Annotated in this window: 175 protein-coding genes (1 of these 175 cut by a window edge); 93 read left to right on the top strand and 82 right to left on the bottom strand. The window is 75.2% G+C overall.

The features are described from left to right. On the bottom strand, window positions 1-285 hold the beginning of the coding sequence (clpA, locus tag R3E88_17220) for an ATP-dependent Clp protease ATP-binding subunit ClpA (GenBank protein MEZ4218232.1). Its footprint begins 1995 nt before the window's first position; 285 of the gene's 2280 nt are visible here — the first part of the coding sequence; the start codon lies at window positions 283-285; its stop codon lies off the left edge, out of view. Between the two features lie 76 nt (window positions 286-361). After that, complete coding sequence (locus tag R3E88_17215; protein ID MEZ4218231.1) at window positions 362-724, bottom strand: ATP-dependent Clp protease adaptor ClpS; 363 nt, start codon at window positions 722-724, stop codon at window positions 362-364. Between the two features lie 84 nt (window positions 725-808). On the opposite strand from R3E88_17215, the gene R3E88_17210 reads away from it, so the two are divergent. From R3E88_17210 to R3E88_17200, 3 genes are all read left to right on the top strand, one after another. After that, complete coding sequence (locus R3E88_17210; protein ID MEZ4218230.1) at window positions 809-1969, top strand: GNAT family N-acetyltransferase; 1161 nt, start codon at window positions 809-811, stop codon at window positions 1967-1969. A 143-nt stretch (window positions 1970-2112) separates the two neighbouring features. Then, window positions 2113-3684, top strand: a complete 1572-nt coding sequence (locus tag R3E88_17205; protein MEZ4218229.1) for a serine/threonine-protein kinase — start codon at window positions 2113-2115, stop codon at window positions 3682-3684. A gap of 2 nt (window positions 3685-3686) precedes the next feature. Then, a complete protein-coding gene (locus R3E88_17200) occupies window positions 3687-4190 on the top strand; it encodes a hypothetical protein (protein MEZ4218228.1) in 504 nt (167 codons plus the stop codon). Between the two features lie 15 nt (window positions 4191-4205). Here the strand turns inward: R3E88_17200 and lipA are convergent, their stop codons facing one another. Together lipA and lpdA are read right to left on the bottom strand one after the other, a co-directional pair. Further along, on the bottom strand, window positions 4206-5144 hold the full coding sequence (lipA, locus tag R3E88_17195; GenBank protein MEZ4218227.1) for a lipoyl synthase: 939 nt from the start codon (window positions 5142-5144) through the stop codon (window positions 4206-4208). A gap of 32 nt (window positions 5145-5176) precedes the next feature. Further along, window positions 5177-6580 carry a dihydrolipoyl dehydrogenase gene (gene lpdA, locus R3E88_17190; protein ID MEZ4218226.1) on the bottom strand — a complete coding sequence of 468 codons (1404 nt, stop codon included), beginning with the start codon at window positions 6578-6580 and terminating at the stop codon, window positions 5177-5179. A 228-nt stretch (window positions 6581-6808) separates the two neighbouring features. On the opposite strand from lpdA, the gene R3E88_17185 reads away from it, so the two are divergent. Beyond that, entirely contained in the window at window positions 6809-7051 is a 243-nt protein-coding gene (locus tag R3E88_17185; GenBank protein ID MEZ4218225.1) for a hypothetical protein, read from the top strand. Window positions 7052-7085: 34 nt separating this feature from the next. On the opposite strand, the gene pstB is transcribed toward R3E88_17185, so the two are convergent. The 4 genes from pstB to R3E88_17165 all read right to left on the bottom strand — a co-directional run bounded on the left by pstB (window position 7086) and on the right by R3E88_17165 (window position 11709). Beyond that, entirely contained in the window at window positions 7086-7937 is an 852-nt protein-coding gene (gene pstB / locus R3E88_17180) for a phosphate ABC transporter ATP-binding protein PstB (protein MEZ4218224.1), read from the bottom strand. 5 nt (window positions 7938-7942) lie between these two features. Then, the gene (gene pstA / locus R3E88_17175) at window positions 7943-9229 is read right to left on the bottom strand and encodes a phosphate ABC transporter permease PstA (GenBank protein MEZ4218223.1); all 1287 of its coding nucleotides are present in this window, start codon (window positions 9227-9229) and stop codon (window positions 7943-7945) included. Then, on the bottom strand, window positions 9222-10601 hold the full coding sequence (gene pstC, locus R3E88_17170; GenBank protein ID MEZ4218222.1) for a phosphate ABC transporter permease subunit PstC: 1380 nt from the start codon (window positions 10599-10601) through the stop codon (window positions 9222-9224). Before pstC ends, pstA begins: the two co-directional genes overlap by 8 nt. Window positions 10602-10665: 64 nt before the next feature. Then, window positions 10666-11709 carry a PstS family phosphate ABC transporter substrate-binding protein gene (locus R3E88_17165; GenBank protein ID MEZ4218221.1) on the bottom strand — a complete coding sequence of 348 codons (1044 nt, stop codon included), beginning with the start codon at window positions 11707-11709 and terminating at the stop codon, window positions 10666-10668. Window positions 11710-11951: 242 nt separating this feature from the next. Here R3E88_17165 and phoU point away from each other — a divergent pair, with 242 nt between their 5' ends. The 12 genes from phoU to R3E88_17105 all read left to right on the top strand — a co-directional run bounded on the left by phoU (window position 11952) and on the right by R3E88_17105 (window position 22833). Then, window positions 11952-12635: a phosphate signaling complex protein PhoU gene (gene phoU / locus R3E88_17160; GenBank protein ID MEZ4218220.1), complete on the top strand. Its 684-nt coding sequence runs from the start codon at window positions 11952-11954 to the stop codon at window positions 12633-12635. Continuing rightward, window positions 12632-13312 (top strand): response regulator, encoded by a 681-nt coding sequence (locus R3E88_17155; protein ID MEZ4218219.1) that lies wholly within the window; start codon window positions 12632-12634, stop codon window positions 13310-13312. The genes phoU and R3E88_17155 overlap by 4 nt, the downstream gene beginning before the upstream one ends. A 27-nt stretch (window positions 13313-13339) precedes the next feature. After that, window positions 13340-14704 carry an ATP-binding protein gene (locus tag R3E88_17150; protein MEZ4218218.1) on the top strand — a complete coding sequence of 455 codons (1365 nt, stop codon included), beginning with the start codon at window positions 13340-13342 and terminating at the stop codon, window positions 14702-14704. 38 nt (window positions 14705-14742) lie between these two features. Beyond that, window positions 14743-15180: an arsenate reductase ArsC gene (locus R3E88_17145; GenBank protein ID MEZ4218217.1), complete on the top strand. Its 438-nt coding sequence runs from the start codon at window positions 14743-14745 to the stop codon at window positions 15178-15180. Window positions 15181-15240: 60 nt separating this feature from the next. After that, window positions 15241-16446 (top strand): PatB family C-S lyase, encoded by a 1206-nt coding sequence (locus R3E88_17140; protein ID MEZ4218216.1) that lies wholly within the window; start codon window positions 15241-15243, stop codon window positions 16444-16446. Window positions 16447-16460: 14 nt separating this feature from the next. Further along, on the top strand, window positions 16461-17432 hold the full coding sequence (locus R3E88_17135) for a cation diffusion facilitator family transporter (GenBank protein ID MEZ4218215.1): 972 nt from the start codon (window positions 16461-16463) through the stop codon (window positions 17430-17432). A gap of 53 nt (window positions 17433-17485) precedes the next feature. Next, entirely contained in the window at window positions 17486-18088 is a 603-nt protein-coding gene (locus R3E88_17130; protein ID MEZ4218214.1) for a TetR/AcrR family transcriptional regulator, read from the top strand. A gap of 63 nt (window positions 18089-18151) precedes the next feature. Further along, entirely contained in the window at window positions 18152-19276 is a 1125-nt protein-coding gene (locus R3E88_17125) for a ferritin-like domain-containing protein (GenBank protein ID MEZ4218213.1), read from the top strand. A gap of 6 nt (window positions 19277-19282) precedes the next feature. Beyond that, window positions 19283-20299, top strand: coding sequence for a dienelactone hydrolase family protein (locus R3E88_17120; protein MEZ4218212.1), 1017 nt, complete (start codon window positions 19283-19285; stop codon window positions 20297-20299). 83 nt (window positions 20300-20382) lie between these two features. Further along, window positions 20383-21258 carry an SDR family oxidoreductase gene (locus R3E88_17115; GenBank protein ID MEZ4218211.1) on the top strand — a complete coding sequence of 292 codons (876 nt, stop codon included), beginning with the start codon at window positions 20383-20385 and terminating at the stop codon, window positions 21256-21258. Next, window positions 21255-22184, top strand: coding sequence for an alpha/beta hydrolase (locus tag R3E88_17110; GenBank protein ID MEZ4218210.1), 930 nt, complete (start codon window positions 21255-21257; stop codon window positions 22182-22184). Before R3E88_17115 ends, R3E88_17110 begins: the two co-directional genes overlap by 4 nt. Before the next feature lie 13 nt (window positions 22185-22197). Next, window positions 22198-22833 (top strand): DUF938 domain-containing protein, encoded by a 636-nt coding sequence (locus R3E88_17105; GenBank protein MEZ4218209.1) that lies wholly within the window; start codon window positions 22198-22200, stop codon window positions 22831-22833. 3 nt (window positions 22834-22836) lie between these two features. On the opposite strand, the gene R3E88_17100 is transcribed toward R3E88_17105, so the two are convergent. Beyond that, window positions 22837-24126, bottom strand: a complete 1290-nt coding sequence (locus R3E88_17100) for an EAL domain-containing protein (GenBank protein MEZ4218208.1) — start codon at window positions 24124-24126, stop codon at window positions 22837-22839. Between the two features lie 117 nt (window positions 24127-24243). Between R3E88_17100 and R3E88_17095 the strand changes: the two genes are divergently transcribed. Then, a complete protein-coding gene (locus R3E88_17095; GenBank protein MEZ4218207.1) occupies window positions 24244-25116 on the top strand; it encodes a crotonase/enoyl-CoA hydratase family protein in 873 nt (290 codons plus the stop codon). A gap of 31 nt (window positions 25117-25147) precedes the next feature. Here the strand turns inward: R3E88_17095 and R3E88_17090 are convergent, their stop codons facing one another. The 9 genes from R3E88_17090 to R3E88_17050 all read right to left on the bottom strand — a co-directional run bounded on the left by R3E88_17090 (window position 25148) and on the right by R3E88_17050 (window position 34585). Beyond that, window positions 25148-26470 carry a 2-oxo acid dehydrogenase subunit E2 gene (locus R3E88_17090; protein ID MEZ4218206.1) on the bottom strand — a complete coding sequence of 441 codons (1323 nt, stop codon included), beginning with the start codon at window positions 26468-26470 and terminating at the stop codon, window positions 25148-25150. A 10-nt stretch (window positions 26471-26480) separates the two neighbouring features. After that, window positions 26481-29201: a pyruvate dehydrogenase (acetyl-transferring), homodimeric type gene (gene aceE / locus R3E88_17085; GenBank protein MEZ4218205.1), complete on the bottom strand. Its 2721-nt coding sequence runs from the start codon at window positions 29199-29201 to the stop codon at window positions 26481-26483. A gap of 61 nt (window positions 29202-29262) precedes the next feature. Continuing rightward, complete coding sequence (locus tag R3E88_17080) at window positions 29263-29544, bottom strand: hypothetical protein (GenBank protein MEZ4218204.1); 282 nt, start codon at window positions 29542-29544, stop codon at window positions 29263-29265. 61 nt (window positions 29545-29605) lie between these two features. Next, on the bottom strand, window positions 29606-30067 hold the full coding sequence (locus R3E88_17075; protein ID MEZ4218203.1) for a DUF4399 domain-containing protein: 462 nt from the start codon (window positions 30065-30067) through the stop codon (window positions 29606-29608). Between the two features lie 106 nt (window positions 30068-30173). Beyond that, window positions 30174-30986, bottom strand: a complete 813-nt coding sequence (locus R3E88_17070; GenBank protein ID MEZ4218202.1) for a thiamine pyrophosphate-dependent enzyme — start codon at window positions 30984-30986, stop codon at window positions 30174-30176. After that, the gene (locus R3E88_17065; protein MEZ4218201.1) at window positions 30983-32083 is read right to left on the bottom strand and encodes a transketolase C-terminal domain-containing protein; all 1101 of its coding nucleotides are present in this window, start codon (window positions 32081-32083) and stop codon (window positions 30983-30985) included. The genes R3E88_17070 and R3E88_17065 overlap by 4 nt, the downstream gene beginning before the upstream one ends. Next, on the bottom strand, window positions 32080-32331 hold the full coding sequence (locus R3E88_17060) for a 4Fe-4S dicluster domain-containing protein (protein ID MEZ4218200.1): 252 nt from the start codon (window positions 32329-32331) through the stop codon (window positions 32080-32082). The genes R3E88_17065 and R3E88_17060 overlap by 4 nt, the downstream gene beginning before the upstream one ends. Beyond that, window positions 32331-32960 carry a 2-oxoacid:acceptor oxidoreductase family protein gene (locus R3E88_17055; protein ID MEZ4218199.1) on the bottom strand — a complete coding sequence of 210 codons (630 nt, stop codon included), beginning with the start codon at window positions 32958-32960 and terminating at the stop codon, window positions 32331-32333. The genes R3E88_17060 and R3E88_17055 overlap by 1 nt, the downstream gene beginning before the upstream one ends. 113 nt (window positions 32961-33073) lie before the next feature. After that, window positions 33074-34585 (bottom strand): AMP-binding protein, encoded by a 1512-nt coding sequence (locus R3E88_17050; protein MEZ4218198.1) that lies wholly within the window; start codon window positions 34583-34585, stop codon window positions 33074-33076. Between the two features lie 79 nt (window positions 34586-34664). Here R3E88_17050 and R3E88_17045 point away from each other — a divergent pair, with 79 nt between their 5' ends. Beyond that, entirely contained in the window at window positions 34665-35606 is a 942-nt protein-coding gene (locus R3E88_17045; protein MEZ4218197.1) for an NAD(P)-dependent oxidoreductase, read from the top strand. A gap of 20 nt (window positions 35607-35626) precedes the next feature. After that, window positions 35627-35962, top strand: a complete 336-nt coding sequence (locus R3E88_17040; protein ID MEZ4218196.1) for a cupin — start codon at window positions 35627-35629, stop codon at window positions 35960-35962. Between the two features lie 27 nt (window positions 35963-35989). On the opposite strand, the gene R3E88_17035 is transcribed toward R3E88_17040, so the two are convergent. Genes R3E88_17035 through R3E88_17025 form a run of 3 tightly spaced genes read right to left on the bottom strand, consistent with a single transcriptional unit; the run spans window position 35990 to window position 39042 of the window. Next, window positions 35990-37195, bottom strand: coding sequence for a hypothetical protein (locus tag R3E88_17035; protein ID MEZ4218195.1), 1206 nt, complete (start codon window positions 37193-37195; stop codon window positions 35990-35992). A gap of 38 nt (window positions 37196-37233) precedes the next feature. Continuing rightward, window positions 37234-38700 (bottom strand): MBOAT family protein, encoded by a 1467-nt coding sequence (locus R3E88_17030; GenBank protein ID MEZ4218194.1) that lies wholly within the window; start codon window positions 38698-38700, stop codon window positions 37234-37236. Between the two features lie 54 nt (window positions 38701-38754). After that, on the bottom strand, window positions 38755-39042 hold the full coding sequence (locus tag R3E88_17025; GenBank protein MEZ4218193.1) for an antibiotic biosynthesis monooxygenase: 288 nt from the start codon (window positions 39040-39042) through the stop codon (window positions 38755-38757). 95 nt (window positions 39043-39137) lie between these two features. Between R3E88_17025 and R3E88_17020 the strand changes: the two genes are divergently transcribed. After that, window positions 39138-40097 carry an alpha/beta hydrolase gene (locus R3E88_17020; protein ID MEZ4218192.1) on the top strand — a complete coding sequence of 320 codons (960 nt, stop codon included), beginning with the start codon at window positions 39138-39140 and terminating at the stop codon, window positions 40095-40097. 108 nt (window positions 40098-40205) lie between these two features. Here R3E88_17020 and R3E88_17015 read toward each other — a convergent pair whose 3' ends face one another. The 3 genes from R3E88_17015 to R3E88_17005 all read right to left on the bottom strand — a co-directional run bounded on the left by R3E88_17015 (window position 40206) and on the right by R3E88_17005 (window position 43990). Continuing rightward, window positions 40206-40937 (bottom strand): hypothetical protein, encoded by a 732-nt coding sequence (locus R3E88_17015; GenBank protein MEZ4218191.1) that lies wholly within the window; start codon window positions 40935-40937, stop codon window positions 40206-40208. A gap of 338 nt (window positions 40938-41275) precedes the next feature. After that, window positions 41276-42007: a hypothetical protein gene (locus R3E88_17010; GenBank protein ID MEZ4218190.1), complete on the bottom strand. Its 732-nt coding sequence runs from the start codon at window positions 42005-42007 to the stop codon at window positions 41276-41278. Between the two features lie 243 nt (window positions 42008-42250). Continuing rightward, window positions 42251-43990 carry a glutamine--tRNA ligase/YqeY domain fusion protein gene (locus tag R3E88_17005; protein ID MEZ4218189.1) on the bottom strand — a complete coding sequence of 580 codons (1740 nt, stop codon included), beginning with the start codon at window positions 43988-43990 and terminating at the stop codon, window positions 42251-42253. Window positions 43991-44159: 169 nt separating this feature from the next. Between R3E88_17005 and R3E88_17000 the strand changes: the two genes are divergently transcribed. From R3E88_17000 to R3E88_16990, 3 genes are read left to right on the top strand one after another with little or no spacing between them, the layout of a single operon-like run. Then, complete coding sequence (locus R3E88_17000; GenBank protein MEZ4218188.1) at window positions 44160-44915, top strand: hypothetical protein; 756 nt, start codon at window positions 44160-44162, stop codon at window positions 44913-44915. Then, the gene (locus R3E88_16995; protein ID MEZ4218187.1) at window positions 44912-46375 is read left to right on the top strand and encodes an amidohydrolase family protein; all 1464 of its coding nucleotides are present in this window, start codon (window positions 44912-44914) and stop codon (window positions 46373-46375) included. The genes R3E88_17000 and R3E88_16995 overlap by 4 nt, the downstream gene beginning before the upstream one ends. 9 nt (window positions 46376-46384) lie before the next feature. Further along, window positions 46385-47599 carry an epoxide hydrolase gene (locus R3E88_16990; GenBank protein MEZ4218186.1) on the top strand — a complete coding sequence of 405 codons (1215 nt, stop codon included), beginning with the start codon at window positions 46385-46387 and terminating at the stop codon, window positions 47597-47599. Here the strand turns inward: R3E88_16990 and R3E88_16985 are convergent. Together R3E88_16985 and R3E88_16980 are read right to left on the bottom strand one after the other, a co-directional pair. Further along, complete coding sequence (locus R3E88_16985; GenBank protein MEZ4218185.1) at window positions 47596-49110, bottom strand: AMP-binding protein; 1515 nt, start codon at window positions 49108-49110, stop codon at window positions 47596-47598. The two genes, R3E88_16990 and R3E88_16985, sit on opposite strands and share 4 nt — an antisense overlap. A 23-nt stretch (window positions 49111-49133) precedes the next feature. After that, on the bottom strand, window positions 49134-49958 hold the full coding sequence (locus R3E88_16980; GenBank protein ID MEZ4218184.1) for a DUF2889 domain-containing protein: 825 nt from the start codon (window positions 49956-49958) through the stop codon (window positions 49134-49136). 115 nt (window positions 49959-50073) lie between these two features. Here R3E88_16980 and R3E88_16975 point away from each other — a divergent pair, with 115 nt between their 5' ends. Then, the gene (locus R3E88_16975) at window positions 50074-52470 is read left to right on the top strand and encodes a CoA transferase (protein ID MEZ4218183.1); all 2397 of its coding nucleotides are present in this window, start codon (window positions 50074-50076) and stop codon (window positions 52468-52470) included. A gap of 47 nt (window positions 52471-52517) precedes the next feature. Continuing rightward, window positions 52518-53693 carry an amidohydrolase family protein gene (locus R3E88_16970; protein ID MEZ4218182.1) on the top strand — a complete coding sequence of 392 codons (1176 nt, stop codon included), beginning with the start codon at window positions 52518-52520 and terminating at the stop codon, window positions 53691-53693. A 21-nt stretch (window positions 53694-53714) separates the two neighbouring features. Here the strand turns inward: R3E88_16970 and R3E88_16965 are convergent, their stop codons facing one another. Then, window positions 53715-54911, bottom strand: coding sequence for an amidohydrolase family protein (locus R3E88_16965; protein ID MEZ4218181.1), 1197 nt, complete (start codon window positions 54909-54911; stop codon window positions 53715-53717). A gap of 164 nt (window positions 54912-55075) precedes the next feature. On the opposite strand from R3E88_16965, the gene R3E88_16960 reads away from it, so the two are divergent. Beyond that, window positions 55076-55969, top strand: coding sequence for an acyl-CoA thioesterase II (locus R3E88_16960; GenBank protein MEZ4218180.1), 894 nt, complete (start codon window positions 55076-55078; stop codon window positions 55967-55969). A gap of 19 nt (window positions 55970-55988) precedes the next feature. On the opposite strand, the gene R3E88_16955 is transcribed toward R3E88_16960, so the two are convergent. The 4 genes from R3E88_16955 to R3E88_16940 form a co-directional block, all read right to left on the bottom strand. Then, window positions 55989-56798, bottom strand: coding sequence for an SDR family NAD(P)-dependent oxidoreductase (locus R3E88_16955; GenBank protein MEZ4218179.1), 810 nt, complete (start codon window positions 56796-56798; stop codon window positions 55989-55991). A gap of 139 nt (window positions 56799-56937) precedes the next feature. Next, window positions 56938-57915 carry a sulfotransferase gene (locus tag R3E88_16950; GenBank protein MEZ4218178.1) on the bottom strand — a complete coding sequence of 326 codons (978 nt, stop codon included), beginning with the start codon at window positions 57913-57915 and terminating at the stop codon, window positions 56938-56940. Beyond that, the gene (locus R3E88_16945) at window positions 57912-58976 is read right to left on the bottom strand and encodes a sulfotransferase (GenBank protein ID MEZ4218177.1); all 1065 of its coding nucleotides are present in this window, start codon (window positions 58974-58976) and stop codon (window positions 57912-57914) included. The genes R3E88_16950 and R3E88_16945 overlap by 4 nt, the downstream gene beginning before the upstream one ends. A gap of 70 nt (window positions 58977-59046) precedes the next feature. Then, the gene (locus R3E88_16940; protein MEZ4218176.1) at window positions 59047-60150 is read right to left on the bottom strand and encodes a hypothetical protein; all 1104 of its coding nucleotides are present in this window, start codon (window positions 60148-60150) and stop codon (window positions 59047-59049) included. Between the two features lie 136 nt (window positions 60151-60286). On the opposite strand from R3E88_16940, the gene R3E88_16935 reads away from it, so the two are divergent. From R3E88_16935 to R3E88_16925, 3 genes are read left to right on the top strand one after another with little or no spacing between them, the layout of a single operon-like run. After that, the gene (locus R3E88_16935) at window positions 60287-60994 is read left to right on the top strand and encodes an EthD domain-containing protein (GenBank protein ID MEZ4218175.1); all 708 of its coding nucleotides are present in this window, start codon (window positions 60287-60289) and stop codon (window positions 60992-60994) included. Then, window positions 60991-61527, top strand: coding sequence for a nuclear transport factor 2 family protein (locus R3E88_16930; protein MEZ4218174.1), 537 nt, complete (start codon window positions 60991-60993; stop codon window positions 61525-61527). Before R3E88_16935 ends, R3E88_16930 begins: the two co-directional genes overlap by 4 nt. Window positions 61528-61561: 34 nt before the next feature. After that, a complete protein-coding gene (locus R3E88_16925; protein ID MEZ4218173.1) occupies window positions 61562-61942 on the top strand; it encodes a DoxX family protein in 381 nt (126 codons plus the stop codon). Between the two features lie 21 nt (window positions 61943-61963). On the opposite strand, the gene R3E88_16920 is transcribed toward R3E88_16925, so the two are convergent. After that, the gene (locus R3E88_16920) at window positions 61964-63433 is read right to left on the bottom strand and encodes an aldehyde dehydrogenase family protein (protein MEZ4218172.1); all 1470 of its coding nucleotides are present in this window, start codon (window positions 63431-63433) and stop codon (window positions 61964-61966) included. 136 nt (window positions 63434-63569) lie between these two features. Here R3E88_16920 and R3E88_16915 point away from each other — a divergent pair, with 136 nt between their 5' ends. Continuing rightward, complete coding sequence (locus R3E88_16915) at window positions 63570-64586, top strand: TIGR03617 family F420-dependent LLM class oxidoreductase (protein ID MEZ4218171.1); 1017 nt, start codon at window positions 63570-63572, stop codon at window positions 64584-64586. Here R3E88_16915 and R3E88_16910 read toward each other — a convergent pair. Beyond that, complete coding sequence (locus R3E88_16910) at window positions 64573-67335, bottom strand: hypothetical protein (protein MEZ4218170.1); 2763 nt, start codon at window positions 67333-67335, stop codon at window positions 64573-64575. The genes R3E88_16915 and R3E88_16910 overlap by 14 nt on opposite strands. A gap of 203 nt (window positions 67336-67538) precedes the next feature. Between R3E88_16910 and R3E88_16905 the strand changes: the two genes are divergently transcribed. Then, complete coding sequence (locus R3E88_16905) at window positions 67539-68537, top strand: LLM class flavin-dependent oxidoreductase (protein ID MEZ4218169.1); 999 nt, start codon at window positions 67539-67541, stop codon at window positions 68535-68537. After that, window positions 68534-69331 carry an SDR family oxidoreductase gene (locus R3E88_16900; GenBank protein MEZ4218168.1) on the top strand — a complete coding sequence of 266 codons (798 nt, stop codon included), beginning with the start codon at window positions 68534-68536 and terminating at the stop codon, window positions 69329-69331. Before R3E88_16905 ends, R3E88_16900 begins: the two co-directional genes overlap by 4 nt. A 43-nt stretch (window positions 69332-69374) precedes the next feature. Here R3E88_16900 and R3E88_16895 read toward each other — a convergent pair whose 3' ends face one another. The 3 genes from R3E88_16895 to R3E88_16885 are packed head-to-tail and all read right to left on the bottom strand — an operon-like array spanning window position 69375 to window position 72279. Then, entirely contained in the window at window positions 69375-70679 is a 1305-nt protein-coding gene (locus tag R3E88_16895; GenBank protein MEZ4218167.1) for an acyl-CoA dehydrogenase family protein, read from the bottom strand. Between the two features lie 38 nt (window positions 70680-70717). Further along, window positions 70718-71803, bottom strand: coding sequence for an NAD-dependent epimerase/dehydratase family protein (locus R3E88_16890; protein ID MEZ4218166.1), 1086 nt, complete (start codon window positions 71801-71803; stop codon window positions 70718-70720). Beyond that, window positions 71800-72279: a nuclear transport factor 2 family protein gene (locus R3E88_16885; protein ID MEZ4218165.1), complete on the bottom strand. Its 480-nt coding sequence runs from the start codon at window positions 72277-72279 to the stop codon at window positions 71800-71802. The genes R3E88_16890 and R3E88_16885 overlap by 4 nt, the downstream gene beginning before the upstream one ends. 200 nt (window positions 72280-72479) lie before the next feature. Here R3E88_16885 and R3E88_16880 point away from each other — a divergent pair, with 200 nt between their 5' ends. Genes R3E88_16880 through R3E88_16870 form a run of 3 tightly spaced genes read left to right on the top strand, consistent with a single transcriptional unit; the run spans window position 72480 to window position 77605 of the window. After that, window positions 72480-74057 carry a class I adenylate-forming enzyme family protein gene (locus R3E88_16880; GenBank protein ID MEZ4218164.1) on the top strand — a complete coding sequence of 526 codons (1578 nt, stop codon included), beginning with the start codon at window positions 72480-72482 and terminating at the stop codon, window positions 74055-74057. 51 nt (window positions 74058-74108) lie between these two features. After that, window positions 74109-76358, top strand: coding sequence for an acylase (locus R3E88_16875; GenBank protein ID MEZ4218163.1), 2250 nt, complete (start codon window positions 74109-74111; stop codon window positions 76356-76358). After that, complete coding sequence (locus tag R3E88_16870; protein MEZ4218162.1) at window positions 76355-77605, top strand: CoA transferase; 1251 nt, start codon at window positions 76355-76357, stop codon at window positions 77603-77605. Before R3E88_16875 ends, R3E88_16870 begins: the two co-directional genes overlap by 4 nt. Window positions 77606-77664: 59 nt before the next feature. Here R3E88_16870 and R3E88_16865 read toward each other — a convergent pair whose 3' ends face one another. Both R3E88_16865 and R3E88_16860 read right to left on the bottom strand, forming a co-directional pair. Further along, complete coding sequence (locus R3E88_16865; protein ID MEZ4218161.1) at window positions 77665-79185, bottom strand: wax ester/triacylglycerol synthase family O-acyltransferase; 1521 nt, start codon at window positions 79183-79185, stop codon at window positions 77665-77667. A 306-nt stretch (window positions 79186-79491) separates the two neighbouring features. Further along, window positions 79492-81756, bottom strand: a complete 2265-nt coding sequence (locus R3E88_16860) for a DUF3604 domain-containing protein (protein MEZ4218160.1) — start codon at window positions 81754-81756, stop codon at window positions 79492-79494. Window positions 81757-81963: 207 nt separating this feature from the next. Here R3E88_16860 and R3E88_16855 point away from each other — a divergent pair, with 207 nt between their 5' ends. Then, window positions 81964-82836 carry an SMP-30/gluconolactonase/LRE family protein gene (locus R3E88_16855; GenBank protein ID MEZ4218159.1) on the top strand — a complete coding sequence of 291 codons (873 nt, stop codon included), beginning with the start codon at window positions 81964-81966 and terminating at the stop codon, window positions 82834-82836. A gap of 24 nt (window positions 82837-82860) precedes the next feature. Here the strand turns inward: R3E88_16855 and msrA are convergent, their stop codons facing one another. Next, window positions 82861-83535, bottom strand: coding sequence for a peptide-methionine (S)-S-oxide reductase MsrA (gene msrA / locus R3E88_16850; GenBank protein MEZ4218158.1), 675 nt, complete (start codon window positions 83533-83535; stop codon window positions 82861-82863). A gap of 259 nt (window positions 83536-83794) precedes the next feature. On the opposite strand from msrA, the gene R3E88_16845 reads away from it, so the two are divergent. Genes R3E88_16845 through R3E88_16835 form a run of 3 tightly spaced genes read left to right on the top strand, consistent with a single transcriptional unit; the run spans window position 83795 to window position 86366 of the window. Continuing rightward, on the top strand, window positions 83795-84568 hold the full coding sequence (locus tag R3E88_16845; GenBank protein ID MEZ4218157.1) for an exodeoxyribonuclease III: 774 nt from the start codon (window positions 83795-83797) through the stop codon (window positions 84566-84568). A 42-nt stretch (window positions 84569-84610) separates the two neighbouring features. Further along, window positions 84611-85681: a phosphotransferase gene (locus tag R3E88_16840; protein MEZ4218156.1), complete on the top strand. Its 1071-nt coding sequence runs from the start codon at window positions 84611-84613 to the stop codon at window positions 85679-85681. Window positions 85682-85721: 40 nt separating this feature from the next. Beyond that, a complete protein-coding gene (locus tag R3E88_16835) occupies window positions 85722-86366 on the top strand; it encodes a nitroreductase family protein (protein ID MEZ4218155.1) in 645 nt (214 codons plus the stop codon). On the opposite strand, the gene moaA is transcribed toward R3E88_16835, so the two are convergent. Then, entirely contained in the window at window positions 86363-87430 is a 1068-nt protein-coding gene (gene moaA / locus R3E88_16830; protein MEZ4218154.1) for a GTP 3',8-cyclase MoaA, read from the bottom strand. The genes R3E88_16835 and moaA overlap by 4 nt on opposite strands. A 140-nt stretch (window positions 87431-87570) precedes the next feature. On the opposite strand from moaA, the gene R3E88_16825 reads away from it, so the two are divergent. The 5 genes from R3E88_16825 (at window position 87571) to R3E88_16805 (ending at window position 94043) form a co-directional block, all read left to right on the top strand. Continuing rightward, window positions 87571-87903, top strand: a complete 333-nt coding sequence (locus R3E88_16825; GenBank protein ID MEZ4218153.1) for an iron-sulfur cluster assembly accessory protein — start codon at window positions 87571-87573, stop codon at window positions 87901-87903. Window positions 87904-87993: 90 nt separating this feature from the next. Then, the gene (gene htpX / locus R3E88_16820; GenBank protein ID MEZ4218152.1) at window positions 87994-88887 is read left to right on the top strand and encodes a protease HtpX; all 894 of its coding nucleotides are present in this window, start codon (window positions 87994-87996) and stop codon (window positions 88885-88887) included. Window positions 88888-89264: 377 nt separating this feature from the next. Beyond that, window positions 89265-89735, top strand: coding sequence for a hypothetical protein (locus R3E88_16815; protein ID MEZ4218151.1), 471 nt, complete (start codon window positions 89265-89267; stop codon window positions 89733-89735). After that, entirely contained in the window at window positions 89732-90874 is a 1143-nt protein-coding gene (locus R3E88_16810) for an efflux RND transporter periplasmic adaptor subunit (GenBank protein MEZ4218150.1), read from the top strand. Before R3E88_16815 ends, R3E88_16810 begins: the two co-directional genes overlap by 4 nt. Window positions 90875-90881: 7 nt before the next feature. Further along, entirely contained in the window at window positions 90882-94043 is a 3162-nt protein-coding gene (locus R3E88_16805) for an efflux RND transporter permease subunit (protein ID MEZ4218149.1), read from the top strand. A 15-nt stretch (window positions 94044-94058) separates the two neighbouring features. Here the strand turns inward: R3E88_16805 and R3E88_16800 are convergent, their stop codons facing one another. Beyond that, window positions 94059-94844, bottom strand: a complete 786-nt coding sequence (locus tag R3E88_16800; protein ID MEZ4218148.1) for a crotonase/enoyl-CoA hydratase family protein — start codon at window positions 94842-94844, stop codon at window positions 94059-94061. Window positions 94845-94921: 77 nt separating this feature from the next. Between R3E88_16800 and R3E88_16795 the strand changes: the two genes are divergently transcribed. From R3E88_16795 to R3E88_16775, 5 genes are all read left to right on the top strand, one after another. Then, complete coding sequence (locus tag R3E88_16795) at window positions 94922-96499, top strand: long-chain-fatty-acid--CoA ligase (GenBank protein ID MEZ4218147.1); 1578 nt, start codon at window positions 94922-94924, stop codon at window positions 96497-96499. 44 nt (window positions 96500-96543) lie between these two features. Continuing rightward, window positions 96544-98994 (top strand): PAS domain S-box protein, encoded by a 2451-nt coding sequence (locus R3E88_16790; GenBank protein ID MEZ4218146.1) that lies wholly within the window; start codon window positions 96544-96546, stop codon window positions 98992-98994. Between the two features lie 93 nt (window positions 98995-99087). After that, a complete protein-coding gene (locus R3E88_16785; protein MEZ4218145.1) occupies window positions 99088-99327 on the top strand; it encodes a hypothetical protein in 240 nt (79 codons plus the stop codon). Window positions 99328-99478: 151 nt separating this feature from the next. Further along, window positions 99479-100048 carry an exosortase H gene (gene xrtH / locus R3E88_16780; protein MEZ4218144.1) on the top strand — a complete coding sequence of 190 codons (570 nt, stop codon included), beginning with the start codon at window positions 99479-99481 and terminating at the stop codon, window positions 100046-100048. After that, a complete protein-coding gene (locus tag R3E88_16775; protein MEZ4218143.1) occupies window positions 100017-100691 on the top strand; it encodes a hypothetical protein in 675 nt (224 codons plus the stop codon). The genes xrtH and R3E88_16775 overlap by 32 nt, the downstream gene beginning before the upstream one ends. On the opposite strand, the gene R3E88_16770 is transcribed toward R3E88_16775, so the two are convergent. Further along, window positions 100688-102439, bottom strand: coding sequence for a glycosyltransferase family 39 protein (locus tag R3E88_16770; GenBank protein ID MEZ4218142.1), 1752 nt, complete (start codon window positions 102437-102439; stop codon window positions 100688-100690). The genes R3E88_16775 and R3E88_16770 overlap by 4 nt on opposite strands. 250 nt (window positions 102440-102689) lie before the next feature. Here R3E88_16770 and R3E88_16765 point away from each other — a divergent pair, with 250 nt between their 5' ends. From R3E88_16765 to R3E88_16710, 12 genes are all read left to right on the top strand, one after another. Then, window positions 102690-104408, top strand: a complete 1719-nt coding sequence (locus R3E88_16765) for a hypothetical protein (GenBank protein ID MEZ4218141.1) — start codon at window positions 102690-102692, stop codon at window positions 104406-104408. Window positions 104409-104642: 234 nt separating this feature from the next. Further along, entirely contained in the window at window positions 104643-106400 is a 1758-nt protein-coding gene (locus tag R3E88_16760; protein MEZ4218140.1) for a glycosyltransferase family 39 protein, read from the top strand. Next, a complete protein-coding gene (locus R3E88_16755) occupies window positions 106397-107680 on the top strand; it encodes a glycosyltransferase family 1 protein (protein ID MEZ4218139.1) in 1284 nt (427 codons plus the stop codon). Before R3E88_16760 ends, R3E88_16755 begins: the two co-directional genes overlap by 4 nt. Then, window positions 107677-109035 (top strand): glycosyltransferase family 4 protein, encoded by a 1359-nt coding sequence (locus tag R3E88_16750; GenBank protein MEZ4218138.1) that lies wholly within the window; start codon window positions 107677-107679, stop codon window positions 109033-109035. Before R3E88_16755 ends, R3E88_16750 begins: the two co-directional genes overlap by 4 nt. Beyond that, window positions 109032-110003: an SDR family NAD(P)-dependent oxidoreductase gene (locus tag R3E88_16745; protein ID MEZ4218137.1), complete on the top strand. Its 972-nt coding sequence runs from the start codon at window positions 109032-109034 to the stop codon at window positions 110001-110003. Before R3E88_16750 ends, R3E88_16745 begins: the two co-directional genes overlap by 4 nt. An 11-nt stretch (window positions 110004-110014) precedes the next feature. Beyond that, window positions 110015-110809 (top strand): polysaccharide deacetylase family protein, encoded by a 795-nt coding sequence (locus tag R3E88_16740; protein MEZ4218136.1) that lies wholly within the window; start codon window positions 110015-110017, stop codon window positions 110807-110809. Further along, a complete protein-coding gene (locus R3E88_16735; GenBank protein ID MEZ4218135.1) occupies window positions 110800-111984 on the top strand; it encodes a radical SAM protein in 1185 nt (394 codons plus the stop codon). Before R3E88_16740 ends, R3E88_16735 begins: the two co-directional genes overlap by 10 nt. Before the next feature lie 13 nt (window positions 111985-111997). After that, window positions 111998-113482 (top strand): oligosaccharide flippase family protein, encoded by a 1485-nt coding sequence (locus R3E88_16730; protein MEZ4218134.1) that lies wholly within the window; start codon window positions 111998-112000, stop codon window positions 113480-113482. Then, complete coding sequence (locus tag R3E88_16725) at window positions 113479-115023, top strand: hypothetical protein (protein MEZ4218133.1); 1545 nt, start codon at window positions 113479-113481, stop codon at window positions 115021-115023. The genes R3E88_16730 and R3E88_16725 overlap by 4 nt, the downstream gene beginning before the upstream one ends. A 93-nt stretch (window positions 115024-115116) precedes the next feature. After that, window positions 115117-116016, top strand: coding sequence for a glycosyltransferase family 2 protein (locus R3E88_16720; GenBank protein ID MEZ4218132.1), 900 nt, complete (start codon window positions 115117-115119; stop codon window positions 116014-116016). Then, complete coding sequence (locus R3E88_16715) at window positions 116013-117026, top strand: lysylphosphatidylglycerol synthase transmembrane domain-containing protein (protein ID MEZ4218131.1); 1014 nt, start codon at window positions 116013-116015, stop codon at window positions 117024-117026. The genes R3E88_16720 and R3E88_16715 overlap by 4 nt, the downstream gene beginning before the upstream one ends. Further along, window positions 117023-118450, top strand: coding sequence for an FAD-dependent oxidoreductase (locus tag R3E88_16710; GenBank protein ID MEZ4218130.1), 1428 nt, complete (start codon window positions 117023-117025; stop codon window positions 118448-118450). Before R3E88_16715 ends, R3E88_16710 begins: the two co-directional genes overlap by 4 nt. Window positions 118451-118486: 36 nt before the next feature. Here the strand turns inward: R3E88_16710 and R3E88_16705 are convergent, their stop codons facing one another. The 5 genes from R3E88_16705 to R3E88_16685 are packed head-to-tail and all read right to left on the bottom strand — an operon-like array spanning window position 118487 to window position 122516. After that, a complete protein-coding gene (locus R3E88_16705) occupies window positions 118487-119005 on the bottom strand; it encodes a GFA family protein (GenBank protein ID MEZ4218129.1) in 519 nt (172 codons plus the stop codon). Next, complete coding sequence (locus R3E88_16700) at window positions 119002-119652, bottom strand: hypothetical protein (protein ID MEZ4218128.1); 651 nt, start codon at window positions 119650-119652, stop codon at window positions 119002-119004. Before R3E88_16700 ends, R3E88_16705 begins: the two co-directional genes overlap by 4 nt. A 5-nt stretch (window positions 119653-119657) precedes the next feature. Further along, a complete protein-coding gene (locus R3E88_16695) occupies window positions 119658-120062 on the bottom strand; it encodes a hypothetical protein (protein ID MEZ4218127.1) in 405 nt (134 codons plus the stop codon). After that, the gene (locus R3E88_16690) at window positions 120046-121512 is read right to left on the bottom strand and encodes an FAD-dependent oxidoreductase (protein ID MEZ4218126.1); all 1467 of its coding nucleotides are present in this window, start codon (window positions 121510-121512) and stop codon (window positions 120046-120048) included. The genes R3E88_16695 and R3E88_16690 overlap by 17 nt, the downstream gene beginning before the upstream one ends. Window positions 121513-121529: 17 nt before the next feature. Further along, window positions 121530-122516 (bottom strand): glycosyltransferase, encoded by a 987-nt coding sequence (locus R3E88_16685; protein MEZ4218125.1) that lies wholly within the window; start codon window positions 122514-122516, stop codon window positions 121530-121532. 568 nt (window positions 122517-123084) lie between these two features. Here R3E88_16685 and R3E88_16680 point away from each other — a divergent pair. Next, entirely contained in the window at window positions 123085-124986 is a 1902-nt protein-coding gene (locus tag R3E88_16680; GenBank protein MEZ4218124.1) for a hypothetical protein, read from the top strand. A 12-nt stretch (window positions 124987-124998) separates the two neighbouring features. Here R3E88_16680 and R3E88_16675 read toward each other — a convergent pair whose 3' ends face one another. Then, window positions 124999-126441: a glycosyltransferase gene (locus R3E88_16675; GenBank protein ID MEZ4218123.1), complete on the bottom strand. Its 1443-nt coding sequence runs from the start codon at window positions 126439-126441 to the stop codon at window positions 124999-125001. Window positions 126442-126664: 223 nt separating this feature from the next. Between R3E88_16675 and R3E88_16670 the strand changes: the two genes are divergently transcribed. From R3E88_16670 to R3E88_16650, 5 genes are read left to right on the top strand one after another with little or no spacing between them, the layout of a single operon-like run. Continuing rightward, window positions 126665-128458: a DUF2298 domain-containing protein gene (locus R3E88_16670; protein MEZ4218122.1), complete on the top strand. Its 1794-nt coding sequence runs from the start codon at window positions 126665-126667 to the stop codon at window positions 128456-128458. Then, window positions 128455-130431 (top strand): sulfatase, encoded by a 1977-nt coding sequence (locus R3E88_16665; GenBank protein ID MEZ4218121.1) that lies wholly within the window; start codon window positions 128455-128457, stop codon window positions 130429-130431. Before R3E88_16670 ends, R3E88_16665 begins: the two co-directional genes overlap by 4 nt. Continuing rightward, the gene (locus R3E88_16660) at window positions 130428-131411 is read left to right on the top strand and encodes a glycosyltransferase (protein ID MEZ4218120.1); all 984 of its coding nucleotides are present in this window, start codon (window positions 130428-130430) and stop codon (window positions 131409-131411) included. The genes R3E88_16665 and R3E88_16660 overlap by 4 nt, the downstream gene beginning before the upstream one ends. Continuing rightward, window positions 131408-131995 (top strand): PepSY-associated TM helix domain-containing protein, encoded by a 588-nt coding sequence (locus R3E88_16655; protein MEZ4218119.1) that lies wholly within the window; start codon window positions 131408-131410, stop codon window positions 131993-131995. The genes R3E88_16660 and R3E88_16655 overlap by 4 nt, the downstream gene beginning before the upstream one ends. Further along, complete coding sequence (locus R3E88_16650; protein MEZ4218118.1) at window positions 131992-132597, top strand: PepSY-associated TM helix domain-containing protein; 606 nt, start codon at window positions 131992-131994, stop codon at window positions 132595-132597. The genes R3E88_16655 and R3E88_16650 overlap by 4 nt, the downstream gene beginning before the upstream one ends. Here R3E88_16650 and R3E88_16645 read toward each other — a convergent pair. Then, a complete protein-coding gene (locus R3E88_16645) occupies window positions 132594-134324 on the bottom strand; it encodes a hypothetical protein (protein ID MEZ4218117.1) in 1731 nt (576 codons plus the stop codon). The genes R3E88_16650 and R3E88_16645 overlap by 4 nt on opposite strands. Continuing rightward, window positions 134321-135193 carry a 4'-phosphopantetheinyl transferase superfamily protein gene (locus tag R3E88_16640; GenBank protein ID MEZ4218116.1) on the bottom strand — a complete coding sequence of 291 codons (873 nt, stop codon included), beginning with the start codon at window positions 135191-135193 and terminating at the stop codon, window positions 134321-134323. Before R3E88_16640 ends, R3E88_16645 begins: the two co-directional genes overlap by 4 nt. Before the next feature lie 178 nt (window positions 135194-135371). Here R3E88_16640 and R3E88_16635 point away from each other — a divergent pair, with 178 nt between their 5' ends. From R3E88_16635 to R3E88_16620, 4 genes are all read left to right on the top strand, one after another. Beyond that, window positions 135372-136604 (top strand): DegT/DnrJ/EryC1/StrS family aminotransferase, encoded by a 1233-nt coding sequence (locus R3E88_16635; GenBank protein ID MEZ4218115.1) that lies wholly within the window; start codon window positions 135372-135374, stop codon window positions 136602-136604. Then, a complete protein-coding gene (locus R3E88_16630) occupies window positions 136601-139219 on the top strand; it encodes a hypothetical protein (GenBank protein ID MEZ4218114.1) in 2619 nt (872 codons plus the stop codon). The genes R3E88_16635 and R3E88_16630 overlap by 4 nt, the downstream gene beginning before the upstream one ends. Window positions 139220-139679: 460 nt before the next feature. Then, a complete protein-coding gene (locus R3E88_16625) occupies window positions 139680-141920 on the top strand; it encodes a hypothetical protein (protein MEZ4218113.1) in 2241 nt (746 codons plus the stop codon). A gap of 28 nt (window positions 141921-141948) precedes the next feature. Beyond that, entirely contained in the window at window positions 141949-146529 is a 4581-nt protein-coding gene (locus tag R3E88_16620; GenBank protein MEZ4218112.1) for a DUF1295 domain-containing protein, read from the top strand. On the opposite strand, the gene R3E88_16615 is transcribed toward R3E88_16620, so the two are convergent. Together R3E88_16615 and lysA are read right to left on the bottom strand one after the other, a co-directional pair. After that, window positions 146526-147890 carry an MFS transporter gene (locus R3E88_16615; GenBank protein MEZ4218111.1) on the bottom strand — a complete coding sequence of 455 codons (1365 nt, stop codon included), beginning with the start codon at window positions 147888-147890 and terminating at the stop codon, window positions 146526-146528. The two genes, R3E88_16620 and R3E88_16615, sit on opposite strands and share 4 nt — an antisense overlap. A 116-nt stretch (window positions 147891-148006) precedes the next feature. Then, window positions 148007-149254, bottom strand: coding sequence for a diaminopimelate decarboxylase (gene lysA / locus R3E88_16610; protein ID MEZ4218110.1), 1248 nt, complete (start codon window positions 149252-149254; stop codon window positions 148007-148009). 212 nt (window positions 149255-149466) lie between these two features. Here lysA and R3E88_16605 point away from each other — a divergent pair, with 212 nt between their 5' ends. The 5 genes from R3E88_16605 (at window position 149467) to R3E88_16585 (ending at window position 154790) form a co-directional block, all read left to right on the top strand. Then, a complete protein-coding gene (locus R3E88_16605; protein ID MEZ4218109.1) occupies window positions 149467-150783 on the top strand; it encodes a hypothetical protein in 1317 nt (438 codons plus the stop codon). Window positions 150784-150820: 37 nt separating this feature from the next. Beyond that, window positions 150821-151765 (top strand): NAD(P)-dependent oxidoreductase, encoded by a 945-nt coding sequence (locus R3E88_16600; protein ID MEZ4218108.1) that lies wholly within the window; start codon window positions 150821-150823, stop codon window positions 151763-151765. 120 nt (window positions 151766-151885) lie between these two features. Next, the gene (locus R3E88_16595; protein ID MEZ4218107.1) at window positions 151886-152971 is read left to right on the top strand and encodes a Gfo/Idh/MocA family oxidoreductase; all 1086 of its coding nucleotides are present in this window, start codon (window positions 151886-151888) and stop codon (window positions 152969-152971) included. 87 nt (window positions 152972-153058) lie between these two features. Then, window positions 153059-153808 carry a hypothetical protein gene (locus tag R3E88_16590; GenBank protein ID MEZ4218106.1) on the top strand — a complete coding sequence of 250 codons (750 nt, stop codon included), beginning with the start codon at window positions 153059-153061 and terminating at the stop codon, window positions 153806-153808. Continuing rightward, window positions 153798-154790: a sigma-70 family RNA polymerase sigma factor gene (locus tag R3E88_16585; protein ID MEZ4218105.1), complete on the top strand. Its 993-nt coding sequence runs from the start codon at window positions 153798-153800 to the stop codon at window positions 154788-154790. The genes R3E88_16590 and R3E88_16585 overlap by 11 nt, the downstream gene beginning before the upstream one ends. Here R3E88_16585 and hisG read toward each other — a convergent pair. The 4 genes from hisG to R3E88_16565 form a co-directional block, all read right to left on the bottom strand. After that, complete coding sequence (gene hisG / locus R3E88_16580; GenBank protein MEZ4218104.1) at window positions 154787-155659, bottom strand: ATP phosphoribosyltransferase; 873 nt, start codon at window positions 155657-155659, stop codon at window positions 154787-154789. The genes R3E88_16585 and hisG overlap by 4 nt on opposite strands. After that, complete coding sequence (locus R3E88_16575; GenBank protein ID MEZ4218103.1) at window positions 155653-156030, bottom strand: phosphoribosyl-ATP diphosphatase; 378 nt, start codon at window positions 156028-156030, stop codon at window positions 155653-155655. The genes hisG and R3E88_16575 overlap by 7 nt, the downstream gene beginning before the upstream one ends. Before the next feature lie 11 nt (window positions 156031-156041). After that, complete coding sequence (locus tag R3E88_16570) at window positions 156042-157016, bottom strand: MBL fold metallo-hydrolase (GenBank protein ID MEZ4218102.1); 975 nt, start codon at window positions 157014-157016, stop codon at window positions 156042-156044. 70 nt (window positions 157017-157086) lie between these two features. Further along, window positions 157087-157998 carry an NAD(P)-dependent oxidoreductase gene (locus R3E88_16565; GenBank protein MEZ4218101.1) on the bottom strand — a complete coding sequence of 304 codons (912 nt, stop codon included), beginning with the start codon at window positions 157996-157998 and terminating at the stop codon, window positions 157087-157089. A 182-nt stretch (window positions 157999-158180) separates the two neighbouring features. On the opposite strand from R3E88_16565, the gene R3E88_16560 reads away from it, so the two are divergent. Together R3E88_16560 and R3E88_16555 are read left to right on the top strand one after the other, a co-directional pair. Next, window positions 158181-158972, top strand: a complete 792-nt coding sequence (locus tag R3E88_16560) for a hypothetical protein (GenBank protein ID MEZ4218100.1) — start codon at window positions 158181-158183, stop codon at window positions 158970-158972. A 24-nt stretch (window positions 158973-158996) separates the two neighbouring features. Further along, window positions 158997-161864, top strand: a complete 2868-nt coding sequence (locus tag R3E88_16555) for a spermidine synthase (protein ID MEZ4218099.1) — start codon at window positions 158997-158999, stop codon at window positions 161862-161864. A gap of 32 nt (window positions 161865-161896) precedes the next feature. Here R3E88_16555 and R3E88_16550 read toward each other — a convergent pair whose 3' ends face one another. The 4 genes from R3E88_16550 to R3E88_16535 all read right to left on the bottom strand — a co-directional run bounded on the left by R3E88_16550 (window position 161897) and on the right by R3E88_16535 (window position 170077). Beyond that, window positions 161897-162991, bottom strand: a complete 1095-nt coding sequence (locus R3E88_16550) for a hypothetical protein (protein ID MEZ4218098.1) — start codon at window positions 162989-162991, stop codon at window positions 161897-161899. 76 nt (window positions 162992-163067) lie between these two features. Beyond that, the gene (locus R3E88_16545; GenBank protein ID MEZ4218097.1) at window positions 163068-165425 is read right to left on the bottom strand and encodes a tetratricopeptide repeat protein; all 2358 of its coding nucleotides are present in this window, start codon (window positions 165423-165425) and stop codon (window positions 163068-163070) included. After that, the gene (locus R3E88_16540; GenBank protein MEZ4218096.1) at window positions 165422-167596 is read right to left on the bottom strand and encodes a hypothetical protein; all 2175 of its coding nucleotides are present in this window, start codon (window positions 167594-167596) and stop codon (window positions 165422-165424) included. Before R3E88_16540 ends, R3E88_16545 begins: the two co-directional genes overlap by 4 nt. A 132-nt stretch (window positions 167597-167728) precedes the next feature. Next, entirely contained in the window at window positions 167729-170077 is a 2349-nt protein-coding gene (locus R3E88_16535; protein MEZ4218095.1) for a tetratricopeptide repeat protein, read from the bottom strand. Between the two features lie 1214 nt (window positions 170078-171291). Between R3E88_16535 and R3E88_16530 the strand changes: the two genes are divergently transcribed. After that, window positions 171292-171993 (top strand): hypothetical protein, encoded by a 702-nt coding sequence (locus R3E88_16530; protein MEZ4218094.1) that lies wholly within the window; start codon window positions 171292-171294, stop codon window positions 171991-171993. 123 nt (window positions 171994-172116) lie between these two features. Here R3E88_16530 and R3E88_16525 read toward each other — a convergent pair whose 3' ends face one another. Continuing rightward, the gene (locus tag R3E88_16525) at window positions 172117-174420 is read right to left on the bottom strand and encodes a tetratricopeptide repeat protein (GenBank protein MEZ4218093.1); all 2304 of its coding nucleotides are present in this window, start codon (window positions 174418-174420) and stop codon (window positions 172117-172119) included. A gap of 139 nt (window positions 174421-174559) precedes the next feature. Between R3E88_16525 and R3E88_16520 the strand changes: the two genes are divergently transcribed. Then, window positions 174560-175507 (top strand): tetratricopeptide repeat protein, encoded by a 948-nt coding sequence (locus R3E88_16520; GenBank protein ID MEZ4218092.1) that lies wholly within the window; start codon window positions 174560-174562, stop codon window positions 175505-175507. A 43-nt stretch (window positions 175508-175550) separates the two neighbouring features. Here the strand turns inward: R3E88_16520 and R3E88_16515 are convergent, their stop codons facing one another. From R3E88_16515 to R3E88_16505, 3 genes are all read right to left on the bottom strand, one after another. Beyond that, on the bottom strand, window positions 175551-176885 hold the full coding sequence (locus R3E88_16515; GenBank protein ID MEZ4218091.1) for a sigma-54 dependent transcriptional regulator: 1335 nt from the start codon (window positions 176883-176885) through the stop codon (window positions 175551-175553). Further along, window positions 176882-178171 carry a HAMP domain-containing sensor histidine kinase gene (locus R3E88_16510; protein ID MEZ4218090.1) on the bottom strand — a complete coding sequence of 430 codons (1290 nt, stop codon included), beginning with the start codon at window positions 178169-178171 and terminating at the stop codon, window positions 176882-176884. Before R3E88_16510 ends, R3E88_16515 begins: the two co-directional genes overlap by 4 nt. 160 nt (window positions 178172-178331) lie before the next feature. Then, a complete protein-coding gene (locus R3E88_16505; GenBank protein MEZ4218089.1) occupies window positions 178332-180938 on the bottom strand; it encodes a TonB-dependent receptor in 2607 nt (868 codons plus the stop codon). 342 nt (window positions 180939-181280) lie between these two features. On the opposite strand from R3E88_16505, the gene R3E88_16500 reads away from it, so the two are divergent. Further along, window positions 181281-182756 carry a hypothetical protein gene (locus tag R3E88_16500; protein MEZ4218088.1) on the top strand — a complete coding sequence of 492 codons (1476 nt, stop codon included), beginning with the start codon at window positions 181281-181283 and terminating at the stop codon, window positions 182754-182756. After that, window positions 182753-184480, top strand: coding sequence for a hypothetical protein (locus tag R3E88_16495; GenBank protein MEZ4218087.1), 1728 nt, complete (start codon window positions 182753-182755; stop codon window positions 184478-184480). The genes R3E88_16500 and R3E88_16495 overlap by 4 nt, the downstream gene beginning before the upstream one ends. Window positions 184481-184487: 7 nt before the next feature. Here R3E88_16495 and R3E88_16490 read toward each other — a convergent pair whose 3' ends face one another. Further along, window positions 184488-186866 (bottom strand): hypothetical protein, encoded by a 2379-nt coding sequence (locus R3E88_16490; GenBank protein MEZ4218086.1) that lies wholly within the window; start codon window positions 186864-186866, stop codon window positions 184488-184490. Then, window positions 186863-188122, bottom strand: a complete 1260-nt coding sequence (locus tag R3E88_16485; GenBank protein MEZ4218085.1) for a hypothetical protein — start codon at window positions 188120-188122, stop codon at window positions 186863-186865. Before R3E88_16485 ends, R3E88_16490 begins: the two co-directional genes overlap by 4 nt. A gap of 228 nt (window positions 188123-188350) precedes the next feature. Between R3E88_16485 and R3E88_16480 the strand changes: the two genes are divergently transcribed. After that, the gene (locus R3E88_16480; GenBank protein MEZ4218084.1) at window positions 188351-190516 is read left to right on the top strand and encodes a hypothetical protein; all 2166 of its coding nucleotides are present in this window, start codon (window positions 188351-188353) and stop codon (window positions 190514-190516) included. On the opposite strand, the gene R3E88_16475 is transcribed toward R3E88_16480, so the two are convergent. The 4 genes from R3E88_16475 to R3E88_16460 are packed head-to-tail and all read right to left on the bottom strand — an operon-like array spanning window position 190414 to window position 197427. Next, the gene (locus R3E88_16475) at window positions 190414-192174 is read right to left on the bottom strand and encodes a hypothetical protein (GenBank protein ID MEZ4218083.1); all 1761 of its coding nucleotides are present in this window, start codon (window positions 192172-192174) and stop codon (window positions 190414-190416) included. The genes R3E88_16480 and R3E88_16475 overlap by 103 nt on opposite strands. Next, complete coding sequence (locus R3E88_16470) at window positions 192171-194111, bottom strand: tetratricopeptide repeat protein (GenBank protein MEZ4218082.1); 1941 nt, start codon at window positions 194109-194111, stop codon at window positions 192171-192173. Before R3E88_16470 ends, R3E88_16475 begins: the two co-directional genes overlap by 4 nt. Further along, entirely contained in the window at window positions 194108-195769 is a 1662-nt protein-coding gene (locus tag R3E88_16465; GenBank protein MEZ4218081.1) for a glycosyltransferase family 39 protein, read from the bottom strand. Before R3E88_16465 ends, R3E88_16470 begins: the two co-directional genes overlap by 4 nt. After that, on the bottom strand, window positions 195766-197427 hold the full coding sequence (locus tag R3E88_16460) for a hypothetical protein (GenBank protein ID MEZ4218080.1): 1662 nt from the start codon (window positions 197425-197427) through the stop codon (window positions 195766-195768). Before R3E88_16460 ends, R3E88_16465 begins: the two co-directional genes overlap by 4 nt. Window positions 197428-197519: 92 nt before the next feature. Here R3E88_16460 and R3E88_16455 point away from each other — a divergent pair, with 92 nt between their 5' ends. After that, window positions 197520-199175 (top strand): hypothetical protein, encoded by a 1656-nt coding sequence (locus R3E88_16455; GenBank protein ID MEZ4218079.1) that lies wholly within the window; start codon window positions 197520-197522, stop codon window positions 199173-199175. Here the strand turns inward: R3E88_16455 and R3E88_16450 are convergent. Genes R3E88_16450 through R3E88_16435 form a run of 4 tightly spaced genes read right to left on the bottom strand, consistent with a single transcriptional unit; the run spans window position 199058 to window position 205485 of the window. Continuing rightward, a complete protein-coding gene (locus tag R3E88_16450; protein MEZ4218078.1) occupies window positions 199058-202405 on the bottom strand; it encodes a sulfatase in 3348 nt (1115 codons plus the stop codon). The two genes, R3E88_16455 and R3E88_16450, sit on opposite strands and share 118 nt — an antisense overlap. Next, entirely contained in the window at window positions 202398-203471 is a 1074-nt protein-coding gene (locus R3E88_16445; protein MEZ4218077.1) for a lysylphosphatidylglycerol synthase transmembrane domain-containing protein, read from the bottom strand. Before R3E88_16445 ends, R3E88_16450 begins: the two co-directional genes overlap by 8 nt. Before the next feature lie 19 nt (window positions 203472-203490). After that, entirely contained in the window at window positions 203491-204555 is a 1065-nt protein-coding gene (locus R3E88_16440; GenBank protein MEZ4218076.1) for a glycosyltransferase family 2 protein, read from the bottom strand. Window positions 204556-204576: 21 nt separating this feature from the next. Continuing rightward, entirely contained in the window at window positions 204577-205485 is a 909-nt protein-coding gene (locus R3E88_16435; GenBank protein ID MEZ4218075.1) for an NAD-dependent epimerase/dehydratase family protein, read from the bottom strand. Between the two features lie 211 nt (window positions 205486-205696). On the opposite strand from R3E88_16435, the gene R3E88_16430 reads away from it, so the two are divergent. Continuing rightward, on the top strand, window positions 205697-207118 hold the full coding sequence (locus R3E88_16430) for a sulfatase (protein ID MEZ4218074.1): 1422 nt from the start codon (window positions 205697-205699) through the stop codon (window positions 207116-207118). A 36-nt stretch (window positions 207119-207154) separates the two neighbouring features. Here the strand turns inward: R3E88_16430 and R3E88_16425 are convergent, their stop codons facing one another. Together R3E88_16425 and R3E88_16420 are read right to left on the bottom strand one after the other, a co-directional pair. Beyond that, window positions 207155-208303 carry an NAD-dependent epimerase/dehydratase family protein gene (locus R3E88_16425; protein ID MEZ4218073.1) on the bottom strand — a complete coding sequence of 383 codons (1149 nt, stop codon included), beginning with the start codon at window positions 208301-208303 and terminating at the stop codon, window positions 207155-207157. 121 nt (window positions 208304-208424) lie between these two features. Next, the gene (locus R3E88_16420; protein MEZ4218072.1) at window positions 208425-209855 is read right to left on the bottom strand and encodes a sulfatase; all 1431 of its coding nucleotides are present in this window, start codon (window positions 209853-209855) and stop codon (window positions 208425-208427) included. A gap of 122 nt (window positions 209856-209977) precedes the next feature. Here R3E88_16420 and R3E88_16415 point away from each other — a divergent pair, with 122 nt between their 5' ends. After that, on the top strand, window positions 209978-210775 hold the full coding sequence (locus tag R3E88_16415) for a glycosyltransferase family 2 protein (protein ID MEZ4218071.1): 798 nt from the start codon (window positions 209978-209980) through the stop codon (window positions 210773-210775). A 28-nt stretch (window positions 210776-210803) separates the two neighbouring features. Here the strand turns inward: R3E88_16415 and R3E88_16410 are convergent, their stop codons facing one another. Next, the gene (locus R3E88_16410; GenBank protein MEZ4218070.1) at window positions 210804-211796 is read right to left on the bottom strand and encodes a phosphotriesterase-related protein; all 993 of its coding nucleotides are present in this window, start codon (window positions 211794-211796) and stop codon (window positions 210804-210806) included. A gap of 62 nt (window positions 211797-211858) precedes the next feature. On the opposite strand from R3E88_16410, the gene R3E88_16405 reads away from it, so the two are divergent. Next, window positions 211859-213568 (top strand): tetratricopeptide repeat protein, encoded by a 1710-nt coding sequence (locus tag R3E88_16405; protein ID MEZ4218069.1) that lies wholly within the window; start codon window positions 211859-211861, stop codon window positions 213566-213568. Here R3E88_16405 and R3E88_16400 read toward each other — a convergent pair. Together R3E88_16400 and R3E88_16395 are read right to left on the bottom strand one after the other, a co-directional pair. Then, on the bottom strand, window positions 213565-215424 hold the full coding sequence (locus R3E88_16400; protein MEZ4218068.1) for a fused MFS/spermidine synthase: 1860 nt from the start codon (window positions 215422-215424) through the stop codon (window positions 213565-213567). The genes R3E88_16405 and R3E88_16400 overlap by 4 nt on opposite strands. 221 nt (window positions 215425-215645) lie before the next feature. Continuing rightward, entirely contained in the window at window positions 215646-217949 is a 2304-nt protein-coding gene (locus R3E88_16395) for a hypothetical protein (GenBank protein MEZ4218067.1), read from the bottom strand. 183 nt (window positions 217950-218132) lie between these two features. Here R3E88_16395 and R3E88_16390 point away from each other — a divergent pair, with 183 nt between their 5' ends. Continuing rightward, entirely contained in the window at window positions 218133-219803 is a 1671-nt protein-coding gene (locus R3E88_16390; protein ID MEZ4218066.1) for a glycosyltransferase family 39 protein, read from the top strand. 22 nt (window positions 219804-219825) lie between these two features. Here R3E88_16390 and R3E88_16385 read toward each other — a convergent pair whose 3' ends face one another. After that, window positions 219826-220455, bottom strand: a complete 630-nt coding sequence (locus R3E88_16385) for a DUF3313 family protein (protein ID MEZ4218065.1) — start codon at window positions 220453-220455, stop codon at window positions 219826-219828. A 160-nt stretch (window positions 220456-220615) separates the two neighbouring features. On the opposite strand from R3E88_16385, the gene R3E88_16380 reads away from it, so the two are divergent. From R3E88_16380 to R3E88_16365, 4 genes are all read left to right on the top strand, one after another. Further along, window positions 220616-222601, top strand: a complete 1986-nt coding sequence (locus R3E88_16380; protein ID MEZ4218064.1) for a pyrroloquinoline quinone-dependent dehydrogenase — start codon at window positions 220616-220618, stop codon at window positions 222599-222601. Then, a complete protein-coding gene (locus R3E88_16375) occupies window positions 222588-223172 on the top strand; it encodes a chalcone isomerase family protein (protein ID MEZ4218063.1) in 585 nt (194 codons plus the stop codon). The genes R3E88_16380 and R3E88_16375 overlap by 14 nt, the downstream gene beginning before the upstream one ends. Window position 223173: 1 nt before the next feature. Beyond that, entirely contained in the window at window positions 223174-224202 is a 1029-nt protein-coding gene (locus tag R3E88_16370; GenBank protein ID MEZ4218062.1) for a lysophospholipid acyltransferase family protein, read from the top strand. Window positions 224203-224328: 126 nt separating this feature from the next. Then, the gene (locus R3E88_16365) at window positions 224329-226875 is read left to right on the top strand and encodes a sulfatase (GenBank protein MEZ4218061.1); all 2547 of its coding nucleotides are present in this window, start codon (window positions 224329-224331) and stop codon (window positions 226873-226875) included. Here the strand turns inward: R3E88_16365 and R3E88_16360 are convergent. After that, entirely contained in the window at window positions 226866-228512 is a 1647-nt protein-coding gene (locus tag R3E88_16360) for a hypothetical protein (protein ID MEZ4218060.1), read from the bottom strand. The two genes, R3E88_16365 and R3E88_16360, sit on opposite strands and share 10 nt — an antisense overlap. A 150-nt stretch (window positions 228513-228662) precedes the next feature. Here R3E88_16360 and R3E88_16355 point away from each other — a divergent pair, with 150 nt between their 5' ends. Beyond that, complete coding sequence (locus tag R3E88_16355) at window positions 228663-229463, top strand: crotonase/enoyl-CoA hydratase family protein (protein ID MEZ4218059.1); 801 nt, start codon at window positions 228663-228665, stop codon at window positions 229461-229463. Between the two features lie 22 nt (window positions 229464-229485). Here the strand turns inward: R3E88_16355 and R3E88_16350 are convergent. Further along, window positions 229486-230686, bottom strand: a 1201-nt coding sequence (locus R3E88_16350; protein MEZ4218058.1) for an MFS transporter, incomplete at its 5' end; no start/stop codon positions are given.

Here is a 230686-nt window from a genome sequence, read left to right as displayed (position 1 = left end):
GTGGTCGACCGCGTGCTGCAGCACGCGGTGGAACGCGAGCGTCTGCTGCGCCTCGACGGGATCGTCCCCGGGAACCGCCTCGAGGTCGCGGTCGAAGAAGCGCTCGAGCTCGGCGCGCAGGCGGTCGACGTCGGCACCGGCATGCGCGAGCGCGTCGGCGCCCGCCTCGGTGTGGAGCAGCGCGTAGAGCAGGTGCTCGACCGTCAGGTACGGGTGCCGACGCGCGACCGCTTCGCGGTATGCCGTCTGCAGCGTGATCTGGAGCTCGCGTCCGATCCGGCTCATGCGCTCGCGCCTGGCTCCTTCGCCGTCGCGCGGGGGCGCCGTGCGCCCGCCCGCGACCCGATGCTCCGCTTCCGCCCTACTCCGCCTCGACGCCGGCGCGCAGCGGGTAGCCGCGCTCCTCGGCCAGCCGGTGCACCGTGCTCACCTTCGTCTCGGCGACCTCGAGCACGAAGACACCGGCCACGCCGAACCCGCTCCGGTGGATCTGGAGCATCAGCTGCGTCGCGGCCGACGGCGTCTTCCCGAACACCCGCTCGAGCAGCTGGACGACGAACTCCATCGGCGTGTAGTCGTCGTTGTAGAGCAGCACCTTGTAGCGGCGGGGGCGCTCCACCTTGCGGCGCGTCGCCGTCGCGACGCCGCCCTCGCGCTCTCGATCCCGTCCCGGGCCGCCGGGGACGCCACCGCCGCCGCCGGGCTGTCCGGGGTCGCTCGACATGCGCGGAGAATAAGTCGCCCGGCCCGGGCGGGCGACCGTGCGGCCCGCGCCGGTCGCGATCGCGCGCGCGGCTAGACTGCGCGCATGGGCGACGTCCGCATCGAGATCGCGCCGGGAGTCGCATCGCTCGATCGCGTCGCCTGGAACGCCGTCGTCGCCGACGACTCGCCCTTCCTCGAGTGGGAGTGGCTCGCGTCGCTCGAGGACGCGGGCTGCCTCGGCGCGCGCAGCGGGTGGCAGGCGCGCCCGCTCGTCGCCTTTCGCGGCGATCGTCTCGTCGCGGCCTGCCCGCTCTACGCCAAGTCGAACAGCGAGGGCGAGTTCGTCTTCGACCACGCCTTCGCCGACGCCGCCGAGCGCGCCGGCCTCGCGTACTACCCGAAGCTGCTCGTCGGCGCCCCCTTCACGCCGGTCACCGGCGGGCGGCTGCTCGTGCACCCCGCGCTCGGCGCCGCCGAGGCCGAGGCGCTGCGCGCCGCCATGGCGGAGGCGCTCGTCTCCATCGCCGCCGAGTCGGGCCTCTCGAGCGTGCACGTCAACTTCTGCCGCGAGGCCGAGGCCGCGGGCCTCGAGCGCGCCGGCTTCCTGCGCCGCGTCGGCATCCAGTATCACTGGCACAACGAGGGCTACGCCGACTTCGACGACTACCTCGGCCGCTTCCGCAGCAAGCGTCGCAACCAGGTGCGACGCGAGCGGCGCGACGTCCGCGCACAGGGCGTGTGCGTCGAGGTGCACGCGGACGGCGACATCGACGACGCACTGTTCGAACCGATGTACGCGTTCTACCTCTCGACGATCCGCGCTCGCTACTGGGGCCGGCAGTACCTGAACCGCGCCTTCTTCGACCTGCTGCGCGAGCGCTTCCGCGAGCGCCTCGTGTTCGTCGTCGCGCGGCGCGACGGCGCGCCCGTCGCGGGCGCGTTCAACGTCGCGAAGGGCGACGCGCTCTACGGCCGCTACTGGGGCGAGGCCGACCACGTCCGCAACCTGCACTTCGAGGTCTGCTACTACGCGGGCATCGAGCATTGCATCGAGCGCGGGCTCGCGCGCTTCGAGCCGGGCGCGGGCGGCGAGTACAAGCAGGTGCGCGGCTTCGACGCCCGGCCGACCTTCAGCGCGCACCGCTTCCTCGACGAACGCCTGCACGCGGCCGTGGCGCGCTTCCTCGAGCAGGAGCGCATGCACGCCGCGCGCGCGATCGAGCACCTCCACGAGCAGAGCGCGCTCAAGCCCGCGACGGCCTGAGCGCGCGCGAGCGCGCGCCTCGCGCGCGACCGTCGCCGCAACTCGGCGCCGATCCTCGGGAGTTTCCCTCCCCTCCCTTCAGCCCGAGCGCGCCGCGGCCGATGCGGTGCGCGGCAGCGCGCGGGTGCGCGGCGGAGGGCGGCGTGCAGCCGGGCGACCGCATCGGTCCCTATCGCATCGAGAAGCGCCTCGGCGAAGGCGGCATCGGCGAGGTGTTCCGCGCCTTCGACGAGTCGCTCGAGCGCAACGTGGCGATCAAGCGCCTGCGCCCCGAGCTCGCGGCGCGCGAGACGCTGGTCGCGCGCTTCCGCCTCGAGGCGCAGACGCTCGCACGGCTGAACCATCCCAACATCGCGACGCTCTACGCGCTCACGCACGACGCCGGCTCGATGTACATGGTGATGGAGTACGTCGAGGGCGAGACGGTCTCGGCGCTGCTGCGGCAGCGCGGGCCGCTCGCGCTCGAGCCGGCGCTGCGGCTCGCGTTCCAGGCGCTCTCCGGCATCGGCTACGCGCACGGGCGCGGCGTGATCCACCGCGACATCAAGGGCGCCAACCTGATGCTCGACGCCTCGGGCACGCTCAAGATCATGGACTTCGGGATCGCGCGCGTGCTCGGCGGCGCGCGCCACACGCGCGCGGGCCAGATGATCGGAACGCCCGAGTTCATGGCGCCCGAGCAGATCCGCGGCGAGGACGCCGACGAGCGCTCCGACCTCTACTCGCTCGCCATCCTGCTCTACGCGCTGCTCGCCGGCCGCGCACCCTTCCGCGCGCGCAGCGAGTACCAGGTGATGAAGGCGCAGGTGGAGACGCCGCCGCCGCCGCTCCGCGACCGGATGCCCGAGCTCCCGCGCGAGCTCGACGAGGTGCTGCGCCGCGCGCTGGCGAAGGATGCGGACGACCGTTTCCAGTCGGCGGCCGAGATGCGCGCAGCGCTCGCTCCGCTCGGCCACGACAGCTGGGCCGACGGCCCGCTCCACTGGCCGACGCGCCCGCCCGGCGCGCGCGAGCGCGTCCTCGATGCCGACGACGCGCTCGAGCTCGAGGCGCCGACCGAGGTCGCCGAGGGATCGCCGATCGCGAGCGAGCTCCCGCTGATCGAGGCCGAGCTGATCGACGCCGAGCCCGCCGACGAGGCGCCGCCGACCGCGCGCCCCACCCTGCTGCCGCTCGAGCGCCTCGCGCGGCTCGGCGCGTTCGCCGGCCGCCCGCAGCTCGTGCTCGCCGGGTTCGCCCTCGGCGCGCTCCTCGGACTCGACCTCGTGGTGGTCGAGCCCGCGGGCCTCGCGGCCCGGGCCGCGGCGGGAGCGCACTCCACCGCCATCCGGCCGCTCCGCACCCCGCTCGCCCCCGCCACACCGCCCCTCGCCTCGCTGTCGGCGGCATCCCCCCGCGCCGCGCTCGCAGCGTCGCTCTTCGCGCCGGCGAGCACGCCGCACGGCGCGCCGGAACCGAGCCCGATCGCCCCGCTCGCCGATGCCGACCCCGGCGCATCGACGCCGCCGGCCGTCGGAGCCGCGAACGAGGCAAAAGCGGACGCGGGGTTCGACCGATCCGAGGCCGCGCCGGGTCGGCGGGCCGCGCGCGCGACGTCGCGCCGCCGGCCGCCGGCCGATGCGACTCGCGCGAACCGCGCGCGATCGCGCGCGAACGACGAGACGCCCGCCGCGGGCGGAAGCGAAGAGAGCAGATGGGAGATCCGATGGCGCTGACGATGCATCCCCGCCGAACGACCTGGGCCCGCGCGACGCGCGCGCTCGCCGTCGCCGCGCTCGCCGGCCTGCTCGGAGCCGGCTGCGTCCGCATGCAGCTCGAGCTGCGCGAGCCGGGCGAGCACAATCGCGGATTCCCGGACGACATCGCCGACGAGTACCACTGCGAGAAGCGCCCGCTTCCGTTCTTCCAGGTCGAGGAGACCGAGCTCCTGCCCGAGCGCGTGAGCCCGGGCGACGAGTTCAACCACCGCCTCCAGTACGTGATGTGCCCGAAGGACGACACGCAGGTCGTGTCCGGGACGCTCTACACGCGGATCCTCTACAAGGGGAAGGCGATCCTCACCGAGTCGACGCAGCGCGACCTGCAGCCCGGCCGCTGGATCGTCGACTCGTTCATCACGCTGCCGCAGAGCGCCGAGCCGGGCGTCTACGCGCTCCAGAGCGAGTTCAAGAGCAAGTACGGGAACTTCGACTCGCGCGCGACCTTCCTCGTCGAGGACTGATCGCGCGCGCGCGCTTCAGCGCGCCGCCGCGAGCCGCGCCGCGCGCGCGGCGCGCAGGCGCTCGAAGTCGTCGCCCGCGTGGTACGAGGAGCGCGTGAGCGGCGACGCGGCGACGAGCAGGAACCCCTTCTCGCGCGCCGCATCCGCATAGCGATCGAACTCGGCGGGCTCCACGTAGCGCGCGATCGGCGCGTGGCGCGGCGTCGGCTGCAGGTACTGGCCGATCGTCAGGAAGTCGCAGTCGACCGCGCGCAGGTCGTCCATCAGCGCGAGCACCTCGTCCGGCTCCTCGCCGAGCCCGACCATGATCCCGCTCTTCGTGAACACCGCCGCGTCGGCGCGCTTCGCACGCGCGAGCACGTCGAGCGATGCGCGGTAGCTCGCGCCGGGCCGGACGTCGCGATAGAGGCGCGGCACGGTCTCGAGGTTGTGGTTGTAGACGTCGGGCCGCGCCGCGGCGACCACCTCGACCGCACCCTCCTTGCGCCGGAAGTCGGGCGTCAGGACCTCGATCGTGGTGTCCGGCGCCGCCGCGCGGATGGCCTCGATGCAGCTCGCGAAGTGCGCGGCGCCGCCGTCGGCGAGATCGTCGCGGTCGACGGACGTCACGACGACGTGGCGCAGGCGCAGCTCGCCGACGGCCGCGGCGAGGTGCGCGGGCTCGTCGGCGTCCACGGCGTCGGGCTTCCCGGTCGCGACGTTGCAGAACGCGCAGGCGCGCGTGCACACGCTGCCGAGCACCATGACCGTCGCGTGGCGCTGCGACCAGCACTCCCCGATGTTCGGGCAGGCCGCCTCCTCGCAGACCGTGTGGAGCGAGAGGCGCCGCATGAGCGCGCGCGTCTCGCCGACGGACGGGTCGGCCGAGAGCCGCACCCGCAGCCACGGCGGACGCTGCGGGCGGGCGCCCGCCGGCGTCGTCCCCGGGGCGCCGTGCCCTTCGATCTGGAGCAGGTCCGACAAGGGCTCCTCCGCGCGTCTCGGACTCAGACGTGGAGCGCGCGGCCGTACGCGTCGAGCACGGACTCGTGCATCATCTCGGACAGCGTCGGGTGCGGGAAGACCGCGTGCATCAGCTCCGCCTCGGTCGTCTCGAGCGTGCGCGCGACGACGTAGCCCTGGATCAGCTCCGTCACTTCGGCGCCGACCATGTGCGCGCCGAGCAGCTCGCCCGTCTTCGCATCGAAGATCGTCTTCACCAGGCCCTCGGGCTCGCCGAGCGCGATCGCCTTGCCGTTCCCGACGAACGGGAACTTGCCGATCCGCAGCTCGTAGCCCTTCTCGCGCGCCTTCGCCTCGGTGAGGCCCACGCTCGCGATCTGCGGCCGGCAGTAGGTGCAGCCGGGGATGTTCGTCGGGTCGAGCGGGTGCAGTCCCTCGACGCCGGCCGCGCGCTCGGCCGCGAGCACGCCCTCGTGCGTCGCCTTGTGCGCGAGCCACGGCGGCCCCGTGACGTCGCCGATCGCGAGCACGTTCGGCTCGTCCGTCTCGCAGTACGCGTTGGTGACGATGTGCGTGCGCTCGACGCGCACGGCCGTGCCTTCGAGCCCGAGCTCCTCGACGTTGCCGACGATGCCGACGGCGAGGATCACGCGGTCGAACGCGGCCTCCTTCGTCTGGCCGCCGCCGAGGTCGATCGTCGCGACGACCTCCCCGTCGCCGTGGTCGAGCGACGACACGGTCGCGCCCGTGTGGATCGTCATGCCCTGCTTCTCGAACTGCTTGCGCGCGTGCGCGGCGATGTCCGCGTCCTCGACCGGCAGCACCTGCGGCAGCATCTCGACGACCGTCACCTGCGCGCCGAGGTCGTTGTAGAAGCTCGCGAACTCGATGCCGATCGCGCCGGAGCCCACGACGAGCAGCCGCTGCGGCACGCTGTCGGGCACCATCGCCTCCTTGTACGTCCAGACGAAGCGCCCGTCGGGCTCGAGCCCGGGCAGCACGCGCGGGCGCGCACCCGACGCGAGGATCGTCTTGCCGGCGGACAGCTCGGTGACGGCGCCGTCGGCGGCGGTCACCGCGACCTTGCCCGGCCCGGCGAGCCGCCCGTGCCCGTCGAACACGGTGACGGAGTTCTTCTTCATCAGGTGCTTCACGCCCATCGAGAGCTTCTTGCTGACCTTGCGGGACCGCGCGACGACCTTCTCGACGTCGAAGCGCACGTTGTCGGCGGCCAGGCCGAACTCGTCGAGGCGGTGGAGCAGGTGGTGGATCTCGGCGCTGCGGAGCAGCGCCTTCGTCGGGATGCAGCCCCAGTTGAGGCAGATGCCGCCGAGGTGTTCGCGCTCGACGAGCGCGACGCGCTGCCCGAGCTGGCTCGCGCGGATGGCGGCCGGGTAGCCGCCCGGCCCGCCGCCGATGATCACCACGTCGAAGGAAGTATCTGCCATGGCCCCCTCGCTCCGGCTCCGGTGCGCCGTCGCCGCGCGCAGCATAGCGCCCGCGTGCGCGCGCCCGCGCGGCGCGGACCCGCCCGTGTCGACGCTCGTCGCGCGCGACCTGAGCGCGCATCGGCACGGCTCCGAGGAACACCCCAAGAGCGTCGTCGCGCGCGTCGCCGCGTGAGAGAGCGCGCGCGGCCTGCTATCCCCTGCGCCACCGAGCCGGAGGAAACCGACGTGGACACGACACCGCCGCCGCCGGAGGTGCGCTACGACCGCGAGAACCCGTGGCTGCGCTACTGGCGCGCGCAGCCGGGAAGCGCCGTGTTCCTGATCGTCGCGACGATCGCGTGCGGCGCGGCGGCGCCGTTCACGGGTCTGTTCCCGGAGTCGTTCGGCCTCGTGCGCCAGGTCCTCGCCGGCGCGTTCATCGGCTTCTGCTTCGCGATGCTGCCGATCGCCCACCGCATCTGGGATTGAACGCGGCCCGGCGCGCGCGACGCGCGCGCACCGATCAACCGAACCGCCCCGTGATGTAGTCCTGGGTGCGCTCGTCGCTCGGGTTCGTGAAGACGCGCGTCGTGTCGTCCGCCTCGACGAGCACGCCGAGGTGGAAGAAGGCGGTGCGCTGCGAGACGCGCGCGGCCTGCTGCATCGAGTGCGTGACGATCGCGATCGTGTAGCGCTCGCGCAGCTCGTCGATCAGCTCCTCGATGCGCGCGGTGGCGATCGGGTCGAGCGCCGAGCACGGCTCGTCCATCAGGATCACCTCGGGGCTGACTGCGATCGCGCGCGCGATGCACAGGCGCTGCTGCTGGCCGCCCGACAGGCCCGTGCCCGGGTCGCCCAGACGATCGATCACCTCCGCGATCAGCCCGGCCCGCTCGAGGCTCGTGTGCACGATCTCGTCGAGCTCGGCGCGCGTGCGCGCGAGGCCGTGGATGCGCGGACCGTAGGCGACGTTGTCGTAGATCGACTTCGGAAACGGGTTCGGCTTCTGGAAGACCATCCCGACGCGCGCGCGCAGCTGGACGGGGTCGATCGACGGGTCGCGGACGTCGATGCCGTCGAGCATGACCACGCCGCTCGTGCGGCACGACTCGATCACGTCGTTCATCCGGTTGATGCAGCGCAGGAACGTCGACTTCCCGCAGCCCGACGGGCCGATCAGCGCGGTCACCTGGTTCGCGAAGACGTCGAGGTCGACGCCGAACAGCGCCTGCTTGTCGCCGTAGAAGACGTCGAGGCCGCGCGCGGCGACCTTGACCTCCGGCTTCTCGGCGGCGGCCGCGGCGGGGCGTTCGCCCACGCGCTCCGCGCGCTCGGGCGAGCGCGTCTCCGCGACGTCGGGGGCTGCAGTGGACATGGGGGCTACCAACGTCGTTCGAAGCGGCTGCGCAGGACGACCGCCGTCAGGTTCATCGAGACGAGGAACATCAGCAGCACGAGGATCGCGCCCGACGTCCTCTCGAGGAAGGCCCGCTCGGGGCTGTCGGCCCAAAGGTAGATCTGCACGGGAAGCACCGTCGAGGGCGACGCGGGGCCGTCCGGGACGTCCGCGATGAACGCCACCATGCCGATCATCAGCAGGGGCGCCGTCTCGCCGAGCGCGCGCGCCATCCCGATGATCGTCCCGGTCAGGATGCCCGGCATCGCGAGCGGAAGCACGTGGTGCGCGACGACCTGCAGCGGCGAGGCGCCGACGCCGAGCGCGGCCTCGCGGATCGAGGGCGGCACCGCGGCGAGCGCGGAGCGCGACGCGATGATCACCGTCGGCAGCGTCATCAGCGCGAGCACCGTGCCTCCGACCAGTGGCGCCGAGCGGGGCAGCCCGAGGAAGTTCAGCAGGACGGCGAGCCCGAGCAGGCCGAACACGATCGACGGAACGGCCGCGAGGTTGTTGATGTTGACCTCGACGAAGTCCGTGAAGCGATTGCGCGGCGCGAACTCCTCGAGGTACACGGCCGCCGCGACGCCCACCGGGAAGCACAGGAAGAGCGTCGCCGCGATCGTCCACAGCGAGCCCACGAGCGCGCCCCACACGCCCGCGAGCTCCGGCTCCCGGCTGTCGCCGTTCGTGAGGAAGAACGTGTCGAGGCCGTGCTCGAGACGCCCTCGGTCGCGCAGCGCGTCGAGCCACGCGAGCTGCCGGTCCGAGACCCGGCGCTCCGCCTCCGCGGCGTCCCGGTCGACGTGGCCGTCGAGCACGAGCTGCGCCTCGTCGTCGAGCGGGAGCCACACGCGCTCCACGCGCCCGAGCCGCGACGGATCGGCGAGCAGCCGGTCGCGCAGGACGAACGCGGCGCCGCTGCTCACGAGCGAGTCGAGCTCGCGCCGCTCGGAGCGCGCCGTCACGTCGGGGAACTCGGCCCGCAGGGCGCGCTTCACGAGCGCGGCGAAGTCGCCGCGTCCGAGCTCCTCCGTCGATCCGCCGGCGGGCACCCCGAGCGCGTCCGGGTCGTACGCGACGTCGAGCGCGACCTCCCAGTCGAGGAAGGCGCCCGCACCGTCGTGGGCGATCGTGCCGAGCAGCAGGACGAGGGCGCCGACCGCGACGCCGATGGCCGCGAGTCCGTAGGCGCGGAAGCGCCGGTCGGCCGCATAGCGTCGCTTCAGCCGCGCCGCGGCCTCGGCCGTGCGGTGGACGTCGTCAGTCATACTGCTCCCGGTAGCGCCGCACGACCGCGAGCGCGACGACGTTCAGCGAGAGCGTCACGAGGAACAGGACGAGACCGAGCGCGAAGGCCGCGAGCGTCTTCGCGCTGTCGAACTCCTGGTCGCCGACGAGCAGCGTCACGATCTGCACCGTCACCGTCGTGACGGCCTCGAGCGGGTTCCACGCCAGGTTCGCGGCGAGTCCGGCCGCCATCACGACGATCATCGTCTCGCCGATCGCGCGCGAGACGGCGAGCAGCACGGAGGCCACGATGCCCGGGAGCGCGGCGGGCAGGACGACCTGCCGGATCGTCTCCGCCTGCGTCGCCCCGAGACCGTACGAGCCCTCGCGCAGCGAGCGCGGCACCGCGTTGATGACGTCGTCGGAGAGCGACGAGACGAACGGGATGATCATCACGCCCATCACGAGGCCCGCGGCGAGCGCGCTCTCCGAGGCGACGCGCATCCCGAGGGCCTCGCCGACGGCGCGCAGCGCCGGCCCGACCGTCAGCGCCGCGAAGAAGCCGTACACGACGGTCGGAACGCCGGCGAGGATCTCGAGCAGCGGCTTCACCACCGCGCGCGTGCGCGGCGCCGCGTACTCCGACAGGTAGACCGCGGCCATCAGGCCGATCGGCACCGCGACGCTCATCGCGATGGCCGTGATCAGCAGCGTTCCCCAGAAGACCGGCACCGCGCCGAAGGCACCCGAGGAGCCGATCTGGTCGGCGCGCAGCGCCGTCTGCGGGCTCCAGTGCACGCCGAACAGGAACTCCGTCGCGGGCACCTTCGCGAAGAAGCGCGCCGCCTCGAACACGAGCGAGAGCACGATGCCGATCGTGACGAGGATCGCGACGGTCGAGCTGGCCCAGAGCGCGCGCATGGCGATGCGCTCGACCGCCGCGCGCGCGCGGAACGCCGGGCCGATGCGCGCGCGCGCCGCCGCGAGGCCGGCGAGCGCGACCGCGAGCGCCGCGACGGCGACGGCGCCGTGCGCGGTGCGCTCGGACGACCGGAGCGCCTTCGCGGTGGCCTCGACCTCGGGCGTCGGCGTCCCGAACACGGCGCCCCCCGACGCGAGCTGGCGAACGTCGCTCACGAAGCGGTCGATCCGTTCGTCGGGGAGGTCGAGCACCGCGGCGGGCGCCGAGCGGAGCGCGAGCGCGTCGAACACGCGGCCCTCGACCGCGAGCCACCCGACCGCGATCGCGAGCGCCGGCAGCGCGCACCACAGCGCCGCGAACGCGCCGTAGTAGCCGGGGCGCGAGTGGAGCAGCCGCGCGTCGCCCCCCGCCGCCGCGAGCGCCGTCGACCGCCCCCACGCGAAGGCGGCGCCGGCCAGGAAGGCCACCGCGACGAGCAGGATCGGGGTCATCCGTGCCAACGTGAACGGGAGCGGCAGGCCGCGCAACCCCGCGGCCCGCCGCTTCCCGAATTCGTCACAGGGAGAGCGGGCTCAGCACGGCGACCGACTCGCGCACCGCCTTGCGGCGCTCGGCCGGGAGCGGGATCAGCCCCTTGTCGGCGAGGTATCCCTCGTCGCCCACGGCCTTCTCGCTCGTGAACTCCGCGACGTACTCGCGCAGGCCGGGCACGACGCCGACGTGCGCCTTCTTCACGTAGAAGTAGAGGGAGCGCGACACGACGTACCGTCCCGACGCGATGTTCTCGAACGTCGGCTCCGCGCCCTCGACGACGCTCCCCTGCACCTTGTCCCCGTTCTGGTCGAGGAACGAGAAGCCGAAGATGCCGAGCGCGTGCGGGTTGGCCTCGAGCTTCTGGACGATCAGGTTGTCGTTCTCGCCGGCCTCGACGTAGGCGCCATCCTCGCGGATCGCGTGGGCGACGGCCTGGAACGCCTTCTCGTCCTTCGCGCGCAGCTCGGCGAGCATCGGGATCGCCTTCGCTCCGCCCTCCATCGCGAGCTCGACGAACGCGTCGCGCGTCCCCGACGTCGGCGGCGGCCCGAGCACCTCGATCGGCTCGTCGGGGAGCGACGGATCGACCTCGCTCCAGCGGTGGTACGGGTTGGGAACGAGCTTCCCGTCGACCGGCACCTGCTTCGCCAGCCCGCGGAAGATCTGCTCGAGCGAGAGCCGGTAGCGGGGCGCGCGCTTCGCGTTGGCGATCGCGATCCCGTCGAAGCCGATCTCGACCTCGACGATCTCGGTCACGCCGTTCGCCGCGCAGGTCGCGACCTCGGACGCCTTGATGCGCCGGGACGCGTTCGCGACGTCCGGGTGCTCGAGCCCGACTCCGCCGCAGAAGAGCTTGAAGCCGCCGCCCGACCCGGTGCTCTCGATGACGGGCGTCGGGAAGTCGGACGTGCGGCCGAACTGCTCGGCGACGGCGGTCGAGAACGGGAAGACGGTCGACGACCCGACCACGCGGATCTGGTCGCGCGCCTGGGCGGGAGCCGCGAGCGCGGCGGCCGCGACGACCGTCGCGACGAGGGAGGCGATCGAGAAGGACCCGTTGCGCATTCGTGATCTCCGAAGGGACGGAGCGAGGCACTCCGTTGTCAGGCGCCGGAGGGGGTCTCGGCGCGGGCGCAACATAGGGGCCGCGTGCGCGTCGATCGTGAAGCTCGTGTTACGATTCCGTGGCGAGGGAGCTTCGCGAACTCGCCAACCTCCCGTCATCGAATCGCCACCCCCCGTGGCTATTTCCCGCTCGCGACGCGACGCCGGTGCGCGCGCGGCGACGGCGGGCCGTCGGAGAATCCATGCCGCGAATCGTCGATCGGGATCTCGAAGCGCTGCGCGAGACCGCGCTGCGGATGGGCAGCCTCGCCGAGGCCATCGTCGCGAAGAGCCTTCGCGCACTCGCCACGGCCGACCCGCTCCTCTGCAAGGAGGTGCAGGAGGACGACCTCGAGATCGACCGGCTCGACGTCGCGATCGACGCGGCCGTCCTCGAGCTGCTCGCGACGAAGGCGCCCGTCGCCACCGACCTGCGCTTCGTGCTGGCGACGAAGTCCGTGGCGACCGACCTCGAGCGCGTCGGCGACCTCGCCCGCAACATCGCGAAGAGCGCGGCGCGCCTCGCGGCCGCGCCGCGCATCGAGCTGCCGGGCAAGCTCGACCAGCTCGCCGGCGAGTGCACGCGCCTGCTGCGGCGCGCGCTCGACTGCTATGCGGACGGCGACCCCGAACGCGCGCGCCGCGTGCTCGACCAGGACGACCTGATCGACGCGAGCGAGAGCCGGGTCATCCGGGACGCGATCGCGGAGATCGCGGCGCACCCGGAGCTGTCTTCACAGGAAATCGACCTGATCTTGATCGCAAAGAACCTCGAACGCGTGGCCGACCACGCTACCAACATCGCCGAAGACGTGATCCTCATCGCGGAAGCGCGCAACCTGAAGCACCGCGAGAAGCTGGAACGCGCCGGAGACCGACGCACGTGACCGCACGCATCCTCGTCGTGGACGACGAGCCGGACATCCTCGAGCTCGTCCGCATGAACCTCGCCCAGGCGGGCTACCAGATCTCGACGGCCGAGAACGGCGAGGAGGCCCTCGCCGCCATCCGCCGCAGCCCGCCCGACCTCGTCGTCCTCGACCTGATGCTGCCCGACCGCTCCGGCACCGAAGTCTGCCGCGAGCTCCGTTCGGACCCGAAGCTGCGCGACGTCCCCGTCATCATGCTCACGGCCCGCGGCGAGGAGGTCGACCGCGTCGTCGGCTTCGAGCTCGGCGCCGACGACTACGTCACCAAGCCGTTCAGCCCGCGCGAGCTCGTGCTGCGCGTGCGCGCCGTGCTCCGCCGCGGCGCGGGCGACGCGACGCCGAGCCAGCGGCTGGCGCACGGCCTGCTCACGCTCGACGTCGAGCGCCACCGCTGCGAGGTCGACGGCGCCGAGGTGTCGCTCACGGCGAAGGAGTTCGGGCTCCTGCAGGCGCTCATGGAGCGCCCGGGGCGCGTGCTCACGCGCGAGCAGCTCATCGACCGGGTCTGGGGCGAGGACATCAGCGTCACGCTCCGCACGATCGACACGCACCTCAAGCGGCTGCGCGAGAAGCTCGGGCCCGCGAGCGACGCGATCGATACGATCCGGGGCGTCGGCTACCGCTTCGCCGAGTAGCCCGGCGCCCGGAGGGCTCCCCCGCGCGTGCCGCGCCTCAGCCTCACCGCACGTTGCGTCCTGGCCGCCGGCCTTCCGGCCTTCGTCGCCGTCGGCGCGAGCGCGCTCGGCGCCCCGGCGTGGCTCGCCCTCGGCCTCGCGCTCGCGCTCGCCGGCGCGCTCGGCGCGGGCGTCGCGCGCTCGGTGCGCGCGCCGATCGCCGCCCTGCGCGAGGGCGTCGAGCTCCAGCTGCGCGGCGAGGGCGAGCGGCGCGAGCGTCCCGATGCCGCGGGCGCGATCGGCGCGGACGCGTTCGCGATCGACCGCGACGTCGCCCGCCTGCGGAGCGCGCTCGACGAGGCGCGCGAGGGCCGCGAGCAGCTCGAGGCCGTGCTCGCCGCGATGGTCGAGGGCGTGCTGGTGCTCGACGAGGACGGGCACATCGCGCTCGCGAACCGCGGCCTGCGCGAGATGCTCGGCGTGTGGGGCGACGTCGACGGGCGCCGGCCGCTCGAGGTGATCCGCAGCGCCGAGGTCGACGCGGCGCTGCGCGAGGCGAGCCGCTCCGAGTCGTTCGTCGTGCGCGAGCTCGCGCGCGTCGGGAGCGACGAGCGGACGCTCCTCATGCACGCGGCGCGCGTGCCCGCGACCGGGCCGCGCGTCGGCACCGTCGCGGTCTTCCGCGACGTCTCGGAGGTGCGGCGTCTCGAGCAGGTGCGGCGCGACTTCATCGCGAATGCATCGCACGAGCTGCGCACGCCGCTCACGTCGATCCTCGGCTTCGCGGACACGCTGCTCGCGAACGCCGACGCACACCCCGAGATCGCGGGCGCCCTCCAGGCGATCGTCCGCAACGCGCGTCGGCTCGGCGAGCTCGTCGAGGACCTGCTCGAGCTCTCGCGCATCGAGAGCCGGAAGGAGCCCATCCGCGCGAGCGAGATCGACGTCGCGCGCATCTGCGAGACGCTCGTCGAGGACTGCGAGCCGCGGCTGCGCGAGCGCCGCGTCGAGCTGTCGCTCGACGTCGAGACGCCGCTCGTCGCGTGGGCCGACGCGCGCGCGGTCGAGCGCGTCGTCGCGAACCTGCTCGACAACGCGATCAAGTACACGGAGCCCGGCGGGCACATCCGCGTGCGCGCGCGCCGCGGCCCGCGAATGCTCTCGATCGCCGTCGAGGACGACGGCATCGGCATCCCGAAGGAGGATCTCGCGCGCATCTTCGAGCGCTTCTACCGCGTCGACAAGGCGCGCGCGCGCGCGCTCGGCGGCACCGGGCTCGGCCTCTCGATCGTGAAGCACCTCGTGCACGCGATGGCCGGCGACATCCGCGTCGACAGCGAGCCGGGGCGCGGCTCGACGTTCACGTTCACGCTGCCGTGCGCGCCGCCCGACGCCGCTCGCGGCGGCGCCTAGCCCGCGCGCCGCGGCGCGCCGCACCCCGGAGCTCCCGCATGCCCCCGCCCCGCACCGACGTCCTCTTCCTGTGCGTCGCCAACTCGGCGCGCAGCCAGATGGCGGAGGGCTTCGCGCGGCGCTTCGCGCCGCCCGGCGTCGGCGTGCACAGCGCGGGCTCCGCGCCGGGCCGCCTCCACCCGCTCGCGGTGCGCGCGATGGCCGAGGTGGGCATCGACATCGCGGCGCACGTCTCGAAGCCGATCGACGCCGTGCCGGCGGAGCGCGTCGCGACCGTCGTGACGCTCTGCGCGGACGAGGTCTGCCCCGTGTTCCCGGGCGCGGTCGCGCGCCGCCACTGGCCGTTCGAGGACCCCGCCGCCGACGCGGGCGACGGCGAGGACGCGCAGCTCGCGCGCTTCCGCCGCGTGCGCGACGCGATCGGCGAGCGCGTGCGGCAGGCGTTCGAGAGCGGCGAGCTCCCGAGCGGCGCCTAGCGCGCGCACGGGCCGCACGCCGCACGGCCGCGCGCGCTCGCGCCGCTACACTGCGCGTCCATGGCCACCCCCGACGCGCGCATCTCGTTCGCCGACCTCGACGCGCTCGACGCCGAGCGCCTCGGACGACGCCTCAACGAGAAGTGGAACACGTATCCCGACAAGGACGTGCTCTGCGCGTGGGTCGCCGAGATGGACTTCCCGCTCGCGCGTCCGATCCGCGCCGTGCTCGAGCGCGCGCTCGAGACCGACGACGTCGGCTATGCGATCGCGCTCCGCGACACGGGGCTCGCCGACGCCTTCGCCGCCCGCATGGACGAGCGTTTCGGGTGGCGCGTCGAGCCGGAGCGCTGCGAGATCCTCTCGGAGGTCGTGCAGGGCCTCTACCTCTCGCTGCTCGCGTACTCCGAGCCGGGCGACGGCGCGGTCGTCCAGACGCCGATCTACCCGCCCTTCCTGTCCGCCGTGCGCGAGACGGGGCGCGCGCTCGTCGAGAACCGCCTCGTGCGGACGGGCGGCCCGGGCGACGCGCGCTTCGAGATCGACTTCGACGCGCTGGCCCGCGACGCGGGCGCGCGCACGCGCGTCCTCCTCCTGTGCAACCCGCACAACCCGACGGGCCGCGTGTTCGGCCGCGCGGAGCTCGAGCGCCTGGCGGCGCTCGCGCTCGAGCGCGACTGGGTCGTCGTCACCGACGAGATCCACGCGGACCTCGTCTTCGACGGCCGCCGACACGTGCCGTTCGCGACGCTCTCGCCCGAGGTCGCCGCGCGCACCGTCACGCTCACGTCCGCGTCGAAGGCGTTCAACATCCCGGGGCTGCGCACGGCCGTCGCGCACTTCGGCTCGCGCGAGCTGCAGCAGCGCTTCGGCGGCGCCGTCCCGCGCCACGTGCGCGGCGGCATCGGCATCCTCGGCATCTACGCGACGATCGCCGCGTGGCGCGACTCCCAGCCGTGGCTCGACACCGTGCGCGACTACCTCGCCGCGAATCGCGACACGGCGCTCGCGTACCTGGGAGCGCGCTGTCCGGAGGTCGTCACGACGCCGCTCGAGGCCACGTACCTGCTGTGGCTCGACTGCAGTGCACTCGGGCTCGCGCCGTCGCCGGCGCGCTTCCTCTACGAGCACGGCCGCATCGCGCTCTCCGACGGCCGGGCGTTCGGCCGCGGCTTCGAGGGCTTCGCGCGCCTCAACCTCGCGACCTCGCGCGCCATCCTGGAGGAGATCCTCGAGCGGTTCGCGACCGCGGTCGAGCGACGCTAGGCGAGGGAGGGCCCATGTACGAGCACACGCACCCCCACTCGCACGCGCACGACCGGCGCGAGCAGGGGCGCGCGCGGCTCGGCTGGATGCTCGCGCTCTCCGCGGCCTACCTCGTGGCCGAGGTCGCGGGCGGCCTGTGGACGGGCTCGCTCGCGCTGCTCGCCGACGCCGGCCACATGCTCTCCGACGTCGCCTCGCTCGCGCTCGCGAACGCGACGCTGTGGATGGCGCAGCGCCCCGCCGACGCGCGCCGCACGTTCGGCCACACGCGCGCCGAAGTGCTGGGCGCGCTCGTCCAGGGCACGGCGCTCGTCGCGGTCGCGCTCCTGATCGTGCGCGAGGCGTTCGAGCGGTTCGCCGCGCCCGCGCCCGTCGCGGGTGGCGGCATGCTCGCGATCGCGACGGGCGGGCTCGTCGTGAACCTCGTCGGGCTCTGGGTCCTGCACGGAGGGCGCGAGGAGAACCTCGCCGTGCGCGGCGCCTTCCTCCACGTGCTCTCGGACGCGCTCGGCAGCGTCGGCGCGATGGCCGCCGGCCTCGCGATCTGGGCGCGCGGCTGGACGTGGGCGGACCCGACCGCCTCCGTCGCGATCGCGGCGCTCGTGCTCGTCTCGGCCTGGTCGCTCCTGCGCGACGCGACCGACGTGCTGATGGAGACCGTGCCGCGGCACCTCGACGTCGAGCGCATCCGCGACGCGCTCCGCAGCGTCGACGACGTCGCCGACGTCCACGACCTGCACGTCTGGACGATCGGGAGCGGCGAGGTCTCGCTGTCGTGCCACGCCGTGGCGCGCGCGGGCGCGGACGGGGCCGCCCTCCTCGCGCGCTTCAACCGGCTGCTGGCCGACCGTTTCGGGATCGGGCACGCGACCATCCAGATCGAGCCGGCGCGCGGGCCGAGCGGCCTCGCCGCCGACGTCGGCTGCACGAGCGCGTGCTCGCCCGCGGCGCGGCCCGACCTCTCGGCGGCGGCCCGGCGCGGCTGAGCAGCGAGGCGGCTTGTCCCGCCCCGCGACTGACGGTAGTGTCAGCCGCTGACATGTCCGTCACCAGCGAGATCGAGAGCACGTCCCGCTCCGCACCGCGCACGGCCCCGACCCGCGAGCGGCTGCGCGCGAGCGGCGTCGCGCTCTTCGCCACCCGCGGCCTGCACAGCGTGACGACCCACGACATCGCACACGACGCGGGCCTCGCCGCCGGCACCTTCTACCTGCACTACAAGGACAAGCAGGCGCTCTTCACCGAAATCGTCCTCGACGCGCTCGACGCGCTGCGCACCCGCGTCGCCGAGGCCGTGCGCGACGTGCCCGACCCGGCGCTCGCCGTCGAGCGGCACGCAACCGCGCTCGTCGACTTTGCGGCGGACAACCGCGACCTGATCCGCGTGCTGTTCTCGGGCGAGCACGAAGCGGCGGCGCTCGAGCACGACGTGCTCGAGACGCTCGCCGAGGCGATCGCCAAGGGGCGCAGCGCGGGCGGCCGCGTGCCGCGCGGCGTCGACCCGCGCGTGCTCGCGCAGGCGGTCGTCGGCATGTACGCGCGCGTCGTCGCGTGGTGGGCGGCCGACCCGTCGCGCGCGACGCGCGAGGACCTCGTCGCATCGCTCACGCGCATCCAGCTGCACGGAACGCAGCCGGACTGACCTTCCCTTCCGCCTTCGGTCGCCGCCTCGCGCGCCGCGCGACGACCCTCGAGGAGACCCGCCATGGCCGAGCTCGAGATCACGCACGATCCGATCTACAACACGGTGAACCGCGACGACTTCCTGTCGCTGATCGACGTCGACCGCTACGCGGACCGCACGGACGCGTTCGACGGCATCATCTCGGCGACCGTCGACCACTTCTGGGACCCGACCGACCCGGCCTACGTCGACTTCGCGAAGGCCGAGCCCTTCGACCTCTCCGAGCAGCTGCTCATGCCGCGCGAGTTCACCGTCGAGCTGCAGTGCGCGGTGGCCGACCGGCTCGACGAGCGGCAGCGCATCGAGCTCGCGAACCAGAGCACGCGCTTCATGCTCTCGACGATCCTGCACGGCGAGCAGGGAGCGCTCTCGCTCTCCGCGAGCCTGTGCCAGATCCTCCGCGACCCCGGCGCCCAGGAGTACGCCGCGAACCAGGCGCGCGAGGAGGCCCGCCACGTCACCGCCTACGCGCGCTACGTCCACACGCGCTTCGGCACGCCGCTCGCGGCGGGGCCGACGATCGCGAACCTGATGACGGAGATCGTGCGATCGCCGCTCGTCTACAAGAAGCTCGTCGGCATGCAGATGCTGATCGAGGGCCTCGCGATGGGCGCGTTCGCGACGCTGCACTCGATGACCGAGGACCCGCTCCTCAAGCGGCTCGTGCAGCTCGTGATGACCGACGAGGCCTTCCACCACAAGTTCGGGAAGATCTGGGCCGACCGCACCGTGCCGAAGCTGACCGAGGAGGAGCACGAGAAGGTCGAGCAGTGGGCGGCCGACACCTTCCAGGTGCTGCTCTTCAACCTCGTCAACGCCGAGCAGAAGCAGGCGATCTACGCGCCCTTCGGGCTCGAGTGGCAGTGGGTGCGCAGCGCCATCCTCGAGGCGTTCGGCGACACCGACCGCCGCGCCGCGATGACGCGCAGCACGAACATCTTCCGCGTGCTGATCAAGACGCTGCTCAAGGCGGGCATCATCACCGAGCGCACGAAGCCCGTGTACGCGCAGTGGGTCGACATGGACGAGCTCGCGAGCGAGGACGACGAGGTGGTGGGCGCGGACGTCGCGGACGCGGGCATCGCCGAGCTGCGCGAGATCAACCGCGCGCGCAAGCGCGTCGGCCGCACCTTCAAGCGCGCCTAGCGACGAGTGCCGTCGCTCGCCTCCTTCGCCGCGCGCGGCCCGTTCGCCGTCGGGCTGCGCACGGCCGAGGTCGCCGACCCGGACGACCCCGGTCGCGCGCTGCCCGTCGACCTGTGGTACCCGGCCGCCGACGGCGTCGACGACGCCGCGGCGGCCGCGCCGCACCCGTTCGGGCAGCCGCACCGCGCGGTCGAGGACGCGCCGCCGCGCGACACGCCCTCCCCGCTCGTCGTGTTCTCGCACGGCAACTCGGGCGTGCGCCGGCAGTCGACGTTCCTGACGACGCACCTCGCGAGCCACGGCATCGCCGTCGTCGCGCCCGACCACGCGGGCAACACGTTCCCCGAGATGGCCGCGCTGCGCTCCGAGGACGAGCGCGTGCGCGTGCACCGCGCGGCCCGCGCCGCGCGCCCGCGCGACGCCATCGCGGCCGTCGACGCCGCGCTCGCGGGGCGGCTCGGCGCCGTCGCGCTCGACGCCGCGCGGATCGGCGCGCTCGGGCACTCCTTCGGCGGCTGGACGGCGACCAAGCTCCCGCGCCTCGACGCGCGCGTCCGCGCGGTGTGCGCGCTCGCTCCGGCGTCCGAGCCGTTCGTCGGGCGGCGCGCGTACGAGCCCGGCGAGCTCCCCTTCGCGCGGCCGATCCCGACGCTCGTGATCGCCGCCGTCGAGGACGTGCTCGTCGACCTCGCGACGAGCATCGGCCCGCTGTGGGCGCGGCTCGGCGCGCCGAAGGCGCTCGTCGGCTTCGAGGGCGCCGACCACTTCCACTTCTGCGACGGGATCGAGCTGCTCCACGCCCTGCACGAGCGCACGCCGCGCCCGGCGGCCACGCGCACCGCGCGCCCGCTCGCCGAGACGCTCGCGCCCGCGCGCGCGCAGCGCCTCGTCGCCGCGCTCGTCGCGCACTTCCTGTGGCACGGGCTCGGGCTCGACGCCGCGCCCGGGGCACGCGGCGCGCTCGTCGACGCGGACGAGCTCGCGGCGCTCGATCCCGCCGCCCGACGGCTCGGCGCCGAGTAGACTGCGCGGCCCGGCGCCGCCCCGGCTCCGCAGCCACCCCGCACGCGGGCCGCGCCCGCGCGCTCCCGGAGGACACCACCGCCATGCCCGCCGCCCCGCGAGACCTCGAAGGCAAGCTCGCCGTCGTCACCGGCGCGACCGCCGGGATCGGACGCGCGTGCGCCGAGCAGCTCGCCGCGCGCGGCGCGCGCCTCGCGCTCGTCGCGCGCAGCGCCGCGAAGGCGCAGGCCGCCCGCGACGAGATCGCGCGCGCGACCGGCAACGACGCCATCGAGCTCGTGATCGCCGACCTCGCGTCGCAGGCGGACGTGCGCGACGCCGCGCGCGCGCTGCTCGCCTCGTGCGAGCGCATCGACCTCCTGCTCAACAACGCCGGCGTCACGAACCTCGCGCGCGAGACCACGGTCGACGGCATCGAGACGACCTTCGCCGTCAACCACCTGGCCTACTTCCTGCTGACGCACGAGCTGCTGCCGCGGCTGCGCGCGACGCCGGGAGCGCGCATCGTGAGCGTCGCGTCCGACGCGCACCGCTTCGGCGGCGCGATCGACTTCGACGACCTCGGGCTCGAGAACGGCTACGGCTGGACGAAGGCCTACGGGCGTTCGAAGGGCGCGAACATCCTGTGGACGGGCGAGCTCGCGCGGCGGCTCGAGGGAACGGGCGTCACCGCCAACTGCCTCCACCCGGGCTTCGTGCGCAGCAGCCTCGGCGCCAACAACGGCGGGCTCGGCCGCGTGCTGGTCAAGGTCGCGGGCGTGTTCGCGATGTCGGCCGACAAGGCCGCGCGCTACGTCCTCGACGTCTGCACGAGCCCCGCGTGGGCCGGGACGAGCGGCGCGTACTTCTACAAGGGACGCCTGCACGAGCCGCTCGCCTGGGCGAGGGACCCGGAGCGCGCGGCGCGGCTGTGGGCGGTGAGCGAGTCGATGACGGGCGTCGCGGGGAGCGCAGCGTGAGCGAGGCGAGCGGAGTCGGAGAGGACACCGCGGCGGACGGCGCGACCGAGCCGCTCGCGCACGAGAGCCTGCGTTTCGACGTGGGCGGCGGCGTCGAGCTCGTCGCCGACGCGTGGGGCGACGCCGGCGCGCAGCCGGTCGTGCTCCTGCACGGCGGCGGCCAGACGCGCCACGCGTGGAGCGGCACCGGGCGCACGCTCGCGCGCGCGGGCTGGTACGCGGTCGCCGTCGACCAGCGCGGACACGGCGAGAGCGCGTGGGCGCCCGACGGCGACTACGAGCCGCAGCGCTTCGCGGCCGACGTCGTCGACGTCGCGCGGCGGCTGCCGGCGCCGCCCGTGCTCGTCGGCGCGTCGCTCGGCGGCATGGCCTCGCTGCAGGCGATCGACATGGCCGCTCCGGGCGTCGCGCGCGGCCTCGTGCTCGTCGACATCGCGACGCGCATGGAGAGCGACGGCATCGCGCGCATCTTCGAGTTCATGACGGCGAAGCCCGAAGGGTTCGCGTCGCTCGAGGAGGCCGCGGACGCGGTCGCCGCCTACAACCACCACCGGCGGCGGCCCGAGGACGTGAGCGGCCTCGCGAAGAACCTGCGCCGCGGCGAGGACGGACGCTGGCGCTGGCACTGGGACCCGCGCTTCCTCGCGGGCAAGCACGTGCACAAGGTGACGGGCCCCGAGCGCACGCGCGGGCTCGACGAGATGGTGCGGCGGCTCGCCGTACCGACGCTGCTCGTGCGCGGCCGCATGAGCGACGTGCTCAGCGAAGAAGGCGCGCGCCACTTCCTGTCGCTCGCGCCGCACGCGGCCTACGCCGACATCACCGACGCGGGCCACATGGTCGCGGGCGATCGCAACGACGCCTTCACCGAGGCCGTCGTGGACTTCCTGCGCGGCGCCCGGCTCGGGCCCGGCCGCGCGACCTAGCGAGCCCGCCCGCGTGCCCGACGCGCGCCGCTTCGCGCCCGCCGCCGCGCGCAACCGCGAGCCGCTGCTCGCCGTCCTGCGCCGCGCGCTCGCCGACCTCCCGCCGGGTGCGCGCGTGCTCGAGCTGGCGAGCGGCTCGGGCGAGCACGTCGCGCACTTCGCCCGCGCGCTCCCCGACCTCGCCTTCCAGCCGACCGACGTCGACGACGACGCGCTCGCGAGCATCGACGCGTGGCGCGCGCACGAAGGCCTCGCGAACGTCGCCCCGGCCCGCAGGCTCGACGTCCACGACGACGACTGGGGCGTCGGCGACGGCTTCCTCGCCGTCCTGTGCAGCAATCTCGTCCACATCGCGCCGTGGAGCGCGACGCTCGCGCTCCTGCGCGGCACCGCGCGCGTGCTCGCGCACGACGCGCGCGCGCGCCTCGTGCTCTACGGGCCCTACCGTCGCTTCGGCGCGCACACGGCGCCCTCGAACGAGGCGTTCGACGCGAGCCTGCGCGCGCGCGACCCGCGCTTCGGCGTGCGCGACCTCGAGGCCGTCGAGCGCGCGGCGCGGGAGTGCGGCCTCGCGCTCGGCGAGGTCGTCGCGATGCCCGCGAACAACTTCGCGCCGTGGTTCCGTCGCGACGCGCAATCGCGTGGGTGAGGCCTACGAACGCGTCGCGTCGTCGGTCGCGCGCAGCGGCGTCGGCTTGCCGAACAGCCAGCCCTGTCCGAACGCGATGCCGAGCTCGCCCAGCGTCTCGAGCTCCTCGAGCGTGTCGAGCCCCTCGGCGATGATGCGCGCGTTCGACCCGCTGCAGACGTCCTGGAGCGCCGCGAGGAGCGTGCGCCGCGTCGGGTCCTGGTCGATGCCCGAGACGAACGAGCGGTCGACCTTCACGAATTCCGGCGAGATCTCGACGAGCGCCTCGAGCCCCGCGTAGCCCGCGCCCGTGTCGTCGAGCGCGAACTGGAAGCCCAGGTCGCGGTAGTAGTCGCGGATCTCCTTGAACGCCTCGAAGTTCGCGATCGACTCCTGCTCCGAGACCTCGAACACGACGTCCGACGGGCTCAGCGCGCACTCGTCGAGCGTGCGGATGAGGCGCTCGGCCCGGAAGTTCGGGTCGTGGATCGTCGTCGGGCGGATGTTGAGGAAGAGCTTCGTGCCCTCCGGCAGGCCGACCGCACCCTTGAGCCCGCTCGCGCGGCACAGGCAGTCGAGCTCGAACACGAGCCCCTCCTCCTCGGCCGTGCGGAACATCGCGAGCGGCGAGTGGAGCTCGGTGCCCTGCGGTCCGCGCGCGAGCGCCTCGTAGCCGAAGACCGTCTTGCTCTCGACGGCGACGATCGGCTCGTACACGGACGTCACGCGGCGGTCGAGGACCACGTCGAGCATGCGCCGGCGACGCGCCCGCGCCTCGCTGCGCACGTTGAGGTCGAGGTCGTCGTGCGCCTCCGCGAGCGCGCGCCGCAGCTGCGTGTCGATGCCGAGCTTCGGGTTGCGCACCGCGACGCCGATCCCGCTCGCGAGCTGGGGCTCCGACCGACCGTACGGGTAGAGCACGCGGCCGCCGCGGGCGGCGAGCTCGCGCCGGAAGGCGCGTTCGTACGCGGGGAGCTCGTCGCGCAGGAAGCGGCCGCTCTCGGCCTCGCGGAACACGATCACGACGATCTCGTCGAGGCCGGGCTCGCCGGCGAGCACGAGATCCTCGATGTCGAGCTGCTCGACGCCGAGCTTGGCCGCGAGCTCGGCGAGGCGGCCGAACACGGCGCGCCGCGCGTCGACGCCGTAGTCGCGCTCGATCGGCGCCAGCTCCGGCACGCGCAGCGCGAGCAGCCCGAAGGCGCCCGCGCGCTCGAAGCGCGCCGCCACCTCGTCGAGCTGCGCGCCGAGCGCGGGAAGGCTCGGCGCGCGTCCCGCGTTCTCCACATCCTGCAGCTCGTGCGCCGGGCTCATACCGGCGGGTCATCGGCTCGCGGGGCGCGCCCGCTTGAGCGCGTCGATCGCCTCCGCCCGGTCGGCCGCGCGTCCGCACGGCTCGGGTATGCTGCGCCGCCGCAGAGGAGGACGGCCGTGGCATCCCAGGGCATCGCGGAGCGCGTCGGGCGACGGGTCGCGGAGGCGGGCGGCGAGGATCGCGTCGCGATCGAGGTCGACGCACACGGCGTCGCCGACGTCCGACTCGCCCGCCCCGACAAGCTCAACGCCGTCGACGACGCGATGTTCGTCGCGGTGGCGACGGCCGGGCGCGAGCTCGCGCGCGAGCGCGGCCTGCGCGCGGTCGTGCTCTCGGGCGAAGGCCGGGGCTTCTGTGCGGGCCTCGACACCTCGAGCTTCGCGCGCCTCGCGGGCGCCGGCCGCGGCGACGACGGCGGGGGCTTCCGCGCGCTCGACCCGGCGCCCGGCTCACCCGCGACGCGCGCTCAGGAGTTCGCCTGGGCGTGGGTCGAGCTGCCCGTCCCCGTGATCGCCGCCGTGCACGGGGTCTGCTTCGGCGCGGGCATCCAGCTCGCCCTCGCGGCCGACATCCGCTTCGCCGCGCCCGACGCGCGCCTGTCGATCATGGAGATGCGCTGGGGCCTCGTGCCGGACGTCACGGGCACGCAGACGCTGCGCCGGCTGCTGCCGCTCGACGTCGCGAAGGAGCTCGCGTTCACGGCGCGCATCGTGTCCGGCGCCGAGGCGGTCGACCTCGGGCTCGTCACGCACGTCGCGGACGCGCCGCACGAGGCCGCGACCGCGCTCGCGCGCGAGATCGCCGGCCGCTCGCCCGACGCGGTGCGCGCGGTGAAGCGCCTGCTCCAGGCGAGCGCGAGCGACGACGAGGCCCACGGCCTCGCGCGCGAGGCCGCCGAGCAGCGCCGGCTGATCGGGAGTCGCAACCAGGTCGAGGCCGTGGCGGCGAATCTCGAGAAGCGCGCGCCGCGCTTCGACGACCCCGCCTGAGCGCGCCGCGCACCGGCGCGCGGGGAGCGCGCTAGAGCAGCAGGTTCGCGGGGTGCGCGAGCGTGCGCGCGAGATCGGTCGTGAACCGCACCGCCTCGGCGCCGTCGATCACGCGGTGGTCGTACGAGAGCGAGAGCGGGAGCACCGTGCGCGGCGCGAACGCGGCGGCCTCGCGATCCCACACGGGCTTCGTCTGCAGCCGCGACAGGCCGAGGATGCCGACCTCCGGGTGGTTCACGATCGGCGTGAACGCCGTGCCCCCGATGCCGCCCAGGCTCGAGATGCTGAACACGGCGCCCTCGAAGTGCTCGGGGCGGAGCTTGCGCTCGCGCGCGCGCTCGGCGAGCTCGGCCACCTCGCGCGCGAGCGTCCGCAGCCCCTTGCGATCGACGTCGCGCACGACCGGCACGACGAGCCCGCCCTCGGTGTCGACGGCCACGCCGACGTGGACGTAGTGCTTGACGGCGATGCGCTCGCCGCCCTCGAGCAGCGACGAACGCATGCGCGGGAAGCGCCGCAGCACGAGCGCCGTCGCCTTGAGCGCGAAGACGAGCGGCGAGAGTCGCACGCCCTCCTCGGCGAGCTCCGCGGCGCGCGCCTTCCGGAAGGCCTCGAGCTCCGTGACGTCGGCCTCGTCGTGCTGCGTGACGTGCGGGACGAGCGCCCACGAGCGCGCGAGATTGCGCGCCGAGACGCGCCGGATGCGCGAGAGCTCGACCTCCTCCACTTCCCCGTACTTCGCGTAGTCGACGTTCGGCGCGGCGAGCGCGGCGCGATCGCGAGCGGCCGTGCCCGAGAGCGCGGTGCGGACGGCGGCGCGCACGTCGTCCTCGAGGATGCGCCCGTGCGGGCCGCTGCCCGACGCCGCCGCGAGGTCGAGGCCGAGCTCGCGCGCCATCCGGCGCACCTGCGGCCCCGCGTGCGGACGCTCGCCGGACGCCGCACCGCGGGCCGCGCTCGCCGGCACGGGCGGTGCCTGCGGCGTGAAGGTCGGCGGCGTCACGCTCGGGACGTGCGGCGCGGGCGCCGCGCCCGCGCGCACGGCGTCGCCGCCGGCCGGCTCCTCGGCCTCCGTCGTCGCCGCGGCCGCGGCGTCCGCCGTCGCCTCGTCGGGCTCGACCTCGAGCACGAGCAGCAGCGTGCCCTCGACGACCTCGTCGCCGACCGCGACGCCGACGGACTGCACGACGCCCGCGCGCGGCGACGGCAGCTCGAGCGTCGCCTTGTCGCTCTCGAGCGTGACGATGACGTCGTCGACGGCGACGCGGTCGCCCGCCGCGACGAGCACCTCGATCACCTCGACCTGCTCGGCCTCGCCGACGTCGGGAACGCGGACCTCGACCTGGTGCGGCACGGCGCGCTCCTCAGACGCTCGCCGGATCGATCTTCTCGGGATCGACCCCGTACTTCCGGATCGCGGTCGCGACGCGGCCGCGGTCGACCTGGCCGTCGTCGGCGAGCGCGGCGAGCGCCGCCACGCACGTCGAATAGCGATCCACCTCGAAGTACTGGCGCAGCTTGCGGCGCGTGTCGCTGCGCCCGAAGCCGTCGGTGCCGAGGACGTGGAAGGCGCCGGGGACGAAGGCGCGGATCTGGTCGGCGACGAGCGTCATGTAGTCGCTGCTCGCGAGCACGGGGCCGGGCTGCGCGGCCAGGCAGCGCTCGACGTGCGAGCGGCGGCGTTCCTCGCCGGGGTGCAGCCGGTTCCAGCGCGCGGCGGCGACGCCGTCGCGCCGCAGCTCGCCGTAGCTCGTCACGCTCCACACGTCGGCCGCGACGCCGAAGTCCTGCTCGAGCAGGTCCGCCGCGGCGAGCACCTCGCGCAGGATCGCGCCCGCACCGAGCAGCTGCATGCGCGGCGCGCCCGACGGCGCCTCGGCGCTTCGCACGCGGTACATCCCGCGCAGGATGCCGGGCGCCGCGCCCTCGGGCATCGCCGGCTGGTCGTACTTCTCGTTCATCACCGTCAGGTAGTAGAAGACGTCCTCGCCCTCGGCGTACATGCGGCGCAGGCCGTCCTGCACGATGACGGCGAGCTCGTAGCCGTAGGCGGGGTCGTAGGCGACGCACGAGGGGATGGTCGCCGCGAGCAGGTGGCTGTGGCCGTCCTGGTGCTGCAGTCCTTCGCCCGCGAGCGTCGTGCGCCCGGCGGTCCCGCCGAGCAGGAAGCCGCGCGCGCGCGAGTCGGCCGCCGCCCACGCGAGGTCGCCGATGCGCTGGAAGCCGAACATCGAGTAGTAGATGTAGAACGGGATCATCGGCACGCCGTGGTTCGCGTAGGCCGTGCCGGCCGCGATCCACGACGCGAAGGCGCCGGCCTCGTTGATGCCCTCCTGCAGGATCTGGCCGTGCTTGTCCTCGCGGTACCAGCTCACCTGGTCGGAGTCGACGGGCTCGTAGAGCTGCCCGACCGACGAGTAGATGCCGAGGCGGCGGAACATCCCCTCCATGCCGAACGTGCGCGATTCGTCGGGCACGATCGGGACGATCTGCTTGCCGATCCGATCGTCGCGCACGAGCAGCTGGAGCGCGCGCACGGCCGCCATGGTCGTCGAGATCGGACGGTCGCCCGTGCCCTCGAGCAGCTGCGCGAACGCGTCGAGGCCCGGCACCTCGAGCGGCGCGGCCGCGACGCGGCGCGCCGGGAGGTAGCCGCCGAGCGCGCGGCGGCGCTCGTGCAGGTATCGGATCTCGGGGCTGTCGTCCGCGGGGCGGTAGAACGGCGCGTTCGGCAGCTCCTCGTCCGAGATCGGGATGTGGTAGCGGTCGCGGAACTTGCGCAGCGCGTCCTCGCCCATCTTCTTCTGCTGATGGGTCGAGTTCTGGCCCTCGCCCGCCTCGCCCATCCCGTAGCCCTTCACGGTCTTGGCGAGGATCACCGTCGGTCGGCCCTCGTGCGCGACGGCCTCCGCGTAGGCGGCGTAGATCTTGTGCGGGTCGTGGCCGCCGCGGTTGAGGCGCCAGATGTCGTCGTCGGAGAGGTTGGCGACCATCTCGCGCAGCTCGGGGTACTTCCCGAAGAAGTGCTCGCGCGTGTACGCGCCGCCCTTCACCTTGTAGTTCTGGTACTCGCCGTCGACGGCCTCCTCCATGCGCTGGCGCAGCAGGCCGCTGCGATCCTTCGCGAGCAGCGGGTCCCAGTAGCTGCCCCAGATCACCTTGATGACGTTCCAGCCCGCGCCCCGGAAGACGGCCTCGAGCTCCTGGATGATCTTGCCGTTGCCGCGCACCGGGCCGTCGAGCCGCTGCAGGTTGCAGTTCACGACGAAGACCAGGTTGTCGAGGCGCTCGCGCGCCGCGAGCGAGATGGCGCCGAGCGATTCGGGCTCGTCCATCTCGCCGTCGCCGCAGAAGACCCAGACCTTGCGGTCCGTGGTGTCGGCCACGCCGCGGTCGGTCAGGTACTTCATGAAGCGGGCCTGGTAGATGCCCATCAGCGGGCCGAGGCCCATCGACACCGTCGGGAACTGCCAGAAGTCGGGCATGAGGCGCGGATGCGGATACGACGAGATGCCGCCCGGGTCGACCTCCTGCCGGAAGCGGTGGAGCTGACTCTCGCTGAGCCGCCCCTCGAGATAGGCGCGCGCGTAGATGCCCGGCGCCGAGTGCCCCTGGATGTAGAGCAGGTCGCCGCCGTGCGACTCGGACGGCGCGCGCCAGAAGTGGTTGAAGCCGACGTCGTAGAGCGTCGCCGCCGAGGCGAAGCTCGCGATGTGCCCGCCGAGCTCGGACGACTCGCGGTTGGCCTGCACGACCATCGCCATCGCGTTCCAGCGGATGATCGAGCGGATGCGGTGCTCGAGCGCGTGGTCGCCCGGGCTCTTGCGCTCCTGCGATTCGGGGATGCTGTTGATGTACGCGGTGTTCGCGCTGTACGGGAGGTAGACGCCGCGGCGGCGCGCGCGCCGGATGAGCCGCTCGACGAGGTAGTGCGCGCGCAGCGGGCCCTCGCGAGCGATCACGCTCTCGAGCGCGTCGAGCCACTCGTCCGTCTCGACGGGGTCGACGTCCTGGTCGAACACGGTGGCGCCGTCCGGAACCTCGAAGTCCACGGGATCGTCGCCGTTCGAGTCGGACCGCGTCATGGCCGCTCCTGCGGAAGCCGCTCGGCCGCGGGCGCGCGAGGCGCCCGCGGCCGAGGAAGGTTCAGTCGATGTTGAGCCCGTCGTCCGTCCGGCACTTCGACACGTCGATCGCGCTCACCACGTGGAGGTAGGGGAACCCGAAGCCGGGGATGAACCCCATCCAGAACTTCCGCTGCGGCGCGTTCTGGCTGAACGGGCCCCACCCGTTCAGGGCCCACTCCCCGAGCCCGGGATGCACGATCGAGAGCCACATCGGGCCGTTCGAGTCCTTGCCGTTCGGGCAGGTCCGCGCCGACGCCGCGCTCGTCACCACGAGCAGGCTGCCGAGCACGAGCAGAGCCACGCGCCATGCCTTCGTTCGCGACCTCATCGTCTCCCCCCTCTCCTCTCTGAACGGAATGGCTTCACTCGACGCGGATCGTCACCACCTCGGAGACGATCGGCGGGTCGTGCGGAACGTGCAGGGCATCGCCGAGCACGAGCTGCAGCGTGTGGGTGCCGGGCGCGAGCTCGACGGTCGTCTCCGTCTGCCCGCCCCCGAAGTGCTTGTGCTGCGCGTCGTTCGGGATCGGCGCCGCCGCCGGCGGCGTGGGCGCATCGATGATCAGGTGGTGGTGGCCGGTGTTCGGGTTCGCGACGCCCGCCGGCGCGACGCCCATCCCCGACAGCCCGAACCGCACGAGCACGGGGCTCGAGACGGTCGCGCCGTCGCTCGGGGAGATGATGTAGACGCGCGCGCCCTCGGGCGCGGGCGTGCGCGGAACCGCGGCCGGCGCGTCGTCGGCGCGCGACGAGCCCGCGCAGGCGAGCAGGGAGACGGCGAGCGCCGTCGCGAGCGCGGGCCGGGTGCGGAGTGCGTGGATCATGGGATCGCCCCCTCTGCCGTGTCGGCGTGCAGTGTCGGCGGCAGAGTCTATGCAGGGGCCGGGCGCTTCGCACGTCGCGCGCCCTCGCGCGCGGCGCGACGGCGGGCTAGCGCGCGCCCGCCGCCTCGGCCTTGCGCGCGGCGAGCTCGGCGGTCGACACATAACGACCGTCCGCCTTGAGCTCGCCGGTGACGTGCACGGCACCCATCACGCGATCGAGGTAGCCGGGCCCGTCGGGCGTCGCGACGAACCAGCCGGTCGGACACATGGTGAGCACCTCGACGAACGAGAAGCCCGCCCCCTCGCGCTGCGTCTCGAACGCGCGGCGGATCGCTCGCCGCGTCTGCGCGACGCCGGCCGCGTCGTGCACGGACGTGCGGGCGGCGTAGGCGGTGCCGCCGAGCTGCGCCACGAGGTCGGCGACGAGGATGGGATGGCCGTGGTACGCGGCGTCGCGCCCGTCGAGCGAGTTCTTCGTGCGCTGGCCGAGCACCGTCGTCGCCGTCATGTGCCCGCCCGTCTCTCCGAACACCCCGTTGTCGAGCAGCACGCACGTCACGCGCTCGCCGCGCGCCGCCGTGTGCAGCACCTCCTGCAGCCCTTCGTTCACCATGTCGCCGTCGCCCTGGAGCGTGAAGACGAGCGCGTCGGGACGCATGCGCTTCGCGCCCGTCGCGACCGATGGCGCGCGGCCGTGGAGCGCCTGGACGAGATCGACGTCGAGGATCGACGTGAGCGCCGTGTAGCAGCCGATCCCGACGGCGCCGATGGCGCGGTCGGCGCACGCGACGTCGACGATGGCTTCGCAGAGCGCGCGCAGGGCGAGCGGCTCGCCGCAGCCCGCGCAGAGGTCGTGATCCTGCGACAGCAGGAGCGGCGGCCGCTGCGGCACGACGCGCTTGCGGGCCCCTTCGCTCACGTCCGCACCTCCTCGCCGGCGTGGGCCCGACGCACGCGGTCGCGCACGACGTCCGGGTCGAGCAGCGGCCCGAGCCCGAAGCCCGCCGCGTCGCTCGAGATGCCGCCGATCGGCACCACGGGCACGCGCCCGAGCACCGCCAGCCGCACGTCGTCGATCATCTGCCCCGCGTTCTGCTCGAGCACGGCGATGCGGCGCGCGCGCTGCGTGGCCGCGTCGAGTGCCGCCGCAGGGAACGGCCACAGCGTCACCGGCCGCGCGAGCCCGACGCGCAGGCCGTCGGCGCGCAGCTCGTCGACGGCGAAGCGCGCGAAGCGCGCGAGCGACCCGAACGCGACCACGACGAGCTCGGCGTCCTCGCAGTGCTCGGCCTCGAGCCGCGCCTCGGCGGCCGCCATCGCGTCCCACTTCGCCTGGAGGCGGCGCCAGAACGGCTCCGGCTCGATGCCCTTCTCGCCCTTGCGCATCCCGATCGGGTTCACGTTGCGCGAGCGGCCCGTGCCGCCGAGCGAGCCGTCGACCGCCCAGTCCGGCGCCGGTCGCGGCGGGCCCGCCGGCGTCGGGATGCGCACGGCCTGCGCCGTGTGCGCGAGCAGGTAGTCGCCGTACACCATCACGGGCCCGCGCCACGCGTCGGCCTTGTCGAACGCGCACTGCGTGAGGGCCACGGCCTCGGCGCTGTCGATCGGCGCGAGCACGAGGTGGCGGTAGTCGCCGTGTCCGCCGCCGCGCGTCGCCTGGAAGTAGTCCGCCTGGCCGCGCGCCATGTTGAACAGCACGACCGGGAGCTCTGCGCGCGCGAGCTCCGAGATCGACTCCTGCATGAGCGCGAGCCCCTGGCCCGTCGAGCCCGTCGCCGCGCGCGCCCCCGTCGCGGCGGCGCCCCACGCCATGCCGATCGCCTCGAGCTCGCTCTCGGCGTTGATGCACACGCCGCCCGCGTCGGGGAGCTTCGCCGCGAAGCTCTCGAGCAGCTCCGTGAACGGCGTCATCGGATAGCCCGCGAAGAAGCGGCAGCCCGCCGCGATCGCCGCCTCGGCGATCGCCTCCGAGCCCTCCATCAGCCGCGCCGTCGCCGGCCGCGCCGCCGCGCTCATCGCGCGCCCTCCTCCGGGCGCGCGCCGCGCGCCTCGAGCCGGAAGACCTCGAAGCAGAAGTCCGGACACACGAGCGCGCACGCGCCGCAGCCCGTGCAGCCCGGGGAGAGCAGCGGATAGGGTGCGCCGATCGCGTTGCGCTCGACCGACATCGCGAGCACGCGCGGCGGGCACGCGGGCACGCACAGCGTGCAGCCCTTGCAGCGCTCGACGTCGATCGCGACCGTGCCGCGCGCATCGCCGCGCATCAGGCCGCCCCCGCGGCGACGGGCCACGCGCGCGGTGCCGCGCCGCCCACCGCGCCCACCGCGCCCGTCGCGCCGCCGGCGTCGGCGAGCGAGAAGCCCGCGCGCAGCGCGCGCTCGTTCGCCTCGACGTGCTGCTGGCGATAGCTCGGCACGCACTCGCGCATGGCGCCGACGAGCGCCTCGAGGCCGGCGAAGCCCGTCGCCGCGCAGAACGCCGCCGCGAGCGCGAGCGCCGCCGCGAGCGGCGCCTGCGCGCCGCGCGCCACCTCGCCCGCGTCGACCGCCACGACGCGCACGCCGCGCGCCTCGAGCGCCGCGATCGCGTCGGCGGCGAAGAGCGCGCGCTCGACGAACGCGAGCGAGCCGCGCGCGAGCTTCGCGCCGGTCGGCGCGAAGAAGCGGTCGTGCATCGCGATCGCCGCCCACGCGCGCGCGACGATCGGCGGCGTGCGGATCGCGGCGTCGGCCGCGACGAGACACGCGTCGGTGTTGCCGCCGCGCATCGTCCCGCCGTACGTCCCGAGCAGCGTCACCTCGCGCCCCTCGGCGACGGCCGCGCGCGCGAGCACCTGTGCGGCGAGCTGCACGCCCTGTCCGCCGATCCCGGTGAGCAGCACCTCGCGTTCCACGGACGACCCTCGCGGCGCAGCGCCCGGACGGGCGCGTGCCGCACGATATGCGCGCTCGGGCGACCGCTCAACGAAAACGAGACGGGGTCGTATCTCCGCCGCGCGCGCGGCGCTCAGCGCGCGGCGTCGCACGCCAGGATGCGCTCGACGACGAGCGGCCGCTGGATCTGCCGCGTCGCCGGCGTGCGCGGCAGCGCGTCGACGATCTCGAGGCGCCGCGGAAGCTTGAAGCGCGCCAGGCGATCGCGCGCAAACGCGACGAGCGTCTCGAGGGTCGGTGCGCGCCCCGCGCGCGCGACGACCACGGCGCAGACGATCTCGCCCCACGCCGCATCCGGGATGCCGACGACGGCGACCTCCTCGACGTCGGGGTGCGCGCCGAGCACGGCCTCGACCTCCGGCGGCGCGACCGTCTCGCCGCCGGTGCGGATCACGTCGCGCTTGCGGCCGACGACGCTCAGGTAGCCCTCGTCGTCGAGCGCGCCGAGATCGCCCGTGCGGTAGGCGCCGCCGACGAGCGCCGCGCGCGTCGCCGCCTCGTTCTCGAAGTAGCCGTCCATCAGGAACGGGCTGCGCAGCTCGATCTCGCCGTCGTCGCACAGCGCGAGCTCGACGCCCGGCACGGGCAGCCCGACGCGGCCGGGCTTGCGGCGCGCGTCGGCGTGCGCGAGCGCCGTGCCCGCGCCCGCCTCCGTCGAGCCGTAGTAGATGCGCAGCGTCGCGTGCGGGAGGCGCTCGGCGAGCGCGTCGACGAGCTCGGGCGGCACGGCCGACGTGCCCGTGTCCGCCATGCGCAGGCTCGAGACGTCGGCGCGCTCGAGCCCGTGCTCGAGCAGACGGCCCCAGATGGCGGGCAGCCCGTAGAAGCGCGTCGCGCGGCGGTGCTCGATCGCGCGCAGCAGGTCGTCGGGCGCGGGGCTCGCGAGCGCGATCTCGCCGCCCGTCTGCCACGCCGCGAGCGCGAGCGTGAACGCCGCCATGTGGAACAGCGGGAACATGCACACGCTCGTCTCGGGCGCGTCGACGAAGACGCCCTGGAAGCTGCGCAGCCAGCTCGCGCGGTGCGAGAGCACGACGCCCTTCGGCGCGCCCGTGCTGCCGCTCGTGAAGAAGACGACGTGCGGGTCGGCCTCGCAGAGCTGCGCCTCGACGAAGGCGCCCGCGCGCTCCGCCGCCGCGCGCGCGAGCAGGCTCGCGCGCGGCCCGCTCGCCGGGGCGTCGCCCAGCGCACCGAGCGCGACGAGCGGCACGCCGAGCTCGCGCGCGACGGGCTCGGCCTCGTCGACGCGCTCCGCGTCGACGACGAGCGCGCGCGGCCGCGCGAGCGCCGCGACGGGCGCCATCTCCGCCGCGCCGAGCCGCGCGTTCGTCGGCGCGAAGACGGCGCCGCGCTTCGCGAGGCCGGCGAACAGCGCGAGCACCTCGAGCCGCGTGTCGCACCAGGTGGCGACGCGGTCGCCGCGCTCGACACCGAGCGTCGCGAGCGCGCGCGCGATGCGATCGCCCGCGGCGTCGAGCTCGGCGTGCGACAGGACGCGCTCGCCGTGCGACGCCGCGGGCCGGCGCGGGACGGCGCGCGCATTGCGCGCGAAGAGCGACGGCACGACGAGCTCCACGCGCCGCACGGTACCCGCTCCCGCGCCGCTTCCACAGCGCGCCGCAGCGGCTTCCATTGCCCCGGTGCGAGCGGGTATCGTGCGCGCCGTGCCGCACCGCCCGCTCGCCGTCCTCGCGCACCTCGCCTCGCCGGACCTCGACGCCGTCGCGCGCGACTACCCGAACGCCACCTTCACGACCATCCCGACCGAGGGCCCGCTGCCGGACGGCGTGCGCGGCGAGGTCTGCCTCACGTTCGCGTGGGGCAGCCCGAACATGGCCGAGGTGATGGCGCGCGGCGTGCGCTGGGTGCACACGATCGGCACCGGCGTCGACCGCTTCCCGCTCGACGCCGTGCGCGGCGCGCAGCTCACGTGCTCGCGCGGCGCGAGCGCGATCCCGATCGCCGAGTGGGTGCTCGCGGTGATGCTCGCCTTCGAGAAGCGGCTGCCCGAGTCGTTCGCGAGCGCGCCGCCGAAGACCTGGAACTTCGCGGAGCTCGGCGGCCTGCACGGGCGCACGCTCGGCCTCGTCGGGCTCGGCGGCATCGCGGAGGCGGTGGCGACGCGCGCGCTCGCGTTCGGGATGCGCGTGCAGGCCTACCGGCGCACGGACGCTCCTTCGCCGATCGCGGGCGTCGAGGTCGTGCGCGACCTCGGCGCGCTCGTCGCCGGCGCCGACCACCTCGTGATCGCGGCCTCGGCGACGCCCGCGACGCGGCACCTGATCGGCGCGCGCGAGCTCGCGCGCGCGAAGCCGGGCCTGCACCTCGTGAACATCGCGCGCGGGTCGCTGCTCGATCAGGACGCGCTGCGCGCGGCGCTCGACGACGGGCGCGTGGCGCGCGCGTCGCTCGACGTGTGCGAGCCCGAGCCGCTGCCGGCCGGCCACTGGCTGTACGCACATCCGCGGGTGCGGCTCTCGCCGCACATCTCGTGGAGCGCGCCGGACGCGCTCCCGCGGCTGTTCGACTCGTTCCGTCGCAACCTCGCGCACTACCTCGAGGGCGAGCCGCTCGAGGGGAGCGTCGATCTCGAGCGCGGCTACTGACCGCGCTCGCGGAGGAACCGATGAGCTCCGAACGCACACGCGGCGACGTCGCCACGAAGCTCCTGTTCGAGAACGAGCGCGTCCGCGTCTGGGAGATGCGGCTCGCGCCGGGCGAGCGCTCGCCCGTGCACGCGCACGCGCTCGACAACCTGCTGATCCAGATAGACGGCGACCGCATCGCCGTCGAGCCCGAGCCCGACACGACGGGGCCGTACACCGAGTACCTCGAGGCCGACGTCTGGCCGGGGCACGTCCTCTACGTCGAGCGCGGCGGCGTCGAGCGCGCCTACAACTGCGGGAAGCGCCCGTACTTCGAGATCCTCGTCGAGCTCAAGGACGAGCCCGCTTCCCGCTGACGCGCACGGGCGTCGCGCCGGCGCGTCCTAGCGTGCGGCGGTGCGGCGGCGACCGAGCGCGCCGTGCGCGATGGCGGGCGGCGACGGCCGCATCGGCTCGCGCCACAGCGCGTGCTGCGGCGGCCCCCACGCGTCGTCCGAGACGCCGGCGTACATCTGGTGGATCACGAGGTCCGGCGCATCGCGCTCGACCGCATCGGGATCCACGTCGCGGTTCCAGTAGAGGATCGTCTCGGCGAAGCGCGACGAGAGCGGGATCGCGAGCGCGGACGCGAACGAGTCGCGGAACATCACGACGCGCGCGAGCGAGGGGTCGCGATTCGCGAAGGTGGTCGGCCCCTCGGAGCGCGTCACGTCGAAGCGCGCGCGCATCTCGGGCGTGAGCGTGGCGATCGGATCGGGCGTCGTCAGCCACTCGGCCGTCTCGGGGAACGCCTCGGGCAGGGTCGCGAGCTCGGCGAGGCCGAGTCCGCGCCCGCTCGTGGTGTGCCACGCGACCGGCTGCTCGGGGCCGAGCCTCAGCTCGGGCCAGCGCCGCGCGAGGTCGCGCGCGAGCGCGCGCTCGACCGCGACGGCGCCGCGCGCCGACCAGTGGCCGTCCGTGCGGTAGTAGACGAGCTCGCGCTGCTTCGCGTCGCGCAGCACGCCGCGCGCGTCGAACAGGTCGATCGCCGTGTGGCGCCGGAGGTGGCGCTCGACCTGCTCGTACGCCGTCGGCGCGCGCGGCGCCATCCACGGCGGAAGCTCCTCGGGATAGATCTCGCCCTTCATCGGCACGAGCACGACGAGGTAGCGGACGCCGCGCGCGGCGAGCCAGCGGCGCCGCTCCTCGAGCGTCGCCGCCCACTGGGCGAGCTGGGCGTCGTCGTAGCGCGCCGCGCCGCTCGCGAGTGCGCGCGCGAGCGGGCGGCCGTCGAACAGCCAGCCGTCGCGCCCGACGACGAGGTGCGCGGTCGGCGAGCCACCGAGCGCGCCCGCGACGAAGCGGATGTAGCCCCCCTTGAGCGCGTCGCGCAGACCGACCTGGTCGTCGTAGTAGGCCGTCAGCAACGCGGGCCAGACGCGCAGCGGGTGCGCGCGCAGCTCGGGCCACTGCACGAGCGGACGCTTCTCGCCGGGCGCGTTCGCGCGGTCGGGCGTCGCGAGCGCGACGACGAGCGGGAGCCACAGCGCCGCGAGGAAGACGCCCACGGCGATCGCCGCCCACCGCCCTTGCGTCCGCTGCACGTCCATGCGCCCTCGCTCGCTTCGTGTTCCGACGCGCCGCGCGCTCAGAACCGGAAGTAGATGAACGGGTCGTGCGTCCCCGCGACGACCGCCATCGCCGACGACACGAGCACGGCCGCGGCCCACGCGAAGCGCGCGGCCGCGAGGGGCGCGAGCGCGCCGGGCGCCTCGCCGCGCGCAGCCGCGCGCGCCGCGATGCGCGCGGCGAGGCGCTCGGCCGCGCGGGCGGCGAACGGCCCGGCGCCCGCGATTCCCGCGGCGAGAGCGAGCGCCTGCTGCGGCTCGAGCCACGCGAGGCCGAGCGGCTCCGCGCCGGGCGCGGCGCCGACGCCGCTCATCGCCGCGAGGTAGGCGAGCGCGTCGCCGAGCGTCTCGGCGCGGAAGACGACCCAGCCGACCAGCACGACCGCCGCCGTGTACACCCAGCCGACGGGCGCCGGCCGGCGCGCCAGCCAGCCGCCGAAGGCCGTGCGCTCGAGCGACAGGAACGCGCCGTGCAGGAGCCCCCAGACGAGGAAGCCGAAGCTCGCGCCGTGCCACAGGCCGCAGAGCGCGAACACCACGAGCAGGTTGCGCGCCGTCGCCGCGCGCGAGCCGCGGCTCCCGCCGAGCGGGATGTAGAGGTAGTCGCGGAACCACGTCGAGAGCGACACGTGCCAGCGCCGCCAGAACTCGCGCACCGAGACCGACGCGTACGGGTGGAGGAAGTTCTCCGGGAAGCGGAAGCCGAGCATGCGGCCGATGCCGATCGCCATGTCCGAGTAGCCGGAGAAGTCGAAGTAGATCTGCAGCGCGTAGGCGACGGCGCCGAGCCACGCGACGCTCGCGGACAGGTGCTCGGCCGGCAGGTCGAAGACGCGGTCGGCGAGCACGCCGACGTGGTCGGCGACGAGGGCCTTCTTGCCGAGCCCGATCGCGAAGCGGTACGCGCCCGACGCCCGCGCCTCGAAGCCCGCCGCGCGCGCGCGCAGGGCCTCCGCGACGTCGCGGAAGCGCACGATCGGCCCGGCCACGAGCTGCGGGAAGAGCGCGACGTAGAGCGCGACGCGCAGCGGGTTGCGATCGCAGCGCGCGTCGCCGCGGTGGACGTCGACGACGTAGCAGATCGCCTGGAACGTGAAGAACGAGATGCCGATCGGCAGGTGGACGTCGACGGGCCCCGTGGCGAGCGACGGCCAGCCGAGCGCCGCGACCGCCTCGCTCCACGTCCGCGCCGCGAACCCCGCGTACTTGAAGACGCCGAGCCCGGCGAGGTTCGCGGCGACGGCCGCGGCGACGACGACGCGCGCCGCCGGGCGTCCGCGCAGCGCGTCGACCGCGAGCCCGAACCCGTAGTTCAGCGCGATCGACGCCAGCAGGACGGCCGTGTAGCGCGCTTCGCCCCAGGCGTAGAAGACGAGGCTCGCGGCCAGCAGCCACGCGTTGCGCGCGCGCACGCCGGGCAGCGCGAACGCGACCGTGAGCACGATCGGCAGGAACGCGAACAGGAAGACCGTGGACGAGAACAGCACGGGAGGTGCTCGCGCGGGGCGTACCGAGCGGGACGGCGACGCCGCCGCCGGACGCTAGGCCACCTCGTACTTCGCCATCGACGGCGCGCCGGCGAAGTGCGGCGCGAGCGCGGCCATGCCCGCCATCGTCGGCGACTTCATGTGCGCGTCGAGCAGCGCCTGCGTCGTCCAGCGCTCGACCATCACGTAGCTCGTCGGCGAGTCGACGCTCTTGTACAGGTCGTACATCTCGCAGCCCTCGTCCTGCGCCTTCACCGCCGCGGCGGCCTTCGCGAAGCCGGCCTCGAACGCCGCGTCGCTGCCCGCCTTGATCTCGAACTTCACCGTGATGCCGATCGCCATGGGAATCGCGTCCTCCTCGGGGCGCGCACTCTACCCGAACCCGGCGCGCCCGCGCGCGCGATATGCTGCGCGCCCTTCCGGAGAGGAGCCCGCGCGTGCCGAACCTGCGACCGCCCCAGCCCCCGACCCCGCCGCCCGACGCCTTCCGCGTGCACCGCGCGCGCGTCGCCGACGACATGACGCTCGCGTACCTGCGCGAGGGCGTCGGCGGCTACCCGCTCGTGCTGCTGCACGGCTACCCGGAGACGAAGCGCATCTGGTGGCGCAACGTGCGACCGCTCGCCGAGGCGGGCTTCGAGGTGATCGTCCCCGACCTGCGCGGCTACGGCGATTCCGATCTCTCGCCGACCGACGCCTACGACCTCGTCCTCTACGCGCGCGACGTCCACGCGCTCGTGCGCGACGTGCTCGGCCACGAGCGCTGCGGGCTCGTCGCGGGCGACGTCGGCGGCGTCGTGATCTGCGACATCGCGAACCGCTTCCCGGGCTTCGTCGATCGCATGATCTTCTTCAACACGGTGCCGCCGCTCGTGCCGCAGGCGGCCGACTGGTACGCGGCGCGCGGACTGTCGCTCGTCGCGCTCGACGACGCGCAGACGGGCGACTACCGCGTGCGCCAGGGCCGCGACCCGCAAGCGCTGCTCGCCGAGCTCGACACGCCCGCGCGCCGCCGCGGCTGGGTGCGCGACATGTACGAGCACCGCCTCTGGGCCTCGCCCGGCGCGTTCGAGGACGCCGACATCGACTTCATGACCGAGCCGTTCGCGGACGCGGCGCGGCTCGCCGCATCGTGGGCGCCGTACCAGCTCGCCTACGGCCGCCCGATGAGCGAGCCGCCGCTGCTCGCGCAGACGGTCGACGTCCCGACGCTCGTGCTCTACGGGCCGGACGACCACGTCGTCCCCGCCGACTTCCCGAAGCGCTGCGAGATCGCCTTCCCGCACCGCGTCGGGCCGCTCGTCGTGCCCGAGGCGGGCCACTTCCTGCAGTGGGAGCGCGCGGACGTGCTGAACGGGATCGCCGAGGCCTGGTTCGGCGCGCTGCGCGCGCGCTGAGCTCGCACGCTCGCACGACGGCGCGCGCGCGGGCCCGGAACAGCGAGGGCCGGTGCGCCTTCGCGCACCGGCCCTCGGATCGAGCCGCAGCCGCGATCGCTCGCGCGGCTACTTCTTGCGGAGCGCCGAGCGCGTGCCGGCCACGATCAGGCCGATCGCCAGCGCGCCCGCGCCGACGAGCGGCAGCGCCGGGACGCTCCCGCCGACGAACGCGCCGCGGATGATGAACTGGATGTTCGTCGTGCCGCCGTTGTTCGTCGAGATGATGTACGGCGAGGCCGCCGCCATGTCGCCCTCGGCGTCGAACGCCCAGGTGCCGAGGTCGTACGTCGGCGAATCCGGGTTCGGCGCGACCGTCGTGATCCCGTGCGGCACCTGCGTGCTCACCGTGCAGATCGACAGCGGGCTCGAGATGCAGAAGGCCGTGCCCGTGCGCGACCAGCCCGAGAGCACGCCCCAGTCGATGCTGCCGCCGGGCGCCGTGCTGCCCGCGTGCGTCGTGCCCTCGGTCGGCCTCATCGACGAGTCCGAGGTCACGAACACGTAGCTGCCGGGGCCGAACACGACGGTGATCGCGTCGGGGCCGAGGTCGGTGCTCACGAGGCGGCGGAGGCCGAACTCGGTGAGCGTCACCGTGCCGCCGGCCGCGTCCTCGAGGCGGTACTGGCCCTGGAGCCGACCGGGCGTGTTCTGCACGGGCGGGCACAGCGTCGTCGTGAACAGGATCTCGTCGCCCACGGTGCCGTGCGGCGCCGTCGCATCGTACGTCTTGACGACGGCCGACGCGGGCAGCGCCAGACCGACGAGCGCCGCGACCGCGGCGAGGGTTCGCATCCGCATTCCCACTGCTCCTTCCACTCTCCGTGCGACCCGCGTGGGCGAGCCGCAGGCCTGCTGTCCGCGATGGCCCAGACCGGGCCAGAGCGACCTCGCCACCTCGCGAGGTGCGCCAAAGCGGTGAGATGCGGGAGCAAGCCGCGTGCCACTCGCGTCGCTGCGGTGACGGCGCCGCGAGCGGCGTCGACCGGAGCGAGCGCGCGAATCGCACCACGCGTGCTGGTGCGATTCGCGCCATGGAACGCGGCGCGACGAGCGACCGCGCACGGACGACGGCCTGGCGCGTCCCGCACTCGCGTACGGGACGCGCCTTCCGTCGACTTCGCGACGCGAGACCTCGACTAGCGCTTGCGCAGCGCCGTCCGCGCACCCATCGCGAGCAGTGCCACCGCGAGCGCGCCCGCGCCGACGATCGGAAGCGCCGGGACGCTCCCGCCGACGAACGCGCCGCGCAGCAGGAACTGGATGTTCGTGTTGCCGCCGTTCGCCGTCTGCGTGATGTAGCCGGACGTCGCCGCGAAGTCGCCCTCGGCGTCGAACGCCCAGGTGCCGAGGTCGTAGGTCGGCGAGTTCGCGTTCGGAGCCGACGTCGTGATCCCGTGCGGGACCTGCGTGCTCACCGTGCAGATCGACAACGGACTCGAGATGCAGAACGCGATGCCCGAGCGCGTCCAGCCCGAGAGCACGCCCCAGTCGATGCTGCCACCCGGCGCCGTGCTGCCGGCGTGCGTCGTGCCCTCGGTCGGCTTCGACGTCGAGTCCGACGTCACGAACACGTAGCTGCCCGGCCCGAAGACGCCGTCGATCGCGCCGTTCGCGATGTTCGTGTTCACGAAGCGCCGCATGCCGAACTCGGTGAGCGTCACCGTGCCGCCGGCCGCGTCCTCGAGGCGGTACTGGCCCTGGAGCCGGCCGGGCGTGCTCTGCACCGGCGGGCACAGCGTCGTCGTGAACAGGATCTCGTCGCCCACCGTGCCGTGCGGCGCCGTCGCGTCGTACGTCTTGACGACGGCGCTCGCCGGATGGGCGAGCGCGACGAGAGCGAGAGTCGAGACCAGCGTACGGATTCGCATCCCCGTCTCCTCCTGGGGAGCGACGCGCAGCGACGGAGATCATCGCTTCGGACGCGCTCCCGGCCGGAGCCGTCGCGTGTGCAAGGTGCGTACCGCCGCGGGGAGGCGCTCGCGGCGCCGGCAGCGCGGGCTGGCGCAACTTCCGCCACTGCGGCGCTCCGGAACGGGGCGAGCCGCGCCGTCGGCCGGCCGGGAGACACGAGCCGACGCTAGGCGAGGTCGTACGCTAGGCGACGACCGAAGCTAGGCGTCGCCCTTCCCGCTCACCTTGGCCCAGCTGTCGCGCAGCGTGACGGTGCGGGTGAACACCGGCGCTCCGTCGCGCGCGTCGGGGTCGACGCAGAAGTACCCGGTGCGCTCGAACTGGAAGCGCGCGCCGACGGGCGCCGCCGCGAGGCTCGGCTCGACCTTGCAGCCGCGCAGCACGGTCTTCGACGCGGCGTTCAGGTGGTCGAGCACGCTCCCGCCCTCCGGAACGTCGCTCGGGTCCTCGGCCGTGAAGAGCGTCTCGTACAGGCGCACCTCGGCGTCCACCGCGTGGTCGGCGGACACCCAGTGGAGCGTGCCCTTCACCTTGCGCCCGTCCGGCGCATCGCCGCCGCGCGTCGCCGGGTCGTACGTGCAGAGCAGGCGCACGACGCGTCCGCTCGCGTCCTTCACGACCTCGTGGCAGGTGATGAAGTACGCATAGCGGAGGCGCACCTCGCGGCCGGGCGCGAGGCGGAAGAACTTCTTCGGCGGGTCCTCGAGGAAGTCGTCGCGCTCGATGAAGAGCCGCCCCGCGAACGGCACGCGGCGCGTGCCCGCCGCGGGATCCTCGGGGTTGTTCACCGCCTCGAGCTCGTCGACGCGGCCCTCGGGCCAGTTCGTGAGCACCACCTCTAGCGGGTCGAGCACGGCCGACACGCGCGCCGCGGTGCGGTTCAGCTCGTCGCGCACGAAGTACTCGAGCCGCTGCAGCTCGATCCAGTTCTCGCGGCGCGCGACGCCGACGTCCTCGGCGAAGCGCACGATCGCCTCGGGCGGGTAGCCGCGCCGGCGCATGGCCGAGAGCGTCGGCATGCGCGGGTCGTCCCAGCCGTCGACGAGCCCCTCGTCGACGAGGCGCCGCAGCGTGCGCTTGCTCGTCACCGTGTGCGTGAGGTTGAGCCGCGCGAACTCGTACTGGTGCGGGCGGTCGTCGTCCGGGAAGCCGAGCGCCTCGAGGATCCAGTCGTAGAGCGGACGGTGGTCGGCGAACTCGAGCGAGCAGAACGAGTGCGTGATGCCCTCGATCGCGTCCTCGAGGCAGTGCGCGAAGTCGTACATCGGGTAGATGCACCACTCCGCGCCCCGCCGGTAGTGCGGCTTCTTCTGGATCCGGTAGAGGATGGGGTCGCGCATCGTCAGGACGGGCGACGCCATGTCGATCTTCGCGCGCAGGACGCGCGAGCCGGGCTCGAACTCGCCGGCCCGCATGCGCGTGAGCAGGTCGAGGTTCTCGTCCACCGTGCGCGCGCGGTAGGGGCTGTCGCTTCCGGGCTCGGTGAGCGTGCCGCGCAGGCGCGTGTGCTCCTCGCTCGACAGGTCGCACACGTACGCCCGGCCCTTCCGGACGAGCGCGACCGCGTGCTCGTACATCTGCTCGAAGTAGTCGGACGCGTGGTAGAGGTGCGCGCCCCAGTCGTAGCCGAGCCAGCGGATGTCGCGCTCGATGGCCTCGACGTAGCGCGGGTCCTCGGTGCTCGGGTTCGTGTCGTCGAAGCGCAGGTGGCACGGCGCGCCGAACTCGCGCGCGATGCCGAAGTCGATCGCGATCGCCTTGGCGTGGCCGATGTGGAGGAAGCCGTTCGGCTCGGGCGGGAAGCGCATCGCGAGCCGGCCGCCGTGCTTCCCGGCGGCGACGTCCTTCGCGACGATCTCGCGCAGGAAGTCGCGCGGACGCGCCTCGTCCGCGCGCGCGCCGCCCTCGCCCTTCGTCGTCTCCGCGTCCCCGCCGGCCACGGCCCCTCCCCCGCTCTGCCCCGCCCGCCGCGGGCGGCGGAACGTATCGGTTCCGGCGGGGCTTCCCCAGAGAGCGCGCGCGCTGCGAACGCCGGACGCGCGCGACTCCGTTCGCGCGGCGCACGCGCGCTGCCATAGGATGCGGCCCGCGCCCGAGGAGGAGCACCCGATGAAGGAAGCCATCTCGATCCGCGAGGCGCGCACGCGCGGGGGCCTGCGGCTCGTGCTGCTCGCCGGCCTTCCGAGCCCGTGGTCGCAGGCGGCGAAGGGCCTCTTCGAGATCGAGGGCGTGCCGTACGTCCCCGTCCACAAGGCGAGCGACGATGCGGGCGACGCGCTCGAGGCGTGGACGGGCCAGACGTCGTACCCGGCGGCGATGTACGAGGACGAGCCGGCGCGCACGGGCTGGGCCGAGATCCTGCTGCTCGCCGAGCGCCTCGCGCCGGCGCCGCACCTCCTCCCGAAGGACGCCGCCGAGCGCGCGCGCCTGTTCGGCTACGCGCACGAGATCTGCGGCGAGATGGGGCTCGGCTGGTGCCGCCGGCTCGTGTCCGTCGAGGCGGGCATGCAGGCCGACCCGCCGAACCCGGTGTCCGTGTGGCTCGGCCGCAAGTACGGCTACCGCGAGGATTCGATCGCCCAGGCGCACGAGCGCATCCCGGCGATCCTGCGCGCGCTCGACGCGCTGCTCGCCGCGAGCGGCGGCGAGTACCTGCTCGGCGACCTGAGCGCGCTCGACGTCTACTGGGCGACGTTCTGCAACCTCGTCGCGCCGCTGCCCGACGAGCAGCTCGCGCTCCCGCGCGGCATCCGCCCGATGTTCACGGCGACCGATCGGCCGACGCTCGACGCGCTCTCGCCCGCGCTCCTCGCGCTGCGCGACCGCGTGTACGAGCGGCACCTGCGCCTGCCGGTCGAGCTGTGAGCGGCGCGCACGCGAGCGGCGCGGCGCTCCGCGAGCGGCTCGACCACCCGGTGATCGACTGCGACGGACACCTGCTCGAGTTCCGCCCGGCCGTGCGCGAGCTGTTCGAGGAGGAAGCGGGTCGCGGCCTGCTGCCCGCGTTCGACATGATGCTCGACGTGTGGTCGCTCGCGCGGCGCATGACGCCCGACGCGATGCGCAACGCGGGCCTCTTCCGCATGACGTGGTGGGGCTTCCCGGCGGCGCGCACGCACGACCGCGCGACCGCGATGCTGCCGCGCCTGCTGCACGAGCGGCTCGACGAGCTCGGCATCGACTTCGCGGTGCTCTACCCGACGTACGGGCTCGGCGCGCTGTCGGTCGACGACGAGGCCGTGCGCCGCGCCTCCGCGCGCGCCTACAACCGCTACCTCGCGGAGGTGACGGCCGGGCTCGGCGACCGGCTCACGGCGGCGGCCGTGATCCCCATGCACACGCCCGGCGAGGCGCTCGACGCGCTCGAGCACGCCGTGCGCGCGCTCGGCTTCAAGGTCGCCGTGCTCGCGGGGCACGTGCGCCGACCGCTCGCGCCGAACGACGGCTTCGACGCGGCGAGCGTCCCGCGCGCGGCCGGCTGGATCGACACGTTCGGCCTCGACTCGCCGCACGACTACGACCCGGTCTGGGCGAAGTGCATCGAGCTCGGCATCGCACCGACGTTCCACTCGAGCGCGATGGGCTGGCCGGGGCGCGCGTCCGTGTCGAGCTACGTGCTCAACCACGTCGGGAACTTCGCCGCCGCCGGCGAGGCGACGTGCCGCTCGCTCGTGCTCGGCGGCGTGACGCGCCGCTTCCCGGCGCTCCGCTGCGCGTTCCTCGAGGGCGGCGCGGGCTGGGCGACGACGCTGCTCGCCGACCTGCTCGGCCACTGGGAGAAGCGCGGAGCGCACCACATCCGCGAGTACGACCCGGCGGCGATCGACCTCGCCGCGCTGCGCGAGCGCATCGCGAAGTACGGCGACCGCCGCACGCTCGCGCACGCCGGCGCGCTCGAGGCGGAGCTCGGCGTGCTCGCCGGCCCGGGCGTCGGCGCCGACGCCGACGCCGGCGCGCTCGACGAGCTCGCCGCGTGCGGCATCGCGGAGCGCGCGGACCTCGTGCACCGCTTCGTCGAGCCCTTCCACTTCGGCTGCGAGGCCGACGACCCGCTCACGCCGCTCGCCTTCGACCGCCGCGCGAACGCCCTCGGCACGCGCCTCAAGGCCGTGTTCGGCTCCGACGTCGGCCACTGGGACGTGCCCGACATGCGCGACGTGCTCGCCGAGGCGCTCGAGCCGGTCGAGGACGGCCGCATGACGCCCGACGACTTCCGGGCCTTCGTGTTCGACAACCCGCTCTCGCTGTGGTGCGGCGCGAACCCGCGCTTCTTCGACGGCACGCGCGTCGAGGGCGCCGTGCGCGCCGCGCTCACCGGACGCTAGGCGGAGCGCGTGGCCGGCACCCCCCCGCGCGTCGCGCTGCGCGCCTTCGCGCCGCGGGTCGACGAGGCCGTGCTCGCCGACCTGCGCGAGCGCCTCGCGCGCGCGCGCTTCCCCGACGCGTTCGACGACCCGGGCTGGAGCTACGGCACGAGCGCTTCGTACCTGCGCGAGCTGTGCGCGCACTGGCGCGACGCGTTCGACTGGCGCGCCGTCGAGGCCCGGCTCGCGGCCTGGCCGCACGGCATGGCGACCGTCGAGGACGAGCGCGGCGTCCTCGACGTCCACTTCCTCGACGCGCGCTCGCCCGAGCCCGACGCCTTCCCGCTCGTGCTCGTGCACGGCTGGCCGGGATCCATCCTCGAGTTCCTCGACGTGCTGCCGCTGCTCGTCGATCCGCGCGCGCACGGGGCCGACCCGCGCGACGCGTTCCACGTCGTCTGCCCGTCGATCCCGGGCTTCGGCTTCTCGCCGCCGCCGCGTGCGACGGGCACCGACCCGCGGCGCGTCGCGCGCGCGTTCGCGGCGCTGATGGGCGCGCTCGGCCACGCGCGCTACGGCGCGCAGGGCGGCGACTACGGCTCGGTCGTCTCGACGCTGCTCGGCGTCGAGGACGCGGCGCACTGCGCGGCCCTCCACCTCAACATGGTGCTCGCGGGGCCGCCGAAGGACGCGGCCGACCCGCTCGCCGGCGTCTCGGAGGAGGAGCTCGCGCGGCTCGCGCACACGCGCGAGAACGCGCGCACCGAGACGGGCTACTACGCCATCCAGAGCACGAAGCCGCAGTCGCTCGGGCACGGCCTCGCGGACTCGCCCGTCGCGCTCGCCGCGTGGCTCGTCGAGAAGTTCCGCGCGTGGAGCGACTGCGGCGGCGACGTCGAGCGCCGCTTCACGAAGGACGCGCTGCTCGCGAACGCGACGCTCTACTGGGCGACGAACACCATCGCGTCGTCGTGCCGGCTCTACGCGGAGCAGGCGCGCATGGGGAGCTTCCGGCCGAGCGCGGTGCCGACGGCGGCGGCGATCTTCCCGGGCGAGCCGATCCGCCCGCCGCGTGCGTGGGCGGAGGCGCGCTATCCGAACCTCGTGCGCTGGACGGAGATGCCGCGCGGCGGCCACTTCGCCGCGATGGAGGAGCCGGCGCTCCTCGCCGAGGACGTGCGCGCGTTCTTCCGCGCCTTCCGCGCGAACGGCGCCGACGGCGCCGTCGGGTCGAACGGCGCCTAGGGCTCGGCGCGCGTGTAGCGCGCGCGGAGCTCGGCCTTCTGCACCTTGCCCATCGCGTTGCGCGGCAGCTCGGCGAGCACGACGATGCGCTTCGGGAGCTTGAAGCCCGCGAGGCGTTCCCGCGCGAAGGCGAGGAGCGCGCGCTCGTCGAGCATCGACGCGCCCGCCGCCGGGACGACGGCGGCCGTCACGGCCTCGCCGAAGTCCGGGTCGGGCGTCCCGAACACCGCGGACTCGAGCACGTCCGGGTGCGCGTCGAGCACCTCCTCCACCTCCTTCGGGTGCACGTTGAGCCCGCCCGTGATGACGAGATCCTTCGCGCGGCCGACGAGGTGCACGTACCCGCGCGCGTCGATGCGCGCGAGGTCGCCCGTCGCGAACCAGCCTCCCGCGCGGAACTCGCTCGCCGTCTTCTCGGGCAGGCGCCAGTAGCCGCGGAAGACGTTCGGGCCGCGCACCTCGAGCGCGCCGACCTCGTTCGCGCCGAGCACGCCTCCGGCCTCGTCGCACACCCGCAGCTCGACGCCCGGGAGCGCGGGCCCGACGCTGCCGGCGACGCGCTCGCCGTCGAGCGGGTTCGAGGTGTTCATGCCCGTCTCGGTCATGCCGTAGCGCTCGAGGATCGCGTGGCCCGTGCGCGCGCGGAAGCGCTCGAACGTCTCGGCGAGGAGCGGCGCCGAGCCCGACACGAAGAGCCGCACGTGCCCGGCGCGCGCGCGGTCGAAGCGCGGGTCGGCGAGCAGGCGCGTGTAGTAGGTGGGCACGCCCATCATCACCGTCGCGCGCGGGAGCGCCGCGAGCACGGCGTCGACCTCGAAGCGCGGCAGGAAGAGCAGGCCCGTGCCGTTCCAGAGCGACGTGTGCAGTGCCACGAACAGGCCGTGCGCGTGGAACACGGGAAGCGCGTGCAGGAGCACGTCGTCCGGCCGGAAGCCCCACGCGCGGTGGAGCGCGCGCGCGTTGCTCGCGAGGTTCTCGTGCGAGAGCACGGCGCCCTTCGCGCGCCCCGTCGTGCCGGACGTGTAGAGGATGGCGGCCGGCTCGTGCGGCGCCGCGCGCGCGATCGCATCGTCCGCCGGCTCGGCGGCGAGCCCGTCGGTCAGCGAGCCGCTCCCGTCGGCCGCGAGCGTCGCGTGCGCCGCGCCGCCCTGCGGCACGGCCTCGCCGCGCGCGGGGTCGCGCACGACGACCGCGGGCTCCGCGTCCGCGAGGAAGAACCCGACCTCCGCGTCGCGGTAGGCGGGGTTCAGCGGCAGGAAGACGAGCCCGGCCCGCACGCACGCGAGGTAGAGCAGCACGGCTTCCGGCGACTTCTCGACCTGCGCGGCGACGCGGTCGCCCCGCTTCGCGCCGAGCGCGCGCAGGCGGCGGGCCAGGCGCGACGTGTCGGCCTCGACGTCGGCGTAGCGCACGACGCGGCCCTCGGGCGTCTCGAGGAAGGGCGCGCCCGCGTCGCGCGGGAACCGCGCGCGCAGCTGCGCGTACAGGTTGGCGTCCGTCGCACCGCCCATCGTCCGTCGCCCGTCGCCGGTTGCTAGTCGTCCGCGCCGGCGCGCACGCCCGGGGCGTCGCCGAGCATCGCGGCCGGGTCGTGCGTGTAGTCGCGGAACGTGCCGGGCATGCGCCGCGCGTCGTGCGCGCGCACCTCCGAGAACGTGTGGCAGCGCCCGACCATGTGCTGGAGCTCGGTCGCGCGCTCGACACCGTCGAAGTCGAAGAAGCGCGACGGCGCGACGAAGCACGCGCGCCGCAGCACGAGCGCGGCCTCCGCCCGCTCGAGGTCGAGGTTCGCGTCGACCCACGCCATGAAACGCGCGTGCAGGTGGACACCCGCGAACGGCGCGGGGCGCAGGACGGTGTCGCCGTCGACCGTCCAGGCCAGCTCGAGCGGCGGCGCGGCACCGGGGCCCTCGTCCTCGCGCGCGAGCGTCGCGAGCGTGTGCCCGGCACGCGCCGGGTCCTCCGACCGGTCGAGCGCGACCGCGCAGCGGTAGGTGCGCACGCTCGCGGCGCCGCGACCGCGCGCGCGGTGCGCGTGCGCCACGGCGAGGCCCGCGAGGTCGAACATGTGCGTGCACTGGTCGGTCGCGCGCGCGACCGCGCCGACCGCCGTCGACTGCGGCGACAGCGGCATGCCGACGAGCGCACGCAGCCGCGCGCCCGCGCTCGGACACGTCGACCACGGGAAGCGTACGCTCTCGCCCTCGATGCGCGTCACGCGCTCGCCGTCGTGCTCGAGGTGGACGCGGAAGTGGTGCGGGTTGTCCTCGATCGCGCCGACGACGCGCGCGCCGTCGGCGACGAGCCGGAGGTGGCGGCGATAGACGAGGGAGCGGCCGTTCGGGCGTTCGCGCAGCATGGCGGGCGCCGACGATAGCCCGCTCGGCGGCGCCGCCGATCGGTCGCTCCGCCCCGCGCGCGCCGCGGGTAGAATGCGCGGCGGACGGCGGCGCGAGCCCCGAGGCGGAGGCGACATGCACGGACTGCGCGACCTGCGCGTGATCGACTTCTCCGACCGCATCGCGGGCGCCTACACGACGAAGCTCCTCGCCGACGCGTGGGCCGACGTCGTGAAGGTCGAGCCGCCGGACGGCGACCCGCTCCGCCGCTGGACGGCGAGCGCGCAGACGCTCGCGCCGGACGAGGACGGCGCGCTCTTCCAGTTCCTCGGCTGCTCGAAGCGCTCCGTCGTCGGCCGTCCCGACGACGCGCACGTGCTCGCCCTGCTCGAGGACGCCGACCTCGTCGTCGAGAGCGGGCACCCCGCGCCGTTCGACGCGCGCGCACTCGCCGAGCGCTTCCCCGGCCTCGTCGTGCTGTCGATCTCGCCGTTCGGCCGCACCGGCCCCTACGCCGATCGCCCGGCCTCGGACCTCACGATCCAGGCCGAGAGCGGCGGCATCTCGGGGCGCGGCCTGCTCTCGCAGCCGCCCATCCAGTGCGGGAGCCGCATCACGGAGTGGATCGGCGGCACGTTCGCCGCCGTCGGCGCGCTCGCCGCCGTGCAGCGCGCGCGCCGCACGGGCCAGGGCGAGCACGTCGACTTCTCGCTCTGCGAGGTGATGAACATCGGCGCGAGCGTGTACGGCGACCTGATGCACAGCCTCGGCGGGCGCGCGCCGATCGAGGCGCCGATGCGCTCGGTCGAGGTGCCGTCGATCGAGCCCACGCTCGACGGCTGGGTCGGCTTCAACACCAACTCGCGCCAGCAGTTCAACGACTTCTGCCAGATGATCGAGCGGCCCGACCTCGTCGACGACCCCGCCAACTGGTGGATGCTCCCGGTGCGCGGCGCGCGCATGGACGAGTGGAACGCGATGGTGCGCGCCTGGACCCAGCGCCACACGACCGCGCACATCGTCGAGGTGGCCTCGCTCTTCCGCATCCCGGTCGCGCCCGTGAACAGCGGGCGCACCGTCTTCGAGCACGAGCACTTCCGCGCGCGCGGCAACTTCGCGCCGAATCCGCGCAGCGGCTTCCTGCAGCCGGCGCCGTCCTACGTGCTCGACGGCGAGCGACCGCGCGCGGCCGAGCCGCCGCCGCGGCTCGGCGAGCACACGAGCGACGTCGCGCCGCGCGCGGGCGCCGCTCGCCGTCCGCGCGGCCGCGCGCCGAGCGCGGGGCGCGGCGGCGCGCTCCCGCTCGAGGGCGTGCGCGTGCTCGACGCGACCGCGTGGTGGGCCGGGCCGTCGGCCTGCCAGATGCTCGCCAACCTCGGGGCCGACGTGATCCGCATGGAGTCGATCCAGCGGCCCGACGGCATGCGCATGGCGGGCGCCATGTTCCTGCAGCGCGAGAGCTGGTGGGAGTGGAGCTCGATCACGCTCGCCGCGAACACCAACAAGCGCGGCATCACGCTGAACCTCGCCGACCCGGAGGGCCTCGCCCTCTGCAAGCGGCTGATCGCTTCGTGCGACGTGTTCATCGAGAACTTCTCGCCGCGCGTCGTCGAGAGCTTCGGCCTCGACTGGGACGCCGTGCACGCGCTGTCGCCGCGCACCATCCAGGTGCGCATGCCGGCGTTCGGCCTCTCCGGCCCCTGGCGCGACAACGTCGGCTTCGCGCAGACGATGGAGCAGATCTCGGGCCTCGCGTGGACGACCGGACACGTCGACGACCAGCCGCGCATCCAGCGCGGCCCGTGCGATCCGCTCGCGGGCATGCACGCCGCGTACGCGACGCTCGTCGCGCTCGCGGAGCGCGAGCACACGGGCCGCGGCTCGCTGCTCGAGTGCACGATGGTGGAGGGCGCGCTCAACGCGGCCGCGGAGATCGCGATCGAGTGGTCGGCCTACGGCGTCGAGCTCGGGCGCGAGGGCAACCGCGGGCCGGAGGGCGCGCCGCAGAACGTCTACGCGTGCCGCGCGCGCGACGGTCGCGAGCAGTGGCTCGCGCTCGCCGTCGCGAGCGACGCCCAGTGGCGCGCGCTCGTCGAGGAGCTCGGCCCGGCGCACGCCGACTGGACGGGCGACGCCGAGCTCGCGACGGCGCGCGGGCGCCGTGCGAAGCACGACCTCCTCGACGCGAAGCTCGCCGCGTGGGCCGCGACGCAGGAGCTCGACGGCGTCGTCGCGCGGCTCGTCGCGCGCGGCATCCCGGCCGCGCCGGTCGTCGACTCGCGCGAGACGAGCCGCCACCCGCAGCTCGTCGCGCGCGGCTTCTTCGAGACGGTCGAACACCCCGTCGTCGGCGCGCACCCGCTGCCGGGCCCGCCGTTCCGCTATGCGACGGTCGACCGCTGGGTGCGCACGCCGACGCCGACGATGGGGCAGCACAACCGCGAGGTGCTGCGCGAGGTCGGCCTCTCGGACGCGGAGATCGACGCGCTCGAGGCGAGCGAGGTGATCGGCACGAAGCCGAAGGGGCTGTGAACCGCGGCGCGCACGGCGCGCCGCCACGACCGGGAGGTGCCAGCGCCATGGACAAGAGCGATCTCTTCTGGGACGTCGCGAGCATCGACTACCCGATCCTCGACGCCGACGCGCACGTGAACGAGCCGCCCGAGCTCTGGCAGTCGCGCGTGCCGGCGAAGTGGAAGGCGCGCGCGCCGAAGGTGCGCCACACCGACCACGGCGACGTCTGGGACTTCGACGACGGCGCGCGCCTGCGGCCGGTCGGACTCACGGCGACGGCCGGCCTCTCCTACCCGCAGTTCAAGCCGGTCGGCGGCTCGTACGCGACGATGCGTCCGGGCAGCTTCGACACGAAGGAGCGCCTCCACGACATGGACGTCGACGGGATCTTCGCGCAGATCCTGTACCCGAGCGTCACGCTCACCGGCGCCTCGATCTACGCGAGCGAGCCCGAGCTGCAGCGCGTGTGCGTGCGCGCCTACAACGAGTGGCTGGGCGAGTTCTGCGAAGGGTCGGGCGGCCGGCTCGTGCCGCTCGCGATCGTGCCGACGACGGGCACGAAGGACGCCGTCGCCGAGCTCGAGTGGGCGATGGCGAACGGCCACCGCGGCGTCGTGATCTCCGCCTTCCCGAACGGGTCGCACGACTCGCAGGAGGAGGACGCGGCGTTCTGGGAGGCCGCGCAGGACCTGCGCGCGCCCGTGTCGGTGCACATCGGGAGCTTCATCCCGTCGACGCAGGGCGGCGGACAGAAGCAGATGTCGTTCACGGAGCTCGCCTTCCTCGGGAAGGCGGGCGCGGCCAAGGCGGGCGGCCACACGCTGCCGGTCGTCTCCGACCTGCTCTTCGCCGGCGTCTTCGACCGCTTCCCGGACGTCGCCTGCGTGCTCGTCGAGGCGAACATCGGGTGGATCCCGACGCTGCTCGAGCAGACGGACGACATGTTCATGCGCTACCGCTTCTTCACCGAGGCCGACCGCAAGATGAAGATGCTGCCGAGCGAGATCTTCCGCAGGAGCTTCTGGGCGTCGTTCATGATCGACACGGTGGGGCTCGAGCTGCGCCACCGCATGAACATCGACCACATCATGTACTCGACCGACTACCCGCACACGGGCTGCGACTGGCCGAACTCGCGCCAGCAGATCGAGCGCCTCTTCCGCGGCATCCCGAAGACGGAGGTGCGGAAGATGCTGCACGACAACTGCAAGGCGCTCTACCGCCTCGACCACATCGCCTAGCGAACGGCGCGCCCGGCCCGGCTAGGCGCGGCTCGCGGGCCTCGGCACGGCGAGGAAGTCCGCGTTGTCGCGCAGGATCTTGCGCTGGTCGGCGGGCGTGAAGCCGCCGAGCTCGTGGACGTAGTCCGTCGGGTCGGCGAGGCCCTCGGCGTGCGGGTAGTCCGAGCCCATGATCATGCGGTCGGCGCCGATCAGGTCGCGAAGCAGCGGCACGTCGTCCTCGTGGAAGGGCGAGATCCAGACGTGGCGGCGGAACGTCTCGGCCGGATCCTCGTCGAACGACGCCGGCTCCTGGCCGAAGATCCGCCGGAAGCTCTGGAAGAGCCACGGCACCCAGTTGCTCCCCATCTCGATGCTCGCGACGCGCAGGTTCGGGAAGCGCGAGAACAACCTGTGCGAGACGAGCGCCGCCATCAGGTCGAAGGGCGCGCGCGTCCCCATCGTGAGCGCCTGCAGCGGCGACGCCTTGAACGCCTGCACCGCGTCGGCCCCCTCGCCCCAGTCCGCGAGGTACTTGCTGTAGCCCGAGTCGCCGCCGTGGTAGAGCACGGTGACGCCGGCCTCGTTCACGCGCGCCCAGAACGGGTCGAAGTACGGATCGGCGGGCGAGCGATGGCCCGCATCGCCGAAGATCGGCGCCGGCCGCATCAGGATCACGCGCGCGTCGTTCGCGAGCACGCGCTCGAGCTCGGCGATGCCGCGGTCGCGATCCTGCAGCGTGATGTAGGGCGTCGCGAAGATGCGTTCCTGGTAGGCGTAACCCCAGTCGTCCTCGAGCCAGCGGTTGAAGGCCTCGAAGGCCGCGTGCACGGCGGGCGTGTCGTGCTTGAGCGCCTCCTCCATGCCGACGCCGAGCGTCGGGAAGAAGAACGCCTTCTCGATCCCCTGCGCATCCATCACCTTCAAGCGCGCGTCGCGGTCGCGGTACTCGACGCGGATCGGCTCGAGGTCGCCGAACGCCTCCTTGATGCTCTTCTTGCCCGGGTTGTGGCCGCGGTAGTACTGGTCGAGACAGCCGGGCACGGCGACCGGGTCGAACGTCGGGTTCGGGATGAAGCGGTTCACCTTGCCCGCGACGAGCAGCGACTTGCGCCCGTTCACGACGGCCCACTGCATGCACCGGCTGCGCATGCGGCGGTCGAGGTGGCGCGTGAACGCGTCCTCCGCCTCGTAGTAGTGGTTGTCGCCGTCGAAGATGCGGAAGTCGAGGTCGGCCACGCGGTGCTCCCTGCGCGCCCGCTCCGGAGGCGGAACGGCCGCGCGCGACGCCGCTCGCGCGGCGGCGCCGCGCGAGAGCGGCCGCTAGTGTACGCGCCCCTTCCCGAGCGTCGAAGCCGTTCGCGCGCCGACGCCGCCGGGTCGCCGAAGGAGCGCCGAGCCCGATGACCGCCGTGCCCGATCCCGCCCTGTCCGAGCTCCTCGGTCGGCTCGAGCTCGAGCGGCTCGAGCAGAACCTCTTCCGCGGCACGAGCCCGCCCGCCCACAACGGCCGCATCTTCGGCGGGCTCGTGCTCGCGCAGGGCCTGCGCGCCGCGTTCCACACGGTCGAGGCCGAGCGCTCCGCGCACTCGCTCCACGCCTACTTCCTGCGCCCGGGCGACCCGGAGCGCCCCATCCTCTACGAGGTCGACCGCATTCGCGACGGGCGCAGCTTCACCACGCGCCGCGTCGTCGCCATCCAGAAGGGCGAGGCCATCCTCAACATGGCCGTCTCGTTCATGAGCGACGAGGACGGCTTCGAGCACCAGATCGACGTCGACGTCCCGGCCGAGGTCTCGGGCGAGGTGTACGAGGAGGGGATGCGGCGCGGGCTGCGCGCGATCGGCATCCAGGTTCCCGACGGCTTCCCGAAGCCGCAGGCCGTCGAGATCCTCACCGTCGGCGAGCTGCGCCTCTTCGACGAGCAGCGCTACGAGCCGACGATGGCGACGTGGCTGCGCTCGCGCGGCCCGCTCGGCGACGACCCGGCGCTGCACCAGTGCGTGCTCGCCTACGCCTCCGACCTCGCGGTGATGGTGCCCGCCATCCACCCGCACGACGTCGGCATGATGAGCCCGGGCATCCACACCGCGAGCCTCGACCACGCGATGTGGTTCCACCGCCCGCTGCGCGTCGACGACTGGCTCTACGTCGTGCACGAGAGCCCCGTCTCGGCGCGCGCGCGCGGCTTCGGCCGCGCGACGTTCTACACGCGCGAGGGCGTGCTCGTCGCGAGCTGCACGCAGGAAGGCCTGATCCGCCGCAACGCCGTGAACCCGAACCGGCGCGGACGCTAGGCGCGCGCCGGGCGCGCGCTCACGCCATGTACATGCCGCCGTTGACGGCGAAGATCTGGCCCGTGCAGTAGCCGAAGAGCTTCGGGTCGGCGATCGCCGCGACGCTGCGCGCGAGCTCGACCGGCTCGGCCAGCCGCCCGACGAGCGTCGCGCGCTTCATCCCCTCGATCTGCGCCTCGGGCACCTTCGCGAGCATGGGCGTCATCACCGGGCCCGGTGCGATCGCGTTCACGCGCGCGCGGTAGCCCGCGAACTCGCGCGCGGCCGTGCGCGTCGCCGCCTCGATCGCGCCCTTCGCCGCCGTGTAGTCGATCTGCCCGACGTTGCCGTTGCGCGCGCTGACCGACGAGAAGTTGATCACGAAGCGGTTCACGCCGTCGTCGAGCGGCGCGTTCTCGTTGTCCTTGAAGAGCGGGTGCCAGTGCTGCGCGGCGACCTCGCGCATGAACAGGAACGTGCCGTGCAGGTGGACGGCCATGACGAGCTTGAAGTCCTCGTAGGACTTCTTGGGAATGCGCACGTCCTTCGTGATGCCCGCGACGTTCACGACGCCGTTGATGCAGCCCGTCGCCTCGAGCGCGCTCGCGACGGCGCGCTGCACCTGCGCCTCGTCCGCCACGTTCGCGGCCGCGACGAGCGGCGCGACGGGCGCGTCCTTCGCGATCTCGGCGCGGGCTTCCTCGAGGCGTCCCGGGTCGAGGTCGACGAGCACGACGCACGCCCCGTGCGCGGCGAGCGTCGCCGCCACCTGGTTCCCGATGCCCTGCGCGGCGCCGGTGACGATGTGGGTCTCTCCTTCGAACGCTCCGTCGCGAAGCACGCGCTCCATCGGGTCCTCCTGTGCGGGCCGCGGCCGGCGCTCGCGGCCGGCCCGGCCTCTTCTCACGAGCTCTTCTCGGAAGTCGGGCGATGCCGCGCCGCGCGCGGCGGGCGCGCATGCTAACGCGCGGCCGCGGGCCGTGCCGCGGCTAGCGGAGCCCTTCGTTCACGATCGCCTGGATGCGCGCGCGCGTCCGGCGCTCGAGCGCGCGCAGGCCGAGCCGGCGCGCGGCGTAGTCGAGCACGAAGAGGCCGACCCCGTAGCGGCGCGCGCGGAAGCGCGCCTTCCACACCCAGTTCTGGAGCGCGAGCCGCGCGCGGCGCAGCGGGCCGAAGCGCAGCGGCGGCACGCCGCTCGGCTCGTAGCCGCGCGCGGCGAGGCGCGCCCCGATGCGCGCGTCCAGCTGCTGCAGCTCGTACGCCCCGAGCTTCCGCTTCCACTGCTGCACGAGGTCGGGATCGGGCTCGCCGTAGCGGCTGCTCTTCGTGTAGTCGAAGATCGCGTCGTCGTACGCGACGCCGTAGAAGGCGCAGATGCGCTCGAGCTCGGCGCGCGGCTCGAGGATGAGCCGCTCGTAGCGCACCTCGAGCACGCGCTCGGGCGGGAGCGTCGGCGCGAAGCGCGCCCAGCGATCCTCCGCGTCGATCCAGCGCTGGCAGCCGTACCAGACGTTGCCCGCCCAGCCCATGTGGATCACCGAGCGCGCGACGTCGCGACCGTCGCGCAGGATGTAGATGAAGCGCGCGTCCGGCCAGATGCGCAGCACGAGGTCGTAGCGGTGGTGCACGGTCGCCGTCGCGATCGGCTTGCCCTCGCGGATCGCGCGCTGGCGCAGGAAGCTGTCGACGAGGTGCGGATAGTCGAGACGCCGGTCGACCTCGAAGCCGTAGAGGTTCGCGATGCGATCGCGCGCGAGCCACGCGTAGTAGTCCTCGAGCGCGGGGAACTCGCCGTTCGGCCCGAGCGCGTCGACGGCCATCCCGAACTCGGGGTTCGCCGCGATGCGCGGGTGGTGGCCGATCATGAGGCGCAGGAGCGACGTGCCCGAGCGCGCGGAGCCCACCATGAAGACGGGCGATTCGAGCAGCGGCGCGTCGTTGTCGACGGGAAGCGCGGGCGTCGTCATCGCGCCTCGCCCCGTTGGCTCGGCTCGGCGCCCGACGCCTCCGGCTCGCTCCACCACCCGTGCAGCGCGCTTCCCTCGAGCACGCGTGCGATCGCGGCGCGCTGGTGCGCCGAGAGGTCGCCGGCCGCGCGCGCGACGATGCCGAGCGACTCGCGCGACATCGCCTCGACCGCGCGCTCGATCGCCGGCGTCCACGCGAGCCCGAGCCACGCGAAGATCGCGCGCGCGTGCGCGACCGGCTCTCGCGCCAGCGCCTCGAACGCGACGCGGTGGTAGCGGCCCGTCGCGCGCGCTCCCGCCTCGTCGATCGTCTCCACGGCGTAGCGCCAGAACCAGAGCTCCGAGTGGTCGAGGTCGAGCGCGTCGACGTCGCCCATCTTCGCGGCGAACGCGGGGCTCGCCTGCGCGACGAGCGCGAGGCGATGGCGGTTCTCCGCGAGCACGCGCGCCTCGTCGCGCTCGCCCACATAGCGTCGCCGCCACGAGGACAGGAAGCCGCCCGGGTGGCGGACGATGTGCAGCACGCGGCCCGACGGATCGTGCTCGAGCACCCAGCGCGCCCAGCCCGGCACCTGGTTGCACTTGAGCACGACGAGCGGCTCGCCGGCCGCGGCACGCCGGCCGGGCCGCGGCCACTCGCGCCCGCGCCAGGCGGGAACGGCCGCCGCGAGCACGCGCCGCACGCGCGGGCGCGCGAGCGCGTCGACGAGATGCGTGCCCGCCACCCACGGCGGGACGTGGCGCTTCGGGACGGCGGGCGCGCGGTCGCGCTCGCCCATGCGCGCGCCCGCCTCGACGACCGCCCTCCCCCACGGCTCGGAGAACGACGCCGCGCGCTCGTCGGGCACCGGCACCCACGGCGAGGGGAGCCGCTCGAACGCGTTGCCGCCGATCTCGTCGGGCTCGTTGCGGCAGTGGGTCTCGCTCGCGCGATCGAGCAGCTGGAGCAGCCAGTTCGTGCCCGAGCGGCCGTGCCCCGCGATCAGCACGTAGCGCGCCGGCACGGGGCAGGCCTCGCCTTCGGGCGCGTCGGTCGTCGGAGCGCGGTGCGGATGCGACACGGCGGGGTGGATCGGTGGGCGACGCGGCGCGCTTGACGCCGGCGCGTGGGCGCGCGCGACCGCGCACGGCCTAGCGCCCGCCCATCGGGTCGGGGACGTCGAGCTCGTCGAACGCGCCGAAGAAGCCGTGCTCGTAGAGCCCGTAGCCCGTCTTGCCGTTGCTGGCCTCGAAGCGCGCGACGTGGTCGACGACGCCGAACTGCCCGAGCGGCGCGATCTCGGCGTGGCTCCGGTGCAGCCCCTGCACGACGAGCTCGCCCTGGTACATGCCGTGGCGCCAGTCGGCGTCCATTCCGTAGCCCGTGCCGACCGCGATCATGCAGTGCGTGAGCGGCGTGCACTTCACCTCGAGCGCGCCGCCCGGCGCGTCGGGGAAGCGGACCGTCGAGCCGACCAGCATGCGCGAGCCCTTCGACGCCTGCACGTGGTCGTACTCGGGCCGCCCGAGCCACTCCGGCTCGCGCGACGGGTCGCTCCAGATGCGCACCGACTCCTCGAGCTCGCGCACGCCGTCGTTGCGCTGTTGCACGATGTAGAGGATGGAGTGGTCGTCGAACTGCATCGGGAAGTAGTTCCACATCCCCGACATCTGGCCCTCCGGCCCGCGCACGCCGGGGTGCTCGGGCTCGCCGACCGGGCGCACGCCCCACGAGCGGTCGCGCGTCCCCCACCAGCGGTCGGGCGTCACCGCGAACGTCTCGTCGCCGACGACGAGCGTGCCCTCCCAGCAGCCCGTCTGCGCGAAGCGCGAGGTGTCGAAGAGCACGCGGCCGTGCTTGCGGATGTACTGCTTCGGCTCCTCGAAGGCGGGGATCGACCCGGTCCACAGCAGGTCGGCCGCGATGCCGTGCTCGTTCGCCTCGAGCACGAAGCGCACGCGCCGCAGCGGCTCGACGACCTCCACGCGGAACGGCCCGACGCTCGTGTCGCGGCGATCGCCGAGCACGCGCGAGGCGCGCACGACGCGGTGGTCGTCGCCGCGGCGCACGACGGCGAACGCGTCCTGCACGGCGAGGTTCGGGTACTGGCCGAGCCCCATCACCATGAACAGCTCGTCGCTCGAGCCGTGCAGGTTGAAGTAGTAGCGGTCGTAGAAGTTGCGGTCGCTCGTCCCGACGAAGCGCACGGGCTCGGACGTCTGGTGGACGGGGTAGTCGTCCCAGGAAGAGAGCATGGGGCCTCCGGTGCGGGCGCGCGCGGCGGGAGCGGTGAACGATCGCAGCGCGGCGCGCGCGCGCGGCATGCTACACCGTGGCCTCCGGCGTCGGAACCGCGCGCGGCCGGTCGAGCCCGCGAACCGGAGGACGGCGATGCTCACGCTGCGACTGCTGCTCGCCGCGCGCGACGGCTGCGACGACGCGCTCGTCGCGCGGCTCGCCGGCGAGGCGCGCCGCGCCGCCGCGATGCTCGGCGCGGGCGGGCGCGCGCTCGTCCTCGCGCGCATCGCGCCCGACCCGTTCGCCGCGCAGTACGCGGCCCCGCGCGCGTTCGAGGCCGTGCTCGCCGTCGACGCGCCGCCCGGCGCGGGTGCCGACGCGCTCGCGGACGTCGCGCGCGGCGCGGACGCGCGCCTCGGCGACCTCGTGCAGCCCGACCTGTGCGGCGCGGTCGTCGCGGAGCGGCGCCGCATCGTCGGCGGCGAGGGGCCGATGCGCTTCGTGTACCTGATGCGCCACAAGGCGGGCTCGACGACGGCCGCGTTCCAGGCGCACTGGGGCGGGCCGCACGCCGAGTTCGGCCGCCGCACCGAGGGCATCGCGGGCTACGACCAGCTCCACGTCGACCCCCAGGCCGCGCGCGCCGCGGCGCGCGTCGCGGGCTTCGGCGTGCACCGCATCGACGGCATCCCGGAGCTGCACCTGCGCTCGGCCGAGGAGTTCGTGCGCGCGGCCGTCGGGTCGGAGACGGGCGCCCTGGCCATCGAGGACGAGAAGGGATTCGTCGACGCGCGCAACTCGGTCGGGTTCGTGTGCCGGGTGGTCGGCGCGCCCGTCGCGAGCGAAGGCGGCGCGCGATGAGCGGCGACGCGCGCGACGCCTCCGCGCTCCTCGCGCGCATCGAAGCGCTCGAGCGCCGACTCGACGAGGTCGAGGGCGTGCAGGCGATCCACCGCCTCAAGGCGCGCTACGGCGAGGTGACCGATCGACGCTATGCCGGCGACGGGCTCGTGCCGCCCGAGCGCCTCGCCCCGCTCGCGCGCGAGATCGCGCAGCTCTTCACCGAGGACGCCGTGTGGGACGGCGGCCCGCAGCTCGGCCGCGTCGTCGGACGCGCCGCGATCGAGGCGCACTTCCGCACCTCGCAGCTCCACTTCGCGTGGCACTTCTTCGCGAAGCCGCAGGTCCAGGTCGACGGCGACGTCGGCCACGGAACGTGGGACATCCTCGCGCCGTGCACGGCGCGCAACGGCCGCGCCCACTGGATGGTCGGCGTCGAGCACGACCGCTACCGGCGCGTCGACGGCCGCTGGCTGCACGCCTACATGAAGCTCGATCTCGTGTTCATGGCGCCCTTCGACGAAGGCTGGGCGAAGCGCGTGAAGCGAGGCTAGGCGCCGCCGCGAGTGCGGCGCGGGAGGACGATGGATGGCTCCGTTCCTGAGGCCGTTCGAGGCGCAGGCCTACGCCGCGTTCCGGATCGTGACCGGGTTCCTGTTCCTGTGGCACGGCGCGCAGAAGCTGCTCGGCTTCCCGCCCGGGATGCCCGACGGCGTCCCGCCGTTCATCCTCTACGTGGCCGGCCCGATCGAGCTCTTCGGCGGCATCCTCGTGATGGTCGGATACCAGACGCGCTGGGCGGCCTTCCTGTGCAGCGGGCTCATGGCCTTCGCCTACTGGATGGCGCACGGCACGAAGGCCGTGCTCCCGATCCAGAACGGCGGCGAGCCGGCCGCGCTCTACTGCTTCGCCTTCCTGTTCATCGCGGCCCGCGGCGCCGGCATCTGGAGCGCGGACCGCGGACGCTAGGCGGCCGCGCACCGAGCGGGATCAGACGCGCACGCCGATCGTCTTGGTCTCGAGGTACTCCTCGAAGCCCTGCACGCCCATCTCGCGGCCGATGCCGCTCTGCTTGTAGCCGCCGAAGGGCGAGTCGGGGCCGAACCACATCCCGCCGTTCACGCCCACCGTCCCGGTGCGGAGCCTGCGTGCGACCGCCATCGCGCGCTCCTGCGAGGCCGACAGCACGGCGCCCGAGAGGCCGTAGATCGAGTCGTTCGCGATGCGCACGGCGTCGTCGTCGTCCTCGTACGGGATCGCGACGAGCACCGGCCCGAAGATCTCCTCCTGCGCGATGGTCATCGCGTTGTCGACGTCGGCGAAGAGCGTCGGCTCGACGTAGAAGCCCTTCGGCAGGTGCGCGGGCCGCTTGCCGCCGACGACGAGCCGCGCGCCCTCCTCGACGCCCTTGCGCACGTAGTCGAGCACGCGCTCCTGCTGCCGGCGGCTCACCTGCGGCCCCTGGATGTTCTGCGGGTCCATCGGGTCGCCGTACTTCACGGCCTCGAAGGCCGCCTTCACGATCGCGAGGCCCTCGTCGTAGCGCGCGCGCGGGAGCAGGAGGCGCGTCGTGATCGCGCAGCCCTGCCCGCCGTGCATGCACGTCATCGCCGCCGACGGGAGCACGGCGCCGAAGTCGGCGTCGTCGAGCACGATGTTCGCCGACTTCCCGCCGAGCTCGAGGAAGACCTTCTTCAGCGTCGCGGAGGCGTTCGCCATGATGCGGCGTCCGACCGCCGTCGAGCCGGTGAACGAGACGAGGCCGACGCGCGGGTCGGTCGTCAGCACCTCGCCGACCTCGGCCGGGTCGTGCGCCGTCACGACGTTGAGCACGCCCTTCGGCATGTCCGTGTACTCGGCCGCGACGCGCGCGAGGAAGGTCGCGTGGTAGGGCGTGTCGGGAGCGGGCTTGAGCACGACGGTGTTGCCCGCCGCGAGCGCGGGCATCGTCTTCGCCCACGTCACCTGGATCGGGAAGTTCCACGGGCTGATCGCCGCGACGACGCCGACGGGCTCGCGCCGCACGATGCGCTGGCTCTTCATGCCGAAGAACTCGTGGACGCCGATCTCGTGCTCGAACGCGTAGCGGTCGAGCAGGTCGATCACCCACTGCATGTCGTCGAGGACCGACTGCATCTGCGGCCCGTAGGTGAGCTGGATCGGGCTGCCGACCTCGCGCACCGTCTGCAGCCGCAGGTGCTCCTTCTCCTTCTCGAGCCCCTCGCGCAGCTGCGTCAGCACGCGCTTGCGCAGCGCGACGTCGCTCGCCCACGCCGTCGCGTCGAACGCGCGCTGCGCGGCGTCGATCGCCTCGCGCATGTCCTCGGGCCCGGCGTCCGCGCAGGTGCCGAAGGCCTCCTCCGTCGCGGGGTCGACGTTGTCGAAGCTGCGACCGGAGCGCGCGGCGCGGAAGTCGCCGTCGATGAAGAGTCGCGTCTCGGGCTGGCTGAAGTCGGGCACGTCGAGCCTCCTCGGTCGCGGGCGTGTGCGTGCGGATTCGCGCGCCGCCCGGAAGGGCGCCGATTCTACACGGGATCCGCGCGCGGTAGACTGCGCGCCCACTCCGAGCACGGCGCGCGCGCGCGAGCGAGGTCGCATGAAGGTCGAGGCCGCGATGATGGCGGACGACTTCCGGGAGCTCCCGGCGGTCGCACGAAGAATGGAGCAGCAGGGAATCGACTGCGCGATCTCGTTCGAGGGCCCGCACGACCCGTTCTTCCCCGTCCTGCGCGCGGCGGAGCGCACCGAGCACCTGCAGTTCGCGACCGGCGTCGCGATCGCGTTCGCCCGCAACCCGATGCTGTGCGCGCAGATCGCGTACGACCTCCAGGTCTACACGCGAGGGCGCTTCATCCTCGGGCTCGGCTCGCAGATCCGGCCCCACATCGAGAAGCGCTTCAGCATGCCGTGGTCGAAGCCGGCGGCGCGCATGCGCGAGTTCGTGCAGGCGATCCGCGCCATCTGGCACACGTGGGAGACGAACGACCGGCTCGATTTCCGCGGCGAGTTCTACACGCACACGCTGATGACGCCCGTCTTCAACCCCGGCCCCAATCCCGAAGGCCCGCCGCGCATCTTCACGGCCGGCGTCGGCCCGCGCATGATCGAGGTGGCGGGCGAGGTGGCCGACGGCCTCTACGTGCACCCGCTCAACACGCCCTCCTTCCTCGCCGAGGTCGTGCACCCCGCGCTCGCGCGCGGCTTCGCGAAGAGCGACCGCAAGCGCACGGACTTCGAGGTCTCGTGCCAGACGATCGTGATGCTCGGCGCGAACGACGAGCAGCTCGAGCGCGCGCGCGGCAAGGCCAAGGGACAGATCTCGTTCTACGGCTCGACGCCCGCCTACAACGTCGTGCTCGAGCACAACGGCTGGGGCGACGTCCACCAGGAGCTGAACCGCCTCTCGAAGCAGGGCAAGTGGTTCGAGATGATGGCGCTCGTGACGGACGACATGATCGACGCGATCGGCGTGTGCGGGACGCCGGCCGAGGTCGGCGCGAAGCTGCGCGAGCGCAACGGCCCCTACGCCGACCGCACGATGCTCACGATGTACGACGAGACGGGCGACCCGGACGCGGTCGCCGACCTCGTGCGCGCGATCAAGGCGGGCTGACGACGCCCGGCGCCGCCGCGCGCAGGCGCGCGCGCTCGCGCTCGACGACGAGCGCCTCCTCCGCGCGCGCGGGCGAGGCGATGCGCTGCGCCATCGCGAGCAGCACGTCCGCCGCGCGCGCGCGCGCGACGTCCGGCGCGCCCGCCGCCGCGGCGCGCGCCTCGCGCGCGCCCGCGCGGAACGTCTGCTCGAAGAGCGCGCGGCGCAGGAGCTCCGAGCCCGGACGCGGCGCGCAGCGCGCGTCGCCGGCCGCGCAGCCCGTCGCCTCCGCCCAGAGGCCGCGCAGCGCCGCGAGGTCGCCCGACGGCGCGACCACGCCGAGCAGCCGCAACGCGAGCCCCAGCGCGTGCCACGGCGCGCCCGGCTCGCGCGCCTCCCCGCGCCAGCGCGCGAGCGTGCGCAGGTTGCGGTCGAGCGTCCACTCGTGCATCGCGCGCGGCGCGCTGAACTCGAGCAGCGGCCGGTCGAGCGTGCTGCGCGGCCCGTCCCCCGCCCACGCGACGAGCTGCGCGCGATCCGCCGCGCGCAGCGCGGCGAAGGCGTCGAGGCTCTCGACGTACATCCGCTCGAGCGAGCGCGCGACGCGCGCGAACTCGCCCGGCGCGATCTCCGGCTCGTTCCACGGCACGTTGCGCCCGACCAGCACGCCGTCCTCGGAGCCGTTCCAGTACAGCCGCGCGTAGGGGAAGACGTCCGTGAAGCTGCGGACGATCATCGCGAAGTCGCCCTCGCCCATGTTCGCGAGCGGGAGCCAATGCGCGAAGACGCCGCGCTCGGACAGCCGCGCGGACGCGCGCGCGAAGTAGTCGGCGGAGTAGAGCGTCGCGCCGCCGCGCACGAACGGGTGGATCGGGTCCGACGTGACGACGTCGTAGCGGTGCGACTCGGCGTGCAGGAAGTTGAAGCCGTCGTCGAACACGACCCGCAGCTCGGGCCGGTCGAGCACCGAGCCGTTGTGCTCCGCGAACAGGCGCGCGCCGTCGGGCACGCGCCGCTCGAGCTCGACCACGTCGAGCCGCTCGAGCCCGTGCTGCGCGAGCGCGCCGAGCGTCATTCCCGTGCCCATGCCGACGACGAGGCCGCTCCTCGGCGCGCCCGCGAGCAGCGCGGGCAGGTGGCCGAGCAGGAGCTGGTTGGCGAGGTCGCCCGGCGCCGAGCTCGCGACCGGCTTGCCGTCGATGCGCATCACCGAGCCGATGGGGAGGCGGTGCACGAGCACGGTCGAGCTCGCTCCCTCCGCGAAGTACTCGACCTCGCGCGCGATCTCCGCCCGCGCGTCGCCGCGCAGGTAGCCGGCGCTGACGCCGAGGTACACGGGCGGCCACGCCGGCGCGAGCAGCGCCACCGCGGCGAGCGCGGCGAGCGCGGCGCGCGAGCCCGCGCGCACGCGGTCATCGAGCCCCGGCGACGCGAGCCCGACGTAGACGACCATCGACGCCGCGGCGAGCGCGACGAGCGCGAGGTACGTGCGCGAGGTGCCGAGCGCGGGGATGGCGAGCACCGTCGTCGCCACCGCGCCCGAGACCGCGCCGAGCGTGTTCGCGGCGTAGAGCGCGCCGACGCGCGCGCCGCGCCCGCCCCGCGCCATGAAGAGCCGACCGAGCAGCGGGAACGCGGCGCCCATCACGAGCGTCACCGGCAGCAGCAGCACCGCGCACAGCACCGCGGCCTCGAGCTGCGTCGCGAGGAAGCCGCCGCCGAACGCCGCGCCGAGCTGCTGCGTCCACGGCGCGAGCCCGAAGTCGACGAGCAGGAGCGCCACGAGTGCGAGCTGCAGCCGCGCGAGGTCGGCCGCGACCGGCGCGCGCTCGGGCCGGCGCGCCGCGAGCAGCCCGCCGACGCCGATGCCCGCGACGAAGGTCGCGATCACGAGCGTGAACGTGTACGTCGTGCTCGAGAGCGTGATGCGCAGCAGGCGCAGGAAGACGATCTCGAGCCCGAACGCGACGAAGCCCGACGCGAACGCGAGCGCGTGGAGCAGGAAGGCGGGCGCGGGCCGCGCGGACGCGGAGGCGGGCGCGACGGCGCCGGGCGGCGCGGGCGCCGCGCGAGCGGCGGCGGGCGGCTCGAGCTCCGGCGCGCGCACGCCGGCGGCCGCGGTCGATGCCGCGGTGCGCGCCGCGAGCCACCCGACCGCGGCGGCGACCGCGAAGTTCCCGCACGCGGCGAGCGCGTTCGACGCGGCGAGCCCGAGCGACGGCACGAGCGCGAAGCCCGTCGCGACCGCGCCGACGGCCGCGCCGACGGTGTTGAGCCCGTAGAGCCGCGCGAGCGTCGCGCCGGCCGGGAGCGACGCCACCTCGGACCAGCGCAGCACGAGCGGCACGGTGCCGCCGAGCAGCACGGTCGGAACGAGCAGGAGCGCGACCGCGCTCGCGACGCGCAGCGACGGCGCGAGGCCGAGCGCGCGATCGGCGACGTGCGGGAAGGCGAGCGCTGCGGCGCCGATCGCGATCTCGACGGCGACGTAGGTGACGAGCGGCCGCCGCAGCCGCAGCGAGAGCGCGCCGAACGCCGCGGCGCCGATCGCCTGCCCGCCCATGTAGGCGGCGAGCACGACGCATGCGGCGGTCGCGCTGCTGCCGAGCACCGACGCGAGCCAGCGCCCCCACAGCACCTCGTACGCGAGACCGCACGCGCCCGACACGAGGAACGCCGCCTGGATCGCGCGCCACGCCGCGGCCGGCGAGGCGGGCGCCGCGGCGAGCGCAACGTCGGGAACGTCGGGGGCAGCGGGGGCCTGCGACACGCGGAGCTCCGGGCGAGGGGTCGCGCAGCGTGGCACCGCGCGCGCTCCCCGGTCAACGCCGCGCACGCGTCGGGCGCGCGCGCGCGAGGCGCGATCGCCGCCGACTGCCGGTGGTATGCTGCCGCGCCGCGTTCGCGCTGCCGGTGCGCACGGCGACGCGCAGCGACGACCGCACTGCCCCGCTCCACCCGAGGCCCGCTCCGATGCCCGCGCCCGCGATGATCCGCTTCGACTTCCGCGTGCCCGCGTTCGCGACGACGCCGCGCAAGGCGATCTACGACGCGAGCCTCGAGATGGCGCGCTTCGCCGACGAGCGCGGCTTCCAGGCCGTCATCCTCTCCGAGCACCACTGCGTCGACGACGGCTATCTGCCGTCGCCGCTCGTCATGGCCGCGGCCGTCGCCGCGCGCACGCAGCGCATCGCGATCACCGTGTCGGCGCTGCTCGCGCCGCTGCACGACCCGGTGCGCCTCGCCGAGGACGTCGCCGTGCTCGACATCCTGAGCGGCGGGCGCTTCTCGTTCACGGCCGGCCTCGGCTACCGGCCGGTCGAGTACCACGCGACGAGTCGCGAGTTCGCGCGGCGCGGCCGGATCCTCGACGAGCTGCTCGAGACGCTGCTCGCGGCCTGGACGGGCGAGCCGTTCACCTACCGCGGCGAGACGATCCGCGTCACGCCGAAGCCGATCTCGAAGCCGCACCCGTTCGTGATCGTCGGCGGCTCGACGCCCGCCGCCGCGAAGCGCGCCGCGCGCTTCGGCCTGCCGTTCGGCCCGCCCATCCACGACGAGGCGCTGAACGCGGTCTACCGCGAGGAGTGCGCGCGCCTCGGCGTCGCGCGCCCCGTCCTGATCGACCCGGTCGAGCCGTGGATGCTCTTCGTCGCGAAGGACCCGGACGCCGCGTGGGCGGCGATCGGCGAGCACTGGCTGCACGACGCGCGGACCTACGCGAGCTGGCAGCGCCCCGAGCAGCGGTCCTACCAGCACAGCGGCGCGACGACGGTGGCCGACCTCCGCGCCGAGGGGAAGTACCGCGTGTGGACGCCCGAGCAGTGCATCGCGTACGCGCGCGAGCCGGGCGCCGCGTTCCGCCACTTCCCGCTCGGCGGCGGCATCCCGCCCGAGCTCGGATGGCAGAGCCTCGAGCTCTTCGCGAACGAGGTGATGCCGGCCATCGCCGCGCAGGAGGGACGCGCGTGAGCTGCTTCCGACCGGACGTGCTCGCGGGACGCGTCGCGCTCGTGACGGGCGGCGGCACGGGCATCGGCTTCGAGATCGCGCGCTGCCTCGGCGAGCACGGCGCGAAGGTCGCGATCGCGAGCCGCCGCCGCGAGGTGATCGACGCCGCGGCGCGCGCGCTCGAGAGCGAGGGCATCGCGTGCCTCGGGCTCACCTGCGACGTGCGCGAGCCCGCGCAGGTCGAGGCCGTCGTCGCCGGCGTGCTCGAGCGCTGGGGTCGCCTCGACGTCGTCGTCAACAACGCGGCCGGCAACTTCCCGGCGCCGATGAGCGGCATCTCGTACAACGGCTTCAAGGCGGTCGTCGGGATCGACCTGCTCGGCACCTACAACGTCTCGAAGGCGGCCTATCACGCGTGGCTCGCCGCGCACGGCGGCTGCATCGTGAACATCTCGGCGCCGTTCGACCACCAGGGCGTCGCGCTCCAGGCGCACGTCGCCGCCGCGAAGATGGGCGTCGACGCGCTGACCCGGACGCAGGCCGTCGAGTGGGGCCCGAAGGGCATCCGCGCCAACGCCGTGGCCCCGGGGCCGATCGCGGACACCGAGGGCATGGCGCGCGTCTCGGCCGCGCTCGGCGGCGAGGCGCGGGGCGCGCGCCCGCCGACGCCGGTCGGCCGCCTCGGCACGGGCCGCGACGTCGCGAACGCGGTGCTCTGGCTCGCGAGCGACGCGGCGAGCTTCGTGAGCGGCCAGGTCTTCAGCGTGTGCGGGGCGTCGTCGGTCGACGGCCTCAAGACCGCGCTGCCCGACTAGCGAGCGCCCTCGCCCGCCTGGGCGCGCGCGCGGCGCGCGCCGCTCACAGGTTCTCGACGTGCAGGTCGACGAGGTGGCGGAACTTCGCCACCGCGGCCTCGCGCTTCGCCGGGAGCCACTCGCTCGGCCAGCCCTCGACCGGCTCGACGCCGCGCAGGAAGTGCTTGGCGATCGTCACCTTGTGCACCTCGTCGGCGCCGTCCGCGATGCGCAGCGCGCGCGCCATGCGGTACATGCGCTCGAGCGGCAGGTCGGTCGTGTAGCCGAGCGAGCCGTGGATCTGGATGGAGCGGTCGATCACCTCGAGCGCCACCTTCGCGCCGTAGTACTTGATCATCGCGATCTCGGCGCGCGAGTTCGCGGCGCCGGTGCGGTCGATCGTCCAGGCCGCCTTGAGCGTGAGCAGGCGCTGCGTCTCGATGCCGATCGCGGAGAGCGCGATCGCGTCCTGCACCATCTGGTGGTCGCGCAGCAGCCGCCCGTGCGACTCCCGCGACGCCGCGCGCTCGATCATCATGTCGAAGGCGCGCTCGGTCTGGCCGAGCAGGCGCATCGCGTGGTGGATGCGACCGCCGCCGAGCCGCGTCTGCGCGAGCTGGAAGCCCTGCCCCGGCTGCCCGATCAGGTGGTCGAGCGGGATGCGCGCGCCCTCGTAGTACACCTCGCAGTGGCTGCCGCCGCGCCCCTTCTTCGGATGGCGGTCGGGGTGCGACATCGTCCCCGGGCTGCGCACGATGCGCATGCCCGGCGTGTCCTTCGGCACGACGAACATGCTCGCGCGCCGGTGCGGCGGCGCGTCGGGGTCGGTCACCGCCATCAGGATGGTGAAGTCCGCGATGTCCGCGTTCGACGCGAACCACTTGTGCCCGTCGATCACCCAGGCGTCGCCGTCGCGCACCGCGCGCGTGCGGATGCCCGTCGGGTCCGAGCCCGCGACGTGCGCCTCCGTCATCGAGAACGAGCTGCGCAGCTTCCCGTCGAGGAGCGGCCACAGCCAGCGATCCTTCTGGGCCTCGGTCGCGCCGTGCGCGAGGAGCTCGGCATTGCCGGAGTCGGGCGCCTGGTTGCCGAAGACCTCGGGGCCGTGCAGCGTGCGCCCGAGGACCTCGTGCATCAGCGCGAGCTTCACCTGGCCGAGCCCCTGCCCGCCGAGCTCCTTGTCGAGGTGCGCGGCCCAGAGCCCGCGGCGCTTCACCTCCTCCTTGAGCGGCGCGGTCAGCACGTCGAGCTGCGCCTGATCGAGCTCGTCCGAGATCACGTCGATCGGCTCGATCTCGTCGCGCACGAACGCGCGCATCCACGCGAGCGTCTCCTCGAACTCGGGGTCGGTCTCGAAGTCCCAGGCCATCTTCGTCCTCGCAGGCGGATGCGCGCCGGGCGCGCGGGTCAGCGCTCGACGAGCGCCAGGATCTCGTCCTCGAACGAGAAGTCGAACTCGCGCGTGCGGTCGAGCCCTTCGCGCACGAACCACTCCCAGGTGTGCTCGACCGCGCTCGCGAACGTGTACTCGGGGCGCCAGCCCGTGTCCTGCTTCAGGCGCTCCACGCTGAAGAGCACGCTGCGGTTCCAGTGGTGGAGGTTCGGCGCGAGGCGCTGCACGAGGCCCTGCAGCTTGAAGAGCTGCTGGCTGCGCGCATCGAAGCTCGCCCGCACCGTGCTCGTCGTCCCGCTCCCGCGGCCGCCGACCGCGACCTCCCCCGACCACAGCCGGTCCATCAGCGCCGGCGGGACGAAGACCTTCTCGACGTTCGAAGCGCCCCGGCCGGTGACCTCGGCGATGGTGTCGACGTAGCCCTCGTCGCTGTAGTAGTCGTCGCCCGTCAGGTTGTAGCGGCGCCCGAACGTCCTCGGGTTCTGCATCATCATCCGCATCGCGCGCGCCTGGTCGTCGACGTGGCCGACCATCCCGAGCGTCGTCCCGTCGCCCGGGATCAGCACCTTCCGTCCCTGCAGCATGCGCGCGAACATGCGCTGCTCGCGGTCGGGGATGATGTTGTTCGGCCCGAAGACCATCGAGAACGCGACGATCGAGCACGGGAAGGCGCGCTCGCGCCACTCGCGCAGCAGGATCTCCTCGCACAGGATCTTGTTGGCGCCGTAGCCGTTCTGGCGCGGCCCGCGGTCGAGCGGGTGGCCCTCCGTGATCGGCAGCAGGTTCGTCGGCGCGTAGATGACGGTCGAGCTCGCGAACAGGTAGTGCCCGGTGCGCCCGCGGAAGAGCTCGACCATGAGCTCGACGTCCGCCGGCGTGTAGGCGCTGATGTCGAAGACGGCGTCGAACTCGCGGCCCCCGAGCGCCGCGCGCACGGCGGCCGCGTCCGTGCGGTCGCAGGCGACGCGCGCGACGCCGCGCGGGAGCGCGGCGTCGGTCTTCCCGCGGTTGCAGATCGTGACGTCGTGGCCCGTCTTCGCGAGCTCGCGCACGAGCGCGAGCCCGTTGAAGCTCGTGCCGCCCATCACGAGGACCTTCATCGCGACGCGGCACCCTTCTGCTTCTTCGCGGCGAGCTCGTCGCGGCGGTCGATGTAGCCCTTCACCATCTTGCCGAAGTGCGCGGGGTTGTAGACGTCCTCCTCGTACGAGAAGCGGCCGTTGCCCGCGTACTTGAGGATCGTGACGTTGTACTCCTGGTGGACGCTGCCGTCGCCCGGGTCCATGAAGCGGTTCCACACCTTGCAGACGATCCAGCCGCGCTCCTCGTCGATCACGTACCAGTCGATCGGGAAGAACTTCATCTCGTCGTTCGGCGCGGTCGACATCGTCTTCTGGATCCAGTTGTAGATCGCCTCGCGTCCGCCGAACGTGCCGAAGAGGTGCTCGACGTAGGTCGCATCCTCGGTGAAGAGATCGGCCCAGCAGCGCCAGTCGCCGGACGTGCCGGCCTTGAGCGCCATCGCTTGATAGTTGTCGAACGCTTCCTCGAGCTCCTGGCGACTCCAGCGACCCATCGACGTGTCCTCCCGGGCCCGCGCACCGCGGGAGCGGCGGCGGGGCGCGCAGTCTATCCCCGCGCGCGAGCGCGGAACAAGCGCGCGGAGCGAGCGCGCAGGACGACCGCGCGGGCTGGCCGCGCGCCGCGCGGCGCGGTATCCCGTCGGCCGTGCGCGCGCGATCCGCGCGCGCCGCCGCGCCACGCCGGAGCTCGCTCGTGAAGACGCTCGCCCAGACCGTTCGCGACCACGCCGCCGCCCGTCCCGAGGCGGTCGCCTTCCACGGCGACGGCTGCGCGATGTCGTGGCGCGAGTACGACGCGCGCTCGACGCGGCTCGCCGGCGCGCTCGCTTCGCTCGGGCTCGCCCGCGGCGAGCGCGTCGCGGTCGTGCTGCCCGACGGGCCGGGCGTGCACGCGGCGTACCTCGCCGTCGAGAAGGCCGGACTCGTGACGATGGGCATCGGCCCGCGCGCGGGCCGCGCCGAGCTCCTCCACCTGCTGCGCCGCAGCGGCGCGCGCGCGCTCGTGAGCCGCGCGCGCTATCGCGACCTCGACATGGCCGACTTCGCGGCCGGCGCGCGCGACGCGGCGCTCCCGCTCGCGCATCACGTCGTCGCGGAGGGCGAGCTCGAGACCGATGCGCCGCTGCGCGTCGACGGCGCGGAGCGCGCCGGCGCCGCGGCACCGCCCGCGGACGCGGCGCGTCGCGTCGACGAGGTCTTCCTGCTCAACTCGACCTCCGGCACCACCGGCATGCCGAAGTGCGTGGCGCACGACCAGGCGCGCTGGATCCACTTCCACGCGCTCGCCGCCGCCGCCGCCGACATGACCGAGGACGACGTCTTCATGAGCGTCATTCCCGCGCCCTTCGGCTTCGGCCTGTGGACGGCGCACTTCACGCCGGCGCTGCTCGGCGCGCCCTGCGTCGTGATGCCGCGCTTCACGGCCGAAGCGGCGATCGCCGCGATCGAGCGTCACCGCGTCAGCGTGCTCGCCGCCGTCAGCACGCAGTTCGTGATGATGCTCGGGAGCGACGCGCTCGAGCGGCACGACCTGCGCTCGCTGCGCGCGCTCTTCACGGGCGGCGAGGCCGTGCCGTACGAGCGCGCGAGCCAGTTCGAGGACCGCACGGGCGCGCGCGTGCTCCAGTTCTACGGCTCGAACGAGACGGGGGCGCTCTCGAACACGACGCTGCGCGACCCGCGCGAGAAGCGCCTGCGCACGGCCGGCCGCCCGATCCCCTCGATGCACGTGCGGCTCGTCGACGACGAGGGTCGCGACACGACCGCGACCGGCGAGGGCCAGCCGGCGTGCCGGGGCCCGCTGCTGTCGCGCGGCTACTGGAACGACGACGAGGCGAACGCCGCGCTCTACACGCCGGACGGCTGGATGCGCACGGGCGACGTCGCGCGCCTCGACGCCGACGGCTACCTCGCGATCGTCGGCCGCTCGGGCGACTTCATCATCCGCGGCGGGAAGAACGTGAGCGCGCCCGCCGTCGAGCAGCTCGTGGCGACGCATCCGGCCGTGCAGCTCGCGGCCGCAGTGGCGATGCCCGACCCCGTCTTCGGCGAGAAGGTCTGCGTCTACGTCGAGCTCGCGCCGGGCGCCTCGCTCGCGCTGCCCGAGCTGGTCGCCCACCTGCGCGCGCGCGACGTCTCGAGCGAGAGCCTCCCCGAGCGCCTGATCGTCCTCGACGAAATCCCGCGCTCCTCGGGCGGGAAGGTCGCGAAGGGCGCGCTGCGCGACGACGTGCGCGCGCGGCTCGCCGCCGAGGGCATCGGCGGACGTTAGGCGACCGCGGCCGGGCGGCGGCCCGCGCGCGCTCGGCTATCGTGGCGCGCCATGCCGCCGCCCCCCGACGCCCCTGCGCGCCCCTGCGCGCCCGTCCCGCCCGCGCGCGGCGCCGGTGCGTGGGTCGCGCTCGCGCTCGGCTGCGCGATCGCGGGCGGCGCGTGGCTGCTCGCTCCCGAGCGCGCCCACTTCGACCCCGCCCCGCTCCTCGCGGCCGCCGAGCGCTACGACGTCCGCATCCTGCGCGACGACTACGGCGTTCCGCACGTGTACGGGCGGACCGACGCCGACGTCGCCTACGGGCTCGCCTACGCGCACAGCGAGGACGACTTCGCGACGATCCAGGAGGTGCTGCTCACCGCGCGCGGCCGGCTCGCGAGCGTGAAGGGCGCGTCCGCCGCGCCGCTCGACTACGTCGTGCGCTGGATGGGCGGCCGCGCCGCGGTCGACGCGCGCTACGAGGCGGATCTCTCGCCCGCCGCGCGCGCGATCGCCGAGGCCTACGCCGACGGCGTGAACCACTACGCGGCCCTGCACCCGCGCGAGGTGTGGCCGGGCGTCGTGCCGGCGACGGGGCGCGACGTCGCGGCCGGCTTCGCCGCGCGCATGCCGCTCTTCTACGGGCTGCAGTCGACGATCGCGGAGATCTTCGGGGACGCGCGGCGGCGCGAGACCGCGGCCGACCCGTTCGCGCCGCCCGGTCCCGAAGCGCCGGTCGAGGCCGCGCTCCGCCTCGTCACCGGCGGCGGGCTCCTCGGCTCGAACGCGGTCGCCGTCGGCCCGCGCCGCTCGGCGGACGGCGCGACGCGCCTGCTCGTGAACTCGCACCAGCCCTACGTCGGGCAGGTGTCGTGGTACGAGGTGCACCTGCACAGCGAAGAAGGCTGGGACATGGCGGGCGGCGTCTTCCCGGGCTCGCCCGTCGTGCTGCACGGCCACAACCGGCGGCTCGGCTGGGCGAGCACCGTGAACCGCCCCGACCTCGCCGACGTGTACGTGCTCGCGCTCGACGAGGACGGCTCGCACTACCGCCTCGACGGCGAGTGGCGTCCGCTCGAGCGCGAGGAGACGGTGCTCGACGTGAAGCTGCTCGGACGGCTGCACTGGCCCGTGCGCCGCGAGATCGTGCGCAGCGTGCACGGGCCCGTGAGCATCACGTCGCACGGCGCCTACGCGCTCCGCTTCGTCGGCATGGGCGAGGTGCGCCAGCTCGAGCAGTACTACCGCATGAACCGCGCGGGCTCGTACGACGAGTGGCGCGACGCGATGCGCATGGGCGCGATCCCGAGCCTGAACTTCGTCTACGCCGACGCGGAGGGTCGCATCGCCTATCTCTACAACGCGCAGTCGCCCGTGCGCGCGCCGGGCTGGGACTGGCAGGCCTACCTGCCGGGCGACCGCAGCGACCTCGTCTGGACGGAGACCCGCGGCATCGACGAGGCACCGCAGGTCGTCGACCCGCGCTCGGGGTTCGTCGTGAGCGCGAACCACACGCCCTTCCGCTCGAGCGGCCTCGGCGACGACCCGCGCCCCGAGGACTTCGCCCCCGAATCGGGCTTCGAGACGCGCATGACCAACCGCGCGCTGCGCGCGCTCGAGCTCTACGGCCAGGATCGCTGGATCACGCGCGACGAGTTCCGCGAGTACAAGTACGACAAGCGCTACTCCGAGGACGCCCGCGTGCGCGACGTCGTCGCCGAGGTGCTCGCCGCCGACTACGGCGACGACGCGGTGCTGCGCGACGCGCAGGAGCGACTCGCGAGCTGGGGCTTCTCGGTCGAGCTCGACGACCGCGCCGCCGCGCTCGGCGTCCTGACCGCGCTCCCGACGCTGGTCGCGGAGATGAAGGGCGAGGCCGACGTCCCGCGCGCCGTCGACACGTTCCCGCGCGTCGTCGAGCGGCTGCGCGATCGCTACGGGCGCGTCGACCCCACGTGGGGCGAGGTCAACCGGTTCCGGCGCGGCACGCTCGACCTGCCCGCGAACGGCGGCCCCGACGTGCTGCGCGCGCTCGAGGACTTCTCGCCCGACGACGACGGCGTGCTCGTCCCGAACACCGGCGACTCGTTCATCATGTTCGTCGAGTGGGATCGCGACGGCGAGGTCTCGAGCGAGTCGGTCCACCAGTACGGCAGCGCGACGCTCGACGCCTCGTCGCCGCACTACGACGACCAGGTCGAGCTCTTCCTCGCAGAGGGAACGAAGCCCGTCTACCTGGACGAATCCGCGCTGCGCGCGCACCTCGAGCGCGAGTACCGGCCCGGCGAGGAGCTCGCGGGACGCACGGGAGGAACGCGGTGAAGATCGGAGAGATCGCGGGCGGGGAGCGCGGCGACGGCTCGAAGCCGCTCGACGGTGTGCGCATCCTCGCGATCGAGCAGATGCAGGCGCTTCCCTTCGCGACGCAGCTGCTCGCGCACCTCGGCGCCGACGTCGTGAAGGTCGAGCACCCGGTGACGGGCGACTCGGGGCGCGGCTCGCTGCCCGCCGTGCGCGACGTCGACGGCCGCGACGTCGGCGCGACCTACCTGCGCAACTCGCTCTCGAAGCGCAGCATCGCCATCGACCTCAAGCACCCCGACGGCGTCGCGCTCGTCAAGCGCCTCGCCGCGCACTACGACGTCGTCGGCGAGAACTTCAAGCCGGGAACCATGCAGCGCCTCGGCCTCGGCTACGCCGACCTCGCCGCCGTGAACGCGCGGCTCGTCTACGTGTCCGTCTCGGGCTTCGGCAACCTGCTGCCGTCGCCCTACGCGAGCTGGCCGGCCTACGCGTCGATCGCCGAGGCGATGGCGGGCTTCTACGAGATCCACCGGCGCGAGGGCGAGTACCCGCGGCTCGGCCCGGCGGGCGCGCTCGGCGACATCGGCTCCGCGCTCTTCGCGACGATCGGGATGCTCGCCGCGCTGCGCCACCGCGACGCGACCGGGCGCGGCCAGCACGTCGACGTCGCGATGTTCGACGCAATGGTCGCGATGGCGGACATCGTGCCGTTCTTCCACTCGATGGGCGTGTTCGAGCGCAAGTCGCGCGTGGCGGGCATCGTGAACACGTTCCGCGCGAAGGACGGCTACTTCATCGCGCAGGCCGTGCGCCCGCACCAGCTCGAGATCTTCAGCCGCGCGGTCGGCCACGCGGAGTGGCTCGACGACCCGCGCTTCGCCGACCGCAGCGGGTGGCAGGAGCACTTCGCCGACGTCGTCCAGCCGGCCGTCGAGGCGTGGGCGAGCGACAAGACGATGCTCGAGGCGTGCACGGCGCTCACGAGCGCGGGCATCGCGGCGGGCCCGTGCTTCTCGCCGGCCCACGTCGTCGCCGACCCGCACGTGCGCAGCCACGACATGATCATCGAGGTGCCGCGGCCCGACGCGGACGCGCCGCTCCTCGTGGCGGGGAACCCGATCAAGCTGTCGGAGGTCGCGGAGGGGCCGGTCCGGCGCTGGCCGACGCTCGGCCAGCACACCGACGAGGTGCTGCGCGCCGACCTCGGGCTCGCCGACGACGCGATCGCCGCGCTGCGCGCCGCGGGTGCGATCGGGGGCGCCTAGCCTCCGCCGCTCCCGCCGCGCTCCTGCCGCGCTCCTGCCGCGCTCCTGCCGCGCGCGCGTCAGGCGAGGACGACGTGCTCGCCCGAGCCGTTGCCGAGCGCCGCGGCCTCGTCCTTCGCCTTCTTCGCCTTCTTGCGGGACGCGGGCGCGCTCGCGCCGGCCTTCGGCTTCTCGCTCAGCTCGACGCCCGCGGCCTCGGCGACGCGGCGGAACGACTTCGCGACGAGCTTCGCGAACTCCGTGCCGTCCGGAACGATGTCGGGGTCGCTGTTGAAGCCCCAGCAGACGCGGCCGTTGTAGCTCATCAGGGCGATGCCGATGCCGAGCCCAGGGAGCAGCGGCACCTGCGGATAGATCGCCTCGAGCTCCGCGCCCTGCAGGTAGAGCGGGAACTGCGGGCCCGGCACGTTCGTGACGATCGTGTTGATCGGGCCGTTGATCGCCTGCGCGCCGAGCGACAGCAGGATCGACGGCGTCCACTCCGCGACCTGCATCATCATCTCGACGCCGAGCGCCTGGTTCGTGCCCTTCAGGTCCTGCGTCGTCTCGTGGATGCGCTCGAGCTGGGCGCGCGGGTCGGCCTGGTCGATCGGCAGCGCCAGGATCCACGACGAGACGCGGTTCCCGAGGCGCCCGCGCTCCTCCTCGCTGCGCACGCTCACCGGCGCCGAGATGCGGAACTCGAGCGACGCCGGGTCGATGCCCCGCAGCGTCAGGTACTCGCGCACGGCCCCCGTCACGATCGTGAGCACGACGTCGTTGATCGTCGCGGACAGCGCGCGTCGGACGGCCTTGAGATCCTCGAGCGAGGTGTTGAGCCAGTCGAACCGGCGGTGCGGGCCGTTGACGCCGTTCATCGGCGTTTCGTCGCCCTTCGTTCCCATGCCGAGCGTCGACGCGAGGATGCCCGCGCGCGCCGCGAGCTCGCGGCGCAGGTCGTCCGTCTCGGCGGCGAAGGCGCGGAAATTGCGCACGGCCTCGAGCGGGAGCGTCGCGCGGTGCCAGAGCTCGGCGCGCAGCAGCTCGGTGTTGCTCGGCGCCGGGCGCGGCATGAAGGCGGGAGCCTGCGGAATGTCGCGGTCGGGCGTCGCGCGCATCATGATCTGCGCGACGTCGACGCCCGACGAGCCGTCGATCATGCAGTGGTGGATCTTCGTGATCACCGCGAATCGATCACCCTCGAGCCCCTCGACGATCCACGTCTCCCAGAGCGGCCGCGCGCGATCGAGCGGCATGGCCATGATGCGCGACGCGAGGCGCCGGAGCTGCTCGTCGCTGCCGGGCTTCGGGAGCGCGGCGTGGCGAACGTGGTAGTCGAGGCTGAAGTGCCGGTCGTCGACCCACACGGCGCTGCCTTCGAGCGGGATGAAGTGGAGCTTCTGGCGGTAGCGCGGGATGCGGTGGAGGTAGCCCTCGGTCGCCGCCTTGACGCGCTCGAAGTCGATGCCGCCTTCCTTCGTGCGCAGCGGCCCGGCGTCGTAGATCAGCGTCGACGCCACGTGCATGTGGTGCTTGGGCGACTCCATGATCAGGAAGCTGTTGTCCTGGGCGGTGAGGCGTTCGTAGGCGTAGCGGGCCATGGTGGCTGCCCTCTTCGGGTGGCACGAATGCGTTGGCGGCGCGGCCGCGGCCCGGTCGTCGGGAAGCGGCGCGCTGCTCTCCCGCAGGCAGTCTGCCAGCCGGGCGCGGCGCCGGGGGGCCGATCTCGCCGCGCGGCGCGAGGAGCCCGCGCGGGCGGTGAGGACGGCGACGGCGTCGGGACGGTGGAGACGGCTCCGCGCGGGAGCGGCCCGCGGGCGACCCCGCGAGCGGCGCGCACGGTAGCCGAGGGCGACTCCGAGTCAACGTCCGCTTCCCGGGAAGCTTCCGCCTAGCGAGCCAGCGACCTAGCGTGGCGCCGTGCTCGCCGCGTGGTCGACGAAGATCGGCGACGACCAGGCGCGCTCCTCGGTCTCCGCGAGGCAGTCGTCGGCGGCGTCGACGCCGACACACGGGTGGATGCGCACGCACGCTCCCGTGGCGTCGCGCTCGCAGCGGAGGCCGCCTGCGTTGACGGCCGGGCTCGGCGCCTCGATCGCGCGCGCGTAGTACACGGCGTCGCGCCCGGAGGCGCCGAAGTCCGGATCGGAGAAGTGCGCGGCGCAACCCTCGGGTGCTCCGTCGCACGGGAAGACCTGCCACGGGTCCTCGATCAGCGGCGCGATCGGCTCGCCGGGCGCGATCTGCGGGCGGATCCGAACCACCTCGATGCGCGAGATGGGACGCCGCACGTCGCTCGGGTTGTAACACTCGCCGCGGCAGAGCCGCTCGATGCGATCCTCGTCGAGCAGCTCGCCCGTGAACTCCGGGCAGCCCGGCTTCTGCTCGAACGACCCGACCGCGCGCACGCGGAAGATCGGCGCCTCGGACATCGCGACCTCGCCGCCCATCGGGAGGGCGCGCCCGCGCGCGCCCGGCGCGTTCAGGAGATCGAACCAGAGCAGGATGCGCGGCCCGCTCGTCCCGTAGACCTCGCGCCGCTCCATCGCCTGCCAGATCGAATCGCGATCGCGCCCCGCGCTGTGCGCCGCGATCAGGCCGCCGTTCAGGAAGAAGCTCGCGCCGCGCTCCGTCTCGCGCAGCGCGAAGAAGCTCATGCGCTGCTCCTTCATCAGCTTCGGCAGGTCGACCGCGATCGAGCGCGCCTCGGGCGCTCGACCGTCGCGCCCACCTAGCATCGAGTCGCGGAACGTCGCGAAACGCGACTCGGTGAAGGCCGCGCGCTCGATCTCCTTGTATCCCGTGCCCGGGCGCGCACTGTGATTGTCGCTCGACGCCATCACGCCGAACCGGAAGCGCTCGGGCCCGCGCGGGTCGAACGAGCGCAGCGCGAGCATGTACTGGAGCGAGCTCTTCGGTCGGTAGTTGAAGGCGGGCTGGAAGCAGTCGCGGCACTGGCCGGAATCGAGCCAGTCCTCGGCCTTCGTCGCGGGAACGGCGAGCCAGCCCTGCACGTCGGCGTCGACGTAGTCCTGCCGCGCCTTGGCGGCGCGCGCGTCGCACTCGCCCTCCGACTCGCCTTCGGCGGCACAACGCGAGCGCACGATCTCGCCGGCCTGCCGGCAGCTCGGCAGGTAGCCCGCCTGCGGGCCCGGGCAGCGAACGCTGCCGTCGTCGCCGCGCGAGATCTCCTCGAACGGGCGGAACTCCTCCGAGTTGCCGTGCCCCGAGAAGACCTCGATCAGCGTCTGCCGCTGCGGGTCGTGCTGGGTCGAGTTCAGCTGCTTGTCCCAGCTCGAGCCGAGCGGTGTGTACGTGCCCCAGGTCGTGCCGTGCGGGATCACGATCGAGGCGAAGCCCCAGTCGTCGAGCTTGTCGAACAGCTCGCGCGGCGTCGCGGCGTCCTCGCGGCAGTCGGCAGGCAGCTCGCGCACCGGGACGTCGCGCGGGCACGTGGGAACGGCGATCAAGTCGTTCATCAGCGTCGCGAAGTCGAGCAGGCTCGCGTCTCGGGAGACGAGCGGCAGAAGACCGAGCGCGAACGGCGACGGCGATGCGTTTTCGCTCTGCAGCTCCTTCGCCGCGGACGGCGGGCGCGCCGCGATCGGGCGCGCGGGAACGTGCGCGTCATCGAGGTCGCGGAGCACGACGTTCTTGTGGCCGTAGTGGTTCTCGGCCGTCGTGCCCATCTGCGTCCATTCCCAACCGAGATAGGCGACGGTGTCGGGGCTCGCTGCGTCGCTCGCGACGGCATTGCAGGCGCGGATCGAGTCGATCGTCTCGGCCCACGTGCGCGGCGTGTGCGACATCGCGTGGTCGTTGATGGACCAGAAGTCGAGCGCCGAGCAGAAGCGCGCGAAGTCGCACGCGTCGGCGACCGGGTGCGCGCCGTCGCCTCCCGACGCGGGGAGCGCGAGCTGGAACGCGTCGACCGAGTAGGTCGAGTGGACGTGAAGGTCGCCGAAGACGATCTGCTTCGCGTCGAACGCCCCGACGTCGGAAGCGGCCGCGCGCTGCGCGGCGGCGCGCGCGGCGACGACCGCAGCCGGCACGGCGTGCGGAGCCGGATCGCCCTCGCCCCACCGCTCGCCGAGCCAGCCCTTCCCGGCGGCGTAGACACCCGCGAGCGCTAGTGCGATGAATGCGACGAGGACGGCGGCGATGCGACCCACGCGGAACCCCTCCCGGAGCGGCGCGCGGGCTGCGCGCGGCGGCGCGAGCATCGACGATCGGCGCCCCGCGCGCAAAGCGTCTGCGCGCCGCGCTTGACCGCGGCGCGCGCCGCGCGCTCCAATCCGCGCGGCGCGCGCTCCGCACGGCGCGCCCGGGCAGCGCCCGCGGCACGTTAGTCACCGCGCGCAGAGCCGAGAGGAGACGCCATGCCCGCTTCCCCCCGCACGCTGATCGCCGGGCTCGCCTTCGCCGAGGGGCCGCGCTGGCACGAAGGCCGGCTGTGGCTGTCCGACATCGCGGCGGGCGAGGTGCTCGCCGTCGATCTCGGGGGCCGCGCGGAGGTGATCGCGCGCGTGCCGTTCCGGCCTTCGGGCCTCGGCTGGCTTCCGCCCGCCCTCGGCGGCGACCTGCTCGTCGTGTCGATGGTCGACCAGCGCCTGCTGCGGCTGCGCGAGCGCGCGCTCGAGGTCGTCGCCGACCTCTCGCCCTGGTGCGGTGGCCACGCCAACGACATGGTCGTCGACGCGCGGGGCCGCGCCTACGTCGGGAACCTCGGCTTCGACCTCGAGGCGGAGCCGATCGATCCCCGCCCGACCGGCATCGTGCGGGTCGACCCGGACGGGCGCGTGCGACGCGTCGCCGACGGGCTCATGGCGCCCAACGGAATGGTGCTCTCGCCCGACGGCGCGACGCTGATCGCGGCCGAGAGCGGCGGCTACCGCCTCGTCGCCTTCGACGTCGACGCGGAGGGCGACCTGTCGGAGCCGCGCGAGTTCGCCGCACTCCCGAAGGGCGCGACGCCCGACGGCATCTGCCTCGACGCGGAGGGGTGCGTGTGGGCCGCGAGCCCGACGACGCGCGAGTTCCTGCGCGTGCGCGAGGGGGGCGAGGTGGTCCGGCGCGTTCCGGCGGGCGGCCCCGAGCCCGCGCGCACGGCGATCGCGTGCATGCTCGGCGGCCCCGAGCGGCGCGACCTCTTCCTCGTGACCGCGGCGACGATGATCGCCGGTGCCGTGCAAGCGCGCAGCGCGCGCGTCGACGTGCTGCGCGTCGACGTGCCGGGCGCCGGGCTGCCGTGACGGCGCGCCCGCGGCGCGCCGCGCCTAACGAGCCGGCCCGCAGCCCGGGAACGGCACGCCGGTCCCGCCGAGCCCGCAGTAGCCGCCCGGGTTCTTGTGCAGGTACTGCTGGTGGTAGTCCTCGGCGAAGTAGAACGGCGGCGCGTCGACGATCTCGGTCGTGATCGCGGGCCGACCGGCGCTCGCGAGCACGCGCGCGTAGGCGTCGCGCGAGCGCTCGGCCGTGGCGCGCTGCGCGTCCGAGTACACGTAGATGCCCGAGCGGTACTGCGTTCCGACGTCGTTCCCCTGCCGCATGCCCTGCGTCGGGTCGTGCGACTCCCAGAAGACGGCGAGCAGCTCCTCGTAGCTCGTCTTCGCGCCGTCGAACACGACGCGCACGACCTCGTTGTGCCCGGTGCGGCCCGAGCACACCTCCTCGTAGAGCGGGTTCGGCGTCGCGCCGCCGGCGTAGCCGACGGCCGTCGCCACGACGCCCGGCGCCTGCCAGAAGCGGCGCTCGGCGCCCCAGAAGCAGCCGAGCCCGAACATCGCGAGCGCGAGATCGCCCTCGACGGCGGGCTCCATCGGCGTCCCGAGCACCGCGTGCCGCGCGGCGACCGGCATGCGCTCGCCGCGCCCGGGCAGCGCCTCCTCGGGAGCGGGCAGCCTCGACTTGTCGACGCGGCGACCGAGCCCGAAGGCCGACCCGATGCGCATCGCGAGGCCGCCCGGCGCATCCGGTCCCGCGCCGCCCGATCCGAACCCACCCGAGCCGAAGCCGTCCCCGCCGCCCATCGCCGTCCTCCTGCGTTCGCGCCTCGCGCCAGCCTCCGCACGTGCCTCAGCGCGTGTCTCCGCGCCAGCCTCCGCGCGTGTCTCCGCGCGATTCTCGCCCGGCCCGCCCTCTCGCGCGCGCGGCGCGCGCTCCGATGAAGGCGTGGCCCGCGAGGATACCGGGGGGGTAGCCTAGGCGGTCATGCGCCTCGCGACCTGGAACGTGAACGGACTGCGCGCGCGGCTCGACCTCGTGCGCCGCTGGCTCGCCGATCGCGCGCCGGACGTCGTCGGGCTCCAGGAGCTCAAGCTCACCGACGAGCAGTTCCCGCACGACGCGTTCGAGGAGCTCGGCTACCGCGCGCTCGCGCACGGGCAGAAGAGCTGGAACGGCGTCGCCGTCCTCTCGCGCGAGCCGGCGGAGCTCCTGCACACCGGACTCGCCGGGCAGGAGGGCTTCGGCGCCCGGCTGCTCGGCGCGCGCGTCGGCGGCATCTCGTTCACGACCGTCTACTGCCCGAACGGCAAGCACGTCGAGCACGACGACTTCGCGCGCAAGCTCGAGTGGTTCGACGCGCTCGCCGCACACTGGCGCGCGCAGCACGCGGAGGGCGACGCCGCCGTGCTGTGCGGCGACTTCAACATCGTTCCCGCGGCGCTCGACACCTGGCACGGCGCCGACGACGACGAGTCCATCTTCCACACGCCGGCCGAGCGCGCGCGCATGGCGCGGCTCGTCGACCTCGGGCTCACCGACCTGTTCCGCCACGCGCACCCGGAGGCGCGCGAATACTCGTGGTGGGACTATCGCGGCGGCTCCTTCCACCGCGGCCACGGCCTGCGGATCGACCTCGTGCTCGCGACCGCGCCCGTGCGCGACCGGCTGCGCGCCGCGTGGATCGACCGCGACTACCGCAAGAAGCTCGACGGGCTCACGGCCTCCGACCACGCTCCCGTGATCGCCGACATCGACTGAACGCGGCGCCGCGGCGCGCGCACGCAGGGAGAAGGACGGAGAGTGGCATTCCAGATCGCGACGGGGATCAAGGAGGTCGAGGAGGCGCACCGCTTCGACGCGCGCGCGCTCGAGGCCTTTCTGCGCGACCACGCGGCCGAGATGGGCGCGCTCGCCGGCCCGCTCGTCGTCCGCCAGTTCCGCGGCGGGCAGTCGAACCCGACCTACCACCTGAGCGACGGCCGCTCGCAGTGGGTGCTGCGGCGCAAGCCGCCGGGCCAGCTCGTCGCGTCGGCGCACGCCGTCGACCGCGAGTTCCGCGTGCTCTCCGCGCTCGGCACGACCGACTTCCCCGTGCCGCGCACGCGCATCCTGTGCACCGACGAGAGCGTGATCGGCACGATGTTCTACGTGATGGACCTCGTCCCCGGTCGCATCCTCGCCGACCAGCAGCTGCCGGCGCAGACGCCCGCCGAGCGCGCGGCGATCTACGACTCGAAGATCGCGACGCTCGCGCGCCTCCACGCGATCGACCCCGAGGCGATCGGGCTCGGCGACTACGGCAAACCCGGCAGCTACTACGCGCGGCAGATCCGCGTGTGGACGAAGCAGTACGCGTCCGCGAGCCAGCTCCCGCCGATTCCGGCGATGGAGCGGCTGATCGAGTGGCTCCCCGAGAACATCCCCGCCGACGACGCGACGAGCATCGTGCACGGCGACTACGGGCTCAACAACATGCTCGTGCACCCGACCGAGCCGCGCATCGCCGCGATCCTCGACTGGGAGCTGTCGACGATCGGGCACCCGCTCGCCGACCTCACCTATCACTTGTCGCAGCGCCTCTCTCCGAACAGCGCCTTCCTCGCCCTCACCGACGCGGACCTGCGCGAGCGCGGCATCCCGACGGCGGACGAGTACGTCGCGCGCTACTGCGAGCTCACCGGCCGCAGCGGCATCGCGCATCTCGACTTCTACCTCGCCTTCCATCTGTTCCGGAGCGCGGGCATCATGCGCGGCATCGCCGGGCGCGCGCTCGCCGGCACGGCGGCGGGCGAAGGCGCTTCCGAAGTGGGCCGGCTCGCCGCGCCGCTGGCGGAGTCGGCGCTCGCGCTCGCGCGGCGGCTCGGCGCCTGACCGGCGAGCCGACGACGACGACGACAGCGAAGGAGACCTCGTGCTCGACCTCACGCCCGACGAGCTGCTCACGACGACGCGCACCGTGCGCAAGCGGCTCGACTTCGACCGCAAGGTGCCGCGCGAGCTCGTCGCGGAGTGCCTCGAGATCGCCTTCCAGGCGCCGAACGGCGGCAACATGAACAACTGGCGGTGGATCGTGATCGACGACCCCGCGCTCGTCGCGCGCGCCGCGGAGATCTACAACGGCGGCCTCGACGACTTCATCGCGACCTTCGGCGACGCGGGCTACGCCGGCGCGCACGTGCCGGGAGCGGACCGCATCGAGTCGTCGACGGCCTACCTGCGCGAGAACTTCCACCGCTGCCCCGCGCTGCTGCTGCCGCTCTTCGCCGGCCGCACCGAGGGCGCCAACACGTTCTACCAGGCGAGCCTGTGGGGCTCGATCCTGCAGTCGGTCTGGAGCTTCATGCTCGCGCTGCGCGCGCGCGGCCTCGGCAGCGCGTGGACGACCGGCCACCTCTGGCGCGAGCGCGAGATGGCCGAGCTGCTCGACATCCCGCACGACCGCTTCACGCAGGTCGGCCTCTTCCCCGTCGCCTACACGATCGGGACCGACTTCAAGCCGGCCCACCGCAAGGCCGCGGCCGACGTCGTCGGCTGGAACGGGATGTCGGGCGCCTAGCCTCCGACCTGGTACATCTCGATGCGCTCGCGCGGCGAGCGCGGCCCCGGCGCGGCGTGGGCGCGGTGCTCGGAGTAGGCGTCGGCGCGCGCCGTCCAGACGCGCGCGATGCGCTCCTCGAGCGCGGCGTCGCTCGCGCCGCCGCGCAGGAGCGCGCGGAGGTCGGCACCCGCCGTCCCGAACAGGCACGTGACGAGCTTCCCGTCCGTCGTGAGGCGGGCGCGCGTGCAGCCGCCGCAGAAGGGCTGCGTGACCGAGGCGATGACGCCGATCTCGCCCGCGCCGTCGCGGTAGCGCCAGCGGCGCGCGACCTCGCCGTCGTAGTTCGCATCGAGCGCCTCGAGCCCGAATGCGGCGTCGAGCCGCTCGACGATCTCGCGCACCGAGACGACCTGGTCCCGATCCCAGGCGTTGCGCGTGCCGACGTCCATGTACTCGATGAACCGCAGGATGTGGCCCGTCCCGCGGAAGTGCCGCGCGAGCGCGACGATGCCGTCGTCGTTCACGCCGCGCTGCACGACCGCGTTCACCTTGATGGGCGCGAGGCCGGCGCGCTCGGCGGCCTCGATGCCCTCGAGCACGCGCTCGACCGAGAGACGGTCGCCGTTCATGCGCCGGAACGTCGCGTCGTCGAGCGCGTCGAGGCTGACCGTCACGCGCCGCAGGCCCGCGCGGGCGAGCGGAGCCGCGAGGCGCGGCAGCAGCGTCCCGTTCGTCGTGAGCGCGATGTCCTCGACGCCGGGGAGGCGCGCGAGGCGTGCCACGAGGTCGGGGAGGTCCTGGCGCAGCAGCGGCTCGCCGCCGGTGATGCGGAGCTTCGAGACGCCCTGCGCGACGAAGGCCCGCACGACCCGCTCGATCTCCTCGAACGTGAGGATCTCGCGGCGCGGCAGGAAGGCGTAGGCGTCGCCGAAGACCTCGGCCGGCATGCAGTAGGGGCAGCGGAAGTTGCAGCGGTCCGTCACGGAGATGCGCAGGTCGCGGAGCGCGCGGCCGCGCGTGTCGCGCGCCGCGCGCGGAGCCGGTCGCGGAGAAGAGGGCTGAGCGTGGAGGGTGTCGTCCATCATCGGCTGCGCGCGCGGCCGGGCGGTGCCGCGCCCGGGCAGCCTAGCAGGCGCGACGCCCCGCCTGCGCGCCGGGTTGACCGCGCAGGGGCCGAGTCTAGTCTCCGGCGACGCGCGAACGCGCCCGGGAGGAGTCCAGCGTGCCCGTCGTCTCGATCACGCCCGCCGCCGCGGCCAAGGCCATCGCCCTGCTCGCGAAGAGCCCGAGCCCGGGGGACGCCCTCCGCGTCCGCGTCGTCGACGGGGGGTGCAGCGGCATGCGCTACGAGCTCGTCTTCGACGGCGCGATCGGCGCGAACGACGAGCAGAGCGAGCAGCACGGCCTGCGCGTCGTGGTCGACCGCGAGAGCGCGGGCCACCTGGAGGGCACGACCGTCGACTTCGTCGACGACCTCAACGAGAGCGGCTTCAAGATCGAGAACCCGCGCGCGCAGACGACCTGCGGCTGCGGGGAGAGCTTCAACGTCGCCTAGCACTCGCCCGGCTCGGCGAACCCGCTCGCACGGACCGGTGTCGCAGCGACCGCACGGGCCCGCGCCCCGCCCCGAGGAGATCGTCGTCCCATGAAGCGCGTCTTCTTCTTCGTCCTGACCAACGTCGCCGTGCTGCTCGTCGCGAGCATCACGCTGCGGCTGATCGGCGTCGAATCGATCCTGCACGCGAACGGCGTCGACCTGAACTACCAGGCCCTGCTCGTCTACTCCGCCGTCTTCGGCATGGCCGGCTCGTTCGTCTCGCTGCTGCTGTCGAAGACGATGGCGAAGCGCGGGGTGGGCGCCGTGGTGATCGAGTCGCCGCGCAACGCGCGCGAGCAGTGGCTCGTGAACGCCGTGTCCCGCCACGCCCAGGCCGCGGGCATCGGGATGCCGGAGGTCGCGATCTTCGAGTCGCCGCAGCCGAACGCCTTCGCGACCGGCGCGCGGCGCGACTCGGCACTCGTCGCCGTCAGCACGGGCCTCTTGCGCTCGATGCGCGACGAGGAGATCGACGCCGTCCTCGGCCACGAGATCGCCCACGTCGCGAACGGTGACATGGTGACGCTGACGCTCATCCAGGGCGTCGTGAACACGTTCGTGATCTTCCTGTCGCGCGTGGTCGGCTTCCTGGTCGACCGCGTGCTGCTGCGCGGCGACGACGAGCGCCAGGGAGGCGGCTTCGGGATCGGCTACTTCGCGGCCACGATGGTCGCGCAGGTCGTGTTCGGCATCCTCGCGAGCGTCGTCGTGAGCTGGTTCTCGCGCCGCCGCGAGTTCGCAGCCGACGCCGGAGGCGCGCGGCTCGCCGGCCGCGAGAACATGATCGCGGCGCTCGAGCGGCTCCGGTCGGTCGCCGACCCGCAGCCGCTTCCGGCCTCGCTCGACGCCTTCGGCATCGCGGGCGGGCGGGGGTTCGCGGCGCTCTTCGCGAGCCACCCGCCGCTCGAGGACCGCATCGAGGCGCTGCGCCGGGGCGCGTGAGCGCGCTCCGGCGGGCTGCGCGGGGGGCCGAGCCCCGGCGCGCGCGGGCGCGGCGGGAGGCGCCCCGAGCCGGGCCTTGAATCGATCGATCGATCGATTAATTTAGGCGGGTGCCTCCGCCGAGCGTGCGCTCCCATCCCTCTCCTCCGGCGTCCGCCGCCGGATCGACCGCGCGGCGGCGCCGCCCCGGGCGCCCGTCGGCGAGCGAGGCGCCCGACGCCGCCGACGTGCGCGAGCGCCTCCTCGACGCGGCCGCCGCCCTGGCCTCCGAGGGGCGCCTCGACAGCGCGGGCATCCGGGCCATCGCGGACCGCGCCGGCGTGAGCTCGGGAATGATCGCCTACTACTTCGGGGACCGGCGCGGGCTCCACGAAGCCATGCTCGAGCGCGCGTTCGCGCGCGTGAGCGCCGAGGTCGAGGCGGAGCTCACCCGGCGCGACGACGAGGACGACCTCCTCGATCGGCTCCTCCACATCCACGCCACGGGTCTCGCCGCCGATCCGTGGATCGCCGGATTCATCGCGCGCGAGATCCTGGCCGGCGACGGCCCGGCGCGCGAGCGCTTCGTCGCCATGCTGGCGGACGGCCCGCTCCGCTCGGTGCGGCTCGCGATCGCCGCGGCCATCGAGCGCGGGGCGCTGCGTGCCGATCTGGACCCCACCATGGTCCTGCTCACCGTCGCCAGCGCGTCCGCGTTTCCGTACCTGCTGGGCCCGCTGCTGTGCGAGCCGCTCGGCTATCGTCTCGACGCTTCCTTCCGCGATCGTCTGATCGCGCACAACCAGACACTCGTCGCCCAGGGACTGCGTGCGCCCGCGCCTCCCCCTTCCGAGGAGGACTCCGCATGAGCACGCACCGCGCGCTCGCCGCCCTCGCCGCGCTCGCCGCCCTCGCTTCGCAGGCCGCCTGCTCCGACTCGGCCGCGCAGAGCGAGCCGCCCGCGGCGCTCGCGCCGAGTGCCGCCGACGCCATCGAGACGCGCCACCGCGTTCGCGCGGTCGCCGTGCGGCGCGCGGCGCTCGACGCGGAGGAGCGCGCGGCGGGCATCGTGCGCGCGTTCCACAACGCGAACGTCACCGCGGAGACGTCGGGCCGCGTCGTCCGCCGCGCCGTCGAGCGCGGCGCCGACGTCGCGCAGGGCGACCTGCTCGTCGAGCTCGATGCGACGCGGCTCGAGATCGAGCTGCGGCGCGCCGAGGCCACGCTGCGCGCGCGCGCCAACGACCTCGCGCACGCGCGCCGCGAGCACGAGCGCGGCGAGCAGCTCGTCGCGCAGAACGCCATCAGCGAGCAGCACCGCGACGACCTGCGCCACGCGCTCGACCGCGCGACCGACGAGCACGCACTCGCGCAGGTCGCGCGCGACGCCGCGCGGCGCGCGCTCGCCGACACGCGCATCGCCGCGCCCTTCGCCGGGCGCGTCGACGATCTCGCCGTCGACGTGGGCGACTTCGTCGCACCGGGAACGCCCGTCGCGACGGTCGTGGACCTGACCCGCGCGCGCGTCTTCGCCGGCGTGACCGCGCAGGAGGCCGCCGCGCTCGACGGGCGCGAGGAGGCGACCGTCCGCTTCGCGGCGCTCGGCGGCGAAGCGGTGCGCGCGCAGCTCGTGAGCGTCGCGACCGTCGCGAGCGAGCGCGACGGCACCTACGCGGTCGAGCTGCGCATCGACGCTCCGCCGCCCGCGCTGCGCGACGGCATGGTCGCGAGCGTCGATCTGCCCACGCGGTCGTCCGAGGCGCATCCCCTCGTTCCGCGCGCGGCGCTGATGCGCCGCGCCGGCCAGCCCGAGGTGTTCGTCGTCGAAGGGGGAGGCGCGGCGCGCACGGCCCGGCTCCGCGGCATCCGCACGGGTCGCTCGGGCGGCGAGTGGATCGAGGTGCTCGAGGGCGTGAGCGAGGGCGACGAGGTGATCGTCGACGGCCAGTTCGCGCTCCGCGACGGCGCCGCCGTCGTGCTCGACCAGTCGCCGCAGCGGGCGGACTGAGCGCGCGATGGAACGCATCGTCCGCTACTTCGTCGATCGCCACATGCTCGTCAACGTGATCACGCTCGCCGTGGTCGCCGTCGGCGTCTGGAACCTGATGCGCACGCGCGTCGAGGGCTTCCCGACGATCGACCTCCCGAGCTTCATGATCACGGCCGAGCTGCCCGGCGCCGCCGCGCGCGACGTCGAGGCGAAGGTCACGATCCCGCTCGAGGAGGCGATCTCCGAGGTCGACGGGATCGACCACTTCACCACGGTCGTCACGCAGAACCGCAGCGTCACGACCGTCGATCTCGACGACGACACGCCGCGCGAGCAGATCCTCGAGACCGAGCGCGAGCTGCGCGATGCGGTCGACGGCGTAGCCGACTTCCCCGCCGAGATGCGCGACGACCCGAGCTTCTTCCGGCTCGACCCATCGAAGCAGCCGGTGCTCGAGCTCGCCCTCGCCGGCCCCGCCGATCTGCTGCCCGACGTCGCGAAGGACCTCGAGCGGCGCATCCGGCGCCTGCCCGAGATCGGCGACGTCGGCATCGTCGGCCTCCCCGACCCCGAGGCGCGGGTCTTCGTCGACCCCGATCTCGCGCGCGCGCACGGCGTGACGCTGCTCGACGTCGTCCAGACGCTCGAGCGCCGCAACGTGTCCGCGACGGGAGGGCCGCTCGAGACCGCGAACGCGCGCCGCCAGGTGGTGATGTGGGGGCGCTACGAGGATCCGTCCGAGATCGGCCCGACCATCCTCCGCTTCGACCCGGGCGAGGGCGCCGTGCGCATCGCCGACGTCGCGCGCGTCGAGCTCGGACGCGAGGACACGGGCCTCGTCTCGGGGACGAACGGCCGCGCGGGCCTCTCGATCATTCCGCAGAAGAAGAGCGACGGTGACCTGATCCGCGCGCAGCGCAGCATCGTGAAGCTCGTCGAGTCGACGCCGCTGCCGGCGGGCGTCGAGGCCACGATCGTCAACGACAGCTCGTACGAGATCCGCAACCGCCTCGAGATCATCGCCAACAACGGCCTGATGGGCATCGTGCTCGTCGCGCTGATCGTGTTCCTGTTCCTGGCGCCGTCCGCCGCGACGTGGGTCTGCCTCGGCGTGCCGCTCGTCATCCTGGGCGTGCTCGTCGTGATGCCGCGCCTCGACATCGGGATCAACTTCGTGTCGACGGTCGCCTTCGTCGTCGTGCTCGGCCTGCTCGTCGACGACGCGGTCGTGATCGCGGAGAAGATCCTGCTGAAGCGCCAGGACGGGCTGTCGCCGCGCGACGCCGCGATCGCCGGCACGAGCGAGGTGGCGCGTCCGGTCATCGCGTCGGCCGTGACGACGCTGCTCGCGTTCGGGCCGATCCTCGCGATCGGCGGCTTCCCGAAGCGCATCCTGTGGCAGATGCCCGCGGTCGTGTGCATCTCGCTCGGACTGTCGCTGCTCGAGGCCTTCCTCATCCTGCCGGCGCACATGTCGATGGTCCGCGGCGACGCCCAGCCGCGCCCGAAGCGCCGCTTCGTGCTGCGCCTCGAGGCCGCCTATCGCGGGCTGCTCGAGCGCTCCCTGCCCCGTCGCAACCGCGTGATCGCCGGCTTCGCGATCGCGTGGCTCGTGATCATGCTGGGCATCGCGCCGCGCATGCAGTTCCAGTTCTTTCCGCAGGACGACGCGCGCGCCCTCTTCGTCAAGGTGAAGACGCCGATCGGAACGCCGCTCGAGCGGACGGAGGCGGTGCTCGACGCGATCCAGGCCCAGATCCCCCCGGTGATGGGCACGGACCTGCGAGGCATGACCGCGCGCGTCGGCCACCAGGACATCTACGGAATCGATCGCGAGTACGGATCCGCGGAGAACGAGGGGCTGATCAGCGTCTACATCGACCTCGAGCACCGCACCGCGACCGCCGCCGACTGGATCGAGCGCATCAAGCAGACCCTGCGCGTTCCCGCGGACTGCGAGGTCGTCTACGAGGCCGCGGTCGACGGCCCGCCCGGGCTCGAGCCGGTGCGCGTCTACGTGCTGTCGAACGACGACGCCGTGCGCCGCGAGGTCGCGCTCGACGTGAAGCGCTTCGTCGAGGCCAAGGGCGCGATCGACGTCGACATCGACGAGCGGCCGGGCATGCGGCAGCTCGACCTCGAGCTCGATCACGAGAAGCTCGCGCTGCGCGGGCTCGACGCGGCGACGGTCGGCACCACGCTGCAGGCGGCCTACTTCGGCATCGTCGCCACCGAGATCCGCGACGTCGAGGAGACGATCGACGTGCGCGTGCAGTTCGAGCCGAGCGCGCGGCAGTCCGTCGAGGGCCTGCTCGACACGCAGGTGCGCGACGCGCAGGGCCGGCTGGTCGCGCTGCGCGACGTGGTCGACCCCGTCGAGATCCCCGCGCTCGCCGCGATCCGCCACCGCGACGGCGTGCGCGCCGCGAGCGTCGTCGGCAGCCTCGGCCCCCACAGCCCGTACACGTCCTCGAGCCTCGCCGAGCTCATGGAGCGCGATCTCCTGCCGCAGTACGCGAGCCGCCCGGACGTCGCGATCGAGATCGCGGGCGAGGTCGTGCAGTCGCGCCGCGCGACGGGCGACCTCGGCACCGTCTTCGCGCTCAGCGTCGTCGGCATCGCGTGCGTGATCGCGGTGATGCTGGGGTCGTTCCTCGAGGCGCTCTTCGTCGTGTCGGTCGTGCCCTTCTCGGTCGCCGCCGTCGTCCTCACGTTCTTCCTGCACGGCATGCACTTCTCGATGCTCGCGCTGATCGGCACGATCGGGCTCGCCGGCGTCGTCGTGAACGCCTCGATCGTGATGATCGACGCCGTCCACCAGGCGCAGCAGCGCGTCGCGTCGGAGGCCCCGCTCGCGCGCACCGCCGCGATGGTCGACGCGCTCGTCGGCCGCCTCCGGCCGATCCTCGTGACGAGCCTGTCGACGCTCGGCGGCGTGTTCCCGACGGCCTACGGGCTCGGCGGCTACGACGCCGTGATGTCGCCGATGTCGCTCGCGCTCGGCTGGGGGCTCGCGCTGTCGACGATCGTCACGCTCTTCCTCGTTCCCGCGCTCTACGTGACGGCCAACGACTGGGCCCGGCGACTCGACGAGTGGCGCCGGCGCCGCGGCATCGCCGCCGGCCGCGGCCTCGCGGCCGAGGGCGGGGCCGCGCCGCTCGCCTCGCTGCCCCGCGACGCCGCCTAGCATCGCGGCGCGCGCTCAGCGCGACTCGAAGTCCCGGAAGCTCCCGTGCCGCCCCGCGCCGGCCGCGAAGCGGCCCGCCCCGTCGCGCGTCTCGCCCGATCCGATCACCTCGATGGCGTGCTCGAACTCGTTGCGGAGCGCGTCGTCGAGGTCGAGCGACCACTGTTCGTAGGACGACAGGCGGTCGTGCCGCAGGCACTGCTGCGGGAACGCGGCGAGCGTGCGCGCGAGCGCGCGCGCCTCGTCGAGCGCGGTGCCGGGCTCGACGAGCCGGTTGGCGAGGCCGATGCGCTGCGCCTCCTCGCCCGACACGCCGCGGCCGGTGAGGATCAGGTCGAGCGCGTGCGAGTGGCCGAGGAGGCGCGCCAACCGGATGGTGCCGCCATCCGCGAGCGGCACGCCCCAGCGTCGGCAGTACACGCCGAAGACCGCGTCGCGCGCGGCGACGCGCAGGTCGCACCACACGGCGAGCTCGAGACCGCCCGCGACCGCGTGGCCCTCGACCGCGGCGATCACGGGCTTCTCGAGCAGCATGCGCGTCGGCCCCATCGGGCCGTCGCCCTCCTCGCCGACGCGGTTCGCGCGGCGCCCCTCGCTCACGGCCTTGAGGTCGGCGCCCGCGCAGAAGCAGCCGTCCGCGCCGGTCAGGATGGCGACGGCGCGGTCGTCGTCGTCGTCGAAGCGACGGAAGGCGTCGGCGAGCTCGGCCGCGGTGTCGCGGTCGACCGCGTTGCGCACCTCGGGCCGGTCGATCGTCACGATCGCGATCGGCCCGTCCTCCTCGTAGCGAACGTTCGCCATGGCCCGTCCCTCCCGCGCCGCCGGTCGCGGGGCGCTCTGATAGGGTACGCCGGTCGCCGAGCCTCCGGAGGAATCCCGTGCAGGTCCCGCTCCTCGTCACCGACTTCCTGCGCCGCGCCGCGAGCGTCTACCCCGACAAGCTCGCGGTCGTCGACGGCGCGCGGCGCTTCACGTGGGCCGAGTTCGAGGAGCGCGCGCACCGCATGGCGAACGCGCTCGCCGCGCTCGGTCTGCGCAAGGGCGACCGCGTGTGCATCCTGAGCCCGAACTCGCACTTCTTCCTCGAGAGCTTCTACGGCACGAGCCTCGCGGGCATCGTCCTCGTGCCGCTGAACTACCGGCTCGCCGCCGCCGACCACGCCTACATCCTCAACCACGCCGGCGTGAAGGCCGTGCTCGTCGACGGCGAGTACACGGCGATCGTCGACGGGATCCGCGACGAGCTCCCCGCCGTCGAGCACTGGATCGTCGCGCAGGACGAGGGCGCGACCCCGCCCGGATGGACCGACTGGAACGCCTGGGTCGACGCCGCGTCGCCCGCGCCGCCGCCGCCCGTCGCCATCGACGAGAACGACCTCGTCTCGATCAACTACACGAGCGGCACCACCGCGCGCCCGAAGGGCGTGATGCTCACGCACCGCAACTGCTACGTGAACGCGTACCAGATGATCGCCCACCTCGGGCTGCGCCACGACGACGTCGAGCTGTGGACGCTGCCGATGTTCCACTGCAACGGCTGGGGCGGCGTCTACGCGCTGACCGGCCTCGGCGGCACCCACGTCGTGCTGCGCGCGATCGACGCGCGCCGCATCTTCGAGCTCGTCGAGCGCGAGCGCGTGACGTTCGCGTGCATGGCGCCGGCCGTGCTGCGCACGATCCTCGACTACCCCCACGCGAGCGAGCACACGATCGCGACGCGCCCGCGCTTCGTCGTCGCCGGCGCGCCGCCGCCCGCGGCGTTCATCGAGCGGCTCGAGCGCGAGCTCGGCTGGGAGTTCCTGCAGATCTACGGGCTGACCGAGACGGCCCCGCTGCTCACGATCTCGCAGCCCGACCACCAGACGTCGCGGGACGACTGGCCGCGCCGCGCGCGCGCCGGTGTTCCGTGCATCGGCGTGCGCGTGAAGGTCGTCGACGACGAAGGGCGCGAGGTGCCGAAGGACGGCGTCGCGGTCGGCGAGGTGTGCGCGCGCGGGAACGTCGTGTTCGCCGGCTACTGGGAGCAGCCCGACCAGACCGACGCCGCGATCCGCGACGGCTGGTTCCACACGGGCGACCTCGCCGTCTGGGACGAGCGCGAGAACGTGCACATCGTCGACCGCAAGAAGGACGTGATCATCTCGGGCGGCGAGAACGTGAGCTCGCCCGAGGTCGAGGACGCGCTGTACCAGCACCCGGCCGTGCTCGAGTGCGCGGTGATCGGCGTGCCGCACGCGAAGTGGGGCGAGACGCCGAAGGCGCTCGTCGTGCTGCGCGAGGGCCACGCGCCATCTTCCGACGAGCTGCTCGCGTTCTGCCGCGAGCGTCTCGCCCACTTCAAGTGCCCGACGTCCGTCGAGTTCGTCGCCGCGCTCCCGCGGACGGCGACCGGGAAGCTCCAGAAGTTCAAGCTGCGCGAGGCCTACTGGAGCGGCGCGGAGCGGCGCGTCAACTAGCCCCGCGCGGTTTCCACGGCGAGCACCTATCCTCGCGCGCGGCCATGACCGACGACGCAGCGAAGCCGACCCCGCTCCCCGCATCCACGCGCGAGGAGCTCGTCGCCGAGAACGAGCGGCTGCGGCGCGAGCTCGCGGCGCTCTCCGCGGGAAGCTTCTGGGCCGATCCGCTCCACGGCTTCGGCACGGCCGACTTCGCCACCACCGTGCGGCGCTTCCGCGCGCTCATGTCCTCGATGGACGCGATCTTCCTCGAGGTCGAGCCGAGCGGCCGCGTCGCGGGCGGCAGCGTCTTCCCGAAGGGCTTCCTCGGCCGCGAGGCGTCCGAGATCGCGCAGCTCGATCTCGCCACGCTCGTGCACCCCGAGGAGCGCGACGCGCTGCGCCACCTGCTCGCGGCCGACACCGACACCACCGAGCACACCTTCCGCTTCGCGCACAAGGACGGCCAGTGGCGCCACTACGACGTCGAGATGGCGCGCCCCGAAGGCGAGACGGGCGAGCGCCCGCGCCTGCTCTTCGTGCGCGACGTGACGGCGATCGAGAATGCCGTGCTCGCGCTGCGCGAGAGCGAGGACCGCTTCCGCGCGCTGACCGAGAACGCGAAGGACCTGATCACCGAGCTCGACGGTGCCGGGCACCTCCTCTACGTGAGCCCGACCAGCGTCGAGGTGCTCGGCGCGACGCCCGAGTCGCTCATGGGCGCGACGTTCGAGGCCGCGATCCTGCGCGACCGCGTGCACCCCGAGGATCGCGACGAGCTGCTCGCCGGCTTCCGGCGCGCCGTGGCCGAGGGAACGCGCGGCGGCGACCGCACCTACCGGATCCGGACGGCGGACGGCTCGTGGCGCTGGTTCGAGAGCCGCGCGCGCACCTACACCAACCGCGCGGGCGAGCTGCGCGCGGTCGTCGTCTCGCGCGACGTCACCGAGCGCGTCGAGGCGCAGCGCGAGCTCGAGGAGCTCGAGAAGCGCTACGCGATGCTCGGCGCGACGGTGCGCGACCTGATCACGGAGACGGACCCGGCGATGCGCCTCGTCTACGTGAGCCACAGCGCGCGCCAGCTGCTCGGCTACGAGCCCGAGGAGCTGGTCGGAACGCTCGGGCGCGACCTCATCCACCCCGACGACGCCGCGCGCGTCGCGCACGACTTCTGGCGCAAGCGCGACGACTCCGACGTGTCGTTCACCGCGCCGTACCGCTGCCGGCGCAAGGACGGCACGTATCGCTGGTTCGAGGCCACCGCGCTCCGCTACCACCGCGCCGACGGCTCGGGACCGTGGGTGATCGGCCTGCTGCGCGACGTCACCGAGCGCCTCGAGATGCGCGTGCAGCAGCGCGAGCTCGAGGAGCGCGTGCAGCGCGCCCAGCGGCTCGAGAGCCTCGGCATCATGGCCGGCGGCATCGCGCACGACTTCAACAACCTGCTGACGCCGATCCTCGGCCAGGCGAGCCTCGCGTTGATGGACCTGCGCGAGGGCGTCGACCCGGCGCCGCGCATCGAGAAGGTCCGCACGGCGGCGCGCCGCGCCGCGAAGCTCACGAACCAGATGCTCGCCTACGCGGGCGCCGGCCCGATGCTCTTCGAGGCCACCGACGTGAGCGAGCTCGTGCGCGAGATGGGCCAGCTGCTCGAGAGCGCGGCGTCGGGCCGCGCGACCATCCGCTTCGACCTCGAGCCCGGGCTTCCCTCGGTCGAGGCCGACGGCGCACAGCTCAGCCAGGTCGTGATGAACATGATCTCGAACGCGGTCGAGGCGGTCGGCGACGGCGCGGGCGCGATCACGGTGCGCACGCACGTGCTGCGCGGCAACGCCGTCGCGGGCGACGACGTCGTCGTCGGCACCGTCGAGCCCGACCAGCGCTACGTCTGCTTCGAGGTCGAGGACACGGGCTGCGGCATGGACGCCGCGACGCGCGCGCGCGTCTTCGATCCGTTCTTCACGACGAAGTTCACCGGGCGCGGGCTCGGCCTCGCCGCGGTGCTCGGCATCGTGCGCGGCCACGACGGCGCGATCGAGCTCCACAGCGAGGAAGGGCGCGGCACGCGCTTCCGCGTCTGGCTGCCCCCGCGCGGCACGCGCGAGACGGCGACGCCCGAAGAGCGCGCGCCGGCCGCGTGGTCGGCGTCGGGCACCGTGCTCGTCGCCGACGACGACGCCGGGGTGCTCGAGGTCGCGGCCGAGACGCTGCGGCGCTGCGGGCTCGACGTGGTCGTCGCGGGCAACGGCGCGGAGGCGATCGAGCGCTTCGACGAGCGACCCGATGCGTTCCACGCCGTCGTGCTCGACCGCACCATGCCGCAGCTCGGCGGCGACGCCGCGTTCGCGCGCATCCGCGCGATCCGGCCCGATGTGCCGATCGTGCTGCTGAGCGGCTACACGGAGGACAGCGTCGGCGACGGGCTGCGCGATGCGCACGTCGACGGCTTCCTCAAGAAGCCCTTCCAGCCCGAGACGCTCGTCGAGGTCGTGCGCCGCGCGCTCGCGAGCTAGCGCGCGCGCGCGAGGAGCCGCCCGGAGCTGGTAGGATGCGCGCCCTCGCTCGGGCGGAGGCACGCCGCCGCGCCACCGCGCCCGGGAGGTGCGATGGACCTGCGCGTCGAATGCCGCTCCGACGACGGCGGCCGCGTTCCGCAGCGCTTCGGGCGGCCCGGCGCCATGCACGACGTGAGCGCGGTGCTCGACCGCTGGCCCGGCAACGAGATCACGTACTACCGCGTGCGCACGCCGGACGACGTCGAGTACATCCTCCGCTGCGACGAGCGCGACGGCTCGTGGCGCATCCATTTCCTCGAGGCCCGCGGCGCGCACGCAGGAGAGCGCTGATCCGTCACGCGCCGCGCCCGCCCCGCCACTCCCGAACGGGCTCGCAACGGTGCTCGCGCGCGCCGCGGGCACGCTACGCTGCGCCGCCCCGGCACGCGCGCGGGCCTGCTCCGGCGCGCGGCAGCGCGCGGACGCGACCTCGGGAGATCCGATGAGCGAAGCGACACCGCCGGCGGACGACGCCGCCGCCCGCGACGAGGAGCCGCTCTACCGCCAGCCGTGGCTGCGCTTCGCCGTCTCCTTCGCGGTGCTCGTCTCGCTCTTCGAGCTCGCCTATCACACCCTCGCGCTCGAGAGCGCGCTCTTCTACGACTTCACGTCGGCGCTCGCACACATCGCCGGCACGCTGCTCGTCCCGTTCTACGAACGCGTCACGCTCACCGGCTCGCGCGTCGCCACGAACGAGTTCGTCGTGACCGTGAACTACGGCTGCGACGGCCTGCAGGTCTGCACGCTGCTGACGGCGGCGATCCTGGCCTTTCCCGCGCCCTTCGGCCGCAAGCTCGTCGGCATCGTCGCCGGCAACCTGTGGCTGCAGACGTGGAACGTCGCGCGCATCGCGTCGCTCGTCGTGGTCGGCGGGATCGACGACGACTGGTTCGAGCCCGTGCACGTGTACGTCTGGCCGACGATCCTCGTCGCGGTGTGCCTCGCGACATGGATGGCCTGGGCGCGCTGGATCCTCCGCGATGACGACCCCGAGCCCGACCCCGCCGCCTGACGCGGGCGCGTCGCCCGCAGCGGTCGCGCGCAAGCCGATCCCGACGTTCCTGCTGCACGCGGCGTTCGCGGCGCTGCTGTTCTGGGTCCTCCCGTCGCTCGACGCCGTCTACGGCTACGCCTACAAGGAGGCGGGCAACGCGGCCTTCGGGCACCCGTCGCGCGCCGTGCGCGTCGAGTACGCCTGGGTGCCGCCGGGCGAGCGGAGCACGCCGGGCGAGATCGCGATGTCGGGCTACGTGGCGGGCCGCGATCGCGCCGTCTGGCAGAGCACCTACTCGGTGCGCGACCGCGGCTACCAGCCGACCGCGCTGCTCGTCGCACTCGTCCTCGCGACGCCGATGGCGACGCGCCGTCGCATCGCCGCGTGCGTGCTCGGCGGCCTGGCGCTGAACGCGTTCTTCCTGGCGCAGAGCGGGTTCCTCGCGGCGAGCTCGTTCGCCGCGGCGAGCGAGGATCTCGTCCCGCTCGGCGCAGCGCTCGCGGCCGCCTTCCCGGTCGTGAAGGCGTTCTTCGGCTCGCCGATCGTCCGCTACTCGGCCGTGTTCGCGACGTGGGTCGTGGCCGCGCAGCCGACGCGCGGGCTCGACGTCGACGCGGCCGCGCGCTGGGCGCGCGAACGGCTGCGCGGCGGCCGGCGCTAGCGAGCGTCCCCGCGCGCGCCGGCGGCCGCCGCCCGCGACGACCAGTCGAACCAGCGCTCGTAGCGGATGTCCTCGCGCGCGCGGAAGACGCGGTAGCGGTCGGGCGCCGACGGCCCGATCACGAACGGCAGCGAGCCGAGATTGCTCGCGTTGAAGCTCGCGCCCGCGCCCTTCGCCTGCGTGCGGATCCACGCCCCCTCGCTGCTCGTCTCGACCGCGACGAGCTCGGCGGCCTCGGGCGCGGGAACGTGCGCCTCCGCGTTGTTGGTCGGGACGACGAGCACCTCTCCCGCGCGCACGACGTCGCGCCGCCAGTCGACCGCGCGCCCGCCCGCGCGCTCGAGGTAGAGCTGGAAGCCCCAGTGCCCGTGGAACCACGGTCGCGAGGCGCCCCCGTGACGCGCGGCGATCGCGCGCGCCGCGTCGCGCACGCCGTTGCTCCACGAGCGATCGGCGGCCGCGATCGCGAACGCGAGCGCGACGCAGCCGGCCGCCGCGACGGCGACGCCGCGCGCGCGCGCGGCGCCGGGCCCTGCCCTCCGTTCGCGCGCCGCGAGCCGGCGCACGACGAGCAGCGCGACGACCGGCGCGAGCGGCAGGTTCGAGCGCCCGTTGTTGGTCCAGTTGACGAAGGCCGCGAACGCGAACGTGCCGAGCGCCCAGGCGCCGAGCAGCGCGCTCTCGGGCGAGCGCCACGCGCGCAGCTCGCCCGCCGCGAGCGCGAGCACGGCGGCGCCGCCCGCCGCCATCAGCGCGAGCTGCAGCGCGTAGGAGGACGCGGCGAGCGAGGCACCCGCGTCCGGCGCGGCGACCGGCAGGCCGAGCGCCCCGAGGCTCGCGGGCGCGAGCGCGGCGATCGCGACGACGGCCGCGCCGGCGCCCGCGAGTGCCGCGCGCCCGAACAGCCAGGGCGAGAGCGCGAGCGCCGGCAGCGCGCACCCGCCCGCGAACGCGAGCCCCTCGACGAGCTGTCGCAGCGCGCCGGGCCGCGCGATGCCCTCGACGTGCAGCGACTCGTCGACCGCCTGCGCGAGCGCGCCCGCGCCGTAGAGCGCGTCCATCGCGAGCTCGAGCGCGGCGAGCGCGAGGCAGGGCGCGGCCAGCACGGGCAGCGCGCGCCGCAGCGGCACGCGCGCGAGCACCGCGTGGAGCGCGAGCAGCGGCACGAGCGCGATCGCGAAGTACTTCGTGAGGACGGCCGCCGACGCGCACGCGCCCGCCACCGCGAGCCCGCGCGCGTCGCCGCGCTCGCAGCCCGCGAGCCAGGCCCAGATGGCGCCGAGCCAGAGCGCGAGCATGGGCACGTCGCTCATCACCGTGTTCGCGCACAGCCAGAACACCGGGGCGCCGACGAGCAGCGCGCTCGCGAGCAGCGGCGCCCCCGCGAGCCGCCGCGCGAGCGCGCAGGTCGCGAGCGCGCAGAACGCCGCCGGGACTGCGAACGCGATGTGGAGCGCGCGCTCCGACGCGCCCGCGACGAGCGACGCCAGCGCGATCGCGTAGCCGGTCGCCGGCGGGTTGCGCGTGACCGCGTACATCGGCTGCGCCGTGCCGTACCAGTTGACGTCGAAGCCGAAGAAGTCGAACGGCGCGCGCGCGATCTGCTCGGCCAGCCACACGAAGAGCGGCTCGTCGATGTTGAAGGCGCGGTCGGAGAGCGCGAGGAGCGGCGCGGTCGCGAGTGCGACGGCAGCGGCCGCAACGGGAACGAACCCGCTCGTCGGAGGCGTCGAGGGCGCGCGCGGCACGGCGGCGAACCGTACCACCACAGGACCTCGGCGCCCCGCGCGCGCGACGTCGGCCGGCCCGCCGCTGCGGCCGACCCGCGGCGGCGAGCGACGAGCGGCTCGGTGCGCGGCGACCGCGCGCGGTCGCGACCGCGGTGGAGCCCGGCGCCGCGCGCGCGAAGGTGCGACCGTACCGCCCGCTGCGGCGCCGTCGCGCGGCTACAGCCGTCGCGGCGCTCGCCGAAGCGAGACCGGCACAGGAGCGAGGCCCATGTCCCAACCGCGCGCCGCCGCCCCGGCGCGGCGCGACTTCGCCATCGCCGCCGCGATCGTCGCCCTCGCCGGCCTCGCCGTCCTCCTCGTCGACCCGCGCGGCGACTTCCCGCTCAACGACGACTGGGCCTACGCGTTCTCGACCCGCCGCTTCCTCGAGACCGGGGCGATCGAGCGCCTGCGCTGGACGTGGGCGCCGATCGTCACCCACGTCTGGGTCGGCGCGGCGGCGAGCGCGCTCGCGGGCTTCTCGTTCGAGACCCTGCGCGCGACCACGCTCGTGCTCGGCGCCGGCGCCGTGCTGGCCGCCTACGGCCTCGCCCGCGGCGCCGGGCTGTCCCCGGAGCGGAGCGCGCTCTGCGCAGCCGCGCTGGGCGTGTGCCCCGTCTTCTTCAACCTCTGCTTCACGTTCATGACCGACGTCCCGTTCGCCTTCTGGACGCTCGCGAGCCTGGCCGTGCTCGCCCGCGGCCTGCGCGCGCGCGGGGGCCGCGCGATCGCGGCGAGCGCGGCCGGCCTCGCGCTCTGCGGCGCGGCGACGGCGCTCCGCCAGCCGGGCGCGGCCGTCGCGATCGCGTTCGCGGTCGCGCTCGTCGCCACGCGCATCCGCACGGCGCGCCAGCTCGCCGGCCTCGCGCTCGGCGCGGCGGGCGCGGCGCTCGCGCTGCTCGTCGCCTCGAGCCTGCTCTTCGGGAGCGGCGACGGCGGCGGGACGATGCTCCGCTACCTCGCGCGCCGCGTGCTCGCGAACCCGAACCTGCCCTACTTCCTCGCGTGCAACGGGATGATCGCGCTCGCCTACACGGGCGCCTTCCTCGCGCCCGTCGCGCCGTTCGTCGCGCCGCCGCGCGGTGCGCGCGCGCTCGCGGCGGCGAGCGTCGCGGCCGGCGCGCTCGTCCCGCTCGCGCTCGCGCGCCTGTCGTTCGGCGCGCCGCCGGGCGTCAACCTCGTCTGGAACGCGGGGCTCGGCGCGCGCACGCTCGACGGGCTCGAGGCGCTGCCGGCGACCTCGGCCGCGCCGTGGTGGGCGGCGGTCGCGATCGGCGCGGCCTGCGGCGCGTGGACGCTCGGCGCGACGGCGCTGGCCGCGGTCGCGCGCATGCGCGCGCTCCGATCGCAGCCGGTGCCGTGGCTCCTGCTCGCGTTCCCGCTCGTCTACCTCGCCCCGCTCGCGCTGCGCTTCCCGTTCTTCGACCGCTACCTCGGCGTCGCGATCGCGCCGCTCGCGATCGCGGCGCTCGGCATCGCCGGCCGCGAGCGCGTCGGCCCGGCCGGGCGCGCCGCGACGGCCGCAGCGCTCGCGATCCTCGCCGCCTACTCGCTCCTCGGGACGCGCGACTACATGGAGCGCCACCGCGCGCGCCAGGTGCTGCTCGACGCGCTCGCGGCCGACGGCGTCTCGCCGCGCCGCATCGACGGCGGCTTCGAGCACGCGGGCTGGCACAACTTCGACCGCGACGACTCGCTCTTCCTGCGCAACGAGCGACGCTGGGTCGTCGACGACGAGTGGCTCGTCACCTACGCGCCCGCGCGGCCGGGCCATGCGCTCGTCCGCGGCGTCGAGTACCGGCGCTGGCTCCCGCCCGGGCGGGAGTCGATCCAGCTACTCGTGCGGGAGCCGGGCGCGCGGGAGCCGCTCGCGCCGGCGACGGCGGGGGAAGTCGGCGCGACGAGTGCGGTGCGGGGGCGTTCACCCCGTCCGTCCGAGCGCCGATAGACGCGCGCACGCGCGTCGCCGAGCGCGAGTCCCGCATGGGTCGGCGGCTATCCTCGCGCGCGCTCTTCCGGTCGCACGCCCTGCTGCGGGTCGGGATGCGGGACATCCGGGGAGTCAGGAGCTCGAATGCGAAGCGCGCCGACAGCGCGAACACGGCCACCCGGGCCGCCCGCGCCCGGGCCGCTCCCGGGCGGGCCGGCGCGCGCGTGGCTCGCCGCCGGCGCCGCGTGGGCGGTGGGCTCGCTGCTCGCGCCGCTGCCCTCGACGGGCGCGGCGAGCGGCGACGCCGGCGCGCTGCTCTTCCGCGCGTGCGGCGTCGCGATCGGGCTCGCGATCGCGGCTTCGGGCGTCGCACTCCGCCGGTCGCCGCCGCGCGCCCCCGCTCCGCCGTCGGGCGCGCGCACGGGCCTCGGCGAGCTCGCGGCGCTGCTCGTCGTCGCCGGCGTCCTGCGCGCGATCGACCTCGGGAGCGGCCTCTGGTACGACGAGATCGTGACGCTCGTCGAGTTCGTGCGCCTCGACGCCGCTCGGCTCGCCACGACCTACACGAGCACGAACAACCACATCCTCTTCAGCCTGCTGTCGCACGCGTCGGTCGTGGCGTTCGGAGAGAGCGCGTGGGCGGTGCGGCTGCCCGCGATGCTCTTCGGCGTCGCGAGCCTCGCCGCCGCGTGGTGGATGGCGCACGAGCTCGCGCCCGGGCGCGCGCGCGAGGCGCGACTCGCGACCTGGCTCGTCGCGCTCTCGTACCACCACGTGTGGTTCTCGCAGAACGCGCGCGGCTACACCGGCATCCTGCTGATGAGCTGGCTCGGCACGGCGATCTGGCTGCGCGCGCGCCGCGGCGGGCCGCGCGCGCTCTGGCTCGCCTACGCGCTGTCGCTCGCGCTCGCGATGTACACGCACCTCTCGGCCGTGTTCGTGTTCGCCGCGCACGGGATCGTGTGGCTCGCCGAGGAGGGCGTAGCACTCGCGCGCCGGGAGCGCGCGCTCGACGCGTGGCCGCTCGTCGGCTTCGCGCTCGGCCTCGCGCTCGTGCTCCAGCTCTACGCCGTGCTGCTGCCGCAGGTGGTCGAGACGTTCGGCGTCCAGAGCGGCGCGGGCAGCGGGAGCGCGACCGTGACGACCTGGAAGAACCCGCTCTGGACGGCCGTCGAGATCGTGCGGGGGCTCCGCCTCGGCCCCGCGTCCGCAGCGGCTGCGCTCGTCGCGTTCGCGATCGCGGCGACGGGCTTCGCGAGCATCGCGCGCGCGCGGCCCTTCCACGCCCTGCTGATCGCCCTGCCGCCCGTCGTCACGCTCGCCGCGCTCGTCGCGATCGGCTTCAACATCTGGCCGCGCTACTTCCTGACGAGCCTCGCGTTCGCCGCGGTCGTGCTGATGCGCGGGATCTTCGCGAGCGCGGAGGCGCTCGCGCGCCGCGGCGCGCCGGGCGCGCTCGCCCGACCGGCGCGGGTCGGCACGGCCGCGGGCGTCGCCGTCGTCGCGCTCTCGGCCGCGACGCTCGTGCAGAACTACCGCTTCCCGAAGCAGGACTACGCGGGCGCGCGCGACTTCGTCGCGGCCGAGCGCGCACCCGGCGACGCCGTCGTCGCGGCCGGGCTCGCCGCCTACTCCTACGCGAGCCTCTACGCGCCCGACCTCCGCGAGATCGACGACGCGGCGACGCTCGAGGCGCTGCGGTCCGAGCGCGCGGCGGGCGGCGGGCGCGTGTGGGTCATCTACTCGTTCCCGCTCCACCTGCGCTCGACCGCGCCCGAGCTGTACGCGGCCCTCGAGCGCGACTTCGAGCCCATCCGCACCTTCCGCGGCACGCTCGGCGACGGCGACGTGCACGTGCTCCGCAGCCGCGCCGAGGCCGCCCCGGCGCCCCATGCGCAGGCGACCGGCAGCCGCCCGTCACGCGCCCCGGCCCGCGAGCGACTCACCGTGCGGAGCGCGCCGACACCGATCGGGGCGTGGCGGCGTTGCTCCACCGGAGGCACCGCGTGAGCTCGAACCGACCCCTGCGCGCGATCGGCGACGCCGACCCCGCCGCCCGTCCCGGGCTGCGGATCGGCATCGACGCGACGTGCCTCGGATCGGGGCGCGGCTACGGCCGCTTCGTGCGCGAGCTGCTCCCGCCGCTCGTCACGCTCGACGACCGCAACGAGTACGTGCTGTTCGTCGACGAGCACACGGCCGCCGAGCTCGGGCCGCTGCCGGCGCGCTGCGTCGTGCCGCCGACCTCGCAATCGCAGGCGGATGCTGCGTCGGCGCGCGGCCAGCGGCGCGTCGTCGACATGTGGCGCATGGGGCGCGCCGTGGCCGACGCGCAGCTCGACGTCATGTACTTCCCGTCGGTCTACAGCTTCTACCCCGTGCCCGGACGCACGCCCGTCGCCGTCGCCTTCCACGACATCATTCCCGAGCGCTACGGCGCGGTCGTGTTCCCGACGCGCTGGAACCGCTTCCTGTGGGACGCGAAGGTGCTGCTCGCGCGCCGGCGCGCGCGCGGGCTCATCACCGTGTCCGAGTGGTCGCGCCGCGCGCTCGCCGAGCACTTCGGGACGCCGCCCGACGAGATCTGGGTGACGCTCGAGGCGCCGAGCCCGGTGTTCCGCCCCGCGCTCGAAGCCGCGCCGCGGCGCGCGTGGCTGCGCGATCACGGCATCCCGGAGGATGCCGCCTACTTCGTGTACGTCGGCGGCTTCAACCCGCACAAGAACCTGACGGCGCTGATCGACGCGTTCGCCGACGTGGCCGCGGAGCGCCCGTCGCTCCACCTGCTGCTCGTCGGCGACTTCGAGGGCGACGTCTTCCACATCGACGTCGCGAGCCTGCGCGAGCGCATCGCGGCGCGCGGCGTCGCCGGCCGCGTGCACCTGCCGGGCTTCGTGCCCGACGAGGCGCTGCGCCATCTCTACACGGGCGCGCTCGCGCTCGCGATCCCGTCGCTCGAGGAGGGGTTCGGGCTCCCGGCGGTCGAGGCGGCGGCGTGCGGGACGGGCTGCATCGCGACGCGCAACAGCCCGCTGCCCGACGTGCTCGCGGGCGGAGGTCTCTTCGTCGACCCGCTCGACACGGCCGCGCTGCGCGCCGCGCTCGCGGCGTGCGCCGACGACGAAGGGCTGCGGCGAAAGCACGGGGCGGCCGCGCTCGAGCGCGCGGGACGCCTCTCGTGGCGCGCGACGGCCGATGCCACGCGGCGCGCGCTCGAGGAGATCGCGCGCGGGCGCACCGCGCGCGCGCGCGGGCCGGTCGCCGTCGCGGCGGCGGGAGGCGCGCGATGAGCGGCCTGCGCTTCGCGATGCTCACGACCTTCTACCCGCCGAACCACTTCGGCGGCGACGCCGTGTTCATCCGCCGGCTCGCGCACGCGCTCGCGCGCCGCGGGCACACCGTCGACGTGATCCACGACGTCGACGCGTTCGACCTGCTGCACCCCGGCCCCGAGCCGGCGCCGCTCGAGGAGCCGCCGGGCGTCACGACGCACCCGCTCCGCAGCGCGAGCCCGCGCGCGGGCGCGCTCTCGTGCCTGCTGACGCAGCAGCTCGGCCGGCCGGTCGTCCACGGACGCGAGATCGAGCGCATCCTGCGCGAGGGCGACTTCGACGTCGTCCACTTCCACAACGTGTCGCTCGTCGGCGGCCCGAAGCTGCTGTCCTACGGCGGCGACGCGGTGAAGCTCTACATGGCGCACGAGCACTGGCTCGTGTGCCCGATGCACGTGCTCTGGCGGCACGACCGCGAGCTGTGCGACGCGCGGCAGTGCTTCCGCTGCAGCCTGCACTACAAGCGCCCGCCGCAGCTGTGGCGCCACACGGGGCTGCTCGAGCGCGAGACCGCGCAGCTCGACGCCATCCTGTCGCCGAGCGCGTTCAGCGCGGCGAAGCACCGCGAGATGGGCTTCCCGCACGCGCTCGAGGTGATGCCGTACTTCCTGCCCGACCTCGACGCGGACGACGTCGAGTCGCGCGACGCCGGCGCGGGCGCGCCGCTCTGGGAGCGGCCCTACTTCCTGTTCGTGGGTCGGCTCGAGAAGATCAAGGGCCTGCAGGACGTGATCCCGCACTTCGGCGCCGACGCCAAGGCCGACCTCGTCGTCGTCGGCACGGGCGACTACGAGGCCGAGCTCCGCGCGCAGGCGAAGGACTTCCCGCGCGTGCACTTCCTCGGCCGCCGCCCGCCCGAGCAGATCCGCCCGTTCTACGCCGGCGCGATCGCGACGCTCGTTCCCTCGCGCTGCTACGAGACGTTCGGGATCGTCGTGCTCGAGAGCTTCCGCGAGGCGACGCCGGTGATCGCGCGACGCCTCGGCCCGCTGCCCGAGATCGTCGAGCCCACGGGCGGCGGCATCGTCTTCGACGGCGACGCCGAGCTCGGCCGCGCGCTCGACCGGCTCGCGAGCGACGCGGCGCTGCGCGACGCGATGGGCGCGGCCGGCCACCGCGCGCTGCGCGAGCGCTGGCTCGAGTCCGTCGTGCTCGAGCAGTACTTCGACGTGATCGCGCGCGCGGCCCGCGAGCGCGGTCGCACGCGCGTGCTCGAACGGCTCGGCCGGGCGCCCGCGCGCGCGGCGGGCGCGTCGTCCACCGATTCCCCCCTGGCCGCGCCGCGCGCGGCCGCATCCGCGGAGGCCTCATGAAAGCCCTCATCACCGGCGGAGCCGGCTTCATCGGCTCGCACCTCGCCGACCGCCTGATCGACGACGGCCACGAGGTGTGGGTGCTCGACGACCTCTCCACCGGGTCGATCCAGAACGTCGACCACCTGAAGGCGAACCCGCGCTTCCACTTCACGCTCGGCAACGTGACGGACGAGTCCGCGGTCGGCGAGCTCGTCGACCGCGCCGACGTGACGTTCCACCTGGCGGCGGCCGTCGGCGTGAAGCTCATCGTCTCGAACCCGGTGCGCACGATCGAGACCAACGTGCGCGGCACCGAGGTCGTGCTGCAGGCGGCGGCGAAGAAGAACAAGCTCGTCGTCGTGGCGTCGACCTCGGAGGTCTACGGCAAGGGCACGAAGATCCCGTTCTCGGAGGAGGACGACCTGCTGCTCGGGCCGACGACGCGCAGCCGCTGGGGCTACGCGTGCTCGAAGGCGATCGACGAGTACCTCTCGCTCGCGTACGCGCGCGAGAAGGCGCTGCCCGTGATCATCGCGCGCTTCTTCAACACCGTCGGTCCGCGCCAGACGGGGCGCTACGGCATGGTGCTCCCGACCTTCGTGCGCCAGGGGCTGCGCGGCGAGGACATCACCGTCTACGGCACCGGCGACCAGCGGCGCTGCTTCGGCGACGTGTACGCGGTGGTCGAGTGCCTCGTGCGGCTCGTCGCGTGCGAGGAGGCGCGCGGCCAGGTCTTCAACCTCGGATGCAACCGCGAGATCTCGATCGCCGAGCTGGCCGAGCGGGTGCGCGCGATGACGGGAGGCGCCTCGGAGATCGTGCGCGTGCCCTACGACCAGGCGTACGAGGAGGGCTTCGAGGACCTCGGCCGCCGCGTGCCGGACGTCGCGAAGCTCGAGCGCACGATCGGCTTCCACCCGGACACGCCGGTCGAGACGATCATCCAGAACGTGATCGACCACATGCAGCGGACGGGCGAGGTCTAGCGCGAGGCGTCATGTCGGCCGTGTGGGTGCTCACCTATCACTCGATCTCGAGCGGACCGCCGCCGCTGTGCGTCGACGCGGCGCGCCTCGGCGCGCAGCTCGACTTCCTGCGCGCGGCCGGCTTCGAGCCCGTGCCGCTGCGCGCGTGGGCGACGCGCGGCGGGCGACACTTCGCGGTGACCTTCGACGACGGCTATGCGGACTTCGCCGAGTGCGCGCTCCCCGTGCTGCGCGCGCGGGGCGTGCCGGCGACGCTCTTCGCCGTCGCGAGCGAGGAGCGCGGACGCATCGCGGGCGGCATCGCGGGCGCGCGCCTGCTCGAGGCGGACGAGCTCCGGCGCGTCGCCGCGGAGCCCGGCATCGAGGTCGCGGGCCACGGCGTCGACCACGTGGACCTGACGACGCTCGCGGACGACGCGCTCGCGCGCGAGCTCGCCCAGGGGGCGGAGCGGCTCGCCGACTGGACCGGGCGGCGCGTCGAGCACTTCGCCTACCCGTTCGGCGCCTTCGACGCGCGCGTGCGCGCGGCGGCGGAGCGTGCGTACCGCGCCTCGTTCACGACGCAGCTCGCGGCCGTGCCGGCCGCGGCCGACCCGCACGCCGTTCCGCGCATCGACGCCTACTATCTCGACGACCCCGGCCTGCGCCGCGCGGTGCGCGCGGGCCGCTCCGACGGCTGGCTCGCGCGCCGGCGCTTCCTGCGGCGCCTGCGCGGCAGCGAGCCGCGACGCCCCGTTCCCACGAGCGCCGAGCGCAGCCCGGCCGGCGCTCTCGCACGCGACCAGAGGTACGCATCATGGCAGTAGAGTCGTTCGGTAGGCGCATCGCGCGGCACGCGCGGCTTTCCGCCCAGGCCTCGGGCCTCACGGATCTCGGCACGCCGCCGTTCCTGATCCTGTTCATCAACTCGATCTGCAATCTCAAGTGCGAGCACTGCTTCGTCTGGGATCGCCTGAACAAGCACGACGACCTCACCTACGACGAGATCGTCGCGCTCTCGCGCGACATGGGGCCGATCGAGAACCTGAACCTCTCGGGCGGCGAGCCGTTCATGCGCCCCGACTTCGCGGAGGTGTGCCACCAGTTCGTCGGGCAGAACGGCGTCAAGCAGATCTACGTGCCCACGAACGGCTACTACACGGAGAAGACGCTCGCCGCGGTCGAGAAGGTGCTGCAGCGCCAGGACCTCGACCTGCTCGTGCTCGAGTTCTCGCTCGACGGCATGCCGCACTTCCACAACCAGTTCCGCGGCAACCCGCGCTCGTTCCAGAAGGCGATGGAGACGATCGACGCCGTCGCCGAGCTCCAGAAGAAGGACGCGCGCCTGCGCATCCACTCGATCGCGACGGCGACGGCCGACAACATCGAGGAGATCAAGAAGCTCACGACCTACCTGTTCGAGCGGCACCCGGCGATGGACCACCACAACCTCGCCATCATCCGCGGCGACCGGAAGAACCCCTCGCTCCAGGGCCCGGCGCTCGACGCCTACGTCGAGCTCGATCGCTATGCGAAGCGGCTGTGGAGCGCGCGCGAGGAGGGCCGCTTCGGCGCGATCGTCGACCCGATGCTCGCGTGGGCGAAGGTGAAGACGGCGCGCGAGCGCACGCAGGTCGTGCCGTGCCAGGCCGGGAGGCTCTCGGCCGTGGTCTACGCGAACGGCGACGTCGGCGTGTGCGAGACGCTCGCGAGCCATCCCGTGCTCGGGAACCTGCGCGACAAGAGCTTCCGCGAGCTGTGGAACTCGCCCGAGGCGGCCTTGGCGCGGCGCAAGATCGCGTGCAAGGAGTGCCACTGCACGAACGAGGTCTTCCTGTGGCCGAGCCTCACGTTCCAGCCCGTCCACCTCGCGCGCGGCATGCTCGGCGCGAAGGTCTGGGAGCAGCCGGAGCCGCTGCCGGTCTCGGAGCGCGTGCGCGTCGAGGTCGACGAGCGCGGCCTTCCCGCGCCCGAGCCCGGCCAGCCGCCCCTCAAGGCCTGATCGCGCCGCGCGCATGACGGCACCGTCGACAGCGGCCGACGCGGTGGGCGACCGCGGAGGGCTCGCGCGCCGCTTCCTCGCGGACTACGCCTGGATCGCGTCGGGCGAGGTCGTCTCGAAGATCGCGGGCTTCCTCGCCTTCGCGTACCTCGCGCGCGTGCTGGCGCCGGTGGGCTACGGCGCGGTCGAGCTCGCCGTCGCCGTCGGCATGGTCGGCTACCTCGTCGTCGACTTCGGCATCGGGCCGATCGCCGCGCGCATGGTCGGGCAGGACCGCGCGCGCGCCGGCGCGCTCCTCGGCTCCGTGCCGGCGCTCCGCCTCGCGCTCTCGCTCGCGGGCTTCGCCGTCGCCGCGACGCTCGCGCCGCTGCTCGCCGCGACGCCCGAGGGCCGCACGCTCGTCGTCCTCTACGCCGGCGCGCTGCTCGGCGCGCCGTGGATCCTCGACTGGCTCTTCCAGGGTCTCGACCGCATGCGCTGGGTCGCTCCCGCGCAGATGCTGCGGATGTGCCTCTTCCTGACCGCCGTCGCGTGCTTCGTGCGCGGGCCCGAGGACGTGCTGCGCGTCGGCGCGATCGAGGTGTGCGCGTTCGGCTCGATGGCCGCGTACTACGTGCTCGCCGCGCGCCGCATCGGCGAGCGCCCGCGCGTCGCCCCCGACGCGGCGACGGTGCGCGAGCTCGCGCGGGAGGCGACGCCCGTCGGCGCGGGCCAGCTCCTGTGGGCCCTCAACCAGTACCTGCCGACGTTCGCGATGGCGTGGTGGTGGCCGCAGAGCGAGCTCGCCTACTACGCCGCCGGCCATCGCATCGTCTTCAGCCTCGGCAGCTTCATCTTCCTCTACTTCTTCACGCTCTACCCCCAGCTCGTGCGCACGACCCACGAGGCGCCGGAGGAGTTCGCGACGCTCGCCACCCACTCGCTGCGCGCGACGGCGTGGCTCGGCGGGCTCGTCGGGCTCGGCGGCACGCTGCTCGCGGCGCCGATCTGCGCGCTCGCCTTCGGCGAGGCGTTCGGGGAGACGGCGACCGTCTTCGCGCTGCTCGTCTGGGCGCTCCCGATCAACCTGCTGTCGGGCCACGCGCGCTTCGCGCTGATCGCGGCGGGAGAGCAGCGGCTCCAGATGGGCGCACAGGCGCTCGGCGTCGTCGCGACGCTCGCGCTCGCCGCGGTGCTCGTGCCGACGCTGCGCGCGACCGGCGCCGCGCTCGCGCTGCTCGGGTCGGCCCTGCTCGTCTGGGTCGTCGCGCACCTCGCGACGCGCGCGCGGGTCGGCGCGATGCCGGGCATGGCGCCGCTGTGGCGACCGGTGCTCGCGGGCGCGGCCGTCTACGCGTTCGCACACGCGCTGCCGACCGCCTCGCCGTGGCTGCGCACGCTCGTCGCCTGCGCGACCTACGCGCTCGTCTTCGCGGTCGCCGAGCGCGCGACGCTGCGCGCGCTCCCGGCCGAGCTCGGGCTCGCCGCCGCGAGGCGCGGCCCGGAGGACGCCCCGTGACGCGCGGCCGCCCCGCCCTCTCGACCGCGACGAAGATCTTCGCGATCGCGTGGATCGTCTACACGCTCCACTTCGCGACCGACATCGTGCGCGAGCACTATCCGGCGTTCTCGCTCGCCGAGCGCGGGACGCTGCGCGTCGACCCGTACCTCGGCCTGCACCCGGACCTCTTCGAGATGGAAGGGCGCGGCGCGTTCATCAACAACAACCCGGGCGCCTCGCTCGTCGGCGCCGTTCCGTACGCCGTCGTCCGTCCGCTCGTCGACCGCGTCGTCGAGCCGATCGTCGCGCGGCGCGCGAATGCGGAGCCGCCCGCCTTCGACGATCCGCGCCCGAACCGCCGCGCGTTCTTCGAGAAGACGTTCCGGCGCGGCCTCGACGTGCGCTTCGGGCTCGCCGCCGGCGCCATCCAGGCGCTCGGCTTCGCGCCGCTCGCGGCCGCGATGGTGGTCGTGCTGCACGGGCTCCTGCTGCGGATGGGATTCGCGCGGCGCGCGAGCGCGGAGCTCGCGCTGCTCTACGCCTTCGCGACGCCGCTCTTCTTCCGCGCGGCCTTCCTGAACCACAACCTGCTCGTCGCGCACGCGACGCTCGCGTGCTTCGCCCTGCTCTGGAGCGACGGCGGCATCACGACGCGTCCGGTGCGGCTCGCGCTCGCGGGCTTCGCGACGGGCTTCGGCCTGCTGTGCGACTACGCCGGTGCGGTGCCCGTCGTGGTGCTCGGCCTCTACGCGCTCGAGCGGCTCGTGCGCGCGCTGCCGCTGCCGAGTGCCCTCGCGCGCATGGCCGCGATGGTCGGCGGCGCGTGCGTGCCGGTCGGCGCGCTGCTCGCCTACCAGGCGTGGGCGTTCGGGAACCCCTTCCTCCCGGCCCAGCACTACATGCCGGCGACGCAGTACTCCGGCGAGGGCTGGAACGGCTTCGACTGGCCGGCCCTCGACCTGCTCGCGGAGAACCTCTTCGATCGCCGCTTCGGCCTGTTCGCGTTCGGCCCGCTGCTGCTGCTCGCGTTCGCCCGCCCGCTCGTGCGTCGCGCGCGCGTGCGCCGCCCCGAGATCGCGCTCGCCTACGGGCTGTTCGTCGCGCTGCTCGTGTTCACGAGCGCGAACCAGTTCGCGCGGCTGCAGTGGAACACGGGCTTCCGCATGCTCGCGCCCGTCGTCCCGTTGCTCTTCGTCGCGCTCGCCGACGTCTGGGTCGCGCTGCCGCGGCGCGTCGCGCTCGCGCTGGGTGCGCTCGCGACCGCGCACGCCTGGTGCATCGCGATGGTGCGCGCCGACGCGCTCGCCTCGGTCGAGACCGTGCTGCGCGACGGACCGCGCCTTCCGTGGCTCACGTCGATCTGGCGCGCGGGCGGCACGTATCTCCCGCTGCCCGCCGGCGTCGAGGCGGGTCCGGCGCTGCTCGCGCTCCCGTTCCTCGCGCTCGGAGCGGCGCTCGTCGCTCTGGTGGCGACGCGCGCGACGCGCGACGACGCGATGCCCCGCGTCGCACCGGCCGCGGCCGCGCTCGCCGCGGGAACCGACGACCGCTCCCGGTGAACCCACCCGGCGGCGTGTGCTACTCGCGCCCTCGGCCTTCAGCGCGCACGGCCGGCGGCCGACACGCACGCGAACCCCGGAGGGATCCACTCGATGTCAGCGACGAGGACGACCCTGCCCGCCGCGATCGACGGCGTGTCCGTCGTCATTCCCGCGTACAACGAAGAGGGCGCGATCGTCGACGGGCTGCGCGAGACGCAGGCCGTGCTCGACGCGCTCGAGGTCGAGAGCGAGCTCATCGTCGTGAACGACGGCTCGACCGATCGCACCGGCGAGCTCGCGCGCGCGGCCGGCTTCCGCGTGCTCGACCAGCCCGAGAACCGCGGCTACGGCGCGGCGCTCAAGGCCGGCATCGACGCCGCGCGCTTCGAGACCATCGTGATCACCGACGCCGACGGGACGTATCCGGCGAAGGAGATCCCGGCGATGCTCGAGCAGGCCGCGAAGTACGACATGGTGGTCGGCGCGCGCGTCGGCGAGAACGCCGCCATCCCGCTCGTGCGGCGCCCCGCGAAGTGGTTCCTGCGCGTGCTCGCGGCCTACCTCGCCGGCCGACCGATCCCCGACCTGAACTCCGGGCTGCGCGTCCTCAAGCGCCGTCACGTGAAGCGCTTCGAGCACCTGCTGCCGTCGGGCTTCTCGTTCACGACGTCGATCACGCTCGCCTCGCTGTGCTCGGACCTGCTCGTGCACTACCACCCGATCGACTACTACGCGCGCATCGGCTCGAGCAAGATCCGCCCGACGCACGCCGTCGAGTTCCTGATCCTCATCCTGCGCACGATCGTGTACTTCAATCCGCTCAAGGTGTTCCTGCCGCTCGGCGCGTTCTTCTTCTTCGGCGGCCTCGCGAAGTTCGTCTACGACGTCGTGATCGGGAACCTGTCGGAGACGGCGCTGCTCGGCTTCCTCGGCGGCACGATGCTGTGGGCCGTGGGCCTGCTCTCGGACCAGATCGCGCGCACGGGGCTCGGCGGAGGGCGGAAGGCTTGACGCCTCCCGGCGCGCTGCGCGAGGCGCTCTCCGCGCCGCGCAGCTGGCCCCTGCTGCTCGTGCGCGCGACGGTGACGACCGGCGCGCTCGCGGGGCTCGTCGCGTTCATCGGGCCGGGCGTGCTGCTCGACGCGCTGCACCGCGCGCCGCCCGCGACGTGGGCCGGCGCACTCGCCGGGCTCTTCGCCGGCCATCTCCTCGCCGCGATGAAGTGGCGCCTGTTCGTGCGCGCGAGCGGCGCGGACGCCGGCGCCGTCGAGTCGCTGCGCGCGCACGGCGCCGGCCTGTTCGCCAACCTGTGCCTGCCCTCGCTCGTCGGCGGCGACGTGATCCGCGCGGGCATGCTCGCCCGCCGCCACTCGATCGCCGCGCTCGCGGTCGGCAGCATCGCCGACCGGCTGGTCGACACGACGGCCCTGCTCGTACTCGCCGCCGTCGGCGCCGCGCTCGTGCCGGGCCTGCTGCCCGCCTCGACGCAGACCGCGCTCGCGAGCATCGGCGCCGTCGTCGTCGCGGGTGCACTCGGCGCCCCGCTCGCGCTGCGCGCCATCCCCGCCGAGCGCCTCCCTCCGAAGCTGCGCGGCCCCGTCGCGAAGCTGCGCGATGCGACGCAGGCCTTCGTCGCGCGGCCGTCCGTCGCGCTCGCCGGGACGGCGATCGCGCTGGGCGTCCAGGGCGCGTTCGTCGCGCTCAACGCGATGCTCGGCCGCGCGGTCGGCATCGACGTCCCGTTCGCCGTGTGGCTCCTGTGCTGGCCGCTCGCGAAGATCGTGGCGCTCGCGCCGATCAGCCTCGGCGGCCTCGGCGTGCGCGAGGCCGCCCTCGCCGCGCTGCTCGGCGCGTTCGGCGTCGCGTCGGCGGCGGCCGTCGGGCAGTCGCTCCTGTGGCAGGGCGCGCTGATCGCGCTCGGCCTCGCCTCGGGCGCGCTCGCGTTCGGAACGGGAACGGGAGCCGGCGGGCTCGGGAGCCGCGGCGACGGCGTCGCCGCGCGGGCGGAGGGAACGCGGTGAGCACTCGGGTCGTCGTCCTCGGCGCGGGGCCGGCCGGGCTCGGCGCGGCGCTCGGCCTCGCGCGCCGCGGCATCCCCGTCGACGTGCTCGAGCGCGGCGAGGCCGTCGGCGGCAACGCCGGCAGCTTCGAGATCGCGGGCGTGCGCGCCGACTACGGCAGCCACCGCCTGCACCCCGCGACCGACCCCGAGATCTTCGCGGAGATCCGCGGCCTGCTCGGCGCCGACCTGCTCGAGCGTCCGCGCCACGGGCGCATCCACCTGCTCGGCCGCTTCGTGCACTTCCCGCTGCGGCCGCTCGACCTGTTGCTGCGCATGCCGCCCGCGTTCGCGCTCGGCGTGGGGTTCGACCTCGCGACGAAGCCGCTGCCGAAGCCGCCCGCGCGCGGGCCCGAGACGTTCGCGAGCGTGCTCGAGCGCGGCCTCGGCCGCACGATCTGCCGCGACTTCTACTTCCCGTACGCGCGCAAGATGTGGGGACTCGAGCCGGAGGCGATCTCGGCGACGCAGGCCTACAAGCGCGTCTCCGCCGGCTCGATCGGCAAGATGATCAAACGTCTGCTCCCGGGCGGCGCGGGCACGGGCGCCGCGACGGCGAAGGGCACGTTCTTCTATCCGCGGCGCGGCTTCGGCCAGATCTGCGAGGCGTACGCCGAGGCCGCGGTCGCGGCGGGCGCGCGACTGCACCTGGGAACGACCGCCGCGGCGGTGCGCCGCGACGGCGGGAGCTTCGTCGTCCGGGCCGAGGGCGGCGCGGCCGGCGCGCCGCCCCGCGAGCTCGAGGCCGAGCACGTCTGGTCGACCATCCCGAACGGCGTGCTCGCGCGCCTCCTCGACCCCGCCGCGCCGCCGCACGTGCTCGACGCCGCGCGGTCGCTCGAGCTGCGCTCGATGATCCTCGTCTACCTCGTGCTCGACACGGATCGGTTCACCGAGTACGACGCGCACTACTTCCCGGGCGAGGCGATCCCCTTCACGCGGCTCTCCGAGCCCAAGAACTACGCCGCACAGGGCGAGCCGCGCGGGCGCACCGTGCTGTGCGCCGAGCTCCCGTGCGCGCCGACGGACGCCGTCTGGTCGATGGACGACGCCGGGCTCGGCGCGCTCGTCGCCGACGGGCTCGCGCGCGCGGGGCTGCCCGTCGGCTGCGACGTCCTCTCCGTCGCGACGCGGCGCCTGCCCGCGGCCTACCCGATCTACCGCGAGGGCTACGAGGCGCACTTCGCCGCGCTCGACGGCTTCCTCGAGGGCATCGACGGGCTCGAGAGCTTCGGACGCCAGGGGCTCTTCGCGCACGACAACACGCACCACGCGCTCTTCATGGCGCGCGCCGCGGTCGACTGCCTGCGCGACGACGGGAGCTTCGACGCCGCGCGCTGGCGCGAGTACCGCGCCGTGTTCGAGACGCACGTCGTCGAGGACTGAGCGGCCCGCGCGCCGCCGCGCGGGCGCGGCGAGCGCCTACCGCGCGGCCGCGGCCTCCGCGGCGGCGAACAGCGCCGTCCGGCGCTCGAGGCTCGCCGCCGGCCAGCGTTCGGACGCCTTGTAGAACTCCGCAACGGCCGGGGCGCCTTCCGGCAGCGCGAGCCACGCGACCTTCGTCGACGTGAAGATGTGCAGGTCGGGCGGCGTGCGCGACGGGTCGTCGAGCGTGCCCACGCGCACGAAGCGCACGTCGTCGCCGATCGGGCCGTAGGCGTAGTGGCTGAAGACGGCGACGCGGCAGCGCGGGCAGCGCGCGACGCGCTGGCCCTTTCCGCTGTTCGTCGGCGTGTCGACCCACTCGACCTCGCCCGCGAGCAGCGCCACGCGATCGGTTTCGATCAGCGCGTTCACGGCGAAGGCGGCGCCGGTCTCGCGCTGGCACCACGTGCAGTGGCAGGCGTGGACGTACATCGGCGCGCTCGCGAGCCGGTAGCGGACGTGGCCGCACGCGCAGCCGCCGTCCCGCTCGTCGCCGGACGGCGCGGCGGTCGTCATCGCGGGACGCCGCGCGGCGGGCCGTTGCGCGCGAGCGAGACCTTCCCGTAGATCCAGGCGACGCCGAAGGCGCCCGTGAAGCCGTACACGAAGACCCAGAAGGCGCCGACGACGCTGCCGAGCGGGTTCGTCGCGTAGCCGGGGAGGTAGTTCGTCAGCAGGAGCAGGTGCGGGCTCGGCACGCCGCCCGAGCGCAGCCAGAGCCAGTTGGTCGCGACGAGGAGGCCGACCGCGAGGAGCGCCGCGCTCACGGTCGCGAACGCGACGGGGCGCAGGCTCACGATCGTGTGGACGCCGACCTCGCCGCGCGCGCGGCGGTCGAGCATGCGCACCGTGCCGCGCAGCATCCACGGCCCGTACGCGCGCCCGACCGCGAAGCCGACGACGTAGCCCGCGAGCGCTCCCCACAGACCGCCGACGATCGCGCCGCCGAACGACATCCCGTAGCCCGGGAAGAAGTACGCGAGCAGCGACAGCATCTGGCCCGTCTGCGGCCCGCCCTGCGCGAGCAGGACGAGCGTCGCGACGAACAGCGACGCGCCGAGGACGAGCGCGAGCACGGCGCCGAGCACGTGCGCATTGAGTCGGACGAGCGCGCCCGCCACGGAGGGCGCGGACGATCCGGAGTGGACATGCGATGCGGCCATGGGGCTCAGAGCTCCTGGAGCTCGCGGCGCACCTCGCGCGCGCGCTCGCGCGCGACGACGACCGCGATGAACAGACGGTGATAGGCGTTCCAGAGGGCTGCGAGCGCGGCGCCGGCGACGAACCCGACGACGAGCGCGTCGATGAACCCGATGCCGACGCCCGGCCACGTCACGGCGTAGCCGGGCAGGAAGAAGGCCAGGCGCTTCAGGTGCAGGCCCACCATCGCGCCCCCCTGCAGCAGCAGCCAGGCCGTCGCCGCCGCGAGCGCGAGGCCCGCGACGATCCCGACCCCCGCGCCGAGCGCGACCGGGTCGATCCGGCCGAAGGCCTGCTCCATCACGTCGCGCTCGCTCGCGCTGACCGCCTCGCGCGGGTGCGCGGCGGCCACGTGCTTAACGTCGGTCGCCATCGAGACGCTTCTCCTCGTGGTATTCCTTGTCGGCGTTCACGGCCTCGATGTCGTGATCCTCGCCCATGATGTTCTGCGCGACGAGCAGGCCGGTCTCGATCGAGTGGTCGGCGTTGTTGTAGCGGAACGTGCCGCCGCGACCCGCGATCGAGATGTACTCCTCGTGCTGGCGCAGGAAGCCCTTGATGGCCCCGACGCGATCGTTGTAGTCGAGCGTGTACACCGGGTAGGCGTGGTGGGCGCGCAGCGCGAAGCCGCCGATCACCTCGTCGCGCGAGATGAAGCCGAGGTCGTCGGCCAGGTGCCCGACCGTGCGGTCGACGATCTCCTGGTCGTCCATCTCCCACATCGCGTCGCCCTTCGTGCAGAACCACTCGGCGCAGATCGACGTCGTGCCGGGCGGGCACATGTCGACGCTCCAGTTCTTCGGCTCGTGGATGCGCGCGAAGCCGACCTTCTCGTCGTGCACGTAGAGCCAGGTGTCCTTCGTGACCTGCTCCTTGCGCAGCATGATGTTGGCCGTGATCACGCTGCGGAACTCGAGGCCCTTGGCCGCGTCGATCACGTGCGACGGCGCGCCGGGCTCGACGATCTGCACGAGATGGCCGAGCGGGATGGTCGAGACGATGTGGTCGCACACCACCTCGCGCACCTCGTTCGTCTCGCGGTCGACGTAGCCGACGGTCACCTTGCCGCCGTCGATCCTCACGCTCTTCACGTTCGCGTGGAGGCGCACCTCGTTGCCGTCGGCCTCGATGTCCTCGCGCATGCGCTCGGAGATGCGCTGGTAGCCGAAGCGCGGATACAGGAAGGTGTCGACGAGGCTCTCCACCTTCTTGTCGACGGTGCGCACGTTCTGCGGGATCAGCGCGTTCTTGAGCGTCTCCCAGATCGAGAGGCCCTTCGTGCGCTGCGTGACCCAGTCGGCCGAGAGCAGCGTGCAGTCGCGGCCCCAGACCTTCTCCGTGTAGCGCTTGAAGAACATCTGGTAGAGCTTCGGCCCGAACTGCGCGACGTAGGCCTCCTCGATGTTCTCCGGCTCCTCGCGCCGGAAGCGCTCCTTCAGGATCTGCAGGCCGTACGAGAAGACGGCGTGGATGCTCGTGAAGAGCCCGGCCGTCAGCAGCACGTTCTTGATCGCGACCGGGTAGTCGAAGTACTTCCGGTCGAAGTAGATCCGGCTGATGCGGTGCACGTCGACGAGCTCGCCCTTCATGAGCTCGCGGAACCACTGGTCGAGCCAGTCCTTCTTCGTGAACCAGCGGTGGCCGCCGAGGTCGAAGCGGAAGCCGTCCCGCTCCCACGTCAGCGACAGGCCGCCGACCCAGGGCGCGCGCTCGAGCACGGTCACCTTCATGCCGCGCGCCGACAGCTCGTGTCCGGCGGCCAGGCCCGCCGGCCCGCCTCCGAGGACGACGACGTGTTCGATGTTGTGCTTGGGTTCCGTCATGGGGTTCTCATCGATGATCAAAGTCGATTCCTCAACCAGCAATAGACGAAGGTCGCACCGCTGTACGAGAGATGGACCTGGTGGAACAGCCACGCTCGCAGCGCGAACAGCGGCCCGCGCAGGCGGGCGAACTCGCGCACGAGGTCGATCTGGAGCGAGACCGAGGTCGCGAGCACGATCGCGGCGGCCGCCGCGATCGCCGGCGCGCCGGCGGCGAGCGCGACCGGGAGAGCGGCGACGCAGGCCAGCGCGAGCGGCGCGAGCGCCGCGGCGACGCGCTGCGAGGTGCGCAGGTTCAGGTCGTTCGGGACGCCGCCGCGCTCGAGCATGAGCGTGGTCCACGGGATCCCGCGCTCGACGACGTCGGTGTAGATCGCGTTGCGGCCCGTCCAGCGCTTCAGGTGCGTGACCTGGAGATCCGGGTCGAGCCGCGCCCCGCCCTTCTCGCGCATGCGGTAGCCGAGCTCGATGTCCTCGATCTGCGGCCGCGGGAAGCGCTGCTCGTCGAAGCCGCCCACCGCCAGGAACACCTCGCGTCGCACCGCGCCGCAGCCGGCCCAGAACGTCGCGTCCTCGCGGTTCGCGCGGTGGTGCGTGATGTGGTGGCGCAGGTTCATGTACTGCGAGAAGAAGTTCGGCTCGGGCGGCGCGTCGTCGTAGGAACCCGTGAGGCTCACGAGCTCCGGATCGGCGGCGAAGGCCTCGCGCACGCGGTCGACGACGTCGGGCTTCGCGACGCAGTCGGAGTCGATGAAGAGCACGACGTCGGCGTCGACGTTCGCGACGCCGACGTTGCGCGCGCGGGCCGGGCCGGCCTGCTTCGGCAGGCGCACCACGCGCGCGCCGAGCTCCTCGGCCACGCGCGCCGTCCCGTCCGTCGAGCCCGGGTCGACGACGAGCACGGTCGCCCCGCGCGCGGCGCCGAGCGCCGCCGGCAGGACGCGCGGCAGCAGGTGCGCCGCGTTGTACGCGGGCATGACGATGGCGATGCTCGGTGCGGTCACGGCTGGCTTGCTCCACCTTCCCGGTCGTCGTGGGTGGCGTTCATCGAAGCGAAAGGTGTGCCAAGTGGGTGCGACGGGCCCGCGAAGCTTGCGGGAACATCGCGCACGAGCGCCACTTCGCCTTTCCCTCCGCGCGTCTCCCGGCTCTCCTGCCGCCGGCTGCGCCTGCGGCCGCCCGTTCCCCGGCTGCGCAGTCCGCTGCGCACCCGGCTCCCGGGCACACCCGGGCTGCTCAGATCCGGCGCTCGGCGACCGCCGCGGGCCCCGTCCGCCCGCGCGCCGAGCCGCCCGCCGGTCCGTGCGGCGCCGAGCCGCCCGCCGGTCCGTGCGGCGCCGAGCCGCCCGTCGGCCCGGATCGCGGGGCGGCCATCCGCTCGCGTCGGGTGGGTGTCCGCGAGGGCCGCTCGGGGGTCGCGGGCGCGCGCGATTTCCGTCCCCCGCCGCGCGCGCGCGGCACCCACCACCGGCGCGACCGCACTCCGGCGCACGGGCGGCGCACGGGCCGCGCGCGGGCGGGCGCCGCGCCGACGACGCGCACGCGCGGCCGCGGCCGCCCGGGAGGCCTTCCTTGAACCCGCTCGCCACGCCGTGGAGCAGCGTCGCCGTCGCCGCCCTCCTCGCGCTCGCGCTCGCCGCCCCGCGCGCCGAGCGCGTCCTTCCGCAGGCGGCGCGCGCGCTGCGCGCGGCCGCCGCGCCGCTCGCCGTCGCCGTCCTCGCCGTGCTCGCGATCGCCGCACTCGCCCGCGAGGAGCTCGAGGTGCGCCGCTATCTCGTGGAGAGCGTCGGCGCGTCGAGCGCGTGCTTCGCGATGCTGTGGCTCGCCGCGCTGCGACTCGAGCGCGGCTGCGAGCGGGCCGAGCGCGCGCTCGCGCGCGCGCCGATCGCGCTGTTCGCCCTCCTCGCGTTCGCCGCCGCGCTCGCCGCGCAGCAGCTCGTGCTCGACGACATCCCGCACGTGAGCGACGAGACGGCCTACGTCTTCCAGGCGAAGGCACTCGCGCAGGGGCGTCTCGGGTTCCCCGTGCCCGACCACTTCGAGTTCTTCCGCTTCGTGCACACGAACGTCGAGCGCGGCGTGTGGCACGGCATCATGAACCCGGGCTGGCCGGCCCTCCTCGCGCTCGGAATGCGCATCGGCGCGGGGCCGCTCGTCGACCCGCTGCTCGCCGCGCTCACCGTCTGGTGGCTCGCGACCGCGCTCGAGCGCGCGGGCGCGGGTGCGCTCGCCGCGCGGCTCGCCGCCGCGGGCCTCGCGATCGCGCCCATGCACTGGCTGCTCGGCGCGACCGCGATGTCGCACACGGCGAACATGGCGCTCTTCGCGCTGCTCGTGCGCGCGTGGGCCGAGCAGTGGCGGCTCCAGCGCGCGCACGAGCGGGCCGGGGCGAGCGCCCGGCCGGACGGCCCGGACGGCGCCGAACGCGGCGAGTGGCGCGCGCTCGGCTGGGCGTGCATCGGGGGCATCGCGCTCGGCGCGAACGCCGCGGTGCGCCCGCTCGACGCCGCCGCGGCCGCGCTTCCGTTCGGCGTCTGGCAGCTCGCGGGCGTCGCGCGCGCGGCGCTCGCGACGCGCGCGCACACGCGGCCGTCCGCGCGGGCCGCACTCGCCCCGCGCCTCGCCGCGCTGGCCGCGACGGGCGCCTTCGCGGCGCTCGGCGTCGGCGCCCTGCTCGCCTACAACGCGGCGCTCACCGGCGACCCGCTCGTCCTGCCGCAGGAGCTCCACTTCGCGAAGGAGTTCCCCGGCCAGCGCTTCGGGTTCGGGTTCGGCCCGGACATGGGCACGAAGATCCACGGCCCGCGCTTCCCGGGCTACTTCCCGAGCGACGCGCCGCGCGTCACGAGCCTGCGCCTCGCGCACTTCCTCGCCGACGTCTGGGGCGCGCCGCTCGTGCTCGCCGCCGCGCTCGCGTGGGCGTTCTGGCGGCCCCGCGCCGACGCGTGGCGCGCGGCGTTCGCCGCGGCGACCGCGATCGTCGTCGCCGTCTACGTCGCGCACTTCTATCACGGCATCGCGTACGGAGCGCGGCACTACGCGATCGCGCTGCCCGCGATCGTCGGCGCGATCGCGCTGCGCGCCGCGCACGCGCTCGAGGCGCGCGGGCCGAACGCGCACGCGCTGCGCGCCGCGATCGCCGCGCTCGTCGCGCACGTGCTGCTCGCGGCCGCGCCCGCGACCGTCGTCGCCTACGGCGGTGCCTACCGCCAGGCCTCGGGCGCGCTCCGCGAGCTCGTGCGCGAGCAGCACCTCACGCACGCGCTCGTGTTCGTCGCCGAGGAGGGCTGGGGCTGGAAGTCGGCCTTCCCGCTGAACGACTATCCGCTCGAGCGCAACGACGTGCTCTTCGCGCGCGATCTCGGCGCGCGCAACGCCGAGCTCGAGGCAGCCTTCCCCGACCGACCCGTGTTCCACGCCGCCGTGCGCCGCGACGGACGCGCCGTGCTGCGCGAGCGCCCGCCCGTCGAGTGACGGCGGCCGTCGCTAGCCGAGGCCGAGGCGCTTCTCGAAGACGATCCTGAGCATGCGCAGCGCGGTGCGCGCGATGTGGAGGTAGTTCTTCGAGTGCTTCGAGTCGCCGCCGAGCCGCGGGAAGTAGCTCACCGGCACCTCGATCACGCGCTTGCGCGCGCGCAGCATCTCGACCATCAGCTCCGGCGAGAACTCGGGCCCGACGCCGCGCACCTCGTCGCGGATGTCGTTCCAGGCCGAGCGCCAGAGCGCGCGGTACGTGCAGCCCACGTCCGTGAAGCGCGGCTCCTGGCTCCACCACAGCGCCTCGACGAGCTTGCCGACGACGACGTTCCCCCAGCGCAGCGCGCCCTGCATGTTGGTGCCCTGCTCGATCATCTGCCGCGTCGTGCGGGTGCCGATCGCCATGTCGGCGTCCTTCGCGTACTCGACGAGCTTGCCGAGGTCGCGCGAGCGGAACGAGTGGTCGGCCTCGACGATCACGAGCAGGTCGCCGGCCGCGTGGTCGAGGCCGTACTTGATCGTGTCGCCGTAGCCGTGGAGCGAGACGGTCTCGACGCGCGCGCCGCGCTCGGCCGCCACGCGCGCGGTCGCGTCCTTCGACGAGTTGTCGACGACGAAGACCTCGTGGACGAGCGGGTGCGCGGCGAAGTCGGCGACCACGTGGCCGATCGAGTCCTCCTCGTTGTACGCGGGGATCACGATGCTGATCTTCGTGCGGTCGAAGGCGAGCGTGCGCGCGAGGTAGTTGCCCGCGTGGTAGTCCTCGACGCGGTTGACGTTGATGTAGTGCCCCTCGAGCACGAACGGGAACACGCGCGGGCCCTCGCGCGCGACGGCGCCGATCACGTCCGTCAGCTCGACGCGCCCGCTGCGCGGGCTCGGCGGCGTCGTGCGGATGCGCTCGAAGAGCTCCGGCGTGAACAGGTAGCTGCCGCAGCCGAGCAGGCCGCTCGTCGGCGCCTGCGGCTTCTCCTCGACGTCGACGATGCGCCCGCCGGCGATCGCGACCGAGTAGTTGCGCTCGATCAGCCGCGGGTCGTCGACGTGCTTCACCGCGCACACGGCGAACCAGTCGCCGTCGGGCGCGCGCAGCTCGGCGTGGTTCGTCCCGAGGTAGAGCTCGTCGGCGAGGATCGTCGCGAAGGGGCGCGGGAGGTGGGGCTCCGCGAGCGCGATGCCGCGCGCGAGGCCGATGTCGGGCTCGTCGCACTGGACGTAGGTGATCGCGACGCCGTGGCGGCTCCCGTCGCCGAGGTGCCGCCGGATGTGATCGCCGAGGTAGCCGACGATGATCACGATCTCGCGGATGCCCATCGCGTCGCGCAGGATCTCGAGGTTGCGCTGCACGAGCGGCACGCCCGCGATCTCGAGCATGGGCTTCGGCACGTAGCTCGACTTCGGATACGCGCGCACGCCCTTGCCCGCCGCGGGAATCAGGCCGAGATCGATCATCCGTCCCCCCGAGCGCACGCGCCGGGCGCGCCGCGCGCACACCATCGTCGAACCAGGCTCCCGGGTCGAGCGCCGCGCCCGCGCCGCGCGCGCCGGCCCGTCGACCTCGCGCCGGGCCGCCGCGCGCCGCGTAGGGAGAACGACGCGAGAAACCCGGCCTCTATCGCCCGAGTTCCAGTGCCGATACGGTCCCGTCCGGCTGCAGGGGGGCGAGCAGGAACCCATGTCCGCGAGCGAGCGCGAGGCACGTCGCGCCGTCCTGTGGACGGCGGCTTCGGCCGCCCTGCTGTGCGCGGTGATCGCCGCGCTGCACCGCGCGAGCCCGCGCACGGCCATCTCCGCGCACGGCATGCTGCACGCCGCGCTGCTCGAGCGCGTGCTCGCCCACCCCGGCGAGCTCCCGCCCGAGAATCCGTTCTTCGCGGGCGAGCCCGTCCTCTACTACTGGGTCTTCCACGCGCTCGGCGCGGCGATCGCCGCCGTCACCGGGCTCGACCCGCTGCGCAGCCTCGAGCTGCTCGTGATGGCGGGCGCCGTCGCGCTCTTCGCGGGCTGCGCCGCGTTCGCGCGCTCGCTCTTCGGGCGCGCGGCCGCCGGGCCCTGGGTCGCGCTGCTCGTGCTCGCGGGTGCGAAGCCGTTCGCGGCCGAGATCGTCGCGTGGCGACGCCTGCGCGGCGGCCCGGCCGTGCTCGAGGGCGAGTACCTATGGGGCCTCGTGCATCCGGTGATGCGCGCGATGCGCCTGTTCGACCCCTACTCGCTCTGGGGCCCGCTGCTCAACTTCTTCTACAACGTGACGTCGCGACCCCTCGCGATCGCGAGCCTCGTGCTCGTCGTCGTCGCCCTGCGCGCGGTGCTCGCGCGCGGCGGCGCCGCGCGGGCGGCGGGCCTCGCGCTCGCCACCGCCGCGTGCTCGTCCTTCAGCATGCTCTTCGGCGCGAGCACGACGGGGGCGCTCGGCGGCGCGCTCGTCGCTCTCGCTGGAAGCGCGTACTGGCGCTCGCGGCGCGCGAGCGGGGGCGCGGCACCGGCCGGCGAGCCGGCCGCCGCGCCGCTCGGCGCATCGCTCGTGGCGCGCGCGCCGCTCGCGCTCGGCGCGATCGCGGCGGGCTTCGCGCTCTCGGTGCCGACGTTCGCGAACATCCTCGGCGGCGGCGCGGGCGGCGGGCTCGCGGCCGCCACGCCCGGCGAGATGAAGGACGCGCTCCTCGCCATGGCGGAGTCGGCGCTCGTGACGCTGCCGCTCGCCGTCGTCGCGACGCGCGGCGCGTCGGGCGACCGGCGCGACTTCCTCGCGCTGCTCGTGCTCGCGTCGCTCGTCTACATGGCGGGCGCCGCGGTCGTCTCGCTCCCGATGGGCAGCCAGAACAACTTCTTCCAGGCCGCGCTCGTTCCGCTCGGAATGGCCGCCAGCGGAGCGCTCGTCGACGCCGAGGGGCGCGTCGCCGCGCGGCGCGCGCTGCTCGTCGCCGCGCTCTTCGTGCCGACGGCACTCCTGATCACGGCCGCCTATGCGGGCCGTCCTCCCGTGCCGCTCGCGAGCGAGCACGGCGAGCTGCGCCGCCTGCCGCCCGGCGCTCCGCTCCCGAGCCTCTACGCGTGGCTCCGCGAGAGCGCGGCGCCGGACGCGGTCGTCGTCGTCGACCCCGGGCCGCCGATTCGCGCGATGTCGGGCAACACGAACGAGCTCCCCGCGATGACCGGGCGCTCGCTCTTCACGCTGCGCGCCTCGCACTACATCGTGTCGGACCACGCGGACGTCGCGCGGCGCGTGGCGATCGCGCGCGCGCTCGTCGCGGGGGCCCCGCTCGGCGACGACGACGCGCGCTACGTCGCGGCGCTCGGCCGCGAGGTGTACGTGCTGCTCGACGGACACGGCGCGACGAGCGACCCCGCGACGCGGGCCGCGGCCGACGCCGCCTACGGCGCACCGGCGTTCGAGGCCGGGCCGATCGCGCTCTATCGCTGGCCGCGCGCCGCCGGCCCGCCGGCCGGCGCCGAGGGAGCACGGCCGTGAGCGACCCGATCGACGGCGGCACCGCGCGGCCGGACGCGCGCGACGCGGCGTGTGCCTGCGCGAGCGCGGTCGCCGTCGCGGCGTGCGCGCTCGGGCTCGCCGACGTCGCGCTGCGCGGACGCGCGCTCGAGCCCGAGAGCGCCGCAGCGACGGTCCTGCTGTGGGCCGCGATCGCCGCGCTCCCTGCACTCGCCGCGGGCGCCGGCGCGGCGGTGCTCGGCCTCGCGCTGCGGCGCCGCGCGTCGCTCTCGCTCGTCGCCGCGACGTGCACCGCCGCGGGCATCGCACTCGCGGCGCTCGCCCTCGCGTCGATGCGCGCGATCGGCACCGGCGAGGCGGCGGCGGGCATCGCCGCGGCGCTGCTCGCGCTCGCCCTGCTCCCGCCGCGACCGCAGTGGATGCTGCGCGCGCCCGCGCTCGCCGCGCTCGTCCTCCTCGCCGCGCCGATCGCCGCCGCCGGTCTCGCCGTCGCGCGCGGCGGCGGCAGCGCACCCGCATCGACGACCGACCCGCGGGCCTCCGCGGCGCCCGCGCGCGCGACGGCGGCCGGCGCGAAGGCGCGGCCGAACGTCGCGCTGATCGTGCTCGACACGCTGCGCGCCGATCACCTCGGCGCCTACGGCGACGCGCGCGCGCTGAGCCCCGCCTTCGATCGGCTGGCCGCCGGCGGGACGCTGTTCGAGCGATGTTATGCGCCGGCGCCGTGGACCGTCCCCTCGCACGCGTCGCTCTTCACCGGCCTCTACCCGACCGCGCACGGCGCGACCTTCGAGCAGCACCGATGGCTCGACGACCGCTTCACGACGCTCGCCGAGGCGCTCGTCGCCGCCGGCTATCGCACGGCCGGCTTCGCGGCCAACGGCCACGTCGCCCTCGCGAACCTCGCGCAGGGGTTCGAGACCTATCGCGAGATCGCCGCCCCCTACGAGCGGCTCGCGCTGCGGCGCATCCTCGAGCGCGTCGGCGCGCCCGCGCGCTTCACGGACCAGGGCGCCGAGCAGGGCGTCGTCGAGATCGACCGGTACCTGCGCGCGCGCGACGCGCGCGGCGACGAGGCACCGCTCTTCCTGTTCGTGAACCTGCTCGAGCCGCACTGGCGCTACCTGCCGCCCGCGCGCGCACGCGCCGCCCACCTGCCCGACGGCGTCGGCTACCTCGAGGCGACGCTCTTCTCGAGCGGCTTCTACGGCCCGCTCTGGATGGCCCGCACGCGCGCGCCCGCTCCGCGCGAGCTCGCCGCGCTGCGCGGCCTCTACGCGGCGGAGGTCGCCTACCAGGACGTGCGCCTCGGGCACATCGTCGCGTCGATCGATCGCCACCTCGGCCCCGACACGCTGCTCGTCGTCACGGCCGACCACGGCGAGAACCTCGGCGAGGCCGGCCGCTTCGACCACGTGTTCGCGATCAACGACCACCTCGTGCACGTGCCCATGCTGCTGCGCGGGGCGGGGGTCGCCGCGGGCGCGCGCGACGACGGCCCGTGCCAGCTCGTCGACGTGCCGGCCACCGTCGCCGACGCGGTCGGCGGGCTCGCGCTCGAGCCCGGGCAGTCGGGGCAGAGCCTGCTTCCCGGCCGCACGCGCCCGCGCCGCCTCGCGTTCGTCGAGGGCGACCCGTACTACGGCCACCTCGAACGCATGAGCGTCCACGCCGGCCTCGAGGCGGACGTCGCGCGCTTCACCGCGCGGCTGCGCGCCGCGCACGACGGTCGCTTCAAGTACCTCGTCTCGTCGCGCGCGGCGCCCGTCCTCTACGACACGCAGGTAGACCCCGACGAGACGCGGGACGTCGGCGACGCGCATCCCGACGTGCGCGACGCGCTCGCGCGCGCGCTCGACGCGTGGCTCGCCGCGCAGCCGGCCTACTCGATCGAGGCGCACCTGCGCGCGGCGGCGCGCAATGGCGAGGCGCGCGGCGCGAGCGACGAGGACGCGACCTTCGAACGCCTGCGCGAGCTCGGCTACGTCGAATGAGCGCCATCGGATCCGACGCGCCGCTGCTCTCGGTGATCGTCACGTGCACGACGGCGGGCGACCACGTCGATCGCTGCCTCGACGCGCTGCGCGCCCAGCGCGGCGCACCCGCGTTCGAGGTGATCGTCCCGGTCGACCCGTCCCTTCCCGACGTCGAGCGCTGGCGCGCGAAGTACCCGGAGGTCGCGTTCCCGGTGCTCGCCGCGGAGGGGCTCGCCGAGGCGAGCGACCCGGGCCTGCGCCACCTCGCCTACGACCGCCGCCGCGCGACCGGCCTGGCCGCGGCGCGCGGCGCGCTGCTCGCGCTCACCGAGGACCACGCGCGCCCGGCGCCCGACTGGTGCGCGCGCATCGCCGACGCGCACGCGCGCCTCCCGCACGCCGCGATCGGCGGCGCGATCGACAACGCGAGCCCGCAGCCGCTCGCGTGGGCCGTCTACTTCGGCGACTTCGGGCGCTACCAGAGCCCGCTGCCCGAAGGCCCGGCCGACTACGTGTCCGACGTGAACGTGTCCTACAAGCGCGCGCCGCTCGAGGCCGTCGCCGACGCCTGGCGCGGCGCCTATCACGAGACCGCCGTGCACGGCGCGCTGCGCGCGCGCGGCGAAGTGCTGTGGCGCGAGCCCTCGATCGTGGTCGTGCAGGAGCGAGGGCGGCTGCGACTCGCGCCGTGCCTGCGCGAGCGCTTCGCCTGGGGGCGCCTCTACGCCGGAAAGCGCGCGCACGAGGTCGGGCCCGCGCGGCGCCTCGCGCTCGCCCTGCTCTCCCCGCTGCTCCCGCCGCTCCTGCTCTTCCGCCAGGTGCGCACGGCCTGGCAGCGCGGACGCCACCGCGCCGCATTCGCCCGCGCGCTCCCGTGGCTCGCCGTCCTGCTCGTCGCGTGGAGCGCGGGCGAGGTCGCGGGGCTGTGGACGGGGCGTCCGACGTCCGCGCGCCCGCCCGCCGACGCCGACGAGCGCGTCCGAGAGCCGCGCGCGTGAAGCCCCGCACACGCCGGCTCTGGCTCGACGCCCATCTCTACCTCGGCCTCCTCTGCGCGCCGTACTTCGCGCTCTACGGCGTCACGGCCATCGCGTTCAACCACGGCTGGCGCGGCGCGGAGACGAGCGCCGAGTGGAGCGCGCCCCTGCCCGCGCCGCTCGCCGCGAACGCCGCCCCCGCGGCGCGCGCCGCGGCCGCGCGCGACGCGCTCGGGCTCGCGGGCCACACGCCGCCGTGGACGGCGCACGCGAGCGCGGACGGCGCGCTCGCCTTCCAGGTGAACCGGCCCGGGCGACGTTATGCGGTGCGCGTCGCACCGGACGGACGCGAGGCCCGCGTCGTCGAGACGCGCGCATCGCTGCTCGCGGTGGCGCGCGGCCTCCACGGCGCGACGTCCTTCCCCGGCATGGGATGGACGCGGGCGTGGGCGCTCTACACGGACGTGTCGACGGCCGCGATGGCGCTCGCGGTCGTGAGCGGCGCCGTCCTCCACTGGCCGCGCCGCGCGCGGCTGCGCGCCGGGCTCGCGGGCGCAGTGCTCGGGCTGCTCTCCCTCGTCGCGCTCTGGAGCGCGCTGTGGTGAGCCGGGCGAAGCTCTACCGCCTCGTCCGCGACGTGCACGCGGTGGCCGGCCTCGCGCTCGCCGCCACGCTCGCCCTCTACGCGGTGACGGGCTTCGCGATCGTGCACGGCGACCGGCTCCCGAACGCGTCGCACGCCGAGCGGGAACGCGTCGAGATCGGCTTCGACGCGCGCGAGCTCGCGACCGCCGGCGCGCTCCGCGCGCTCGCGGCGCGCGCCGTCGACGCGCTCCGCCTCGAGGGCCGCGTCGCGACCGCGCTCGAACGCGACGGCCGCGTGCTCGTCGTGCGCGTCGAGCGCCCGGCCTCCGTCGCCACGCTCCGCCTCGACGCCGACTCCGGCGAGGCGTCGCTCGAGCGCCGCGCGCACGGGCTGCAGCAGACGCTCGGCAACGTGCACCAGCTGCACGGCGCGCGCGGCGGCGTCGCCCACGCGATCTGGGCCGCCTGGGTCGACGCGACGGGCATCGCGCTGCTCGCGTTCGCGGCGAGCGGCGTCGCGCTCTGGGCGTGGACGCGCGCGGACCGCCTCGGCCTCGCGCTGCTCGCGGGCAGCACGCTCTCCTGCGTCGCCGCGATCGCGACGCTCTGGCTGGCTCGTTAGTCGGCGCTCGCGCCGGCCCCCGCCGCCGCCTCCCAGGGGCGCGCCGCCCCGGTGCGCCACAGCACGTCGAGCTCGCCGTGCCGCGCGACCCGCTCGAAGTGGGTGTCGAGATACGCGTCGAGGAGCCCGGCACCGAGCGCGGGCAGCGCGCGCCGGCGCGCCGCGAGGATCGCGTCGAGGCGCGCGTCCGGCCATCCGAAGTTCCAGCGCACCACGCAGCGGACTCCCTCGCGCTCGAGGTCGGAGATCATCTCGCGCTGGACGTCCGCGCGGTCGCTCACGCCGGGGTGGAGCTCGTGGTAGCGCGTCGCCACCGGGCGATCGACGAGGAAGTAGAGGCTCGGCTTCCCGATCACGATCGCGTCGTGCCGCGCGAGGCCGACGTAGACCGGCTCGTCGGGCGCGACGTTCGCGCGCACGAAGTCGACGACCGGGCGGAGCGCGGCGAAATCCGCCGCCGACACGCGCGCGCTCCCCGTGCCGGGAACGCCGAGCGCGCGCGACGTCGGGCGCTCGGCGAGCATGCGCCCGAGATCGAAGGCCGACGGCAGCAGCGACGCCGTCGCCTGCGCCGCCGCGAGCGCCCCCACGACGGTGCGCGCCGCGAGCCGCGCGCGCGGCGCCGATGCGAGCGCCGGTGCGACGCGCCAGAGCCCCGCGAGCCCGAGGCCGGCGAGCATCGCCATCGAGAAAATGTGCGTGTTCTGCTGGACGTGCGCGGCGGACCAGAAGAACGGCAGACCGCACGCGCAGAGCGCGAGCGCGGCGAGCGCCGCTCGGCCGTCGCGTTCGCCCGCGAGCGCCTCGCGCGCGGCGCGCGCGCGCGCGCGCAGGACGAGCGCCCCGAGTGCGACCGCGACCGCCGCGAGCGCGAGCTCCGGCGCGTGCGCGCCGCCGGTCTCGCCGAGGGCCTGCAGTGCGCGCGCGGCGCGGCGCGGGTTGCCGGGGTCGCCCGCGAACGCGCGCAGCGCGCTGGCGTCGGGGAGGAGCGCGGGATAGCGCTCGCCGCGCACGACGCGGAAGTCGCCGAGCGGGAACGCGATCAGGTCGTTCCAGGCGTCGGCGCCGCCGATCGCGCCCACCGCGATCGCGGCCGGCCCCACCACGGCGAGCGCGCAGCCGCCGAGCAGGGCGACGCCGCGCACGAGCTCGATGCGCACGCCGAGCGCCGCGCGCGCGAGCACGAGCGCGAGCCCGCACGCGACCGCGGCATACCCGGCGACGTCGTGCTTGAAGAGCGCGGCGATGCCCAGGGCGAGCCCCGCGGCGGCGAGTGGCGCGGTCCGCTGCGCGGCGACGGCGGCGAGCACGCGCTCGAACGCGACGATCAGCAACAGGCGCGGCACGACGTACGTGTGGAGGTCGGGCGACGGCGTCCACACGGCGGCCGCGAAGACGATCGCGGCGGCCGCGGCCGCCGCGCGCGGCAGCGCCGCCCTGCGCATCAGCGCGAACCAGGCGACCGACGCCGCGGCCGCGAGGCCCGCACTCGCCGCGTGCACGACCGCGAGCTCGCGCCCGAATGCGCGGAAGAGCGCGGCGACGAGCGCCGGGCTCCCCGGCGCGTAGATCGTCCAGAAGTCGCGGTACGGAAGCTCGCCGCGGAGCATCCGGTCTCCGCCCACGACCGCGACCTCGGCCGCGAAGCCCCAGTCGAGCGCCTGGAAGCAGATCGCCGTCGCGGCGACGCCGACGAGCGAGGCGGCGACGGCGTCGGCGCGCGTCACGCGACGAGCGCCTCCGCATCGAAGGCGCGCACGCGCTCGACCGCGCCGAGCGCACAGATCGCGCCGACGAAGCCGTCGGGCAGCTCGAGCTCGCGCAGCACGGCGCGCGACGCATCCCGCGCGGCGCGCACGGCCGCGCCCTCCACATCGACGCCGCTCTCCGCGTTCGGCCCGCTCGCCGCGCTCGCGGTGCCGTCGGTGTGCGTCGCGCCACCGCCGACCGAGGGCACGCCGTCCGCCGATGCGGGCGCGAGCGCGATGCGCCCCGCGCCGTCCGGCGCCCACTGCACTGCGTGCCGGCGCGGCGGAACGCGAAGGCCCGCGCCGCTCGCCTTCGCGAACGCCTCCTTCGCGCTCCACGCGAGATGGAACGCGCGCGTCGCCGCCGCGCCGCACTGCTCCGCGAGCGCGCGCTGCTCGTCGGCCGCGAGCACGCGCGCCGCGAGGCGCGCCACGTCGCGTCGCGGATCGACGCGCTCGAGGTCGACGCCGATGCGCACGCCGCGCGCGACGGCGACGAGCGCGAGCCCGCGCGAATGGCTCAGATTGAAGTCGACGTCGCACGCCGCGCGGCCCGCGAGGCACGGGCGGCCGTACCCGTCCTCCTCGAGCGCGAGCGACGCGGCGTCGGCACCCGCGCCGAGCCAGTGCGCGACGACGAGGCGCAGCGCGGCGCGCGACGCGAAGGCCGCGCCGCCGCCCGCGGCGCGCTCGCGCCGCTCGGCCCGCGCGCGCTCGCGCGCGTCGAGCAGTGCCACGTGGCGGCCGGCGACGCGCGCGAGCGGGATGCGGAAGACGTCGACCGCTCCCGGGCGCTCGTCGTGACGGCGCGCGCTCGCGAGCGCACCGCGCAGGCTCTCGACCACCATCGCGCCCCGATCTCCCCGCTCGTCGCACTCGCCCGCCTGCGCGCGCGGGCCCGCTCGGCGCGCGCGCGGCGGCGGCGCCGGACACCGTCCCGCCCGCGAATCGAACCGCAGCGCGCGCGCGCCGGCAACGCCGCAGGTCGCCCGGTCGCGCGGGCCTCGTGGGGTATCCTGCGCGCCGATGCACGACGGGCCGCGCGTTCCGATGCTCGACCTCTCGCCCGCGCTCGCCGAGCTCCGCAGCGACGTCGACGCGGCGATCCGCCGCGTCCTCGACCACACCCGTTTCGTGCTCGGCGACGAGGTCGAGCGCTTCGAGCAGGCCTTCGCGCGCGAGGTCGGCGCGCGCCACGCGATCGCGTGCGCGTCGGGCAGCGACGCGCTGCTCCTGTCGCTCATGGCGCTCGACGTCGGCCCGGGCGACCAGGTCGTGTGTCCGTCGTTCAGCTTCTTCGCGACCGCAGCGGCCATCGCGCGCCTCGGCGCGACACCCGTGTTCGCGGACGTCGACGCGCGCACCGCGTGCCTCGACCCGCAGTCCGCGGCGGATGCGGCGCGCGCGTGCTCGTCGCTGCGCGCGATCGTCGCGGTCCATCTGTTCGGCGACTGCGCGCCCAGCGAGGCGCTCGCGGACGTCGCGGCGCGCGCGGGCGCCGCGCTCGTGCACGACGCGGCCCAGGCCGCGGGAGCGCGCGATGCGAGCGGCCGGTCGGTCGGCGCGCGCGGCGAGCTCGCCGCGTGGAGCTTCTACCCGTCCAAGAACCTCGGCGCGCTCGGCGACGGCGGGGCGATCACGACCGACGACGACGTACGGGCGGCGCGCCTTCGCGCGCTCCGCGTGCACGGCGCCCGCGCGCGCTATCGCCACGACGAGCTCGGCATCAACTCGCGCCTCGACGCGCTGCAGGCGGCCGTGCTCTCCGTGAAGCTGCCCCACCTCGAGCGCTGGATCACCGAGCGGACGGCGATCGCGGACGACTACGACGCGCGGCTCGGCGGGTGCGCGGCGCTGCGCCTTCCCGCACGGCCGGCGCCGCCCGCGCGCCACGCCCGCCACCAGTACGTCGTGCGCGCACCGGCGACGCTGCGCGACGCGCTGCGCGACGCACTCGACGCGCGCGGCATCGAGACGGCCGCCTACTACGCGGCGCCGCTGCACGCGCAGCGCGCGCTGCGCGGCCGCGCGCTCGCCCCGGTCGCGCTCGACGCCACCGAGCGGCTGGCCGCCGAGGTCGTCGCGCTCCCGATCTACCCGGGTCTCGCCCCCGCCGCGCGCGCGCGCGTCGTCGACGCGCTCCTCGACGCGCTCGCGTCGCTCGGAGCGGGCGACGCCATCGGCGCCGCGGACACCGACGGGAGCGGCGACGCGCGGGAGGGCGACGCGCGGGGGCGAGCGGGGAGCGCGCGGGCGTGAAGCTCGAGACCGCGCGCGGAACGCGCGTCGAGGCGCGCGCGCGCGCGCGGGCGGGAGGGCTCCGGCGCGCCGTCGCGGCCGCGCTCGCGAGCGGCGCGGCCTTCGCGGGAGGCGCGCTCGCGCTCGGCGGCGCCGACGCGCTCGCGCGCGGCGGCGCGCGCTGGCTGGCGGCCGGCCGCGACTACGCGCGCGCGCGGCTCGCGAACGCGCGCAGCGAGTCGCTCCGCATCGACCTCAAGTTCAAGCACCTCCACCGCCTCCACGAGAAGCGCGACGCGGCGCTCGCCGCGGGCATCCTCGTGCCGAGCGACGACGACTTCGTTCCGGCGTCCGTGTCGCTCGGCGAGCTCTCGATTCCGATCGAGCTGCGGCTCCTCGGGCCCGAGCCCGCGCACTTCGAGGAGGAGCCGTGGTCGCTCGAGGTGCGCGTCGGCGAGGACGCGCACGTGCAGGGCATGCGCCACTTCGCGGTCGTGGCGCCGCGCGCCGCGGGCGGCGTGCGCCCGCTCGTCGCCGCCGCGCACTTCGAGCGGCTCGGTCTCGCCGCGCCGCGCACGTCGCTCGTCGAGCTCGCGCTCAACGGCGACGAGCTCGGGCCGGCGCTGCTCGTCGAGCTCCCGTCGGACGAGCTGCTGCGCGCGCGCGGGCGGCGGGCCGCGCCGATCGTCGGCCTCGACGCCGGTCCCTACTGGGCGGCGATCGCCGCGAACGGGCGCGCCGGCCCGTTCGACAACCCGCACGCGGCGCGCGCCGTCGCGCTGAGCGTTCCGCGCGACGCCGGCGAGGACGCGGACACGGCGATCGGCCTGCTGCGCGCCTTCCTCGACGGGAGGCTCGACGCGAGCCGCGTCTTCGCGCTCGACGAGACCGCGCGCTGGCTCGCCGCCGCCGAGGTGTGGGGCGACGCGAGCGCGCTCCACTGGTCGCGCGCGCGCTTCGCGCTCGACGCGTTCTCCGCGCGGCTCGCGCCCGTGCCCGCGCTGCCCACGCATCCCCCCGCCGCACCGCGCGCACCGCTCGTCGCGGCGCGAAGCGCGCTCGGCACTGCGCTGCTGCGCGATCCCGAGCTGCGCTTCCGCTTCGCGCGCGCGCTCGCCGAGATCGCGGGCGAGCTCGACGCGAACGATCCCGCGCTCGCGGCGCGCCTCGAGCGCCGCCAGGCCTGGGCGCTCGCGCGCGTGCACCGCGACGATCCCTTCGTCGAGGCGGTGGCGATCGACGCGATCGCCGCGCGCGCGAACGCGCTCCGCCGCGTGGTCGCCGAGCGCGCCGCGTGGTTCGAGCCGAGCCTCGCCTCCGGCGCGTTCGCGTTCCCGCGCGTCGTCGCGGCCGACGCCGGCAGCGACGGCGACGGCCCCTATCTCGATCTCGCCAACCTGCTGCCGATCCCGGTGTCGGTCACCACGCTGCGCCACGACGAGGGCGGCCTGCCGGGCACGCCGGTCACGCTCGCATCGCGCACGAGCTTCCCGGTCGCCCTCCCGCCGACGCGCGTCGGCGCCACGCCGTCGCCCGTGCGCATCCGCTACCGGCAGCCCAACGCCGCCGTGGTGTCGGACGCCGTCCGCGGCGTCGCGCTCGTCGCCGGCGACCCGGACGAGCACGCGTTCCTCGCGCGGCCCTCGCCCCGGCGGCTCGACGCGCCGCCGGTCCCGACGGCGACGCTCGACGAGGCGCTCGCGCAGCATCCCTTCCTGCACCGCGAGCCGGGCGAGCTGGCGCTGCACGCGCGCGGCGGAACGTTCGAGGTGCGCGGGTCGCTCGTGCTGCCGAGCGGCGTCGCGCTCGTCGTCGAGGCCGGCACGGAGCTCGTGTTCGAGCCCGGTGCCGCGCTCGTCGCCGACGCCGCGCTCGACCTCGGCGGCACCGCCGACGCACCGGTCGTGCTGCGCGGCGTCGATGGACGACGCGACGGCCGCTGGGAGGGCGTCGTCCTGCTGCACGCGCAGAAGCCGTCGCGCTGGTCGCACGTCGAGATCCGCGGCGCGGCGGGCGTCGAGCGACCGGGCTGGCGCGTGCCGGCCGCGGTCGCCGTGCGCAACGCCGCGGTCGAGATGGAGCGCGTCCGCGTCGTGCACAGCGACGCGCCGACCGCGGTGCTGGTCGAGAGCGGCCGGCTCGACGCGCGCGGTCTCTCCGTCGCGACGAGCGCGGGAACGGCGGTCGAGCTGCGCGCCTCGACGGCCCTGCTCACCGATGTCGACGTGCGCGCCTCGCGCGGCGGGGGCGTCGCGGCGATCGACGCGCGCGTGCGCCTCGCCGGAGGTCGCATCGCGAACGTGCGCGGGACGGCGCTCGCCGCCGCCGACGCGAGCCGCGTCGAGGCGAGCGGACTCGAGATCGACACCGTCGGCGTCGCCGCCGCCGCGCGCAACGGCGGACGGCTCGCGATCGCCGACTCGCACGTGCGCGGCGCCGCGCACGCGGCCTTCCTCGCCTACACCGACCGCCCCGAGCTCGGCGGCGGCGAGCTCGTCGCCGACCGCACGACCGTCGAGCCCGAAGCGAGCGCGGCCGGCCCCTCGACGATCGCGGAGCGCGGCAGCCGCGCCGTCGTCGACGGCGTCGAGGCGCCGACCGTCGACGCCCGGATCGGCGACCTCCGGATCGACTGACCCGCGAGCGCGGCGCCTCGCGCCGCGTGCACGAGTGACGCCGAGTCAGCACCGGCGCGACGCCCGCCCTCGCGTGGAAATCCGTCACGGAAACGTCTATAAGTCGCCGCCGTTTCGTCCCGCAGGATCGGCGGCGCAGCGGATGCGGCCGTCGGCGCTTCGCGCGGCGCACCGGCGCGCAGAGGAACGCGCGCGAGCGTCCGGCATCGGAGCCCGTCACCGACGCCGCGGCCGGGCCGCTCGACGACGGCGCGTGCCGAGCCACTCTCCTTCGGCTCGCGCGGCCGCGAGCGAGCGCAGGCGCGAGTCCGGAGCGCGCGACGCCCACCGCACCCAGCGCCGCGCGAGCGAGCCCAGGCCGGGAAGCCGGCAGCGAGATCGGGATCGAAGTCGGGATCGAGAGACCGAGCGAACGAGACACCGGGAACGAGACCGGGACCACGGAGTCGGGCAGGCTCGCATGACCACCGCATCGCATCGCCGCCGCGTCCGCGCGAGCACGACCGTCGCCATGGCGACGGCGCTCGCCGCCGTCGCCGTGGCGGTCTCGGGCGCGCTCGTCGAGCTCTCGGCCTGGCGCGACGTCGTCGGCGCCGAGGTCCCCGACTGGCCGCGCGTCGTCGCGGGCCGCACGTCGGCGCCGCTCGACACGTGGCGGATCGAGGTCGACCCCGCCGTGCTCGAAGCCGCCGAGCTGCTCCGCCCGGCCGACCGCGATGCGCGCAACGACGACCGGCACTGGTTCCGCGTCGAGCTGCTGCGCGACGGCGCGCGCCACGCGGCGGAGGCCCAGCTGCTCGACGGCGGGCGGCGCGGTCTGCGCATCCGCTTCGACGGCAAGAAGCGACCCGACGGCATGCGGGGCATCGAGCTCGTCGCCGCGCCCGCGACCGCCGGGCTCCGGACGTGGTTCGAGCGCGAGGCCGCGCGCAACGCGGGGCTGGTCGCGCCCCCGAGCGGCTTCGCGCGCCTCGCCGTCAACGGTGCGGTGCCCGAGCTCGTCGCATGGGCGGAGGAGCCGAGCGACGCGATGCTGCAGCGGCTCGGCTTCGCGGCGGGCGAGATCTTCCTGCCCGTCGCGCACGAGCGACGCGGCGCCCCCGACGCGGGTGTGCGTGCGCGCTTCGAGCCGGCGCGCGGTGCGCGCGCGCCGCGGGCGCAGGAGCGGGCGATCGATCGCCTCGTCGCGCTCGTCGAGCAGGCCGGCGACGGCCCGCTCCCGCGCGAGATCGAGGAGATCGTCGACGTCGACCGCGCGCTCGCGTTCGACGCGCTCGCGCACGCCCTCGGCGCGCGACGCGCCGAGGCCGGCTGGTACTTCGACCCGATCTCCGGGCTGCTCGTGCCCTACGCGGACGGGTTCGTCGATGCGCCCGTCGATGCCGACGCGCTCGCCCCCGCGCTCGTCCGCGCGCTCGTGCGCGAGCCGCGCCACGCGGCGCGCCGCGCCGAGCTGCTCGCCTCGCTCACGGCGCCCTCGCCGGACGGCGCGCTCGCGCGCGCCGACGAGCGGCTCGGCGCCGTGCTCGCGCGCGTCGGCACCGAGGCCGACTGGTGGGCGCGTCCGTCGCGCATGAGCGAGCTCGCTCTCGCGCGCCGCGGCGTGCGCGCGGCGTGGCGCGCCGGCGCGGCGCGGTCGCGCACGTCCTTCGCGCTCGCCGCCGAGCGCGCCGGGAGCACCGCGGGCGACGCGCTCGCGGCGGCGGCCGATGCCGCGCGTCTCGAGGACGCGACGACCGCGCTGCGCGCGCTCGTTCGCGAGCGCGGCCTGCGGATGCGCGTCGCAGGCGACGAGCTGCGCGTTCCGGCCGGCCGTCACCGCATCTCGGAGACGCTCGTCGTGCCCGCGACGCACCGGCTCGTGATCGAGCCCGGCGCGCGCCTCGTCATGGCGCCGCGCGCGAGCATCGTGACCTACCGCGGGCTGCGCGCCGTGGGAACGCGACAGGCGCCGATCGCGATCGTCGCCGCCGACGCGCAGCGGGCGTGGGGCACGATCGGCGTCGTGCGCGCGCCGGAGTCGTCCGAGCTCGCGTACGTCACGGTGTCGGGCGGCTCGCACGCCAGGCACGAGGGCGTCGAGTTCACCGGTGAGCTCGCCTTCAACGCCTCGGACGTCGCCATCCGGGACAGCGACGTCGTCGCGGGCCGCGGCGACGACGCGCTGAGCGTGAAGCGCGGCCTGTTCCAGGTGCGCCGCACGCGCTTCATCGACAACGCGTCGGACGGCTTCGACGCCGAGTGGTCGTCGGGCTCGGTCGAGCAGAGCCTGTTCGCGAACAACGGCGACGACGGCCTCGACCTCGCGGCCTCCGACGTGCGCGTCGAGCGGACGTGGTTCCGGCGCATGGGCGACAAGGCCGTGAGCGCGGGCGAGGGCAGCCACGTCCGCCTGCTCCAGTCGCAGCTCGTCGACTCCCAGATCGCGGTCGCCTCGAAGGAGGATTCGCGGGTCGAGGTGCGCGGCACGGAGTTCCGACGCAACGAGATCGGCATCTCGCTCTACCGCGACAACGCGATCTTCGGCAGCGGCTACGGCGTCGTCACGGGCGGCCTGTTCACGGAGAACGTCCGCGACTTCGCCGTCGAGTCGGGCTCGGGCCTCACGCTGAACGGCGTCGAGCGCCGCGCGGTCGACCCGGACGGCATCGTCGTGGGCCTCCGCGCCGCCACCGCAGGGGACGGCGTCGCGCTTCCGTAGTCGGCCGCGCGCTACGCTGCGGCCGCCCATGCCCCTCCCCCGTCGATTCCCGCGCCGCACCCGTGCGCGCGCGCTCGCGGCCGGCCTCGCGCTCGCGTCGGCGGCGCTCGCCGCGCGCGCGGAAAGCGACCTGCCGTTCTCCCCGCCGTGGCGCGCGGAGATCGACGCGCGCTTCTTCGCCGGCGACGAGCTCGACGCCGCGCGCCTCGCCGCGTACCGCGAGCAGATCCAGCAGCGACGCGACGAGATCGCCGCGCTGCTCACCGCGTCGTATCGCGAGAAGGGCCGCAAGCCGCGCGCGATCGCGAAGCGGCTCGCCCGGAAGAAGGTGCTCGAGCTCTACGACCTGCTGCTCGGCAACGAGAAGCGGCTCGGCCTGCTCGACCAGCTCTGGGACGAGACCGACGCGACGCGCGCGCGCGCGATCGCCTCCGACGTGCTCGAGATCGACTACGCGCTGCGCGTCGAGGGCGAGATCCCGTTCAGCCTGCGGCTCGTCGGCTACCTGACGTGGGCGTCGATCCGCCACTGGGTCATCGAGCCGGGCAGCGACCCCGACCGCACCGCGCTCGAGGCGACGAACCTGTGGAACCCGCAGACGGGCCGCTTCTACGACGCCGACGACCTGCGCGCGATCGCACTCGCGGGCGGCGACCTCTCGCGCCTCGACCCGCCGCCGGACGCGCGCTTCCGCGCCGCCGGGCTCCCGATCGCGAAGCGCTCGGTGCGCGCGATGTTCTACGGCGGGAACACGCCCATGCACCAGGGGCGGCCGGCGCGCTTTCCCGAACGGCGCGCGCAGCTGTCGAAGATCCGCAAGTCGCAGACGAAGCCGAAGTTCGAGCTCGAGGTCTTCCAGGGGCGCAAGCGCGTCGCGTACAAGCTCAAGGTCGGCGGCGAGATCCACTCCGAGCCCACGGTCAACGCGCTGCTCGCGACGCTCGGCTTCAACGTCGACGTCACGCGCTACGTGCGCGACTTCCGCCTCGACCTCGGCGACATCGACGTGGCCGACCTGCGCAACGACTGGCGCTCGTACTTCGAGAACCACCGCACCCACCTCCGCTACGACTTCGACGACTACTTCGTCGAGGGGAGCGACGAGGACGGACGGTTCCTGATCGTGCGCGAGGGCGTGCTCGAGTGGAAGCCGCGCTACCTCGACCGGATCGGCCCCTGGCCCTTCGGCGCGAACGGGAACGAGGGGCGGCGCGAGGTGCGCGCGCTCGGCCTGTTCAGCGCCTGGGTCGGCAACACCGACCTCAAGGAGGCCGAGAACAACAAGCTCGTCGTGCCGAGCCCGGCGCCCGAGCGGCCGCACCTCTACGCGCTGCAGCACGACCTCGGCCACTCGCTCGGCCGCATGGTGAGCGAGCAGCTGCGCGCCTTCCCGTGGCAGCTCGTCGAGCGCACGGCGACGGGCCGCATCCACCTCAACTACCACGCCGTCCAGCCCAACTCGCTGCGCACGATGATCACGTGGGCCGACGCGCGCTGGATGACGCGCGAGATCGCGCAGCTCACGCGGCGGCAGATCGCGCAGGCGGTGGCGATCGGACAGTGGCCGCGCTCGGCGGCCGAGCTGCTCACCGAGAAGCTGATCGATCGACGCAACCAGATGGTCGAGGCGTTCGAGCTCGTGGGCGAGGAGACGCCGTCGGGGCCGATCGCGCTGATCCCCGTCGACCGGCACCTGACGACGGACGACGGCGCCGTGGTCGACGGCGAGCTCGTCGACGGCGCGTACGAGCACTCGACGCAGGACTTCGCGAACTACTGGGAGGCGCTGCTCGGCCCCGTCTGGGACCGCATCGCGATCACGCTCCTCGCGCAGGTGCAGCGCAGCGTGAGCCAGATCTCGGAGCTCGTCTTCGACCAGCGCAGCGTCGGCCTCTCGCGCGGCGTCGTCGCCGAGCTGCTGCTCGACTTCGACCGCCGCGTGGAGGAGAACCGCGCGCCCACGAGCGCGCGCGACTACTACATCACGCGCGACACGCTGGCGCTCGGCGCGCGCGTCGGCGGCGGCGTCGTCGGCCGCGGCGAGGCGGCGCTGCTGCGCAAGTACACGCTCGTCACGCCGTCCGGCACGGAGGGCGAGGCGCAGCTCGCGCGCGGTCGCTTCCTCGACCTGCTGCTGCCCTGGCACGTGCGGCGCGGCGAGCTGCCCGCCGAGTACGTGCTCGTGCGCGAGGACTTCCTCGAGGCGCGCGGCCGCGCCATCACCGACGACCTCACGGGCGGCGCCGCGCCGGCGGGCGCGGAGGCCACGCTCTCGCGCGTGCGCGTCGCGCGCGACGTCGTCTCGGTGCGCGGCGGCCGCGTGCGCGCCTACCGCGACACGAGCGTCTTCGACCGGGCCGCCTTCCGCGCCTTCCTGAAGGCCGTCTTCGTGCGCATCCCGCTCGTCGACCTCGGCAGCCGCTGGGGCGAGCGCGACGGCGACTACTGGGTGCTCGACGAGGCGCTCGAGACCGCGCCGGAGGCGGCGCGCGCGGCACTCGCGGACTTCGTCCGCACCGGCGACGCGCGCGGCCTCGACGCGGTCGCGGACCGCCTCGCCGTCGCGAACGACTTCGCGTACCGGGACGACCGCGTCGGGCTGATCGACCTCGTGTGGCACGAGAGCGGCGCCGCGCGCGAGCTCGTGCGCGTGAGCGACCCGCTCGCGGGCGGCCCGCCCGTCGCGACCTTCGACCAGCTGCGCGTCTTCGGGCAGGGGCACTGGTCCTTCCTCGACTTCGCCGAGACGCACCACTGGGCGGTGAGCGCGGTCGCGCCGACCGACGAGACGCTCGCGCGCGACGGCGAAGCGGCCACCCCGCGCTTCGCCCTCCGCTACGCCGAGAACGATCGCAACACGACGTCGCGCGAGCTCGGCGACGCGTACATCGCGTTCGCGAACGGCGTGGCCGGTGCGGGGCGCGACGACGACGGCCCCGAGCACCGCGCGAAGATCGCGTTCACGCCGCGACTCCACTCGACGAACGACGTCTGGGGCCACGTCCTGGCGACGGTCGACGTCGGTCTCGACGGGAGCGCCGTCGACGCGCTGGTCGCGCTGCGTCCCGACGCCTTCTGGGCCGCGCTCGCGCGCGAGCTCGGGACGTCGGTCGATGCGATCGAGGCGCGCCGGCGCGTCGCCGAGGCCACTGGCAAGGAGCGCATGACGCGCGCGCGCGCGCTCGCTCCGCGCCACCGGGGGCCGCTCGACGTCGCGCTCCTGCGCGCGGGGCGGCGCCTGCTCCAGTCGCTCGCGCGCGCGCGAGGCCCGCGGCCCCGCCGAGCGCTACCGGGCCGTCGCGGAAGCCCTCGGCCACGCCGCCCCGCGGCGCGACGGCGGCTTCGACCCGCGCATCCTCGCCGCGCTCCGCTCGCTGCTCGGCGCCGAAGCCGTGTCCGTCGACGCGCGCGTGACGCAGCCCGTGTGGCGCGAGAAACGCCTCGTCGAAGGCGAGGACCTCGTCCTGCACACGCACGCCGAGCCGCACTCGCTGCCGCAGCACCTCGTGCTGTTCCGGCCCCGCGACTCGGTGCAGATCTACGACATGCTCGAGTCGTTCGACGTGCTCGACGACGCCGTGCAGCGCGCGCGCGGCGCGCCGCCGCGCGAACGGCGCGCGGAGCACCGCCGCACGGGCGCCGACGACGAGGCCGACGACGGCCCGGACGACGGCCCCAACGAGGAGGACGACGAATGACGACGACCACCCCGGCCCACGCCACCCGCCGCCGCGCGGGCGCCTGGATCGTCGCGGCCTACGCCGCCGCGCTCGCGGTCGCGCTCGCGACGGGCGCGCTCGTCGACGCGGGCGACCTCGCCTGGCGCACGTTCTGGGCCGACGTCGCCGCGACCGTCGCGGTCTTCGCGTTCAGCCTCGCGTTCCGCAACTCGAGCTTCTACGACGCCTACTGGAGCGTCGCGCCGATCGCGATCGCGATCGCGTGGGCGTTCGCGGGGGCGGGCCGGGCCGACCCGGCGCGGGTCGTGCTTGTCGTGGCGGGCGTCCTCCTCTGGGGCGTGCGGCTCACGTTCAACTGGTGGCGCGGCTGGACGGGGCTCGACCACGAGGACTGGCGGTACGTCGACCTGCGCGCGAAGTGCGGCGCGTTCTACTGGCCAGTGAGCTTCGCGGGCATCCACATGATGCCGACGCTCGTCGTGTTCCTCGGCTGCCTGCCGCTGTACCCCGCGCTCGCGACGAGCGACGCGCCGTTCGGCGCGCTCGACGCGGCGGCGGCGCTCGCGCTCGGCGCGGCCGTGTGGATCGAAGCGGAGGCGGACAACCAGCTCGCGCGCTTCCGGCGGAGCCGCCCGGCCGCGGGCGCGACGCTCGCGACCGGACTCTGGGCGTGGTCGCGCCACCCGAACTACTTCGGCGAGATGCTCTTCTGGTGGGCGCTCGCGGGCTTCGGCCTCGCCGCGGCGCCGGACGAGCCCTGGCGCGCGGCCGGTGCGCTCGCGATCACCGTGATGTTCCGCGTCGTGAGCCTGCCGATGATCGACGCGCGCATGCTCGAGCGACGCGCCGACTACGCGGCGCTCGTCGCGACGGTCCCGGCCGTCGTCCCGCGTCCGCCGCGCAAGGGCGCCGCGCGCGGCGGCGCCTAACGAGACGACTCTGCCGCGAGGGGCCCGGCCGCGCGCGCGTCGAGCGCGGCGCGGATGCGCGCGTGCTCCTCGGCCGAGAGCCGATAGCGGGTGAAGAGCGCAGCTCCGCAGGCGATGCACGCGAGCGGGATGCCGCCGAGCATCGCGGTCATGGCGCGTTTCACGACGAGCGGCTGCTCGAGCGCCTCGGGGCTCGGGTCGTAGCCCGCCCACTGCAGCCCGAAGCCGGCGATCATCCCCATCGCTCCGCTCGCGGCCTTGTAGAGGAAGTGGTAGACGGCGTAGTAGCTCGCCTCCTTGCGCTCGCCCGTGCGCAGCTCGTCCCAGTCGACGACGTCCGCGATCACCGAGTAGCCGACGACGATCGCGGCCGCGTGGAGCGAGGCCGTGAACACGGTCGCCGCGCAGAGCAGCACGAGGTCGCCCTCGCGCACGAACAGGATCATCGCGTAGCCGATCATCCCCACCGCCATCGCGCCGAGCCACGCGTGCTTCTTGCCGAGCCGCGTGGCGACGCGCGTCCACAACGGGATCGCCGCGAGCTGCGCGGTCATGAGCGTCAGGTAGACGATGCGCGTGTGCTCGCGCGCGCCGATCACGTCGTCGACGACGTAGGGCGAGAGGACGGAGGCCGCGCCGCCCCCCATCTGCAGCACCGCGGCCATGCCGAGGATCGTCCGCGCGTGCGGGTTGGCGGCGATGTCGCGGAGCGCGGTGGCGAGCCGCGGCGCGGGGCGCGCCTGGTAGTCGGCCCGCTCGCGCAGGAAGGGCAGCGCCGCCGCGATCCCGACGACCATCGCCGCGGCGAGCGCGCCCGCGACGCCGAGCGCGGCGGCGCGCGGGTCGGCCGTGCGCGTCAGCGCGCCGACGCCGAGGAAGAGCGCGAGCGCCGCGCCGACGACGGCGAAGTACTCCCGCGACGCGAAGACGCGCGTGCGGCCGTGGTAGTCGGCGGCGAGCTCGGCGCCGAGCGCGTTGTGCGGCACCTGGAAGAGCGTGGTCGCCGTGCTGAAGCCGAGCATCGCGGCGCCCACCCAGAGGACGAGCGCCCCGCCGTCGAGCGACTCCGGCGGCGCCCACGCGGCCCACGTGAACGCGACGAGCGGCACGACGGACGCGACGATCCACGGCCGCCGCCGCCCGAGCCGCGAGCGCGTCCCGTCCGAGAGATGGCCGACGAGCGGGTCGGTGACCGCATCCCAGACGCGGTTCGCGAGATAGAGCGCGCCCATCGCGCCCGCCGGCACGAGCAGCACGTCGGTCGCGTACTTCACGAAGTAGGCGTAGAAGAGCGTGGTCGCCGCCATCACGCCGAAGGCGGGGACGCCGTAGGCGACGACGGTCGCGCGGGCGGCGGGCATCCGGCGATCCTACGGGCCGCCGCGCCGCCGGTGCGACGGAAAACGCGGCGCGGCCTCCGCCGATCGACGGATCGACGGCGCGCGACGCCGCGAACGCGCGCGGCGACGGCCGCTCGTCAGTCGCCCGCGCCGAGCCCTTCCTCGAGCGCGAGCAGGTCGTCGATGGTCTGGCGGCGGCGGACGAGGCGCGCGCCGTCGTCGTCGACCCAGACCTCGGGCGCGAGCGGCTTCGAGTTGTAGTTGCTCGCCATCGCCGCGCCGTAGGCGCCCGCGTCGTGGAAGACGACCAGGTCGCCGACCCGCGTCTCGGGCAGCTCGCGCGGCGCGACGACCCCGCCCTCCTCGACCGTGAAGACGTCGCCCGACTCGCACAGCGGCCCGCCGACCACCGTCGGCTGCAGCGGGCCGTCGACCTCGGCGCCCGCGCGCACGAGCGAGATGGCGTGGAAGCTCCCGTACATCGCGGGTCGCACGAGGTCGTTGAAGCCCGCGTCGACCAGCGCGAAGCGGTTCGGCCCGCTCGACTTCACGGCGAGCACCTCGGCCACGAGCTTGCCGGCCTCGGCGACGAGGTAGCGGCCGGGCTCGATCTCGAGCGCGACCGCGTGTCCGAGCACCTGCTCGACCTCGCGGCGTGCCGCGTCCCAGACGTCGAAGTAGGCGTCGACGTCGATCGGCGCGTCGCCCGGGCGGTACGGGATGGGAAGGCCGCCGCCGCACGAGATCGCGCGCAGGTCGCGACCGAGCGCCTTCACCTGCCTCACCATCGCGCCGGCCACCTGGCGCAGGTGCGCGAAGTCCGCGCCCGACCCGATGTGCATGTGCAGCCCGACGAGATCGAGCTCGTACTCGTCGACGTGCTTGAGCGCGACGTCGAGGTGCTCGTGCCAGATGCCGTGCTTGCTCGACGCGCCGCCCGTGTTCGTCTTGTGGCTGTGTCCGTGCCCGAAGCCCGGGTTCACGCGCAGCCAGACGCGGTGGCCGCGGTGCGCACGGCCGAGCTGCTCGAGCATGTCGGGCGAGCCCGCGTTCATCGGGATGTCGCGCTCGACGAGCAGCGCGAGCGTGGCGCGATCGACGACGTCGGCCGTGTAGACGAGGTCGGCGGGCTCGCCCGCTCCCGTGAAGCCCGCGCGCAGCGCGCGCACGACCTCGCCGTGCGAGACGGCGTCGACGAGCACGCCCTGCGCGCGCAGCGCGCGCAGCACGTGGACGTTCGAGCACGCCTTCTGCGCGAAGCGGATCGCGTCGAAGCGGCGCAGCGAAGCGACGCGCTCGCGCACGACGCGCGCGTCGTAGACGTAGAGCGGCGTTCCGTGGCGCGCCGCGAGATCGGTGAGCAGGCGGGGATCGAGCGTCTTCATCGGTTCTCCGGATCGCGTCGCGCGCTGCGCGCGGCGAGCCGCGACGGCGGCGGCGCGCGAGCGGCCGAGTATAGGGGCCGGGCCGGGGCGCCGGGAAGACGGCCCCGAGCGCCACCCCGGGAGAAGACCCGTTTCAAGTCGCGCCGGAGCCGGGCCGAAGGGCAGCGGAGCCGCGCGCGGCCCGCGCGCGGCGCGGCCCCTCCGGAGAGACGATGGCGCGATTCGGCGAGTACCTGCGCGAGGTCGGCGCGATCGACGACGCGCAGTTCGAGGAGGCGATGCGCGCCCAGCGCGTCCACGGCGGGCGCATCGGCACCAACCTCGTCGAGCAGGGCTACCTCGTGCTCGAGGAGCTCGCCGAGTACCTCGCCGACTATCATCGCGTCCCGCTGCCGCCGCAGGACTGGCTCGAGCGACCCGACCCGAAGGCGCTGAAGCTCGTGCCCGCCTCGCTCGTGCGGCGCTTCCACCTGCTGCCGCTGCGCCTCGACGGCGCGCGCATCCACGTCGCGATGGTCGACCCGAGCGACGAGACGCAGAAGCGCTTCGTCGCCGAGGCCACGCACCGCGCCGTCGTTCCCTACGTCCTGCCCGAGGTGCGCCTCCTCTACTGGCTCGAGACCCACTGCGGGATCGACCGCCACCCGCGCTTCGTCAACCTCGCCGCTCGCGTCCGCCAGCCCGGCCTCGCCACCGACGCGACGGCCGGCGCCGCGCTCGCCCCCCGCCGCGAACGCGAGATCGCGTTCGCGCCCGAAGGCGGGCCACGCGAGATCGCGTTCGCGCTCGAAGGCCCGCCGCGCGCGGCCGACGACGGCCCGTTCGGGACCATCGACGAGTGGAACCTCCCCGACGCCCCGCACGCCGACGTCGGGGCGCTCGAGCTCGACTTCGCGATCGGCGGCGGCGCGCGCGACGTCGACACGTGGTCGGAGCGCGACACGGAGATCGTGCTCGAGGACATCGCGATCGGCGAGGAGCGCCCCGCGCCCGTGCCGGCGTCGCGCGCGCGTCTCGTCGCGCCCGCGACGCCGGGCGAGGTCGCCGCCCTCGAGGCCCAGCTCGAGGGCGCGAACGACCGCGACGACGTCGTCGACCTCGCGCTCCGCATCGCGCTCGCCTACTGCTCGTTCGCCGCGCTCTTCGTCGTGCGCGACGGCCTCGTCGCCGGGTTCCGCTCGCTCGGGCCCGAGGGCGTCGGCACGCTCGACGGCGTCGCGCTCCCCGCCTCGACGCCGAGCCTGTTCACGCGGCCCGCGACCTCGGGGCTCCCGTTCCGCGGGCCGCCGCCGCACGACGGCACCGACGGACGCGTGCTCGACGCGATGGATCGCTCGCACGTGCACGAGGTGTCGCTCCAGCCCGTCGCGATCCGGCGCCGCGTCGTGAACCTGCTCTACGCCGACAACGGCGCCGACCCGCTCGGCGACACGTCGGTCGCGGCGCTCGCCGCGCTCGGCCGCACGATCGCGCGCGCCTACGAGCGCCTGATCGTCGCGTCGAAGCGCTCGGGCCGCGCGCGCGACTGACGCTCCGCGCGCGGCGCGCCGAGCTAGGCTCGCGCGCGTGAAGGCCGTCCTCCACTACCGCGCGAGCCCGGGCTTCGTCGCGGCGCTCGAGCGGGCGCTGCCGGAGGACGTCGCGCTCGCGGTCGTCGAGGAGCGCGACGACGCGCGCTTCGCCCGCGAGATCGCCGACGCGCAGGTGCTGCTGCACTGCCTCGAGCCCGTCACGGCGGCGCGCCTCGCGCTCGCGCCGCAGCTCGCGCTCGTGCAGAAGATCGGCGTCGGCCTGAACACCATCGACCTCGACGCGGCGCGCGCACGTGGCATCGCGGTCGCCAACATGCCCGGCACGAACACCTCCGCCGTCGCCGAGCACGCGCTCGCCCTCCTGCTCGCCGCGCTCCGCGGCGTGTGCGACCTCGACGCGGCGACGCGCGCCGGCCGCGGGTGGAGCCCCGATCTCGCGCTCGTCGACCGGCTCGGCGAGGTCGCGGGGCGAACGGTCGGCCTCGTCGGGATGGGCGCGGTCGCGCGGCGCGTCGCGCGCGCGTGCGCGGCGCTCGACGCGCGCATCCTCTACACGGCGACGGCGCCGAAGCCCGACGCGCCGGGAGAGTGGCGCGCGCTCGATGCGCTGCTCGCCGAGTCCGACGTCGTCTCGCTCCACCTCCCGCTCACCGACGCGACGCGCGGGCTGATCGGCGCCGCCCGCCTCGCCGCCATGAAGCCCGGCAGCGTGCTCGTCAACACCGCGCGCGGCGGCCTCGTCGACGAGCCGGCGCTCGTGCGCGCGCTCGAGCGCGGACCGCTGCGCGCGGCGGCGCTCGACGTCTTCGCGCACGAGCCCGTCGACCCCGCGAGCCCGCTGCTCGCGCTGCCCAACGTCGTGCTCGCGCCGCACGTCGCGTGGCTCACGCCCGAGACGCTCGCGCGCAGCGCCGCCGTCGCGGCCGAGAACTGCCGGCGGCTCGCCGCGGGCCTGCCGCTGCTCCACCGCGTCGCGTGAGCGCGGGCCGTCGACGCACGGGGAGCGGCGCGCGAGGGCCCACGCGGCCGCCGGCGCGTGGTACGACATCCGCGACGCCGAGGCGCTCGCGCGCGCGTGCCCGACGCGAGGAGGAGTGACGTGGACGAGATCCGCTACGGCGTGATCGGCACCGGGATGATGGGCATCGAGCACATGCAGAACGTCGCGCTGTGCGAGGGCGCGCGCGTCGTCGCCGTCTCCGATCCGCACGAGCCGTCGCTCGGCTGGGCGCGGCTCACGGCGAAGCAGCAGGGCCTCGAGATCGCGACGTTCGCCGACCACCGCGACCTGCTCGCGCGCGGCGACGTCGACGCGGTGGTGGTCGCCTCGCCGAACCACACGCACGCCGCCGTGCTCGACGCCGTGTTCGAGAGCGGCGTCCACGCGCTCGTCGAGAAGCCGCTCTGCACGACGCTCGACGATGCCGTCGCCGTCGCAGAGCGCGCGGCCGCGCACGCCGGCGTCTTCCAGGTGGGCATGGAGTACCGCTACATGCCGCCCGTCGCGCGGCTCCTCGACGAGGTGCGCGGCGGGACCGTCGGGCGGCTGCGCATGCTCGCGATCCGCGAGCACCGCATGCCGTTCCTGCCGAAGGTCGGCGACTGGAACCGCTTCGCGCGCAACACGGGCGGCACGCTCGTCGAGAAGTGCTGCCACTTCTTCGACCTGATGCGGCTCATCGTCGGCGCCGAGCCCGCGCGCGTCTTCGCGTCGGGCGCGCAGGACGTGAACCACCTCGACGAGCGCTACGGCGGCGAGACGCCGGACATCCTCGACAACGCGTTCGCGATCGTCGACTTCGAGGGCGGCGCGCGCGCGCTGCTCGACCTGTGCATGTTCGCCGAGGGCTCGCGCCACGTGGAGGAGATCGCCGCGACGGGCGACGCCGGGAAGGTCGAGTGCTTCCTGCCCGCGTCGACGGTCGTGGTCGGGCACCGCGCTCCGCGCGCCGTCGAGGAGCACGCGATCCCGGTCGCGCCCGAGCTGCTCGCGGCCGGCTTCCACCACGGCTCGACCTACTACGAGCACCTCGCCTTCCAGCGCTCGATCCGCGAGGGCCTCCCGCCCGACGTGACCGCCCGCGACGGGCTCCTGGCCGTCGCGATCGGGATCGCGGCGGAGCGGTCGGCGGCCGAGGGCCGCCCCGTCGCGATGGCCGAGCTCGGCCTGCCGGCGGGCCTGTAACCTTCGCGTCTCCTCGGGCGTGGTGTCGTGGAGAGCGGCGCACCGCCGGGCGCCCCGCGCGCCGCCGCTCGCGAGGAGAGCCGAGCCATGTCGACCGTCGAGCCCACCGCCACCTCCCCCGCCGCCGCGGGCGCCGCTTCCCCGGCCGCCGTCGAGGCCGCCCGCGAGCGCCGCTGGATCCGCGTGCAGGCCGCGTCCGGCCTCGCGTTCGCGACGTTCCTCGCCCTGCACCTCGTGAACACGGCCGTCGCCCCGGCCGGCCCGGAGGCCTACGACGGCTTCCAGTCCGCGGCGCGCGCGTTCTACCAGCAGCCGATCGTCGAGATCGGGCTCGTGCTCGCACCGCTCGCCGCGCACGTGACGGCGTCGGTCGCGCGCATCGCGCGCCGGCGGCGGCGCAAGGCGCCGCGGCCGGGCCTGCGCATGCGCCTCCACCGCTACACCGGCTGGTTCCTGCTCGCGGTGATCGTCGGGCACGTGCTCGCGACGCGCGGCGTCGGCTTCTGGTTCGACGCGCCGGCCGGCTTCGGCGCGCTCAACTTCAGCCTCGAGCTCGTGCCGTACTGGTTCGTGCCCTACTACATCGCGCTCGGCGCGTCGGGCGCCTTCCACCTCTGGAGCGGCCTCGCGATCGCGCTGCGCGTCTTCGGCGTGCGCGTGCCGCGCGCGTTCGAGCGCGGCCCCGGCTTCTGGCTGCCGGTCGGCGCGGCCGCGGCCCTCGTCGCCGTCGCCGTGCTGAGCCTCTGGGGCGTGTTCTTCCCCGTCGACCGCGCGCACTGGGGCGAGTGGGTGCGCGTCTACGCGGACTTCACCGGCACGGACGTCGATGCCCTCTGACGCGCGCGTCGCCGAGCCGCTCGCGCGCGCGTTCGAACGCGATCGGCGCCACGTCTGGGGGCTCTGCTACCGCATGACGGGAAGCGCCGCGGACGCGGACGACCTCGTGCAGGAGACGTGGCTGCGCGCGCTCGAGCGCCCGCCCGCCGACCTCGACGCGCCGCTGCGACCGTGGCTCGCGCGCGTCGCGACGAACCTGTCGCGCGACGCGCTGCGCCGCCGGCGACGGCGCGACTATCACGGCAGCTGGCTCCCGGCGCCCGTGCCCGACGCCGCGCTCGAGCCCGAGCCCGCGGCGAGCGAGGCCAGCGCCCCCGACGCGCGCTACGGGCTCGCCGAGAGCGCGACGCAGGCCTTCCTGCTCGCGCTCGAGGCGCTCACGCCCGCGCAGCGCGCCGTGCTGCTGCTGCGCGACGTGTACGGCGCATCCGTGCGCGAGACCGCGGAGGCGACGGGCCTCTCGGAGCCCAACGTGAAGACGACGCACCACCGCGCGCGCCGCCAGCTCGCCGCGTACGACGCGAGCCCGTGCCGCCCGACGCCCGAGCTCTTCGCGCGCGTGCGCGACCTGCTCGAGCGCTTCGCGCTCGCCGTCGCCGCGAGCGACCCGGCGCGCATCGCGGCGCTCTTCCGCGAGGACGCCGAGCTGTGGAGCGACGCCGACGGCGAGTTCCTGTCGAACCCGCGCCCCGTGCGCGGCGCGGCCGCGATCGCGCGCTTCTACGCCGCGCGCAGCGCGGCGCTCGGCGCGCCGCCCTTCCTCGAGCTCACGTCGCTCAACCACCTGCCGGCCGCGCTGCTCGGCTTCGCGCCGCAGCGCGACGCGCGGCTCGCCACGCGCGTCGCGCTCGCCGTCGTCCCCGGGCCCGACGGGCGCATCGCGCGCCTGCACAACGTGGTGGCGACGCCCAAGCTCGCGGCGCTGCGCGCGCGGTTCCCGGCGTCGGTCGAGGGGGCGGGCGGGGAAGGCGCGCGCGGCTAGAGCCGCGTGTGGCGCAGCTCGCTCTCGAGAATGGCCGTGCAGCCGAGCGCCTCGAGCTCGTCCATCACCTGCTGCACGAGCCGCTTCTCGACGAGCACGCGCACCGCGAGCCAGCGCGCGTCGCGCAGCTCCTGCACGGTCGGCGACGCGAAGCCGGGCGTGATGCGCGTCGCCTCCTCGATGCGGTCGGCCGGGCAGTTGTACTCGACGAGCGAGTAGCGCGACGCGACGAGCACACCCTCGATGCGCCGCAGCAGCCGGTCGCGCGCCTGCGCGACGGGCGAGCCCGGCGCGAGCGCGCGCCCGATCAGCACCGCCTCGGCCTCGAGCAGCGTGTCGATCTCGACGAGGTCGTTCTCGACCAGGCTGTTGCCCGTCTCGACGATCTCGACGATCGCGTCGACCATCCCGAGCAGCACCATCACCTCGACGGCGCCCTGCACGGGGATGAGCTGCACGCCCTCGATGCCGCGCTCGGCGAAGTAGCGCTTCGCGAGCGCGACGAACTTCGTGCCGACGACGCGGCCCGCGAGCGCGCGCGGCGTGTCGAAGGGCGCGTCCTTGTGCACGGCGACCGACATCCGGCAGCGTCCGAAGCCGAGCCGCTCGTGCGTCTCGACCGCGACGCCCTTTTCCTCGACCTGGTCGCTGCCCGTGATGCCGAGGTCGACGACGCCCTCGGCGACGAGCACCGGCACGTCGCCCGTGTTGCAGAAGATGATGCGCGTGTCGGTGTCGCTGCAGACGGCGAACAGGCGACGGCCCGAGATGCGGAAGCGCAGGCCGGCGCGCTGCAGCAGCTCGATCGACGCCTCCTGCAGGCGGCCCTTCGAGGGCACCGCGATGCGCAGCCCCTCCGTCGTCAGCACGCGTCGCCCCCGCTGCGCGCGCCGTTCCCGCCCGCCGCGCGCGACGCCTTCTCGACGAGCCCGCTCGTCCCGAAGCGGCGTTCGAGCTCGGCGAAGACCGCGGCGGGCGCGACGCCGGCGTGCGCGAGCAGCACCCAGACGTGGAAGAGCAGGTCGGCCGCCTCGTGCGCGGTGTGCGCGGCGTCGCCCTCGGCCGCGGCGTCGACGAGCTCGGCACTCTCCTCGCGCACCTTGGCCGCGATCGCGGCGTGGCCGCCGTCGAGCAGCTTCGCGACGTAGCTCGGCGCCGCGCCGGGCGCGCCGCCGGCGCGCGCGCGGGCGCGCTCGGCGATTACCGCCGCGAGGCGATCCAGGATCTCGGGGGACGACATGGCGGCCGAGTCTAGCGTCTGCGGTCGCGCGCGATCGCGGCCATCGCCGCGAACAGGTCGGGCAGCGCGACGGTGACCGCGCCGCCCGACAGCTCGCGGTAGAGCGTCGCGACGTTGACGACGATGCGCTCGGCGTCGCCCCAGGCGTCGAAGTCGCCGAGCGCGATGTCGCGCGCCGCCTCGAGCGGCCCCAGCCCCGCGTCGAAGCGCGCCTTCGCCTCGTCGCGCACGTAGACGAGGTAGTCGCGCACGGCGCGCACGCCGCGCGCGTCCGTGATCGGCCCGTGGCCGGGCACGATCGCCTCGAGGTCCATCGCGAGCATGCGGTCGCAGGCCGCGATCCAGTTCGCGACCGGGCCGGCCCACATGATGGGCGTGCCGTCGATGAAGAGGACGTCGCCGGTGTAGATCGTGCGCGCATCCGGGACGTGCACGAGCACGTCGCCCCGCGTGTGGCACGGCCCGACCTCGACGAGGTCGACCCGCCGGTCGCCGACGGCGAGCGAGAGCTCGCCCGTGAACGTGCGCGTCGGCAGCGTCTTCGCGATGCCCTCGAACTCGAAGGGGCCGAACGCCTCGAGGAAGAACTCGCCGGCCGCCCCCATCTGCGGCGCGGCCTTCTTGAACGCGGCCAGCACCTCGGGCCCCTCGGCCGCCATCTCCTCGGCGGTCGCGGCGGACGCGATGATCTCGGCGCCCTCGACGAGCTCGTTGCCGTGGCAGTGGTCGCCGTTCGCGTGCGTGTTGACGAGGGTGTCGAAGCGCGCGGTCGCGCGCGGCGCGGCATCGCGCAGCGCGGCGAGCATCTCGCGCGTGAGGGCGAGGTCGAAGAGCGTGTCGACGAGCAGCGAGCGATCGCCGTCGACGACGAGGCCGGCATTGCTCCAGCCCCAGGAGCCGTCGGGCTGCAGGTAGGCGTAGACGCCGTTCCCGACCTCGTGCACGCCCTTCGCATAGCTCCACCGCGGAACGCCGAGCGTCGCCATCGCACCCTCCCCTGCCTTCTCGCGCGCGCTGCGCGCGCTCACTCCGCCTCGCCGCGCGCGCTGCGCGCGCTCAGCCGTTTTCGCCGCGCGCGCTGCGCGCGCGCTCGAGGCGCGCGATCAGGCTCGACGTGTCCCAGCGCGCGCCGCCCATCGCTTCGACGTCGGCGTAGTAGGCGTCGACCTGCCGCGCGACGGGGAGGTCGGCGCCGTTGCGCTCGGCTTCGGCGAAGGCGATCCGCAGGTCCTTGCGCATCCACTCGACGGCGAAGCCGTGCTCGAACTCGCCGCGCACCATCGTCTGCCAGCGGTTCTCCATCTGCCACGATTGCGCCGCGCCGCGCGAGACGGCGCCGACCACCGCCTCGACGTCGAGCCCGGCGGCGAGCGCGAAGTGGAGCGCCTCGGAGAGCCCCTCGATCACGCCCGCGATCGCGATCTGGTTCACCATCTTCGCGAGCTGGCCGCAGCCGGCCGGGCCGATGCGCCGCACCGTCTGCGCATAGGCGTCGAGCACGGGGCGCACGCGCGCGAGCACGGCCTCGTCGCCGCCGACCATGACGGTGAGCGCGCCGCGCTCGGCGCCCGCCTGCCCACCCGAGACCGGCGCGTCGAGGAAGGCCCTGCCGCCGGCGCGCGCCCGCGCGTCGAGCTCGCGCGCGAGCGCGGCCGAGGCCGTCGTGTGATCGACGAGCACCGCGCCGGGAGCGAGCGCGTCCAGCACGCCGCCGCCCACCACGACGTCGCGCACGTCGTCGTCGTCGCCCACGCAGACGAGCGCGACGTCGACGCCCGCCGCGGCCTCGGCCGGCGTCGCGGCCACGGCGCCGCCGTACTGCTCGGCCCAGGCCCGCGCGCGCGACGCGGTGCGGTTGAAGACGCGGACGTCGTGCCCGGCGCGCGCGAGGTGCCCCGCCATGGGGCCGCCCATGACGCCGAGCCCGAGGAACGCCACCCGCTGCCGCACACCGCCGCGCTCGCTCACCCTCGCTCCTCCCGTGCGCGCACCGCCGCGCGACCGCGCGGCATCCCATGCAGCGCGCGGCGCACCGGGCGCGCCGCGCTCGTCGCGGGCAGACGCATAGCAGCGCGCGCGCCGCGACGAATCCTTCCCGAGCCGCCGTCCCGCGTGCGAGGATGGACGCCGCCCGAGACGCGGAGGAGCCGATGTCGCCGACCGTTCCCACGTCGAGGGCGCACGCCGCGAGCCGCGCGCGCGCCGCGAGCCGGAGACGCACCGCGGGCCGCGCGCTCGCCGCCGCGTGCGCCGCGCTCGCGCTCGGCGCGCCCGGGCTCGCGCGCGCGGCGGGCGATGCGCCGACCGAGGGCTGGGCGCTGCGTACGCGGCGCGACGCGCCGAGCGGCGGCTTCGAGCTCTTCACGCGGCCCGTCCCGGGCTCGTCGCACCCGCGCTACCGGCTCGTCGCGCACTCGCCCGAGCCGGTCGAGCGCATCGCGCGCGCGATCGTCGAGCGCGCGACCGAGCCGCGCCACGCGCCGTCGAGCTGGACGGTGCGCGTGCTCGCGCGCGACGCCGACTCGGTCGTCACGCACGTCTCGATGGACGTGCCCATCGTGTCCGACCGCGACGTCGTGATCGAGTCGCGCTGGCGGCGCGACGGCGCGTCGTTCCGCATGGACTGGGCGCCGCCCGCCGGGCCGCTCCCTCCCGTCGCGGCCGGCGTCACGCGCATCGAGTCGCGCGGCTTCTGGGAGGTGCGCGCGGCGAGCGACGGCGGGTCGCTCCTCGTGTACGAGCAGCACTCCGAGATCGGCGACTCCATCCCGAGCTGGCTCGTCGACCGCCTCATGGACGACCAGATGGCGGGCGAGCTCGAGTCGGTCGAGCGCATCGCCGCGCACGAGCTCCCGGCCGTCGCGTCGCCGCCGCGCCCCGCGCCCGCCGCGGGGGGGGCGCACGAGCGCACGCCGTCCGGCGCGAACGCGTTCGTCGACTGACGCACGCCGCGGCGGGATGGAGGGATGACGCTGGCCCGGCCCGAAGGCGACCCGACCGCCGTGCGCGTCGCGTCGGCGCTCTTCTTCGCCTCGGGCGCCGCCGCGCTCGTCTTCGAGGCGCTCTGGTTCCGGCGCGCCGGCCTCGCGTTCGGCAACAGCATCTGGGCGAGCGCGCTCGTGCTGTCGAGCTTCATGACGGGGATGGCGCTCGGCAATGCACTCGCGGCGCGCTTCGCGCCGCGCGCGCGCGCGCCGCTGCGCGCGTACGTCGCGCTCGAGCTCGCGATCGCCGTCGCCGGCGTCGCGCTCGTCGCGGGGCTGCCCGCGCTCGGCCCGGCGTTCGCGCCCGCGCTCGCGCCGCTCGCGCCGACGCCGGCGCTCCTGCACGCCGCGCGCTTCGCGCTCGCGTTCGTCGTGCTCGCGGTGCCCGCCACCGCGATGGGCGCGACGCTCCCGCTGCTCGTCCACGCGCTGCGCCAGCGCGATGCGGATTTCGGCCACCTGCTCGGCCGCCTCTACGGCTGGAACACGCTCGGCGCGATGGTCGGTGCCGCGAGCACGGAGGCGCTGTGGATCCCGCTCGGCGGCATCGTCGCCGCGGCCGCCGCCGCGGTCGCGCTCGGCGCGGCGGCGATCGCGGGCGCGCTCTGGCTCGCGCGCGCGGCGCCCGAGGCGTGGTCTCGCGTGCGCGAGTCGGCGGCGCCGAGCGCCGCCCTGGGCGCACCGCTCGGCGCGCGCGCGCTGCGCCTGCTCGCGGCCGCCGCACTCGCGGGCGGCGTCGCGCTCGCCTTCGAGGTCGTGTGGTTCCGCGTCGCCATCCAGTACCTCCCGAACAGCAGCGCGATGTTCGCGTGGATGCTCGCGAGCGTGCTCGGCGGCATCGCGCTCGGAAGCCTCGCCGCGAGCGCCGCGTTCCGCGCGAGCCCGCGCTTCGCGCGGCTCGCGCCGGCCGTCGCCGCGGGTGCAGCGGGCGCGGCCGTGCTCTCGCACCGCGCCGTTCCCCTGCTCCTCGCGCCGCTGCTCGACGACCTCGTCGCCGGCGGCGGCATGAGCGGCGCGCTCAACCTCGGCCCGTCCGACGCCGTGCTCCTGTGCGCGGTGCTGATGGGCCCGACGTGCCTCGCGTCGGGCGCGCTGTTCACGCTCCTCGGACACGCGCTCGAGCGCGAGCTCGCGAGCCCGGCGCGCGCGACCGGCCTGCTCGCGCTCGCGAACTCCGCGGGTGCGGCGGTCGGGCCGCTCGTCGCCGGCTTCGGCATGCTGCCCGCGCTCGGCGTCGACGCGAGCACCGCGGTGCTCGCGGCCGGCTATCTCGGCGTCGCCGTGCTCGCGCTCGACCGCGCGAGTGCGCGCGCGCCGGCCGCCGTCGCCGCGGCCGCCTCGCTGGCGCTGCTCGCCACGTTCCCGAGCGGCCTGCACGAGCGCTCGATCGCGCGTCTGCTGCGCGCGGAGTTCGGCGCGAACGAGCGCATCGTCGCGATGCGCGAGGGCATCGCCGGCACCGCCGTCGTGACCGCGATCGGCTTCGAGGGCGCGACGGTCGGGCACCGCCTCGTGACCGACGGCTATTCGATGTCCGGCACGGTCGTCGGGCCGCGCCGCTACATGCGCCTGTTCGCCTTCCTCCCCGCCGCCTTCCATCCGCACCTCGAGCGCGCGCTCCTGATCAGCTTCGGCGTCGGAACGACGGCGAAGGCGCTGACGGACCTCGACGAGCTCGCGGCGATCGACGTCGTCGACATCGCGCCCGAGATCCTCGCGCTCGCGCCCCTCGTCCATCCCGGGCCGGGCGCGAACCCGCTCGACGACGCGCGCGTCGCCGTTCACGTGGAGGACGGCCGCTACTTCCTGCAGACCGCGCGCGAGCGCTACGACCTGATCACGGCGGAGCCGCCGCCGCCGGCCTACGCGGGCGTCGTGAACCTCTACACGGAGGAGTACTTCGCGCTCGTCCGCGCGCGCCTTCGCGAGGGCGGGATCGCGAGCTACTGGCTGCCGGCGACGCAGATGCGGCCGGTCGACGCGAGGGCGATCACGCGCGCGTTCTGCGCCGTGTTCGCCGACTGCACGCTGTGGGAGGCGAGCGCGGCCGACTGGATCCTGCTCGGCTCGCGCGGCGCGAAGACGCGCGTCGACGAGGCCCGCGTGCGCGGGCTGTGGAGCGCCGCGCGCACGGGCGACGCGCTGCGCGACGTCGGCCTCGAGCATCCCGGACAGCTCGGCGCGACCTACCTCGCCGGCGCCGCGCGGCTCGCCGAGTGGACGGCCGACACGCCGCCGCTCGTCGACCTCCACCCCGAGCGCGCGCCCGCCGTCGTCGCGTCGTGGTCGCGCGTTCCCGACGAGCTCGCGTGGATCGAGGACGCGCGCGCGAACGCGGCGCGCTTCGCCGCCGACCCGTGGGTCGGCTCGCTGTGGCCGGAGCCGATCGTGCGCGAGTCGCTCGCGTGGTTCCCGCTCGCGAACGCGACGCGCCACGCGATGCTGACCCTCGAGCCGACGCCGCGCGCGCTCGCGCGCGGTCTGCTCGCCTTCGTGCGCGGGTCGGACGCGCGCGCCCCGGTCGCGTGGCTCTTCGGGAGCGAGTCGCGGCGGCTCGCCGCCGCGCGCGCGCTCGCGGCCGAGGGACGGACCAGCGCGGCGATCGAGCGCGAGCTCGGGATCGCGGCGCTCGCCGATCGCCGCTTCGCGGAGGCGAGCGAGCGGCTCCGCGAAGCGGCACTCGCGGAGGACGCGCCCGCCGCGCGCACGGACGCACTCGCGGCCGCGCTCGCGCTCGCGTTCGCGGGCGACGCGCGCGGCGCGGATGCGCTCGCGCGCGAGCTCGGGCTCGACGGGGCGGACGAGGCGTCGGGTGCGTGGAGCGCGGCGCGGGTGGCGCTCGCGCCGTAGGCGGCGCCGGCGCGCCGCGCGAAGGCGTCCGGCTACGGGCCGCCCATCCAGCTCATGCGCAGGCCGATCGCGCCGTAGTAGAGCAGCGGGTCGCGGTCGTAGTCGAACTGCAGCGTGCCGTCGTGGTCGTTGGTCGGCGGGGCGTCCGGGCCCTGCGGCGGCACGAACGCGCACGGCGACACCACGAAGTTCCCCGAGCCCGGCGGCTGCTCGACCATGTCGTTGCCGTGGTTGAGGCAGGACGTGACGCGCTCGGAGTGCGTGAGCGGCCCGCTCAGCAGGTACTGCACCTCGAAGCTCGCGAACACACCGACGGAGATCGGCCCCTCGCGATAGACCTCGGCGTCGAGCTCGACCCGCGGCGCGATGCCGTGGTTCGTGAACGCCACCTCCTTCTGGCGAGGGAAGTTGTTGTTGGTGCCGCTCGCGGACGCGTCGGTCACGACCTGCTGCACGAGGAAGGGCGTGACCACGGCGTCCATCATCACCCAGTTGATCGACGGCTTGAGCTTGAGGTTGTAGCCCTCGACGGGCAGCTGGAACGACGTCCCGATGCCCGCGTAGTACATCGAGTCGATCAGGAACTTCCCCTTCGCGCGCAGGCCGCGCGCCTGGGGATTGTTCACCTGCGCGCGCGCGACGGCGGTGTTGCCCTCGAGCAGGTCGCGATAGCCGACGACCGCGAGCAGCCGCATGTCGCCGACGATCTGCTCGATCGGCGGGCCCATCAGCTCGAAGCTGAAGCCGAGCACGGGGCCGTCGACGGCGGTGCGATCGGTCGCCGTCATGATCTCGCGGCGCGAGCTCACGGTGTTGATGCCCGGGCACTCGGGATTCAGGTTCGTCGGCGACGGCGTTCCGCAGTCGTCGATGCCGTCGCGATCGGTGTCGACGCCGGGCGTCGTGAGGACGGCGAGCCCCTGGTGGTGGAGGATGCCGAGGTCGAGGCGCAGGCTCGGGATCCAGTCCGGCTCGTGGATGCCGTCGTCGAACAGCTCGTCGGCGTCGTAGCTCGGCCCGAACGGGTCGTCGAGCGGATCCGCTCCTCCCTGGGCACCGGCGTGAAGGGGGAGGAGGAGCGCCACGGCTACGAGGAGCCGCCGCTCCCAGACTCGAGGAAGCTGCATGGAGGCCTCTATCCAGGGATCGCTGTGGGACCGAATGCGCGCGCAGCTTATCACGGATCGACCGCGGTTCAGGGACTTAGCGCGCGAGAGGCGGTCGCGATCCGCGCGCCGGTCCGGTCGGCTCCCCACGGGTGGACAAGCTCTCGATCGGCTCGGGAACGGGTGACCACGCACCGGATACGACGCGCTCGCGCGCACTCGTCGCGCTCTCGATCGGCGCGCGTCGTTGGCGAACGTCGACGAGATCGCGTCGCCAGCGATCGGCGAGCGCGGCCTGCCCGCCCTCGCGCGAGAGTGCGACGGCGCGCTCGAGTGCGAGCGCGGCTTCGTCGAACGCGCCGAGCTGTGCGAGCGCAGCGGCCGCGGCCTCGAGCAGTCGCGGATCGCGCGCGAGCTCGGGACGACGCGCCACCTCGAGCGCGCGCGCGGCATCGCGCAGCGCGTCGTCGGGCGCGGTCGCGCGCATCCACGCGAGCGTCGCGGCCGCCGGGACCGCGGCGCGGCCCGTCGCATCGGCGTGCGCGCGCTCGGCGAGCGCGATCGCGTCGCCCCACTCGCCCGCCGCCCAGGCGACGCGCGCGCGCGCGGCGCGCACGCCGGCGTCGTCGCGCAGCGCGAGCGATTCGTCGAGGTGCGCGGCCGCGCGCGCGAGATCGCCGCGGTGCAGCGCGAGCTCGGCGAAGAACGCGTGCCGCGCCGGCTGCGCGCGATCCATCGAGAGCGACACGGCGAGCCAGCGCATCGCCTCGTCCGTCCGTCCCTGCCGCGCGCGCGCATGCGCGAGCTGCGCGTAGAGGTGCGGGCCGCCGGCGAGCCGCGCCGCGGTCTCGAGGTGGTCGGCGCCGGCGTCGAGCTCGCCCAGCCGGAAGAGCACGTTCGCGAGCGCGCGGTGCGCGAGCGCGTCGCGCGGCTCGAGCTCGACCGCGCGCTCGAACGCCGCGCGCGCCTCCGCGTCACGTCCGAGCGCGGCGAGCGACACGCCGCGGTCGTGCCACGCCTCCTGGAAGCGCGGGTCGATCGCGGCCGCGCGCGCGTACGACGCGAGCGCCGCGTCGTGCCGGCCCTCGGCCGCGAGCGCCATTCCGTAGTTGACGTGCGGACGCGGATGGCCGGGCGCCTTCGCGAGCGCATCGGACCAGAGCGCATCGGGCGAGCGCCAGACCTGGTTGCGCGCGTGCGCGAGCAACGCGAGCGCGGCGACGACGGAGGCGACGACGAGCGCGAGTGCGCGGCCCGCCGCCGCGCGCGACATCCCCCGCGCCTGCGCCCACCCGCGCAATCGCACCGCCCCGTACCCCACCCCCGCACACAGACCCACCGACGGCAGATACGTCCGGTGCTCGTACATCGGCTCGAGCGGCAGCACCGTCCCCTCCACCCACTGCTGCACCCAGAACCATCCGATCACCCAGCCCAGCCACCGCGTCGACGCACGACGCCACGCCCACGCGCCCCCCGCCAACACACCCACCCAGCCCAGCCACGACACCGCCGTCCCCCACGTCCCGAACGGGCCCGACGACATCTCCACCGCGTGGATCACGCTCAGCCGCCACGGCAACGGCCACACCCACAGACCCACGTACCTCCACCACACCCGAGGCTCCGTCCACCACCGCTCCCACCACGTGAACGGCTTGCGCGCATACCCTCCCGACACGCTCCCCGCGCTCGCACCGTCGAACCCGCCGTACGCCCACAACAGCACCCCGAACAGCACCGCCGCCGCGCCCCACATCCAGCCCGTCCGACGCACGTACCCCCGGAGATCCGACCGCCCCGACCCGTACCCCCACTCCCACAGCCACACCACGACCGGCCACGTCGCCGCGATCTCCTTCGAGCCGAGCGACAGCACCCACAGCACCACCGCGCCCGAACGCCAGCGCCACCGCGCCCCCACCGACCGCGACGACCCCACCAGCCACACCCACAGCGCCGCCACGTACAGCAGCGTCGACAGGCTCGTCATCCGCTGCACCACGTACGTCACCGACTGCGTCGCCAGCGGGTGCGATGCGAACACGAGACCCGCGATCCAGCCCGCCCACGCGTACGAGCCCGCTTCGAGTCGACCCGACGCGTCGAACGAACGCGACCACCGACGCACCACCCCCACCACGCACAGCGACGCCAGAACGTGGATCCCCACGTTCACCAACCGGTACCCCCACGACTCCAGACCGAACACCGCGTGGCACAGCGCAAAGCTCCCGTTCGCCACTGGACGAGGCGTCGGGCTCCACAGACGAAGACCCCTCACGCTCGACCACGCATCCCATCGGAGCCGGATCCCGGGGTTCTGGACGATGTTCGACACGTCGTCGTACACGAACGGGAACGCGAGCGAGTCGCCGTAGACGGCGGCGGCGACGAGCGCGATCGCGACCGCGCCGAGCAGGTCCGCGCGCGCGCACGAGCGGTGCGCGCTCACCCGCCCGACTCCGCGGCCGGTCGCTCGAGATACGGACGCTCTGCCGCGAACGCGGCCGCGCGCCGGGCGATCTCCGCCGCGAGCGCGTCGTCGCCGGCGGCGCGCGCCGCGGCGAGCGCGCGCGCGGCGAGCGCGCGCGCCTCGTCGAAGCGACCGCGCGCGGCCGCGACGACGGCGCGCGCGTCGAGCGCCTCGGCCTCGCGGCCCGCGGCCGACGCGGGCGTCGCCGCGCTCTCCGCGCTCGCCGCGGCCGCCTCCTCCGCGACCGCGAGCCAGTGCGCGGCCTGCTCGCCGTCGCGCACGGCCGGGTCGGCCGCGGTCGCGAGCATCCACGCGAGGTTGTTGGCCGCGATCGCATCGCGCGGGTCGAGCGCGAGCGCGGCGCGCAGGTGGGCGACGGCGCCGGCCGCGTCGCCCGCCCGCCAGGCGAGCGTCGCGAGCTCGCCGCGCGCGCCCGCCGCGGCCTCGGTCGCGAGCGCGGCCTCGAGCGCGCGCCGCGCCTCGGCGCGGCGACCGGCCGCGTCGAGCTCGCGCGCGAGCTCGATGCGCAGCGCGGCGTGCCGCGGCTCGATCGCGAGCGCGCGCGCGAAGCGCGTCGCCGCCTCGTCGTGACGGCCGAGGGCCGCGAGCGCGCGCGCCGATGCCGCGAGCGCAGACGCGCGCTCGAAGATCGCGAGCGAGCGGTCGAGCGCGGCGACGCCATCCGCGTGCCGCCCGACGCGCCCGAGCGCGATGCCGAGGTTCATCCACGCGAACTGGTCGAGCGGGTCGAGCGCGACCGCGCGCTCGAAGAGCGCGACCGAGCGCTCGGCGTCGCCCGAGCGGCCCGCGAGCGTCCCGAGCCCGGCGTAGTTGCCGCCGTAGTCGGGGTCGACCTCGATGCCGCGCTCGAAGAGGGCGCGCGCCCGCTCGAGGTCGCCGCGCTCGGCGACGACGGCGCCGAGGCTCTGGTAGCCCGCCGCATAGCCGGGCGCCTTCGCGATCACGTCGGCCCAGAGCGTCGCGTCGTCGCGCCAGGCGCGATTGCGCACGTGCGTCGCCGCGGCGAGCGCCGCGAGCAGCGGGAGCGCCGCCGCGGCGACGAGCCGCGGCCGCCGCGCCGCGAGCGGGCGCAGCGCAGCGGCCAGCAGGATCGCGACGCCGACCATCGCGGCGTAGAGCCGGTGCTCGTGCACGAGCCGCAGCGGGAAGACGGACGACTCGATCGCGAGCGCGAGCGCGATCCACCCCGCGCCGAACGCGACGAGCGGCGCGCGGCGCGCGCGGAGCACCGCGAACGCGAACGCCGCGGCGAGCGCGAGCCACGCCGGGAGCGTCGTCCACGGCTCGAAGGGGCCGCGCGACGGCGCGAGCTCGTGGATCAGCGAGAGACGCGACGGCGCGGGCCAGGCGACGAGGCTCGCGTACACGAACGCGACGCGGCCCTGGCTCCACAGCCGGTCGGCGATGCCGAAGTCGTGGAAGCGATAGTCGCGGAACGGGTCGCCGTACGTGACCGCGATCATCGCGACCATCGCCGCTGCCGCGACACCGACGACGCCCGCCATGAGGCGGGCCCCGCGCGCGTCGGCCCCGCGCACGAACAGCCACTCGTAGAGCCACACGACGGCCGGGAACGCGGCGGCGCTCTCCTTCGAGCCCACCGCCGCGAGCCACGCGAGCACCGCGCCCGCGAGCCAGCCGGCGTGCCACCCGCCCGCGGCGCGCGCGCGCGCGTGACAGAGCAGCGACACGACGCAGAAGAGCGTCGCCAGGCTCGCCATGCGCTGGACGACGTACGTGACCGCCTGCGTCTCGATCGGGTGGACCGCGAAGACGGCGGCGGCCACCGCCGCCGCGACGCGCGCGCCCTCGCCGCGCACGAGCCGCCGCAGCAGCGCGTACACGAGCACCGCGCACGTCGCGTGGATGGCGATGTTGGTCGCGTGGAAGGCGCGCGCGTCGAGCCCGAACAGCAGATGGTCGACGCCGAACGACGCGTTCGCGACGACCCGCCGCGTCGGGCTCGACCACCACGCGCGCCACAGCGCGTCGAGCGAGAGCGACGGCCACTGCACGTGCGGGTTCTCGACGATGCTCCCGACGTCGTCGTACACGAACCCGGCCGACAGGGCGTTGGCCCAGGCCACGAGCACGGCCACCGCGAGGGCGAGCGCGACGGCCGCGTCCACGCGGTCGAGCCGGAGGGGCGCGGTGACGTCGGCGGACGCGCCGCCTGCCGGGACGGTCGTCGCGCCCGACCGGTGCGCGCCCGTCGAGGGAGGACGACCGCGCGAGGTGCGTCGCGACGGAGTGCGCGCCACCTAACGTTCCGTCCGCGGCGCCGGCCCGGCCGGACCCGCGCGTTGCGGCTCGCCCGCGCGCGGCGCCGGGCCCGAGTGCGGCGCCTCGGCGCGGGGATCGCGCGCGAACGCGCCGTCGGGCCGCCCGATGCCATCGGCGCTCGCCCGCCCGGCCGCCGTCTCCACCGTCGCCGCGCCCTCCGCCTGGCGTCGCGCTCGCGCCTCGATCGCGCGCGCGAGCGCCTCGCGCCCCTCGGCGCGCGCGAGCGCCGCCGCCTCGTCGGCCGTCGCGATCGCCCCCGCGACGTCACCCGCCGCCGCCTGCGCGGCCGCGAGTGTATCGAGCACCTCGGGGTCGCGGCGAGGCGCATCGAGCGCGAGCGCGCGCAGCGCGAGGTCGCGCGCGCGCGCCGCGTCGCGCAGCGCGGGCGTGCGCGCGGTCGCGCGCATGAACGCGAGGTCGTTCGCGAACGCCGCGACGTCGGGAGCGAGCGCGACCGCGCGCTCGGCCGCCTCGATCGCCTGCGCCTCGCGCGCGTCGGCCCACGCGAAGCCCGCGAGCAGCGCGGCCGCCCGCGCCTCGTCGCGCGCGCGGCGCTCGACGACCGCGGCGGCGGTCGCGAGATCGCCGCGGTCGGCGAACGCGCGCGCGAGGCGCTCGACGTCCGCGCTCCGGTCGCGCTCGCCCGCGGCGAAGCGCAGCGCGAGCGCCCGCGCGCCCGCGAGGTCGCCGTCCTCGAGCGCGGCCATCGCGAGGTTGAAGCTCGCCGTCGCGTGCGACGGGTCGAGCGCGAGCGCGCGCCGATAGGCGTCGAGCGCGCGGTCGCGCTCGCCGCCCGCGGCGAGCACGTTGCCGTAGTTGTTCCAGGCGCGCGGGTCGGACGGGTCGAGCGCGAGCGAGCGCTCGTACTCGGCGCGCGCGCGCGGGAGGTCGCCCGCGAGTGCGAAGGCGCGCGCGAGGTGATAGCGCGCGAGCGCGTCGCCCGGCCCGAGCGCGACGGCCCGCTCGAAGTGGCGGATCTGCTCCGCGACGGGCGCGCGTCCCTCGATCGCGTTGCCGTAGTTCAGGTGGGCGACGCGGCTGTCGCGCGTCACCTCGAGCGCGCGCGCGAAGAGCGTCGCGTCGTCGCGCCAGTGGGCGAGCTCCGCGCGCGTCGCGAGCGCGAGCGCCGCGAGCGCGACCGCCGCGACGCCGGCGGCGACGCGCGCCGCCCCCCCGCGCGTCGGCGCGAGCCACGCGATCGCGACGGCGAGACCGATCGAGGGCACGTACGTGTAGCGGTCGGCCATGGCCTGCTCGCCCACGGTCACGAGCCCGATCACCGGCACGAGCGTCCCCGCGAACCACAGCCCGCCGAAGGCGAAGGCCGCGCGGCCGCGCCGGCGCCACACGAGCGCGGCCGCGAGGGCGAGCGCCGCCAGCACCGCGGCGGCGAGCGCGACGCGCAGCGCTCCGTAGCCCGCGACCGGGTGCGGATGGAAGACGGCGAGGTCGCTCGGCCAGAGCGTGCGCCGCGCGTACGTCGCGGCCGCGACGACGGCGGTCGCCAGACGATCGGCGAGCGGGAAGCCCTCGAGCGACGCGACGGCGCCGGCATCGCGCTGCGCGACGAGCGCGACCGCGCTCGCGGCCGCGGCGAGCGCGAGGAGCGGAAGCTTCTCGAGCGCGACGCGCGCGAGCGACGCGTCCGGTCCGGCGGGCGCCGCGTCGCGCGCGCGCAGCGCGCGCACGCGCCCGAGCGGCCACACGTCGAAGAGCGCGAGCGAGAGCGGGAGCGTCACGGCCATCGCCTTGCTCGCGAGCGCGAGCGCGCCGCACGCGAGGACGGCCGCGTAGCGGGTCGCGCCCGGACGGCGCGCGTAGGCGGTCTCCGCGCCGAGCGCGGCCACCCAGAAGAGGCCGCACAGGACGTCCTTGCGCTCGGCGATCCAGGCCACCGACTCGACGCGCAGCGGGTGGAGCGCGAAGAGCGCGGCGGCGAGCCCGCTGCGCCACGGCGCGCGCGTCGCCGCCGCGAGCACGAGCCACAGGAGCGCGGACGTCGCCGCGTGCAGCGCGACGCTCGTCGCGTGGTGCGCGCCCGCGTCGAGCCCGAAGAGCGACACGTCGAGCGCGTGCGAGAGCCACGTGACGGGATGCCAGTTGCCGGCGTCCGTCGCGGTGAGCGCGTAGCGGAGCGTCGCGAGCGAGAGCCCCGCTCGCACGGGGTCGCTCTCCGTCACGTAGAGCACGTCGTCGTAGGCGAGGAACGCGTGCTCGCGCACGGGCGCGTAGAGCGCGGCGACGACGACCGCGAGCGCGAACGCGCCGAGCGCAGTGCGCGCGGCGGACGCGGCGGGCGCCGCGGACGCGGCGGGCGCGCGCGTCACGGGCCGCTGCCGCTCGCGGGCGGGAGCGCGTCGGCGGCCGCCGCATGCGCGGCCGCCGCGTCGGCGCGACCGAGAGAGCGCGCGCCCGCCGCCGCGCGCGCGCGAGCACGCCGCGCGCCGCGTCGCGAGCGCCCGCGCGCGCGAGCGACGCGGCCACGCGGCGCGCGAGCTCGACGTCGAGCGCGAGTGCGGGCTCGACGTCGAGCGCGCGCGCGTACGCGCGCGCCGCGCCCTGCGGCGTTCCCGCGGCGAGCTCGGCCTCCGCGAGGCGCCGCCACGCGATCGGCTGCGCGGGGTCGATCGCGACCGCGCGACGCAGCTCCGGCAGCGCGAGGTCCGCGCGGCCCCTCACGAGATGGATCTGGCCGAGGTTGCGGTGGATGCGCGGATCGGACCGCATCGCGAGCGACCGCTCGTGGAGCGCGATCGCCTCGTCGACGCGGCCCCGCTCCATCGCGACCGCGCCGAGCCCGGCGACCGAGAGCGCATCGCGCGGGTCGGCCGCGAGCGCCGCGCGGTAGTGCGACTCGGCCGCATCGAGGTCGCGCGCCGCGAGGTCGAGCGCGCCGAGGTTCTGGTGCGAGAAGGAGTGCTCGGGCTCGAGCGCGAGCGCGCGCTCGAACGCGGCGCGCGCACCGGCGAGGTCGCCCGCCTCGAGCAGCGCGACGCCGAGGTTCGCGTGGGCGACCGCGCGGCCCGGCGCCTTCCTCGCCGTGTCCCGCCAGAGCGCGACGTTGTCGCGCCACACGTCGTTGCGGGCCGCGGTCGCGAGCGCGAGCGCGGCGACGACGGAGGCGACGACGAGCGCGAGTGCGCGGCCCGCCGCCGCGCGCGACATCCCCCGCGCCTGCGCCCACCCGCGCAATCGCACCGCCCCGTACCCCACCCCCGCACACAGACCCACCGACGGCAGATACGTCCGGTGCTCGTACATCGGCTCGAGCGGCAGCACCGTCCCCTCCACCCACTGCTGCACCCAGAACCATCCGATCACCCAGCCCAGCCACCGCGTCGACGCACGACGCCACGCCCACGCGCCCCCCGCCAACACACCCACCCAGCCCAGCCACGACACCGCCGTCCCCCACGTCCCGAACGGGCCCGACGACATCTCCACCGCGTGGATCACGCTCAGCCGCCACGGCAACGGCCACACCCACAGACCCACGTACCTCCACCACACCCGAGGCTCCGTCCACCACCGCTCCCACCACGTGAACGGCTTGCGCGCATACCCTCCCGACACGCTCCCCGCGCTCGCACCGTCGAACCCGCCGTACGCCCACAACAGCACCCCGAACAGCACCGCCGCCGCGCCCCACATCCAGCCCGTCCGACGCACGTACCCCCGGAGATCCTCCCGCCCCGACCCGTACCCCCACTCCCACAGCCACACCACGACCGGCCACGTCGCCGCGATCTCCTTCGAGCCGAGCGACAGCACCCACAGCACCACCGCGCCCGAACGCCAGCGCCACCGCGCCCCCACCGACCGCGACGACCCCACCAGCCACACCCACAGCGCCGCCACGTACAGCAGCGTCGACAGGCTCGTCATCCGCTGCACCACGTACGTCACCGACTGCGTCGCCAGCGGGTGCGATGCGAACACGAGACCCGCGATCCAGCCCGCCCACGCGTACGAGCCCGCTTCGAGTCGACCCGACGCGTCGAACGAACGCGACCACCGACGCACCACCCCCACCACGCACAGCGACGCCAGAACGTGGATCCCCACGTTCACCAACCGGTACCCCCACGACTCCAGACCGAACACCGCGTGGCACAGCGCAAAGCTCCCGTTCGCCACTGGACGAGGCGTCGGGCTCCACAGACGAAGACCCCTCACGCTCGACCACGCATCCCATCGAAGCCGGATCCCGGGGTTCAACGTGATGTTGTTCTGGTCGTCGTAGGTGAACGGAGCGTCGAGCGCGCGCGCGTAGGCGAACGCGACGACGGCGACGATCGCGAGCGCGCCGAGCGCGCACGCCGCGCGCGGCCCGAGCGCGGCCGGGGCGCGCGAGCCCGGCGCGCGCTCAGTCACGCGCACCGCTCGCGCCACCGGGAAGGACCGCCGCGTCGCCGCGCGCGAGCGCGCGCATCGCGTCCGCGAGGTCGGCGCGCCCCGCGCGCGCCGCGCCGCGCGCGACCTCGGCGGCGACGGCGGCCGCGCGCTCGCGGTCGCCCGCAGCGGCGAGCGCCGTCGCATACGTGCTGCCGAGATCGAGGTCGCCCGGCTGCGCGCGCAGCCCGGCCTCGGCGAGCGCGACCGCGCGCGCCGGGTCGCGCAGCCGGGGGTCGCGCGCGGTGGCGAGCATCCAGGCGAGATTGTTCTGCGCCACCGGCCACGCGGGCGCGAGCGCGTGGGCGCGCGCGAGCGCAACGGCGCGCGCTTCGTCGCGCGCTTCGTCGCGCGCCTCGTCCCCCGCGTCGCCGCGCTCGCCGTCGCGCGCGTCGCGGGCCGCCTCGGCGCGCGACCAGTACGCGAGCCCGAGGTGGGAGAAGAGCTCGGGGCTCGGTGCGGGCGAAAGAGAGCGCGCGCGCTCGAAGTCCACGATCGCGCGCCCGTGCTCGCCGCGCTTGGCCGCGACGATGCCGAGCTTGAGCGCGGGCTCGGCCGCGTGCGGAGCGGCGCGCACCGCGCGCGCGTAGCTGCGGCGCGCAGCGCGATCGTCGCCGCGCAGGAGCTCGACGTCGCCGAGCGCGAGCCAGGCCTCGGCCGCGTCGGTCGCGGCGGCCGCGCGCGCGAACGTGGCGCGCGCCTCGTCGACCCGCCCGGCCAGCAGCTGCGCGCGTCCGAGCCCGAGCGGCGTGAGCGGATTGTCGGGCTCGAGCTCGAGTGCGCGCTCGTAGCGCGCGACCGCTTCGCCGCTCCGACCGAGCCCGGTGAGCGCATTGCCGATGTTCGCCTCGATGCGCGCGTCGCCCGGCCGCAGCCGCTCGGCGCGCTCGAAGACCTCGAGCGCCTCGGCGAAGCGCCCCTGCCCCGAGAGCTCGAAGCCGAGGTTGACGTGCGCGCTGAACTCGTCGGGATACTTCGCGAGGACGTCGCGCCACAGGCCCTCGGGCGTCCGCCAGACGTCGTTGCGCGCGTGCGTCGCGCCGGCGAGCGCGATCGCGACCGCGGCCAGCGCGGCCGCCGCGACGGACGGTCGCGCGCGCAGCAGCGATCCCGCGACCCAGCTCGCCGCGATCGCCGGCCCGAGCAGCGGCAGGTAGTGGCGATGCTCCATCGCGAGCGCGAGCGGCAGTGCCGTCGACTCGATCGCGAGGTGCAGGAACCACCACGCGAGCCCGAACGACGCGACGCGGTGGCGCCGCGCGAGCGCCGCGATCGCGGCCAGCGCGGCGAGCACGGCCGCGAGCGCCGGGAGCGTCGTCGCCGGCGACGCGAGCCCGCGCGACGGCGCGATGTCGTGCAGCAGCGACAGCCGGGACGGCGCGGGCCACAGGATCTGGCTCGCGTACATCACGAGCACGCGCGGCTCGCTCAGCAGCCGCTCGAGCGGCGTGAAGTCCTTGTCCGGATAGCTCGAGAACGGGTCGTAGCCGCTCATCTCGAGCATCACGTAGGCGGCCACCGCGGTCGGCGCGCCGACGAACAGCAGCACGACGGCGCTCTGTCGCAGGAAGGCGCGGTCGAGGTCGCGCTCGAAGTACCACTCGTAGAGCCACGCCGCGAGCGGCGCGACGGCGGCCGTCTCCTTCGATCCGAGACCGAGGCCCCACGCGGCGACCGCCGCGCCGTAGAGCGTCGCGCGCCGCCCCGAGCTCGCGCTGCGCCGCCCGAGCACGAACGCGATCAGCGCGAGCAGGTGGAACGTCGCGGCGAGCGAGCTCATGCGCTGCACGACGTACGTGACGGCCTGCGTCTGGACGGGGTGCACGACGAACAGCAGTGCGGCCGCGAACGCCGCGGCGCCGACGGCGTGCGGCGGCGGCTGCGCCTGTCCGCGCAGCGTGCGCGCGCGCGCGAACACGAGCCACGCGAAGGCCCACGCGAGCAGGCCGTTCGCGAGGTGGAGCGCGACGTTGATCGCGTGGAACGCGCGCGCGTCCGCGAGCCCGAAGCGGTACTGCAGACCGAAGGTCGCGAGCGCGACGGGCCGCTTCGACGGGCTGTCGACGACGGCCTCGACCCAGCCGGCGAGCGTCGCGCGCGACCAGTGGAGCGACGCGCGCTGCGTGATGTTGACGAGGTCGTCGTAGACGAAGCCGGCGTCGAGCGCGTTCTCGTACGCGAGCGCACCGAGCACGACCAGCACCGCGACTCCCGCGGCGACCGCCGCGGCGCGCGGCGCGACGCGCTCCTCCCCCCGCTCGCTCGAGCGCTCGCTCACGAAGCCCCCCGGCACCGCGCGCGTCCGTCGCGCGGCGCCCGAGCATACCCGTCCGCCCGCGTCCCATCCGATATACTGCGCCGCCTCCGATCGACCCTTCGAGCCCGCTGCACGCGCGCTGCAGCTCCGTTGCGAGGCCGTGATCCCCATCGCTCGTCCGCGCCGATCCCGCCCGGGCCGCCGACGCCGCGGCGTCGCGCTCGCCCTGCTCGCCGCCGTCGCGTGGAGTGTCGCGGCCTGCGGCGACGACGGCGCCGCGGCGCGCGCCCGCGCGAGTGCGGCCTACGATCGCGCCGTCGCGCACGCCCAGGCCGGCCGGCTCGCGCCCGCGCGCGACGCGCTCGCGGAATCGCTGCGCGACGCGCCCGAGGTCGCGCACGTCCGCAAGCTGTACGGCGTCGTGCTCGAGAGGCTCGACGACGTCGAGGGCGCCGAGCGCGAGATGCGCGAGGCGGTGCGGCTCGCGCCCGACGACCCGGACGCACGGCTCCACCTCGCGCGCATCGAGCGCAAGCGCGCGCTCGACGCGCGCATCGCGCTCGCGCACCACCGCGCTTCCGAAGCCCCCGACGACGTCGCGCTCCGCTACGCGCTCGGCGAGCTGCTGCTCGAGCGCGGGCGCTTCGACGGCGCGCTGGTCGAGCTGCTGCGCGCGGAGCGCCGCGGCGGCAGCGACGCGCGCTCGAACGCGCTGCTCGGGCTCGCGTATGCGGGCCAGCAGCGCCACGTGCGCGCGCTGCACCACCTGAGCGAAGCGCTCCGACTCGGAAGCGACGACCCGCGCGTGCGCGCCGAGCTCGTGTTCCTGCTCGCCACGAGCCGCGCCGACGACCTGCGCGACCCCGAGCGCGCGCTGCGCGAGGCCGCCCCCGCGCTCGAGGGCGCTCCGACGGCGCGCCTCCTCGACGGTGTCGCGGCCGCCTATGCGGCCGTCGGCCGCCGCGCGGATGCGGATGCCGCGATCGCCCGCGCCATCGCCCGCGCCGTCGCCGACGACGATCACGTGTCCGCACACGAGATGGAGCAGCGACGCGCCCGCTACCGCGCGGGCGACACCTGGCTCGGCCCGCCCGTCGACCCGACCTGATCGGCGCTGCGCGCCGAGCCGAGAGAGCGCGCGCGAGCGCGCGCTACTTCCCCTCGATCCCGAACTCCTGGAGCTTGCGGCGCAGCGTCGAGCGATCGATCTGGAGCAGCCGCGCCGCGCGGCTGCGGTTGCCGTCGCACTGGTCGAGCGCGTGCAGGATGGCGCGTCGCTCGATCTCCTTGAGCGAGAGCCCCTCGGCGATCCGCAGCGCGCCGCCCTCGGCGCCGTCGACGTCCCGGTCGTCCTCCACGCTGGCGCCCGGCTCGTAGCCGGGCGGCAGGTGCTCGAGCGCGAGCGCGTCGCCGCCCGCGACCGCGGACGCGCTGCGCACGACGTTCATCAGCTCGCGTACGTTGCCGGGCCACGGCGCCTGCTGGAGCGCGTCGAGCGCCTCGTCCGTCGGCTCGGGCGCACCGGCCGGCAGGAAGTGGCGCACGAGGAGCGGCACGTCCTGCGCGCGGTCGCGCAGGCGCGGGAGGCGGATCTCGAAGCCGCGCAGGCGGTAGTAGAGGTCCTCGCGCAGCTCGCCGTCCTCGATCATCGCGCGCGCGTCGCGGTTGGTCGCCGCGATGAAGCGCACCGACACGCGGTGCGTGCGGCTGCTCCCGACGGGCCGCACCTCGCCGTCGTCGAGCACGCGCAGCAGCTTCGCCTGGAACATCGGGTCGAGCGTCTCGAGCTCGTCGAGGAACAGCACGCCGCCGTGCGCGTCGCGCAGCAGGCCCGAGTGGTCGGAGTCGGCGCCCGTGAACGCGCCCTTCTTGTGTCCGAAGAACTGGCTCTCGAAGAGGTCGCGCGGCGACACCGCGCAGTTGTGCGCGACGAAGGGGCCCGCGGCGAGGCCCGAGCAGCGGTGGATGGCGCGCGCGACGAGCTCCTTCCCCGTGCCCGTCTCGCCGGTGATGAGCACGGGAACGTCGCTTCGCGCCGCGAGCATCACGCGGTGCCGCACTTCGACGATCGCCTTGCTCGCGCCCACGATGTCCTGGAGCTTCTCGTCCTCGGCGGGCGGCGCGCGACGCGTCGCGAGCGCGCGCTCGATCGCCGTGAGCACGGTGTTCGGCGCCGCGGGCTTCACGAGGTAGTTGGTCGCGCCCTGCCGCACGAGGTCGACGATCTCGGCGATGTCGGACGCGGCGGTCAGCACGATCACGGGCAGGCTCGGCCAGCGCTGCCGGACGTGCGCGAGCAGGTCGGCGCCGCCCATCTCGGGCATGTGGAGGTCGGTCACGACGAGATCGAAGCCGCCCGCCTCGAGCTCGACGATGGCCTGCACGCCGTTCGCGGCGGTCGCGTTCGCGTAGCCCTCCTGGTCGAGCAGCACGCGCAGGTACTCGCGCGCCGAGCGCTCGTCGTCGACGATCAGGATGCGGCTCATCGCGGTGCCTCCCGGTTCCCGTCTTCCGCACGCGCCGCGGCAGCGCCCGCGATCGCCGCGGCGCCGTCCGCGGCGGCGCCGCGCACGGGCAGCGTCACGTCGAACACCGCGCCCCGCTCGCGGCGCGGGCCGAGCCCGAGCGCGCCGCCGTGCTCGACCGCGATGCGCCGCGCGAGGAAGAGGCCGTAGCCGCTGCCCTCGGGCTTCGTCGTGTAGCCGGCGCGGAAGATGCGCTCGAGGTCGTCGCCCGGGACGCCCGGGCCGTCGTCGGAGACGCGCAGCGTCAGGCTCTCGCGGCGCGCGTGCGCGGCGAGCTCGGCGGCGCCGCTCCCGCGCATCGCCTCGATCGCGTTGCGCAGCAGGATGAGCAGCACCTCCTCGAGCTCGTCGTCGCCGATGGCGAGGTCGGGGAGGCCGGCCGGCACGTCGAGCGTCCACTTCACGTCGGGGTGCGTCGCGCGCACCTCCGCGATGCAGCGCGCGACCACGGCGTTCGGCCCCGAGCGCGCGCGCGCGCGCTCGAGCCCGCCGGCCGCCGCGCGCTCCTCGAGCGTGAGGCGCGCGAGCTCCTCGAGGTCGTCGATCGCGGCCCGCAGGCCGTCGAGCGCGGCGCGGCTGCGCTCGTGCACGTTCGGCTCGATGAGCGCGACGAAGCCGCGCAGGCTGTGCACGGTGTTCTTGAGGCCGTGCGCGAGCCGCCCGACGCTCTCGCCGAGGCGACCGAGCGCGCGCTCGTCCTCGAGCGCACCCTCGAGCGCCCCGAGCCGCTTGCCGAGCGTCTCGCGCTGGCTCTCGAGCTCGTGCTCGCGCCGCTGCGCGCGCCGTTGATAGGCGTACGTGATGCCGCCCATGCCACCGAGGAAGCCGAGCTCGAGCGCGAGCATCGGAACGGCGCCGTGCAGGCCGAGCACGAGCTGCTGGGCGACGAGCGCCGCGCCCGTCGCTCCCGTGACGAGGAGGATCGAGAGCGGCTGGAACACCATCCCGGCGAGCATCACCTCGAGCCACAGCCCCGCGACGAAGGGCGATGCGACGCCGTGGGTCACGCCGATGAGCGCCGTCCACGCGCCCACGCCGATCAGCGGCGAGGCGCGCATCGCGACCGGCTCGGCGCGCTCGGACACGCGCATCAGGTAGAGGCCGAAGTTGAGGACCGCGCTGCCGGCGACGACCGCGAGCACCGCGAAGCCGACCCGCAGCTCCTGGCGCAGCAGGTACGCCATCAGCGCGCTGGCGCAGATCGCCAGGTGCCGGAAGAGCAGCACGCGTGCGAAGGTCGAGTTCATGCGAGCCCCGCTTCGCCCGGAAGCGGCGCATCCTACGCCACTTCCCCCTCGAGGCGCGAGCGGGAAGGCCGGAAAATGGAGCGACCTGCGCCACCTCTGCGCGCAGCCTGCCCCCGGAGCGCGGGCCGGGTGCGGGGCGCGCGGCGCGCGGCGCGCGGCGCTAGAAGCTGTAGCCGAGCTTGATGCCGGCGCGACGCGGCGGCGCGTACTGCGCCTGCACCGATCCCTGCACGCCGAAGCTCACGAACGTGCGCTTGTCGAGATCGGTGATGTTGTCGATGAAGGCCTCCGCCCTCCACCGCGTGTCCTGGCTGATCCAGCTGATGCGCAGGTTCACGTGGTGCGTGCGCCGCTGGTCGTACTGCGGCGTGTCCCACTCCCGGAACGTCGTGCGGCTCTGGTACGTGTACTGCACCTGCGGCGCGACCTTGCCCCAGGCGGGGAGCCCGAGCGTCGTCGTGTCGATCTCGTAACGCAGCACGAAGTTGAGGTTGTACTTCGGCGAGCGCGGGAGCGGATTGCCCGAGAGATCCTGCTGCACGCCGGCCTTCGGGTTGTCGATCGTCGTGCCCGGGATCTGGTTGGGCTCGCCGGGGTCGGCGAGGCGGAAGTTGTCGATCTTCGCGTCGAGCAGGTTGAAGTTGCCGATCAGCGAGAGCTCCGGCGTCGGGAACACCTGCCACTCGATCTCGAAGCCGCGCACGAGCGCGTCGCCGTTGTCCTCGCACTTGAAGTCGATGCCGAGCACGAAGCACACCTGGAACGGGTCGTAGTCCGTCCAGAAGAGCGTCGTGTTGAGCATCATGCGCTGGTCGAAGAAGTAGTTCTTCGACGTGAGCTCGACCTGGCGGACCTTCTCCGCCCCGTACGAGGCGCACTTGTCGGTGCTGCCCGTGTTGCCCGCGCCGCTCAGCGCGCAGTCCTGGCCGAGCGGGAAGCCGCCGGGCTTGAACCCCGTCGTGTAGCTGAGCGAGAGGCTGCTCTGGTCGGTCAGCTGCCAGCGGCCGAAGGCCTTGTACGTGACCGCCTGGAACGGCTCCTCGAGCCGGATCGTCGGGAGGAACTCGAGCGTCGGCGGCAGCGAGCCGCCCGAGTTCGGATCGACGCTCAGGTTCACGTTCTGGCGCGTCGCGGCGAGATCCTTCGTGTCCTCGCTCCAGCGCACGCCGGCGCCGAGCTTGAACGCCTCGGTGAGGTCGTAGGTGGTCTCGGCGAAGCCCGAGAGGTGATCGGTCTCGATGCCGTTGAGGATGCCGAAGTCGGTCGCCGAGTTGCCGCCGCTCAGGTCGACGAACGCCTCGGTGTCCGTCTTCTCCTGCCACCAGATCGCCCCGATCATCCAGTTGAGCGGGCTCTGGTCGCGCGAGCGCAGCTTGAACTCGGCCGAGTACTGGTCGGAGAGCGCGTTCGTGAACACGCTGATCGCGTCGGCATCCGTCAGGTCGGAGTCGAAGTCGACGTCGACGCGCGTGCGGTTGAACGCCCAGAGCAGCTCGGCGCGGACCGGGCCGAGCGGCGACGTGTCGATGTCGTACGCGAAGAACGCGCGCGCGAACCACTGCTCGATGTCCTGGCCGCCGGGGAAGTCGCGGTACGTCGCGCGCGGGTCGGTCGACGTGCGCGGGAAGCGGTTCCACAGCCCCGTGCGCACGTAGTTCAGGCTCTCGTCGATCGGCGTGCTCGGGTCGTCGGGCAGGCCGCTCAGCCGCTCGTCGATACCGGGCGTGTTCGGATCGTCCGGCGCGGGGCCGAGGCCCACGTTCGAGCCCGTCTGCGCGAGCGTGCCGGGCTCGGTGAGCAGGTGCTGCGCGGGGCCGTTGCCCTTGCGGAACGCGTGCTGCCCGGTCAGGTGGTACTCGAAGTTGCCGAGCAGGCCGCGCGCCTGGACGCGCGCGAGCAGGTTGTTCGCGTTGTCCCAGGCGTCGTCGTCGTCCCAGAAGAGCGTCTCCTGCCTGTGGCCGACGGCCTTGCGACCGATGCCGCGCTGGTAGCCCTGGTGGCGCTCGTACCGGCCCGTCACGCGCACCATCAGCATCTCGTCGACGATCGGCGAGTTGATGAAGCCGCGCACGATGTGCTCGTTGTACGAGCCGATCTGGTAGTCCGCCTCGGCCTGGAACTCCTCGCTCGGCTTGATCGAGTTGATCTCGATCCAGCCGCCCGTCGAGTTGATGCCGCCCTGCGTGCCCTGCGGACCGCGCAGCGCGTTCACGGCCTCGATGTCGTAGAACGCGCCGAGCACGGCCGTCGGCCGGCCGAGCGCGATGCCGTCCTGGTGGACGAGCACGCCCTGCGAGCCCGTGAGCGACAGGTTGTTGATGCCGACGCCGCGCAGCGTGACGACCGCCTGCGTGCCCGACTGCCCGATGTGCAGCGACGGCACGTTCTGCTGCAGCGACGCGACGTCCGACACGCCGAGCTGGTCGAGCTGCTCCTGGCCGAACGACGTGATCGCGATCTGCTGGTCCTGCTTCTGGACGTCCGTGCGCTGGCCCTTGATCTTGATCACTTCGGCCGCGGGGTCGGCCTGCGGCTGACCTTCGCCGTCGCCCTCGCCTTCGCCCTGCGCGCGCGCGCGCGTCGCACCGACGAGTGCGATCGACACCGCGAGCGCGATCGGGAGCGCGATGCGAAGCCGTCGCCGCGCGCGCACTGCGCCGCTCGACCGCGCGAACGCGAACGCGCCGGCGGCGAGCAGTGCACAGGTGATCGCGAACGAGGACGGGGCTCCGAGCTGGACCGACGGCGGCGCGAACAACACGTGCATGACACCTACTGACTTGCCGAAGGAATTCCGAGGCGTACGGGCGCACGGACGCATCGACGATTCGCGCACGGCGAAGCCGGCCGCGCCATCCGGTGCTCCGGGACTATGCGGCGGCGATCTCTCGGCTGTCAAGCTGGAAAGCCCGCGGATTGACGCCGCTTTTCGCGGTTCGTCGGCGACGATTTCACGTCGCACCGCGCGCGCGCGCGCCGCGTTCGCGCAACGCGAGCGTGATACCGTTGCGCGCCCATGGGCCACACGAGCATCTCGCTTGCGCTGATCCTCGCGGGATTGGCAGTCCTCGCCCTCGTCCAAGGATGGAAGGCCCGGCTCGACGCGCCGATGCGTCACGCAGCGCTCGCGGTCGCCGTTCTGCTGACGTTCGTCGGCCACCTTCGCGTCGTCGAGCGGCGGGGCGACGACCCGACGCCCGTGCTCGCGCGGCCGACCGTCCACCTCCACGAGTTCCTCCACTACTTCATCGGGACCAAGTACTTCCGCGAGCTCGGCCACGACGACCTCTACGAGGGCATCGTGCTCGCCGACCACGCGGACGACCCCGCGCACTTCGTCCCGCGCGACCGCATCCGCAACCTGTCGACGAACCGCGTCGACCGCACGCGCGCCGACGTCGTGCGCGAGGGCGCGCGCATCCGCGAACGCTTCACGGACGCGCGCTGGGAGGCCTTCCGCGCCGACGTCGCGCTGCTCCGCGACGCCTTCCCGAGCGTCGAGTCCTGGCACCGCTCCGCCATCCTGAAGGACCACGGCTACAACGGCACACCGCTCACGTCGACGCTCTTCGGCCGCATCTCGAACCAGCCCTGGCTGTCGACCTACGCCTTCCTCGAGATCCTGCGCCACGTCGACATCGCGCTCGTGCTCGCGATGCTCGCGCTCGTGCTGTGGCGCTTCGGGGCGGACGCCGCCCTGCCCTTCGCCGCGCTCTGGTACGCCAACCCGTTCAACGACTTCGGCTTCATCGGCGGCAGCTACCTCCGCTACGACTTCGCGCTCTGCCTGGTCGCCGCCTGGCTCGCGCTCGCCTCGCGCCGCTACGCGATCGCGGGGGCCGCGCTCGCCACCGCCGCGCACTTCCGCATCTTCCCCGTCTTCTTCGCGGTCGCGCTGGTGGCGCACGACCTGCTGCGTCCGGGCGGCGCGGCGCGCCGCGCCGCCCTGCGCGCGCACCGCCGCCTGTACGCGTCGTTCGCCGCGACCGCCGTCGCGATCGCCGCCGTGTGCGCGCTGAACCCGTCGCCGCCGGGGACGAACACCTGGTCGCTCTTCCTCCACCGCATCGCGACCCAGGAGAAGGCGTTCGGACTGAACGGCGTCGGCGTCGAGTCGATCCTGCTGCCGTCGGACGAGCACGGCGAGGAGGCGATGCTGCAGCTGCGCGTTGCGGGCGACGCGCGCGACTGGGAGGAAGTCGTGGCCGACCACGTCGCGCGCCGCTGGCCGGCGCGCGCGGCGCTCGTGCTCGCGGTGCTCGGCGGCGCGGTCGTGCTCGCGCGGCGCCTGCCGTTCGAGCAGGCCTTCTACCTCGGCTTCCCGCTCTCGTTCGCCGCGCTCTACCTCTCGCACTACTACTTCATGGCGCTCGGCCTGCTCGCGCTCGTCTTCCGCGACGACGAGCGCGCGCTCTTCGTCCTCACCGCGTTCACGGGAGCGATCCTCGTGCTCGCCGCGCCGCCGCTCTTCGCCGACGACATCGTGCGCTTCGCGGTCGTGAGCGCCGTGCTGCTCGCGATGCTCGGCGGCGTCGGCGCCGCTGCGGCGTGGCGCCGGCGCGCCGCACCGGCGCACACGGGATGACCGCGCACCGCGGGGAAGGCGCGCGCGCGGCGTCGCTCGCGCTCGCGGCCGTGCTGCTCGCGCAGGTCGCGATCGGTGCGCACTACGTGGCGCGCACGGGGCTCGTCGACCGCGCGAGCGGCGCGCGCGTCTTCGTGCTCTGGGACGACGCCATGATCTCGATGCGCTACGCGCGCAACCTCGCCGCGGGCGACGGGCTCGTGTGGAACCCGGGCGGCGAGGCGGTGCAGGGCTACACGAACCTCGGCCTCACGCTCGCGATGGCGGGCGTCCACGCGCTCGGCGCGCGCCCCGAGACGGCGTCGCTCTGGATCCAGCTGCTCGCGCTCGCCGCGCTCGTCGCGACGAGCGCGCTCGCCGCGCGCCGCGCGACCGACCTCGCGCGCCGCGCGTCCGGCCCGCGCGACGCGGCGGCGAGCGAGACCTCGCCGCGCGCGCGCGGCGGAGAGGAATGGGCGGGCGTCGGCGCCGCGCTCGCCCTCCTCGTCTGCGCACCGCACCAGATCTTCGCGCTGCAGGGCGCCGACACGATCTTCGTCGCCACCTGCCTGTTCGTCGCCGCCGCGTCGTTCGCGCGCGCGCGCAGGCTCGGAGCGATCGCCGTCGGCGCCCTCGCCGCCGCCGTGCTCGTGCGCCCCGACGCGACGCTCTTCGCGCTCGCCGCGGCGGCCGTCGCCGCGTGGACGGCGGCGCCGGGCGCGCGCGGGCGCGCCGCCGCACCGACGCTCGCCGCGATCGCCGCGCTCTGGATCGCGCTCGTCGCGTTCGGCCTCGCCTACTACGGCGACCCGCTCCCGAACACCTACTACCTGAAGGCGACGGGCTCCCCGCTCGCGAAGGTGCTGGCGAGCGGAGTCGATCAGCTCCTCGCCTTCGGGTGGCGCTGGCTGCCCGCGCTCGCGCTCGCCGCGTGGGCCGTGTGGAGCGCGGTGCGCGAGCCCGCACCGCCGGGCGCACCGGCCACCGCGCACACGCACGCGCGCGCGCATCCCGAAGCCGTGCTGCTCGCCGCGTTCGTCGCGCTCGCGACCGCCTATCACGTCCAGGTCGGCGGCGACTGGGTGCGCGACTACGGCAGCCGCTACCTCGTGCAGGTGCTCCCGGCCGTGGCCGTACTCGCCGCGGCGGGCGCGTTCCGCGCCGCCGCGCGCGCTCCCGCCGCCGTGCGCGCGGCGTTCGCCGTCGCCGCGCCCGTCCTCGCGTTCGCGGCCGGTGGCCCGCCCGCCGCGATGCACGAGTGGACGACGCCGTCGGCGCCGACGCTCTTCCACGCCGAGAACCAGGGCAACTTCGAGCGCGCGCGCTTCCTGCAGCGCGCAACGCGCGGCGACACGCTCGTCGCCGCGCACTGGGCGGGCATCGGGCCGTACTTCGCCGAGCGACCGAGCGTCGACGTGCTCGGCCGCGCCGATCGCCACATCGCCCACCTCGAGGTCGATCGCTTCATCCCCGGCCACTCGAAGTGGGACTGGGACTACGTGCTCGACGTCGTGCGCCCCGACCTGATCGACTTCGGCTCGCGCGGGCTGCGCGACCACCCGAGCTTCCGGCGCGACTATGCGGCGCTCGTCGTCGGCCCGCAGGCGGTGCTGTTCGTGCGGCGCGAGTCGCTGCCGAAGATCCTCGACCCGACACTGCTCGTCGTGCCGCTCGCGGACCTGCTGCCGCCGCTCGAAGACGAGCCCGGCGACGGCGGCGACGCGGGCGACGGCGCCGCCGGGTGACGCGCGCTCAACGCCCGTCCGTCGCGACCCCGGCGTCGCGCGCGCGCTGCGCGGCCGCGCGCGCCGCATCCGCGAGGCCCGCGCGCTCGTAGCACGCGACGAGCGCGCGCCAGAGCTTCGGCTGCGCGGCGTCGAGCGCGAGCGACCGCTCGTAGTAGTACGCCGCGTCGCGGAAGCGGCCGCTCCGCTGCGCGACGAGCCCGCTCGCCGCGTGCAGCGGCGCGAGCGACGCGGCACCGGCGCCGCGCGCCTCCTCGTCGCGGATCTGCTCCGCGAGGAAGCGCGCCGCCTCGTCGGGGTGCGCGACGTCGAAGGCGCCGTCGGTGATCGCGGCGAGCACGGCGCCGGAGCGATTGCCGCGCGCGAGCGCGTCGCGCGCGAGCGCGACGCGCAGCTCGCGCGCGCCCTCGCTCGCCGCCACCTGCAGCCGCACCTCGACGACGTCGTCGCGCGCGAGGTCGCGCTCCGCCACCCGCGCGAAGTGCGCGCGCGCCGTCGCGTCGTCGCCGCGCGCCTCGGCGAGCGCGCCGAGGAAGACGCGCGCGGGCAGGTCGTCGGGGCGCAGCGCGAGCACCTCCTCGCTCGCGCGCGCGGCCGCATCGCGCGCGCCGACGTGGGCGAGCAGCGCGGCGCGCCCGCTCGCGTCCGTCGCGTCCGCCATGCGCGGCGCGAGGCCGTCGAGCCAGTCGGGCGGGTCGAGCGCGCGCGGGATCGCGGCGCGCGGGCGCGCAGCGGCGTTCCAGTCGAGGGCGAGCGCGTCGGCGAGCGGCGCGGTCGCCGGCGTGCGCCGCAGGTAGAGCGCGTGCGCGCGGTCGTAGTAGACGGGCACCCAGTCGGGCCGCGCCTCGAAGTCGCGGATCGCCTGCGCCATGAGCGGGAACTCGAGCAGCGCGGTGTCGAGGCCGAGCGCGTCGACGATGCGCAGCATGGCGCCGCGCTCGCCGAGCTGGCGCGTGTTCTCGAGCACGATGTCGACGCCGTACACCTCGAGGCGCCCGTCGAGGTAGACGCTGCCCTCGCCGCCCTCGTGGATCAGGTAGCTCGCGTCGGAGAGGCTCGAGAACACGGGGCGCGGCAGGCCGTGCTCGGCCGCGAACGCCATCGCCTCGATCGGGAAGATCTCCTGGCGCACGCCGAAGCCGAAGCGCTGGTGCCAGCCGCGCGGGCGCCAGAGTGCATCCGTCGCCGCCGCCGCCCCGAGGCCGACCGCGATCGCGAGCGCGAGCGCGCGCGAGGCGGCGCGCAACGCGGACAGCCCGCGCATGCCGCTCGCCTCGGCGTCGGCGAGCTGGCGCGCGAGCGCCCAGCCCGCGACCGGGCCGAGCAGCGCGGTGTTGCGCGACGACAGGAGCGAGAAGCCGACGAAGCCCGCCCACGCGACGACCCGGAAGAGCGGCGCGCGTCCGGGAAGCAGCCACCCGGCGAGCGACACGGCGAGCGCACCGACGTACGTCCCGAAGTAGACCGCGTCGGCGCGGAACGCGAACGGGCTGCGCAGCTCGACGATCGCCTCGCGCAGCTTCGACCCGACGCCGATCTGCTCGACGATCGTGGTCGGATAGACGTAGCCCATGAAGAGATAGGGAGTGACGAACGCGGCGAGCGTCACCGCGCCGGCGGCGAGCGCGAGCTCGCGCCGCGCGCGCCGCGACAGCGCGGGCTCGAGGCCGAGCCGGTCCGCCGCGCGCGGCGCGCGCGCGGCGAGCGCCTCCGCCCCCCACGCCGCCCACGCGAGCGCCGGCCCGACGATCCACAGCGTGTGCGCGTTGCTCCACACGACCTGCACGAGCGGCAGCCATGCGAGCGCGCGCGCGCTCGCACCGAACGCGCGCGCCTCGCCCTCCACCACACCCAGCGCCTCCGCCGCGCGCGCGCGCGCGCGGTGCGCCTCGAAGGCCACGAGCATCGCGATCACGCCGGCGTACGTGGCGAGCTCGGGGCGGAAGCGCAGGCGCGAGTGCAGCAGCAGCACGGCGACGGCCAGGCCCGCGGCGCGCGCCCACGCCCGCGCGGGCCGCATCGCGCGGTCGAGACCCGCGAAGCACAGCGCGAGCACGACGAGCTTCGCGACGATCAGCGCGTTCAGGCCGAAGCGGCTCGCGAGCGCGTGCGCCGCGGTGAAGAAGAGCCATCGCTGCTCGATCCACGGCCGCCCCGGAAAGCCGAAGCTGAACGGGTCGACCGTCGGCAGGCCGTGCTCGGCGATCCACCGGCCCGCCCGCAGCTGCCACCACAGGTCGATGGCCGCGAGCTGCGTCGTCGCGACGAGCAGCAGCGCGACGAGTACCAGCGCGACGAGTCCGCGATCGCGCGCAAGCGCGACGAGTCCGCGATCGCGCGCGGGCGACGCCGACGGCGCGGTGGCGTCGCGCTCGTTCGCGCTCATCGCGCGCGCCCGGCGGCGGTGCGCGCGCTCCGCCCGAGCGACGCGAGCCCGCGAGCGGCGAGCGGTGCGAGCGCGATGGCGACCGTCACCTTCGGCGTGTGCGGCGTCTTCTGCGGGAACGCGCACGCGAGCCAGAGCGCGAGCGGCAGGATCCACTCCGGCGCGCTCGCGCGCGTCGTGCCGAGCACCGCGAGCGTCGCGATCCCGAAGAACGCGGCGACGTCGAGCACCTCGACGACGAGCGCCGGGTACTCGGGAATCCACAAGCGCAGCTCGAGGCTGCTCGGCAGCAGCAGCCACTCGACCGCGCGCTCGAGCGCGCCGCCGAGATAGCCGAGCGGGTCGGCGAGCAGGATCGCGCGGAAGCTCTCGAGGGCCGCGGCGCTGCGCGCGGGCGGCGCGCCCGCCGCGAGCCACGCGTCGACGTCGAGCGCGCCGAGGTTGAAGGCCGACGTGTCGTCGAGCGGTGCCCCGCGCTGCGCGAGCGCGAGCGCCGCGAGCGGAACGACGACGGCGAGCGCGCCCGCGGCGAGCGGCGCGGCGACGCGCGCTGCGAAGCGCTCGGCGCCGCGCGCGCGCAGCGCCCAGACCGCCGCGGGAATCGCCAGCGCGGCGCCCGCGGCCTTCGTCATCGCGGCGGCGCCCACCACGGCGCCGAGCGCGAGGAAGCGCGGCGCCAGCGAGCGCGCGGCGCGCGACGCGCGCGCGGCGTCCGGCGCGGACGTGTCGCGCGACGCGAGCACGGGCTCCGCGCGCGGGGCGAGCGCCGCCGCCGCGAGCGCGAGCGCGCCGAGGGCGATCTCGGTCGGCGTGTGCCGCGCGTACAGCACGAGCTGCGGGGACAGGGCGAGCGCGCCGAACACCGCGATGCGCGCGCGCACACCCGGCGCCTCGTCGGCGCGCGGCCACGACGCGCGGCGCCGCGCGTTCGCCGACGCGAACGCGAGCGCGACGCACGCCGCCTGGAGGCCCAGCACCGCGGCGCGCTCCGGCGCCACGGCGAAGCCCGCGCCTAGCAAGAGCTGCCACAGCGGCACGCGCAGGAACGGCCCGTCCGTCGCGAGCGCGTGGTGCTCGGCCAGGCTGCGCGCCAGGTGGAGCAGCTCCGGGTCGTCGAGCGCCGGCCGGTATGGCGCCGCGGCGCTCACGACGGCGATCGCCGCGGCCCACAGCGCGAACGGCACGAGCGCACCCGCCGCGCGCGCGCCGAGCCCGCCGCACCCCCCGTCGCCCGTCGTCGCGTTCGAGGCACCCACGCGGCGCGCAGTCTAGAGCAGCGCCGCGCCGCGAACGCGCGTCGGCGGCGCGTCGCGCGGCGGCCGGGCGGGGCCCCGCGCGATGCGCGGCGCCGCGTGCGGTCCCGCAACGCCGCGCACATCCGCGATGCCGCAGCGCGGCGCCCGTCCGTATACTCGCGCCGCGTCGCACGGAGCGGCGTCGCGGCGGTGCGCGCTGCCCGCTTCCCGCCACGCCGGCTCCACGCGATGCACGTCTCCGCGCCCGCCGATCGCCGCTCGCTGCTCCGCCGCGCCGCGCCGCTGCTCGCGGTCGCGCTCGCGTGCGTGCACGTGGGCCTCGCGGCGACGAGCGCGGCGCGTTCGTCGGCGACCTTCGACGAGGGGTTCCACATCGTCGCCGGCGCGGTCAAGGTGCGAACGGGCGACGCGCGACTCCACTCCGGCAACGGCTGGCTCGCCGAGGTGCTGTTCGGCCTGCCGATCGCGCTCGCCCCCGATCGCTTCCGCGTGCCGAACCCCGATGCGATCGTCGAGCACCAGCGCGTGCGCGACTTCCACGAGCTCACGGTCTTCCTGGCGCACGTCCTCTTCTACGAGGTCGGCAACGACCCGGCCGAGCTGCTGGGCCGCGCGCGCCTTCCGGCCTTCGCGCTCGGCGCGGCACTCTGCCTGCTCGTGTTCGCGTGGTCGCAGCGCTGCTTCGGCGCGCTCGGCGGCCTCGTGTCGTGCGCGCTCTGCGCGCTGTCGCCCAACGTGCTCGCGCACGCGCGCCTCGCGACGTCGGACCTCGTCTTCACGCTCGCTCTGCTCGGGGCCGTCGGCGCGGCGTGGCGCTCGCTCCTGCGGCCGACGCCGGCGCGCATCGCGCTCGCGGGCGGAGCGCTCGGCGCGCTCGCGCTCACGAAGCTGTCCGCGCTCGGCGCGCTCCCGATGCTCGCCCTGCTCGTCGTCGCCCGCGCCGCCGCGCCCGCTCCGCTCGCGATCGGCAGAGCGACGCTCGCGCGGCCGCTCGCGCGCGCCGCCGCGCTCGCGGGCGTCGTCGCGATCGAGGGCGCGATCGCGGTCGCCGTGATCTGGGGCGCCTACGGGATGCGCTTCGACGCCGTTCCGGAGGGTCGCGCGGGGCGCGCGACGATGGACCACCAGTGGGCGTGGACGCGCGAGCGCGACGGCAGCGTGCTGCGCGCGATCGACGCGGCGCGCGCGGCGCGACTCCTCCCCGAGGCGTACCTGTTCTCGGCCGCGTTCGTCTGGCGCCAGGCCGAGGAGCGCCGGAGCTTCTTCGCCGGCGAGGTGCACACGGGCGGCGACCCGCTCTTCTTCCCGACGGCGATCGCGACCAAGACACCGCTCTCGCTCTTCGCGCTGCTCGCGCTCTCGGCGGGCGGCGCAGTCGCGTCCGCGCTGCGCGCGCGCCGGCGCGCGCTCACGACGAACGCGGCGCGCACGGCGGCGGACGCGAGCGCGCCGCCGGGCGACGCGCACCGCGCCGGCGCCGGCGCGCTCACCGGCCTGCTCCCGCTCGGCGTCGTCGCCGTCGTGCACGGCGCGCTCGTCGTCACGAGCGACATCAACCTCGGGCTTCGCCACGCGCTGCCGCTCTACCCCGTCGCGTTCGTGCTCGCGGGCGGCGCCGCGCGCATCGCGCGCGGCGCCGCGGGCGCAGCAGCCGTCGCACTCGGCGTCGTCGCCTTCGCGTCCGCGTCGCTCGGCGCCTGGCCCCACTACCTCGCCTACTTCAACGCGCTGCTCCCGCCCGAGCGCGCCTACCGCGTGTTCGTCGACAGCTCGCTCGACTGGGGCCAGGAGCTCGACGCACTCGGCGACGCGCTGCGCGATGCGGCGAACCCGCCCGGCGCGCCGCGCGAGCCCGTCTACCTCTCGTACTTCGGCACCGCCGACCCGCTCTTCCACGCGAGCCTCGCGGGCCTCGGCGTGCGCCGGCTGCCGGGCTTCTTCGACTGGCCGAGCCGGCGCGCGCAGTGGGACCGCGTCGACGTCGCGACGACGCTCGAGCCCGGCCTCTACGCGATCAGCGCGACCATGCTGCAGCAGGCGTGGTCGACGCCGTCGCGCGCGGGCACGCCCGACGAGGAGCGCGAGCACGCCGCGCTCGCCGCGCGCTTCGCGCCGCTCTTCGAGGCGGCGGGCTCGCACGAGGCCGAGCTCGCCGCGCTCCGCCTCGCGCTCGCGGTCGACCCGGGCGCGCGCGCGGCGTGGCAACGCTATGCGGAGCTCCGCCTCGCGCGCCTGTGCCGCGTGCTCCGCGAGCGCGAGCCGGACGCGGAGGTCGGCCACGCCATCCTGCTCTACCGCGTGTCCGAGGCCGAGCTCGCGCGCGTGCGCGGCGGCGAGACGGGCGCGCCCGCGACACCGCCGCCCGCCTCGCCTGCGACGGGCGCGACCTCGTAGAGCACGGCCAGGGCGTTCGGCGCCGCGATCCGCGCGCGCTCGCGCGCCCGCGACGCGAGCACGCGCTCGAGTGCCGCACGCTCCGCGCCCGCATTCCAGGCCGGGTGGTCGAGCGCGACGAGCCAGACGCGCGCGCCGGGCGCGAGCGCAGCGGCCCGCGCCTCGAGCGCGGCGAGCTCGTCGGCGTCGCGCGCGCCCGCACTGCGCGCTGCGACGGGCAGCGCGAGCCGCCGCGCGTAGTACTCGAACACGAGCTCGCTCCCGCGCTGCACCCACGCCGCGTCGCCCCGCTCGGCGCGCTCCCCGATCGCGCGCGCGACCGGCGCGAGCTCCTGCACGACGGGGGGGTGCGCGACGTTGCGGAAGAGCTGGACGACGGAGGCCGCGCAGACGGCGACGAGCCCGAGCGCGACGGCGATCTCGGAGAGCGCGTCCGCGGCGGACACTGCGCGCGCGGCGCGCGACGCGTCCGCGGCATCCGGGGGCGCGGACCGACGCGCGAGCGCGCCACCCGCGCGCAGCGCGCCGACGCCACTCGCGACGAGCAGCAGCGCGGGAGGCACGGCGAACAGCCAGAGCCGCCCGGCGAAGGGCCCCGTCGCGGCGCCGAGGGCGAGGGGCGGCCAGGTGCGCAGCGGATAGAGCCCGCCGATCGACGCGGCGAGCGCGACGAGCCCGGGCCCGACGAGGACGAGCGCGGCGCGCGGGCGGGCGCGCGCGAGGCGCGCCGCGCCGAGCGCGGCGAACGCGAGCGCGACGGCCGCGGGCGGCAGGCCGACCGGATCCGCGAAGAAGCCGAGCGCGGTGCGCGCGTACCACGCGACGTCGTCCGCCGACGAGACGGGGAACGGCGGGTACGCGCCCGCCCAGAACGAGACGAGATAGGGGTCGCGCCGCGCCGCGCCGAGCTGGACGGCCCAGAGCGCGGCGAAGCTCGCAGCCCACGCGAGCCCGACGCCCGCGAGCCTCGGGAGCGCGCGCGGCGCGCGCGCGCGGAGCGATCCGATCGCGAGGCCGATCGCGAGCGCGCCGAGCGCGAACACGGCGGGGAGCGAGAGCCACGGCGCGACCGCGCCCGCGACCGCGAGCCGCGCGACCGGGAGCGGCGCGCCGCGCGCCCGCGCGCGCAGCGCGTCGAGCGAGAGCGCGAGCAGCGCGATGCCGACCAGCACGTCGAGCGCATACGGCTTGAGCTCGCTCGCGTAGAAGACGAGCGGCTCGCAGGTGGCGAACAGGAAGAGCGCGATGCGCGCGTCGCGCGGCGCGAGCGCGCGGCGCGCGAGCGCCGCGAAGGCGGGGATCGCCGCGAGCGACGCGGCGAGCGGCAGCGCGCGCAGCACGAGCTCGCCGGGGCCGAGCGCGACGAGCAGCGCGCGCTCGAGCCACAGGAACCCGGGCGGCGCCGCCTGTCCGTAGTCGAGCGGCGCGGCGAGCGCGAGCGCACCGCGCTTCCAGAGGTTGAGCGCGAGCGCCGCTTCGTCGGCCCACAGCGAGCGCGCGTCGACATAACGAGCGACGCGTGCGACCGCACCGAGCGCGACGCCCGTGAGGAGGAGCGCGTCGATCGCACGCGCGAGCGGAGTCCGCGGCGCTCGCGCGGGCGGAGCCGGCGCGGCGGCCCCGCGCCCGAGCGCCGGCGGGCGCGGCCCGTCCGTCACCGCGCGTCCCCCGCCGCGCCGCGGTCGGGCGCGCGCGCGGCGCCCGGCGCGGGCGGCACGCCGTCGGCACCCGCTTCGCGGTCGCTCCCGACGTCCGTCGCCGCCGCGTCGTCGCCCGCGCGCAGCGCGGCGAGGAGCCGCTCGACCTCGGGGCTCCCGGGTGCGATCGCGGCCGCGCGCTCGGCGAGCGCGAGCGCGCCCGCGCGGTCGCCCTCCTGCAGCCGCACGACCGCGAGGCCGCGCAGCGCGAGCACGTGGTCCGGGTCGGCGGCGAGCGCCGCCTCGAAGCTCCGGGCCGCCCCGTCGCGGTCGACGAGCGCGAGACGCATGAAGCCGAGATGCGCAAGGATTCCGGGCGTTTCCACACCCTCCCCTCCAGCGGATCCGACATCCGAGAGGAGCCGCTCGAGGTCGTCGCGCCGGTCGCGCAGGACGGTCAGGCGGCGGCGCGCGGGCGCGAAGTCGGGCGCGATGCGCAGCTCGCGCTCGAGCGCGTCGATCGCGAGGTCGACGTCGCCCTGGTCGACCAGCCGCTTCGAGATGCGGAACAGCAGCAGGTGGTGATAGGGGCGCAGCTGCGCGGCGCGCTCGTAGTGATGGATCGCGAGCTCCTCCTCCCGAAGCCGCGCATAGCCGAGCCCGAGGATCGAGTGCGCGATGTGGTTCGACGGATCGACGGCGACGTTGCGCGCGAAGAGCGTGACGGTGTCGTTCCAGTACGGGATCTGCGCGCGCGTCACCGCGCTGCACGCGACGAGCGCGACGCCCGCGAGCGCGGCGGCCGCGGCGCGGCCGCGCGGCGTGCCGCCGAGCCGTTCGGCCGCCTCCCACGTGGCCGCGAGGAAGAGGCCGACGATCGGGACGTAGGTGTAGCGGTCGGCGACGAACTGGTTGCCGACCTGCACGAAGCCGATCACGGGAACGAGCGTGCCGAGGAACCAGAGCCAGCCGACGATGCGATGCGGGGCCGAGCGCGCGGAGCGCGCGAGCACGGCCGTCGCGCCGACGAGCCCGAGGCCGACCGCCGCGCCGAACGCGACCGACACCGCGCGCCCCGGATGCAGGTGGCTCGGCACGAGGTCGACGGGCCAGAGCGTCTGCCCGAGATAGGTGGCGTAGGCGAGCGGCACGCTCGCGAGCCGCTTGTCGAGCGGGAAGAGCTCGAGCGGAACGACCGCCTGCCGCTGCACGATCATCGTCACGGCGCTGCTCGCCGCTGCGAGCGCGAGGAGCGGGAGCTTCTCGACGACGACGCGCAGCGCGCCGCTCGCGCGCAGCCGCTCGAGCGGCGCGCGCGCGCGGTCGGCGAGCGCGGCGGCGTCGACGCGCCCGAGCGGCCACGCGTCGAGCAGGACGAGCAGCGCGGGCAGCGTCACCAGCATGGGCTTCGCCGCGAGCGAGCACGCGAACAGCGCGGCGACGAGCGCGAGCCGCGCCGCGCCCGGCCGGCGCGCGTAGGCGACGTGCGCGTTCGCCGCCGCGAGCCCGAACGCCGCGGACAGCACGTCCTTGCGCTCGGACAGCCACGCCACCGACTCGACGTGCAGCGGGTGCAGCGCGAAGAGCGCCGCCACGACCGCCGCGCGCGCGACGCGGCCCGTCGCGCGCGCGAGCAGCGCGAACAGGAGCAGCGTGTTCACGACGTGGAGCGCGACGCTCGTCGCGTGGTGGCCGGCGAGGTCGTCGCCCCAGAGCTCGTGGTCGAGCATGTGCGACGCCCACGTGAGCGGGAACCAGTTCGCGGCGAACGTGCTCGTCGCCGCCCAGCGCAGCCCCTCCCACGTGAGCCCCGCCTGCACGTGCGGGTTGCGCGTCACGTAGTCCGGGTCGTCGTACTCGACGGTGCCGAGGCGCAGCGCGGGCGCGTAGACCGCGGCCGTCGCGACGGCGAGCGCCAGGGCCGCGAGCGCGGCGCGCGCGCGCGGGCTCGCCGTCACCACGCGAGCACGTCCACGACCTCGAGCGGCCCCGTCGCGTACGCGAACGGGAGCGGCCCGAGGAACGAGCCGTGCAGCCCCGCGCCGCTCTCGCCGTCCATGACCGCGACGGGGAGCCGTCGTTCGACGACGTGCACCTCGCGCGCGCGCGGCGCCGGGAGCTCGAACGGAACACTCGCGATGCGGTGCATGCGCGGCACGGCGACGACGTCGCCCGGGCGCACGTCCGCATGCGCGAGGTCGACGTGCGCGAAGCCCGCCCGCTCCATGTAGCGCTGGAAGCCCCAGTGCCCGACGAAGCGCACGCGCGCGCCGGGCGGCGCCTCGCGCGCGATGCGCGTCGCCTCGGCCGGGCCGAACGCCGCGAGGTCGGCGTCGGCGAGCGCGACGACGAGGCCGAGCGCGAATGCGGCGGCGAGGGCGCCGCGCGCGAGCCGCGCGCGTCCCTCCGCGAGCCGCGCCGCGAAGATCGCCGCGGGCGGCGCGACGAGCAGCACGCTGCGCGCGTTCACCGTCCAGTTGCCCACCGCGACGAACGCGAAGCCGACCGCGAGCCACACGAGCAGCGCGCGCTCGAGCGGTGTGCGCGCCGCGCGCGCACGCGCCGCGACGAGCAGCGCGAACGTCGCGCCCGAGGCGGCGAGCACGACGAGCAGCGCGTCGTTCACGGCCGAGAACGGGAACGCGAACAGCGCGTGGCGGATCGCGAGCGCGGCGACGCCCGCGCCCGCGCCGACGAGCGCGAGCCCGCGCTCGTCGGGGCGCGCGAGCGCGGCCACCTGCGCGGCGACCGGGAAGCCGAGCAGCCCGCCGCAGAATGCGAGCGCGGCCGGCCCGTGCGCGGCCAGCCACACGAGCGCGTCGCCGCGCTCGGTCGATCGATAGGCGAGTGCCGCGAGCGGGTGGCCGCCGCTCGCCGCCCACCACGCGGCGAACGCGAGCGCGGGCGCGGACGCGGCGATCGCGAGCCGCCGAGCGGCGTCGCGCGGCGCGCGCGCCTCGCGCACCGCGGCGAGCGCGAGCGGGAGCGACGCCGCCGGCAGCAGCACGAGCGCCGCGTACTTCGACAGCACGGCGGCCGTCGCCGCCGCCGCCGCGGCCGCCCACGCGCCGCGCGCGGGTCGCCCCTCGCGCTCGGCCGCGCGCGCGCGCTCGAGCGCGAGCAGCGCGGCGAGCAGCGCGGCGACGAGCGGCACGTCGATCATCGCCGACGTCGCCGGCACCCAGAACGAAGGGCTCGCGACGAGCAGCGCCGATGCGAGCAGCGGCGCGCGCGTCGCGCGCGAAGCGAGCGCATAGGTCGCCTGCCCGGCCGCGAGCGCGAACGCGAGGAACCCCGCGTGGAGCCAGCGCTCGCTCCACGCGCCGCGCGCGTCGACGCCGATCGCGATACCGAGCTCGTGCCACAGCGCCTGCGCGTAGAACACGAGCGGCGGGTTCTTCATCTCGTGCGCGACGAGGTCCGGCACGCCCGTCCAGTTGTACGCGAAGTCGAACGGGTGGAGCGGGTCGCGCGCGATCTGCTCGGCGATCGCGAGGAAGAACGCGTCGTCGACGTGGAAGGGCTTGTCGAGGAACGGAGCCAGGAGCGCGATCTGCAGCGCGGCGAGCCACGCGCGCTCGCGGCGCGCGCGCGCGGCGGACGCGGGCGGGCTCACGGAGTGGCGGAGCTCTCGGCGAGGGCGAGATCCGCCGCGATGCGCGCGTCGGCCGGCGAGAGGGCGCTCGCGCGGCGCAGCGCGTCGAGCGCCGCGGCGCGCTGTCCGCGCTCGAGCAGCCGCACTCCCGCGCGGTGCCACGCGTCGACGCGCGACGCATCGAGCGTCACGGTCTCGCGATAGGCGGCGAGCGCGCGCTCGACGTCGCCCTTCTCGTCGAGCACCTGCGCGAGCAGGAGCCACGCGTCGGCCGTCGGGTAGAGGCGGATGCTCGCGAGCAGCGCGGCCACCGCGCCGTCCCGGTCGTCCTTCGCGATGCGGTCGACGGCCTCGAACAGGCCGTAGTGCGGGTCGTCGCGCCCGAGCGCGACGAGCCGCGCGCGGCCGCGCTCGAAGCCCGCCTGGTCGCCGCCGCGGATCGCGTTCGCGACCGAGGCCTGCGTCCACGCGCCGAAGAGCGCGACCGCCGCCATCGCCCCGCCGAAGGCCCACGCCGCGCCGCGCAGCGGGCGCGGCCACGCCGGATCGGCGGGCTCGCCCTCGCCCGCCTTCGCGTCCGCGATCAGGATGCGGCCGACGCCCGTGTCGCGCAGCTTCCAGATCGCTCCGTCGAGCGCGAAGTGCTGCAGGTTCACGGCCGCCGCGATCATCAGGAAGAGGCCCATCCCGTACGGGTGCGTGCCGAGCGCCTGCGGCGCGAACACGAGCGCCGGGAGCGTCCAGATCGCGCTTCCCGCCGCGAGCGTCGCGAGCAGGTACTTCACGCGTCCGGCCGCGGCGCCCGGCCCCTTGCCGACGGCGTAGGCGGTCGTCACCCACAGGTACTGCACGGAGTGCCCGAGGATCGCCCACACGAACAGGAACGCGACGCTCTGTGCGTCGATGCGCGTGCCGGTCGCGAAGGCCCAGGTGTGCGGCAGCGAGAACCACAGCGCCTGCGTGACGACGAGCGCGGCCACCGGGACGAGGTCGCGCGCGGGGGCGCGGCGCAGCAGCAGCACGGCCGCGAACGCGGTCGTCGCCGCGTACAGGCCGAGCAGGACGGCGAAGATCGTCGGGTGCCAGCCGGGCGGCAGGCCGAGCGGGAGGAACGAGTACCGGCTCCCCATGAAGTCGCCCACGCCGTAGCTCGAGAGCTGCACGGCGCGGTGCATGCTCGCGAACGCGAGCAGGAACGAGAGCGCGAACGACGCGTAGAGCGCGCGCTTCACGAGCGGCGGCAGCGGCACGCCGCGCCGCCGCAGGAACATGACGGCGACGCCGTAGTTCTGGCCCGTGTAGTGCCACGGGCTCCACGTGAAGTAGAGCGTGATCAGGAACGACCCGACCCACAGGTCGTGGAGCCCGACCACGAACGCGATCCACACGAGCGCGCTCCACCCGACGGTGAAGAAGCGGTACTTGCGGAAGTCGCTGCGGCTCCCGTAGACGCGCAGCAGCGTGGCGCCGTAGTGCGGGCCGGCGAGCAGCACGCTCACGACGAGCCCCGCGGCGGCGAGCGAGGGCGCGTCGAGCCCGAGCCACGGGACGAGCGAGATCCACAGCGCATAGCCGAGGCCGCAGCCGAGCAGGAGGTCGACCCACGGGCCGAAGAGCCAGCGGCGGTCGGACGCGGCGGGCGCGGGCGTCGATCCCGCGGACAGGGTGGGCGCGGCCATGGCGCGGAGCCTCGCGCCTCCGCTTTCGGGATGCAACGCAGCATCGCGCTACGCTCGGCCGCCCCTCCCCGAGACGCGCGGAACCGCCCTGGATGTCGGACCCGAAGACGGCGCACGCGCCGCGGCGAGCGAGCGCGGCCGCAACGCTCGTCGCCGCGTGTGCGGTGCTCGCCGGCGCACTCGTCGCGTGCGAGATCGCGGCCGGGCTGTTCCGCCCGTGGAACGACGCGCGTCTCGCGCCAGCTGCCGGTCTGCTGCACGGCTACGGGCTGTACGTCGGGCCGGGCGAGACGGGGCCGCTGTGGTCGTGGATCTACGGGCCCGTCGGACCCTTCGCCTATCTTCCTGCCGCCTGGCTGCCGACGCCCGCGACGGCGGTCGCCGCGGGCCTCGTGTGGACGGCCGCGCTCGTGCTCGGCAGCGGGCGCGCGCTGCTCGGCGCCGCGACCGCCGCGCGCGAAACGGCCTTCCGCGCCGCCTTCGTCGCCTTCGCGCTCGCGACCCTCGTCGAGCCCGCGCTCCGCGGCCCCGCCTACTGGATCCACGTCGACGCGCCCGCGATCGCGTTCGCCGCGCTCGCGGCGATCGCCGCCGTGCGCGCGCGGCGCGCCGACGGGCGGGCGAAGGCGGCGCGGCTCGCGGCGAGCGGAGCAGCCAGCGCGCTCGCGGTCGCGACGAAGCAGCCGATGCTCGCGCTCCCCGTCGCGATCGGAGGCTTCCTGCTCGTCGAGCAGCGCCGTCGCGCGCGCGCCGCGCGCGGCGCGCCGGACGCGCCGGACGCACCGGACGCGCTCGTGTACACGGCCGCGCTCGCCGCCGCGCTCGCCGCGATCGGCGCGCTCGCCGTCGCGCTCGAAGGCGCGCCGGCGCTGTGGCTCGGCGCCGTCGCGATCCCGCTCGCGCATCCGTGGCAGTGGGGCGGCGGCGCGGGCGCCGTGCTGCACGCCGGCGTCGAGTGGGCCGCGAAGGCCCTGCCCTTCGCCGTCGCCTATGCGATCGGCGCATTCGCGCTCCGCGCGCGCGGCGCAGAGCCGTGCGATGCGCGCCCGGCACGCGCACTGCTCCTCGCGATCGCGATCGCGCTCGCCGTCACCGGCGTCGCGACGCGCGTGAAGGTCGGCGCCGAGGACAACGCACACGGCCCCTCGCTCTTCTTCCTCGCGATCGCCGCAGCGGGCGCGCTGGCCGACGCGGCGTCCGGCGCGCGCACGCGCGGACGCGACGCCGCGCGCGGACGCGACGCCGCGCGCGCGACGCTCGCCGCGGCGCTCGCCGCGCTCGCGCTCGCGGGCGCTCCTGCGCTCGCCGGCGCGCCCGCCCTCCTGCGCGCGCTCCCGCGCAACCCCGAGGTCGCGGCCGCGGAGATCGCGCGCGACGCGCCCGGCCGCGTCTACTTCCCGTCGCATCCGCTCGTCGCGCTGCTCGTCGACGGCCGCCCGTCGCACGTCTCCTACGCGCTGTTCGACCGCGAGCTCGCGGGCGTGCCCGCACCGCCCGCGCTGCTCGCCGCCTTCCTGCCCGCACACCTCGAGCGCGTCGCGCTCTTCGGCGCGCGCGACGACGCGGCGCTGCGCCGGCTCGCGCCGCTCGCAGGCCCGATCGCCGACCCGCGCTACCCGGGCTGGAGCTTCTACGGCCGCGCGGCGTCCGGCGAGCCCGCGCCGTCCGAGCGCGCGTCGGACGCGCCGTCGCGCGAGCGCGCCTCCGGCGCGTCGTCGGCGCCGCTCCCGCCCGCGCCCTCTCCGTAGCCGAGCGCCTCGAGGTGGCGGCGCACGTCGGCGCCGAGCGCGGGCGCGCGCGCTGCCGCGGTCGGCGCCGCGCGCACGTAGGCGCCCGAGGCGAGCGCCGCCGGGTGGGAGAGCCGCGCGGCGAACGCCGCCGCGGGCGCCGCGCGCGCGTCCGGCGCACGGGCACCGGCGTCGTCGCGCGCGCCCGCACGCTCGACGCGCACGTCCTCGCCGAGCGCCGTGCCGTCGGCCGCGCGCAGCGCGACCGCAGCCGGCGCCGTCGCGCCCGGCGCGAGCAGCGAGAGCTCGCGCGTCGCGATGCGCACCGCGCTCCCGGGCGGCGCGACGTCGAAGCGGATCGTGCCCACGTGCTGCGCGACGAGCGCGTCGACCTCGAGCGCCGCGCCGCCGTCGACGAGCTCGAAGCGATCGAAGCGCACCTCGCGGCCCGCGATGTGGCCCGACGCGTAGTGGCGGGCACCGACGATCGCAGCACCCGGCCCCTGCGCCTCGATGCGCGCGCGCAGGCGCAGTCGCTCGCCGTCGTGCGCGACGAGCTTGATCTGGAAGCCGTCGTCGGCGTCGCTGCGGAAGCGCTCGAACGCGGCGCCGAGCGCGCCGTCCTCGCTCGGGTCGCGCGCGGCCGGCCGTCGCTCGCCCGGATCGTCCGCGAGGTCGAAGAACCAGCGCTCCGCGCCATCCGCGAGCTCGACGAGCTTGTGCGGCCCGCGCCGCGCGGCGCGCCACTCGAGCCCGTAGCGGATCGACTCCGCGAGCAGCACGCGCTCGCGCGGCTCCGCCTGCGCCGGCGCGGCCGCGAGCAGCGAGCGCCCCGCGCCGAACGCGTCGACCTCGCCGCCGAGCGCGTCGAGCACGGTGGCCGCCACGTCGACGAGCGACGCCGGCGCGCTCTCGCGCCGCGGCGCGAGCGACGCGTGCTGCACGACGAGCGGCACGTGGAGCTGCTCCTCGAAGAGCGTGCGTCCGTGGCCGAGGCGTCCGTGTTCGCCGAACTCCTCGCCGTGGTCGCCCGTGATCACGACGAGCGTGTCGTCGCGCACGCCGCGCGCGGCGAGCGCGTCGAGCAGCCGCGCGATCTGCGCGTCGACCCACGCGATCTCGCCGTCGTAGAGCGCGACGAGCGCCGCGCGATCCGCCGGCGCGAGCGCGCCGGCCGCGAGCACGAAGGGCGTCATCGCCGCGAAGCTTCCGTCCATCGGGCCGCGGTAGGCGGGGTCGACGAAGCGCCGCCCGTACGGCGCGGGCGCGCCGTAGTCCCAGTGCGGATCGAAGAGGTGGACGAAGCCGAAGAACGGCGCCGCCGCGGCGCCGTCCGGGCGCGCGCCGCCGCCTTCCGCACCGCGCGCGAGGTGCGCGTCGAGCCGCGCGAGGAAGCGGTCGACGACCGCATCGGCGCGCGGGTTCGTCGTGCCGCCCTCGATCAGCGCGTCGTCGAAGACGTCGAAGCCGCGCGCGAGCCCGAACGGGCTCGCGACGTAGAGATGGCTCACGACGGCGAGCGTCGCGAGCCCGCGCGCGCGGAGCGCCTCGGCGAGCGTCGGCACGTCGTCGCCGAGGCGCACGCCGTCGTCCTGCACGCGGTGCTGGTAGGGATAGCGGCCGGTGAGCAGCGACGCGTGCGCGGGCAGCGTCCACGACGACGTGCTCATCGCGTGCTCGAAGACGACGCCGCGCGCGCCGAGCGCGTCGATCGCGGGCGACGTCGGCCGCGCGTAGCCGTAGAGACCGAGGTGGTCGGCGCGCAGCGTGTCGACCGAGACGACGAGGACGTGGCGCGGCGGCGGCGCGCCCGTGCGCCGCGCCACCGGTGCGCTCGCGCGGGCACCGCCATCCGGGGGCGCCGGCGGCGCCTCCGCGCGCGCCGCGGCGACGCGCGCGATCGCGCGCGGCGCGAACAGGTTGAGCCCGCGCTCCTCGAGCAGCGCGAGCTGGTGCTCGATGCGCGGGTAGGCGTCGCGCCAGGGGTAGAGCTCGAAGCGCGCGCGCTCGTTGCACGCGGCGACGTCGCGCGCCTCGACATAGCAAGCCGCCCACGCGCGCTTCGACGCCGCGAGCCACTCGAGCGAGGCGCGGTCGCGATGTGCGGCGACGACCTCGCCCGCGACGATCGCGAGCCCGAACGCGGCGAGCGCGAGCGCGCGCGGCGCGCCGCGCAGGTAGCCGCGCGCCGCGAAGTACGCGCCGAGCGCGCCGGGGAGCATCAGCGTCGCGTAGCGGGGTGCGAAGGCGTAGGCGATGTCGGCGGCCTCGCCGGAGCGGCCGACCGCGTTCGCCGCGACGAACAGCGCGCCGAAGCCCGAGAGCACGAGCACGACCGCGTGCACGTCGTCGCCGTCGCCGCCGAGCGTCCGCGCGAATGCGACGGCGAGCGGCGCCCCGAGGAGCACGGGCCACGCGAGCCCGACGAGGTGCGCGAGCGCGGGGCTCCCGACGGCGAAGAAGCTCGTCCAGAGCGCGGTCGCGTACGCGAGCACGCCGCCCGGGCCGAGGCTCGACGACGCCGGGCCGAGCGCCGGGCCCGCGTCCCAGCCCGCGAAGAACGACAGCCCGATCGCGACGGAGGCCGCGAACGCGGCGGCCGCCGCGCGCGGCCCGATGCGCCCGAGCCAGGCCTCGCGCGCGACGAGCAGCGGCGCGAGCGCCCCCGCGAAGAGCGCGAAGCCCGTGTACACGCAGGCGAGGTCGAGCGCGAGCACGGCCGCGACGCGCGCGCGCGCGTCGCGCAGCGTCGTCGCGAGCGCGAGCGCGACGACGAGCAGCACGGGCACCGCGCCGAGCGCGACGTCGGTCGTGCCGACGAACGTCGTGTACTGCCGGGTCGTCAGGACGGCGACGGGCAGCGCGAGCGACGCCGCGTCGAGGCGACCGGCGAGGCGCGCGTCGAGCCACAGCGCGAGCGCGGCGGCCAGCGCGAGCACGGCGACGATGGCGAAGCCGTCCGCGCGCGTGCTCCACCCGCTCGCGCGCGCGACCGCCTCGATCACGGGCCAGCCGAGCCCCATGCGGTGCGGGCTGCCCGGGAACTGGAAGCGCAGCTCGTCGAGGGCGGGCCACGGGCGGCCTTCGAGCGCGTCGAAGAGCGGCCGCAGGAAGTCGAGCTGGTCCATCAGCACGAGGTCGACGCCGTAGCGGTCGACGAGCGCGCCCGCGCGCCACGCGCACGCCGCGACGAGCGCGAGCGCGGCGGCGGCGAAGACGCGCCGCGCGAGCGGCCCGCGCGCCTCACCCACGCGGCGGCTCCGCGTCCGATGCGGCCGCATCGGGCGGTGCGGCCGCATCGCCGTGCGCGCGGGGCCCGACGGCGCGCCGCAGCGCGAGCATGGCGAGCAGGCCGGCGACGATGGCGGGCAGCGTGACGCCCGCGCGCAGGAGCGCGGCGCCCGCCGCGCCGCGGCTCGCATCGACGCCGTACCACGCGAACGCCCAGACGGCGGCCGTCTCCCACGAGCCGACGCCGAGCGGCAGCAGCGACGCGAGGCCGGCGAGCCAGGCGAGCGTGAAGATCGCCCAGGCGCCGAGGAAGCCCGTGTCGAGCCCGAGCGCCTCGAGCACGAGCCACGGCCGCAGCGCCTCGGTCGCGAACACGACGCAGGTCGCGCCGAACGCGCGCGCGAGCACGGCCGGCGCGAGCAGCACGCGCGCGACGGGCGCGGGCGGCAGGAGCCGTCGCGCCGCCGCGGGGAGGCGCGCGCCGAGCGCGTCGATCGCGCCGCGCGCGCGCACGAGCGCCACGCCCGCGAGCGCGAGCGCCGACGCTCCCGCGCCGATCGCGAGCGCGGCGTGCGCGGGAGCGAGCCCGTCGATCGCGAGCGCGACGCCGAGCAGCGCCGCCATCGCGACGACGTCGAGCGCGCGCTCGTAGACGACGAGCGCCGCGGCCGTCCCCGGCGCGACGCCATAGGGCCGCAGCGCCGCGACGCGCAGCAGGTCGCCGCTGCCGCCCGGCGTGAGCGAGCTCATCGAGAACCCGAAGACGGTGACGGCGGCGACGCGACCGAACGGGATCCCGCCGTGTCCCACGCGGCGCAGCAGCGCGTGCGCGCGCGCGCTGCGCGCGCCGAGCGGCAGCACGACGAGCAGCGCCGCGAGCGCGAGCGGGCCCGGGCGCGCGGACGCGAGCGCCGCGAGCACGGCGCTCCACTCGATGCGGCGCAGCGTGAGCGCGAGCGCGACGAGCACGACGAGCGCGAGCGCGACGCGGATCGCCGCCCGGCGCGGGCCGCGCGGCACGGCGGGCGCGGCGCCGCCGGAGGCCGTGCGCGCATCGCGGTTCGCGGCGTCGCCTCGCGCGCTCACGCCCCGCCCCGCGCCCCGCCTAACGAAGCCAGGAGCGGATCATCGCGGACGCGAACTTCGCGCCGTAGCGCAGCGCCGTGGGCTTGCGCGTCTCCCCGCCCGCGCGCGCGAGGATCGTCACCGGCACCTCGTGCAGGCGCAGCCCCTGCCGCTGCGCCTCGACGAGCAGCTCGGCCGCGCCGAAGCGCTCCTCGACGAGCTGCATGCGCGAGAGCCCGTCGACGGCGATCGCGCGCATGCCGACCGACGTGTCGGTGACGCGCCTCCGCAGCAGCACGCTCGCGAGCAGCGCGAACACCGTGACGCCGAGCTTGCGCACCGCGCTCTCGGCCTCGTGGTCGCCGAGCACGCGCGAGCCGTTCACGAGGTCGTACTCGCCGCGCACGACGGGGAGCACGAGCCGGTCGAGCTCGGAGGGCACCATCTGGCCGTCGGCGTCGATCGTCGCGACGACGCGCGCGCCGCGCCGCTTCGCGAGCGCGTAGCCGGTGACGAGCGCGGCCGTCTGTCCGCGGTTGATGGGCAGCACGACGGGCACGCCGAACGAGCGCGCCACGGCCTCCGTCGCGTCCGTGGCGCCGTCGACCACGACGACCGTCTCGACGCGCAGCTCGCCGATGCGCGCGGGCACCTGGCGGAGCACGTCGGCGAGCGTCGCTTCCTCGTTGTAGGCCGGCACCACGACGAGCACGTCGGGCGCCGGCGCGTCGCCGCGCTCGAGCTCGAAGCGCGCGAGCGCGAGCTCGCGCACGAGGCTCGTGAGCTGCCGCTTCGATTGCTCGACGTCTCCCGACAGGTGCGCCTGGTAGAAGAGCAGGAACAGCACGGCCGCGACGAGCAGGCCGACGATCCGCGGGTAGCCCTCGCCGGTGTCGAGCGCGAAGGGCGCGAGCGCGAGCGAGACGAGCCCCGGGAGGATCGCCGCGACGACGAGCGCGCAGGAGATCGCGCCCCACAGCAGCACCTGCCCGCGCGACCACGTGCGATGGCGCACCTGCCGCGCGACGACGAGCAGGAAGGCGAGCCCCACCGCGAGGATCGCGACGCGCAGCGTGCTGATCTCGAGACCCACGAGCTCGAGCATCCGGCTCTCCCGTTCCCCGCGCTAGGCGCCGAGCCGCTCGCGATAATACGCGACGGTGCGCGCGATCCCTTCCTCGAAGGCGACCCGCGGACGCCAGCCGAGCTGCTCCTCCGCGAGCCGCACGTCGCTCACGCTGGCGCGCACGTCGCCCATGCGCGGCGGCGCGCTCTCGACGGCGAGCCGCTCGCCGGTCGCCTTCTCGATCGCCGCGACGAGCTCGCGCACGGTGGTCTCGACGCCGGTGCCGACCTGCAGGACGGGGCCGCACGGCGCGGCGGCCGCCGCGAGGATGCAGCGCGCGATGTCCTCGACGTAGATGAAGTCGCGCGTCTGGTCGCCGTCGCCGAACACGACGACGGGCTCGCGCGCGAGCGCCTTGCGCACGAACAGGTGCACGGCGCTCTGCTTGTGGTCGGAGTGCGGGCCGTAGCAGTTCGAGAAGCGAAGGCTCACCGCGTCGAGCCCGTGCGACAGCGACACGGCCGAGCAGAAGGCCTCGGCCGCGGTCTTCGTCGCACCGTAGACCGACGCGGGCTGCGGCAGGACGCGCTCGTGGACGGGACCGGCGACGTTGCCGGCGGCCGCGTTCGAGGATGCGCACACGAAGCGCGGCACGCCCGCGTCGGCCGCGGCGAGCAGCGCGCGGAGCGTGTCGCCGACGTTGGCGTCGAGCGCGGCGAGCGGCTCGCGGTTCGCGAAGTCGACCGACGGCTTCGCGGCGAGATGGACGACGGCGTCGACGCCGGCGAGCAGGTCGCGCCGCTGCGGGAGGTCGGCGACGGCGACGCGGTGGCGCTCGACGCCCTCGGGCAGGAAGTCGACGCCGCCGCTCGCGTCGTCGACGACCACCGGAACGACGCCCTCGGCGAGCGCGAGCCGGCAGAGGTTCGAGCCGATGAAGCCCGCGCCGCCCGTGACCAGGATCCGCATCGTCGAAGGGCTCCACGCTCGCGCCGCCGCGCGCTCGCACCGGGCCGCCGCGCGGCGGCGCCGTCGATCGCCGGGAGGGCGGCGCGCGAGCGTCCCGAATCCGCGTGCGCTCCGAACCGCGTCGCGCGCGCGCGGCGCGCGCCCGCAGCGCGTGCGCAACACGGCGGGAACACGGCCGGAACGCGGCGCGCGCGAGCTACGCTCCCGCGCCATGTCCGCCGCCCCCGCCCGCTCCGTCCGGCGCGCGCGCCGGCGCGCCGCCCGCCGCGCCGGTCTGCGGCGCCGCGCCGTCGCGCTCCGGGTCGTCGCCGCGCTCGTCGCGCTCGTCGCGCTCGCGGCCGCCGGCGCCGCGCGCGCCGCCGCGCCGCCGAACCTCGTGCTCGTCACGATCGACACGCTGCGCGCCGACCACCTCGGTTGTTATGGCTATGCGAGGCCGACGTCGCCGGCGCTCGACGCCTTCGCCCGCGACGCGCTGCTGTTCGAGAACGCCTACGCGCCGATGCCGACGACGCTGCCGTCGCACGTCTCGCTGCTGACGTCGAGCCTGCCCGCGCGCCACGGCGTGCTGTCGAACTTCCGCTACCTGCACATCCCGTTCGTGCCGGGCGAGCCGGGCGGGCTGCGCAGCGTCGCGCAGACGCTCTCCGACGCCGGCTACGCGACGGCCGCGTTCACGAGCGCGTCGCCGCTCTCGCGCGGCACGGGCGTCGACGCGGGCTTCGCCGCGTTCGACGCGCCGCCGCCCTTCGACGAGAACGACGAGAGCGTGCGGCGGACGGCCGGCGAGACCGTCGACCGCGCGCTCGCGTGGCTCGCCGCACGCGGCGACGGCGCCCCCCCGTTCTTCCTCTGGGTGCACGTCTTCGACCCGCACCTGCCCTACGAGCCGCCCGCGCCGTGGGACCGCGCCTTCACGACCGACGCGGCGCTGCTCGAGACGCTCGCGGCGCGCGGCATCCCGGACGTGCTCCACCGTCACGTCGCGGGCCTCGCGAACGCCTACGACGGCGAGATCCGCTACGCGGACGAGCAGGTCGGGCGCCTGCTCGACGCGCTGCGCGAGCGCGGGCTCTACGACGACGCGGTCGTCGCGATCGCGGGCGACCACGGCGAGGGGCTGATGGCGCACGGCGAGCCCGGCCACGAGCTCGTGTGGCGCGGCACGGTGCGCGTCCCGCTCGTGCTCCGCTGGCCGGGCGGGCCGCGCGGCGCGCGCGCGGCGCAGGTCGCGTCGCTCGTCGACGTCCTGCCGACGCTGCGCGCGCACACCGCGCTGCCGCTCGCCGGAGCCGCGTTCGACGGCGGCGACCTGCTCGCCGACGCGGAGCGCGAGGCGCTCTCGCAGGAGCCGGTGCGCGACGGCGCGCCGCGCCAGCGCACCTTCGCGCTCAGCGCGGGACGCTGGCGCTACTGGTACCTGAGCGACGGGCCGGCACGCCTGTACGACGTCGAGGCGGACGCGGCCGAGCTGCGCGACGTGATCGGCGAGCACCCCGACGTCGCCGAGCGGATGCGGGCGCGCGTCGAGGCGCTGCTCGAGGATGCGCGCGCCCGGCCGGGTGCGACGGTCACGAACGAGATCGACGCGGACCTGCGGAAGCGCCTCGAGCAGCTCGGCTACGTGGAGTAGCCGACCGCTATCTCCACTTCGTGGACCGCTCTCCCGCTACCTCCACTTCGTGGAGGGCAGGATCGCGCTCTCGATGATGCGATCCTTGTGCTGCTCGATGATGCGGAAGATCGACTTCACGAGCTCGTCGCTGAGCCGGTTCGGCTCGAGCCCGAGCGCGAGCAGCTTCTCGGCCTTCGGGTTGTAGTAGTGCTCCTCGGCCTCGACGCGCGGGTCGGGAATCGACTGGATCTCGACGTGCCCGCCGTACTCCGCGAGCGCCGCCTGCACGGTGTGCGCGAGGTCGGCCACCGTGAAGGTCTCGGTGAACTGGTTGTAGACGCGCATCTCGCCGCGCGCCGCCGGGTTCTCGCACGCGAGCTCGACGCAGCGGAGCGTGTCGCGGATGTTGAGGAAGCCGCGCGTCTGCCCGCCCTTGCCGTAGACCGTGAGCGGGTGGCCGATCACGGCCTGCAGGCAGAAGCGGTTCAGCACGGTGCCGAACAGCTCGTCGTAGTCGAAGCGCGTCATCAGGTCCGGGTGGACCTTCGTCTGGTCCGTCTCGATCCCGTACACGACGCCCTGGTTCAGGTCGGTCGCGCGGAAGCCCCAGATGCGGCACGCGAAGTGGATGTTGTGCGAGTCGTGCACCTTCGAGAGGTGGTAGAACGAGCCCGGGAGCTTCGGGAAGGGCAGCGTGTCCTTCCGCCCGTTGTGCTCGATCTCGATGTAGCCCTCCTCGATGTCGATGTTGGGCGTGCCGTACTCGCCCATCGTCCCGAGCTTCACGAGGTGGCAGTCGGGCGCGTGCTCCTTCATCGCCCACAGGATGTTGAGGTTGCCCTCGACGTTGTTGCGCTGGGAGAAGACGGCGTGCTCGCGGTCGATCATCGAGTACGGCGCGCTCGGCTGCTCGCCGTAGTGGATGATCGCCTCGGGGCGCGTCTGCTCGACGACGTGCGTGGCGAAGGCCGGGTCGCAGAGGTCGCCGACGAAGGCGCGCACCTCGCGGCCGCTCTCGCGGCGCCAGGCCTCCACGCGCTGCTGCAGGCTCTTGATGGGCGTGAGCGAGTTCGTGCCGCGCTCGAGGTGCATGCGCCGGCGCAGCATGTTGTCGGCGACGGCGACGTCGTGGCCCCGGGCCGAGAGGTACATCGCGGTCGGCCAGCCGAGGTAGCCGTCTCCGCCCAGGATCAGGATTCGCATCGACACTCTCCGAGCAGCTCGCTTCGCGGCCCGCGATGGCGCGGGGCATCCGCCCGTATATCACGGGGCCGCGGTCCGGGTGCGACCCGCGCCCCGGGGTCGGGACGGCGGCGGCTTCCAGTCACTCCGCGTAGCCGAGCGCGCGCAGCTTCTCGAGCTCCTCGCCCTCGACGCCGGGAGCGACCCGCGGCGCGGAGGGCCTGCGCCCGGCCGCGAGCTCCGCGGGAATCCCGCCGGGATCCGGATCGCGCCGGATCATCTCGAGGAGAGTGGCCTGGAGTCGCGGCGCGGTGACGGCCGGCTGCCACGTCGTCTCGCCCGGATCCGCCTCGAGATCGAAGAGACCGATCCCCTGCACCTCGCCCGCGGGGGAGACCGCCGCCACGACCTTCCGCCCGCCCTGCACGATCGCCCGCACCTGACGCTGGCCGTCCGAGGCCTCTACCAGGATGGGGCGGCCGGGCGGGAGCGCGTCCGGACGCCGCAGGTCGGCGCCGCGCAGCGCGGGCGGCAGCTCGGCACCCGCCGCGCGCAGCAGCGTCGCGGCGACGTCGATGCCCGACGACGGCGCGCGCGTGCGCCCGGGAACGACGCCCGCACCGCGCACGAGCAGCGGCACGCGCACCACCTCGTCGTACACGTGGTAGCCGTGCGTGAACCAGTTCTCGTGCTCCATCATGCTCTCGCCGTGGTCGGCGGTGAAGACGACGAGCGCGTCGTCGAGCCCGAGCGCGGCGTCGAGGCCGTCGAGCAGCCGCCCGACCTCGCGGTCCGCGTAGGTGATCTCCTCGTCGTAGCGGTCGACGTAGACGAGCCCGTCGCGCACGTCGGGAAGGCGCATGTACGGGTTCACGCGCCGCGGGTTGATCTCGACCGGCGCGTCGTGCGCATAACGTCGCGGCCAGTCGTCGGGCGGCGCGTACGGCCCGTGCGGGTCGATGTAGTGCACCCAGAGGAAGAGCGGCCGCGCCGGGTCCGCGCGCGCCCCCACCCAGGCGAGCACCGCGTCGGTCGTGCGCGCGGCGTTGCGCTCGAACACCTTGCGAACCGGCTCGAGCTCGTCGACGAAGTCGTCGTAGTGGTCGAAGCGATCGGCCATGCCGATCGCTTCCCGCGCGAGCACGGCGTTCGAGACGAAGCCCGCGCTCTCGTAGGCCGCCGGGAGGAGGTCGGGCACGAGCCGCGTCGCGTCGGGGAGGAGCTGGTGCAGGAGGCGCACGCCGTGGTCCTGCGGGAGCAGCCCCGACAGGAAGCTCACGACCGACGGCGACGTCGCGGCCTCGGCCGAGTACGCGCGCTCGTACACGGCCGACGCCTCCGGCGGGAACCACCGCTCGAGCGACGGCGTGGTCGGGCGCGCATAGCCGTACACGCTCAGGTGGTCGGGCCGGAGCGTGTCGATGGTGACGAGCACGAGGTCGGGCGGGCGCGCCTCGCCCGCCGGCGTGCAGCCGGCGAGCCATGCGCAGCCGAGCGCGAGCAGCGCGGCGCGCGCGAAGTGTCGGCCGCGGCGGCGATCGGGCGGAGCGGAAGGCGCGGGAGGGACGGACACCGCGCGGCAGCATAGCGCCGCGCCCGCCCCGGCCCGCCGCGCGCTCCGCGCGCTCGGCGCGCGCGCGCACGTCCGCGCGATCCGCTGGCCGGCGCGCGGGCGATCGAGGAGAATGCGCGCCGATGGGCGCGCCGGCCACATCCCTCTCCGTGGTCGTGCCCGCGTTCGACGAAGCCACGTGCATCGAGTCGACGCTGCGCGCGCTCGCCCGCCACCTCGGAGCGCACCACCCCGCGAGCGAGATCGTCGTCGTCGACGACGGGAGCCGCGACGACACGGCGGCGCGCGCGCGCGCCGCCGCCGCCGCCCTGCCCGTCCCCGTGCGCGTGCTCGCCTACGCCGGGAATCGCGGCAAGGGCCACGCGCTCAAGGTCGGCTTCGCGGCGGCGCGCGGCGCGCGCGTGCTGTTCACCGACGCCGACCTCTCGACGCCGCTCGACGCGATGGACGCCCTGCTCGCGCGGCTCGACGACGGCGCCGACGTCGCGATCGGCTCGCGCAAGCGCGAAGGCGCGCACGTCGAGGTGCACCAGCCGTGGTGGCGCGAGTCGATGGGGCGCGTCTTCACCGCGCTCGTCCGCCTGCTGGTCGCGCCGGTGAGCGATGCGACGTGCGGCTTCAAGGCCTTCCGCGGCGACGCCGGCCGCGCGCTCTTCGCCGCGCTCCGCATCGACGACTGGAGCTTCGACGCCGAGCTGCTGTTCCTCGCCGCGCGCCGCGGCCTGCGCGTCGACGAGGTGCCGGTGACGTGGCGCGACCAGCCGGGCACGAAGGTGCGCGTCGTGCGCGACGCCGCGATGTCGCTGCTCGGACTGGCGCGCATCCGCTGGAACGCGCTCCGCAGCCGCTACGACGCGCCCGCACCGAGCGATGCGCGCATCGAAGCGTTCGAGAACGACGCCGCGCGCGCGGCGCGCTAGGCGGGCCGCGCGCGCCCGGGCGCCGCGCTCAGGACAGCGCCGCGAGCTTGGCCCCCGAGAAGTAGGCGCGCGGGTTGTCGACGAGCAGCCGCTCGATCTGCGCGTCCGTGGCGCCGCCCTCGCGCAGCTTCGGCGCGATGCGCCGCGTGAAGTGGAGCGGGTGCCAGACCTGCTCCATCGCGGCCTGGATCGACGGGTCCGGCACCGGCGCGCCGCGCCAGCACCAGACCGTGTCGTGCGAGACGACGATGCGGTCGCCCGCGCCGCGCTCGAGCAGACGCAGGAGCGACGCCACCCGCTCGGCGTCGGGATGGATCATGTCGAGGCCGAAGCGATCGAACCCGAGGTAGGAGCCCGCGCGCGCGATGCGCCAGTGGTAGTCGTGGTCCGACGTTCCGCACGAGTGCCCGACGACGATGCGCTCGGGCGCGACGCCGTGCCCGGTCAGGATGCGCTGCTGCTCGTCGCCCATCGTGCCCTGGTCGGTGTGCGTCGTGATCGGCGTGCCGGTCGCGACGGACGCGCGCGCCGCGGCCTCGAGCACCTGCTTCTCGTAGTCCGTGATGCGACCGACGCCCGTCGCCACCTTGATGATCCCGGGCTTGATGCCGGTCGACCCGATGCCGTCCTCGATCTCGCGGATGAAGAGCTCGGCCATCGCGTCGACCGCGGGGCCGAAGTTGTTGCGGAAGTGCCAGTAGGCGACGCCGCCCTCCTCCTGCTTGTAGAGGCCGGTCGCGCACACGATCTGGAAGCCCGCGCGCTGCGCGGCCTCCGCCATGAGCTCGACGTCGCGACCGAGGTCGTTCGGGCACGGGTCGATCATCGTCGCGAGCCCCGCGTCCTTCATCTCCTGCAGGCGATCGACGCACTTCGCGAGCATCTCGGCGCGCGAGGGCCCGGGGCGGATCGTGTCGGCCTCCCAGCCCGGGTAGCCGATCGCGAGGTGCTCGTGCATGAGCGTGCGCCCGAGCGCGTCGGCCGCGATCGGCCCCGTCACCGTCTGGATCGTCGTCGTCATCGCCGCTCCTCCCGACGCGCGCGCGTCCCGCGCGCGGCGCGGCGACACTATCATCGGCGGCGATGGACGCGAAGGTGGTGCGAGCGCTCGGCGCGGCGGCGATCGCCGCGGCCGCGCTGTGGCTGCACTGGCCGCCGCCGGGCGCCGAGTTCAACCTCGACGACCGCGGCTTCGTCGCGAACAACGAGAGCATCCGCACCCCGGCGGCCGCCGCGGCCGCGCTGCTGCGCTCGTTCCCGCCGGCCGAGAACGCGCGCGGCCTCTACCGCCCCGTCGCCAACCTCTCGCACGCGCTCGAGTGGCCCTTCTTCGGCGACGACGCGCGCGGCTACCACGCGGTGAACGCCGCGCTGTACGCGCTCGCGGTCGCGCTCCTGTTCGCCTGGATCGCGGGCTACGCCGCGAGCGCGCCCGCCGCGCTCGCGGCCACCGCGCTCTTCGCCTTCCACCCCGTGCACACCGAGGCGGTCGACTCGGTGGCCGGGCGCAGCGAGCTGCTCGCGCTCGTGTTCGTCCTCGGCGCGCTGCTCGCCTTCCGCCGCGCGCTCTTCGCGCCGGGCGACGCGCTGCCGCGCGAGCGCCTCGACGGGCGCTTCGCACTCCTCGCCACCGCGCTCGTCGTGCTCGCCGCGGGCGCGAAGGAGACGGGCATCCTCGCGGTCGCGCTGCTCGCGCTCGAGCTCGCGATCGCGCGGCGCGTCGCGCCCGCGCGCGTCCCGATCGGGCGCGCGGCGCTCGACCTCCTGCCCTTCGCACTCGTCGCCCTCGCGTGGGCGACCCTCCGCTACGCGGTGCTCGGCCGCTTCTCGCCCGAGAACGACGGGAAGTTCTTCGCGTTCGCGTCGCCGCTCGAGCGCGCGTACACGATGGCGTCGGTCTACCTCGAGTACCTGCGCCTGCTCGTCTGGCCGCGCGTCCTCCAGCCCGACCTCTACTACGTGAACGCCGTCGGCGTCGCGCGCGCGCTCGGGCCGCGCGTCGTCGCGGGCGGCGCCGCGATCGCCGCGACGATCGCGGGCGTCGCGCTCGCGTGGCGCGCGTTCGCGCGCGAGGCGCCGCCCCGCGCGCACGGACCGCGCGCCGCGGTCGCGCTCGGGACGACCGCGGCCGTCGTGCTCGCGCTCCCCGTGTCGCACGTCGTCGACGTCGCGGTGCTGATGGGCGAGCGCTTCCTGCTCGCGCCGTCGGCCGGGCTCGCGCTCGCGGCGGCCCCCGCGATCGACGCGCTGCTCCGGCGCGCCCGCGCGCCCGTCGCGCGCGCGGTGCTGCTCGCGGCGATCGCGGGGCTCTGCGTCGCGGGCGCCGTCCGCAGCGCCGCGCGCGCCGCCGAGTGGCGCAGCGAGTCGCGCCTGTGGGAGTCGCTCGTCGCGGCCGCGCCGGGCGACGCGCGCGCGTGGTCGTCGCTCGGCGGCGTCGCCCTCGGACGCGGCGACCTCGCGCGCGCGCGCGAGGCCCTCGAGCGCGCCGCCGCGCTCGACGCCGACGACTACGGCACGCGCGTCAACCTCGCGAACCTGCTCGCCGCCGAGGGACGCCGCGCCGAGGCGCTCGCCGCCTTCGAGGCGATGGCCGCGACCGGCCGCGTCGACCAGCACGTCTGGCTCGGCATCGCGCGCCTTCGCGCGGGCGCGGGCGACCTCGACGGCGCACGCGCCGCGGCGCTCCGCGCGCTCGAGCTCCACCCGAACTTCGCGGAGACGCACCGCCTGCTCGATCGCCTCGAGGCCCGCCGCGCGCGCCCCCCGGCTGGCGGGACGCCCGGCCCCGACTAACGAGCCGCGGCCGGCGGCTCGACGGCCACGCGGCGGTGCGCGCGGCGCGCGAGCGCGTCGTCCGGTGCGATCGCGATCGCCTCCTCGAGCAACGCGACGGCCGCCGGGCGGTCGGCGCGCAGCAGCTCGACGTAGGCGCGCCGCACGAGCTCCTGCGCGCGCACCCCCTCCGCCGTCGCCGGCACGAGGTCGCGCGGCGCGCGCGGGCGCGCGTCCGCGGCCGCGTCGAGCAGCCACGCGAGGTTCGAGGCCGCGGCGTAGCCGAGCGCGCCCTGCTGCCGGCGATCCGCGCGGTAGCTCGCGAACTCGACGATCGCGTGGTCCCAGGTGTTGAGCGGGCCGTCGCCGACGGCGCGCACGAGCGCCTCGCGGTCGGCCAGCCACTCGAGACGCACGTCGGTCGGGTCCGCGAGGCCGAGCGCGGCGAGGTCGCGGCCCATGCGCGCGCGCGCCTGCGCCGCGGGCATCCGCTCGCGCCCCGCGAGCGGCCGACGGCTGCCGACGAAGATCGCGGACGTCGGCGGGTCGTAGAAGACGTCGAGGTGCGGGAAGACGGTCGCCTGCGTGCGGACGATCGCGCGCAGCTCGTCGACGCCATTGCCGATCGGCACCCACTGCACGAAGAGGCCGTCGTCGGTGAGGCGGTCGAGCGCGAGCGCGTAGAGCTCGCGGCTCATCATCTTCGCGGTGCCCGAGAAGTCGTCGTTCTGCTTGCCGTCGGCGACGATCAGGTCGTAGCGCGCCGGCGTGCGCAGCAGCCAGTGGATGGCGTCCTCGACCGCGACGTGCACGCGCGGGTCCGCGAGCACGCGCGACTCCTCGAAGAACGCGCTCCCGCGCACGACCGCCGCGCTGATCTCGACGCACTCGATGCGCTCGAGGTCGGGGTGGCGCGAGAGCGCGTCGAGCGTCGACGCCGAGCCGAGCCCGATCTGCAGCGCGGTCCGGATGCGCGGCTCGAGCCACATCGGCAGGTGCGCGATCAGCACCTGCTTGCTGTAGATCGGATAGCTCCAGCCCGCGGAGGCGCCGATGGTGACGCCGTCGATGCTCATGCCGCGCAGGCGCGGATTCTCGACGGACTCGCTGACGCGGACGGTCGCGAGGTCGCCCTCCTCGGTGAAGAGCACGCGCGTCGGCAGCCCGCCGAGCGCGGACTGGCGGTACGGGAGCGCGCTCGGCACGAGCGCGGCGAAGCAGACGCCGGCGATCGCGAGCGGCGCGACCCAGCGCAGCCGCTCGCCGCGCGAGCCCGGCGCGGCGTGCGCGACGACGAGCCCGATCGCCAGGTTCACGCACGCGATCGCGCGCGAGCTCGCCATGCTGCCGAGCGTCGGGAGCAGCACGGTCGCCGCGACGATCGAGCCCGCGATGCTGCCCGCGTTCGCGAGCAGCACCGCGAGGCCGACGCGCTCGTCGACGCGCGCGAGCCCGCCGCTCCCGACGAACATGCGACTCGCGAGCGGGAACGAGAGCCCCATGAGCAGGGTCGCCGGGAGCATCAGCGCGAGCGCCGCACCGCCGTGCAGCGCGAGCCGCGCGGGCCACGCGAGCTCGCGCACCCAGCGCTGCTCGAACGTGATGGCGAGGCCGACCCCGTCGTCGATCACGAGCGCGGCGCCGAGCATCGCGAGCGAGGCCGTCGTCGCGACGAGCAGCTGCACGAGCGCGAGCACCTGCTCGGGCGCCGCGCGGCGCAGGGCCGGCCGCAGGCCGAGCGCCCCCGTGCCGAGCCCGAGCAGGAACGTGACGAGCACGATCGTGAAGGCGTAGGTGCTGTTGCCGCCGATCGAGCGGAAGACGCGGAACCACACGATCTCGTAGGCGAGCGTCGCGAAGCCCGACGCGAACAGCACCGCGCCGCACGCGAGCGGCGAGAGCGCGGACGCGATCGCGTCCTCGCCCGCCGCCGGCGCGCCGGACCCTTCCGACGCATCGGGCGCGCGGGCCGCGGCGGCGGCGCCCTGCGCGGCGCGCGCACGCGCGCGCCTTCGGGCGAGCGCGAGCGCGGCCAGGCCGACGGCGACGTTCAGCGCGACGCCGACGGCGACCGCGCGCCGCAGCCCGAAGGCCGGGATCAACGCGAGGCCGGCGGCGAGCCCGCCGGCCGCCGCGCCGACCGTGTTCCAGCCGTAGAGCGCGCCGAGGTGGCGGTCGAGCGTCTCGCGCGAGCCGATCGCGACGCTGCAGAGCGCGGGATAGGTCGCGCCCATGAGCGCCGTCGGCCCGAGCAGGAGCGCGAAGACGCCGACGAGCCGCACGGCCGTCGCCGCCGCGCCCTCGACACCCGCGCCCGCGAGCCCGGGCAGCGCGCGCAGCAGCGTCGCGAGCTGCGCGGGCAGCACCTCGAGCCACAGCGTGAGCGCGACGGCGGCCGCGGCGATCGCGAGCTCGAGCGCGCCGTAGAGGCGAAGCCCGTCCGTGCTCGAGCGCGCCGCGCGGTGGTAGAGCCAGGCGCCGACGCCCATCCCGCCCATGAAGCCCGCGACCGACGCGCTCGCGGCGAGCGTGCTGCTGCCGAACGTGAGCGCGAGCTGCTTCGTCCACGCGACCTCGTAGACGAGCGCGGCCGCACCCGACACGAACGCGAAGACGTGGAGCGCGCGCCCGGCGTCGGCGGGTGCGACGCGGGCGCCGGGCGCGGCGCGGAGCATGGCGCGCGACGATACGCCGCCCGGCGCGCGATGCGCCACGGGCGCGCGCGGGCGCGCGGCGACGCAGCGCGCGCCAGCGGCGAAGCGCGCCGAGGCGGGCGCGCGCTAGCGGCGGAGCGCGCCGAGGCGGGCGCGCGTTCGAGCGCGGCGCGCTCGTCGCCGGCGGTGCGCGCGATCGCGCGCGCGAGCTCGTCGTCCGCCTCCCCGACCGCGCCGCGCGCGAGCGCGAGCTCGGCGAGTGCGAGCGCGGGCTCGGCCGCCTGCGGCCGCAGCTCGGCCGCGCGCCGCAGCGCGGCCTCCGCACCCGCGGCGTCGCCCGCCGACCCGAGCGCGCGGCCGAGCGAGACGTGCGGGTGGTACCAGCGCGGCCGCAGCGCGATCGCCTCGCGGTAGTGCGCGATCGCGCCGTCGCGGTCGCCCGCGCGCTCGAGCTCGCCGCCCATCGCCCAGTGCGCGAAGAAGTTGCCGCTCGTGACGGCGAGCGCGCGCGCGTAGAGCGCGCGATCGCCGCGCCAGAAGCGCACCTGCTGCGCGCTCGCGAACGCGAACGCGACGAGTGCGGCGACCGCCGCCGCCGCGAGCGCGCGCGTCGCCGCGCGCGAGCCGCGCGCGAGCGCGCGCGCGCCGAACGCGGCGGCGAGCGCGAGGCCGAGGAGCGGGAGGTACATGTAGCGGTCCGCGCGTCCCTGCATGCCGACCTGCACGAAGCCGACGGACGGCAGCAGCGCGACGACGTAGATCGCGAGCCCGGCGAGCAGCGCGGGCGCGCGGTCGATCGCGCGCGCGGCGAGCGCGAACGCGAGCGACAGCGCGAGCAGCCCCGCCCCCGCCTTCCAGGGCAGCGACGCATCGAGCGGCCACGGGTAGTAGAACGCGAGGCCCGACGGCCAGACCGCCGCCCCGAGATACGCCAGGTAGTTCCACGACGCGTTCATCGCGCGCCACGCGAACGGAATCTGCAGCAGCTCGAGCGAGCCCGCGTTGCGCTGCGCGACGACGGTCGCCGCGCCGGCGAGCGCGGCGAGCGCGAGCAGCGGGAGCTTCTCGACCGCGAGCGCGCGCCAGCGCGCGAGGTCGCGCGCGCCGCGGCCGAGCGGCCAGCCGTCGAGCGCGAGCAGCACGAGCGGCATCGCGACGGCGGCGGGCTTCGCGGCGAGCGCCGCCGCCGTCGCCGCGCACGTCGCCGCATAGCGCCGCGCGCCCGGCGCGCGCGCATAGCGGAAGTGCGCGGCGACGCCGAGCGCGAAGAAGAGGCCCATCAGGCAGTCCTTGCGCTGCGCCACCCACGCCACCGACTCGACGTGCAGCGGGTGCAGCGCGAAGACGCCCGCCGCGAACGCGCTCGCGCCGACGCTCCCCGTCGCGCGCGCGAACGCGACGAGCAGCACGAGCGACGTGGCCAGGTGCAGCAGCGCGTTCTCGACGTGGAACGCCGCGGGCGAGAGGCCGAACAGCGCGGCGTCGACGTGCAGCGAGATCCAGGTGAGCGGGATCCAGTTGCTCTCGTACGGCTGCGCGAACGCGCGCGCGACGCTCGCGAGGCCGAGCGGCTCGCGCAGGTGCGGATTCTGGAGGACGTAGACGTCGTCGTCCCAGTGCAGGAAGGGGTGGGAGGCGACCGGCGCGTAGACGGCGACCGTGGCGATCGCGATCGCCGCGGCCGCGAGCGCGAGCCGGCGCGCATCGACGGGGTGCGCTCGCGCGCGCGGCTCCGCGGTCGTCGCCATCGACGGCGCACGATAGTCGATCGCGGACGCGCGGCGGAGCGACGCCGCGCGGCGTTCCGAGCGGGCGCCGCACCGCGCGGCACGGTCTGCGGCGCGCCGCCGCTGCGCGGCACGAACTTCGGCGCGCCGCCGCCGCGCGCGCTCGATTGCCGCGGTCGCGAGCGCGTGCGATCGTGCGTCGCCGTGCCCGACCGCGCGCGCACCGCCTCCGCTGCATCCGGGCCCGCCGTGCTGCGCGCGCTGGCCGCGCCCGAGCCGGCCCGCGGTCGCGCCTTCCGCGCGCTCGCCGCCCTCGTGACGCTCGCCGCGCTCGCCGGCGCGGCCCACGCCTACGCCCACTCGCCGCGTCGCCTCGTGTTCCCCGACGCGTTCGACTACGCGCAGATGGGCCGGCAGATCGCGCGCGGCGAAGGCATGACGTCGCTGCAGGCGTTCCCGTACGCGCTCGGGTGGCTCGCCGATCGCGAGCGCGCGACTGCGCCGCCGTGGCCCAACCTGTGGCGCTTCCCGCTGCCGACGTGGATCCGCGCGGCGAGCCTCGCCGCGCTCGGCGAGAGCGACGCCGCCGCGATCGCGCCCTCGCTCCTCTTCTCCGCGCTCACCGCGACGCTGCTGTTCGCGCTCGCGAACCGGCTCGCCGGGCCGGCCGCCGGCCTCGCGGCGGCCGCGATCTGGACGCTCGCCGCGAGCCAGCGCGAGCTCGCGACGACGGGCCTGTCCGAGCCCGGCGCCGCGCCCTCGCGGCCGCCCTCGCGCTCGCTGCGCTCGCGCGCGCGACGGCGGCGTGCGCGCGGCGGCCGGCGCGGGCGCGCTGCTCGGCGCCGCGCTCCTCCACCGCACGAACCTCGCGGCGCTCGCGCCGCTCGCGCTCGTGCTCGCCGCGGCGGCGCGCGCGAGCACAGGCTCGCGCGCGCCGCGGTGCTCGTCGCGGCCGCGCTCGCGGTGGCGCTGCCGTGGTGGCTGCACACGGCGCACGCGTGGGGCGAGCCGTTCCTCAACCTCACGACCGACCGCGGCCTGCTGCGGCTCGCGCTCGGGCGCGACCCGTTCTACGCGCTGCGCGTCGAGGACGCGGACGGCGCGCTCGCGCGCAGCCTCGCGCTCTACCCGTCGGGCTGGACGTGGGCGTGGCTGCGCGATGCCGCGCCGCGCATGCTCGGCCGCGACCTCGGTGCGCTCGCGCCGATCGCGCTCGTCGCCGCCGTCGTCGACGCGCGCGCGGCGCGCACCGATGCGCGCGCGCACGCGCGCGCGCTCGTCGCCGCGCTCGCCACGAGCGGGCTCGTCGCGACGGCGCTCGTCTTCGCGCCGATCTACCCCGACGTGCTGCGCTTCTACTGGCCCTACGCGCCGCTCGTCGCGGCCGTCGCGTGCGCGGGCGCGCTCGCGCGCGTGCCCGGCGCGTGGCGCGCGGCGGCGGCCGCCGCCGGCGTGCTCGCCTTCGCGCTGCTCGCGCCGCGCGAGCGCGCGGCGCCGCTGCTCGGCGCGGCCGAGGACGCACCCGCGCGCGAGACGGCCGAGATCGCGCGCTTCGTGCCGCCCGGCGGCGTCGTCGCGAGCGACGTCTCCTTCGCCGTCGCCTGGCAGGCCGAGCGCCCGAGCGTGCGCTTCGTCGGCGGCTGGGACGTGCTGGCCGCGATCGACTGGACCGTCGTGCCCGTCGACGCCATCCACCTCTCGCCGAGCGCGCCCGCGAGCTGGGCCGCCCCGCTCGCGCGCCCGCCGCTCGCGAACCTGTTCGAGCGCGCGCCGACGCAGGCACCGGAGACCGGACAGCTGTGGCTCGCGCGGCGGCTGCGGGCCGCCGCGCCCGCCGCGGGCGAACCGCCCGCGTCCGAGGGATCCCGACGTTAGGCGTGCGCGGCGCGCCGCGCGCTCAGCCGCCGCTCTCGCGCACGAGCAGGTCGCGCAGCGCGTCGCTCCAGTATCGGAACCACCACTCGGCATCGGCCCACGTCGTCGCCGGGAGCGGGAGGGCGGCGGCCTCGCGGCGGTCGCGGAGCGCCATCAGGAGCTTGCCGCTGCGCGCGTCGCGCAGGGCGATCTGCACGCCCGCGGCGCCCGTGCCGCGCGAGCGGGACGCGTCGAAGCCCGGCGGCGGCACGGGCGGAAGCGTCGAGCGCAGCGCGACGATCGTCGCCTCGACGCGCAGCACGCCGGAGCCGCCCGCGCGCGAGATCGGGAAGGCCTGCTCGAGCGACTGCGCGAGCGCGAGCTCGAGCCGGCGCCGCACGCGCTCGAGATCGCGCTCGCGGTAGAGGACGCCACCGGTGTCGACGTCGTCCGCGATCGCGACGGGCGCGACGTGCACGCCGCGGAGCGCGGCGAAGTGCGCGCGCGGCCGACGGTAGGCCTCGTCCCACGGTGCGAGCCGCACGCGCTCGAGGCCCTCGAGGTCGCCGACGTAGCGGACCGGCAGCGAGGCGAGGTCGGGCGCGCACGCGAGCGCGGCGGCGCACGCGAGCAGCGCGGCGCGCGCGCGGCGACGGACCGGCGTTCGCGGCATGGGCCCTCCCCTCGGCGGCGGCCGGCACCTCCGACGCCGGCTCGCGCGCCGCCCGCTCGCGGCGGCGCGGCGCGCGATCGTATCACCGCGCGCGGCCCGACCTGCGCGCGATGCTTGGTCGATCGCGCGCGCGCGAATATGCTGCCGGCCCGGAGGCCCCATGCCGCAACGACGCCGCCCGCCGCTCGCCGCGATCGAGCAACTCGCACTCCTCGCGCTCCTCGCGCTCGCGACCGGCACCGCCGGCTGCGACGGCGGGCACGCGCCGCGCGCCGCCGGCGGCCCGGTCGCCGACTGGCCCGCCTACGGCGGCTCGCACGCCGGCACGCGCCACTCGCCGCTCACCCAGATCGACCGCTCGAACGTCGACGCGCTCGAGGTCGCGTGGGAGTTCCACACGGGCGACGTGTCGACCGAGGGCCACCTCGCCACGTCGTTCCAGGCGACGCCCACGCTCGTCGGCGACACGCTCTACGTGTGCACGCCGCGCAACCGCGTGATCGCGCTCGACCCCGAGACGGGCGAGGAGCGCTGGCGCTACGACGCGCACCTCGACAGCGCGGGCATGTACGTGATCACGTGCCGCGGCGTGTCGCACTGGAGCGAGCCCGCGCCGGTCGCGGGGCGCGCGTGCCAGCGGCGCGTCTTCATGGGCACGCTCGACGCGCGCCTCGTCGCGCTCGACGCCGACACGGGCAAGCCGTGCCTCGACTTCGGCGACCAGGGCGAGATCGACCTGCGCGAGGGCGTGGGCGACACGTACCCGGGCGAGTACGGCGTGACGTCGCCGCCGACCGTCGTCGGCGACCGCCTCGTCACCGGCGCGCTCGTGCTCGACAACATCCGCACCGACGCGCCGGGCGGCGTCGTGCGCGCCTACGACGTGCGCACGGGCGACAAGCTCTGGGCGTGGGATCCCGTCGCGCCGGGCACGCCGCCCGAGCGCGACGCGGACGGCAACGTCCACTACGCGCGCGGCACGACGAACGCGTGGACGACGTTCGCGGCCGATCCCGCGCTCGGGCTCGTCTACGTGCCGACGGGCAACACCTCGCCCGACTACTACGGCGGCCACCGCAACGGCTCGGACTACTACTCGAGCTCGGTCGTCGCGCTCGACGCCGCGACGGGCGCCGTGCGCTGGCACTTCCAGACCGTGCACCACGACGTCTGGGACTACGACGTGCCCTCGCAGCCGGCGCTCTTCGACTGGCCCGGGCCGGACGGGCCCGTCCCCGCGCTCGCGCAGGCGACGAAGCTCGGCCACGTGTTCTTCCTCGATCGCCGCACGGGCGAGCCCCTCTGGCCGGTCGAGGAGCGGCCCGTGCCGCAGGGCGCGCTGCCGGGCGAGGTGCTGTCGCCGACGCAGCCCTTCCCGACGCGCCCCGCGCCCATCCATCCCGCGAAGCTCGAGCCCGACGACGCCTTCGGCTTCACCTTCTGGGACCGCGGCCGCTGTCGCGAGCAGATCGAGTCGATGCGCTCGGAGGGCATCTTCACGCCGCCGAGCACGCAGGGCTCGATCCACTTCCCGGGCATGGTCGGCGGCTCGAACTGGGGAAGCCTGACGATCGACCCCGAGCGCGGCCTGCTCGTCGCGAACTCGACGCGCGTCGCGACCTGGGTGAAGAGCATCCCGCGCGAGGAGTACGCGCGCATGGAAGCCGCGGGCGAGCTCGTGCCCGGCCGCAGCTACGAGCCCGCCGCCGGCACGCCCTACGTCGTCACGCGCGAGTTCCTCGCGTCGCCGTTCGGCGCGCCGTGCAACCCGCCGCCGTGGGGCGTGCTGACGGCGATCGACCTGCGCACGGGCGAGCGCCGCTGGGAGGTGCCGCTCGGCAGCACGCGCGACATGGCGCCGTGGCCCCTCTGGCTCGAGCTCGGCGTGCCGAACCAGGGCGGCTCGATCACGACCGCGTCGGGCCTCGTCTTCGTCGCCGCGACGACGGACGACTTCCTGCGCGCGTTCGACGTGGAGACGGGCGAGAAGCTCTGGCAGGCGCGCCTCCCCGCCGGTGGACAGGCGACGCCGATGACCTATCGACTGCGGCCCGACGGCCGGCAGTACGTCGTCATCGCCGCGGGCGGGCACGGCCTGCTGCACACGACGCCCGGCGACTCGGTGGTGGCGTATGCGCTGCCCTAGCAACGGGCGCGCGGCCGCGCTCGCGCTCGCCCTCGCGCTGTCGCTCGCGGGCCCGCGCGACGCGGGCGCGGCGTCGCTCGAGGGCGTCGCGTTCGCCGACCGCGTGCAGGCGGGCGACGTCGCGCTCGACCTGCACGCGCTCGCACTGCTGCGCTACCGCGTGCTCTTCCGCGCCTACGTCGCCGGGCTCTACGTCGCCGCGCCGTCCGACGCCGAGGCGATCCTCGACGACGTGCCCAAGCGGCTCGAGCTCTCGTACTTCTGGCCGATCGCGGGCGCGGACTTCGGCCCCGCCGCCGACGCGCTGCTCGCGCGCAACGTCCCGGCCGAGCGGCTCGCGCGCCTGCGCCCTCGCATCGAGCGGCTCCACGGCGCGTATCGCGACGTCGAGCCGGGCGATCGCTATGCGCTCACCTACCTGCCCGGGCGCGGCACCGAGCTCGCGCTGAACGGCCGACCGCTCGTCGTGATCGAAGGCGCCGACTTCGCCGCCGCCTACTTCTCGATCTGGCTCGGCGAGCGCCCGCTCGACGAAGGCCTGCGCGACGCGCTCCTCGGGCGAGGCGACTGACGTGCCGGCGCTCGCGGAACGCTGGCTCCGCCGCGCCGTCACGATCCCGAGCTACGTCGTCGCCGCGCTCGCATGGCTCGCGCTGCTGCCGGTGTGGGCGCCCGCCGCCTGGCTCGTCGACCGCGCACTCCCCGGCCGCGCGACGCTCCCGCTCGCGTCGTTCGCGCTGCTCTACCTGTGGTGCGAGTGCGCGGGCATGGCGGCGAGCCTCGCCATCTGGTGCCTGCCTCCGTGGGGCACGGGCGAGTCGCGCCGACGTTCCCAGATGCGGCGCAACTCCGCGCTCCAGGTCTGGTGGGCCACGCGCCTCTTCCGCGGCGCCGAGCGCCTCTTCGCATTCCACGTCGAGGTCGAGGGCGACGAAGCGCTCGCCGGCGCACCGCCGCTGCTCCTGATCCGCCACGGCGGCACCGCCGACACGCTCGTCGCGGCCGCGCTCGTCTCGGGCCCGCACGGACACCGCTTCCGCTACGTGCTGAAGCGCGAGCTGCTCGTCGACCCGTGCCTCGACTTGAACGGCAACCGCCTGCCGAACCACTTCGTGCGGCGCGGCAGCGGCGACGGCGCGGCCGAGATCCGCGCGATCGTCGCGCTGCTCGACGACCTCGACCCGGACGAGGGCGTCCTCATCTACCCGGAAGGCACGCGCTTCAGCGAGGCGAAGCGCGAGCGCGCGATCGCGCGCTACGAGGAGCGCGGCGATCGCGAGCTGGCCGCGCGCGCGCGCGCGCTGCGCCACACGCTGCTGCCGCGGCCGGGCGGCGCGGTCGCGCTGCTCGCGGCGAACCCGGGGCTCGACGTCGTCGTCGCGGCCCACACGGGCTTCGAGGATGCGGGCTCCGCGCTCGCGACGTGGCGCGGTGGCCTGCGCGGCGCGCGCGTCGCACTCGGTTTCTGGCGCATCCCGTTCGCCGCGCTCCCGTGCGGCGATGCCCACGACGACGCCGCGCGCCTCGCGTGGCTCCACGCACAGTGGCAGCGCGTCGACGACTGGATCGCCGCGCAGCGCGCGCGAGGCGCGCGCGCGTAGGTGCGCCGCACGGCGCATGCGTAGGTGCGCCGTGCGGTGCGCGCGTAGGTGCGCATGCGCAGGAGCGCGGCGCGGGGCGCGCGCGCAGGACGGCCGCGCGGCGCGCTCGGCTACGCTCGCGCCGCCGTGAGCGCCCCGCCTCCGACCCCGCCCGTCCCGACGCCGCCGTCCGACGCCGCGCCCGCTCCGCCTCGCGCGGCCGACCGCGACGCGCCGGCCGGGCACTCGTCCGACGCGGACGCGCCCCCGCGGCGCGCGGCGGACGGCGACGCGCCCCTGTCGTTCGCGGGTGCGATCGCGTGCGCGCTCCTCGGCGCCCTCGCGATCGCGCAGGCACAGCCGCCCTTCACGACCGGGCGCGCGCTCGCCGCCGACTTCGACGCGCACTTCCGCGTCGCCCTCCCGCTCGTCGCCGCGGAGTGGACGTACGACTTCGCGTTCGCCGCGCTCGCGCTCGGCGCCGTCGCGCTCGCGGCGGCCGCGCGGCGCGCGAGCGCGGCGCGCGGCCGCGCGGCCGTGCTCGGTGCCGCGTCCGGACTCCTCGCCGGCCTCGACCTCGCCGCGCGCGCGGAGGTGGCCGGCGCGCTCGGCGCGGCAGGCGCGCTCGCGTGCGCGGCCGTCGGCGCGCTCGCGGTCGGCGCGCTCGCGCGCGCGCCCGCGATCAGCGCGCCCGCGACGCGGCCGAGCGACGCGGCGCGCGACGGAACGAGCGACGAACCGAGCGACGAGCCGATGCGACGACGGCGAGCGACGAAACGAGCGACGGAACGAGCGACGACGGCGCGCGCGATGCCGCGCGGTGCGCCGCGCGGCGCGTGGCTCGGCGACTTCCCGACGAGCGCGTTCGCGCTCGCCGCCGCCGCACTCGCGCTCGCGCACGCGGACGCGGCCGCGCGACCGCCCGGATCGCTCGCGGGGGTCGCGCTCGCCCACGCGGGCGCGCTCGCGTTCGGGCTCGCCGTCGCGCTCGTCGTCGCGTGGGGGGCGGCCGGGGTGGCGCGCCGCGCGGGCCCGCGCGGCGCGGCCGCCGGCGCGCTCGGCGTGCTCGCCCTGCTCGCGGCGGCGAGCGTCGCCGAGTGGCGATGGATCGCGCGCGTGCCGCGCATGCCGCGCGAGCCCGCGGCGCGCGCGCCGGCCGTTCCGGGCGCTCCCGATGCGCGCACTCAAGACGCGGGGAACGCCCCCGGCCCCGCGCGCAGCGCGACGAGTCGCCTCGCGCGCCCCGACGTCGTGCTGATCGTGCTCGACACGTTCCGCGCCGACGCGCTCGACCTCGCGCCCGACGGCGCGACGCCCGCGCTCGCCGCGTTCGCGCGCGAGGCGCGCGTCGCGCGGCGCGCGTTCTCGACGAGCAGCTGGACCCTGCCCGCGCACGCGTCGCTCTTCACCGGCAGCTACCCGTCGACGCACGGCGCGCACTTCCGCACGCGGGCCGCCGCCGCGCGCGCGGGCGACGAGCGCGAGGCGAACGTGCTCGACGACGCGAACACGACGCTCGCCGAGCTGCTGCGCGACGCGGGCTACGCGACGATCGGCGTCGTCGCCAACACCGCCTATCTCCACTCCGACACGAACGTCCACCAGGGGTTCGAGGTCTGGGACGATCGCAGCGCGTGGCCGTGGGACTGGCCGTCGCCGCTCTCGGCGCGCGTCGCCGCGCTCGCACCGCCGCTCGACCGCGCGCTGCGCGCGCTCACGGGCCTCGACGAGGCCGAGCGACAGCACCGCCACAAGCGCTACCGGCTCGCGCGCGACGTGAACGCGGCCGTCGTGCGCGAGCTCGACGCGCGCGCGGGCGACGCGCGGCCGCTCTTCCTGTTCGCGAACTACATGGATGCGCACGCGCCCTACGTGCCGCAGGCCGCGACGCGCGCCGCGCTCGGCGACGCGCTCGATGCGCGCTGGCTCGACGCGACGGACGGCTTCGGCGGCGTCGACCCCGACGGGCCGGGGGGGCTCGCGCTGATGCGCGGCGAGCGCGAGCTGCGCGACGACGAGCGCCGCCACCTCGAGGCCGCCTATCGCGGCGAGGTCCGCGACCTCGACGCCGCACTCGGCGCCCTCTTCGACGCGCTCCGCGCGCGCGGCGTCTTCGACGACGCATGGGTCGTCGTGACGGCCGACCACGGCGAGATGCTGGGCGAGCACCGCCTGCTCGGGCACAGCTCCGAGCTGTGGGACGAGGTGGTGCGCGTGCCGCTGCTCGTGCGCGCGCCGCGCGGCGCGCAACGCGCACCGATCGAGGGCGACGTGCAGCTCGTCGACGTGCTGCCGACGCTCGCGAACGAGCTCGGCCTGCCGATCCCGGCGCAGGTCGAAGGCCTCTCGTTCGCGGGCGACGCGGTGCGCGCCACCGCGCGACCCATCGTCGCCGAGCACTTCGAGTACCCGGCCTTCGTCGCGCACTTCGGGCCGCGCTTCGCGGGCGACCGGCGCGCCTATCGAACGCGCGGCGCGGCGCTCTTCGCGTGGACGCGCCGCGCGCCCGAGCTGTGGGCGCGCGACGGCGCGGGCGCGACGACGCTCCGCCTCGACGACGACGCGCTGCGCGACCGGCTCGAGGCGGGCCTCGCGCGCTGGGTCGCGGCGCGACGCCCCGTGGCGGGCGAGGCGCCGCCCGCGCCGCTCGGCGACGAGGAGCGACGCCGGCTCGAGGCGCTCGGCTACCTCTGATCGCGCGGGCAGGCGAGCCCGCGCAGCGCGAAGCGGTCGGGCCGCGCGCACATCCACGCGACGAGCGACGGGCGCGGCGCGACGACGCCCGCGACGAGGCAGCGCGCGCCCGCGCGCGGCGGGCCCTCGTCGAGCCGCAGCAGCGCCACCGCGTACGGCTCGCTGCGCGGCGCGTCGCACGGCGCGACCTCGGGGTGGCCGAGCGCGAGCTCGACGCCGCGGCGTTCGAGGTAGGCCGTCGTCGCCGGCTTGTAGTGGCCGCGCTGGAACGTCGCGAGCGGCTCGCCGCGCGCGACCTCGCGATCGTTGAGCCCCCACTGGTCGACGACGGCGAGGCGCGAGGTGTAGGCGATGGTGCCTGCGAGCGTCGTCGCGACGACGGTGTCGGGCGGCAGCCAGCGCGCGAGCGCGGGCCCGACCTCGCGGCCGAGCTCCGTGTACGCGTCCATCTCCGGGAGCGTCTGCATGGCGTACGCGTGCTCGTGCACGGGCGGCGAGAATGCCAGCAGCCCGACGCCGAGCCCGACGCCCGCGGCCGCGCCGGCGCTGCGGCGCGCGAGCGCCGCGAGCCCGGTGAGCCCGCCGAGCGCGAGCGCGAGATACGGCGCCCACGCGAACCGGAAGTGCATGAAGTCGCCGCCCACCTTCGCGACGTAGAGCGCGTACGCGGCGGCGGTCGCGCCGGCGTAGGCGCACGCGCGGCGCTCGCCCGTCGTCGCGCCCCGCAGCGCGCCGTAGACGGCGAGGCCGGCGAGCGGCGCGACCTGCCCGGCGCTCTGCACGAAGGCGCGGAGCCACGCGAGACCGGCCGCGAGATGCCACTCGTCGGCGCCCTTCGCGTAGTACGAGTTCGGGAGCCACGCGCCGTAGTAGGCGAAGCGCGCGGCGAAGAGCAGCGCGAGCGCGGCTCCGGCGACGAGCGCGATGCGCAGGGCGAGCGCGCGGCCCGCGGCGCGCGGGGCGCTCGACGCGGAAGCGCCGCGCGGGTCGGCGTCGCGCGCCGCGGCGGGGTCGGCGTCGCGCGCCGCGGCGGCGGCGTCCGCGCGCGGCGGCCCGACGAGCGCGAGCGCGCCGGCGGCCGCCGCAACGCCGAGCGCGGCGTCGAGCCGCGTCCAGACGAGGAGCGGCGGGAGCGCGAGCAGCGCGGTGCGCGCGCCGCGCGCGTGCGCGCCGTCGCTCGCGAGCAGCGCGACGCCGAGCCCGACGAGCCCCGCGGCGACGAAGAAGGTCTCGAGCCCGCTGCCCGCGGACGCCGCGAGCCCGTACGGCGCGACGAGGCACGCGAGCGCGGGAACGACCGCGACGGCGCGCGCGCCGAGCGGCGCGGCCGCGAGCAGCGCGGCGGCCGCGATCGCGAACACGCACGCGACGTAGCTCGCGACGCCGACCGCGCGCGTCGCGACGAACGGGTCGGCGCCGGCCGCGATCGCAGCGGCCGACAGCGCGACCCACAGCGGGTTCGAGTAGCCCTCGACGCGCTCGCCGGGGTTGAACACGACGCCGAGACCGCGCACGGCGTTGTCCGCGTACCGGTACGAGATGTAGGCGTCGTCGTAGGCGACCGGGTCGGCCGCCCAGGCCGCCGCGCCGCATGCGGCGACGAGCGCCGCGACGGCGAGGACGTGGGTGCGGCGCATGCGCGCGAGTATAGGCAGGCACCGCACGCCTCGACCGGCGCGCGGGCGCCGGAGTAGCATGCGGCGTCCGCGCGAACGCCACGCGCCGGTGCGCGCCCGCCGGCGGCTCGGCCGCTCGGCGGCACGCGCCCCATCCACCGGAGGCTCCCCATGCCCGCGCTGCTCACCGAGGTCGAGGACGGCGTCCTCGTCGTCACGATCAACCGCCCCGAGAAGAAGAACGCCGTCAACGCCGAGGTGCTGTGCGGCCTCACCGACGCCTGGCGCCGGCTCGACGCCGACGACGACCTCCGCTGCGCGATCCTCACCGGCACCGGCAAGGACTTCTGCGCGGGCATGGACCTCGGTGTCATCGCGCGGCTGTCGTCGGGTGCGCCGCCGGCCGACGAGTTCGAGCAGCGCATGAAGGACGAGCCCGAGATCACGATGCACGGGTGGCTCAAGACCTATCGTCCGACGAAGCCGGTGATCTGCGCGGTCGAAGGCTATGCGCTCGCCGGCGGCACCGAGATCCTGCAGGGCACCGACATCCGCGTCGCCGGCAAGAGCGCGACGTTCGGCGTGACCGAGGTGCAGCGCGGCCTGTTCCCGATGGCCGGCTCGACCGTGCGCCTGCCGCGCCAGATCCCGTACACCGTCGCGGTCGAGATGCTCGTCGGCGGCGACCCCATCACGGCCGACCAGGCGCTCGCCTACGGGCTCGTCGGCCACGTCGTGAAGGACGGCAAGGCGCTCGCGAAGGCCCGGAAGATCGCGCGGCGCATCGCCGAGAACGGGCCCGTCGCCGTGAAGGCCATCCTTCGCTCGATCCGCGAGACCTACGGCCTGCCCGAGGCGAAGGCGTTCGAGATCGAGATGCCGATCGGGACGAAGGTCTTCGCGAGCAAGGACGCGATCGAGGGGCCGCGCGCCTTCCTCGAGAAGCGCAAGCCGCACTTCACGGGCGAGTAGACGCCGCGCGGCGCGCGCCCCGTCACGCGGCGGTGCGCGGCGGACGCGGCAGCAGCACGGGCAGGAGCAGCGCGCAGGCGAGCGCGAGCGCGCCGCCGGCGAGCGCCGGCGCGCGGCCGCCGCCCGCGTCGACGAGCCAGCCCGCGACGAGGTTCGACGCCACCGCGCCGAGACACGAGCCGGCGAGGCCGACGGCGGACTGCCCCGTCGCGCGCAGCCGCTCGGGCACGAGCGCGTCGACGTAGAGCGGCATGCCCATCATGACGCCCCACACCGTCACGCCGTGCAGCGCCTGCACGGCCGTCAGCACGCGCAGGTCGTCGGTCGCGCCGCTCACGAGCCAGCGCACCGCCGAGGCGACGATGCCGATCGCGACGATGCCGCGCGCCGAGAAGCGGTCGACGCTGCGGCCGAGCACGAACATGAGCGGCGCCTCGAGCGCGATCATCACGAGCCACATGCGCGCGATCGCGTCGACGCCGCCGCCGTGCGAGCGCACGAGCAGCGGGAACATCTGCATGGGCCCCTGCATCGAGAGATAGGCGAGGAACACGAAGGCGAGCGCGCGCGCGAAGCGCCCGTCGCGCGCGAGCGCGCGCCACTCGCCGCGCTCGGCGCGCAGCGCGCCGCCGCGCGCCTCGGGCACCGCGAGTGCCGCGGCCGCCGCGCACGCGCGCCACAGCGACGCGGCCGGGTAGATCGCACCGAGTGCCGGCGCGCTCGCGCCCGGAGCCTCGACGCCGGGCGCGAGGCCCGCGCCGTCGAGCGCGCGCAGGAGCGGCGGCACCGAGAGCGCCGCCGCGCCGAACCCGAGCGTCCCCCACACGCGCACGCGGCCGAGCCCGCGAGCGCCCGCCGCGCCGAGCGCCGAGATGCTCGCCGCGAGCGTCATCGCGCCGAACGACGTGACGAACAGCGCGAGCGCGGCCGTCGCGAGCGCGAAGCCCGCGAAGGTCGACTGCGCGCCGAGCGCGAGGTTCGCGGCGGCGGCGCCGATGCAGATCGCCGCGACGACGCGCGCGCGGCGCCCCGTGCGATCCGCGATCTGGCCCCACACGGGCTGTGCGACGAGCCCCATCAGCGGGAGCAGCGCCGTGATCGCGCCGGCCTGCGCGCCGCGGAGCCCCGCGTTCTCGGTCAGGTACAGCGTGAAGTAGGGAAGGAAGAAGCCGAGCGATCCGAGCCCGAGCGCCCACGTGCCCGAGAGCGCGAGCGCCGTGCGC

This window comes from Myxococcota bacterium, from assembly GCA_041389495.1.
Lineage (GTDB): Bacteria > Myxococcota_A > UBA9160 > UBA9160 > UBA4427 > JAWKRT01.
The sequence above is the reverse complement of the archived record's forward strand: the minus strand, read 5'-3'. Positions and strand labels throughout refer to the sequence as shown.

Bases quoted from the DNA above. Each gene is read 5' to 3' on its own strand.
- R3E88_17215 (MEZ4218231.1), bottom strand. From the start codon at position 724: ATGTCGAGCGACCCCGGACAGCCCGGCGGCGGCGGTGGCGTCCCCGGC.
- R3E88_17210 (MEZ4218230.1), top strand. From the start codon at position 809: ATGGGCGACGTCCGCATCGAGATCGCGCCGGGAGTCGCATCGCTCGAT.
- R3E88_17200 (MEZ4218228.1), top strand. From the start codon at position 3,687: ATGCATCCCCGCCGAACGACCTGGGCCCGCGCGACGCGCGCGCTCGCC.
- lpdA (MEZ4218226.1), bottom strand. From the start codon at position 6,580: ATGGCAGATACTTCCTTCGACGTGGTGATCATCGGCGGCGGGCCGGGC.
- pstB (MEZ4218224.1), bottom strand. From the start codon at position 7,937: ATGTCCACTGCAGCCCCCGACGTCGCGGAGACGCGCTCGCCCGAGCGC.
- pstA (MEZ4218223.1), bottom strand. From the start codon at position 9,229: ATGACTGACGACGTCCACCGCACGGCCGAGGCCGCGGCGCGGCTGAAG.
- pstC (MEZ4218222.1), bottom strand. From the start codon at position 10,601: ATGACCCCGATCCTGCTCGTCGCGGTGGCCTTCCTGGCCGGCGCCGCC.
- R3E88_17165 (MEZ4218221.1), bottom strand. From the start codon at position 11,709: ATGCGCAACGGGTCCTTCTCGATCGCCTCCCTCGTCGCGACGGTCGTC.
- phoU (MEZ4218220.1), top strand. From the start codon at position 11,952: ATGCCGCGAATCGTCGATCGGGATCTCGAAGCGCTGCGCGAGACCGCG.
- R3E88_17145 (MEZ4218217.1), top strand. From the start codon at position 14,743: ATGCCCCCGCCCCGCACCGACGTCCTCTTCCTGTGCGTCGCCAACTCG.
- R3E88_17140 (MEZ4218216.1), top strand. From the start codon at position 15,241: ATGGCCACCCCCGACGCGCGCATCTCGTTCGCCGACCTCGACGCGCTC.
- R3E88_17135 (MEZ4218215.1), top strand. From the start codon at position 16,461: ATGTACGAGCACACGCACCCCCACTCGCACGCGCACGACCGGCGCGAG.
- R3E88_17130 (MEZ4218214.1), top strand. From the start codon at position 17,486: ATGTCCGTCACCAGCGAGATCGAGAGCACGTCCCGCTCCGCACCGCGC.
- R3E88_17125 (MEZ4218213.1), top strand. From the start codon at position 18,152: ATGGCCGAGCTCGAGATCACGCACGATCCGATCTACAACACGGTGAAC.
- R3E88_17115 (MEZ4218211.1), top strand. From the start codon at position 20,383: ATGCCCGCCGCCCCGCGAGACCTCGAAGGCAAGCTCGCCGTCGTCACC.
- R3E88_17100 (MEZ4218208.1), bottom strand. From the start codon at position 24,126: ATGAGCCCGGCGCACGAGCTGCAGGATGTGGAGAACGCGGGACGCGCG.
- aceE (MEZ4218205.1), bottom strand. From the start codon at position 29,201: ATGACGCGGTCCGACTCGAACGGCGACGATCCCGTGGACTTCGAGGTT.
- R3E88_17075 (MEZ4218203.1), bottom strand. From the start codon at position 30,067: ATGATCCACGCACTCCGCACCCGGCCCGCGCTCGCGACGGCGCTCGCC.
- R3E88_17065 (MEZ4218201.1), bottom strand. From the start codon at position 32,083: ATGAGCGCGGCGGCGCGGCCGGCGACGGCGCGGCTGATGGAGGGCTCG.
- R3E88_17060 (MEZ4218200.1), bottom strand. From the start codon at position 32,331: ATGCGCGGCGATGCGCGCGGCACGGTCGCGATCGACGTCGAGCGCTGC.
- R3E88_17040 (MEZ4218196.1), top strand. From the start codon at position 35,627: ATGAGCTCCGAACGCACACGCGGCGACGTCGCCACGAAGCTCCTGTTC.
- R3E88_17035 (MEZ4218195.1), bottom strand. From the start codon at position 37,195: ATGGACGTGCAGCGGACGCAAGGGCGGTGGGCGGCGATCGCCGTGGGC.
- R3E88_17025 (MEZ4218193.1), bottom strand. From the start codon at position 39,042: ATGGCGATCGGCATCACGGTGAAGTTCGAGATCAAGGCGGGCAGCGAC.
- R3E88_17015 (MEZ4218191.1), bottom strand. From the start codon at position 40,937: ATGCGGATGCGAACCCTCGCCGCGGTCGCGGCGCTCGTCGGTCTGGCG.
- R3E88_17010 (MEZ4218190.1), bottom strand. From the start codon at position 42,007: ATGCGAATCCGTACGCTGGTCTCGACTCTCGCTCTCGTCGCGCTCGCC.
- R3E88_17000 (MEZ4218188.1), top strand. From the start codon at position 44,160: ATGAAGGAAGCCATCTCGATCCGCGAGGCGCGCACGCGCGGGGGCCTG.
- R3E88_16985 (MEZ4218185.1), bottom strand. From the start codon at position 49,110: ATGGGCGGTGCGACGGACGCCAACCTGTACGCGCAGCTGCGCGCGCGG.
- R3E88_16980 (MEZ4218184.1), bottom strand. From the start codon at position 49,958: ATGCTGCGCGAACGCCCGAACGGCCGCTCCCTCGTCTATCGCCGCCAC.
- R3E88_16975 (MEZ4218183.1), top strand. From the start codon at position 50,074: ATGCACGGACTGCGCGACCTGCGCGTGATCGACTTCTCCGACCGCATC.
- R3E88_16970 (MEZ4218182.1), top strand. From the start codon at position 52,518: ATGGACAAGAGCGATCTCTTCTGGGACGTCGCGAGCATCGACTACCCG.
- R3E88_16960 (MEZ4218180.1), top strand. From the start codon at position 55,076: ATGACCGCCGTGCCCGATCCCGCCCTGTCCGAGCTCCTCGGTCGGCTC.
- R3E88_16955 (MEZ4218179.1), bottom strand. From the start codon at position 56,798: ATGGAGCGCGTGCTTCGCGACGGAGCGTTCGAAGGAGAGACCCACATC.
- R3E88_16950 (MEZ4218178.1), bottom strand. From the start codon at position 57,915: ATGACGACGCCCGCGCTTCCCGTCGACAACGACGCGCCGCTGCTCGAA.
- R3E88_16940 (MEZ4218176.1), bottom strand. From the start codon at position 60,150: ATGCTCTCTTCCTGGGACGACTACCCCGTCCACCAGACGTCCGAGCCC.
- R3E88_16935 (MEZ4218175.1), top strand. From the start codon at position 60,287: ATGCTCACGCTGCGACTGCTGCTCGCCGCGCGCGACGGCTGCGACGAC.
- R3E88_16930 (MEZ4218174.1), top strand. From the start codon at position 60,991: ATGAGCGGCGACGCGCGCGACGCCTCCGCGCTCCTCGCGCGCATCGAA.
- R3E88_16925 (MEZ4218173.1), top strand. From the start codon at position 61,562: ATGGCTCCGTTCCTGAGGCCGTTCGAGGCGCAGGCCTACGCCGCGTTC.
- R3E88_16915 (MEZ4218171.1), top strand. From the start codon at position 63,570: ATGAAGGTCGAGGCCGCGATGATGGCGGACGACTTCCGGGAGCTCCCG.
- R3E88_16905 (MEZ4218169.1), top strand. From the start codon at position 67,539: ATGCCCGCGCCCGCGATGATCCGCTTCGACTTCCGCGTGCCCGCGTTC.
- R3E88_16895 (MEZ4218167.1), bottom strand. From the start codon at position 70,679: ATGGCCTGGGACTTCGAGACCGACCCCGAGTTCGAGGAGACGCTCGCG.
- R3E88_16890 (MEZ4218166.1), bottom strand. From the start codon at position 71,803: ATGAAGGTCCTCGTGATGGGCGGCACGAGCTTCAACGGGCTCGCGCTC.
- R3E88_16885 (MEZ4218165.1), bottom strand. From the start codon at position 72,279: ATGGGTCGCTGGAGTCGCCAGGAGCTCGAGGAAGCGTTCGACAACTAT.
- R3E88_16875 (MEZ4218163.1), top strand. From the start codon at position 74,109: ATGCCGCCGCCCCCCGACGCCCCTGCGCGCCCCTGCGCGCCCGTCCCG.
- R3E88_16865 (MEZ4218161.1), bottom strand. From the start codon at position 79,185: ATGGCCCGCTACGCCTACGAACGCCTCACCGCCCAGGACAACAGCTTC.
- R3E88_16855 (MEZ4218159.1), top strand. From the start codon at position 81,964: ATGCCCGCTTCCCCCCGCACGCTGATCGCCGGGCTCGCCTTCGCCGAG.
- msrA (MEZ4218158.1), bottom strand. From the start codon at position 83,535: ATGCGCATCGGGTCGGCCTTCGGGCTCGGTCGCCGCGTCGACAAGTCG.
- R3E88_16845 (MEZ4218157.1), top strand. From the start codon at position 83,795: ATGCGCCTCGCGACCTGGAACGTGAACGGACTGCGCGCGCGGCTCGAC.
- moaA (MEZ4218154.1), bottom strand. From the start codon at position 87,430: ATGGACGACACCCTCCACGCTCAGCCCTCTTCTCCGCGACCGGCTCCG.
- htpX (MEZ4218152.1), top strand. From the start codon at position 87,994: ATGAAGCGCGTCTTCTTCTTCGTCCTGACCAACGTCGCCGTGCTGCTC.
- R3E88_16815 (MEZ4218151.1), top strand. From the start codon at position 89,265: ATGCTCGAGCGCGCGTTCGCGCGCGTGAGCGCCGAGGTCGAGGCGGAG.
- R3E88_16810 (MEZ4218150.1), top strand. From the start codon at position 89,732: ATGAGCACGCACCGCGCGCTCGCCGCCCTCGCCGCGCTCGCCGCCCTC.
- R3E88_16805 (MEZ4218149.1), top strand. From the start codon at position 90,882: ATGGAACGCATCGTCCGCTACTTCGTCGATCGCCACATGCTCGTCAAC.
- R3E88_16800 (MEZ4218148.1), bottom strand. From the start codon at position 94,844: ATGGCGAACGTTCGCTACGAGGAGGACGGGCCGATCGCGATCGTGACG.
- R3E88_16790 (MEZ4218146.1), top strand. From the start codon at position 96,544: ATGACCGACGACGCAGCGAAGCCGACCCCGCTCCCCGCATCCACGCGC.
- R3E88_16785 (MEZ4218145.1), top strand. From the start codon at position 99,088: ATGGACCTGCGCGTCGAATGCCGCTCCGACGACGGCGGCCGCGTTCCG.
- xrtH (MEZ4218144.1), top strand. From the start codon at position 99,479: ATGAGCGAAGCGACACCGCCGGCGGACGACGCCGCCGCCCGCGACGAG.
- R3E88_16775 (MEZ4218143.1), top strand. From the start codon at position 100,017: ATGACGACCCCGAGCCCGACCCCGCCGCCTGACGCGGGCGCGTCGCCC.
- R3E88_16765 (MEZ4218141.1), top strand. From the start codon at position 102,690: ATGTCCCAACCGCGCGCCGCCGCCCCGGCGCGGCGCGACTTCGCCATC.
- R3E88_16750 (MEZ4218138.1), top strand. From the start codon at position 107,677: ATGAGCGGCCTGCGCTTCGCGATGCTCACGACCTTCTACCCGCCGAAC.
- R3E88_16745 (MEZ4218137.1), top strand. From the start codon at position 109,032: ATGAAAGCCCTCATCACCGGCGGAGCCGGCTTCATCGGCTCGCACCTC.
- R3E88_16740 (MEZ4218136.1), top strand. From the start codon at position 110,015: ATGTCGGCCGTGTGGGTGCTCACCTATCACTCGATCTCGAGCGGACCG.
- R3E88_16735 (MEZ4218135.1), top strand. From the start codon at position 110,800: ATGGCAGTAGAGTCGTTCGGTAGGCGCATCGCGCGGCACGCGCGGCTT.
- R3E88_16730 (MEZ4218134.1), top strand. From the start codon at position 111,998: ATGACGGCACCGTCGACAGCGGCCGACGCGGTGGGCGACCGCGGAGGG.
- R3E88_16720 (MEZ4218132.1), top strand. From the start codon at position 115,117: ATGTCAGCGACGAGGACGACCCTGCCCGCCGCGATCGACGGCGTGTCC.
- R3E88_16705 (MEZ4218129.1), bottom strand. From the start codon at position 119,005: ATGACGACCGCCGCGCCGTCCGGCGACGAGCGGGACGGCGGCTGCGCG.
- R3E88_16700 (MEZ4218128.1), bottom strand. From the start codon at position 119,652: ATGGCCGCATCGCATGTCCACTCCGGATCGTCCGCGCCCTCCGTGGCG.
- R3E88_16695 (MEZ4218127.1), bottom strand. From the start codon at position 120,062: ATGGCGACCGACGTTAAGCACGTGGCCGCCGCGCACCCGCGCGAGGCG.
- R3E88_16690 (MEZ4218126.1), bottom strand. From the start codon at position 121,512: ATGACGGAACCCAAGCACAACATCGAACACGTCGTCGTCCTCGGAGGC.
- R3E88_16675 (MEZ4218123.1), bottom strand. From the start codon at position 126,441: ATGATCGATCTCGGCCTGATTCCCGCGGCGGGCAAGGGCGTGCGCGCG.
- R3E88_16670 (MEZ4218122.1), top strand. From the start codon at position 126,665: ATGTCCGCGAGCGAGCGCGAGGCACGTCGCGCCGTCCTGTGGACGGCG.
- R3E88_16660 (MEZ4218120.1), top strand. From the start codon at position 130,428: ATGAGCGCCATCGGATCCGACGCGCCGCTGCTCTCGGTGATCGTCACG.
- R3E88_16640 (MEZ4218116.1), bottom strand. From the start codon at position 135,193: ATGGTGGTCGAGAGCCTGCGCGGTGCGCTCGCGAGCGCGCGCCGTCAC.
- R3E88_16635 (MEZ4218115.1), top strand. From the start codon at position 135,372: ATGCACGACGGGCCGCGCGTTCCGATGCTCGACCTCTCGCCCGCGCTC.
- R3E88_16625 (MEZ4218113.1), top strand. From the start codon at position 139,680: ATGACCACCGCATCGCATCGCCGCCGCGTCCGCGCGAGCACGACCGTC.
- R3E88_16620 (MEZ4218112.1), top strand. From the start codon at position 141,949: ATGCCCCTCCCCCGTCGATTCCCGCGCCGCACCCGTGCGCGCGCGCTC.
- R3E88_16615 (MEZ4218111.1), bottom strand. From the start codon at position 147,890: ATGCCCGCCGCCCGCGCGACCGTCGTCGCCTACGGCGTCCCCGCCTTC.
- lysA (MEZ4218110.1), bottom strand. From the start codon at position 149,254: ATGAAGACGCTCGATCCCCGCCTGCTCACCGATCTCGCGGCGCGCCAC.
- R3E88_16605 (MEZ4218109.1), top strand. From the start codon at position 149,467: ATGGCGCGATTCGGCGAGTACCTGCGCGAGGTCGGCGCGATCGACGAC.
- R3E88_16590 (MEZ4218106.1), top strand. From the start codon at position 153,059: ATGTCGACCGTCGAGCCCACCGCCACCTCCCCCGCCGCCGCGGGCGCC.
- R3E88_16585 (MEZ4218105.1), top strand. From the start codon at position 153,798: ATGCCCTCTGACGCGCGCGTCGCCGAGCCGCTCGCGCGCGCGTTCGAA.
- R3E88_16575 (MEZ4218103.1), bottom strand. From the start codon at position 156,030: ATGTCGTCCCCCGAGATCCTGGATCGCCTCGCGGCGGTAATCGCCGAG.
- R3E88_16570 (MEZ4218102.1), bottom strand. From the start codon at position 157,016: ATGGCGACGCTCGGCGTTCCGCGGTGGAGCTATGCGAAGGGCGTGCAC.
- R3E88_16560 (MEZ4218100.1), top strand. From the start codon at position 158,181: ATGTCGCCGACCGTTCCCACGTCGAGGGCGCACGCCGCGAGCCGCGCG.
- R3E88_16555 (MEZ4218099.1), top strand. From the start codon at position 158,997: ATGACGCTGGCCCGGCCCGAAGGCGACCCGACCGCCGTGCGCGTCGCG.
- R3E88_16550 (MEZ4218098.1), bottom strand. From the start codon at position 162,991: ATGCAGCTTCCTCGAGTCTGGGAGCGGCGGCTCCTCGTAGCCGTGGCG.
- R3E88_16515 (MEZ4218091.1), bottom strand. From the start codon at position 176,885: ATGAGCCGCATCCTGATCGTCGACGACGAGCGCTCGGCGCGCGAGTAC.
- R3E88_16510 (MEZ4218090.1), bottom strand. From the start codon at position 178,171: ATGAACTCGACCTTCGCACGCGTGCTGCTCTTCCGGCACCTGGCGATC.
- R3E88_16505 (MEZ4218089.1), bottom strand. From the start codon at position 180,938: ATGCACGTGTTGTTCGCGCCGCCGTCGGTCCAGCTCGGAGCCCCGTCC.
- R3E88_16500 (MEZ4218088.1), top strand. From the start codon at position 181,281: ATGCGTCACGCAGCGCTCGCGGTCGCCGTTCTGCTGACGTTCGTCGGC.
- R3E88_16495 (MEZ4218087.1), top strand. From the start codon at position 182,753: ATGACCGCGCACCGCGGGGAAGGCGCGCGCGCGGCGTCGCTCGCGCTC.
- R3E88_16490 (MEZ4218086.1), bottom strand. From the start codon at position 186,866: ATGAGCGCGAACGAGCGCGACGCCACCGCGCCGTCGGCGTCGCCCGCG.
- R3E88_16480 (MEZ4218084.1), top strand. From the start codon at position 188,351: ATGCACGTCTCCGCGCCCGCCGATCGCCGCTCGCTGCTCCGCCGCGCC.
- R3E88_16460 (MEZ4218080.1), bottom strand. From the start codon at position 197,427: ATGGCCGCGCCCACCCTGTCCGCGGGATCGACGCCCGCGCCCGCCGCG.
- R3E88_16455 (MEZ4218079.1), top strand. From the start codon at position 197,520: ATGTCGGACCCGAAGACGGCGCACGCGCCGCGGCGAGCGAGCGCGGCC.
- R3E88_16440 (MEZ4218076.1), bottom strand. From the start codon at position 204,555: ATGCTCGAGCTCGTGGGTCTCGAGATCAGCACGCTGCGCGTCGCGATC.
- R3E88_16435 (MEZ4218075.1), bottom strand. From the start codon at position 205,485: ATGCGGATCCTGGTCACGGGCGGCGCGGGCTTCATCGGCTCGAACCTC.
- R3E88_16430 (MEZ4218074.1), top strand. From the start codon at position 205,697: ATGTCCGCCGCCCCCGCCCGCTCCGTCCGGCGCGCGCGCCGGCGCGCC.
- R3E88_16425 (MEZ4218073.1), bottom strand. From the start codon at position 208,303: ATGCGAATCCTGATCCTGGGCGGAGACGGCTACCTCGGCTGGCCGACC.
- R3E88_16415 (MEZ4218071.1), top strand. From the start codon at position 209,978: ATGGGCGCGCCGGCCACATCCCTCTCCGTGGTCGTGCCCGCGTTCGAC.
- R3E88_16410 (MEZ4218070.1), bottom strand. From the start codon at position 211,796: ATGACGACGACGATCCAGACGGTGACGGGGCCGATCGCGGCCGACGCG.
- R3E88_16405 (MEZ4218069.1), top strand. From the start codon at position 211,859: ATGGACGCGAAGGTGGTGCGAGCGCTCGGCGCGGCGGCGATCGCCGCG.
- R3E88_16395 (MEZ4218067.1), bottom strand. From the start codon at position 217,949: ATGGCGACGACCGCGGAGCCGCGCGCGCGAGCGCACCCCGTCGATGCG.
- R3E88_16385 (MEZ4218065.1), bottom strand. From the start codon at position 220,455: ATGCCGCGAACGCCGGTCCGTCGCCGCGCGCGCGCCGCGCTGCTCGCG.
- R3E88_16380 (MEZ4218064.1), top strand. From the start codon at position 220,616: ATGCCGCAACGACGCCGCCCGCCGCTCGCCGCGATCGAGCAACTCGCA.
- R3E88_16375 (MEZ4218063.1), top strand. From the start codon at position 222,588: ATGCGCTGCCCTAGCAACGGGCGCGCGGCCGCGCTCGCGCTCGCCCTC.
- R3E88_16360 (MEZ4218060.1), bottom strand. From the start codon at position 228,512: ATGCGCCGCACCCACGTCCTCGCCGTCGCGGCGCTCGTCGCCGCATGC.
- R3E88_16355 (MEZ4218059.1), top strand. From the start codon at position 228,663: ATGCCCGCGCTGCTCACCGAGGTCGAGGACGGCGTCCTCGTCGTCACG.